Origin of the sequence: Salinibacterium sp. dk2585, assembly GCF_008001035.1 — a bacterium.
GTDB lineage: Bacteria > Actinomycetota > Actinomycetes > Actinomycetales > Microbacteriaceae > Homoserinimonas.
The window spans coordinates 734,042-961,911 of sequence record NZ_CP042856.1 but is presented as its reverse complement, the minus strand read 5'-3'; the positions used below and the strand labels follow the sequence as shown (position 1 = coordinate 961,911).

Genomic DNA, 227,870 nt, shown 5'->3' with positions numbered 1-227,870 from the left:
TCTGCCTTTCTCGACGGACGGGCTGGACCGGTGCCCGTACTGACGAAGTTAGGCACGAAACTGCGAAACGGGTAGCCCTCTCGCGGAAGAAAAGCGGATCAGTACCAGCCGACCGCCTGCGACTTGCCCCATGCACCGCACGGCGTTCCATACGCACGCTTGATGTAGTCGAGACCCCAGCTGATCTGCGTCGCCGGGTTGGTCTGCCAGTCGGCACCGTGCGTCGCCATCTTCGAGCCGGGAAGCGACTGCGGGATGCCCGTGGCGCCGCTCGAGGGGTTCAACGCATCCCAGCGCCAGCCCGACTCCTTCTGCCAGAGGTTCACGAGGCAGCTCGCCTGGTCGGCACCCCAGCCATAGCGCTGCGCCATGACCTCGCGCGCGTGCGCCTGGGCGCCTGCGGGGGTCGCAAGCGCCGCAGCGGCCTGAGCCGCGCGCTCGGCGGCGAGCCGGTCGGCCTCGGCGGCGAGCCGGTCGGCCTCGGCGACGGCAGCCTGCACCGCGGGGATCGCGGCTTCGACCGAAGCGACGAGACTCACGACCTCGACAGGCTCGAGCACCTCGTGCTGGGCGAGGGAGGCGACGGACGCAGCAAGCGCCGAAGCATCCGCCTTTCCGTTGGCGGCGGCGATCACGGGAGTGGCCGACGCGATCGCCCCTTGTGCCTCCTCGGCGAGGCGCTGCTCGACGACGGCGGCGATCTTCTCGTCGCGGAGCGAGGCCTTGAGGTCCTCGTCGGCTATCTCACCAGCCGCAATGCGCTCGTCGAATTCGGCAGCGGAGGCCTGGATGGTCGCTCCCGTGCCGAGCATGGCACCGAGCGCGAGGACGGCGCCCGTGATGATCAGGCCGGGACGGGTGCGGGCAGGAATGCGGTCATAGATCTGCGCAGTATTGAGAGGCATAGTTCTTTCGGGTGGGAACGCGGAGCGTTCGAGATCGGGTGGCCGTAAAAGGGCGTATACGGACGACCTACCTTCGGAGACCAGGCTGGGGGTTCGCCGTGATTGCTCTTCGGGTTCCCAGAGCGGCCCGACCAGCGAACATCGCCGCACGCCCACCGACGAGCCGAACGACGAACCCGGAGGCACCTCACACTCAGGAAACTGGTCGAACTCTCCCGCGCAACGGCCAGCAGAGTGTGCTTAAAGGCCAATCTCGCTCAGCACTCCCCCCGGTTCGAGCCGAAGCTCGCGCCCCACAGAGGCACGGCGGAGGAAGTCCCGGTCGTGGCTGATCACCAGGAGCGCACCCCGATAGGCGGCGAGCGCGTCAATCAGTTGGCCCACGCTGTGCAGGTCGAGATTGTTGCTCGGCTCATCGAGCACGATCAGCTGGGGCGGCGGGTCGGCGAGCAGGATGCGCGCGATCGCCGCCCTGAAGCGCTCGCCACCAGACAGCGTGGCGACCGGACGTTCGACCGTATCGCCACGGAGCAGCAGGCGAGCCAGGCGGTTGCGCAGCTCGGCCGCTGACACGCTGGGAGCCGCCGCAGCGACCGCCTCCAGCACCGAGGCGTCCTCCTCGAGATCATCAAGCCCTTGCCCCAGGAGCGCGACGCGCTCAGTGTGCGCGAGCGCGGCCCCCGCACCGCCAGTGAGCAGTGCACGCGCGAGCGTCGACTTGCCCACGCCGTTCGCTCCCGTGAGTGCGATGCGTTCCGGGCCCTGCACGATGAACTCCCGGCCATCGCTGCTGCGGAGGGTCGCGAGTCGACGGCCATTCGCGACGCCGGGGTCTGGCAGGTCGATGCGGATGCGGTCGTCGTCGCGCACGAGTCGCTCCGCCGCCTCGACCTCACCCCGCGCCTCGGCAAGCTTCGCCGTGTGGAGGCTGCGCCGGGCGCCCTGTGACTTCTCAGCGGAGTTTCGTCGCTCATTGATGACGGCCCCAACGAACTTACGGTCGCGCTTGTCCTTGCGCCCCTGTCGCTCGCTGTGGGCGATGCGCTCCTCGACACGGATGCGCTGCAGCTTCTCTCGGCGCAGCTCCTGTTCAGCGCTCGCGAGGGCACGCTGGGCGGCGAGCTGTTCGGCCTCGACGTGGGCGCGGTAGGCGGACCACGGGCCGCCGAACGTCGTGATCTTGCCCGCCCAAAGCTCGGCGGTCGCATCCATGAGCTCAAGCAGGCCAACATCGTGGCTCACAACGATGAGCGAGCCTCGCCAGCCGGTGACGGCGTCATGGACGACCTCGCGGGCTGCCTCGTCGAGGTTGTTCGTGGGCTCGTCGAGCAGGGTGATGGCGGCACGCCGAAGGGTCACGCCGGCAAGCGATGCCGCGACCGCTTCCCCGCCCGAGAGCGTGTCTGCACGGCGATCCAGCGAACGGATGCCAAGGCCGCGGGCCGAGAGCTCCGCGAGCGCGCGCTCCTCGATGTCCCAGTCGTCGCCGATCGCCTCGAAGACCTCGGCGCTCGCGTCGCCGCCCTCGAGGGCACGCAGCGCTGCCAGCGGACGATCAACGCCGAGGAGTTGCGCGACCGTCGTGCCCGCGGCATCCGTGATCCGCTGCGGGAGGTAGGCGACATCGCCGACGGTGCTGATGCTGCCGCCGGTCGGCGCGAGTTCACCGGCGACGAGGCGCAGCAGCGTGGACTTGCCGGCGCCATTGAGGCCGGTCAGGCCCGTGCGGCCACTGCCGAACGCGCCATTCAGGGCCTCGAGGATACGTGTGCCATCGGGCCACGCGAAGCTCAGGTCGTGCAGCGCGACGGAAGGGGTTGGTGAAGGCATGCGGGTCTCCTGTGTCAGTGGGGTCGCTGACACGGGCGCGCAGGCGCGAGGAGGTCAGCGGGGGTGGGGGGAGACCCGGTTCCTCATCGCGTGATCCTTCTCTTCATGCCCCTCTCACTTGCGGGTTCGTCCGCAGAGGCTCCGACAGTGTCGCACAGCGGACGCCGAAAACGCCAGCATCCACGGCCGAGGTGGCACCAACTCGGGGGCGACAGGGAAACAAAAAACCCGCGGGATCCGCGGGTTTCGTATGGCTGGGGTACCTGGACTCGAACCAAGAACAACGGTACCAGAAACCGTCGTGTTGCCAATTACACCATACCCCAATGGTTCCGACCGGAGCCGGCACCGAGAGATCACTTTACCCTACTCGGGGCCGTCGCACGAACCGAGTGAGACTCAGCGGCGGTGCGCCGTCGGGATTCCGATCAGGTCGCGATTGATCGTGGCGGCAACGCGTCCGCCGGCCCCGGCGGCCACAATCAGCTGCTGCGGCCCCGGGGACGTGATGTCGCCGGCCGCATAGACACCCGCGTGACTCGTGCGCCCGTCCCTGTCGACCGTGAGCAGCCCCCACCCGTCCGACTCGAGGCGCAGGGACGCCGCGAACTCCAGCTGCGCGTGCCACTTTGGCCGCACGAAGCCCCCCGAGACGGGCACGACCTCGCCGTCCTGGAGCCGCACGCCCGTGACACCTTCGCGGCCGCCCTCGACATCCGCGATGGGGCGACGATCAATGCGCACGCCGCGCTCGGCGAGCGCCGCCTCCTGGCCGGGGGTGATGGCCTCGGCCCCGTTCGTGAAGACCGTGAGGTGGTCGCTCCATTGCGCGATGAGCATGGCCCGCCACGCGACATCCGAGGTCTCGCCGATGAGCGCGATGGGCCGGTCGCTGTATTCGTAGCCGTCGCACGCGACACAGCTGAAGAGGCCCATGCCGTAGAAGGAACGGATGCTGGGCAGCGCCGGCAACTCCTCGCGCAGGCCGGTGGCAATCAGCACGGTCGCGGTGCGCACCTGGCGATCCGGCGCGCCATTGATGCCCTTCGCCGTGACCTCGAAGAGGCCGGTCGAGCCCGTCGTGTGGGTCTCGGTGCTGAACACGTGCTCCCCCGGCTCGGCGAGGGCGGTCACGGATGTCACACGCGCGAGCTGGTGCTCCGCCTCCGGATACGACAGATACTCCTCGCGCCCCAGTCGACGTAGCTCGTGCGGGGGCGTGTTGTCGCGGGTGAGGAAACCGTGCGAGATGAGAGTCGCCGAATGGCGCGGACGATTGCCGTCGAGCACGAGCACGCGCCGACGCGCCCGAATGAGGTTGAGTGCTGCACTGAGCCCCGCTGGACCCGCTCCGATGACGACGACATCGTAATCGTCGGGCTGGCGCTCCAGCACGGCGCTCACAGCCTTGCGGCGAGCCTCTGCAGGCGCGCCAGCGTGCTCTGCTTGCCCAGCAGCTCCATGGATTCGAAGAGCGGTGGACTGATGCGGCGGCCCGAGATTGCGGTGCGCAGGGCGCCGAAGGCGTTGCGGGGCTTGAGGCCCATGCCGTCGATCAGCGCTGCGCGCAGGGCGGCCTCGATCGGCTCGTGCGCCCAGGCCTCGAGAGCCGTGAGTGCCTCGATGGATGCCGCAAGTACCGCGGCACCCTCATCGCCGGGCATCGCGTTTGCGTCGTACTCGATCGCGTCGTCAGCCGTGAAGAGGAACGCGAGCAGGCCGCGCGCCTCGCCCAGCAGCTGCATCCGCTCCTGCACGAGCGGGGCCGCCTTCGCGAGCATCACGCGGTCCTCGCCGCTGTCGACGAGATCGGTCAGGTAGGGCAGCAGGCGCTCCGCGAAATCGTGCGGCTCGAGCATCCGGATGTGGTCGCCGTTGATCGACTCGGCCTTCTTCTGGTCGAAGCGGGCCGGGTTCGGGTTCACCTGGGTCACGTCGAACGCCGCGACCATCTCGTCGATCGTGAAGACGTCACGGTCGTGCGAGAGCGACCAGCCGAGAAGGGCGAGGTAGTTGAGCAGGCCCTCGGGAATGAAGCCACGGTCGCGGTGGTGGAACAGGTTCGACTCGGGGTCGCGCTTCGAGAGCTTCTTGTTGCCCTCACCCATGACGAAGGGCAGGTGGCCGAACTGCGGGATCGCGTCCGTCACGCCGACCTCGATCAGCGCCGAGTAGAGGGCGATCTGGCGCGGCGTGCTGCTCAGCAGGTCCTCACCGCGCAGCACGTGCGTGATGCCCATGAGGGCGTCATCGACCGGGTTGACGAAGGTGTAGAGCGGGATTCCGTTGGGCCGAACCACGACGAAGTCGGTGAAGCTGCCCGCCGGGAAGAGGATGTCGCCGCGCACCAGGTCATGGAAGCCCAGGTCGTGGTCGGGCACGCGCAGGCGCAGGGCGGGCTGGCGACCCTCCGCACGGTAGGCCGCACGCTGCTCCTCCGTCAGGTCGCGCTCGAAGTTGTCGTAACCCTGCTTGGGGTCGCGGCCGTTCGCGATGTTGCGCGCCTCGATCTCCTCCCCCGTGGCGAAGGACTCGTAGAGGTGGCCCGACGCCTTCAGCTTCTCGATGATGCCCTGGTAGATCTCACTGCGCTGGGACTGGCGGTACGGCTCGTGCGGCCCTCCGACGTCGATGCCCTCGTCCCAGTCGAGCTTGAGCCACCTCAGGGCGTCCAGCAGCTGCAGGTAGCTCTCCTCGCTGTCGCGCGAGGCATCCGTGTCTTCGATGCGGAAGATCAGCTTGCCGCCGTGGTGCCGAGCGAAGGCCCAGTTGAAGAGGGCCGTGCGAATCAGCCCGACGTGGGGCGTGCCCGTCGGGGACGGGCAGAAGCGAACGCGCACATCGGCGCCGGATGCGGTGGAGAAGAGAGCAGACATTGCTGCAATTCTAGGCTCACTGGGGAGCGATGCAGGTGATGCGTTGTGCGCCTTCTACCCCCGCGCACCCCTCCGCGCCTGGCTGGCGTAGTCTCGACGGTGCGCTCGCACCAGAAGCCAGATTCCGAGAAACAGGTAGGCGACCGCGGGGAGCACGAAGCCGATGAGGATCGGGTCGACGGGTCCGAGGACGAGCGAGATGTTGTCTCCTATCACCGGCTCGGCGCGCCAGAGGGCGATGGACACCGCGATGCCGAGGACTACAAGCACGGGCACGAGGAGTGTCGCGAGGAGCTTTTCTCCGATCCGCCAGGCGTCGGAGAGCAACACAAGCACGACCCCTGCAATCCATCCCACGACGGGCACGACGAAACCCCCTATCGCGAGAGCGAGCCCGGCCACGATCGCGAGCGGTTTCGATGCTGTTTCCGGCGAGGCAGCCGCCGCATCTTCCACGAAGAATTCGCTCTGGGCCTCGGCCGCAATGAACGCGGGGTCTCCCAACTGCTCGATGCGTTCTGCGGCAGTCGCCGCATCCAGACCGGTGAGTTCCTCCTCGATGCCGGCGCGAATCTCCGCCGCGACACCGCCGGGCACTCCCCTGAGCTCGACGTCGAGTTGCGCGAGGTAGTTGCTCACCACCTGTGGGCGTGAGTTCTGGGTCATGCGTCGTCCTTTCCGACGAGGTGCTGCACTGCACGGGTGAAGGGGCCCCACTGCTGCCTGAACGATTCGAGTTGCGCCGTGCCAGCGTCGGTGAGGCGGTAGTACTTGCGAACCGGCCCAGATTCGGATGCCTCGTCAAACGTTGTGACGAGCCCCTGCGCTCGCAGGCGGCTGAGCACCGGGTACAGCGTGCCGATGCTCGCGATCATGCCGTGCGCGGTGAGCGTCTCTGCGAGTTGCCAGCCGTACATCGGCTCGCGCTCCAGGAGCCCCAGGATGCACGACTCGATGACTCCTTTTCGGAGTTGCGCACCGACATCCGCTGTCATGCATCACAAGGTACCTTGCGTAGCACGTTAGATCAAGCGTCTGGCCGGAGCGGAGGCACTAGCCTTCCAAGGATGCTCCTCCCAATCGGCCGCTCGGGCGCCAATCGACGCAGGCCACGCTCGAACTCCGAATCCGTCGTTCGTGCCCCAGGGATGCTGCTCCTCCTGGTGATGACCGTGTTCAGCTTCACGGGCTTCGCCGCGCTGCTCCCCGTCGCCCCGCTGTGGGCGACCCACGGTGGCGCGGACTCCGTGGGCGCCGGTCTCGTCAACGGCGTGCTCATGCTCTTCACCGTGCTCACGCAGCTGCTCGTTCCGCGAGCCCTCAGGCGATTCGGGTGGACGCCCGTGCTCGTCACCGGCGCGCTCTTCCTCGGCCTGCCCACCGCGGCCTTCCTCCTGAGCGACCAGCTACTGCCCATCCTCGCCGTCTCCGCACTGCGCGGTGTTGGCTTCGGTGTGGCGACCGTGACCGGCAGCGCCCTCGTCGCAGAGCTGGTGGAACCGGCCCGTCGCGGCGCGGCGATCGGCGCCTATGGTCTCGCGATCGCCGGACCGCAGGTGCTCTTCGTCTCCGCAGGCCCGTGGATCGTGGAGCAGTTCGGCTTCACAGCGATCTTCGCGCTCGGCCTCGCCCCCGCACTTAGCGCACTCCCCGCCATGCTGCTCGGGCGGCGCCTCGACCACGTGCCGCAAGCAGTGGAGCGCGCGCCGTACCGTCTCCTCCTGCAACCCATGGCGCTCCTGCTCGCCGTCACCCTCGCTGGCGGCGCACTCATCACCTTCATGGCACAGATGAGCGACAGTGCGGCCTTGAGCGCGATCGCGCTCCTCGTTCTCACCCTCGCCGCTGCGGTCTCCCGCTGGCGCGTCGGCGCGCTCTCCGACCGCTTCGGAGCCGCACGCTTCCTCAGCCCATTCGTACTGGTGACGATCGCCGGGCTGCTCGTGATCGCCTGGTCGGTGCGTGACGCAAACGCGACGCACACTGCCGCCCTGCTCATCGGTGCGGCGCTCGTCGGCATCAGCTACGGCGGGCTGCAGAACCTCACCCTCGTGCTCTCGTTCCAGGCCGTGAGCCGCCCCCACTACGGGTCCGCGAGTGCCGTCTGGAACATCGGCTTCGACCTCGGCACCGGGGTTGGAGCCGTGCTCATCGGCATGGTCGCCGCGGGCGCATCCTTCAGCGTCGCACTCGTCGCCGCGGCAGGCTTCTCGCTCCTGACCCTCCCGCTGACCGCGCTGCGGCTGCGGGCGGCACGCGACCGCTAGGCGCGGTTGCGCGCCGGGTTGCTGAGCGTGCCGATGCCCTCGATCGTGATGTCGACCGTCTGGCCGTCGACGAAGCCGCCGAGCCCTGCCGGGGTGCCCGTGAGGATGAGGTCGCCTGGCAGGAGGGTCCAGACATCCGAGATGTATTCGATGAGTTCCGGGATGCCGTGCAGCAGGTCGCGGGTGTTGCCCTTGCGACGCGGCTCACCGTCGACGAAGGTCTCGATCTGGAGGCTCGAGGGGTCGATCTCAGTCTCGATCACCGGGCCGATGGGGCAGAAGGTGTCGTAGCCCTTCGCGCGAGCCCACTGTCCGTCGGCGAACATCTGGTCGCGCGCGGAGATGTCGTTCGCGATCGTGTACCCGAAGATGTAGTCCTTGGCGTTCTCTGCCTTGACCTGCTTGGCGATGCGGCCGATCACGACCGCGAGCTCGCCCTCGTGCACGATGCGCCCCTCGACGGGCGGGATCTGGATCGTCTCACCCGGGCCGATGATGGCGGTGTTGGGCTTGAGGAAGATGAGCGGATTGCTTGGCGCGGAGATCGTGTCCATCTCGGCCTTGTGCTCCGCATAGTTGAGGCCGACGCAGACGACCTTCGAGCGCGGGATCACGGGTGCAAGCAGGCGCACGTCGGCGAGCGGAACCCGTTCCCCGGTCGTCTCGTAGCCTGCGAACATCGGGTCGCCCGCGAGCACGACGAGTTCTTCGTCATCGACGATTCCGTAGCGGGGGTCATTGTCTGCAGAGCTGAAACGCGCGATTTTCACCTATCGAGTCTACCCCTCTGCAAACGCTTGCAGTCCCGGAGCGCATCCGATGCATGCACTGGCGCATCCCCGCGGTCTTTGCCATGCTGTGACCACGACTTCACAAGCAATGGCGCGGAATGGAGCGAAGCATGGACGACCGGGTGTTCGAGATCATCGCGATTGCTCTGTATTTCGCGCTGATGTTGTTGATCGGATGGTTCGCCTTCCGCCGCACCAAGAATCTCAACGACTACATGCTGGCCGGGCGTGGACTCAAGCCCGGCGTCGCCGCCCTCAGCGCCGGAGCATCCGACATGTCGGGTTGGCTGCTCATGGGCCTTCCCGGCGCCATCTACGTCGCAGGCCTCGTCGAGGCATGGATCGCGATCGGACTCACGATCGGCGCCTGGCTCAACTGGAAGTTCGTGGCACCCAAGCTTCGCGCCTACACCGAGGTCGCGGGCAACTCCATCACGATCCCGAGCTTCATCGAGCGTCGAGTGCGCGACCGCACACGAATCCTGCGCGTCGTCGGCGGCCTGATCATCCTCGCGTTCTTCACCTTCTACGTCTCGTCAGGCATGGTCGCCGCTGGCGTCTTCTTCGAGTCATCCTTCGGAGCCCCCTACCTGCTCGGCATGTTCCTCGTCGGCGGCATCACCGTGCTCTACACGCTCTTCGGCGGATTCCTCGGCGCCTCCCTGACTGACGTCGCCCAGGGCCTCCTGATGTTCGCAGCCCTCATCTTCGTGCCCATCGTCGCAATCGTCACGATGGGCGGTCCCGGCGAGACCATCACGGCAATCGAAGCGGTCGACCCGGCGCGACTGAACCTCCTCACGGGCGGCACGGTCGTCGGCATCATCTCGGCTGCCGCGTGGGGTCTCGGTTATTTTGGGCAGCCGCACATCATCGTGCGGTTCATGGCCCTGCGCACGCCACAGGAGGCGAAGGCTGCCCGGCGGATCGGGATCAGCTGGATGGTGCTCACCTCACTCGGCGCCATCGCGACCGGGCTCATCGGCATCGGGTACTTCGCCCGCAGCGGCGAAGCGCTGGCCGACCCCGAGACGGTGTTCCTGCGACTCTCGCAGATTCTCTTCCACCCCTTCATTGCGGGCCTCGTGCTCGCGGCCGTGCTGGCCGCCATCATGAGCACGATCTCCTCGCAGCTCATCGTGACCTCGTCGGCCCTCGTCGAAGACCTCTACAAGATGGTGACGAAGAAGCACGCCTCAGACAGGCGCCTCGTGCTCCTCGGTCGCACGGGCGTGCTCGTCGTCGCAATCATCGCGATCCTCATCGCCCTCGACCGCACGTCGACGATCCTCGACCTCGTGGGCTTCGCCTGGGCCGGCTTCGGGGCATCCTTCGGCCCCGTCATCCTGCTGTCGCTCTTCTGGCGCAAGCTCACCAACTGGGGCGCCATCGCGGGTATGGCGGTCGGCGCCATCACGGTCTTCGTGTGGGGCAACCTGCCCATCGGCGATGTGCTGTACGAGATCATCCCCGGATTCGCACTCGCACTCATTACTGCAGTGGTCGTGAGCCTCGCGACCTACAAGCGCAACGATGACATCGAGCGGGAGTACGACGAGGCGATCGCCATGACGGGCCCGCTGCCCGCCGCCAGGGTGGATCGCCGCAACGACTGAGCCCTAGGCGTCGAGGCGCGTGAGCCAGCCGTGGCGGTCCTCGCTGCGGCCGTACTGGATGTCGGTGAGCTCCTTGCGCAGTGACATCGTGAGTTCGCCGGCGACGGCATCCGGCGAGCCGATCTCGAAGTCCTTGCCCTTGACGAGGCCGATCGGGGTGATGACAGCCGCGGTGCCGCAGGCGAACACCTCGACGATGTCGCCGGATGTCACACCCTCACGCCACTCGTCGATCGCGACGCGGCGCCGCTCCACCCGGTGCCCGCGATCCTCGGCAAGCTGCAGCACGCTGTCGCGCGTGATGCCCTCGAGGATGCTCTCCGAGTCGGGGGTGACGAGCGTTCCGTCCTTGTAGACGAGCACGACGTTCATGCCGCCGAGCTCCTCGACGTACTTGCCCTCTGAGGAATCAAGGAAGAGCACCTGGTCGCAGCCCCGTTCGTGGGCCTGCGCCTGGGCGAGGAGCGATGCGGCGTAGTTGCCGCCCGTCTTCGCTGCGCCCGTGCCGCCGTGCGCCGCGCGCGTGTACTCGGTCGAGAGCCAAATGCTCACGGGCGACACTCCCCCGGCGAAGTAGGAACCCGCCGGGCTCGCGATCACGTAGTAGGCCACCTTGTGGGCTGGTCGAACGCCGAGGAAGGCTTCCTTGGCGAACATGAAGGGGCGCAGGTAGAGGCACGTCTCGTCTGCCGCGGGAACCCAGTCCCCGTCGACCGCGATGAGCTGGCGGAGCGACTCGATGAAGTAGTCGGTGGGCAGTTCCGGCAGGGCGAGGCGACGTGCGGAACGCTGCATCCGCTCTGCGTTCGCCTCGGGGCGGAATGTCCAGATCGAGCCGTCCGCGTGCCGGTAGGCCTTCATGCCCTCGAAGATCTCCTGCCCGTAGTGCAGCACGGCAGCGGCAGGGTCAAGGCTGATGGGGCCATAGGGCTGCACGCGGGGACGGTGCCATCCGCCATGCTCCGACCAGCAGATGTCGACCATGTGGTCGGTGAAGTGCTTGCCGAAGCCCGGGTTCGCCAGGATCTGCTCTCGCTCCTCGACGCTGCAGGGCGCGTCATTGCGGGTGACAGCGAAGTCGAGTGTCGCGGGAGCGAGGAGGTTCTTCATGGGGAGTCCTTTGGTCGTGTCTAATTCTGCGCCTGGGCAGCCGCCGCGGCAATCGCGTCGCCCACCTCGCTCGTGCGGCGGCGGGCATCGCCGCGGGATGCGAGGTCGGCCTCGACCGCCGAGACGATCCGGGCAGAGGCATCCGCAAGCCCCACATGCTGGAGGAGGAGTGCCGCCGAGAGAATGGCGGCGGTCGGGTCAGCACGCTGCTGGCCTGCGATGTCCGGCGCCGAACCGTGAACGGGCTCGAACATGCTGGGGAAGGTGCCGTCCGGATTGATGTTGCCCGAGGCCGCCAGCCCGATTCCGCCGCTGATCACGGCGGCCAGGTCGGTGATGATGTCACCGAAGAGGTTGTCGGTGACGATCGTATCGAAGCGGCTCGGGCTCGCGACCATGTGAATGGTCGCCGCATCGATGTGCTGGTAGTCGACCGATACCTCGGGATACTCGGCCGAGATCGCGTCGACCGTGCGCTGCCAGAGGCCGCCCGCGTGCACGAGCACGTTGGTCTTGTGCACGAGTGTCAGCTTCTTCGCCGGGCGAGACTGCGCCGTCTCAAAGCCGAAGCGCACGAGCCGCTCCACGCCGAATGCCGTGTTGACGCTCACCTCGTTGGCGATCTCGTGCGGCGTGCCCTTGCGGATGCTGCCGCCATTGCCCACGTAGGGTCCCTCGGTGCCCTCACGGACGACGACGAAGTCGACCTCGCCGGGGTTCGCGAGCGGCGACGTGACCGAGGGGTAGAGCTTGGTCGGCCGCAGGTTGACGTAGTGGTCGAAGGCGAAACGGAGCTTGAGCAGCATGCCGCGCTCGATGACGCCACCAGCCAGTCGTGGGTCGCGCGGGTCTCCGCCGATGGCCCCGAGCAGGATCGCGTCATGCTGTGCGAGTGCGTCGAGGTCGTCCTGTTCCAGGATGCGACCGCTCTCGAGATAGTGCGTCGCGCCGAGGGGAAAGTCGGTCGTGTCGATGACAGCCGAGTCGCCCACCGCCGCTTTCAGCACCTTCAGAGCCTCAGCCGTAACTTCCGGGCCAATCCCGTCTCCTGCGATGACGGCGAGCTTGAGATCACGGGGCATTCGGCACTCCTGGTTCGGCACAGAACATTGTCAGGTTCCAGCGTACCGGCCGGGCCCCCCTAAGTTTTTCCCCCGCGACGCCTCGACCGGGACTACCGTCAAACGAGACATCGACTCAGGTCACCCGGCCGCCGCCCGATGTCACACACGTGAACGAAAGGACTCAGCTCATGGGTATCGGTTCAGGAATTGCACTCTTCGTCATCGGGGCCATCCTGGCCTTCGCCGTCAACGTCGACCTCGGCGGTTTCGTCAACCTTGACCTCATCGGTTACCTCCTCATGGGTGCCGGAGTTGTCGTGTTCCTCATCTCGCTCGTCATGATGATGCGCAAGCGCTCCTCTGTCTCCACCGTGCGCCAGGTAGACGGCGGCGGCGAGCGCGTCACGCAGCGCGAGACCCGCAGCGACCCGGTTGACCCCGTGGTCTGACTCGGAGAACACGACCCCAACAGTCGACAAGGGGCTGGCATCCATTCGGATGCCAGCCCCTTCGTTGTCTCAGGCGAAGCCGTGTCGCAGTGAGGCGAGCACGGCATCCGTCACGACCTCGACGTCCTCCCCTTGAGCGATGCGCTTGACGGCAGCATCCACCATGCCCTGCGCGAGTGCGCCCGCGAGATCGGGGCGGTGCACTTCGAGTTCGGCCATGATGTCGGGAAGCGGCGAGCTGAGGGCATCGTGGTGCCCCATGAAACGCTCCACCTGCTCATCACTGAAGCTCACGCCCTCGAGGCGGTCAGCGATCTCGTGCTTGCCCTCCTTCACCATGAGGAGCGTCGAGCGCACGTAGGCCTCGAGGCGCGGCCACCCGGGCGCGGCGGGCTCGATCGCCAACGTCAGCTCGGTCGACCACTCGAGGATGGCGCGGATCGCGACCTCCGCCAGCAGATCGCCTGACGACGGGAAGTACTCGTACACGCTGCTGCGTGCGAGGCCCACGGCCGAACCGACCGCTCGCGGTGTGACCGCCGCGGGCCCCTCGCTCAACAGGATTCGCGTGGCCTCCCTGATGAGGGCCTCGCGCTGCTGGTTGCGGTGCTCTGCAACCGAGGGCGCAGTGATTTTCGGCATTGGCCCATTATCCAAGCACTGCCGCAGGAAGCGCGCCCAGCACGCCGTCGTGCATGCGGAGCACGCGATCCGTGTGCGTCAGCACCTCGAGGTCGTGGGTCACCATGACGCAGGCCGTGCCGGTCGCGTGGGCGCGCTCGGCGAGCAGGGCGACGACCTCGTCAGCGCGTGCGTGGTCGAGCGCACTCGTGGGCTCGTCGACCAGCAGCACCTGCGGGTCACCCATGAGGGCGCGGGCAATCCCGACCCGCTGGCGTTCGCCGCCTGAGAGCTGTGCGGGTCTCCGGTCGGCGCGATGTGACATGCCCACGGAGGCGAGGAGCTCATCAGCCTTCGCACGGTGTTCGGCTCGGATGCCGCCCGCCATGTGAGGCACCATCAGCAGCTGGTCCCGCGCGGTCAGCGACGGCAGCAGATTGGTCGACTGGAAGACGAAGCCGATGAGGTCGCGCCGGATGCGGGAGAGCCGCTTGCGCGATGCGCCCGTGAGCTCCTGGTCGCCGACGACGACAGACCCGGAGGTGGGCGGCATGAGCGCCCCGGCGACGGCCAGGAGGCTCGACTTGCCCGAGCCAGACGGGCCCACGATGGCGAGGAGCTCGCCCTTCGCGACCTCGAGCGAGACGTGGTCGAGGGCCGTGACAGTCTCATCCCCCGCTGGCAGCGTGAGGGTGACGTCGGTGAGTGTGAGTGCAGCGGTCATCGTGCGCCTCCCAGCGCGGTGAGGGGGTCGACCCTCGTGATCTGGCGGATGGCGACGAGTGCCCCGGCAGCGCCGAGGACGATGATGAGGGCGAAGCCCGTGAGCACGGGGATCGTCTCGAGAACGAAGGGCATCCCCTCCGGCATGGCGGCGCCAAGCGCCCATCCGGCGGCGCCTCCCAAGGCGGTTGCGCCCAGGAGGACGACGAGCACCTGCGCGAGCGCGTCCCTCACGACATAGCCGCTGGATGCGCCCATGGCCTTGAGGAGGGCGATCTCGGGCTGGCGCTGCACCGTCCAGACGGTGAAGAATGCGCCGACCACGAGTGCCGAGATCACGTAGAGGAAGACCTGGATGAGGAGCATCGTTGAGGTCTCCGCCTCATAGCCGGGCGAGGCGTTGAACGACTCCTGCTTCGAGATGGCCGCCGTGCCGGCGACCTCCGTGTCCGCCAGCTCACCATCGTGCTGCAGGGCGATCGCCGTCGCGATTTCGTAGGCGCTGCTCGGCACCTCGCCCGGGATGCCGTATGCGACCTCCTGCCAGGTCGCCAGCGGCAGGTAGACGATGGCGACGTGCCCGTATGACGCGCTGCCGGTTGTCCCGACGACCGTCAGCTGGGTGCCGATGCGATCGATCGTGATCACATCGCCGATGGCGATGCCGTCGGCAGCGATGCCCTCGGAGATGACGACGCCATTCTCGGTTGCTCCCAAAGAATCGCCGTCGATGAGGTCCGGCTCGAGAAAGCTGCCCTCGGTGATTCCGAAGAGCGCGGCGCTGAACTGCACGCCTGCGTCGCTCTCCGCGTGCACAAGAGCGCTGCCGACCGGGGCGGCGTCCGTGACGCCATCGGCGTCCTTCCACGCCTCGACCGCGGCAACGTCGACCGTTGAGCGAGAGAACTGGTCGCTCGTGACCGACTCATCAAAGGCGAAGGAATCAGCGCGCATATCTCGCAGGCCCGAGACACCGTGGTCCACGAGCCCCGAGGACAATCCGGAGAGGATCACTGACAACGCGGCCATGAGGGCCACGACCGAGCCCATGAGGAGGAAGCGACCGCGAGCGAAACGCAGCTCGCGTAGTGCTAGGAACATTACAACCCAATCTTGCCGACACGGTGTCGGCTATATCAAGAATAACACCATGCCGACACTGTGTCGGACTAGACTCAGGCCATGGAACTTCTTGACCTCGCACGCAATGTCCTCGTCATCCTTCACTTCATCGGCCTCGCCTCACTTCTCGGCGGGTTCCTCACGCAGATGTCCGCCTTCAAGACCAAGTCGGTCGTCATCAACCCGGCGATCCTCCACGGCGCGCTGACCCAGCTCGTCACGGGACTCCTCCTGGTGACCGTCGCCGAGATGGGCGACGGCGACGTCAACCACATGAAGATCGGCATCAAGCTCGCCGTCGCCCTCGCGATCTACGTCATCGCCCTCGTCAACCGCAAGAAGAAGCCCGTCTCCAGCGCAGTCCTTGGAATCATCGGAGCGCTCACGCTCGTCAACGTGGTTGTCGCGGTGGTCGTTCCGGGCATGAGCTAGACCTCGCCTCATAGACACAAGAACGCCCCGCCGGACAGCACCGGCGGGGCGTTCTTGTTGTTGCTGGGACTATGCCTCGGTGATGTCGATCTCGCGCATGATGTCCGCATCGATCGCAACCCGAACCGCCTCGAGGAGCTCCTCCGGTGCAGGCGAGTCGATCGTCAGCACACTGAGGGCCTGGCCACCCGCCTCGCGGCGGCTGATCTGCATCCCTGCGATATTGATACCGGCATCGCCGAACTCCTTGCCGTAGACGGCCACGATGCCGGGGCGGTCGGTGTAGAGCATGACGATGTGGTGCTGCTCGATGGGGACCTCGACGTCGTGCCCATTCACCTCGACAAGCTTCTCGATCTGCTTGGTGCCCGTCAGGGTGCCCGACACCGAGACCTGGGTTCCGTCGGTCAATCCACCACGGATCGTCAGGAGGTTGCGGTATTCGTCACTCACGGCATCCGTGATCAGGCGCACCTCGATGCCGCGCTGCTCTGCCAGGAGGGGCGCGTTGACGTACGACACCGTCTCGCTCACGACGTTGGTGAAGATGCCCTTGAGCGCGGCGAGCTTGAGCACCTTGACGTCGAGCTCGGCGATCTCGCCACGCACCTCGACATCGACGCTCGACACGGGGCCGCTCGCGATGGCGCTGAAGATCTGGCCCAGCTTCTCCATGAGCGGGATGCCCGGCCTGACGACCTCGTCGATGACACCGCCGGCGACATTGACCGCGTCCGGAACGAGCTCGCCGCCCAGGGCGAGACGCACCGACTTCGCGACGGAGACGCCCGCCTTCTCCTGCGCTTCGTCCGTCGACGCGCCGAGGTGCGGGGTGAGCACGATGTTGTCGAGCGTCGCGAGCGGCGAGTCCTTCGGGGGCTCGTTCACGAAGACGTCGAGGCCAGCCGCCGCGATGCGCTTGGTCGACAGCGCCTCGTAGAGGGCGTCTTCGTCGATGATGCCGCCGCGGCTGCAGTTGACGATGCGCAGCTCGGGCTTCGCCTTGGCGAACTCCGCCGCACCGAAGAGGCCCGTCGTCTCCGGGGTCTTCGGGATGTGGATCGTGATGAAGTCGGACTGCTCGATCAACTCATCGAGGCTCACCACCTGCACGCCCAGCTGCTGCGCGCGCACCGGCGTGACGTAGGGGTCATAGGCGATGAGGTTGGCGCCGAAGCCCGCCAGTCGCTGGGCCACGAGGGTGCCGATGCGACCGAGGCCGACGATGCCGATCGTCTTCTCGAACAGCTCAATGCCGGTGTACTTGGAACGCTTCCACTCCCCCGCCTTCATCGACTGGTTCGCCTCAGGGATGAAGCGTGCGAGCGAGAGGATGTGACCCACCGCGAGTTCGGCCGCCGAGATGACGTTGGAGGTCGGCGCGTTGACGACCATGACGCCCGCCGTGGTCGCGGCCTTGATGTCGACGTTGTCAAGGCCCACGCCCGCACGGGCGATGACCTTGAGCTGCTTGCCCGCGGCGATCGCCTCGGCGTCCATCTTGGTGGCGGAACGGATCAGCACGGCGGATGCGTCGGTGAGGGCCGCAAGGAGCGCCGGACGGTCGGTGCCGTCGACATTGCGGATCTCGAAGTCGGGGCCGAGGGCCTCGACCGTGGCGGGAGAGAGTTCTTCTGCGATCAGCACGACCGGCTTTGACACGTAGCTGTTTCCATTCCTCGTGTGGGGTGGGGTGTGCCACGACGCTTTTCGGGGGCGGCGGCTCGGTCAGTTTAGTGCACGGATGAGCAGCCCCTTCGCCCCGTCCCCGGGGCCCGTGCCGAGCGAGAAGCCGTCAGAGGAGGCCGCGTGCGACCGCGATGAGCGTGAGGCTGTATGCCGCCACCACGGCGAGCGCGACGAGGTAAATGACCGCCTGCGCCCCCGCCCTGCGGTGCCGACCCAGCCACCAGGCGATGCCGAAGCCCAGCACGGGGGCCGCGACGTTGGCCAGCAGGACGGCCCACGGAGCACCGATGGGGGCGAGCTCCTGCGAAGCACGGAACTGGTTGCGCGCCTCGTTGAGCTCGAGCGCGCCGAACAGGTTCGTGAGCGCCTCGAAGAAGTCGAAGGCGAAGAACAGGCCAAAGCCGATCGCCACCGTGAGCGAGAGCCAGGTGGGGCCGGGCCGGGCGGCCTCGGGGGTCGTGGCTGCAGCATCCGTCGTCATGTCAGGCTCCCATCACGAAGGGCCACGGCACCAGCACGAGCACCCCGAGCCCCAGCCACGCCAGTCGATGGCTTGGCCGTGCGACGAGCACGAGCACGGCGGCCATCCAGAGCAACGGCGAGGCGATCGCGAGGAACTCGCCGAGCTGGAACATGATCTCGGCGAAGAGCCCCGGCTGCGTGAAATCGTCACGCTCCACCGCGATAAACCAGCCGACGCTGTAGATCAGGAAGATGCCGGCGATGACGCCGTATGCGACGAGGATCGCCGAGCTGGCCCGAACTGGCTCACCCGATGCCTGCCGCGGGGCCTTCGTCGACGGCCCTGCCACGTGGCTCGGGTCGTCATCCCCCCAGCTGAGGGCATCGTCGTCGGAATCCACGCGCATGCTCTGACTCTAGCGCTGACGGGCCGCCGAGGAACTCAGCGGACCCGCGCCCGAAGGAACTCCATCGCGCGCGAGAACGCCAGCTTCGCGGCATCCGGCCGGTAGTTGCCCGAAGGGTTCGAGTCATTCGCGAAGGCGTGCGGGGCGTCGTAGTAGAAGTACTCCACCTCGGCGCCCGACTGCTCGCGGATCTGCGCCTCCTGCTCGCGCGCCTTCTCCACCGGGTACGACGCGTCCTGCTCCGCATAGTGGCCCTGCACGGCCGCACGCACGCCGGCATAGGATTCCGGCACGCCCTGGCCGACACCGTAGAACGGCACGGCGGCGCTGACGCGCTCACCCTGCTGCGCCGCCAGCGCCAGCACGAAGCCGCCGCCCATGCAGAAACCGATGGCGCCCACGGTCGAACTCGTCACAGCCTCGTGCTGGAGGAGGTAGTCGACTGCGCCGGCGAGCATCTCGGCGCCCTTCGCCTCGGGGAGCTCCGACATGAGCTTCGCGGCCTCCTTGCCGTCGTGCGCAACGCGGCCGCCGTAGAGGTCAGGCGCGAGCGCCACGAAGCCTTCAGCGGCGAAACGATCCGTCACGTCCTTGATGTGGTCGACGAGGCCCCACCACTCCTGGATGACGATCAGGGCCGGGCCGGAGCCAGCCTCGGGAAGCGCGAGGTAACCGTGCGCCTCTCCCCCACCCGACGGGAACGTCACGTTCTGGAACGGTGCCTGCTGAACCACATTGTCTCCTCTCACACACTGACAATTTCGAGTCTATTCAATGGCGAAGGGCCGGCACCCTTGTGAGGTGCCGGCCCGTGCTCGCCGTATGTGCGCGGCGGGTCTCACTCAGACGTCAGCGCACAGCGCTGCCGTCGCCAGAAGGGCGCTTGCGCCCTTCTGAGACAGCACAGCGTCTCTGGACTGCGTCGGCGTCAGCGCGCAGCGCTGCCGTCGCCAGAAGGGCGCTTGCGCCCTTCTGAGACAGCACAGCGTCTCTGGACTGCGTCGGCGTCAGCGCGCAGCGCTGCCGTCGACGTAGTCCGCGTCCTGCTGCTTCCACGCGAAGAGCGCGCGGAGCTCCTTGCCCGTCGCCTCGATGGCGTGCTCCTGCTCCTTCGCCCGCAGCGACAGGAACTCCTCGCCGCCGTTGTCCTGGTCGTCGATGAAGCGCTTCGCGAATGCACCCGACTGGATGTCCGCGAGCACGGCCTTCATGTTCTCCTTGACCTCGGGTGTGATGACGCGGGGGCCGGAGACGTAGTCGCCGTACTCGGCCGTGTCGGAGATCGACCAGCGCTGCTTGGCGATGCCCCCCTCCCACATGAGGTCGACGATGAGCTTGAGCTCGTGGAGCACCTCGAAGTAGGCGATCTGCGGCTGGTACCCGGCCTCGGTGAGGGTCTCGAAGCCGTACTGCACAAGGTGCGACATACCGCCGCAGAGCACGGCCTGCTCGCCGAAGAGGTCGGTCTCGGTCTCCTCGGTGAAGGTCGTCTTGATGACGCCGGCGCGCGTGCCGCCGATGGCCTTCGCGTAGGAGAGCGCGAGGTCCCAGGCCTGGCCAGAGGCGTCGTTCTCGACCGCGATGATGTCGGGGATGCCACGACCCGCGACGAACTCGCGACGAACCGTGTGACCGGGAGCCTTCGGCGCGACGAGGATGACGTCGACGCCCTCGGGCGCCTCGATGTAGCCGAAGCGGATGTTGAATCCGTGCGCGAAGGCGAGCGTCTTGCCCGCCGCCAGCTTGCCCTTGATGTGGTCGTCGTAGATCGAACGCTGGTGCTGGTCGGGTGCGAGGATCATGACGACGTCGGCCCACTCGGTCGCGTCGGCAACGTTCTTGACGTCGAAGCCCGCCTCGGTCGCCTTGGGCGCCGACTTCGAGCCATCCTTGAGCGCGATGGCAACCTCGACGCCGGAATCGCGAAGGTTCTGCGCGTGCGCGTGGCCCTGCGAACCGTAGCCGACGATGGCAACCTTCTTGCCCTGGATGATCGACAGGTCGGCGTGCTTGTCGTAGAAGATCTCGGTCACTGTGTTTCTCCTTGTGTTCTTTGAGGTCTCGATACAGCCCTGGCGGGCTTACTCAACCCGCGGGGTTAGTTCTTAAAGATTCGTTCCGTGATGCTCTTGGACCCACGGCCGATGGCGAGGAGGCCCGACTGGGCGATCTCCTTCACCCCGTAGGGCTCGAGCACACGCAGGAGCGCCTGCGTCTTCGCGGTGTCGCCCGTGACCTCGATCACGACGGCATCCGTCGACACATCGACGATGCGGGCGCGGAAGAGCGTGGCTGCCTCGAGGATCTGGCTGCGCGTCGTGTTGTCGACCCGCACCTTGATGAGCATGTGCTCGCGCTGCACCGTCTGCGCCGGGTCGAGCTCGACGACCTTGATGACGTTGACGAGCTTGTTGAGCTGCTTCGTGACCTGCTCGAGGGGCAGTTCCTCGACGTCGACGACGACCGTGATGCGCGAGAGGCCGGCGATCTCGCTCTTGCCGACCGCGAGGCTCTCGATGTTGAAGCCGCGACGTGCAAAGAGTCCGGCGACCCGGGTCAGTAGACCCGGCTTGTCCTCGACGAGGAGCGAAAGAACGTGGCTCATCGACCTACTCCTCTTCCCAAGCGGGCGCGTGGTCACGCGCGTACTGCACCGACGAGTTGCCGAGGCCCTGTTGCACCATCGGCCACACCATGGCGTCGCGGCTCACGACGAAGTCGATCACGACGGGCCGATCGTTGGTCTCGTTGGCGAGCCGGATGGCGGCGTCGACCTCCTCCTTCTTCGTCACGCGGATCGCGAGGGCCCCGTAGGCCTCAGCGAGCTTGACGAAGTCGGGGATCATGGCGGTGTCGTGCCCCGTGTTGAGGTCGGTGAACGAATAGCGGCCGTTGTAGACGAGCGTCTGCCACTGCCGCACCATGCCGAGCGAGGAGTTGTTGATGACGGCGACCTTGATCGGGATCTCGTTGATCGTGCAGGTCGCGAGCTCCTGGTTGGTCATCTGGAAGCATCCGTCGCCGTCGATCGCCCACACGGTGCGCTCCGGGTTCGCAACCTTCGCGCCCATCGCGGCCGGCACGCTGTAGCCCATCGTGCCCGCGCCACCCGAGTTGAGCCAGGCGCCGGGGCGCTCGTACTGGATGAACTGGGCGGCCCACATTTGGTGCTGGCCGACGCCGGCAGCGTAGACGCCCTCTGGACCGGTGATCTTGCCGATGCGCTCGATCACGTACTGGGGCGAGAGGAGGCCGTCCTCCGGCTCGTCGTAGCCGAGCGGGAACTGCTTGCGCAGGTTGTCGAGACGCGCCCACCACTCGCTGTGGTCGGGCTTCTCACCCGCACTTGCGGTGGCGAAGGCGGAAGACAGATCGGCGATGACGTCCTTGGCATCGCCGACGATCGGGACATCTGCCGTGCGGATCTTGGAGATCTCGGCCGGGTCGATGTCGACGTGGATGACCTTGGCGTCGGGGGCGAACTCGCTCGCTTTGCCCGTGACCCGGTCGTCGAACCGAGCGCCGAGGGAGACGAGGAGGTCGGACTCCTGGATCGCGAGCACGGCGGGCACAGTTCCGTGCATGCCGGGCATCCCGAGGTGCTGCTCGTGCGAGTCGGGGAACGCGCCACGCGCCATGAGGGTCGTGACGACGGGCGCACCCACTGCCTCGGCCAGCGCGAGCAACTCGGCCGATGCGCCGGCGCGCACGACACCACCGCCGACATAGAGCACGGGTCGTTTGGCCTCGGCGAGCAATTGCGCCGCCGCCTGGATCTGCTTGCCGTGCGCCTTCACAACGGGGCGGTAACCCGGGAGGTCGACCGAGGCGGGCCACACGAACGGCGCCGAGCCCTGCTGCGCATCCTTCGTCACATCGACGAGCACGGGGCCGGGCCGCCCGGTCGATGCGATCTGGTACGCCGCAGCGAGGGTCTTGGGGATGTCCTCTGCCTTCGTGACGAGGAAGGAGTGCTTGGTGATGGGCATCGTGATACCCACGATGTCGATCTCCTGGAAGGCATCCGTGCCCATCGAGGTCGAGAACACCTGGCCCGTGATGGCAAGGAGCGGCACCGAGTCCATGTAGGCGTCGGCGATCGCAGTCACGAGGTTCGTGGCGCCGGGACCGGATGTCGCGATGGCGACCCCGACCTTGCCGCTCGACGAGGCATAGCCTTCGGCGGCGTGGCCAGCCCCCTGCTCGTGGCGCACGAGGATGTGCCGGATCTTCTCCGACGACATGAGCTCGTCGTAGAACGGCATGATCGCGCCGCCGGGCAAGCCGAAGACGTCTTTTACCCCGAGGTGTTCGAGGGAACGAAGGATCGCCCCTGAACCGGTCAACACCTCTGGAACGTTGAGGGCGCTGCTGGGAGTGGGCGGTGCATCCGCTGACATCACTGAGTTCCTTGCATCGTGTACACGAATGGTCGTGCGGGACTGCGAGTCCGCACGGTCTGGTGGGCGACTACCCCGTGATCGCACCCTCCGAGGCGGAGTGGACGAGCTTGGAGTATTTTGCGAGAACGCCACGGGTATAGCGCGGGGGAAGTGGAGCCCAGCCTTCACGGCGGGCTGCCAGCTCGGACTCGTCGACGAGTAGGTCGAGAGAGCGGGCTGCGATATCGACCCGAATCAGATCACCATCGCGCACGAAGGCGATCGGACCTGCGTCGACCGCTTCGGGTGCTATGTGGCCGATGCACAGGCCGGTTGTGCCGCCTGAGAATCGTCCGTCCGTCAAGAGTAGTACATCTTTTCCGAGCCCCGCGCCCTTGATGGCGGCGGTGATGGCGAGCATCTCGCGCATGCCAGGGCCGCCCTTGGGGCCCTCGTAGCGGATCACGACGATGTCGCCCGCCTTGATCGAACCCTCGGTGAGGGCATCCATTGCGGCGCGCTCGCGCTCAAACACGCGTGCTGGCCCCTCGAAGATCGCCGCGTCGAAGCCGGCCGTCTTCACGACGGCACCCTCGGGCGCGAGCGAGCCCTTGAGGACGGCAAGACCGCCCGTTGCATGGATCGGGTTGTCGAGCGTGCGAAGCACTTCGCCGTCGAGCGGGTCGATGTCCATCTCGGCCAGGTTCTCGGCGAGTGTCTTGCCCGTCACGGTGAGCGCGTCACCATGCATGAGGCCCGCATCGAGCAGCGCCTTCATGAGCACGGGCAGGCCGCCGTGGCGGTCGACGTCGTTCATGACGTACTTGCCGAAGGGCTTGAGGTCGCCGATGTGGGGCACCTTGTCGCCGATGCGGTTGAAGTCATCGAGCGTGAGGTCGACGCCGGCCTCGTTCGCGATCGCGAGGAGGTGCAGGATGATGTTGGTCGAGCCGCCGAGCGCCATGCCGACCGCGATGGCGTTCTCGAACGCCTTCTTCGTCAGGATGTCGCCCGTCGTGATGCCGAGGCGCAGCATGTTGACGACCGCCTCCCCGCTGCGGTGCGCGTAGTAGTCGCGGCGACGGTCAGCGGATGCGGGAGACGCCGAACCCGGAAGGCTCATGCCAAGCGCCTCCGCCACGCTCGCCATCGTGTTGGCGGTGTACATGCCGCCGCAGGCACCCTCGCCCGGGGCGAAAGCACACTCGATGCGCTTGGCGTCGGCCTCCGACATCTTGCCCGCCTTGACGGCGCCGACCGCCTCAAAGGAGTCGATGATCGTGATGTCCTTCTCGGTGCCGTCGCTGAGCTTGACCCAGCCGGGCGCGATCGAGCCGGCGTAGAGGAAGACGGATGCGAGGTTCAGGCGGGCGGCCGCCATGAGCATGCCGGGGATCGACTTGTCACAACCGGCCAGCACGACCGAGCCATCGAGACGCTCCGCCATCATGACCGTCTCGACCGAGTCGGCGATGACCTCACGGGAGACGAGCGAGAAGTGCATGCCCTCGTGGCCCATCGAGATGCCGTCGGACACGGAGACAGTGCCAAACTGCAGCGGGTATCCGCCGCCCGAGTGCACGCCCTCCTTGGCGGCCTGCGCGAGCCGCCCGAGGCTCAGGTTGCAGGGAGTGATCTCGTTCCAGGAGCTCGCGATGCCGATCTGGGGCTTCTCCCAGTCGGCGTCACCCATGCCGACCGCACGGAGCATGCCGCGCGACGTCGTCGCCTCGATCCCATCGGTGACAACACGGCTACGGGGTTTCATGTCGAACTCTGGCATGTGCCAAGTTTAGTGGCAGCGCAGCGCGGGCCCCGCGACATCCGCTCGTCAGCTGCCGCTCTCGCGCTCGTGCCGCGCCCGCTCCTCCTGCGCCTCGTCGATGGCCTCGTCGAGTTCGTCGACATAGAGGTGGTCGTCGTCGATGTTGCCCGCCCGGTAGCCCGCGCGGCCGATCATGTGGGCCGAAATGGGGGCGGTCAGCATCTGGAAGAGCAACACCGGCAGGAGGGTGAGCAGCACCGCCCAACTGCGCTCCGCCAGCGCGATCGCACCGAGCACGAGCATGAGCCCCACGACCTGGGGCTTCGTCGCGGCGTGCATGCGGGCGAGCACGTCGGGAAAGCGCAGGAGGCCGATGCCCGCGGCGAGCGAGAAGAGGCCACTGCCCACGAGGAAGACCGCGGCCAGCTGGTCGAGGAAGGAATCGAGGGTCACTGCTTCCTCCCCCGCGCGATGGGACTGCGGTCGGGGGGCCTGCGCTCCGCCGACTGCTTCGAGACGTAGCGAGCGACCGTCATGCTCGCGAAGACCGCAACGACGGCCAGCACGACCATGATCGGCACCGTGCGGGTGTGGCCGTTGTAGACCATCTCGACGCCGAGCACGCAGATGATGGTCGTGACCAGCATGTCGGATGCGATCATGCGGTCGAGGATCGCCGGCCCACGCACGATGCGATAGAGGGCTGCGAGTGACGCAGCTCCGAACAGGATGCCGATGCAGAGAAACACCACGTCAATCATGATTCCTGCCCCGCATTCTCACTCCGCCGTAGGTCGTCGCGCGAACCGATGACCCGCACGATACGCCGCTCAGCCGCGAGGACCGTTGCGCGCGTCCTCTCGAGCGAGGCATCGTCGTGCACGTCAAGTGCGTGGATGTACAGCACTGAGCGATACCGGTCGGCCTCGACCACGAGTGATCCTGGCACGAGCGAGATATAGAGCGACACGAGCAGCATCACGAGGTCGGACCGGCTGTTGAGGTGCACCGCAATCACAGAACTGGCGGGACGGCGGCGGGGGTTGACGGCGATCCAGGCGACGTGGAAGGAACCGCGGATGACGTCCCACAGGAAGACCACAACGAAGACGACCGCCCACAGCAGGTTGAAACGTCCCGAGAGTTCGACGGGCGGCAGGTAGAAGACCCGCATGACGATGAGGGCGACAAGGATGCCCGTGACCAGGTTGAGCCAGGACAGCGAGCCCCACAGGAGCATCCAGAGCACGACGAGCCAGACGAGGAGCGGCAGCTGGTTGAAGAAGTTTCGTCGCAGACGGCGTGATGTGTACTCGGGCATCAGCGGGCCTCACCCCTGACATCGACCTCTGATTCATCTTCGACGTCGGGGAAGACGAGGTTCGTGTAGGTGAGCGGGTTGCCGAGGTTCTCCCCCGCACGCGCCGAGATCGCGTAGAGCGGCCCGGCGAAGACTGTCAGGGCGACCGAGAGCGCCACCATCGCGGCGGTCGATCCGGTCATGAGCCGCGGCGAGTTCTTCGACTCCTGCTGGGGTGCAGAGCCTCCCGGCGCCTCCGTCAGTTCGTCCAGGAGTGACGATTCATAGGTCTCGACCTCGGACTGGGGGCGCCAGAACGCCATGTTCCACACTCGCGCGAGTGCGTAGAGGGTCAGCAGCGAGGTCAGCACGCCGGCCGCGATGAGCACCCAGATGAGCGGGTTCGGCTCCTGAGCACCCGCGGTGAAGAGGGCGAGCTTGCCGATGAAGCCCGAGAAGGGCGGAATGCCGCCCAGGTTGAGTGCAGGGATGAAGAACAGCACCGCGATGATGGGCGCGCTCTTGAGGAGGCCGCCCAGCCGGTTGATCGATGTCGAGCCACCGTGGCGCTCGATGAGTCCCGTCGCGAGGAACAGCGTCGTTTGCACGATGATGTGGTGCACGATGTAGAAGATCGTGGCGCCGAGGCCCGCGACCGTGCCCATTGCGATGCCGAAGATCATGTAGCCGATGTGACTCACGAGCGTGAACGACAGGAGTCGCTTGATGTCGGCCTGTGCCACAGCACCGAGGATGCCGACGACCATCGTGAGCAGGGCGACGACCATGAGCGCGGTATTGATGTCACTCTCGGCGAAGAGCACCGTCTCGGTGCGGATGATCGCGTAGACACCGACTTTCGTGAGGAGGCCGGCGAAGACGGCCGTGACGGGCGCGGGGGCCGTCGGGTAGGAGTCCGGCAGCCAGAACGAGAGCGGGAAGACGGCCGCCTTGATGCCGAAGGCGATGAGCAGCATGACATGCAGGATGAGCTGGATGTCGGGCGAGAGCTCGGCCATCCGCAGCGAAATGTGCGCGATGTTGACGGTGCCGAGTGCCCCGTAGATGACCGCGATCGCCGCGAGGAAGAGGATCGACGAGACGAGGCTCACGACGATGTAGGTGACACCGGCGCGGATGCGGGCCCCCGTGCCACCCAGCGTGAGGAGCACGTAGCTCGCGACGAGGAGGATCTCGAAGCCGACGTAGAGATTGAAGAGGTCGCCCGCGATGAAGGCGTTGAAGACGCCCGCCGCGAGCACCATGTAGGTCGGGTGGTAGATCGATACCGGCGTCTCATCGTCACCATCGGCCATGCCCTGGCCGACCGAGAAGATGAGGACCGCGAGCAAGACGGCGGCCGAGACGATCAGCATGAGGGCCGACAGCCGGTCGACCACGAGCGAGATGCCGAAGGGGGCATCCCAGCCGCCGACGGCCATCACGAGCGCTCCCTGAGCGTCGACCTCGATCAGGAGGAAGACACTCACGACCAGAACGGCGACGAGCGCGGCGATCGTCACCATGACCTGCAGGCGGCGTCGGCGGCCCGCGATGAGCGCGCCAGCGGCACCCAGAAGGGGCAGGATCACGACGAGGGGCACGAGCGCGGTCACGGCTGCTCCTCCCCTGTCTCGGCGAGATCATGCGCGGCGGTCAGCTCGTCCAGGTGGTCGACCTCCTGGTCAATGTGGTCGGGGTCTGCGAGTTCGGCTTCGACCTCGGCGTCGCGCTGGGCGATCGCGAGGTCTTCAGCGTCATCGATGACCTCATCCGCCTTCGACAGGCGCCACGAGCGGTAGATGAGCGCCATGAGGAAGGCCGAGACGCCGAAGGTGATGACGATCGCCGTGAGCACGAACGCCTGCGGCAGCGGATCGGCGATGTCGTCGGTCGTCGTGCCGTCGTTGAGGATCGGCGCGAGCCCGTTGGGCCCGGCCATCGTGAGGAGCAGCAGGCTCGTGGCGTTCGCGACAAGCAGGAAGCCGAGCAGCACGCGGGTCAGGCTGCGCTCGAGCATGAGGTACACGCCCGTGGCATAGAGCACCGTCATGACCGCGATGAGAGTGAGGGATGCTGTCATGGGCCTCTCCTCTCTTCGAGTCGCTCATTGGGGGTGCGGGGGTCCTCTTCCTCCTGCTGCCGGTCGACCTCGCCACCGAGGCTCCTCAGCACGTCAAGCACGAGCCCGATCACGATGAGGTAGACGCCGACATCGAAGATCGTCGAGGTGATGAACTCGACGTGCCCGAAGACGGGGAGTGTCGCCTCGAAGAAGGCGGAGGTCAGGGCATCCGCTCCGAAGAGCAGGGGGGCCGCGGCCGTGCCCGCCGCAAGAAGCATGCCCGTGCCGAGCAGTCGGCCGGCATCAATCGTGACGGCCGCGCCAAGCTCGTAGCGGCCGCCAGCGAGGTAGCGGGCGACGAGCGCCATGCCAGCGACGAGGCCGGCCGCGAAGCCGCCACCGGGAGCGTTGTGGCCGCTGAAGAGCACGAAGAGCGAGACCACCATGATCGAGTGGAAGACGAGGCGCACGGCGATCTCGAGCAGGATCGAGCGGTTCTCGGGGGCGAGCGTGCGCCCGGCAAGCAGCCAGGCGAGCCGCTTTTCGTCTGGCTCCGGCTCGCGAGCGGTGCGCATCCGCCCGACCGGCCGGGCCGGTTCGGTGATGGGACGCTGGCGAAGGAGGAAGCCGCGACGACCCCGCGCGAGTTTCGGCCGCGCGAGATCATCCGTGCGGCGATCGAGGAAGATCAGGCTCGCGACACCGGTCGCGGCCACAATGACGACCGAGAGCTCACCCATGGTGTCCCAGGCGCGCACGTCGACCAGCGCGACATTGACCACGTTGGCACCGTGTCCGATGGCCTTCGCGAGCTGGGCGAACTCGTGGAAGATCGGCTCGGTGGAGCGGGCGGCAAGGGCTGTGACGGCGACGCCGGCCATCGTGAGGCCGACCGCGATCGCGAGGATTGCGCGCAGCAGGCGGTGCTGCGGGCGGCCGTGAGCGACGCCGATCCGGCCGGGGAGTCGGCGCAGCACGAGCACGAATGCGACGAGCGTCACGGTCTCGACGAGGAGCTGGGTGAACGCGAGGTCAGGTGCGCCCTGCAGTGCGAAAAGGGTCGCGAGGCCGTACCCCGTGACACCGACCAGCACGACAGCGGTGAAGCGCTTGTCCGCGCGTACTGCGGCAAGTGCGGCGATGATCATGATGATGCCGATCGCCGCCTGCGCCGGGTAGTCCCAGAGCTTCCACGCGGTCGGCCACGTCGAATTGAGCGCGAGCGCGGTGCCCGCGGCCAGCACGAAGACGAGCAGGATGACGCCGAGGTAGAACGGCAGCGAACCACGCTGCGTCACTGAGGTCACGCGAGCCGCGGTGCGGTCGACGAAACGCAGCACCTTCCAGTAGCCGTCAGCCGCGTTGATGAGTGCAGGGACGGCCGCCTGCACCCGTGCGACCCTTGTGCGCTGCCAGAACAGGAGGATGCCGAGGAGCAGCGACACGGCCGAGATACCGAGTGCCGGCTCGAGTCCGTGCCAGAGCGCGATGTGGTAATCCTCGTCCCCTGCCGGGAACACGATCGAGTAGCCCGCGAGCCACGGGTCGAGGGCAGAGGCAGCGAGGCCCAGGACGATGCCGGCGAGCGACAGGATGAGCGGGGAGGCCAGAGCATCCGCTCGCTCCGGATGCACGGGGATGTCTTCGACGTCGCGCTTGCGCCCGAAGGCTCCCCAGAGGAACCGTGCCCCATAGGCGACCGTGAGCACGGAGCCGAGCGCGACACCGACAAGCCCCACGAGCCCGATGGCCGAGCCGTCGAGCAGCGCGGTGAAGACGGCCTCCTTGGCCACGAAGCCGAACGTCGGAGGCAGGCCTGCCATGGATGCCGTTGCCACGATCGCGACGCCGGCGAGCACGGGTCGCTCCCGGCCGAGCCCGCTGAGCTTGCGCAGGTCGCGCGTGCCAGTGGAGTGGTCGATGAGGCCGACGACGAGGAAGAGCGACGATTTGAAGAGGGCGTGGGCGAGCAGCAGCGCGAGTGCCGCGAGGGCCGCCGTGCGGGACCCGAAGCCCGCGATGACCGTGAGGAATCCGAGCTGGCTCACGGTGCCGTAGGCGAGCAGCAGCTTGATGTCGGTCTGGCGGAGGGCGCGCCATCCGCCGACCAGCATGGTTGCGACACCGAGGATCACGAGCACCTCCCGCCATCCCGGAATAGTCGAGAAGGCGGGCGCGAGCGCCGCGATGAGGTAGATGCCGGCCTTCACCATCGCGGCTGCGTGCAGGTAGGCGCTGACCGGCGTCGGGGCGGCCATGGCGGCGGGCAGCCAGAAGTGGAAGGGCACGAGGGCGGACTTGGAGACGGCTCCCACGAGCAGCAGATAGACGGCCGTGATGACAGCGGCACCCTCTGGTGGTGGCGCTGCCACGATCGCCGTGAGGCTCGTCGTGCCCGTCTCGGCCGCAAGGATGACGAGACCGACCAGCATCGTGAGCCCGCCGGCCGTCGTCACGAGGAGTGCCTGGAGCGCGGCTCCTCGGCTCGCCTTGCGATCGGTGTAGTGGCCGATGAGGAGGTAGGAGAAGACGGTCGTCGCCTCCCAGAACATGAAGAGCAGGAAGATGTCGTCGGCAACGACGAGGCCGTACATGCTGCCGCTGAAGGCGATGAAGAACCCGGCGAAGCGACCGAGGCCGGGCTCATCCGCCGGGAAGTAGCGCTCGCAGTACACGAGCACGAGCGCGCCGACCCCCAGCACGACGAGCGTGAGCACCCATGAGAGAGTGTCGAGTCGCAGCGAGAGGCCGAGGTCGATCTCAGGGATCCACGGCAGGAACTCCGTGACGATCTCACCGTCGAGGATGCGCTGGGCGACCGCCACAGAGACTCCGAGAGCGCCGAGGGGAACAAGCGCCAGGACGTAGAAGACCCGCGGGCCGAGCACCTTCGTGAGCGCGGGGGCGAGAATCGCCGCAAGCGCGAAGAAGCCCAGCGAAATCAGCACGTGACCTCCGTCTCGGTGGGCGGGTGGCGCGCGTACACGGGAGTCGTGAGATGCGGCGGAACCATCACATTCTAACGGCCGCCAACGCTGAGAATTCCGATTCAGGCATATTTTCGGGAGCGAATCTGCGCGAGGCGCCCCAGCACGCGGGCGACATCCTGCGGCGCCGGCACCCTATGACGGGCGGAGGTCTCGCCGTCTCCGCACTTGAGGGAGAGGTCTGACTCGCCGAGGGCTCGGAAGCCGTCTTCGTCGGTGACGTCGTCGCCGACGAAGACGACCGCGGTGGCGTGGCTGAACTCGCGCAGCATGCGCACGGCGTCGCCCTTCGTCGTCGAGCGCACCGAGAACTCGAGCACCTTGTTGCCATGCCGTTCCGTGACGGCGGGCAGCTCAGCGACGATGAGCTCGTGCGCCTGCGCCCGGGCGGACGCCGCGACATCCGCCGACGCAGCCCGGCTGTGCAGCGCGAACCCGGCCGGTTTCACCTCGACCCAGGTGCCCGGATGCTGCTCCGCGACGCCCTCGAGCAGTCGCCGCAACGTGGCGACCGCCGCGCGCTCCTCCTCCGTCAGCTCGACGCCGGGCGCCGCATCGAGACGGGTCTCGACCCCGTGCGAGCCGCTGAGCAGCGCCGCCGCGGGCGGGGACGCGACCTCGATCAGGCTCTCGAGCGCGCGACCCGAGATGTAGGCGACGCGCGTGTCGGGCAGTTCGACGAGTTGCGCGATGGCCCTTGCGGCTTCGGGAAGCGCCCTGGCATCCTCCGGCCGGTCGACAAGCGGGGCCAGCGTGCCGTCGAAGTCGAGGGCGACCAGCAACCGTGCGGTCGCGGCGACCTCGTGCAGCGCGGCATCCAATTCCGGCGCGATGTCCTGGGTCACGAAGAGGCCTTGCGTCCATTCGCCGTGAGCACCTCAAGAAATGCCGACGACCACTTCGCCACGTCGTTGTCGAACACGCGCCTGCGCATCGCACGCATGCGCGTGCGGCGTTCAGAGCGGGGCATCTGCACCGCGCGCATGATCGAATCCTTGAGGCCGTCGATATCGTGCGGATTGATGAGGAGCGCGCGCTTGAGCTCATCCGAGGCGCCCGCGAACTCGCTCAGCACGAGCACCCCGTCTTCGTCGAATCGGGTTGCCGCATACTCCTTCGCGACGAGGTTCATGCCATCGCGCAGTGCCGTCACGAGCATGACGTCGGCCGCAAGGTAGAGGGCGATCATCTCCTCACGGGGATAGCTCGTGTGGTGGTAGCTGATGGGCGCATGGCCAATGGTTCCGTGGTCGCCATTGATTCGGCCCACCATGAGTTCGATCTCGTCGCGGAGCTGGCGGTAGGCCTCGACCCGCTCGCGGCTCGGGCTCGCGACCTGCACGAGCGTCACATCTTCGACCGGCACCTTGCCCTCCGCCACAAGCTCGCCGAATGCCTTCAGGCGGTGGCCGATGCCCTTCGTGTAGTCGAGGCGGTCGACGCCGAGGATCACCTTCTGCGGGTTGCCGAGCTCCTCACGGATCTCGCGCGCCCGCGCCTGGATGTCGGGCCTGCGCGCCAGGTCCTCGAAGTCACTCGCGTCGATCGAGATGGGGAACTGCCGCGCGATGACCGTGCGGAACGGCTTGCCGCCCGCGATCGGACCGTGCGCGCGCACCCCCTGCGACTCGTCGATGAGCGGCACGTCGATCGTCGTGCCGCGGGTGGGAAAGCCCTTCAGCCGGCGCACCGCGCGAGAGAAGTTGTTGGCGTCGGCGAGCCGCTGAAAGCCGATGACGTCGGCCCCGAGGAGGCCTTCGACGATCTGCGTGCGCCACGGGAGCTGCGAGTAGATGCCGTAGGGCGGGAACGGGATGTGGTTGAAGAATCCGATGGTCAGGTCGGGCCTCGCCTCGCGAAGCATCTTCGGCACGAGCTGCAGCTGGTAATCCTGCACCCACACCACCGCGTCCTGGGCGCTCGCCGCGGCAGCGGCATCCGCGAATCGCTGGTTCACCCGCACGTACGCGTCCCACCACTCCCGGTGGTACTGCGGATGCGAGATCACGTCGTGGTAGAGCGGCCACAGCGTGTCGTTCGAGAAGCCCTCGTAGTAGTCCCTCACCTCATCGGCGGAGAGCGGCACCGGCACGATGTGGATGCCGTCACTCTCGAAGGGCTCGATATCGAGGTCCGGCAGGCCGGCCCACCCGACCCATGCCCCGTCGTTGCGGCGCATGACGGGCTCGAGCGCCGTCACGAGGCCGCCGGGCGAATGGTTCCAATAGGCGGATCCGTCGGGCTCGACGACCCGGTCGACGGGGAGACGGTTCGAAACGACGACGAAGGAATGCTGTTCGTTCTCGGCGGCATCTGGGGCAGTCATGAAGGCGTGCTCCGTGTCAGTAACTGGGCCCCCGAAATGGGACCGGGAAGGTGGAAGGGGATCCTGGAGGCCAGAGTACCCCCAAGCGCCACGCGCAGGACTGGGCGTCTTCCCCACGCCGGGGTAGCGTGGGCATCGACGAGAACGGGAGTCTCAATGCGCAAATTCATCTTCAGCGGCAGCGTGCTCTCCGCCGTCTTCGGCGGAATGGGTGCAGTGCGCGCGACCCTCAACGGACCGCGCGACTGGCGTCTCATCCTCATGTGGGTCAGCTGGGCATGCGCCGTCGGGATCGCCATCGGCACGGTGGTCAAGAACACGGAGACGCACGAGCTCGAGCGGTGAGCCGGGCGATCGACCTCGACCCCGTCGGCTACGGCGCGATGTCGCTCGGGGGTTCCTACGGAGCGATTGACGAGGCATCCGCCCAGCGCCTGCTCGCCTCGGTCGTGGAGTCCGGTGTGCGCCACCTCGACACGGCCAACATCTATGGCGACGGCGCGAGCGAGGAGAGTATCGGGCGATTCCTGCGCGGACGCCGCCGGGATGAGGTGTTCCTCGCATCGAAGACCGGACTCTCGATGGGGGCTGGCGTCGGCACACGCAGCATCAGCGGTCGCCCCGAAACGATCCGCGCGAACATCGACGATTCGCTACGCCGACTCGGCGTCGAGCACCTCGACCTCTACTACCAGCACCGCATTGACCCGGAGGTGCCGGTCGAGGAGACCGTCGGCGCCTTCGCCGAGCTCGTGAAGGCCGGCAAGATTCGCCACGTCGGCCTCTCCGAGGCGACGGGGGACGAGTTGCGACGCGCCCACGCGGTGCACCCCATTGCCGCCGTGCAATCCGAATGGAGCATCCTCAGCCGAGACGTTGAGGTGCACGTCGTGCCGACCGCCGCCGAACTCGGCATCGCGGTCGTGCCCTACTCCCCCGTCTCACGCGGGCTCCTCACCGATGGCTTCGACGCGGATGCCGCGGCGCACGACATGCGCCAGGCGTTCCCGCGCTTCCGCCCCGGGAACCTGCCGCGCAACCAGGCCGTCGCTGAAGAAGTGCGGGTGGTGGCACGGCGGGTCGGCGCGGCGACAGAACAGGTCGCGATCGCGTGGTTGCTTGCGAAGGCACGGGGATTCGGGGCATCCGTCTCGGTCATCCCGGGCACGCGAAGCATCGAGCACCTCCGCAGCAACCTGGGCGCGACCGAAGTCGAACTGGCGGGCGATGACATGGCGGCGCTAGAGACCATCGCCGAGCGGGTCGCCGGGGCACGCACGGCAACACCCTCCTGGGTGTCTGGCGGGCGCGAGGGGCTTCTCTGACGCCAGCGCGGGAATGTCACACAGCGCAACAGCGTTAACCACATTCAGGTGCCCGCGACAGACTGGGGTGCAGACACCTCGACTGGAGATAGCTTCATGACGCACCACGCGACCGGAACCCACGCGACGCCAGCGCAGCACGCTGTCGCACGCATCAGCGACGCACGGCACGAGAACCCTGCCGCCGATGGCCTCACCGCTGAAGAGTTCAAGGCCGTCTTCCGCAACCACCCGGCCGGCGTTGCCGTCATCACGGCGGATGCCGGCGACGGGCCAGTCGGACTGACCGCGACATCCGTCTTCTCCGTCAGCGTCGAACCGCCCCTGCTCGTCTTCTCGGTGTCGTCGCTCTCGTCGGCAACGCCCACGATCCTCAAGGCCGAAACGCTCGTCGTGCACCTCCTCGGCGCCGAGCAACTCGACCTCGCGACGCTCTGCTCCACGAGCGGAATCGATCGCTTCGCCGACACCAGCCGCTGGAGTCGGCTCATCACGGGCGAGCCCTACTTCGTTGGCACCGACAGCTGGCTTCGCGGCCGCGTCGTCGAGCGCATGGAGGCCGGCAACTCGACCGTCATCGCGGTGCATGCGCTCCAGTCCTACGTGGCCGAAGAGCCGTCAGCGCCGCTCGTCTACCACAACCGCACGTGGCACGCGCTCGGGGAGCAGACAACGATCTAACGCCCCGGCCGAACGAAGAAGCCCCGCACTCTGAGAGTGCGGGGCTTTCTTGGTACACCCCCCGGGACTTGAACCCGGAACCCACTGATTAAGAGTCAGTTGCTCTGCCAATTGAGCTAGAGGTGCTCGGTGTCGAAGCTGACTTCGGCGCCGAGGAACAAGATTAGCATGAGTACAGGGCGCATCTGAAACCGGCCCTCAACCCCGTCGATTTTCCTAGGAGAACCATGCCTGAGACCCTGCTTGCCGTCGGTGACACCGCGCCCGCGTTCACCCTCCCCGACCAGGACGGCACCCAGGTATCGCTCTCCGACTTTGCCGGCCGGAAGGTCATCCTGTACTTCTATCCCGCGGCAAGCACCCCCGGCTGCACCACCCAGGCCTGCGACTTCCGCGACAGCCTCGAGCCCCTGGCATCCGCCGGGTATGTCGTGCTCGGCGTCTCGAAGGACCAGCCGGAGAAGCTGCGCAAGTTCAAGGATGCCGAGGGACTCACGTTCCCTCTGCTGAGTGATCCCGAGCTCGAGGCGCACAAGGCCTATGGCGCCTGGGGCGAAAAGCAGAACTACGGCAAGACCATCCAGGGCACGATCCGCTCGACCTTCGTAATCGGCGAGGGCGGCGAGGTCGAGCATGCCCTGCGCAACGTCAAGGCGACGGGGCACGTGCAGCGCGTGCGCAAGCTCCTCGGCGTCTAGGAGCGCAGGGCGACGGATGCCGCGGGGCTCAGTTCCTGCGCGCCGTCGCCTCGATCACCGATTTGGTGAACGTCAGCACGATCGCGACAAGCGAGGGCACAAGGAGTGCCCAGCCGAGGTCGGGCCGCGCCGTCTCGCCCTGGAAGAGGCCGACGGCGACGGCGATCTGCATCAACTGCCAGACCACGATGCCGGCGCGGGACCACGAGGCGCCGCGGAGCAGGTTCACGGTCAGGGCTGCAAGCCAGGCGGTCGCGACGAGCGCGAGCACGAGGAGCGCGATCGCTGAGGGGTACGAGACCGGCACCTCAACGATGAGTTCAATGATGAGGAACACCGACGCGGCCGCGAGGAGCAGGAACTCGAGGGCCAGGATGACGGCCAGGAGCAGCAGGGCCGGGCTGCGCCGCGGAGCGTTCATCTGGCGTTCATCGCCTAGCACATCCATATTTCGCTCCGTGTTCACAGTGTTTCCTTAGGGAAAAAATCGTTGATCTTCGACACCCGATATGAGAGTCTATTGGAGGCAAATTCAGCCCTCACAAAGCCGTGAGCAGTTGCCGAGAAACCCCACGAACTCTTTCACCGAGGTTTTTCTGTATCCCTGCGCGACCTTGTGAATGGGTCGCGCTCACCTAAGGAGCACTACTCAATGGATTGGCGCGATAACGCCGCATGTCTCACGGCTGACCCGGAACTCTTCTTCCCTGTCGGCAACACCGGTCCCGCGGTAGACCAGATCGAGAAGGCCAAGGCGGTGTGCGCTCGCTGCAGCGTCACCGAGATGTGCCTTCAGTACGCCCTCGAGACCAACCAGGATTCTGGTGTCTGGGGAGGCCTCAGCGAAGACGAGCGCCGCGCGCTCAAGCGCCGCGCCGCTCGCGCCCGTCGCGCCTCCTAGTTCAACACGTCGAAGCACCGGCCCCCCACAAGGGTGCCGGTGCTTTCTCGTTGCTGCGAGCGAGCGTGCGAGGGCTCAGTCCCGATTGATCCAGCCGAGCGGGATCTCGATCGTCACCTCGGTGCCGCTGCCCATGAGGGTGTGCCAGTCGATCGTGCCGCTCAGCTCGCCCTGGATGAGGGTTCGCACGATCTGCGTGCCCAGGCCGGCGCCCACTCTTCCTTCGGGCAGCCCGCTGCCGTTGTCGCGCACCTGCACCCGCAGCGCCTCCGCCGTGCGCTCCACTTCGATCTCGACCTGGCCGTCGCGGTCGGCGAGGCCGTGCTCGACGGCATTCGTCACCAGCTCTGTGAGCGCGAGGGCGAGCGGCGTCGCGTAGGCGCTGGGCAGTTCGCCGAAGCTTCCCGTGAACTTCGCGGTGGCCTTGGTGCCGTGATTCGAGGCGACCTCGGCGATGAGTCGCAGCACGCGGTCGAAGACGACGTCGAAGTTGACGCTCTGCGTGAGCCCCTCACTGAGAGTGTCGTGCACGACGGCGATCGCCTCGACGCGGCGCATCGCCTGGCTGAGGGATTCCCGCGCCTCCTCGCTGTGCGATCGCCGCGCCTGGATGCGCAGGAGGGATGCGACGGTCTGGAGGTTGTTCTTGACGCGGTGGTGGATCTCGCGGATCGTGGCATCCTTCGTGATCAGCTCGCGCTCCTGGTGCCGCAGCTCGGTCACGTCGCGGCAGAGCACGATGGCCCCGACCCGTTCCCCCCGCTCGCGGATGGGGATGGCGCGCAGGGTCACCGTCACGCCACGGGCCTCGATGTCGGTGCGCCACGGGGCGCGCCCCGTCACGACGAGCGGTAGCGACTCGTCCACGATGAGCTTGCCCGCGAGCAGCTGGGTCGTGACCTCGGCCAGCGACTCCCCCTCGAGTTCGCCCGAGAAACCCATGCGGTTGAAGGCCGACAGGCCGTTGGGGCTTGCAAAGGTCACGATGCCATCAACGTCGAGGCGAACGAGACCATCGGATGCTCGTGGTGCACCACGCCGCGGACCCGCCGGTGCCGCGAGGTCGGGAAAGTCGCCGCTCGCGATCATGCGGAAGAGCTCGTTGGCGCACTCGTTGAACGTCAGTTCCTGACGGCTCGGGGTGCGCGCCTCGCTAAGGTTGGTGTGCTTGGTGATGACGGCGATCGGATGCTCGGTCGTCTCAGGTGCGTTGGCCGCAAGTCGGCGGAACACGGGCACGGCGCGCACGCGGGTCGGGGTCTCCTCGAACCAGTCCGGGGCGGAGGAATCGACGATCTGCCCGCTCTCGAAGGCATCCGTCACCTGCTTCTTCCACTCGGGCTTGATGGGCTGGCCTACGAAGTCGCGGTAGAAGAGGGTCGCCGAACTCGAGGGGCGCGCATGAGAGACGGCGATGAAACTGCCGTCGGCCGAGGGCACCCACAGCACGATGTCGGCGAAGGCGAGATCTGCGAGCAGCTGCCAGTCGCCGATCAGGAGATGGAGCCACTCGATGTCCGCTTCGCTGAAGCGTCCCTGGGCACTGACGAGATCGGAGAGCGTCGACACCCCTCTAGGGTAGTCGGCGCGCGAGCCTGTGCCCGGCGAGGCGGCAACACCACCGCACCCGCTGCGCCAAGATGACAGCATGGACCCGACATCGCGCAGGCCTGACCGCGCACTCATCGTCATCGCCGCGATCGTTGTCGTGCTCGTCGCCGTCGCGCTCATCGCGGTGCTCACGCGCGACCAGCGCGCCGAACTCGACCCAGCGTCGCCAGAAGGTGTCGTGCAGCAGTACACGGGCGCGATGATCGATGCGGACCTTGCGTCCGCCCGCGAGCTCGTCGCGGACTCGGCACTCGAGCGGTGCGACTACTACAGCGACTATCAGCGCGAACGCGAGACGCGCGTGACGCTCGAGGGCAGCACCGTGAGTGGCTCATCCGCGGTCGTGCGGGTCGGGATCTCGACAGGCTACGACGGCGGCGTGTTCGGAGGCAGCTACGAGAACCACGACGAGTTCACACTCGACCGAGTCGATGGCGAATGGCTTGTCACGGGCGCGCCGTGGCAGTTCGACCCGTGCGTCCTGAGGGGCCTCAAGTGAGCCTGGCCGCGCAGGAGCGCGCACCCGGCGGAATCCACACGCTGCGGCGTGTCATCATGTACGCCCTCCTGGCGATCCTCGTGAGCGTCGCGGCATCCGGCGTGACGGGCCTGCTCCATCTCGCGCTGGAGACGGGCACCGTGCTCGACGACGCTGGTTCGCGCCTCGCGCAGTCCGTCGCATCCGTCATCGTCGCCGTGCCCCTCGGTGCCGTCGTCTACTGGCTCACGCGGCGATGGTTGAGCACGTTCGACGATCGGCGTTCGGTACTGTGGCCCGTCTACCTCGCCGTCTTCGGCACGATCGCGCTGTCGATCGGACTCTTCGCACTCGTCTCAGCCGCGAGCGAGGGAATCGCGGGACGCTGGTCGCCCTCCTCGCTCACGCTCGGCGTCGTCTGGACATCGATCTGGGCATGGCACGCCTGGATGTGGCAAAGCCCTTCGCACGCGCCGGGCCGGCTGCACGACGTCGCCCCCGCCCTCGGCGTGCTCGTCGGCATCGGTGTCGCGATCGCGGGCGGCATCGGCGTACTGTCGGTGCTCTTCTCCACGGCGCTCGTTTCCCCGGAATCAGCCCTTGTCGGAGCAGACCGCTGGTGGATCCCGCTCCTGCAACAACTCACCTGGGCACTCGCCGGTGGCTTGGTCTGGTGGTGGCACTGGCATTGGCGCGGTGTCGACCGTTCAGGCGCGCCGTTCGCGCGCTTCGTGCTCGTCGTCATCGCCGGCCTGATCGCCGTCGGCGTCACCCTCGGCGCGCTCGCGAGTGCAACCTACAGCGGGACCGCGCTCGTCCTGCACCTCGACAGTGTGAGTATCCTGCTCGACCAACTCGCCGCGTCGCTCGCTGCGGCCAGCATCGGCGCTCTCGTGTGGGCTGCGCACCGCACGCCCGTACGCCGCCAGCCCGAGGGCGTCGGCTGGTCGGTGCGCCTGGTCGCATCCGGGGTCGCGCTCATCGCCGCGGCATCCGGTCTCGGCGTCGTCGTCAACGCCCTCCTCGCGAGCACGGTCGACACCGTCGCGGGCGACAGCCGTTCGCTCCTCTTCGGCGGGCTCTCGACGCTCGCCGTCGGGGCGGTCGCCTGGATCACACTCTGGCGGCCGCAGGACGCCATTCCAGCCGAACCGGGAGACGGCTGGAACAGCTTCGGTGGCCGCCGCGCCTACCTCGTCGTCATCTTCGGCGCGAGCGCCGTCACCGCCGTCGTCACGCTCCTCGTGATCGCCTACGGAGTGCTCGAGTCCATTCTCGGGGTGCCGTGGTCAGGCGGCGTCGTGGAGTCGATCCGCGCACCCCTCGGCCTCCTCACGGCGACGGCGCTCGTCGCGATCTACCACTACCTCGTGTGGCGGCGAACGCCTGCCGCGCCGTCGACCGCCCGGCGCCACCCCGTCACACGGGTGACCCTCGTCGCCTCGGGCGTGACGGATGCCCTCGTCGCGACGCTTCGGGAGCAACAGGGAGCCGACGTGTCCGTATGGCCGACGCGCGATGCCCGAGCAGCACCGGATGCTTCGGTGATCCTGCGCGCGCTGCAGGACGAGACCGCGTCACATGTCCTGGTCATCGCGCGTGCCGACGGAATCGAGACGATCGCCCTGGCAGAGTGAGCTGGCCGGCTAGATCGTTGCTGGCTGCGCTTTCGCCCGCCTGAGGCGCCCGCGCCGTGCCCTCTTGGCCGCATCCGGCGGAAGGATGCGCTCGTTCACGAGGGTCGTGATCGCTGTGCGTGCCGGGGACTTGACCGCGACGTCGTAGAGCGTGGCCCCCTCCAAGACGGCGGCATCGAAGGCCGCTTGGTCGTGCGGGATCATGACGGGGGCAACAATTCCGCCGAAGCGCTCGAGGGACTGCGTCACCTGCCGGGCGGGTGACGCTCCCACGACTGCGGCCCGTAGGCGGTTCATGACGACGACCACGCGCTCCGTGACGATCGTCTCCAAGAGGTCGACGTGTGCGCGCAGGAAGCGCGAGAGCCCGACGGGATCCGCCGAGCCGACGGCCACCACCTGGTCCGCCGCCCGAAGCGCCTCGATCGTCGCAGCATTTCGGCGCGGCGCGAACATGTCGCTGCTGATCTCCTCGTCGTTCTCAAGGTTGAAGCCCGTGTCGACGACCGTGTAGTCGACCCATTCGCGGCAGAGCTCGAAGGCGCCCGCGACGCGGCTCGCCGAGAGTTCGGGCCACCGGCTCGGCCTGCCGATGCCCGTCAGCACCCAGAAACTGCCGTGCGATGAGACGTAACGCTGGGCGATGCGCTCGAGCTCGAGCTGGGTGAGCGAGCCCGTGCCTGCGAGACGGCATGCGGCGGCGAAACCCGGCGCCTCGTCGAGCAGTCCCAGTGTGGGCGCGACGGAACCGCTGTAGGTGTCGACATCTGCCAGCGCGACCGTGTGGCCGGCTGAGGCGAGCTCGGCCGCGATGTTGATCGCGAGGCTCGTGCGCCCCGGCGCCCCGGCGGGCCCCCACACGGCGATGACCCTGCCGCGGTCACCAGCAGAAGCGACAGGCGAGGATGCCTTGAGCGGGTTCGCGAGAAGCACCGCTTCGATCACTGGCCAGGTGGCTCCGCCCTCGACGACCTCGTGCAGGCCGACCGTGATGGCATTCCTGCGGCCGGCATCCGTGTCGTTGATCGCGACGACGCGCACGCCGGCGCGATCGGCCTCGGTCAGCAGGCGTGCGGTGAGGTAACGCTCCGCCGACGACACGACGACGAATTCCGCCGAGGAAGGGTCGAGCAGTGAGGCGAGTTCCCCTGCGCTCGCGCATCGCGCGACGATGTCGTGCCCGTGGTCTCGTGCGTCGTCCACGAGCACGCTCTCGATGTCGTGCGGGAGCGCGAAAGCGAGCCGGGCCATGTCATCGCTCCAAGGGGATGGCGGCCGGCACGAGCGAGAGGAAGTCCCCCGCGGCCTTCGCCTGCAGGAGGCGCGCGACGCGGTCGCGCGGCACGACGAGTTCGACGCTCGACACGGCGGCACCGGCAACCATGCTCTCCTCGCTCGAGATCGCGACGACGGTGGCCTCCGAGGCGACGATGCCGGGCGTCTCGCTCTCGTCGCCCGTCGCCCAGATATCCACCGTCGTGCCCGCACCAACGGACCGCGGCAGGTCGCCGCTCACCGAGACGACGAGGGATGCCCAGTCCGTGCTCCTCGCTTGCCCCACCGCGCTCGCGGGCACCAGTTCGCCAGCGCTGATCGTGCGCGTGACGACGATCTCGCCATCAGGCATGCGCGCCGGAGTGAGGTAATGCTCCGTCGCGACTCCCAGACGCACCTCGGTCTCGACGAGATCATCGACCGTGAGCACGTCTCCGATCGCGAGCGCAGACCCTGCCGCATACGCGGTGTCCGTGCGGTCGGCCGCGCCGACCAGCATGACGACGCCGGCGACGGATGTGACGACGAGCGCGATTCCGACGGCCAGGCGCGGGTCGAACCATCGCGGCCGCGACGGCCGTCTGGCCTGCTCGCCGGCACTCACTGGACTCATACGTCTCCTTCGGTCTGCGCGTCGTGCGAACCCATGGTGCTGCGGGACGGCCGCGCACGAGTGAAGTTATCCACAACGACCCATTGCGCAGGGACGCGGGCGCATAATCGATCTATGAATGGCTCCGGAGCGCACGAGGCCGCGCCGCTTGGTCGGTTCCTCACAATCGCCGACGTCGCCGAGATCCTCAACCTCTCGGCGAGCCAGGCGTACGGCCTGGTGCGTTCCGGCGAGCTTCCAGCCATCAAGGTCGGGGCTGGAGGGCACTGGCGCGTCGAACGCACCGTGCTGGAGTCGTACATCGACGCGAAGTACGAGGAGAACCGCAGGCACGGGCTCTGGAACCAGTCCGAGTTCGCCGATATCCCGGAACTCTCGATCGGCCTGCGCTGACGCGACGCTAGCCCGTGCGCACCATCTCGACGACCGAGAGCGGGACGACCCGGTAGCACGAGACCGACGACTCGCGCCGCGGAACGCCCGCTTCGTGCACCGCGAGGTCGAGATGGTCGCGCCCGACCCTGTCCACCGTGCCGTGCACGGCCCCTCCCGAAGTGAGGAAGATCGTGACGGCCGAACGGCGTCGGCAGAGATCTCGCAGCACATAGCCAAGGCCGAGTCGCGCCGAGAGGCCCTCCCCCTCGGCCCCGGCTGCGCGCGGGGAAGGGACGATGCTCTTTGACACCTGAGCCCTCGTGAGCGCGACACCCTGTAGCGCGGTGAACGGCACGATCGCGTGGTGACGAGCGGCGCCGACGGTGGCGAGCTCTCCCGAGACCCAGTCCCGGCCGAGGGTTGCCGGCGTGAGGTCGGCCGTCTGCCCCGAGACGAGCAGGAGACGCACGGCGCCGCCCTCATGCATGAGCGCCGAAAGCCTCTCTCGAAGCGAGAGCCGCGCGAGCCGCAGACGCTCCTCCTCGACGAGGAGGTCGGCTTCATCCGCCCTGAGACCGCCCTCCAGCTGGCTCTCCAGGTCATCGAAGAGGTTGTCCCAGCGCATGCAGTGACGCTAGGGCCAGGCGGAACCGTCAAGCCGGAGTTTTCCACAGCCCCGAATCGGGGGCGTGGACTATTTCTCAGCTGTCTGCTTGAGTCTCTCCGTACCCCCGAACGGGGGTAGACCGCATCCGACATACCCCCACCAGTCGCCGCCGGGCGACGAAGCCCGACGGAGCCTTTCATGACGCAAGCCATGCACGCAGCCGCGACGACCGAACCCGCCGCGGGGGCGACGCCGAGACTCCGCCCCACGACCGAGCGGCTGCCCAGCAAGGTCATCAGGGTTCCCTTCGAACCGGAGAGCTTCTTCGGCCACCAGCCGACGGCATCCGCTGCCCTCCCCGACCCACGGCCCCTGCTCGAGAACCTCACCCGCTGCGTCGTCGAGATCCTCGCCGGCGCGAGGGACCTGCAGCAGATCGCACGCTGGGTGACGGATGACGTCTACCGCAACCTCCTGAAGCGCGTCGTGCTCTCCGACCGCGCACGCAGGGCACGCGGACAGCAGGCCACGCGGCCGACCTTCACGATCGGCACTGTCGTGACCGATGAACCGCGAGACGGCGTCGTCGAGGCAACCGTCATCGTGCACGGACGCGCACGCAGCAGGGCGGTGGCAATCCGCCTCGAGGGGCTCGACTCGCGCTGGCGCGCCACCGCGATCAACGTGCTCTGAAGCGCGTCAGTCGGCGATGTCGTAGCGGTAGGAGTAACCGATGATGCCGCCGTCGGGAGTGAACGAGAGCTGGTAGTCAACGTGGGCCTCGACCGCTGAAGCCGCGTCCTGCGCCCGGTAGCTCGCATCCGCTTCCAGCACGACGAGGAGCGAGCGCGGGCCCGCCTTGCCACCCTGCGCCGTGACCCGCGTGACGGTCACGCGAATCTCGGATGCTCGGGGCGCACCATCCCGCGCGAGCGGAGGCAGACGATCGTGGAGCACGACCCCGTCCGTCGGAATGAAGTCAACGAAGCGGTAGGGCGTCGCGGCATACCAATCGTCCACCGTGCCGTTTTGCTGCGTGTCAAGGATCGATGAGTCGAGCACTTCCTCGACAAGGAAGGTCACGGCCGTCTTCTGCGCTGCGTGCGCCTCCTCGCGCGTGAAGGCCCAGGTCTCGAGCGCATCCAGTCGGACGCGCTCCTCATCGAGCTGCATCGCCGGCGAGTCGGGCGAGGGAGACACGGCGCAGTAGGAACCGAGTGCGTCGGTGATGGTTTCGCGGGCGATGACGTCGTTGCTCCCCAACGGCTCCCCGATGGGGCACGCCACCGCCGGGGTCGGTGACGGCGACGGCCGTGCTGAGCGCGACTGCTCGGCAGGCGCCGCGCTGCACGACGCACACAGCAAAATCAACGCAAATGCGGCCCCGCCCGAGGCTGATGCTCGGGACGTGGCCGCACGGCGGGGCTGCGTGGCGCCCTCTACTTCTTCTTGCCCTGGGCGCGCCGCTGGGCACGGTTGACGGGAGGCGTGCTCGACCCCTGCGTCTGCCCGAAGGCACCGCGCTGGGCGGGCTGCGCCGGGGTGCCGGCCGCCGCCGCTGCACGCGGCGCTGTCGCGACCGCCTGCTGGGCGCGCTGGCGAGCCGTCGACGCTGCGTCAACCTGTCCGCGCTCGTTGCGCACCTCAACCTCGCCCGAGCTGTCGGCGCTGGGAGCCGAGTACTTGAGTCCCTGCACGGGTGGCGTGCCTGCGCTGAGGCCCTTGGCCGCGACGACGGGCGCGGAGGCAGTCGCGCCTGCCTGCGTGACCTCAACCTCGAGGTTGAAGAGGAAGCCGACGGCCTCCTCGCGGATCTGGTCCATCATCGTCTGGAAGAGCGCGAAGCCCTCGCGCTGGTACTCGACGAGCGGATCGCGCTGGGCCATCGCCCGCAGGCCGATGCCGTCCTTGAGGTAGTCCATCTCGTAGAGGTGGTCGCGCCAGCGGCGATCGATGACGGAGAGCACGACGCGACGCTCGAGCTCCCGCATGGCGGGCGAACCGAGCGACTCCTCGCGCTTCTGGTAGGCGAGCTTCGCATCCGAGAGGATCTCGTCGAGTAGGAGGTCGTGGGTGACCTTGCCGCGCGTGCCCGCCTCCTCGATGACCTCGTCGGGCGTGATCGAGATGGGGAACAGCGGCCGCAGCTCGGCCCAGAGCGCGTCGAGGTCCCAGTCGTCGGCGTGGCCTTCTGCCGTGTGCACGTTGACGATGTCGGTGATGACGTCTTCCAGGAACCGCTGGGCGCGCTCCTGCAGGTCGTCGCCCTCCAGGATGCGTCGGCGGTCGTTGTAGATCGCCTCGCGCTGACGGTTGAGCACGTCGTCGTACTTGAGCACGTTCTTGCGGATCTCGGCGTTGCGCCCCTCGACCTGCGCCTGCGCGCTGCGGATCGCCTTGCTGACGAGCTTTGACTCGATCGCGATGTCGTCGGGCACATTGCCGCGGCCCATGAGTGACTCGGCGGCCTGTGAGTTGAACAGGCGCATGAGGTCGTCGGTCAGCGAAAGGTAGAAGCGGCTCTCACCGGGGTCGCCCTGACGGCCGGAACGACCGCGAAGCTGGTTGTCGATGCGGCGCGACTCGTGGCGCTCCGTGCCGAGCACGTAAAGACCGCCGACCTCGATGACCTTGTCGGCCTCAGACTTGACCTCGGCGCTGACACGCTCGTAGACCTCGTCCCACGCCGCCTCGTACTCCTCAGGCGTGTCGACCGGGCTGAGCCCGCGCTTGTTCATCTCCGCGACAGCGAGGAACTCGGCGTTGCCACCGAGCATGATGTCGGTGCCTCGACCGGCCATGTTGGTCGCGACGGTGACCGAACCGAGTCGACCCGCCTGCGCGACGATCGCGGCTTCACGCGCGTGGTTCTTCGCGTTGAGCACCTCGTGCTTGACCCCGCGCTTCGCGAGCAGCTTGGAGAGGTATTCGCTCTTCTCGACGCTCGTCGTGCCGACGAGCACAGGCTGGCCCTTCTTGTGCCGGTCGACGATGTCTTCAGCGACCTGCTCGAACTTGACTTGCTCGTTCTTGTAGACGAGGTCGGGCTGGTCGATGCGCAGCATCGGCTTGTTGGTCGGGATTGCGACGACGCCGAGCTTGTAGGTGCTCATGAACTCGGCGGCCTCGGTCTCGGCCGTTCCCGTCATGCCCGAGAGCTTGTTGTAGAGGCGAAAGTAGTTCTGCAGCGTGATCGTGGCCAGGGTCTGGTTCTCAGCCTTCACCGCGACGCCCTCCTTGGCCTCGATCGCCTGGTGGATGCCCTCGTTGTAGCGGCGCCCCATCAGGATGCGGCCCGTGTGCTCGTCGACGATGAGCACCTCGCCGTTCATGACGACGTAGTCCTTGTCTTTCTTGAAGAGCGCGGCGGCCTTGATCGAGTTATTGAGGAAGGAGATGAGGGGCGTATTGGCCGACTCGTAGAGGTTGTCGATGCCGAGGTAGTCTTCGACCTTCTCGATGCCGGGCTCGAGCACGCCGACAGTGCGCTTCTTCTCGTCGACCTCGTAGTCGACACCGGGCACGAGTCGCTTCGCGAGGCCGGCGAACTCCGTGAACCAGCGGTTGGCCTCACCCGAGGAGGGCCCGGAGATGATGAGCGGCGTGCGGGCCTCGTCGATGAGGATCGAGTCGACCTCGTCGACGATCGCGAAGTGGTGGCCGCGCTGCACCATGTCGGATGCCTGCCACGCCATGTTGTCGCGCAGGTAATCGAAGCCGAACTCGTTGTTGGTGCCGTAGGTGATGTCGGCCTCGTACTGCTCACGCCGCACGGCGGGAGTCTGGCCGGACACGATGCATCCTGTGGTCATGCCGAGCGCGCGGAAGATGCGTCCCATGAGCTCCGACTGGTAGCTCGCCAGGTAGTCGTTGACCGTGATGACGTGAACGCCACGCGAGGGGATCGCATTGAGGTAGGCGGCGAGGGTCGCGACCAGGGTCTTGCCCTCACCGGTCTTCATCTCGGCGATGTTGCCGAGGTGGAGCGCCGCACCACCCATGAGCTGCACATCGAAGTGCCGCATGCCGAGGGTGCGCACCGCGGCCTCGCGCACGGCGGCGAAGGCTTCCGGCAGCAGGTCGTCGAGGGACTCGCCGTTGCCGTAGCGGGTGCGCAGCTCGGTCGTCTCATTGCGCAGCTCGTCGTCGGTGAGCTCCTTGAAGTCCGACTCAAGGTCGTTGACCGCGGCGGCATAGCGCTGCAGCCTGCGCATCGTGCGTCCCTCGCCGACGCGCAGGACGCGCTCTAGAACATTAGCCACGGATCTGCTCCTCAAGATTGTGTCGGGTTGTGCCGGCAGGCCCGGGCCGGCTCCCTCGCCAGCTGATGGCGCGCACGCACAGCACCCTTAACCGTAGCAATCCTAGCCGTCACGATTCTGAGGACGACACGGGCGGGCATCCGTGCACCGGATGCCCGCTCGTTCGTTCACTCAGGCGCGTGCGCGTCGCTTGCCCCGCACCTCCGTCGCCTCTGCCTCGTCTTCAAGGGAGATGACTCCGTAGTCCCAGCCCTTGCGCCGGTAGACGACGCTCGGCCGGTCGGTCTCCGCGTCCACGAAGAGGTAGAAGTCGTGACCGACCAACTCCATGTGGTCGACCGCCTCGTCGACCTTCATGGTGGCCGACGGGAACACCTTGCGGCGGATGACGACGGGACTCCAGTCGTCATCGCCCGCCTCCGGCTCGGCCACCACGGGAACGGATCCCGTCGTGACCTTCTCGATCACCTCGGGACTCGCGGGTGTGATGTCGATGACATTGAATCCCGCCGCGGACGCCTCCTGCAAGGAGGTGGGGCGGTGCTGGCCACGGTGCACCTTGCGGCGGTCCTTCGCGCGGCGAATCTGCTCGAGGATCTTGCCGAGCGCGACATCGAAGGCAACGTACTTGTCTGAGCCTGAAGCCTCGGCCCGCACGAGTGGCCCCGGCCCGACGATCATGAGCTCGACCCTGTCCTCGCCAGGCTGCCCGTTCCTGTCGCTGTGGCGGCTGACCTTGATCTCGAAGTCCATCGCCTTGGGCAGCAGAGTGGAAACCTTCTCCGCCTTCTCCGTCGCGTATTCACGGAAGCGATCCGTGATCCCCACATTGCGTCCGTTGATGGAAATTTCCATGGCGTCCTCCCGGTTCTGTGGCGACGCACCGACCGCGAACCAGGCGATCAAGTGCGCCTCTTTCACACACCGTAGCCCCGGGGCGCTGTGGAAGTCACGAGAACATCACGACGGAGGTCGAGACTCGGCGTGTCGCAGGGGCGTCGCCGCGAGTGCGGCAGCGCCGATGACCTCACCACCGGCCTCCCACACGGCACGCGCCGCCTCGAGGAGGGTGGCGCCCGAGGTCACGACATCGTCGATGAGCAACACCTCCATCCCGTGCAACGCATGCCGCGCCCGCAGTGTGCCGCGCGCGTTGCGCAGCCGATCCTCGATGCCCAGGAGCTTTTGCGTTCCCGAAGGGGCAACGCGGCGCAGCAGGGGCGGCACGCGACGTCCCGTGATGCGTCTCGCGAGCATCCGCACGGGGTCGTAGCCGCGTGCCCGCGCTGAGGCCGCTCCCTGCGGTACAGGGCAGAGCACAATGCCGCTCGCATTCGGAACGCGACCGCGATGATCGTCGAGTGCCGCCTCGACGGCACGAGCGAACGACACGGCGAGCGCCCCCGCAACGTCGGTGCGGCCCTGCTCCTTGAAGGCGAGGAGCGCGCTGCGCACCGTGCCCTCATAGGCCACGGCGGAGACGGTGTCGAGCTCGGGCAGTGACGACGGATGCTCGCCGCTGGCGGCCTTGAGCCGCCTGCGGATGAGGGGGCCGTCAAGTGCGGTGCAACACTCTGCGCACAGCGCCCTGTCCGGCCCGCCGCAACCCGCACACGTGACGGGCAGGAGCACGGCGAGTGCGTCGAGCGCGGCCATCCGCGCGAGGTCGAGGAGCGTTCGGTCTGGCACTGCACCAGCCTGCCGCGACAGCGACGCGTGCGGGACCCCGGACCGGGCCCGGTGGACGGCAGTCACCGTCAGGCGCTGTGAGGGGAGGCTAGCGCTGCACCGCGAGGACGTCTGCCGTGATCTGCGTCGTCTGCCAGCCGCTCGGCCGCCGAGCGGAGAGGGAGCCGTCCGCGCCGAGCACGCGCAGGCCGGCCTCGCCGTTGCCGCCGACGATCTGCACGGCATCATCGGGTCCGCCGAGCGATTCGCTGCTCCCGCCCACCTGATGCGCGACGACCGACACGTCGGGACCTGTCGCGGTCAGGGTGGCGACCGTCGTGCCGTCGACCCAGGCGATGCCGCGGGCATCCGTGCCGGGGACCGTCGTGTCGATGACGGGCACGCCGAGCGTGGTCGGCACATTCGAACCCCCAGTGCCCCGCACGATCGCCGAGACGAGGAGGCGCGGACCGGCAGGGGTCGCGAGGAGGATCGCGATGCGGGCACCGTCGCGGGAGACCTCCATGTCGGCGACGCGGGCATCCGCCGGCAGGTTGCTCGTGATCTCGTGCACGGTGCCGTCGAAGGCGAGCGCTCGAAGCGCCGCGGGCGCGTCGGCGGGCACGCTCCAGACGTAGCCGTAGCCGTCGAGGTCCGGCGCGACCAATCCGGGCCGGGAGTCGAGGAGCACGGGCTCCGAGTTTCGGCGAACGACAGCGACGCCATTCTGGTTCAGCACTGCGGCCGTGCCGCCTCCTCGTGCGAGCGTCACGGCGCGGGGCGACAGCGCTTCGACCTGCTCGCTGAGCCCATCGATCGGCGAGATCTGCCCGTTGGCCGAGTACCCGAATTTCCCGTCGTCCAGCACGAGCGGCCGATTGTCGACCTGGTAGCGGGGTTGCGGCATCCCGGGCGAGGGGTCCGGAATCTCGAAGGGGCTGCCATCGACCGAGATACTGACGGCGGTAACGAGGTCGAGGCTCGACTCGATCTGCAGTCGCATGAGCTGGCGCTGCCCGACGGGCGCCGCCAGCGCTTCGCTCGTGAGATCGACGGATGCCACGGAGCCCTCAACCGCGACGCGCTTCGGTGAGGTCAGCTGGGTGCCGGCGGGGAACGCCGTCGTCGCGGCCCCTTCGAGCCACGCGGGCGGGCCAGCGAGGAGGGCCGACATGACGCGCGTGGCCGCCGTTGGCCCGGCCGGGAACCAGCGCAGGTCGGGAACGAGCGCGGTGCCGCCCGGGTCGACGAAATAGAGCACGTGTTCGCTGAAGACATTGTCGAACTGGCTCTCCGAGAGCAGGATGCCGTTGGGGGCCGCGCTGATGCGCCACTCCCCCTCCTCGCGCACGAACTCGTAGTGGAGGGTCGAGGGGGCTGCGCTAAACCGCCGATAGGAGCCGGCCGCGTCGACGGATGCGGTTGCCGAGCCGACCACGACATCCATCGTGTCCTCAGATGCCGCGACATAGTTGATGCTGCCGGAGTGCACGAGCACGCTCTCGCGCGGCTCCCACTCGTTGACGAAGCCGGACGAGAGGAACTGCCGCGCGACGTCGTAGTTGCCCGAGCCCTTGAAGGCACTGATGAAGCCGCGCAGGATCTGCTCCATGCTGTCGCCTTCTGCCGGGCCTTCGACGATGTACTCGGCGCCGCCGGGATCCTGTTGGCTCACCTCGGAGCCCGTGACGACATCGCCGCTTGAGGGGATGCCGCTGCAGGCGGCGAGCGGGATGGCCATGGCGAGGAGGGCGAGGACCGCCGCGAGCCGACGCGTGGAACCGCGCTCACGCATCCGTCTCACCGCCCTCGGGAAGGTCGACATCCGCCGGGAGCTCGACCGGCGACTCGCCGAGCGGCTCACCGTGGTGGCGAGGGAGGGTGAGCCGGAAGCAGGTTCCCTGGCCTGGTCGTGACCATGCGTCGAGCTGCCCCCCGTGGAGCGCCGCGTCCTCCTGGGCGATCGCGAGGCCGAGGCCCGTGCCCCCGATCGTGCGCTTGCGCGAGGGGTCTGCCCGCCAGAACCGGTCGAAGACGCGCGCAAGCTGCGCCTCGGTCATTCCGACGCCGTGGTCGCGCACCGTCAGGCCGATCGCCGTCTCGTTGCTGTCGACCGTAATCACGATGGGCTGCCCCTCGCCGTGTTCGACCGCGTTGCCGAGGAGGTTGCGCAGGATGCGACGGATGCGACGAGGGTCGAGTTCCGCCTCGACGTGCCCGCCCGGCGCGACCACCGTGATGTCGGAGCCGTGCTCCTGCGCGATGGGGACCATGGTCTCGGCGACGTCCTCCGCGAGGCGCACGAGGTTGGTGGGTTCGAGTTCGAGTTCGACCGCGCCCGCGTCATAGCGGCTGATCTCGAGGAGGTCGGCGAGGAGGAGTTCGAAGCGCTCGACCTGCGTGTGGAGCAGTTCCGCCGTGCGCGCGGTCGTGGGGCTGAAGTCAGCCCGCTGGTCATAGAGCACGTCGCCCGCGAGGCGGATGGTCGTGAGGGGCGTGCGCAACTCGTGGGAGACGTCGGAGACGAAGCGCTGCTGCATCCGGGACACCTCGGCGAGCCGCGTGATCTTCTGCTGGAGGCTGTCCGCCATGCCGTTGAACGACCGCGCGAGGGTCGCGATGACGTCTTCGCCCCGCTCGGGAATGCGCTCCTCCAGTCGGCCGGCCGCGAGGCGTTCACTTGCCGCAGCGGCGAGTCGCACGGGAGCGACCACGAGACGCACGACGATCCACGTGACTCCCCCGATCAGCAGCACGAGCGACGCGAGGCCGATCACGAGGGTCTGCTGCACCGAGTCGAGCGTGCGCTGCGTCTCGCCGAGGTCGAAGATCAGGTAGAACTCGTAGCTTCCCGCCGAGGGCACGGTCACGAGGGAGCCGGCGATGAGCCCCGGCGTTCCCTCTGGCAGCTCGACCGACTGGAGGTAGACCCTGCCCGTGTCCTGCCGCACGACGTTGCGGAGGTCGCGGCTCAGGATGCTCGACTCGAAGCCACGGCTGACGGTCGACGGCATCGTGAACTGGGTGCTCTGCCCCGGCGCCCGCAGCATCGCGAAGCCCGTGCTGCCGGGGCTCGTCGTGGACGAGAGGATGCGATTGCGCACGTCGCGACTGAGTTCGTCGAAGTCCACGCGCCCCGCCTCGTCGGCCGCGAGCGCGCTCGTGAAGTAGTCCTGCGCGAGCAGGGTGGCCCGTGCGTGTTCCGCCTCGACCTGGTCCTTGCGGGAGTTGAAGAGGTTGCCAGCGATCACGGTGGACATATAGGTGCCGATGACCATGACGGCGAGCCCCGAGAGCACGACCGTGATCGCGACGGTGCGGAACTGCAGGGATGACCGCCACGTGCTCAGGACGGCGCCCCGCAGCATCCGCCACTGCATTGCCGGCAGCGACGCGGGGGTCTCAGCGGCCGGCACCGGCCCGGTATCCGACCCCTCGCACTGTCGTCACGATCGACGGGTTGTCTGGATCGAGCTCCACCTTGGCGCGAAGGCGCTGCACGTGCACGTTCACGAGGCGCGTGTCGGCCTTGTAGTGGTAGCCCCAGACCTGCTCGAGCAGCATCTCGCGCGTAAAGACCTGCTGCGGCTTGAGTGCGAGGGCGAGGAGCAGTTCGAACTCGAGGGGGGTCAGATTGATGGCGGTGTCGCCTCGGCGCACCTCGTGCCCGGCGACATCGATCGTGAGATCGCCGATGCGCAGCACGTCGCTCGATGATTTCGGTGACGGTCGCAGGCGCGTACGGATGCGCGCCACGAGCTCCTTCGGGTTGAACGGCTTGACGACGTAGTCGTCGGCACCGCTCTCGAGCCCCCGCACGACATCCGTCGTGTCCGACTTGGCGGTCAGCATGATGATGGGCGTGCCCGACTCGGCCCGGATCTCGGCGCACACCTCGATGCCGTCCTTGCCTGGAAGCATGAGGTCGAGGAGCACGAGATCGGGGCGGGACGAGCGGAAGGCCTCGAGGGCGCCGGCGCCGTCGGCGCAGAAGGTCGGCGTGAAGCCCTCCGACTGCAGGACGATGCCGATCATCTCTGCGAGCGCGGTGTCATCGTCAACCACCAGGATGCGAGCGTTCATCGTCCCGTCTCAGTGTCGGCACCCCATGGTTCACGGGATGGTGAGGCTTTCGCACAAGAGTAGTCGAGTATGCCAGCATGATTGCCGAAGGCTGCGGCACACATTCGAGGGGGTCATGATGAGCGCAGACAGCGGCGACGCCAGCGGCGACGCGACGACCTCCTGGCAGCCACCCGTCGGGCCGCTTGGCCACGCCGGGCCGCAGTATCGGCAGCCCTCCACGCCAACCGCGTCGAGCACGGCCTGGATGAAGCCCTCCCAGCCGGGTCTCGTGCCCCTCCGACCCATGACCCTGGGCACGCTGCTCAGTGCATCCTTTCGGGCGGTGCGACGCAACCCGCGCCCGCTCCTCGGCCTCGCGCTCAGCACCCAGTTCCTTGTCATGGTGCTCTCCGCCGGCGTGCTGGTCGCATCCCTCTTCCTCTCCGCCATGCGCCTCGAGACGGTCAGCGCCGAGAACGCAGCTGAGGTCTCGGCCGGCAGCGTCCTTGCCCTCGTCCTCTCGACTTTCGTTCCTGGCCTCGTGGGCGTCGCGGTCGTGGCCTTCCTCCAGGGTGTCGTCGTGCTCGACGTGTCGCGGGCGGTACTCGGTGAGAAGCTCACCCTCCGGCAACTCTGGCGGCGCGGTCGCGGGAGGTTCTGGGCACTCATCGGCTGGATGCTGCTGATCTTCGGCGCGGTCGGCGTCGTGCTCGCTGTCATCGCAGCGATCGCCGTGCTCTTCGCCGTCACGATGGGGGCCGTCGGCGTCGCCCTCGCGGTGGCCGTCGCCGTGCTCTGCGGGCTCGGCCTGCTCGTGGTCGCCGTCTGGCTCGGCACCAAACTGTCGCTCGTCCCCAGCGCCCTCATGGTCGAGCGGCTGCGCCTGGGGGCTGCGATCGCCCGCTCCTGGCGGCTCACCGACCGCTACTTCTGGCGCACCTTCGGCGTACAGGCACTCGTCGCCGTCATCCTCAGCGTCGCGATGCAGATCGTCATGACGCCGATCTCCTTCCTGCTGCCGATGCTCATCTTCATCATCGACCCGAATGGCACCAACGACGACCTCGTGTTGAGCGTGTTCCTCGGCAGCTATGTCGTCATCATGGCCATCACGACCGTGCTCACGGCCTTCGCGACGGTCGTGCAGTCGGCGACGAACGGACTCATCTACATTGACCTCCGGATGCGCAAGGAGGGGCTCGAACTCGATCTCTCGCGCTTCGTCGAGGAGCGCGAGGCAGGGGCGGCCAGCCTCGACGACCCATACCTGCCGCAGCGGGTGGCGCCGCAGGGCGCGGCGTGGAGTGCGACACCGACAGGGTCTCCCTGGCAATGATCGTGCCCGTCGACCCGGACGCTCCGGAGGCCAGGGAGTGGGTGATCCGCGAGCTCTCGAAGCGTGAATACGCCGAGGCGCAACCGAATTGGTTCGATCGCCTCGCATCCGCGCTCTGGGAGTGGCTGAGCTCCCTCCGCTTCGAGCCGGGCGCGGGCGGGCAAGGCCTCGGCGTGCTGCTCGTCGTGCTGCTGCTCGTCGCCCTCCTCGTGGCCGCCTTCTTCATCTTCGGGCGGCCCGCGCTCTCGCGGCACAGCAGGGTCACGGGCGAGCTCTTCGGCGACGATGACCAGCGTGACGCGGCCGCGATGCGTCGCGCCGCGGAGCGCAGCGCGAGCGCGGGCTTCTGGAATGACGCGGTGACCGACATGTTCCGCGCGATCGCCCGAGGCCTCGCGGAGCGAACCGTCGTGACGACCCTGCCAGGCACGACCGCGCAGGACTTCGCGGACCGGGCGAGCCGCGTGTTCCCTGAGCACCTCACGGCGCTCACCGCCTCGGCCGACGACTTTGACGCTGTCAGGTACCTGGAGCGGGACGCCACGCGCTCGGAGTACGAGCGCGTCGCAGCCCTGGAATCGTCCCTACGAGCCGCCCGCCCCAGCCTAGATGCGGTCGGGGCGGATGCTGAGGGGCGCCGCTCGTGAGCGCCGCGCCCTCGACGGTTGCCACACAGACAGTGAGGGCGACCGCCCGCCGCTGGGTCTACTGGATCGTCTTCGCTGTGGCCGCGCTCACGCTCGCGATGATCGCGTTCATCGGCGCGGGCGCCGGCCGTCCCCTCGGTGTGCCTCTCGACCCGGAGGGCCCGGGACCAGCCGGGGCGAAGGCCCTCGTCGAGGTACTGCGCGACCGCGGCGTCGCCGTCACCCTGACGGAATCGATGGCCGACACCCGCGAGGCCGTGAAGGCGGATGCCACAACCCTCGTGCTGCACGACCGCTCCGGGATTCTCGCAGCGGATGCCGCGGCATCCGCTGCTCGGATGGCAGAGCACCTCGTTGTCATCGACCCCACCTACGACGTGCTGTCTGCCCTTGCCCCCGAGGTCGCCCACGCGGGCGCCGTGGAGGGCGTGCTCGACGCGGACTGCTCGCTCGCCCCGGTGCAGCGTGCCGAGCGCGTCGTGGGCGACGGACAGGGCTATCGACACATCGGCGACTCCCAGGACGTGACGACGTGCCTCGACAGCGGTGACTCAATCGCATCTCTCATCCAACTGCGGGAGGCCGGGCGCACCGTGAGTGTCGTCGGCACGACGGCGGCCTTTTCGAACGAGCGCATCGCCGAGCACGGGAATGCGGCCCTGGCGCTGGGACTGCTCGGCGAGCATCCGCACCTCGTCTGGTATGTGCCCGGGCTCGGCGACACCTCCGGGGATGCGCCAGACATCGCGGAACTCACGCCGGCGTGGGTCACTCCCGTCACCGTGCTACTGATCCTCGTCGTCGTGGCCGCCGGGGTTGCCCAGGGAAGGCGCCTCGGGCCGCTCGTGGTCGAACGACTCCCCGTCACCGTGCGAGCGACCGAGACGATGGAGGGTCGCGCCCGGCTCTACCAGCGATCATCCGCCCGCCTGCGCGCGCTCGACGCGCTCCGCGTCGGCACGGTGCAGCGACTCGCGGGCATGGTGAAACTGCCCGCCACGGCACCCGTCGAGCAGGTCGCCGACCTCGTTGCGGCGCTCGTGGGGCAGGCTCCCGAGAGAGTGAGAGCGCTGCTCGTTGGCACGATCCCCCACAGCGACAGGGAAATGATCGAACTCTCCGACGGCCTGCTCGAACTCGAGCGCGCCGTGGCGGAGGCCACGAGACCCTGACCCGACCACGACCATCCGAAGAGGAGCATCGCCAGATGATCAACGAGACCAGTGCAGCCCAGGCTGCGCCCGCAGCATCCGCCAGCCCGCGTGATGACTTCGCGCGTGTGCGCGCCGAGGTCGGCAAGGCGGTCGTCGGGCAGGACGGCGCCGTCACGGGACTCATCATCGCACTGCTCGCGGGCGGACACGTGCTGCTTGAGGGCGTGCCGGGCGTTGCCAAGACCCTGCTCGTGCGCACCCTCAGCCGCACCCTCGCGCTCGATACCAAGCGCATCCAGTTCACGCCAGACCTCATGCCGGGCGACGTGACGGGCTCGCTCGTCTACGACGCGAAGTCGGGCGACTTCGACTTCAGGGAGGGGCCCGTCTTCACGAACCTGCTGCTCGCAGACGAGATCAACCGCACACCTCCCAAGACGCAGTCGGCCCTCCTCGAGGCGATGGAGGAACGGCAGGTCAGCGTCGACGGCCGGACGCTCCCCCTCCCCTCGCCCTTCCTCGTCGCCGCGACCATGAACCCCGTCGAGTACGAGGGCACCTACACACTGCCGGAGGCGCAACTCGACCGCTTCCTGCTCAAGCTCGTGCTCGACGTGCCCGAGCGGGGCCATGAGATCGAGGTGCTCACGCGCAGTGCCGCCGGCTTCAGCCCTCGCGACCTCTCGTCCGCGGGTGTCACGGCGGTGCTGACGCCGGAGCGCCTCCTCGCCGCGCAGCGGGAGGTGGCGACCGTCGGCGCCACGAGCGACGTGATCTCCTACGTTGTCGACCTCGCGCGAGGCACGCGCGAGAGCCCCTCAGTCAAGCTCGGCGTGAGCCCGCGAGGCACGACGGCACTCCTCGGAGCCGCGAAGGCGTGGGCCTGGCTGAGCGGTTTCGACGCCATCACGCCTGACCATGTGCAGGCCATGGTGCTTCCCGTCTGGCGGCACCGCCTCCAGCTGCGTCCCGAGGCTGAGCTCGAGGGCGTGACGGCAGACTCGATCCTCCGCGCCGTGCTGCAACAGGTGCGGGTGCCCATCTGATGCGCTCGGCCTCGCAGGCGGAGACGACGGGCTGATGGCGATCTCCTGGCGTCTTGCCGCCCTCCTCGCACTCGGGGTGCTCCCCGTCATCGCGGTGCCGATCGTCACCGGCGGTGCCCTGAGCCCGACGGCGACGATGCTCGCGTGGATCACCCTCGTCCTCGTGCTCGCCGCGCTCGACCTCGCGGTCGCCGGTTCGCCCCGCGCCGTGCGAATCGAACGTGAACTGCCCGAGCGCGTGCGGCTTGGAGAGCCCGCGACCGCGACACTGCTGCTGACGAACCGCGGGAGCCGCAGCATCCGTGCACTCGTGCGTGACGGCTGGGAGCCCTCGGCGGGCGCACAGCCGAGTCGCCACCGACTCGTTGTGCCCGCGGGCGAACGTCGAGCCGTCAGGATGACACTCACACCCTTCAGGCGCGGTGAGCGACGCAGCCACCACGTGACCGTGCGCTCCTTCGGGCCCCTCGGAATCGCCGCACGGCAGGCGACCCTTGCCGAGCCGGCCGCCATTCGCGTGCTGCCGCCATTCGCCTCGCGGCGGCACCTGCCCTCGCGCCTCGCCCGCCTGCGCGAACTGGACGGGCGCACGAGCATCATGATCCGCGGCCAGGGCTCCGAGTTCGACTCGCTGCGCGACTACGTGCGCGGCGACGACGTGCGCTCGATCGACTGGCGTGCCACGGCCCGCAGGCGGGACCCCGCGACCGGCACGGGACAGCGCGTCGTCGTGCGCACGTGGAGACCGGAACGTGACCGTCGCATCGTCATCGTGATCGACAGTGGCCGCACATCCGCCGCCCGCATCGACAACGAACTCCGCATCGACACGGCCTTCGAGTCCTCGCTGCTGCTCGCGGCCCTCGCCTCGCGCGCGGGCGACCGCATCGACACCGTCATCTACGACCGCAGGGTGCGCGCCCGAGTGCAGGGAACGACGGGCAGCGAGCTCCTCGCGCGCATGGTGACCGCGATGGCGCCCGTCGATCCCGAGCTCCTCGAGATGGACTGGACCGCCGTGCCCGCGCTCGTCACCTCTGTGACGAACCGACAGGCGCTCGTCGTGCTCATGACGTCGATCGACTCCCCCGGCAACTCGCGCGCCCTCATCGGCGTGCTCCCCCAGCTCACCCGGCGCCACCGTGTGCTCGTCTGCTCCGTGACCGACCCGACCGTGATGGAGGCCTCACGGGAGCGCAAGGATCGCGATGGCGTCTTCAGGGGGGCCGCCGCGGAACGGGCAATGCTCGACACGGCTCGGGTGTCGGCGGCGATCCGCAGGCTCGGCGGCGATGTCGTCACGGGCACACCGCAGGAACTGCCCCCCGCCGTCGCCGACCGCTATCTCGCGCTTAAGGCGGCTGGCCAGCTGTAACCCGAAGAAGCACTGCAGAACACCGCGCATGCCCCCCATAATGGGCACGTGAGCTTGCATCGGTTCGTCGACGCGCTGCGATCGGTGCGCTCTCGGATCCTGACCTCGATCCTGCTGGTGACGGCCCTCGGCATGACGGTCGCGGGCAGCACCGCCTACCTGCTGCAGCGGGAGCGGGTCGTCTCGAGCATCGATGACCGGCTCACGCAGACGGTCGAGGGGCTCCAGTTCATCGCGGATGGTGGCGAGGCAGGACAAGACAGCCCGACCACCGTGATCGACTTCCTGATGCAGGCCATGCAGCGTGTGCTCCCCGCCCACAACGAGAGCACGGTCGGCATCATCGACGGCAGGGCGGCGCTCGTGCCCTCATCGAACCTGTCGTTCAGGCTCGACAGGGACGAGGCCTTCATCGACCGCGTCGTCGCTGAGTCACACCCCGAGCGCGTCGTGCTCGGGACCGTGCGCTCGGAGTTCGGCACGCTGCGCTACGCGATCATCCCCATTACCATCGAGGGCGACGCGGCCTCTGGGCTCTACGTCAGCGCCTACAACCTCGACGCGGAACTCCTCCCCATCACGCAGGCGTTCCGCACCTACGCGGTCGTCGCGGCGGTCATGCTCCTCCTCGTCGGCCTCGTCGGCTGGGTGGTCGCCGGCCGGCTGCTGCGCCCCATCCGCTCGCTGCGGGAGACCGCCAACAGCATCACCGACACAGACCTCTCACGGCGCATCACGGTGGTCGGCCGCGATGACGTGAGCGACCTCGCCCGCACCGTCAACGGCATGCTGGAGCGGCTCGAGGCCGGCTTCCTCAGCCAGCGCCGTCTGCTCGACGATGTCGGCCACGAGCTGAAGACGCCGCTCACGATCATGCGGGGTCACCTCGAACTGCTCGACCCAGAGCATCCGGAAGACATCGCGGCGACACGGGCGATCGCGATCGACGAACTCGACCGCCTCACGACGCTCGTGGGCGACATCGCGTTGCTCGCGAAGAGCCGCGTGCCAGGCTTCGTCAACGCCGACCAGGTGGCGGTCGCCGACCTGACCTCCACGGTCTTCGCGAAGGCACGGATGCTGTCGGCCGCGCACGAATGGGCCCTCACCGCTCGGGCCGATGCGAGGGCGCAACTCGACAGCCGCCGCGTGACACAGGCGTGGCTACAGCTCGCCGAGAACGCCGCCAAGTACTCACCCGCGGGCACCGCCATCGAGATCGGAAGCGCGACATCCGCCGATGACGAGGGCCGAGCGACCGTCGACCTCTGGGTGCGCGACTACGGCCCCGGAATCGACCCCGAACAGCTCGACCGGGTGTTCGAGCGCTTCACTCGCGCCGACGAGGGGCGCGGTGTCGAAGGGTCGGGACTCGGCCTCTCGATCGTCGCGGCCATCTCCGAGGCCCACGGAGGAACGGCCTTCGCCGTCAGCGGCGGCGTTGGCACCCGCGTCGTCATCCGACTGCCGCGTGACTCGCGGCACCCCAGGGGAAGGAAGAACTGAATGGCACGCATCCTCGTGGCTGAAGATGAGGACCGCATCTCGTCGTTCGTCGAGAAGGGGCTGCGCGCGGCCGGGTTCGGCGTCTCGATCGAACGCGACGGGCCCGGGGCACTCACCGCCGCGCGCACGGGACAGTTCGACCTCATGGTGCTCGACCTCGGCCTGCCCGGCTACGACGGGTTCGACGTGCTGCAGCAGCTCCGCGCCGAGGGCAACGCGATGGCCGTCATCATCCTCACGGCACGGGACTCGGCGCAGGATGCCGTCGCTGGCTTCGAGGGCGGCGCCAACGACTACGTCTCCAAGCCGTTCCGCTTCGACGAGCTGCTCGCTCGCGTGCGCGTGCGGCTGCAGGACACCCAGACGGACACGCCCCGCAACGACAACCTGAGCTTCGTCGACCTCGAGCTCGACCTCAAGACGCGGCGAGTGCGCTCCGGCGGCGTCGAGGTCGACCTGTCTGCCCGGGAGTTCGCGCTGCTCGAGGAGTTCATGCTCCATCCCGAGCAAGTGCTGAGCCGGGAGCAGCTGCTCAGCCGGGTGTGGGGCTTCGACTTCGACCCCGGCTCAAACGTTGTGGATGTCTACGTGCGCTACCTGCGGCAGAAGATCGGTCGCCACCGCCTTGAGACCGTGCGCGGCATGGGCTATCGACTCACGAGCCGCCAAGCCGGATAGGCCGCGCTCGGCCGGGGCGCCCGAGAATCGGAGCCGGTGATCCCGAAACCACCGGCCCCGGACGCAGCAGCCACCCCGTAGGATGCCGCGCCATGGCGGCGGCTACGAGCGGCCTCCGCCACGATCGTGCCCGCCATGCCCGTGCCGGTCTCGACCGTCGTGGCCGTGCGAGCCGCCCCGACGCTCGTCCCCACGGCCCTCGTGACCGCGGCGGTCTCCGTCGGCGTGGCCACCATCGCGACCGCCCCAGGGCGCTTGCCCGTGTTCAGGGTTGCCGCGCGACGCGGGCGGCGCAGCTGGAGGGGGCTCAGGCGCGGGTGCCTGCCGGGCGGCGCCGCGATCTCCCGGCGGCGGAAGGAATTGCTGGGGCGGCTCGAAGCGCACACCCCGGTCCTGCTGCGGCCAAGGGCCATGGTCGCGGGAGACCGGCTGCCGCAAAGCCTCGTCGCGAGGATGGGGCACCTCTTGCTGACGGATCGAACTCGGCCTCTCGCGAGCCGCGCGATCATTCGCCCCAGCGGAGATCCGGGCATCCGTCGGGGTCGGTGCCGCAGGAGGAACCCGCACCGGCCCGTTGTCTGAACCGGGTAGGGCCGGCACAGCGCCGCGCGGCGCCGGGCGCGGCTGCGTCGACGAGCCCTCCTGCTCCTCCGAAGCTGTGGCGGACTGCGGGAAGCGCTTGGTCTTGTCGACGCGAGCGATCTCCTCCGAGGCCCCGCGTACGCCGTCGATCCCCACGACCTCTGCGGGCCTCGTGGGCGTGTTTCCGGAGACCGCTGCGACGCCACCGACGATGAGGCAGGTGCTCAGCATCGCGCCGCCGACGATGGTCAGGGTCTTGTCGTGGGTCTGCACAGGGGTTCCTCTCGCGCCGTTGCGTCGGGTCGGGTGTGCGTGACGTCCAATGCTCGCGGGCGCGAATGAGAAGAAGACCCTCGCCAGATGAGAGGACTCTCATCTTTGGCGGGCCGGCTCAGCCTGAGACGAGTTGGCGCGCTCCCGCCTCGAACTCGTCGAGGTCGCCCGTCTGCCCGGCACGGTGGGCACGCCCGCCCACGATCCACTGGTAGCCGAGCACGACGGCCAGCACGAGTGTGCCGATGCCGATCTTGATGGGCCACGGCCAGTCCAGACGGGTGATGTAGCCCTCGACGATCCCAGAGAGCAGCAGCGCGATGGTGACGCCGACCGCCGCCGTCATGAGAGCTCTCCCCTCCTGCGCGAGGGCCGCCCCGCGCGTGCGGACACCTGGCGCGACCCACGACCAGAAGATCTTCAGTCCCGCGGCCGCCGCAAGGAAGATCGCGTACAACTCGAGCTGCCCGTGCGGTGCGATGTAGAGGAAGAAGGTGTCGAGCTCGCCCTGCTCCGCCATGACGGCCGCCGCAAAGCCGAGGCTCTGCGCATTCGCGATGATGAGGTAGGGCACATAGACGCCGAGGATGCCGAAGGCGATGCACTGCACCGCGATCCACGCGTTGTTGGTCCAGACGAGGCCAGCAAACGACGACGACGCATGCTCGGAGTAGTAGTCGACGAAGTCCTCCTCCGCATACCGCCTGCGGAACTCCTCCGTGCCGAAGGCCGGCAGGACGCCGGGCGTCTCGAGCGCCCACCACGCGAACAGCACGCCAATGAGCACGGTCGCACTCGTCACCGCGAGCGAGAGCCAGCGGATGCGATACAGGGCCGCCGGCAACTGCGCGCCGAAGAAGACGGGCAGCTGGCGGAGCACATTGTTGCTCGCCCCCGTGAAGCGCAGGCGCGCCCGCGACAGCGCCACCGAGAGGCGGTCCGCCTGCACTGACGAGCCCGCGGCAGTGCGCATGGCCGAAAGATGGGTCGCGCCCGACTGGTAGCCCTCGATGAGCGCATCCGCCTCGGGGCCCGAGAATCGACGCTTCGCACCGAGGCGGGTGAGCTCGTCCCACTCGTCGCGGTGCGCTGCGGCATAGGCGTCGATATCCATCTGCTTAGATACTGGCATGTCGAGGGAGCCCGCTGCAGCATCCGCCACCACGGTCGTGGAACCCCACCTCGACGAGGAACTCATCACGGGCGAAGCCGTCGCGCTCGACCTCCGCCCCGCCGACTTCATCCTGCGTGCTGCCGGCGCCATCATCGACTGGATCGCCTACCTCCTCGTCTTCCTCGGCGTCACCCTCGTCGTGTCGATGCCCCTGGTCGGGGCATTCCTCGACGAGGCCACGCGCACCGCGATCTCGATCGTGTTGCTCGTCGTGTGCGTCGTCGGGATCCCGATGACGGTCGAGACACTCACGCAGGGGCGCTCCCTCGGCAAGCTCGCGGTCGGCGCGCGCATCGTGCGCGATGACGGCGGATCGATCGGCTTTCGCCACGCCCTCACTCGCTCGCTTGTCGGCGTCGTGGAACTGTTCCTGACCTTCGGCGGCATCGCCACGATCGTCGCGGTCCTGCACCCGCGTTCCAAGCGGCTCGGCGACCTCCTCGCGGGCACCTACAGCCAACACGAACGCGTGTCGAAGGAGACGCCTCCCGTCTACGGCGTGCCGCTCGAACTCGTCGACTGGGCACGCACGGCAGACGTCGCGCGGATGCCGGGCGGTCTCTCCCGACGCATCGCCCAGTTCCTGCGCCAGGCGGCCGGACACTCCGAGCAGTCGCGCCGACGCATCGCCGCTGACCTCGCGCGCGAGGCGAGCCGCTTCGTCTCACCGCTGCCTGAGTGCGACGCCGAGATCTTCCTCGCGGGGGTCGCGGCCGTGCGTCGCGACCGTGAGTATCGCGCGCTGCAGGCCGAGCGCGAGCGCATGGCCGCGCTCGACCCCGTGCTGAAGGGCCTCCCGCACGGCTTCCCCGAGCGCTGAGACCACGTGACTCAGTAGCGGTAGTGGTCCACCTTGTAGGGGCCGTCGACGCTCACGCCGATGTACGCGGCCTGCTCGGGCGTCAGCGGCGTGAGCTTCACACCAAGCGCGTCGAGGTGCAGCCGCGCGACCTTCTCGTCGAGGTGCTTGGGCAGCACATACACCTGCTTCTCGTAACGCTCCGCGTGCGCGAAGAGTTCGATCTGCGCGAGCACCTGGTTGGTGAAGGAGTTGCTCATGACGAACGACGGGTGGCCGGTGGCATTGCCGAGGTTCATGAGGCGTCCCTCGCTGAGGATCAGGATGCTGCGCCCGCTCGGCATGCGCCACTCGTGCACCTGCGGCTTGATCTCGACGTGTTCGGCACCCGCCAGCCGCTCAAGGCCCGCCATGTCGATCTCGTTGTCGAAGTGGCCGACGTTGGCGACGATCGCGAGGTGCTTGAGACCCTGCAGGTGCTCGACCGTCACGACATCCTTGTTGCCCGTGCCCGTCACGACGATGTCGACCTGGTCGATGACCGAGTCGAGCGTCGTGACCTGGTAGCCGTCCATCGCGGCCTGGAGCGCGCAGATGGGGTCAACCTCGCTCACGATGACGCGGGCGCCCTGGCCGCGAAGCGCCTCAGCGGCACCCTTGCCGACGTCGCCATAGCCGCAGACGAAGGCGACCTTGCCACCGATCAGCACATCCGTCGCCCGGTTGAGGCCGTCGGGCAGCGAGTGGCGGATGCCGTACTTGTTGTCGAACTTGGACTTCGTGACGGAGTCGTTCACGTTGATGGCGGCGAACTGCAGCTCGCCGTCGCGCGCGAGCTCGTAGAGGCGGTGCACGCCCGTCGTCGTCTCCTCTGTCACGCCCTGGATCTCGGCCGCGATGCGAGTCCAACGGTCGCTGCTCGACGTGAGGGAGCGACGCAGCGTGTCGAGGATGACGGTCCATTCGTGAGGGTCGCCCGCCGTGGCATCCGGAACCGCGCCGGCGAGCTCGAACTCGCGGCCCTTGTGCACGAGGAGGGTTGCGTCGCCGCCATCGTCAAGGATCATGTTGGGGCCGATCCAGTCGGCACCCGCGGCGGTTGCCTCCGCCGACCAGTCGAAGATGCGCTCCGTGCAGGCCCAGTATTCCTCGAGCGTCTCGCCCTTCCAAGCGAAGACGGGCACACCGTTCGGTGACTCTGGAGTGCCGTCGCCGACGACAATGGCCGCGGCCGCCTCATCCTGCGTCGAGAAAATGTTGCAGCTCGCCCAGCGCACCTGCGCACCGAGGGCCACGAGCGTCTCGATCAACACCGCGGTCTGCACCGTCATGTGCAGGCTGCCCGCAATGCGCGCGCCCGCGAGCGGCTTGCTCTCACCGAACTCCTCGCGAAGGGCCATGAGCCCGGGCATCTCGTTCTCGGCGAGGCGGAGCTGGTGGCGGCCTGCTTCGGCGAGGCAGAGGTCGGCAACCTTGAAATCAAAGGGGGTGGAGGGCATCCGTCAATTCTCGCAGACAGCACGCCGGCTCGCGCCGAAACCTCGTTCGCAGGCTCACTCGGCGCTGGGGTCGCGCGATTGCTGGCGCAATCGCCTAAAGCTCCGCCGCGCGGATGAGGGCGAGCACCTGGTCGCGGATTCGCTCCATCTCGGGCTCCGTCTCGGCTTCGACGTTGAGACGCAGGAGCGGCTCCGTGTTGGAGGGACGCACGTTGAACCACCAAAAGCCGTCATCGGATGTCCCGCTGACGGTGAGCCCGTCGAGTTCGTCGAACTCGCCCACGTTCGTGAAGGCGTCGACGATACGCGTGTATGCGCCGGGCACGTCGGTGACGGTCGAGTTGATCTCGCCGCTCTGGAAGTAGGGGTTGAAGCGGCGGGCGAACTGCGAGAGTGGGGCATCCTGAGCACCGAACTCCGCGAGGAGGTGCATCGCCGCGAGCATGCCGTTGTCGGCGCCCCAGAAGTCCCTGAAGTAGTAGTGCGCCGAGTGCTCGCCGCCGAAGACCGCGCCAGTTGCCGCCATCTCATCCTTGATGAGCGAGTGCCCGACGCGGGTGCGCACGGCGGTGGCGCCGGCCTCCTCGATCGTCTCCTTCACGAACCGCGACGTGATGAGGTTGTGGATGACTGTGACGTGCTCATCGGGGTTCGCAGCCCGCACACGGTCGATCTCGCGGAGCGCGACGACTGCGGCCACCGCCGAGGGGGTGACGGGCGCGCCCTTCTCGTCGACGACGAAGCAGCGGTCGGCATCGCCATCGAAGGCGAGGCCGAGGTCGGCCTGCTGGGCAACGACGGCCGCCTGGAGGTCAACGAGGTTGGCGGGCTCGAGCGGGTTCGCCTCGTGGTTCGGGAACGTGCCGTCGAGCTCGAAGTAGAGCGGGATGACTTCGATCGGCAGTGCGGGAAGCCCGGCGGCAGTGCCCAGCACGGCCGGGACTGTGAGACCGCCCATGCCGTTCCCGGCGTCGACGACGACACGCAGGGGCCGGGTCGACGAGAGGTCGACGAGCGAACGGAGGTAGGCGGCATAGTCGGCGAGCACATCCTGCTCACGCTGCGATCCTGGCTGCGACACCGGGGTGATGCCTGACTCGAGGTAGGCCGTCGCCCGGTCACGGATGCCGCGCAGGCCGGTGTCGAAGCTGATGCCCTGCGCACCGGCCCGGCTGAACTTGATGCCGTTGTAGGTCGCCGGGTTGTGGCTCGCCGTGAACATCGCGGCGGGCGCATCGAGGGTGCCGGAGGCGAAGTAGGTCTGGTCGGTCGAGCACAGTCCGATCAGCACGACGTTGCCGCCGCGGGCGCGGGCACCCGCCGAGAAGGCTGCCGCGAAGCGGGGTGAGGAGTCGCGCATGTCGTGGCCGACGATGACGTCGCCACCCGCGGCATCCACCTCGTCGACGAATGCGGCGCCAAGCGCCTCGACAACCTCATCCGTCAACTGGCTGCCCACCAGGCCACGAACATCGTAGGCCTTGATGAACGGGGAGAGGTCAACGGGCTGTGCGGCGCTCATGCTCCCAAAGCTACATGACGGATGACCTGCCACCCCTGTGGCGCAGAGAGCCGCTCGGAGTGCTTCTCGCAGAGGTCGTAGGTGTGCGGTTCCGACTTCTGGCTGAGCGGGCCAAGCACCGCCATCGAGTCGCGATAGTCGTAGGTGAGCGTCGAGATCGCCGCGCTCGTGCACGCGACCTTGCTGCAGGGCCGTCCATTCATTTGGCACCAGCCTAGACTGGCGTCATGGCCAGGACCCGCAGCACACGCGCATCGAAGCGCGGAGGGTGGCGCGATCGCCACGGCCGCGGCATGCGGTCATCCGTTGCTGGCCCATACCTGCCGCCGCTGCACACGCGCATCGATGTCTTCGACATGACCGTGGCATCTGCGGCCGGCTACCTTCGTGAGCTCTGGCCCGAGGAGCTCGCGCACACGCGCTTCGAGGTGGCCTCCGTGCCGGGCGAGGCGAGCGACGCGGTGGCCCGGTGGTCGGTCTTCCCCTCGCAGCAGCGCATCGTGCTCTACCGGCTTCCGATCGAGCGGATGGCGCGGCTGCACCGCGACGACGAAGCCCACCGCCGCATGGCGATCGAGAGCTGCGTGTTCCGTGCCGTCGCGGAGCTGCTGGGCAAGGATCCGTGGGACCTCGCCCCCGACCGCTTCCGTCACTTCTGAAGTCCGAAGGCGGGCGGATGCCTCGTGGCTCAGGGGTAGACGACGATGGGTGTCGACCCGGGAGCCCTCGGGCTCACCGTCTGCGCCGTGATCGTGCCGGAACCGCTGTAGTCGATGCCGACCTGCAGCTCCTCGAATCCTTCGAGCGTGTAGGTCGCCTGCTGGGCGACCGGCACTGACGTTGCTGACCGCGCAGCGATCGTGATGGTGCGCTCGTTGTCACCCCGCGTCAGCAGCACCTCCGCCTCCTCGTCGCTCGGGTTGTAGAGGCTCATGACGGGGTTGAGGCCGCGAGCGACCGCAACCAAGGCCCGTTCCTCGAGGCCCTCGACACTGGACAGCCAAGAGAAGTCGTTCGCACCGTCCTCGTCCACCGTCGCAACGCGCACGCCCGCCACAAGCGGCACGTCGGAGGTGATGACTGCGATGAAGCGGCCCGCCTCGAACTCGCTCATGGGAAGCTCGGTGACTCGTCCGGGGTCAAGGGTCACGGTCACGTCGACCGGATCCTCCTTGCTCGCAGCGCCGTCCTTGCCGACCGGAACCATCGTCACGACGGCGTGCGCCTGTTCGTCGCCCGGCACGAACATCCGCAGGGCGGCATTGAGATCGAGGTAGTCCTCGCCCGCGATGGCTTCCTCGAGTTCCTCATGGTCGGGGAACACGATGCCCGGGATTGCGAGTTCGGTGGACGGCGCCGCCGAGGCGGTGATGAAGTCGAGTCCGCCCGGCTCAAGGGTGCGCACGGTGGACTGCTGCAGGCTGGCCGACACCAGCGCGCCCTCACTCTGCACTCGCACGACAGGAGAGGACAGCCCGGGCGTGAGGCCCGCGAGCGAATAGACGCGGTGCTCCCCCGGCGCAATCGCGATACCGGCGGTGCCGGGAGCCGTCACGATACCGGCGTCCGAGTGGACCGTGATCTCGACGGTCGCCGCCACCTCGCCGGGGTTGACGATCGTGAGCAGGGTCGTGCGGCCCGTCGTCGTCGCGCCGCCGACGAGCCAGATGTCATCGCTCGGCTCGATGCATTCGGCGGCCGCCGCACCCACGAAGTCGCCGCGCTCGACGGACTGGGACTGGCTCGCGGCGAGGAGCTCCTGCTCGCCTTCGCCCGTCTCGAGCGAAACGATGCTTGACCCGGCACCCTGGCCGAGCGCATCCCGCGAGAAGAGTTCCTCGGCGTCGCCTCCCGTGGTGCCACTCGTGACGACGGGCTCGCCGAGCGCCGACGCCGTAGTCGCCTGGGCGCCCGTGTCGTCACCGAGACGCAGCAGGGGGCCGGCGCAGACCCGCTCCTGATGGGCCGCGACAGGGGTGACGACGATCGAACGTGGCTCCGCCGTGAGGGCGGGGAGGGGCAGCGCGACGGTCGCGGTGAGCACGACGGCGGCCGCAGCGATGCCGATGACGCCCGTCGCGATGCGTGCCGAGGCGATCGCGGCACCCTTGACCGTGCGAGGCGCGCGCGGAGTGGGCGCCGTCGGAGTCGGCTCGTCGAGGTCCTCGTGCACGGGCATCCGCCAGTCGCCCCGTGGGCTTGCGCTGAGGTCGATGTCGCCGCTGTCGTCAGCGCCCGTGCCCGGTGTCGTCTCGTCGTGTCGCTCAGTCATCGAGATCCTCATCGAAGGTCGTGGCCGGGCCCTCGTCGAGCGTCTGCATCCTGGGCTTCGCCTGTCGCCTCGTCGGTACCGCGAGCAGCAGCACGACGAGCGCGACGCCGCCCTGCACGCCGAGCACGAGGCGTCCCTCGAAGCTGTCGAGGTTGCCGACGCGTGCCTCCGGCTCGGCGGAGGGCCGTTCGGTGACTCGCCAGAGCAGGCCCACATCGGTCTGGCCGACCGCCGTGACATCCGCTCGTCCGTCGAGGGAATCACTCGTGCGCTGCGCGACCGCCGTGGCCGCGTGCTCGCTCGACTCACCCTCGGCGAGCACGACGAAGCCGATGAAGAGGCGCTCGAAGTCGGCCTGGGGCTCGTAGTCGCCGCGGGAGGCAAGGTTGCCCGCGAGCTCGGCGAGGGTCTCCTCGTCGCTCGTAAGCTCCTGCGCCGTGGATGCGAGTGTCGACTGCGAGTCGAGTGTCGCGCCCGTGCCGCGCTGGAGTTTCGCCAGCAGGGCTCCCTCGGCCGTTGGCGTCAGCACGAGCGTGCCAATCTGGGGGGACGTTCGCGCCTCGGCGTCGACAACCGCGGGCACGAGGCGGCCGTCGCTCGCGTGGATGTGGGCGGTGCCGAGATGCACCGCGAGCAGCTGCGGCATCGCCACGGCAAGCACGGCGACGGATGCCACGACCCCGGCGACCCCCGCGAGGCGCCCCCTGCGGTCGGCCGCCGCCAGCCCCTCGAGTGCCACCACCACGGCACCGAGCAGGCCCAGCCAGAAGAGGGACAGCCCGCTGCCCGGCCAGATCGGCACGGCGGTGTCGCCGAGACCGGTGACCATGACGCGAGACCCCGCGACGGCCGTGACGAGGCCGAGGAGCGCGACCGCGAGGGCGGGTACCGAACGGCGTGTTCCGGGCAGCATGAGCGAGAGCAGCGCGAGCACCGCGATGGGTGCCAGGAGGACGGCGACAAGGATGTGGGCCGCCGGGCCGGAAAGCGAGAGCCTGGACATCGCGTCGACCCAGCCGCCGAGTCCCTCACTCGGGCTGAGGAGGGCCAGGTGCCAGCCGGAGGTCGCGCCGGCGATCGTCGGAGCACCGGGGTCGGCGAGCAGGGCCAGCGGCGTGCCGCGCAGGAACTGCTCGATCGCGAGCGGCGCAAAGAGCACGACCGCGAGCACCGGCACGCCGATGAGCCGCGGGATGCTGCGGGGGTTGACCACCATCCAGGCGATCCAGCCGACCACGAGACTCGGGGCCAGCACGGGGGTACACGCGGCGATGACGGCAAAGAGCAGCGTCGCGCCAGCTGAGGCCGAGATCGAGCGCGCTCCCTTGAGCAGTGCAAGCACGAACCAGGGCAGCAGGATGTGGGAGATCACGGCGCCGAGGTGGCCACTCATGAGCGACGCGACGAATGGCGGCGCGACCGCCCACAGCACGGAGGCGATGAGGGGAATCCACGGCGAGCGTGTGAGACGTCGCGCGGCGAACCAGGCCGTCGCGGAGGCGAGGGGAAGCGCCAGCACATGGAGCGCAAGGATGCTGAGGGACGGGTTCCAGAAGGTGAGGGACCCGATCACCGCGAGCACGGCAGCGAAGGGGTCAGCCGGACCGAAGAAGCCCGTGCCGATCTCGCGCCAGCCCACTCCCACGTTCGACCAGAGCTCGCCGATGGTCGGGCTGAGCGGCAGGAGTCCGCCACCCATGACGGCCTGGGCACCGAGGAGCGGCATGAACATGATGACGCCCGCGATGGTCGCGAACACGGCCACCCAGAGGCCTCCCCCGCCGAGATAGCCGATGCGGGGATCGTCGACGGTGACGCCCGACGACGAGAAGGCCTCGCGCGCCTGCCCGCGGCGTTCGCGCACCTCGGCCACGGTCACGCGGAGCGGGGCGATCGCCGACCATCCGAGTCGCTTGCCGCGTGCGAGGTTGCGACGAGCACCCGCGACCCTCCCGTCGAACGCCGCCGCGAACGCGGCCGCAAACTCCCCGGGGATGCGCCCCGGCCGCTTGGCGAGCAGGTGCCAGAAGCTGCGCAGCAGCGCGAGGGGAAGCAGGCTCAGCCAGTGGAGCGGTACCGCAGGAGCCGGGGCGTACACGAGCCGGCGGTGCAGTTGCGCGACCCGAGCCAGTCGAGCTCGCCGCGCGGGCGAGAGCTCCTCGTTCTCGAGAACCTCGGGCACGCCGATCGAGGAGACCTTGGCGGCCGGCACGACAATGACCCGGTGTCCGGCCAATCGGGCGCGCACGCAGAGGTCGAGCCCGGAATCGATGCCCGGGAGTCCCGGGTCGAAGCCGCCTAGCTGTTCGAAGACGCTGCGACGCACGAGCATGCCGGTCGCGGCGACACCCAGCACGTCCTCCGATACATCATGCTGTGCCTGGTCGAGCTCGCCCTGCACGAGGGAGACGGATGCGCCGAGGGAGGTCATCGACTGGCCAAAGTCGGTGATGACATCCGGTCGTGACCAGTCCATGATCTTGGGGCCGGCGACCGCAACGGAAGGGGCGATCTCGACTGCGGCGAGGAGACGCTCGAGCGCCTCTGGCCGCGGCGCGCTGTCGTGTGCGAGGAGCCAGAGCCACTCTGCCTCGGGATCCTCGGACTGTTCTGCGCCGACCGCGTGCCCCACCGCCGCGCCGAAGGTCATGGGCACCTTCGGCGGTAACGCCGTGAGCCTGGTGGGCCCGAAGGCGGCGAGGATGGCTTCGCTCGAGTCCTGTGACCCCGCGTTGACCGCGACGACCACGTCCGGGGCGCGAGTCTGGGCCTTGAGGGCGGAGAGGGTTCGCTCGAGAGTGTCGCTCCCATTACGGGCGACTAGCACGGCGGTGACTCTCTGGCGCATCTGTTCGAGACTACGTGTTGACCGGGAACCCGGCGTCAAGACACGCAGGAGTGGCTGGGCGAGTCAGGTCGTCAGACCGCACGCTTGCGAAGCTTGCGCCGTTCGCGTTCGGAGAGACCGCCCCAGATGCCGAAGCGCTCATCGTTGGCGAGCGCGTACTCGAGGCACTGCACGCGAACCTCGCACGCCGTGCAGATCTTCTTGGCGTCGCGGGTCGAGCCGCCCTTCTCCGGGAAGAAGGCCTCGGGGTCGGTCTGGGCGCAGAGCGAGTCGGCCTGCCAGGCGAGCGCGTTGTCATCATCATCCGCCGAGGGACGACGCACTCCGGGAACCCCGAGTGAGACCGGGTCTACGAACCAGTCGTCGGGGACTCCCCTCCGCTGTAGGTCCGGCGCCATATCACACTCTCCCCTCGGCCCTGCGTGCGACGTGCGCGAAAAACGCACTGCAGTAATTACACCCGTGTAGTTCGCGTGAGTCAAGTCGCAAATCGTAAAGCCTCAAGTGCGCCTCGAGAGTTTACGGCGCGCCACGGGATTGTCACGATCCGTCGCCGGATGCGCCGTGTCCATCCATTCCGAGCGCCCGCACGGGAGCCACGCTGGCCCGGCCGGTCACCGCTGCGAGGCGACCACGATCTCCCCGTGCGGCGCGGCCTGTACCCGTGCGGACTCACCACGGGAGATGTAGACCGCTTCTCCCTGCGAGAGCGGCAGCTCCGTGACATCCGTTCGCAATTCGGCATTCCCACGGATGCACAGCGCTATCGAGCCACCGGTGGCGACGAACGTCCCTCCCCCACGCACCCGCACGAGCTCGAAGTCGACCCCCTCGGGACGAAACGCGTCCACCCCTGCGTCGATCTGCTCGGGGACGATGCGCGGCGGCGACCCCGGCGTGAAGTCCAGCACACTCAGCAGCTCGGCGACGTCCACGTGCTTGGGCGTGAGCCCCCCGCGCAGCACGTTGTCCGACGCTGTCATCAGCTCGACGCCCATGCCATGCAGGTAGGCGTGGATGTTGCCGGCTGGCAAGAAGAGCGCCTCGCCTCGCCGCAACTCGACCCTGTTCAACAGCAGGGCGATCACGACACCGGGGTCTGCCGGATACTCGGCCGCGAGCATCCGTACCGTGTCGGCCGCAGCACCATCCCGGGCCTTCGCGAGTCTCTGCGCCGTGGCAACGAGTTCCTGGACTCCCTCGCCCCTCGTGATCAGCCACTCGAAGACGTCACGAAGTGGGCCGCCCTCGACGCGAGCGGCCAGGTCCTCGAGCGCCGGGTCACCATCCGCGAGCTCGCGGATCGCCGCCGCCGACTCCGCCGGTTCGCGGAAACCGCACAGCGCCTCGAAGCGCTCGCTGACTGCGAGGATGACCTCGGGCTTCGGCGAACGGTCCCGGTAGTTGCGGTGCGGGGCGTCGACAGGGATGCCCGCCGCCTCCTCGCGCTCGAACCCCCGCTGTGCCTGCTCCGCCGTCGGATGCGCCTGCAAGGAGAGCGGGCTGGCCGCCGCGAGGAGCTTCAGCAGATACGGGAGATGCCCGTCGCCACCCTCGGCAGCGACTGCCTCGGCCAGCGTCCTAGGAGCGCGCGCCCCTTCCGCCGCCACGATGCGTGCAGGGCTCCCCGAATGCGTGCCGAACCACAGCTCAGCCTCCGGCTCCCCCGAGGGCTCTACACCGCGCAGCTCGGCAATCGCCGCGCGCGACCCCCACGCATAGGGCCGGGGGTCATTCGTGATGCGGAACAACGGCACACTCCAAAAGACGTACGCGGCAGGAGGCTACAGGCCGCAGGCGTAGGCAAACGAGATACCAAAGTATCGTGCCCGTGCGACAGCCACGGGGCGCTTCCCCACGCCGCGTAGGATCATGATCATGCCCCGCACCGTCCCCTCGCCCCAGCGCGGCGTCGAGGCATACGCCGCGCTCGTGCTCTTCACCCTTCTCGCCGGCGACGCCTGGCGCAACTCGGTCAGCTGGCTCGGCTGGGGCATCCTCATCGCCGCGCTCGGCGTCATCGGCGGCGTCATGCTCGTGCGCCGTTGGAAGGACATTCGTCCGGACAGCTTCCCCTACCCCCTCCTCGCGTTCCTCGTGCTCGCGACCGCCTCGATCGCTTGGTCGGCGTACCCGCAGTGGACAGCCCTCGGCGCGCTCGCCCAGTGGGTCACGACGGCGGGCGCGGGACTGCTCGCGCTGACGCTCGACTGGCGAGCCTTCCTTCGAGTGCTGCGCAGGGCGATCTCCGCCATCCTTGCCCTCTCGCTCCTCTTCGAGCTCATCGTCGCGATCTTCGTGCGGCAGCCCGTCTTCCCCTTCTTCACCGACTGGAAGGTCGGCGAGGTGCCGATCATGTACGCGTGGTCGCGTGCCGAACTCTTCACGGGCGGGCCGATCCAGGGGATAGTCGGCAACTCCAGCACGCTCGGCTTCATCGCCCTACTCGGGCTGATCGTCTTCGGCATCGGCTGGTTCGTCGACCGCGACATCACCACCTACGCGGATCCCCGTGCTGCCGACGCCACCACGCCCAAGCGTCGCAGCCTCGACACGGCAGTGTGGTTCATCGTCGCCGCCGTGACCGTCGTGCTGACGGCATCCGCCACCATCACGGTCGCGATCGTGGCATGCCTACTCGTGCTCGCGCTCGTGCGCCTCATGCAGCGCATCCCCTCGGGACTGCCGCGCCTCGCGGCGGGCACCGCCGCGTTCCTCGTCGCCGGAGCGATCGTGACCGTGGCGATCCTCTCCCGCGACAGCCTGCTCGGCCTGCTCGGCAAGAGCGCCGACCTCACCGGCCGCCTCGACAACTGGCGCATCGTCACCGACCTCGCCTCGGAGCGCCCCGTCGCAGGTTGGGGCTGGGTCAGCTACTGGGTACCGTGGGTTGAGCCCTTCGACGGGCTCGTCGTCCGCAATGACACGGAACAGCTCCACGCCCACAACGCCTGGCTCGATGTCTGGCTGCAGCTCGGCATCATCGGGCTCATCGTCTTCGGCGCGCTGGTGCTGTCGGTCGCGACGCGCACCTGGTTCATCGCGCTCGACGGCGCATCCGCGACCCACCGCGGCGACCGCACGCTCTCGCTCCTGCCGATCCTGCTGCTCACGGCCCTGCTCGTGCAGAGCCTCGTCGAGAGCCGTCTCCTGCTCGAGTACGGGTGGTTCCTGCTCGCGTACCTTGCCTTCGCAACGCGGCGCGTGCACGTCAGCGCGGACGGGCCGGTGCGCTGGATGCCCGTGCGGCGATAGCGTTCACAACTCAGGAACGACCTTCCTGAATCGTGGAAGGCCTCAGCGGCTGAGCTGCCGCTGCTCCTCAATGTCGGAGTCGACCATCATCTGCACGAGCTGGCGGAAGTCGACCTTGGGCTTCCAGCCCAGGGTCTCGCGGGCCTTGGCCGGGTCGCCGACCAGCAGGTCCACCTCTGCGGGACGCATGAAGCGCGGGTCCTGCGTCACGTGGCGTTCCCAATCGGTGACGCCGACGTGCCCGAATGCCACATCCAGCAGCTCTCGGATGGTCTGGGTCTCCCCCGTGGCGATCACATAGTCATCGGCCTGCTCCTGCTGCAGCATGAGCCACATCGCCTCGACGTAGTCACCAGCGAAGCCCCAATCGCGGCTCGCGTCCAGGTTGCCGAGCGAGACCGTCTCCTGCAGCCCCAGCGAGATGCGGGCGACGGCCTTCGTGATCTTGCGGGTCACGAACTCCGGGCCGCGTCGCGGCGACTCATGGTTGAAAAGAATGCCCGAGGAGGCATGCATGCCGTAGGACTCGCGATAGTTGATCGTCATGTAGTGCGCGAAGACTTTCGCGACCCCGTACGGCGAGCGCGGCCAGAGCAGAGTCGACTCGCGCTGCGGGACCTCCTGCACCTTGCCGAACATCTCCGAGCTCGACGCCTGGTAGAAGCGGACATCGTCGAGCTTGGAGCCGGCCCAGAGGCGCGTGGCTTCAAGCATGTTGAAGGCACCCTTGCCCGTGACATCCGATGTCATAGAGGCGTTCTCCCACGAATAGGCGACGAAGGAGATCGCGCCGAGGTTGTAGACCTCGTGGGGCCGCGCCGTCTCGAGGGCGCGCAGAAGGCTCGGGAGATCGGTCAGGTCACCGAAGATGAGCTTGACGTCGGGAAGGATGCGACGCACCGTGTCGAGCTTGGGGTTGTTCTGCCCCCGCACGAGGCCGTAGACCTCATACCCCTTCGAGATGAGCAACTCACCCAGGTAGAGGCCGTCCTGGCCCGTGATTCCTGTGATGAGTGCGCGCTTCATCGGTGTTTCCTCCACGGGATAAAAGGGTGAGGGGCTGAAATGGGTCGCCTAACTCTACACGCGAGCCCGACCGCCATGCCGTAGCCTGAAGGCCCCATGGCAACCCCAGGCACGCGACTGATCCCCGATGCGGGGTGGGCCTTCTTCGCATCGGCGGCGTTCACGAAGGCTGCGACGCTCGCCGCCCTCGGCATCGTCTTCCTCGCGCACCCGATCACGGCGATGATCGGCTGGTGGGGATACGGAGCCATGCTCGCCACCCTCGCCCTGCTGTGCGGCGTCTCACTCTACGGGAGGCGCGGGGAGATCGAGTGGCAGGGGATGCTGCCGATCTCACTGCTCGTGTTCGTCGGGTGGAGCGCAGCCTCGGTCGTGTGGAGCCAGTACAACTGGGCGTCCCTTGGCGGAGTCGCCTACCAGGTGGCTGTCGCGTTCCTCGGCGTCTACATCGCGCTAAGTCGTGACCTCCTCCAGCTCGTGCGAGCCGTAGGCGACGTCTTGAGAGTGGTACTCATCCTCTCGCTTGCTATGGAGGTCTTCGCGGGACTCCTCATCGACATGCCGATCCCGTTCCTGGGCATCTCGGGCAACCTGCCCCTCGGGGGTCCGCTTGAGGGACTCATGGGGACCCGCAACCAGTTCGGAGTCGTGGCCGCGATCGCCGTCATGACCTTCTTCGTCGAGGTGGCAACCCGGTCGGTGAGCCGTTGGGTCTCGGCGACCTCCCTCGCGGGAGCGCTTCTCGTCGTCGTGCTGACACAGTCACCCGTCACCATTGGAGTGCTCGCCGTCCTGGCGGTCGCGACCGCCGTGCTCTTCGGCATCCGTCGTGCGAGCGAGCAGTTGCGGCAGGCGCTCAACATCGCACTCGTCGTCGTCGTGGGCGCGACACTCGTGATTGTGTGGGTCGCCCGCCAGCGCATCCTCGACCTGCTCAACGCGGGAAGCGAGTTCGAGTTGCGGTACACGCTTTGGATGCAGGTGCTGGGGCTGAGTCGCCTCCACCCGATCGAGGGTTTCGGGTGGGTCGGAATCTGGCCTCGCGATGTGCCACCGTATTCGTGGTTCCTCATGGCCGGGCGCGGACACGCGTCGGCACTCAACGGATTCGTCGACGTCGCGCTCCAGCTCGGGCTCGTCGGCCTCGCTGCCTTCGTTGCCCTCCTGGGCCTCGCACTCGTCAGGTCGTGGCTCCTCGCGACCCGTCGCCGCACCATCATCTATGTCTGGCCCGCGCTGGTTCTCCTCGTTCTGGCCGTGACCTCGCTGGCGGAGAGTTCCCTGCTGGTCGGCTTCGGCTGGCTCACTCTGGTCATCTGCTGCGTCATGGCATCACGAAACCTCAGTTGGCGCACTCGACTCCCGAGGGACGCCGGCACGGTCACCTGAGCGAGGATTCAGCCTGCGGTGTGTGCTTGCCAGGCGGAGGCCACGATGTCGTCGAGTCCGTGACGCGCCTGCCAACCGAGCACCTCCCGGATCCGAGCGGGGTCCGCGACGAGCATGGGCGGGTCGCCAGCGCGACGAGGCAGCACCTCGGGCTCGAGGGTTGTGCCAGAAGCACGGGCGATGGCGTCGACCACCTCACGCACGCTGCTGCCCTCGCCCGTTCCGACATTGAACACGGATGCCGCGGGCGCCTCACCCTTGCCCCGACGGGCTTCGAGGTGGTCCAGGGCGGCGAGATGCGCTTCGGCGAGGTCGAGCACATGGATGTAGTCGCGAATGCAGGTGCCGTCAGGCGTCGGGTAGTCGTCGCCGAAGATCTTGGGCCGGTCGCCCGCATCCAGGCGCTCGAAGACCATGGGCACGAGGTTCTGCACTGCCGTGTCACCGAGGTCCGGCCATCCGGCGCCCGCGACGTTGAAGTACCGCAGGGACGTGACGGAGATGCCGAGTGCCGTGACCGAACCGGCAAGGAGTTGCTCGCCCACGAGCTTGGTCTCGCCGTAGGGGTTGATGGGCCTCGTCGGGTCGTCTTCGGCCACCGCCCCGGTGTCGGGTTCGCCATACACGGCGGCCGACGAGGAGAAGACGACGCGGTCGACGGGAGTTCCCTCGATGGCCATCAGCACGTTTGCGAGGGAGCCGACGTTCTGCGAGTAGTACCAGGCCGGGCGCTGCACGGACTCGCCGACCTGCTTGCGGGCGGCGAAGTGGATGAGGGAGTCGACCGCGTGCTGGGCGATGAAGTCGCGCAGGACCCTCGGCGTCGCATCCGTCGCAAGGTCGATCTCGAGCGTGGGGATGCCCTCGGTGCGCGCGTGGACGCCGTTGCTGAGGTCGTCGGCGATCACCACCGCCGTGCCTCGCTCGCGCAGGAGGCGCACGACGTGCGATCCGATGTAGCCGGCTCCGCCGGTGACCAGTACGGTCATCCCGCACACACCCAGATCGTGTCGTTCATGGCTTCATTCCATCACGCGCGGGCTGCAGGATGTCCCGGAATACGTCGAGGGTCCCCTGACTCGACAATCGCCGATAGGAACCCGCCCTGTGCTCGTCCAGTACGGTGCCGAGCCGGGCGAGGCGTCGCTTCGGCAGTGTCGCCCGCACGCGGTCGAAGCGCGCACGGTCACGCGCTGCCGCGAGCATCCGGTCGGGCACGGGAAGTTGAGCGAGCCGGTCGGCGAGGGCCTCTGCACGCGTCGCGAGTCGTTCGTAGCGATCGCCACGCTCCTCCAACATGCGTGAGATGCGGTAGCGAAGCGTGGGCTTGGTAGCCCCGATCTGGTTGGCGCCGTGCTGGCGGTAATCGATGAGAGGCTCCTCGATGAGCTCGACCTCACCGGTGGAGGCGGCGATCGCCGCGAGCCACTCGTCATGCACCCATGACGAGGGAAACGGCATGGCGTGCTGCAGCAGCGACGCGCGAAACGCGACTGTCGCCCCCGTCACCAGATTGCGGCGGAGATACGCCGAAAACGCCTCTCCCCTGTGGATCGCCTGTCGTTCGGCAGCCGACACCCGGAGCGCTTCGAGCAGTCCCACATCGAGGGGTCGGCCGTCGGCGTCGACAAGGCGGGCATCCGAATGCTGCAGCAGGAGACCGGGCCGGGCCTCGAATGAGGTTGCGGCCCTCTCGAGCCGATCCGGATGCCAAACGTCATCCTGATCGCTGAGCACGATGAGGTCGCCCTCGCAGGCGCTGACGGCGCGCTCGAAGTTCTTCGTCACGCCGAGGCGCCCGCCGGGGTCGAGGACGCGGAGCCTCACCCCGCTTCCCGCGGCCTCGTGGGTGGCGCGGATGATGTCGAGCGTCGCATCGGTCGACCCGTCGTCGGCAACGAGCAACTCGTCGGGGCGCCGCGACTGGGCAAGGATGCTCTCCACCTGCTCAGCGACGAAACGCTCGCCGTTGTAGGTCGCAAGAGCCACGGAGATGGTCGTCACGCCGTCGAGCCTAGCGGCGCCAGCACGCTCGCTAGCATGGGCGCATGCCTCTCGTGTTCGTGAACCTCCTGCAGTCGACCGGCACGAAGGGCGGTATCGAGATCTATGCTCGTGAGCTCTACCGCAGGCTCGGCGAGCGGCCGGGCGAGTTCAGTTTCGTGGGCTACGCGAGCACCGAACTCATGGAACGCGATTACTCGTGGTTCCCTGGTGAGGTCATCGACTCGGGCATCAGCGGCGAGAACCGCCTCACCTGGGCCTTCGGCGAACTGTTCAGCGTCGCGCGGGCCGCTCAGCGAGCGGGCGCCGACCTCATCCACGGCCCCGCGATGTTCGGGCCGCTCCGTCCGCCCGCGCCGCTCGTCATCTCTGTGCACGACCTGCTGTACTTCTCGCATCCCGAACTCATGCAGACGAAGCTCTTCACCGAGCCCGTGAAGTGGATGGAGAAGCGGGGTGCCGCCGCAGCCTCGCGGCTCATCACGATCAGCGAGTACTCTGCGAGCGCCATCCGTCGCTATCTGCGCTTCGATGACGACCGGATCGATGTCATCCCTCTCGCGGGGCGCGCACCAGACCCCTCCGTGAGCGTCGGCCTCAGCCGGGCATCGAACCTCTTTCTCGCCATCGGCCAGCGCAGCCCCTACAAAGACTTCGCAACCGTGGTGCGGGCGTGGGCGGAGATTCCGGAGGACGAGCGACCTCGCCTCGTCATCACGGGGAGCCACGGAGACGACCCACTCATCCCGCTCGTGCGCGAACTCGGCCTGGAACGCTGGGTCGAACTCAAGTCGTGGGTGCCGACCGAGGAGCTCTCTGAACTCTTCGCCACAGCGACGGCGCTCATAGACTCGACGCTCGCCACGGGGTTCTCGCTCCCCACCCTCGAGGCCATGGGAATCGGCCTGCCAGTGATTCTCGCCGACACCGAGGTGTTTCGGGAGGTGGGAGCGGATGCCGCCGATTACTTCACCGCGGGAGACCCCGCCGACCTGGCGCGGGCGGTGCGGAGCCTGGCCTCTCAGCCCGAGCGCCAGCAGGAACTGACGCGACTCGGCCTGGCGCGGTCGGCGCAGTTCTCGTGGGAGAAGGTCGCGGAGCAGACCCTTGAGTCGTTCAGAAAGGCGCTTCGACAGGGCTGAGCCGCAGCATCCGACTCCTGGAGGAGCCGGCGCTCAGGAGAGTGCGGAGAGGGTCTCGAAGACGAGATCGATTCCCGGCTCGACCGGATAGTGGTGGTTGCCCACGAAGAGGCCGTCGACGTGCACCTTGTCTGCCGCGGGCAGCTCGTCGGGCACGACGGCGTCGAGGTAGCGCATGACGGGATTTCGTGCGAAGTTGCCTGCGACGATCGGACGAGCCTCCACCCCCGCCGCCTCGAGCGCGCGGGCAACCTCGGCCCTGCGTCCCGCGAGGGAACCCTCCAGCACGAGGGAGAAGCCGAACCAGCTGCTCTCGCCTGTCTCCCGCTGCAGGCGCACGGTGTCGAGACCGGCGAACTTCGACGTGAAGTATGCGGCGTTGTGGCGACGACCCTCGACGAGCGACGGCACCTTCTTGATCTGCTCGATGCCGAGCGCACCTGACATCTCGAGGGGGCGCACGTTATAGCCCGGCAGCACGAAACGGAAGAGGTCGTCGAAGCGATCCCCCGTCTTGTCGTGCACGAAGTTCTTCTCTGGCAGTTCCCGGGTCCACCCATGGGCGCGGAGCGAGGTGAGTTCCTGGTAGAGCTGTTCGTCGTCCGTGAGGATGACGCCGCCCTCCATGGTCGAGATGTGGTGCGAGAAGAAGGCACTGAAGGTGCCCATGATCCCTGCGGTACCCGCCCAGGTACCCGCGTGCCTGGCGCCAAGCGACTCACAATTGTCCTCGAGGAGCACAAGGCCGTGCTTCTCGGCCATCGCCGCCAGTCGGGTGAAATCATTGGGGTTGCCGAGCAAGTTGACGGCGAAGATCGCCTTCGTCTTCGGCCCGATCGCAGCCTCGGCGAGGTCGAGGTCCAGGTTGAGAGTATCGATGTCGATATCGACGAAACGAGGGATGAGACCGTACTGGTGGAGCGGGTAGTACGTCGTCGCCCATGAAACTGCTGGGACGAGCACCTCGTCTCCTGGGTTGAGGTCGATCCGAGGGTCGAGCACGGCCGCTGCCACTGCGAGCAGGTTTGCGCTACTGCCGGAGTTGACCATGACGCCGAAACCCGCGCCGAAGTGTGCAGCAAACTCTGCCTCGAACTGCTTTACCAGTGGGCCCATCGTGAAGCGGCCGCTGTCAACGACGCGCTGGATGGCGGCGTATTCCGCCTCGTCCCAGCTGGACGTGGCGAGAGGGAAACCCTGGGATGCTTCGGTCATAGCGTGGATCCTTGCTCGGAGGTGTGCGACGCGAGGTAGGCCGCGGTCGTCGCGGCATAGCCTTCGTCGAGAGTGGTCGTCGGGTTCCAGCCGAGCGCTCGCGCCCTGCTCGAATCGAGGAGCCGCTGCATGACGCCAGACGGCTTCGACGTGTCATAGTCGAACGTTCCCGCGAACCCGACAGCCCGTGCGGCTGCCTCATAGTATTCACGAATCGAGTGGTCGACGCCGACGCCGAGATTGAGCATGGGGGGCCAGGCTTCGAGGGCGCCCACCTGGCTGACGAGCCACGCCGCCAGGTCGGGCGCGTAGGTGAACTCCCGCCGCGCCGTGCCGTCGCCCCACACCGGCAGCGAATCATCACCCGCACGCACCGCGTCATCGGCCTTCGCGATCGTGGAGGCGACCAGATGCGCACGCCCAGGGCGGAAGTCGTCGCCGGGGCCATAGAGGTTGCTTGGAACCGCAGCGCGATACGCCCAGCCATACTGTCGACTCGCGTATTCGCAGAGCTTTGTGCCCGCGATCTTCGCGAGCGCATAGCCCTCGTTCGCCCCCTCGAGTGGCCCCCCGAGGAGATCACTTTCAATGATGGGCTGGCGCACATCCGCGGGGTAGATCGCCCCGCTCGAGATGTAGAGGAATTCGGGCACCTCAGCGGCGATCGCCGCCGAGATGATGCTGCTGTCGAGCTGGATGTTCTCTTGGAGGAACGTTGCCGGTCGCTCGAGCTTGTCGGCGATGCCTGCCACCCTTGCAGCGGCGTGGATGATGGCGTCGGGCCGGAGCTGCCCGATCACCTCGGCGGTCGCGGAGGCATCGCGAAGGTCGACTACATCCCGTGTGAGCGCGACCAGCTCGTCATCAGGCCGCAGGCTCGGCCATTGCTGCACGATACTCGAGCCGAGCATGCCTGCCGCGCCCGTGACGACGACGCGCATCAGTGGACCCGCTCGATCGGGCGGAGGTCTGGGGCGCCAACACACATGCCATCGAGCTTAGTCGAGCAGCGTCGCCCGACCTGATGGCTGGGTAGGCTGGGTGACCGTGAACGCAGCCCAGCAGAGCCCAGCAGCCGGTGAGGCACTCGACATCATGATGCCCTTCTGGGGCAGCGTCGACCACTTCATGATCGCCGTCGAAAGCGTGCTGCGACAGGAGGACCCCAACTGGCGATTGACGATCGTTGACGACGTCTACCCGGATTTGTCGGCAGGCGAGTGGGCGAAGTCGATCGATGACCCCCGAGTCACCTACATCCGCAACGAGGAGAACCTGCGCCCCAGCCGCAATTACAACAAGAGCGTGGGACTGGCCAAGAGCGAGTTCGTGACCATCATGGGCTGCGACGACGTCATGCTTCCGGGATACGTGGGTCGTGTCCGGCAACTCATCGCCGAGTTCCCGGATGCCGACATCATCCAACCGGGGGTCACCGTCATCGATGAGAACGGCAAACCGGTCGAGCCGCTCGCCGACCGGGTCAAAGCGCTCTACCGTTTCCGCGGCACCGGAGCGCGGCAGTACCGGGGCGAGGAGCTGGCAGCGAGTCTGCTGCGTGGCTTCTGGCCATATTTTCCGAGCGTCACCTGGCGGGTCTCTCGCGTGGCATCCGGGTTCCGCACGGACCTCGACGTGACTCAGGACCTCGCCATGATGTTCCAGATCGCCACTGAGGGCGGCTCGCTCGTGCTCGACGATGAGGTTGTCTTCGCCTACCGCAGGCATTCAGCGAGCGTCTCGGCCGTGACCGGCCCGGATGGCTCCAAGTTTCGGCAGGAGCGCACGCTGTTCCGCGAGGCGGAGGAAACGGCCAAGGCTCTCGGGTGGCCGCGGGCCGCACGGGCGGCACGCAATCATCTGACCTCTCGCCTGCATGCGCTCACCGAGTTGCCGGGGGCTCTCGCCAAGCAGAACAAGACGGGTATCCGCACGCTCACCCGCCACGTGCTGGGACTCCCCTACTGACGACGAACGGCGTAGCGCCAAGTCGGCGACCGCCGCGTCGATAGAATCATGGGCGTGTCCCCAGATCACCCGCGCACGCTCATCGTGATGCCCGCATTCAATGAGGAGGAGTCCGTCGGCGACGTCGTGCGCGAGGTGCACGCGAAACTGCCCGGAGCCACCGTCCTGGTCGTTGACGACGGTTCGCGGGATGCGACGAGCACCGTCGCCCGCGAAGCCGGGGCGCTCGTGGCCACGCTCCCCTACAACCTCGGCGTTGGGGGCGCCATGCGCGTCGGATTCCGTTACGCCCTCGAACACGGCTTCGACGCCGTCGTGCAGGTGGACTCGGATGGCCAGCACGACCCAGACGGGGTACCCGCGCTCCTGCGTGAACTCGAGCACGCTGACCTCGTTCTAGGCGCCCGGTTCGCGGGCGAAGGCGACTACCGGGTACGTGGCCCGCGCCAATGGGCCATGAAGGTGCTCGCCCTCGTGCTCAGCCGCACCTCGCGCACCAAGCTCACCGACACCACCTCGGGATTCCGCGCGTCAGGGCCCCGAGCCATCCGTCTCTTCGCGCAGCACTACCCCGCCGAATACCTCGGAGACACGATCGAGGCGCTCGTCATCGCATCCCGGTCCGGCCTCGTCGTGCGACAGGTGCCTGTTGCCATGCGGGTTCGTGCTGGTGGCGTGCCCTCCCACAACCCCTTCAAGGCGGCGGCCTACCTCAGCAGGGCGGCCCTCGCGCTCGTCGTCGCCTTCATCCGCCCCCGCTCCACCTACCGTGTCGGGAGCGCACTGTGACAGTCACCAGCTACATCTTCGGCATCGCCTCGGCACTCCTCATCCTTGTGGTCGTCATCGAGATGCTGCGAAGGCACCTCCTTCGGGAACGCCACGCCATCTGGTGGTTCATCGCGGGCGTCATGGCGCTCATCGCCGGCATCTTCCCCTCGACGCTCGAGTGGGCCGCCGATGTCATCGGCATCGAGGTGCCCATCAACCTGGTGTTCTTCGTGAGCATCACGATCCTCTTCTTTGTGTGCCTGCAGGCATCCGCCGAACTCACCAAGCTGGAGGCCCGCACCCGCACCCTCGCCGAACGCGTCGCTCTCATCGAGATGGAACTGGCATCGAAGTCGGGCAACAGTGAAGGACGCTGAGTCGCGGCCTCGCCTCTGGCGGCCGTTCGCTGCAGCATGGGTGGTCATCGGCCTTCTCATGTCGCTGTGGGCCATCGCGACCCCGATCGGCGCGGCACCCGATGAGCCAGCGCACCTCATCAAGGCCGCTTCGGTCGTGAGAGGCGAGTTCATCGGCGATCGGGGAAGCTTCGGCCATATCGTCGATGTGCCCCGCTACGTCTCTCATACACACGCCCAGACCTGCTACGCCTTCGATGGTCGCGAAGAAGCAGACTGCGCCCCCGAGGTGCCTGCTCCGACGGACGAGATCGTCAAGGGCTCGACGACGGCTGGACTTTATAACCCGCTCTACTACCTGCTGAGCGGATGGCCCTCACTGCTCTTCGGCGATAGCACGGGCATCTATGGGATGCGGCTGGCGAGCGCGGTGGTCGTCTCCGGCTTCCTGGCTCTCGCGTTCGGGCTTGTCTGGTCGTGGCGACGCCGCATTTTTCCGCTGATCGGACTCGCGGTCGCGACGACCCCGATGGTGCTCTTCCTCGGTGGCACGGTCAATCCGAATGCTCTGGAGATCACCGCAACCCTCGCCGCCTTTACGGGGATGCTGACCATCATCCGCGAGAGACACCTGCCGATCGGGCCCAGCGCGGCGATCGTGCTCGCGGGCGCCGCCGTCGCGGGGAACATGCGGGGGTTGTCAATCCTGTGGCTCGTCGTGGCGCTACTGGTACCCCTCGTCCTGTTGCGACTCGACGAGCTGATGACGCTCCTCCGCAGGCGAGCTGTGCTACTGGTCATCGCAGGTGTCGCCATCGCATTCATCGCCGCTGCGGCGTGGTTGCTCGGCACCAACTCGCTCGGTGCCGCCGTCGACGATCCGCTCACGGAGATGATCGCTCCCGGGGTCGGCGCGCCCTGGTACTACGGCGCCTGGTGGACATTCCAGGCGACCATCGACTACCTGCAGGGCGCCGTCGGGATCTTCGGCTGGCTCGACACCCCTTCTCCGCTCTTCGTCTTCGGGGTGTGGGCCACGCTCATGGGCGGGCTGCTCCTGCTTTCAGCAGCATTGCTCAAGGGACGCGCGCTCATCTTTGCGGTGCTGCTCGTGGGAGCCACTGTCGCGCTGCCTCCCCTCATGCAGGCCGTCTACATCACGGGAGGCGGAATCATCTGGCAGGGCCGTTACATCCTGCCGGTCCTCGTCTGCGCCGCCCTCGGCGTTGCCACCGTCCTTTCGGACGTGCTGCCTGCGGCCGGTTCACCGCTGCGGCGACTCTTCGTCACCGTCACGGTCGTGTGGGCTGCCGCGCAGTTGCACGCCTTCGCGACCGCGTTGCGGCGCTACAGCGTGGGACTCGACGCCAGCTGGGCGGACATGTTCACGGCCGCCGACTGGGTGCCTCCGGGTGGGCTCTGGCCGTCACTGCTTGGCTTCGCTGTCGTGCTGGCTGGCGGCGTCGCGTGGGTGATCGCGGCATCCCGACCCCGCGCGCTCACCGACTGACGACAACCGCCCCAACCTCGGGACAGGCGCCTGCGAGTTCCGCGCCGAGCCCGGCGTCCGCGGAATGCACGATCGTGCCGCCATCCATGAGGTCGATGATCCTGCAAAGGTCTGCAACCTGGTTGATGTCATACAGGCCGTAGGCGGCGTTGCGAAGCTCGTTGTCGCCCTCAAGGGAATCTGCCCACATCTGCATCAGCCAGAAGTTGATGGTGCCCTCGTGTGCTGAACCGGAACGCCAGAGCACGTGGGACTGCCCGGGGTCAGCGAGCCTCGTGATCTCATCGACCACTTCGTCCCCGTGTCCAAGGAATTCGCCACGCAACAGCTTCACAACCGGTCCGGCCTGCGGCTCACGCGTCGTGGGCTTTGGCACCCAGTCAACGAACGCAAACAGCAGAGTCGCTGCAGCGAGGAGGGCGACTATGCGAAACGGCCTTCGCCCGATTCGATGCACGATCGCCGCCGCGACGACGCCGAGCGAGAGAAGCAACATGACGACAGTGATCAGCCACATGTACTTGAGGGGGTAATACGTCCACGGCGTCGGTTCGTTCCGGGAAATGAACAGCAGCAGGGCCAAGCCGAGAAGGCCGCCCCCGGAAACGGCGACGACGCCGAAGACCACCGGATGCCGCGGGCTCCTGAAGGCCGCGATCGCCAGCACGATCGTGCAGATAATGACGGCGCCGAGAATCCATCGGGGCACCGAGTGGGCACCGCCGGGCGCGGAGAGGAAGCCGGAGAGGGCCAGGAAGCTGGGAAGCACGACCAACAGGCCGTAGAGCATGAGTTGCGCAAAGGATCCGAGCAGAAAAACCGCAGACCAGCCCCGCACCGAGGGCAGGGTGCGGCGGTGCCTGAGGAACACGACGAGCGCGAGTGCGGCGGGAAGCAGCACGAAGGGGCTCCACACCGTGAGAAGGAGCGTCGCGGTCAGGCACAGGAGCGCGAGGGAGTGGGCTGGACTTCGCTCCTCGACAAGGTATCCCGCAAACGCTGCTAGGACGACGAGCAGTGCGATGTGGGCGTTGAAGAAGCCGAACTCGAGCGGGTACCCCGTCACGATCCAACTGAGTGGTACGAAGGAAACAACCGCTCCAACCGCCGCCACGGTCAGGTCGCCTCCACCCGCCCTGGAGGTGATCGCGGCGGCAAGCACACCGGCCAGCAGGCAGACTCCGGCGATGACCATGGCCCACACACCCGTGAACGCGGTGAGGTCGTGGCGGAGGAGCTCCCCCGGTTCGATGGCCGAGCGACCGGGCGCCAGCGCGAGGGCGAGGAGCGCCGCTGGCAGAGGAACGGGGTTCTCCTCCGGCCCGGCCGCGATCCCGTTGTCCGAGAGCACCCTCCGGGCAAACAGCACGTTGTTGGCGGAATCGCCGTGCACGACGAGAGCCAATCGTGAGGCCCCCGGCAGCTGGGCGCTCACCAGCGACAGGGCGATCCAGAAGGCGCCGCCCAGCGCGGCGGGCGCCCAGGTGACGACGGTGGTGCGGCGTGGACGGGCGACCGCGACATCCCGACCCAGATGCATGGCCGCCCCCGCAAGCCCGACCAGCGTCCACACGGCGGTCACGGCAGTGTGCATCGGCACGGGAGTCAGGGGCGAGAGCATCAGGACCGCAACAACGAGCCAGAGGGTAGCGACGACCGCCCCCATGATGGCCGCGAAGGAGCCCATTCGAGCGGATGCCGCGACCGTCCACGGCACTGCCGCGGCGGCAAGGAGAGGCCAGAGCGGAAGGCCGAAAAGCGTGGCGGCTGCGGCGGCCAAGACGAGCAACGCGAAGAGCGCCGGAATCACCGACGGCCAAACACTGCGGCCTGAGCGCAGTCGCTGCATGCGGATCACGGCAGGACCTCACTGGAGGTGCGGCGCGGCATCCATCCCGCTGTCCCGAGCAGCCATGCCGCGTGCGTCGCGAGCCCCACGAGCGGCGCCACGAGTGTCGCCGTGCACACACGGAAAACGATGTCGTCGATCGGCAGTGCCATGATCACGACCGTCGCGAGCGCAGCGAGAAGCCATCCGGTTGAGTAGGCGAGGTGGCCGCCCCGGCCGAGCACCGCCGAGCCGCTCACGCTCAGGGCCGCGACGAGGATGGACGAGGCGACCATGACTGCCATGACATCGCCCCCGAGCGTCACGGGTGCGCCGGAGACGAGGCCGAAGACCGCGGGACCGAGCCACCAGCCAGCCGCGGCCAGTATCGCGCCGCCCAGGAGCAGGGCCGCCATCAACCGGAGCAGGAACGCGACCCAGCCCTGCACCCGCTCACGGAACTGCACGATCAGGTAACCCTGCAGCGCCATGACGGAAACGACAAGCGGTGCCCGGGTCAGCGTCAGGGTGAAGACGAGTTCGCCAACGAGCGCCGCGTCGGCACCCCGGGAGGTGACGCCAAGCAGGAGCGGGAAGGCGCTCACGAGCACGGCCGTCGACACGGCGGCGAGCATGGTGCGCGCGACGTTCCAGGAGAGGCGCCCGAACCCGACGTCGATGTCGGTGCGGCCGACGACACCGCGGCGGATGACGGGCCACAGCAGCATGACGGCGAGCGGGAACGGCAGGGCCACGGCCCAGGCGAGGGCGACGATATCGTGCGTCAGCATGAGCATCCCACCCACGAGCAACAGGCGAAGGACCCCGTCGATGCCGATCATGAGGGCGAGCGAACGCCACTGGCTCACCCCGTAGAGGGTGCCACTCAGGGTCGCGACCAGCACGTAGGCGGCCGCCCCGACGGCGAGGGGCCACACGAGGCTCCATCCCTCATCGGGGAAGACCGCGTCGACCCACAGCGGGGCACTCGCCACCGTCACCACGAGTACGACGCCGGAGACGAGCACGCCGAAGTCACGCGAGCGACTCGCGCGCGCGCGGCTGCCGACGACGATCGGATGCGTCGCCCTTGTGATCTCCTGCTGGATGCCCGAGAGCGCACCGACGACGAGGTAGATGGTCGCCCAGAAGATCGCGAAGACGGCGTAGGGAGCGGGGCCGACGATGCGGTAGACGAGCCAGGTGACGAGGTAGCCCGCGATGCCGGCTATGACGGTGGCCGCAACGATCTGTGTCGCGCCCCCCGCGCCTGTCGACCTGCCGGCGGCGACCGGCCGGCTCTCTCCCCCGCTCATCGTGTGGTCAGACTCGGGCGGCGATCCACTGCTGGAGGCTGGCGATGCCCCGCTCCACCGACCATTCGGGCTTCCAGTCGAGCTCGCTCGTGGTGCGCTCGATAGTGCATTCGGCGTGGCGCACGTCGCCGTCGCGGTACTGGGCGGTCACATGCGGGGCGGGGGCGCCGTGGAAGTCGGCGATGTGCTGGGCGAGCTGCAGGATCGTGGTGCCGACGCCGGAGCCGACATCGAACGGGGTCGCCCCGGTCTCAAGGTCACCGATTACGGTCTCGAGCGATGCGGCAACGTCGTCGATGTAGACGAAGTCACGGGTGATCAGGCCGTCTTCGTAAACGGGGATGGACTCGCCGCGCATCGCCATCTGAGAGAAGAGCGACACGATGCCCGTGTAGGGGTTGATGAGCGACTGCCCGGGGCCGTACACGTTCTGGAAGCGCAAGATGCTGAGGGCCACGTCATGCGATGAGGTCCACGCCGAGAGGATGTTCTCCTGCGCGAGCTTGGTCGCGCCGTAGACGCTCGTGGGCGCGGGACGCGTGCGCGAACCCTCACTGGGCAGGGGCTTTGCTCCCTCGAAGTCCCACTCCTGGCGCTCGAACTGCGCGTGTGAACGCTGTCCGGGGGCAAAGACTGAGCCGTCCTCGCGCTTCCACTCCCCCTCGCCGTACACGGCACGGCTGCTGCTGAGCACGAACTGGCGCGGGGTCTGACCGGCGCGACCAAGGGCATCCAGCATCTGGGTCGTGCCTACGACGTTCACCTCGGCGTGCCGGGTGGCCTCGTGCAGCGACTGGGCGGTTCCCGTCTCGGCGGCCAGGTGCACCACAATGTCGGGCTTCACGTCGGCGAGCAGCGAGTCCCAGTCCGCGGAGACAGCGACGTCCCCGAGCACGAGTTCGGCGGCCTCGTGGAGCTCAGCCGGTCGCTCGGCGCTCGGGTGCACCTGCGGGTGGAGGTTGTCGAGCACGACCCAGCGGTCCGCGCGTGCGGCAAGACGCTGCGAGAGGGCGCAGCCGATGAAGCCGGCGCCTCCTGTGACGAGTACTGTGCCGATATCAGTGGCGGCCAAGAGGTTTCTCCTTGAGTTGGGGTGTTGTGGATTCGAGTGCGCTGGGGTCAACGTCTTCGCAGGCGCTTCGCCACCTTGCCGACGACGGCGGAGGGGCCGGCCGTGCGCAAGTAGAAGGCGGCGCGGCCGATGTCGTGCATGAGCCCGGAGCGGCGGCGCTGCTTGCGGCCCTGCGCTGCCGCGGCAAGCTGGGCGGCGGTCAGACCGCGGTGATCGGCGGCGTGCTTCGCGTCCGCGACGAAGTCGACGAGTGGTGCGAGGGCGGCCTCCCAGAAGTACCGCTCGCGCACCCGGCGGATGTTGGCCTTCGCTTCTGCGATGAACTCCTCGTCGAAGAGCACCCGCTCGAGCGCGGCCGAAAGCCCCGCGACATCCTCGGCCTTGACGACGACGCCAAGGTTCTCGGCGGCGATCAGTTCTGCGAAGTGGTCACCCTCGGTGACGACCATGGGCAGCTCAGCCCAGAGGTAGTCGAGGATGCGGGTGCGGAAGGAGAAGGTCGTCTCGATGTGCGAGAAGTGGGTGCTGACGCCGGCATCCGCCTCGGTGAGGTAGTTCTGCCGGTCGGCGTAGTCGACCCACGACGGGTTGAAGAAGACCGAGGAGTCAAGGGCACCGAGTTCCGCCGCGAGCTCACGGGACTCCTTCACGATCCGCATCTCGGGCACGCCGGGGTGCGGATGTTTCGTGCCCTGGAAGAACAGGCGCACCCCTTCGCGACGTTCCGAGAGGTCCGCAACAGCGCGAATGAGGGTCTTCGGGTCGAACCAGTTGTAGAGGCCGCCGCTCCAGAGCAGCACCTTGTCGTCGCGGCCGATGCCGGGCATGACGCCCTTGAGCACGTCACGTTCGTGCACGGGCGGCGTCGCGGAGAGCCCAAAGGGCGCGATGCTGATGAGTCCGTCGAGGTCAGGGTCGCCGTCGTACGTGAGCGGGTTGATGCGCCCCAGGGCGGCCAGTTGGCCGAGCCAGAACATTCTCTGCCGGTCGGATGCGCAGAGGAAGAAATCTCCGCGCTGCAACTGCTCGTTGAGCACCTCCGTCGCATCCGCCACCTGCTGCGTCCACTGGGCTGCAGGCAGTTCGCGCCCCTGCTCGAGCTGCTCAAGGTGCATGGGGTCGTAGATGTCGACAACGAGAATCTTGGAGCTCGTGCGGATGGAGTCGAACACTGCCATCGCGTGCCCCTGGAAGACGATGACATCCGCCCACGTCTCAAGCGGCGCGAACTTGCCGTCATCTCCCGGGCGCACGTGCTCGATGCGGAAGGGGGCGTCCATCTCCTCCGCGCCGGAAAGCGTGACGAGGCAGACGTCATTGTCGTGCGAAAGCAGCTCTGCCATGTTCCAAGCGCGGATGGCCGGGCCGGCGAGCTTCTTGCCGATCGGGTCGCCGGTCACGATCACGACGCGCGTGCGCTCGGTGGGCTCAAGCACGTCGAAGGCGCTGACGATGTCGGTGTAGCCGTCGAGATATTTCTCCTCTTGGTACACCGGCGCATCGACGTGGCCGAAGAGGCGCCAGAGCATGCTGTCGCTCACGGTGCGCGTGGTCTGGATCTCGTCGCGGCTCTTGCGCAGCGACGACAGGTTCTCGACGAGCTGGTCGATCGCGAACATCGCCGCGACCGCCTGCTTTGAGACGGTGTCAGTGTCGCTGTCGTCTCCCCCGGGCTTGCGCAGGTCGTATGCCGTGGAGTCGAGCCCCGCGCGCGTGATGCCCCGCCGGATGGCGAGCATCGTGGCGGCGGGTAGCGCCTCGCGCAGGCCATCCTCTTCAAGGTTCTTGTAAAGGGTGAAGAGGGCATTGCGCTCGAGGAGGTAGGTCTCCTTATAGGGGCCGAACTCCGCCATCGACGCGTGGTGCTTGTGATAGGCGAGGGAGGCGGGCTCGTATGCGTAACGCCAGCCACGCAGGTTGAGCCGCCAGCCAAGGTCGACGTCTTCGAAGAACATGAAGTAGCGCTCGTCGAAGCCCCCGAGGGCGTCATAGACCTCGCGCCGCACGAACATCGCGGAGCCGGTGCCGAAGAGCACGTCCTGCGGCACATCCGGGGTCTTGGGGATCGGCTCTGCCGTGAACGGCTTGTAACCCATGCCGTACCAGGTCATGGCCGAGCCAATGAAGTCGACCTTCTCGCCCTCCCAGTCGAGCACGCGGCTTGCGACCGCGCCGATCTGCTCGGAAGTCTCGAACTTCTCGACGGCGGCCCGCACCCACTTCTCGTCCGGGCGTGCGTCATTGTTGAGGAGCGCAATGTACTCGCCGCTGGAGGCAGCCACTCCCCTGTTGCATCCGCCGGCGAAGCCATCGTTGGTCTTCGAGACGACCAGGTTCACGTGGGGTGCGGCGGCCCGGATGCGCTCAGCGCTGTCGTCGCCGGAACCGTTCTCCACGACGACGATCTCAAGCCGCTCCTGTGGCCAGTCGAGCTTGCCCAGGTGTCCGATGGCCTCGATCGTGTCGTCGGCGCCTCGGAAGTTAACGAGGACGACGGAGACGACACCCGGTCGGAGCTTGGGCATGGGTGCCTTTCGGGTCGGAAGACGGACTTCGGGAGTCTACCAATCGACGGCTACGCGAGCCGGTTGCCGAGAGGGTGCGCGAAGGTACTCCAGAGCAACTACTGTAAATGCGGTGACCCTGAGCGAGATCATCCGGACCATTGCCCGCGGAAGCCACATCCTCGTCGCTACGCTGCTCGTCGCACTCGTGGCTGCAGGCGCGTACGCCCTCGCGGCGCCTACTACATACCAAGCTTCGGCGCTCATCCATGTTGAGCCGCGCCTCCCGGACGACGCGACCAAGCCCGCGCTGCAACAAGCGGCGGCATACGCCAATTACCAGACGATCACTTTCAAGCGCCTCGCCACCACGGACGCTATCCTGGATCCCGTTATTGATGATCTGGGCTTGGCTGTGACGAGTCGGGAACTCGCGCGAGCAGTCACAGCGCTTTCCGCGCTGGACACAGCGATCATCGAATTGATCGTCGAATGGCCAGACCGCACCGAGGCAGCTCAGATCGCGAACGGCATCGCCGATGAGATGGCACGAGTGCTCAGCGTGGAGCGCCGCGATACTGACGTCCTCATCGATGTTCAGGTGGTACAGAGAGCCGCGGAACCCACCGCGATGCACACACCGAACATCCCCCTTGTGATTGGCTTCGGCATCCTGGCCGCGTTCTTCCTTGGACTCGCCATCATTTTTGTGAGGGAGTGGGTCTCCCCTCGCGTCTATGGCCCTGCCGAACTGGAGCGCTTTGCCTCCGCACCGCTCCTGGGCATCGTGACGAAAAAGAACGAGGCCGAGGACGTCAGAAGAATCGCGCTCGTATTTCAGGAAGCGACAGCTATCAGAGCCGACATCGTGCTTTCGGTCGGCGATGGAAAGGGGCGCCGCATCGCAATGGAACTCGCCGAGCACGTCGGGATCCCGGCCACCGTCGCCGATCCAGCTCGGAGGGACATCGACGAGCAAGTTCTCGCCGCGAATCATGCGATCGTCGTTGCGACGCAAAGTAGAACCACTACGGCGGAACTCGCCACTGCTGCCGACACTCTCGCCCTTGCTGGCACCGAGGTCGTCGGCTGGGTTCTTGCAGACGTTTCAACGAACGGCGTCGATGCGTTCGCACGCCGCCGGTAGGAACGTCTCGACACGATGACGAGGCAAGAACGACTTCGATCTAGGCTGCTGCGATGCGGCCCGTTGGCCGTGGGACTATCTGCTGTCGCGATCGCGTACATCATGTTTCGGCCGGTGTCTCACAACGCCATCCTTTACAGCGTGTTCTTCGGTCTCGGATCGCTCGCGTTGCTCGCGATTTGGGTCCGCCGGCCGGCCGTCTCGCGCGAGTTGTTGGCGATTGCAGTCGTCCTTGGACTCTTAGGCGTTTACGGCACGTTGATCGGGCCCGGGAACCCCGGCTTGGTATTCACCGTGCTGGTGTACTTCGCCGCTCCGGTCCTCTACCTACTATGCGCAGTTGCCACAACTCAGCGGATGCTCTTCTGGTTCTTCCGCGCCGCCTCAGTGTCCACGATCGCGATTGGCGTATTGATCCTTCTGTTTGTCGGGGGCGAAGCCGAGCGCATTCCACAGTTGGTTCCGGAGTGGCTAGAAGAAGCCACCGGCCTCGGCGCAACGTTCGGGGGCGGCTCAAGCCAGGCTCGATTCTATGGACTCTCGTCGCTCGCGGCGTTGGGGCCCATGTGGGCCGCGTCACTCCTAGTCCGACAAGACGATTTACTACCCCGTTGGGGAGTACGGGCGGTCTGCGCACTGCTCGCTGCTGGGGCAGCGTTCGTTTCCAGCCGCGAAGCGATCGTGCTCGTGATCGTCGCCGCCCCGCTCCTCGGCCTCATTGTCAACGCAGTCCTGCGTCCGCGACCGGTTTCCACCCCAGTCCGACTCTCGCCCAAACTGATTGTTGCCTTCCTGGCCACATGCAGTGTGGCGAGCGTCCTTGCGATCACCTTGGCGCCGCGAATTGCAGCCTTTGGACCGGTGGTCCGGGCACTGGATTCCGTACGCGCTTTCCTCACGGGGCCGACCGGAAGTGGCAGTGTCGATCAATCCATCCGCTCCGAACAAGCCTGGAAGCTCATCCAGGCGTGGCAACAGAACCCGGTGTTCGGCGCTGGTTTCGGCGCGCGCGTGCCGGACTATTCGCGAACGTCGGAACGCCCATGGGTGCTCGAACTGCAGTACCACCTCTTCCTCTTCAACGTCGGGCTTGTCGGTGTGTTGTTCGTCGGGGTGCTTGCGTGTCTGGCGGCGATCCTACTCAAGAGAGCCGCCGCCAGCGCCCCTGCCCTCTTGCCCTCGCTCACGGTGACCTCCGTTGCGGGGCTCTCAATGCTCATTGCTAACGCCACGAATCCCTATCTGCAGGCACCTGGGCACGTTTGGGCTCTGTTTCTACCGCTCGCATTGGCGAATCTCATGACGCTCACTGGACGCGACACCACCGCTGTGGCAGGTCTCCCGCCTCGCAACGTGGAATGATCGTTTGCGATGAGTTCACCAACCCTTGAGGCCACACTTCGCGCACGTGCCCGCGCGGTGCGTCGTAATATCGGCGGGCAGTACGTCTTCGATGCTGCATCCTGGTCAGCATCCCTGGCTTTCGCCGCCGTCTTCAGATATGAATTCGCACTCAGGAACGTGTTCGTCCCGTCTATCGTGATCCTCTGTGTGGTCGCGATGGCTCTTCAGTTTGCTCTCGGGCGTTGGGGTTTCAATCTTTACCGCGGCAGATACCGCATCGGCTCGTTCCATGAGGTCCGGGCACTCGCCGTGACTGTAGCCACGACAGCGCTCATCATCGCTATTCCCGTCCTCGTCGCGGGGACACTCTTCAAGATCCCCAGAAGCACTGTTCTCGTGGCATTGCCGATGGCTCTCGTCCTCATGGGCGGTGCACGGTACATGCGCCGGCTCCTTTGGGAGCGCAAGTTGAAGCCTACCGATGCTGCCGAGAACACCCTCGTGTACGGAGCGGGTGACCTCGCGAACTTTGTCATCCCACAAATGCTCACGACGCGGACGTCACGCTATCTCCCGGTCGGGCTAATCGACGACAGCCCGGCGAAGAGCAACTTCTCGATCAGCGGCGTACCGGTGCTTGGCCCCGGTTCCCAACTCCAGAAAATCGCGCGAGACTGCGAGGCCACGACGCTCATCGTGTGCATCGGACGCGCGGACTCGACACTGATCCGCAAGATCAAAGACCAAGCTGATGAAGCTGGCTTGCGAATGCTCGTCTTTCCGCTTCTCAGCGATATCCTCGACGGCAAGTCCGGGCTGAAGGATCTGAAGGAAGTCTCGATCGAGGACCTGATCGGCCGAAACCCGGTCGACACGGATGTCGAGTCCATTGCGGACTACCTGACGGGCAAGCGCGTCTTGGTCACGGGCGCAGGCGGGTCCATCGGCTCCGTCCTGTCGCAACAAATCGCGAAGTTCTCGCCCGCCGAATTGATGATGCTCGACCGAGACGAATCCGGCCTTCAATCGTCTCAACTCTCGGTCGATGGGCACGGCTTGCTGGACACCAAGAACGTGATCCTGGCGGATATTCGCGATCGCGATACACTTTTGCGCATTTTCGCGGATCGTCGCCCCGAGGTCGTTTTTCACGCTGCGGCTCTCAAGCACCTCCCCATGCTCGAGCAGTACCCAGAAGAGGCATGGCAGACGAATGTGCTGGGGACGCTCAACGTGCTGGACGCAGCACGAAGCGTCGGAGTGGTCACCTTCGTCAATATCTCGACCGATAAAGCAGCGAACCCCACGAGCGTGCTGGGCCACTCGAAGCGGGTCGCCGAGAAGCTGACGTCGTGGGCGGCAGAAGAGACCGGTAGGCGGTATCTCTCTGTGCGCTTCGGCAACGTGATTGGAAGTCGCGGCTCGATGCTGCCGACCTTCAGTTCCCTGATCGCCGCCGGTGGCCCTCTCACAGTGACACACCCCGACGTGACACGCTTCTTCATGACGATCCCGGAGGCGTGCCAACTCGTGGTGCAGGCGGGCGGCATCGGAGAACCGGGTGAGGTGCTGATTCTCGATATGGGCGAGCCGGTGCGTATTCTCGATGTCGCTCGACGAATGATCGAGATGTCGGGTAAGGACGTGGAGATCGTCTTCACGGGTCTCCGCCCGGGCGAGAAGCTTCATGAGGAGCTCCTCGGCGAGAATGAATCGGACGCCCGTCCGCGTCACCCGAAGATCTCGCACGCTCGGGTCGAGGCGCTAGCACCGGATCACCTCGACAGGGCAGAGTGGTTGCGACGATGCGGAGTGAAGCTGCCATGAGCGAGAGGATCTACATGTCTTCGCCGGATGTCGGCAAGGCAGAGGAAGACGCGATCGTTGGCGCCATCCATTCGGGTTGGATAGCGCCGCTCGGGCCCGACGTTGACGCGTTCGAACGTGAGATCGCGGATCGAACGGGACGTCGTCACGCAGTCGCTCTGAGCTCAGGCACAGCGGCGTTGCATCTGGCATTGCTGGGCATGGAAGTCCAGCCCGGCGACGTCGTGCTTACATCGTCGATGACTTTCGCAGCGACAGCGAACGCGATCCGCTATGTAGGCGCCGAACCAGTGTTTATCGATTCGGATATCCGAAGTGGCAACATGGACGTCGACCTTCTAGAGGAGGCGCTGAGCGACTTCGCACGACGTGGCGAGAGGGTCGTCGCGATCCTTCCCGTTGACCTCCTGGGCAAGGTGGCCGATTACTCGCGCATCATGCTGTTAGCCGATGAGTACGGCGTTCCGGTTCTGTCCGACGCGGCGGAGTCCCTCGGGGCTTCTCACAACGGGTCGCCCGCTGGGTCTTTCGGCGTCGCCGCTGCGGTGTCGTTCAACGGCAACAAGATCATGACCACGTCCGGCGGCGGAATGCTCCTGACCGATGACGAGCCGCTGGCGTTGCGCGCGCGTTACCTCGCCACGCAAGCAAGGCAGCCTGTTCTCCACTATGAGCACACGGAGATCGGTTACAACTATCGATTGAGCAATCTCCTTGCTGCTCTTGGCCGGGCGCAACTCGCGCGACTCGACGAGATGATCGCACGCCGCAGGCAACTCCGCGAGAGGTACCGCGCGTTCTTCGCTGGCATCGAAGGTGTGTCGATATTCGGAGGCGAAACCGATGCAGAAGACAATTTCTGGCTGACGTCGATCCTGGTGGACTCCGAATCTACGGGGTGGTTGCCTTCCGAGTTAAGTGCCTGGCTCGGTGCCGACGATATCGAAAGCCGCCCTCTTTGGAAGCCCATGCACATGCAGCCGGTTTTTTCAGCGTGCAGGTCCTATGTCACCGGAGCGTCAGCGGAACTGTTTGGGTCCGGCCTCACGCTTCCCAGCGGCTCGGCATTGACCGAGTCGCAGATTCAGCGGGTGTTTGCCCGCATCTCTACGTTCCTGGAGAAGTGAACGTGGCCAGGAAACCGTACGACGTGATCAAAAGGTGCGGCGACATCCTGATCGCGGGCGTCGCTCTCGTATTGGCGTCGCCGATCATGGCTGTCACCGCGGCTCTCGTCGCACGGGACTTGGGCAGGCCCGTGATCTTCAAACAGCCTCGACCCGGTCTGCACGGGCAGGTGTTCACCCTCTACAAGTTTCGCAGCATGCGCGACGCCTCCCCCGGGCAAGGCGTGGAATCGGATGCCGAGCGACTCAGTCCATTCGGACGCCGCCTGCGGTCGACGAGTCTTGACGAGCTGCCCTCTCTGATCAACGTGTTCAAGGGGGATATGAGCATCGTCGGCCCGCGTCCCTTGCTCGTCTCCTATCTAGAGAGGTACTCCCCTCATCACGCGCGGCGACACGAGGTCCGGCCTGGTGTCACGGGACTCGCGCAGGTCTCCGGACGAAACGCCATCACTTGGACCGAGCGTCTTGATCTTGACGTCGAGTACGTTGATCGACGTTCTCTAGCACTGGACCTCTCCATTATCGCGCGAACGGTCGCGACGGTGCTTCGACGGGAGGGGATCACATCCGACGGCAACGCCACGATGGAAGAGTTCCGAGGCGACCGGGGGGACCAAACCTGATGACCCAACCACTCATCGTTGTTGGAGCCGGGGGCTTCGGGCGCGAGACTCTGGATGTCATCGATGCGATCAATCGGCGGGAGCAGCTGTTCGACCTTCTCGGCGTGCTGGACTCCGGGCCCAGTGAGTTCAACCGTGATCGCCTCCAGGAGCGCGGCGTGGCATACCTGGGACGTGACGTGTCGACGATTGCAGAACGTGGGGCACGGTTTGTCGTCTCGATAGGCGCTCCGAACGTTCGCGCGACTGTCACCGACGAGATCCTCGCGCTTGGTGTCGAGCTGGCGACCCTCGTCCATCCGAACGCAGTCATCGGAAGCGTGTCCACGATAGGCGCGGGCAGCGTCATCTGCTCAGGAGTGCAGGTGTCGACCAACGTCGCTCTCGGCCGTAGTGTTCACCTCAATCCCAACGCAACGATCGGCCACGATGTGACACTCGGCGCCTACGTCTCGGTCAATCCGGGCGCCATCATCTCTGGCAACGTCACTGTTGGCTCTCGATCGCTTATCGGTGCCGGCGCTGTCGTGTTGCAGGGCCTGCAGGTCGGAGCCGATAGCACGGTGGGCGCAGCAGCGTGCGTCGTGCGGAACGTTGCTGAGCGAAGGATCGTTAGGGGCGTCCCAGCTCGCTGAACGAGAATGGAAGAGATGAGAGTACTAATCACCGGCGGCGCCGGCTTCATTGGATCGAATCTGGCTCGGCACATCAATGCGACACGACCAGCGTGGTCCGTGCGCGTCATGGATGACTTGAGCACCGGGTTTCGGAGCAATCTGGACGGCATTGACGCCGATTTCATCGAGGCCAGCATTCTTGACCTTGAAGCCCTGGATCGGGCGGCAGAGGGTGTGGACTCGATCGTCCACCTCGGTGCCATCCCGAGCGTGCCCCGATCCGTCGCCGCCCCGCGACCCACGCATGAAGCGAACTCGACCGGCACGCTCAATGTATTGGAAGCTGCTCGCGCTCACGGCGTTCAACAAGTGATCGTCGCCTCCTCGAGTTCTGTATACGGGAGCAACCCCGCGCTGCCAAAGTCGGAGTTCGAATGGACGCGTCCCATGAGTCCCTACGCGGTGAGCAAGCAAGCGACTGAAGGCTATCCGCTGGCATACAACTTCTCCTATGGCATGAAGAATCTTGCATTTCGCTTCTTCAATGTCTACGGGCCAGGACAGGCCGCGGGACACGCCTACGCCGCTGTTGTTCCGCAGTTCCTCGATGCAGCTCGCAACGGGAGGTCCCTGACCATCCATGGGGATGGTCTGCAGTCGCGAGATTTCACATTCGTGGGCACTGTGTGTGCTGTCATCACCTCCGCCGTCGAACGGATCGTATATTCCAACGACCCGGTGAACCTTGCGTTCGGCACTAACACGACGCTTCTTGAACTCGTGTCTCGGATGGAAGCAATTCTTGGACGATCGCTGGACGTGCAGCACTCTGATGCGAGGGTCGGAGATGTCCGCGCGTCACAGTCGGACGGGCGCCGCGTGCGCGAACTGTTCCCTGAGGTCACACCAGTCAGTTTGGACGAGGGACTTGACGCGACCATCCGATGGTTCGGTCTATCTCCTGAGACAGCATCGCCGTGAGTCGTCGACCACGCCGCGTGCTGATAGGCGTCACGTCCGATATGTCGCTCGTCTTGATGCGAGGCCTCCCCGAGTTCTTGGCCAGCGAGGGCTGGGACGTTCATATCGTCACAAGTCCAGGACCCCAACTCGCCTCATTGGGGCCGAAGATCAAGACACATGAGGTAAGCATGCGGCGCGACCCTGCTCCTCTGGCCGATCTACGGGCACTCGTTGCTTGGATCCGCGTGATGCGCCGCGTTCGACCAGACGTAACACTCATCGGGACGCCGAAAGCCGGTCTTCTTGGTGGCTTCAGTGCGTTCATCTGTCGAGTACCTCGGAGGATCTACCATCTGCGAGGCCTCCGTCTTGAGACGAGTCGCGGTTTTACGCGTCGCGTCCTCCTCATACTCGAAAAGGCCTCGGCGTGGTTTGCTACCGATGTTCTCTCGGTCAGCTCTAGCCTGCGTCGGCGCTACACTGAGCTCCGCTTGGCTTCAGAGGAGAAGGTCGTGGTGTTGGGCCGCGGGAGTTCCAACGGCGTCGACGTCTCGCATTTCAGCCCGGACGCGGTATCTGAAACTCGGGAAGCGGAACTCCGAAGCAGCTTAGGACTGCAGAACGGGGGCCCGGTAATCGGTTTCGTGGGGCGCCTGAATCAGGACAAGGGGTTGTCAGTTCTTGCCGCGGCTAGCGAGATGTTGCAGAAGCGCGGACTCCAGCACCAGCTTCTCTTTGTCGGCGGGATAGATGAATCGGCAGGCGCGGAGACGGCGAGCCTCAACGCCGCGATTCAGACGGGGCATGTCGCAGACCCTCGTGACTACTACGCGGTGATGGACGTGCTGTGTCTTCCGACTCTTCGGGAAGGGTTCCCAAACGTAGTCCTGGAAGCAGCCGCGATGGGCCTTCCAGTCGTGACGACGGATGCCACTGGTGCAGTGGATTCCGTTAGGGACGGTGCAACAGGGTGGTTATGCAAAGCGGGAGACCCCGAAACGCTTGCAGACGCGCTCGCGAAGGCACTTGCCGACGAGCGTGTCCGCGAGGCTTACGGGGAGAATGGGCGCCGCGACGTGGTGAGTCATTTCGCCCGTACTGTGGTGTGGCAACGACTTCTGGACTTCCTTGACAGCGCTGAACACCACAGGCGCGCAGCCTCGTCAAGCAGCCGCCGCGACTAGGAGCGTCTGGTGTACACGGTGACCGCCTACGGGCGCATGGCAGGGAGTGCGCGTGTGCGCGTGTTCGACTGGCTCGACTGGCTCGGGCTCGAGCCGCGTTCCATGGAGACGTACGTTTCTGGATCTGACAATCGACTGTCCAGTCTCGTGAGGAAGCTACCGGGCGTGGCAACAGCTGAATTACGCTTACGCGCGCTCCCGCGGAGGGTAGCCGATGACACCGTATTACTGTCACGGCAGGCGAGCCCTTTCAGCCGAGGGGGCATAGAGGATCGTATTCTGAGAGCGGCTCGTCACGGTGTCTACGACTTCGATGACGCGCTGATGCTGGCTCCGCATTCTGCAGCGACTGCCTTGTGGCCGAAGCCGCTGATCTGGCGAAAGGCTGTGTCTGCGGCAGACACCGTGGTCGCAGGTAATGAGTTCCTCGCGGATTCGGCGGCAGCCTTCAACCCCAACGTTTCGGTGATTCCGAGTTGTGTCGACCCGGCGAGCTACCCACGCAAAACGAACTATGACCTCTCTTCCACTCCTCGCGCCCTCTGGCTCGGCTCTCCAAGCACGGAGCGCTATCTTGACCTGATCTCCAGCGCGCTTCTGCGAATCAACAGCCTGACCGGTCTGCGGCTAACCATGATCAGTGCCGGAGCAGCAAGTCTGGGTTCCCTTGATCGCATCGTTGACCGGGTTGATTGGGATCCGCACTTCGCTCGGCATCTCGCCGGAGCGGATTTCGGCATCATGCCTCTCGACGACACCGACTGGGAACGTGGCAAGTGTGCATACAAACTCCTTCAGTACGGGGCCGCCGGGCTTCCGCTCGTCGGCAGCCCTGTAGGGGCAAATCGGCCGGTGCTCGCAGGCGCCGATGGTCTCGCTCCCGAGACTGAGGACGAGTGGTTCGACGCCATGTCGGCCCTACTGCGGGAATCGAGCGAACGCCGTGAACAGCGCGGCATGACTGCATGGGCCCACATCAGTGAGAACTACAGCTTCTCGGCGTGGCAGGACAAGTGGTTGGACACAGTCAAGCCGTAGGACGCCACAGGCCGAGTGCTCAGTGCGTCGACCGCCACCGCGGACGAGATACCAATACCGCCCACGTGACCGCAGAAACCACGGTCACTAGGGCGTAGCCCCAGATGGCACCACCCAGTCCACCGACTGCAAAGCCGATGAGCGGTCCGGCTATCGCAAATACGGTCTGTACCAGGCGTCCGAGGAGAAGCCCGGTGCCATTCAGCCCGGCGCGAGCCACGATGTAGTGGAACGTGCCAAGGAAGTTCGCCGCTACAAATATGGCGGTTGGAAGTGCAAAATTGCCCAGTTCATTGAGGGTGCCAAGATCGAGCTGGGCTACTGAGATCACCACGAGTGCACCGTATGCGCACAGCGCCAGGAGGACGGCTGCTGCCACAACGAGCGCGTGACGTTTGAGCGTCTGTGGTTCCTGCGCAAGCATCGCGATCTTCGGCCTCAGCGGTGTGAGGACGAGGCGTACGGGAGCAGCCACGTTCGACACCGCGCGGTAGGTACCGAATTGTGCGACGCCCAGCAGAGGTGCAAGAAGATATGGAGTCCCGATCGCACCAGCGTCCATCAAGACTGAGTCGCGAAGAAGCGGCCGAATGTGCGTGCGCTTGTCAGAGAACCAGGAACGTAAGAGGGACACGGAGGGTAGCGGTGGAAGTCTCGAGGTCAACGCCGAGGCCACAGCACCAAGGGCCCACGCCGTGGACATACCCAATAGCGACCAGTCGCCAAGCACAGCGAACCAAACCCAGACTGCCACGGTTACGACGAGGCCGGACAGGTCCGACACGAGCACCGGCGCTTTGCACCTCACCGCGTAGTACCGAACGCTCACACGATAGACGGATGCCGCGACCGCGAGGGCGCCGATCACCGCAACATCACTGAGAGCGGGCACCAATGCAGAAACGATAACTGTAAGCCCTCCGAGCGACAGCGCGAGGAAGAGCGTCGCATTACCGTAGTCTCGCCAAGGGCTTCGCACTCCCGATTGCGTATCGTGACGTAGCCAAGCCTCACTGATGAGTGAAAGTGAGAGCGAACTACCCAACGCAAACACGAGATACTGCAGCGAAAAGGCTCCGTAGTCCGCCGGGTCCAGCGTTACGAGTGCGAGGATCTGGACAGCCAGGACATACCCGGCATTTGCGACGAGTCCGAAAACAGTCCTCACAGGGCGGCCTCGCGGACATCCAACGTCTTACAACCGCTCGACGTTTCTGCCACTGATCTTGTTCTTGGTGTCCAGGACCGGAGTATCGATGTTTTCGAGCACGGAGAGATCGAAATCGTCGTGGTCGGTGACAAGGATCGCAGCATCCACAGAACGGATGAGGTCCTCGTTGAGGGCCATCCTCTCGACGCCCTTAGGCCACCGAGCAGCCTCCACTCGCTCGTCGACTCCGATGACCACAGCGCCGTATTCCTGGAGCAGCTCGATGATCTTCAGAGAGGGTGACTCTCGAATGTCGCCAGTGTTCTTCTTGTACGAGAGCCCGACTAAGGCGACCTTAGAGCCGCTGATGGCGCGCTGCGAACGATTGAGGATCAGCATGAGCCGTTGCACGACGTAGTCGGGCATGTGGTCATTGACATCGTTCGCAAGCTCCACGAATCGGAAGTTCTGCCCGAGCTTCCGCCTCACTTGCCAAGAGAGATAGCTCGGATCTACGGGGAGGCAGTGCCCCCCGACGCCAGGTCCTGGGGTGAACTTCATGTACCCGAAAGGCTTCGTGCTGGCAGCTTCAATCGATTCCCAAACGTTCACGCCCAGCTTCTGCGCGAAGATCGCCAGCTCGTTAACGAGCGCGATGTTGACGTGCCGGAAGGTATTCTCCAGCAACTTGGTCAGCTCCGCCTCTTTGGGAGAACTGACCGGCACTGTTGTGTCCACGAGACGGTCGTAGAAACCCTCGACCTTCTCGAGCGATTGGACATCGATTCCGGAAACGACCTTCGGTGTCTCGACGAACCCCCAGACCTTGTTGCCTGGATCGATGCGCTCGGGGCTGTAGCCGACGTAGAAGTCACTCCCGGCCTTGAGGCCGGAACCCGCTTCCAGAATGGGGACAAGAAGCTCTTCGGTCGTGCCCGGGTATGTCGTCGACTCGAGAATCACCGTCGCCTGCTTCTTGAGATATACCGCCAGCGACTTCGCCGATTCTTCGATGAACGTCAGATCGGGCAGCCCTTCCCTCAATGGCGTTGGCACCGTGATCACCGCGAAGTCAAAAGACTCCGCGACTGCGTAGTCGACCGAGGGACGGTACCGACCGGATTCCAAGGCTGCCTTCAGTTCGTCATGAGTGATGTCGTCAACGAACGACTCCCCAGATAGCAGGCGATCGACACGACTCGCGTCGAGATCAACCCCGACGACGTCAAACCCCTGCGTGACCGCGCGCATCGCTACGGGAAGTCCGACGTATCCCTGGCCTACAACGACGAGCTTCTGTGCCTCTGACATGCATCCAACCGTTCCCGCTCCAACGGAGCTATCGCTTTGTCGCGGTGACCCAGTCTATTCGTTGTGTCACGCGCCGCCGTCAGTTGACGCCAAATCGGCCATCCCTACGGTCTCGGTACCGCTCCAGGCTCCGCTGATTCAGACCGACCGCTCAATAAGACACGAGACCGAGCGATGCGTGAGTCAACTGGCAGGTACTTCGCGCAGGATGCAAGCACCAACATGAAGACGAACCACCCCTGCGCATTGGTTTCGCTGATGTCACTGAAACCGCGGGCAATCACAGCCACAGCGGTTATGGGCAGCCAGAGAAACACCGCCTGTTGGTTACCCCACCAGATGCGTATACCGGCGCAAACAGCGAAAACATAAAGCACCAGGACAAGCACCGCCCCCAGAACCCCGAGTGTCACGAGCCAGTTGAGCAGCTCGTTGTGTGCATGAAAAACGACGTGCCCCGCTGCTAGTTCTTGTGACACACGCTCGCTGTGCGGAGATCCTGCTGGCCAGGAACGCGACCAGCCGAAGCCGACAATCGGCCTCTGTGCGATCGCATCGAGCACACCCGTCCAGATTCCGGTACGGCCGTTTATCGTGTCACTCTTGCCAAGTAAGAGAAGGACACGGGAAAAGTTCGCCATTGCGAGAGCAGCACCGAGGGCGAGGACTCCGAAAAAGAGGATCCCCGCAGCCCGCCTGCGACGGAGCAGCCCAAGCCCGATCCACGACAGGACGACGACAGCAGCCACTATCCAGCTTGACTTCGAAAGCGTGAAGCCGATCGCGATGAGGAACGCGGTCGCAGCCGCGAACTTTGCTATCGCGCCAAGCCATCCCGAAACTCGGACCGTGAGAGCTGCAGGGAGCGCGAGGGTCATGACGAACGCGAGCGTATTGCGATTGCCATAGATTCCCTGGAAGCCACTCGTCTCGTAGAAGAGCGCGTCGGCAGGACTCACAAGAAGTAGGGCAGTCGAGGCGCCGAGCACCAGTGCCCCAGCGACCACGATTGCGAGCACGACCGTCTGCAGCCGTGCTGATCGAACGATGACCCAGGCGCCCAGCGCCAGAATCGCGTAAGTAGTGACGTCTCTTACCGTTTCCCACGACGCGTAGCTCCAGAGAGCCGAGGCCGCCATGAGTAGCAACAGCCCGCCGAGCGGCAAGAGAAGTGGAACCCTTGGCCTGCGAGGCGAATACCGCCAGGCGACCAAGGACAGCACGAGCACGGCCAGCGCAGACTCGAGGATCGAGTAACGCCCCCAAAGGTGACGTGGCTCCATCAGTCCGACGAACCCCACGATGACAGCGAGTCCGAACAAGAACTCGTCAAGCTGAGCCTTCACGAAGGCCAGTTGGGTTCCTGACCGGGAGACGCGAGGAACAGCGGAATCAGTCACCGACTGAGTCTACTGAAGGGTGACTGGGTCACCGCAGGCGAACGAGGCGGGCGATGAAACGAAGTGGGGCCACTAAGATCCGGCCCGCCCGCCACGTTTCCGACTGGTGGACCGCAGCTTGCATTGCAGTGACTTCTCTACGATGACGCTCAACGACGTTAGGCAGATTGAGCCATTCGCGAGTGAGATTCGGGAGGCGACGAAGCGGCAGACTGCCCGTCTTGACAGCCTGTTCCAAGCGCTCGATGAGATCCGATACGGGATATGCGTTCTCGAGCCGCTCTTCCACGGCGCGCGCAGCCGCGGCTCCTCTGCGGCGCAGTTCGGTCCTGTCCTCGTGCGCTTCTCGCAGGACCCGCACCAAATCTGAGATATCGTCCGGCTCGAAGAGCCACCCGGTCTCTCCCTCGGTGACGAGTTCCGGATTCGCGCCCGACCGCGCGGCGATCACGGGCACGCCCAGTGCCTGATACTCAAGCGTGACCCGGCCGAAGGCTTCGCACGTCGATGCCATGACTGCGACATCTGCCTCAGCCATGTGCGCGAAGGGGTTGTCGGTCTCGCCAGTGATGGTCACGCAGTGAGAAAGACCCAAGACGTCGATTAGCTCGTGGATCTCCTCCAGTTCGGCTGACCCTGCTGGCCCGACAAGATCCGCGGCGATTTGCACGCCTTCGCCCCTCAACGCTGCAATTGCGCGAAGCAGACGCCACTGTCCCTTGGACTGCCCGAGTCGACCAACGAGAACGGTTCGGAGCACTTCCGGAGACTCCGCTTTCTCAGCGCGCCGGTTTCCCGCCAGCGCCCGAGCGCGAGGAAGGTCATTCGCGGGGTACGCGATAGTCACCTTCGAAGCATCCACCCATTGCGCAATGTGGTCGCGTACCGCCTCTGAATTCGCGACGACCACTTCGGAAAGGATCCCTATGTCCTCGAAGGTCCGCTTCCGACCAATGCGGAACTTCAGCCCATGGTCCAAATCGCCGAACTCATGCACCAACCACGCGTGCGCCACCCGTTCCATCTTTGCCGCGATCGCCCCCCAGGGCGCCACGATCGTGTTCGTCACTACGAGGTCCGGCTCATACTCTCGAATCAGGCTGGCGATAGCGGATACCGCCTCCGAGTCCATTCGAGCGGTCATGATCACGTCGATTGGCCGTTCACGAATCATCGGAAGTACCCAAGCGTCGAAGGGGAGGGCTCGATGCGACACTCCTCGCCTGTCGAACTCTGCCTGCATCATGCCCTCGGGGCTCCTCGAAACGACGAAGAAGTCGACCTCAGGTCGAAGTTCACGCCAGCGATCGATGAGGTTCAGGAGTGTCAGTTCGCCACCGCCGAACCCATCATTCGCAGAGCTGTGAGAAATGAACATGACTCTCATGCTTGGCCACTTCCCTTCCTGAGGAGTCGAAGGAGTGTGCGCGGCCCCGCCATCGCCATGCGCCCGACCTTCCATGTCAAAGACGTCCGTGGGTCGACCATGCCTCCGGTCGCCGTCAGAAGGTTGACCGCGGTCGTGGGCAGCGACATCCAATACGCCATGATTCGCGGAAGCCCCGGTAACGGCGCCGACCCTGCAGCGGTGACGTCTGCAAATCGGGCCAACAGTGGTGGGAGAGTGTGGCGAGATGCGATGTCATCCCGAAGCGTTCTCCAAGCAGCCTCGCCGTGCCGGGCGGCCAAGCCGGGCTCATCGGCGTAGCGACGAATTGCTCTCGCCAAGGAATCGGAGTCTTTCGGGTCGAATAGCGCTCCGGTCACTCCATCGTCGACCAGCTCCACCGTCGCCCCCGTCGCGGTTCCAATGACCGGCTTGCCTGCGGCCATGAACTCCACTGTTACGCGCCCGAAGCCCTCGCTGTCTGAAACGACCAAGCCGAGGTCCGCAGCCATGACGACCGGACGGGGATCTTCCAGCTCTCCTGTCAGCCGGACGCGATCACCTACGCCGCTCGCCTCGACCAGCGTCTCCAGTTCGCGTCGGTCCTCGTCCGCTGCCGAGCCCACCAATACCAGCTCAACATGAACATCGAGCAGTTTGAGGCCAGCCACGGCACGAACAGCTCGCGCCTGCCCTTTCGACTTGGCGATCCTTCCTACACATACCAAGCGGAGGGGGCGTTCGGCGGCGGACTCAGGAAAAGGCCACTGGGGATTCGGCGGGTTGCCTTCTGCGATGTCGATGCGGGGGTAGAGCACCGCAAGTTTCTCCGCTTCGACCCATTCCGAGAGAAAATCCCGCAGCGAGCGGGAATTGGTTACGACTAGGTCAGATAGTGTCCCGATGTCCTCGAATACGTCCTCCGCAGGTATCTGGAATTCGTGGCCATCCCCATACTCCCGCGGGAACCAAACGTGAGGCACCCCGCTGAGTTTCGCCGCGAGGGCAGCCCAGGGCGCCACGATCGTGTTAGTGATAACCAGGTCGGGCTCGAATCCTGAGATGAACTGCTCAAGTGCTCGTACCGCGGCGAAGTCATCCCGGGCCGAACGGTAAATGTGCTCGTCGGTAGTAGCTTTCCGATGGCGAACGACCGAGTGGAATCGCAGGTTCATCCATGGGATACCACGGCGGTCTAATTCCGGTTGCAGGTGCCCGGACGGAGTGCGCGAAACGACGAAGACCTCAAGTTCAGGATCCACCGCGCGCCACGCATCAAGGAACTCTAGAAGCGATCTCTCGGCGCCACCGAGGTTGTCGACTGCGGAGCTGTGCGAAAAGACGAGAACCCTCACCCACACAGACTAGGGCGTCGCGCGACCTCCAGTTCGATACGTAGGACACCATCTAGTCCGCATAGGGCCTCGGAATCCCCCCGAGTAGACTCGGAAGTCGGCCGACTTGGAAGGACTGTCACGCTTGAGCAATGAGCCATCCGGCGCAGGGACGTCGCGCGTCACCATCGTCATTCCGGTGTATGGAGACTGGGACTCGTTGCGCGACTGCGTGCGCTCACTCATCGAATACGCGCCAGCTGAAACATACGATGTCTTACTCGTCAACGACTGCGGTCCTGAAGCCGATGCGATCGAAGCTGGCATTCGAGGTCTCATCTACGGGAAGCCTCAGTTCCGTTACGAACGAAATCCACACAACCTGGGCTTCGGCTTGACCTGCAATCGTGCAGTGTTTGAGTTGGACACCTCACCGAATGACATCATCCTGCTGAACTCGGACACCGTTGTGACAGCCGGTGCATTTGACGAGATGCGGGCGGTCCTCCACTCCTCGCCCAGGAATGGCACCGTGTGTCCACGCAGCAACGACGCAACCATCGCTACCATCCCCTTTCATCAACGCGACAGTCGTGGGGAGCGAGATGCCGCGCGCACCGACGAGGTGTTCGCGGCCGTTCATGCGCTACTTCCCCGCTTCTACATCTCTCCGGTCTCGGTGGGGTTCTGCTTGCTGATTCGCCGCACCCTCATCAACGAGTTTGGCCTGTTTGACGAGGTCTTCGGTCGGGGATACAACGAAGAAAACGACTTCTGCCTTCGCATAAATGAAGCGGGCTACTCGTCGTTGATCGCGAACCACGCCCTGGTCCGACACGTGGGCAGCACGAGTTTTGGCAGCGCACAACGAACTGAACTTGAGGCGAAAAACTCACGGATCCTGCACGAGCGTTACCCGTTCTACCCGCGGGCTGTAGCAAACTTCATTCGGCACGGCTATTCCGCCGTCGATAGATTTGCGGATCTCCTCGTCGAAGACGGAAACCCGCGGAAGCCGAAGGTGCTCATCGACCTCGCTGGCAGCAAATCAATCTCCGGTAATCCGGGGGAAGCAGAAATCGTTCTTTCGGCGCTCCGTCTTGTAAGCAGCAAGGCAGACCTTACGGTCGTGCCTCCTTTGGGCGCCAAGATGACGACCGCACCTTGTGGCGATCCACTGAGGCTGATCGATCGCGAGGCTATCGATGAAGTGTTCGATATTGCGATCACAACAAGCCCGGTGACCTCTCTCGAGCAGTTACTCCTTCTGAATCGCTTTGCCTTGCGCTGGGTTACCACATCGCCGGTTCATAAGGACCTGAGGTCCACCAGGGGCCAAGCGCAAGCTCCACATACCAGTTTGACCTACCGGCTGACACTCGAGTTTGGAGACCTTCTCCTGCTGCAAGATGACTCCGCACTCGACGACATGGAGATTCTTTTCGGTCTGGATTTGCCCCAGAAAGCACTGCAGCGCGAAGCGCTGTTCCGGCATGGAGCAGTTTCTGAGTGGGAAAGGCTCCTCACCGAGGCAAGCGCCGCCCCTGTGGACGTCGAGAGGCTGGCGCGACGGGACCACTTGGTTCGTCCACTCTCACTTGCTGCGGATGCGCTGACAGAGAATCTTCGGGAGACGGCCCATTCACTTGACGAAATCCAGCGCAGCAAGACTTACGCCCTCGCCCGCAAAGTAACTTCACTATCCGCACCGTTTCGTCGCCGCCCACGTTGAGCGCCTGCCGCGGCTAAGGCACGGGCGCGGCGTTCGGCACAGCGACCGGCACCCGGAAGGGATCCATCTCGTAGGTCCAGACGTCGGCAGAGTGGGTCCTCAGTTTCTGCGCCTCGTTGGCGCTCGCCGTGTAGAAGTGGCGCTGGTAAACGGGACTCCAGAAACGAGCCACTGGCCGCGTACCCGCGGTGGTCGTGCTGGCGGGGTAGACGTAAAAGGCAATCGTTTCGTACTTCCAGATGTGATCCGGATAGTTGGCGATCACCCTGTCCCTCTCGGCCGCACTAGTGGTGTAGAAGTGCCCGTTGTATGTCGCGCTCCAGAAACGGAACGCTGGCACAGTGCCCGGGACCTGAGTTCCGAACGCGCCGAACATCGGCCCTTCATACGTCCATGTCGACGCTTGCTGTGTGATCAGCTTGTTCCGCTCCGCAACGCTGCGCGTGTAAAAATGCCCGTTGTATGCGTCGCTCCAGAAGCGGTACACGGCAGCTGAATCGCTTGCGGCCGGCTCCTTCGGAGGCACCAAGACTGTTCGACAGGCAAGCAGAGCATTGCCGCCTGACAACGAATCAAGGCCGTATACACAGACGTTCCGACTGCCTGCCGGCACCGCAAAGGTGTGATCGAAGCCATGGTTCTGGCCCTGGAAGGGGTACGCGGCTGCAACATCACTGCGAGGACTATCTGCATTCGCACTCGTCGTGAACTTTCCGTCCACATAAACGTGGATCGAGATCGGCTGGGTCTTGCCCCCTGTAAACGTCCAGCCACGCACACGGATGCTCTCAGCGCCGGCAGCTGCCACCGAATCCAGGGACCCTGCCGGGGCCGCCGGACTAATAGGGCTGCCAAACCAGTCGGTGTAGTCGCGAAAGAAGTTGCGGTTGCCGTAGGACGAGCAGGCGTCTCCTGTGCCCCCGAGATTCGCCAGGGCCGCCGCGTTCGGCTGGTACGGCGTGTAGTTGTACAGGGCCGCGGTGGCAGCGTTCCGGATCAGGGTGCGAGTCGAGCCGCACGCTGCATTGGGGTGGAAGAGCAGGTCGACTGTCGCGCCCGCACGGTGCTTGAAGTAGTTCGGCGCGGCGCGGTAGGTCTTGAACTGCTTGGCGGCCGACCAGACCTGGTTGAAGAATCCGTAGTAATTCACGTCGCACGCTGCCGTGTCGGGGCACCCCATCCCCATGGCGACGGTGAAGTCGGCGGGAATGGGGCTCGTCTTGGTCACGAGACCACGTTCCTTTTGGAGGGTGACGAGGATGACCTTTGCGCTGATTCCGCAGGCACGCTGCACCTTGAAGATGATCCTGGCAGCTGACTCACTCGCGGCACCCGCATAGGCGGTGCACTGCACTGCACCTGCAGTATCGGAATAGTGCTGAGGCTTGTTCGAGGTCGCCTGTGCGTACTGCTTCAGGCAGTTGTTGGGCCCGCAGGCACCCGGAGCCATCGTGTTCAGGAAGCTCTGGATCTGCGCCTCCGTCATGGCAGCGCCGTTGAAGAAGTTGTCGTCGCTGATGATGTGACCGGGGTCGAAGAGGCGCGCGTCCGCCGCCTCCGCCGCCTCGGGCGCCACGACGGCAGGCACCGCAATCATGCCCGTGGCGACAACCATGACCGCCAGAGTTCCCGCCACGACCCGCGAACAAATTCCGCGAACAAACACACGCATCAGAACCGACCCCAACTGTGCCGCCCGATCGACACCGTTCAACAGGCTAACGGACTGAATTGTCTACGGCCGCATTCGGCGCGACACGCCCGGCAGGGCGCGGATAGTCAGCGATTCCCGTGACATCCTCGCGCGACCAAGTGACGCCCGTTCGCGCGATTCGAGCCGGCGTCCCGACGAGCACCGAACCCTCGGGATAGGAGCCCGCGCGCACCATAGAGCGCATTCCCACGACGGAGTCTTCCGCGATGTGTGCACCGCCCAGAACGACGGATTCCTGACCAAGCCACACATGCCGAGCCAGTCGTATCCTTCCCCCACGGGGGTTCAGGCGGGCACCCGTTTCGGCGTCGAGGAGCGAGTGCATGTCATCGGTCGCAATGTAAACCCTCGAGGCCCACAGCTGGTCGGTATCGGCGAAAATCGCGCCGCCGTTGCGCGCGTCAAGGTGCCCCGCAAACGTACAGGTAACGAGTCGCCGCAACACGACCGAAGAACCGCCGCCACAGTGCACCTGGGCGCTTGGCAGCCAACACTCGGGCCCAATGAAGACAGATGCGTCGTCTCCGTGGATGCCGAGGACCGCGAGCCCGTCGATGGGACTCCCGAGCACGATGGCGACCCCCGACAGACCGCCGAGTTCCGCGCTGGCAGTGACGAACTCGGGGTTGAGCCCCACTCCAGCGGCGAGGTAGATACGATTGCCCCGATCTCGCCAGCCCTCCGGATACCGGATGCTCGCCTCGCGCAGGTCAAGGGCGTCGAGCTCATCGCTCGTCAGCCCGAGGGCGACGAATCGAGCGCGGATCTCCGGACTCAGCGGCTCTCCGCACTGCTGGACCCCTTCAGCGACCCAGAGACGCCGAGCGGCGGCCCTCGCCGCGCGTCGCAGCGTCCGAAGCACTCGCGGCACAGCAGTGGGCCTACGCGTCGTTTTCGCCGAGCAGACCCAGCAGGTACGTGCCGTAGCCACTCTTCACGAGCGACTCCCCCAGCGCCCGCAACTGCGCATCGTCGATCCAGCCGGCGCGCCAGGCGATTTCCTCGATGCATCCGATCTTGAAGCCCTGGCGGTCTTCAATCACGCGCACATACTCGGAGGCCTGCATCATCGACTCGAAGGTGCCCGTGTCGAGCCACGCTGTACCCCGGTCGAGCATTTGCACCTGCAGTTTGCCCGCCTCGAGGTAGCGCTCGTTGACGGTCGAGATCTCGAGTTCGCCGCGTGCGCTCGGCTCGATCGTCTTCGCGATCTCGACCACGTCGTTGTCGTAGAAGTAGAGGCCCGGCACGGCATAGTTGCTCTTCGGCTTCGCCGGCTTCTCCTCGATTGAGACGGCCTTCATGTTGTCGTCAAACTCGACGACGCCATACGCCGTCGGGTTCGACACGTGGTAGGCGAAGATCAGGCCGCCCTCAACCTCGCCGTGAGTGCGCAGCGACGAGCCGAGCCCAGCTCCATGGAAGATGTTGTCACCGAGCACGAGGGCCACGCTCTCGTCGCCGATGAACTCCTCGCCGATGATGAAGGCCTGCGCGAGACCATCCGGCGAGGGCTGGACGGCATACTCGAGACGGATGCCCAGGTCACTGCCATCGCCGAGGAGCGCCTTGAACTGCGCGTTGTACTCGGGCGTCGTGATGATGAGGATCTCGTTGATGCCCGCCATCATGAGCGTCGACAGCGGGTAATAGATCATCGGCTTGTCGAAGATCGGCATGAGCTGCTTCGAGATGCCCTTGGTAATCGGCCAGAGCCGGGTGCCGGAGCCGCCGGCGAGAATGATTCCGCGCATCAGGCGTCCTTCTGGTTGAGGAGGTCGTAGTAGCGACGGATGTCGTCGTACTGGGGCAGCAGCCCCTGTTCGGCCGCCTGGGCGAGGGTTGGGGCATCCGTGTCCTTGGGCGACAGGAGGAGCTCCCCCGCCTCAGGCGGGAACACCAGGCCGACCTGCTCGTCGAGCGGGTTGATGCCGTGCTCCTTGCTCGGGTTGAACACGTCGCTCACGAGATAGCTCACGGTCGCGTTATCCGTCAACGCAACGAAACAGTGACCGAGGCCCTCCGCGATGTAGATGGCGCGGCGGTCCTTGTCGTCGAGCAACACCGAATCCCACTGCCCGAACGTCGGCGACCCCACACGGATGTCGATCACGTAGTCGAGCACGGCCCCGTGGGTGGCTGTCACGTACTTCGCCTGGCCGCGCGGCACATCTGCGAAATGGATGCCGCGAACGACCCCGCGCTTGGAGACCGAGGTGTTGGCCTGCCGAAGGTCGATGGGATGACCGATGGCCTCCTCAAGTCGATCGAAGCGATACCACTCGAGGAACACACCCCTGTCATCGCCGAACTGCTTGGGGGTGATCTCGTAGGAGTCGGGCACGGAGAGTTCTCGGATCTGCACCCGACGATCCTACCCAGAGGCGGCTTGGAGAGATTTCGACAGGCTTAATCCGCGAGCAGCGAGCTCAATTCGCTCAGTTGTTGAGCGACGCCTCGTAGGCCGCGATCGTCGGAGCGGCTTCGCCTACCGCCTTCAGCGTGCCCTTATTGAGCCATGCGGCATGGTCACACATGGAGCGCACTGAGTCCATGGAGTGGCTCACGAGGATCACCGTCTTGCCCGCGCGCTTGAACTCCGCGAACTTGTCGAAGCACTTCTTCTGGAACTCCGCATCACCGACCGCGAGCACCTCGTCGACGACGAGGATGTCGGGGTCGACGTTGATCGCGACGGAGAACCCAAGGCGAACGTACATTCCCGAGGAATAGTTCTTGACGGGCTGGTCGATGAACTGCTCGACGCCGGAGAAGGCTACGATCTCGTCGAACTTGCGGTCGATCTCCTTGCGCGACATCCCGAGGATCGAACCGTTGAGGTAGATGTTCTCGCGACCGGAGAGCTCATGGTGGAAGCCCGAACCGACCTCCAGCATGGCCGCGAGCTTGCCGTAGTGCGTGATCGTGCCCTCGTTGGGGTAATAGATCTTGGCGAGGCACTTGAGCAGCGTCGATTTGCCCGAACCGTTGCTGCCGATCAATCCGAAGGTCGAGCCCTCCGGCACGTCGAAGCTGACGTCCTTGAGGGCCCAGAAGTCCTCGTGCACTGAGGTGCGGCCACGCATGATGGCGGCCTTCAGCGTCTGGTTGCGCTCGTGGTACATCCGGAAGCTCTTGCTGACATGGTCGACAGCGACTGCGACATCACTCATAGCGCCTCCGCGAGATTCTTCTCATTGCGCCGGAACACCCACAGGCCAACGACGAACGCTCCCACAGCCCATGCCAGGCAGATGAGCCACGTCATCGGGTCTGGCCATCGGTTGTCATAGAGCAGGTTCCGGAACAGCTCCAGGAAGTACACCATGGGGTTCAGGTGATACAGGTCGAGGATCGTGATGGACGTTCCCCAGATTCCCCCGACCCCCTTCGAAGCGTCCTCTACCAGCGAGACCGGGTAGATGACGGGGCTCAGATACATCCAGAGCTGCAGCACGATCGAGAGGAACCACTGGGTGTCTCGGAAATAGACGTTGGCGATCGCCAGCATGAGCGCGAGCCCGGCGGCGAAGACCGCGAGCAGCACCATCGCGACGATGACGAGCGGGATCCATGGCAGCACGAAGGCGCCGAGGATGCTCAGCACGACGACGAGCACGGCGATCTCGAACATCCAGTTGTAGGCGGCGGATGCGACCTGCGAGAGCGGGAGCACGACTCGGCTGAACGCCACTTTCTGAATGAGGCCAGCATTCGAGACGAGTGAAGTGATGCCGTTGTTGAGCACGTTGGCGAAGAAGATCCACGGCAGGAGGCCGCAGAGCAACCAGATGGCAAAGACATCGAGGCCGCTGGGGTCTCCCGGCTCCAGCTTGACGCGGAAGATGAAGGAGAACACGAACGTGTAGATCAGCATCAACGCGAGGGGGTTCGCGAGCGACCACAGCTGACCGAACACGGTGCGCTTGTATTTGCCCTTCACCTCGCGCATCGTGAGGTTGATGAGTAGCTCGCGAGAGGCGAGGATCTCCTTCAGATAGTTCATGCATCCCCACTTGAGGGCCCGGGTCGGCCATCGAACAATCTAGCCTAAGCCAACCGTGGGGCCGTCTAGGATGGGTCGGTCATGTCCACCTCGCCCTCCCCCCGACCCCGAGTCGCCGTCGTCACGGTGAGCTACGGCTCGGGCGATGTGCTCCCAGCCTTCCTTGACTCGATTCCGGCGGCGGTCACCGGTGACATCGAGGTCGTCGTGGCAGACAATAAGGCCAACGGACCAGAGGATGTCGGGGCGCTGGTTGCGCAACACGGCGCCCGTCATGTCGCCCTCCCCACGAATGTCGGGTACGGCGCCGCGATCAACGCTGCGGTGAAGGACCTCGATGCATCCGTCGAATGGGTGCTCGTGAGCAACCCTGACCTCGTGATGAGTGCCGACGCAATCGACACCCTCGTGGCGACGGGCGATGAGGATGCCCGCATCGGTGCTGTCGGCCCTGCAACACTGACCGCCGAGGGCGACATTTACCCCTCGGCCCGGGCTGTGCCGTCACTCCGCACGGGCGTGGGACACGCCCTCTTCGCGAACCTCTGGGTCGGCAACCCGTGGACACGGCGCTACCGCGACGACACCGTCAACACGAGCGTGCGTTCGGACGCCGGCTGGCTCTCCGGCTCCTGCCTGCTCGTGCGCCGCTCCGCCTGGGAAGAGGTCGGCGGCTTCGACCCCGAGTTCTTCATGTACTTCGAGGACGTCGACCTCGGCTACCGTCTGGGCCGGCACGGCTACCGCAACGTCTACGAGCCCGCCGCGGTGGTCACGCACACGGGCGCCCACTCGACGACGTCAGACTCGGGCGCCATGATCCAGGCGCACCATGAGAGCGCCCGGCGTTTTCTCGACAAGAAGTACTCGGGCCCGCACCTCCTGCCCGTGCGGCTCGCGCTACGTGTGGGGCTCAACGTGCGTTCCGCCCTCATCAAGCGTCGGCTCTCCCGCGAAAGGTAATCGCTAAGGCGCGGTAACCCGTCCGAGCTCTGCCCCCACGAACGACGAAAGGGTGCGCGCGAACGTGCGGCTGATGTGGTTGTCGTCCGCATAGACGACGACGTCCCCGATCACCGCATGGCAAAGGACCTCGTCACAGAAAAGCTCCGAGAGGTCCACGACGGGAACCTCCGCCTGCGACGCTGCGCGAAGCGCTTCATCGTTGGGCAGCGCCTGGACTCGCTTTGTGGCGCACTCGGCGGCATCTGATGTCGTGGAAAGACAAAGGGGGATGTTAATCCTCTGGGGGTCTGGAACGTCTCGGATCAGCACGATCTGCTTGCCCGACTCCCGGACTTCGGTCCACGTGGCCGCAATCTCCTGCGCCGAGAGACGCTGCTGCTCCGGCACGAGGCCGTCGTGATAGCGGCTCGAGAAGTTCGAATACACGACCGTGTCGATGTCGTCGCGGGAGACGAGCGCCTGCTGAACTTCGGCGCTCCAGTCGGCGCACGCCTGTTGCTCCCAATCGGCTCGCCCTGGAAGGCCTATGGGCTCTTCTGAGAGGGCGGGGCATCCGACCCTCAGGTAGGTGACGAGGCGCCAGCCAAGATCGTCAGCAGCGTCTTGCAGAGCTGGAGCCAGGGCCGCAGCGTGTGAATCGCCGACAAGAGCGATCGTGCGTGCAGGTGCCTGCAACTCGCCGTACTGACACGAGACGAGCTCAGCGTCAGAGTCAGCCACGCACCACTCTGGGTCGAGATCTGTTGCGGCGAAGCGGGTATCCGGGTCCCTGGATTGGGCAGTCGGGTCACCGCAGTCCGCGCCCGGGGCCATCGCCTTGGCACCGAAGCACTCGGCTCCCGAGCTCAGCTGTTCCTCAACCCACGTCGCTGTCGCGGCATATCGCGCCTGATCCGCCGCGACAACCGCGAAGGACGAAGCCACGATTACGGCCGGGCCGACGAGAGCAATGATGAACGCGTGCCACGTTCGTATCCCGCGAGCCCTGCGCACAGGGTCTTCGACCAGCCACTTGGTGGCCGCTGCGAGCGCAACGCTTGCCAGACCGATGCCGACCTTCGCGGGCGCCGACAGGACGGTGTCGAATGCGAACGGCACAAAGAAGATCAGCGGCCAGTGCCACAGGTAGATCGAGTACGACCAATCGCCGATCTTCTGCATGGGAAGGACCGAAAGAAGGTTGTGCGACGAAAGGCGCCCCGACACTCCCCCAGCGATCAAGACGAGCACTGTCCCGAGTACCGGCGCGAGGGCGACCCAGCCGGGGAACGGCGAGCTGTCGGTGAGTGCGAATGCTGACCAGACGATGACGATCAATCCCGCCCAGGCCGCGGTGATAGCCAGGGCAGAGCCGAGCTTCGTGCGCTGACGGCTCTCGAGCCTGGGCCACAGCACCATCGCCGCGGCGGCCAGGCCACCCGCGGCAAACTCCCATGTGCGAGTGAGGGTGCTGAAATATGCGGCGGGCTGCGAGTAGGCGGTGAGGATCACGGAGTACAGAAGGCTCGCAACAAACACAAGCGCGAGCATCCCGAACACGGAGGCGACCCGGTGACGAGTCGCGATCTCTACTCGTCGCCGGCGAGCGCTTGCTCGCAGCACCAGCAGCACGCCCACAATCAACATTGGCCAGACGAAGTAGAACTGCTCCTCGACGGAGAGTGACCAGAAGTGTTGTACGGGCGACTCCACGCCTGCCCCACGCAGGTAGTCGACCGAGGTGAAAAGCAGCACCCAGTTGACGACATACAGCGCAGCCGCCGAGGTCTCCCTCAATACGCCCGCGACGAGGGAATCTGGAGCCCACACGACGGTGGCCATCAAAGCAACGGCGAGCACCAGAAGCGCAGCTGGCAGGAGGCGACGGATGCGCCGCGCCCAGAATGTGGCGAGCGCCACAGTGCCCGACCGCTGCACTTCGTCAAGGAGATGCGACGTGATCAGGAACCCGGAGATGACGAAGAAGACATCGACGCCCACATAGCCACCGCTCAGCCGGTTTGGCCAGAGGTGATAGATCACGACGAGGGCCACCGCGACTGCTCGCAGCCCCTGAATGTCGGTGCGGAACCCGCGCTTCGCCGGTATCGACTGCGAGGAGGCAATGTGATGCGAAGCCGGGCGGATCACATCTGCTTGCCCTGGCTGCACGACGACGATCCTAATGGCCGCCGCGGTCGTCCGCCTCTCATGAATCGCCGGATGACGCGCGGCTAGAATCTGGGGGACCCGCCAAGGAGGCACACCCCCAATGAAGATGCTCGTCACCGGCGGAGCCGGGTTCATCGGTTCCAACTTCGTGCACCACGTGCTCAGCGAGACCGACCACAGTGTCACGGTGCTCGACAAGCTGACCTATGCCGGCAACCTGGCCTCGCTCGAGGGCCTGCCGAAGGACCGTTTCGAGTTCGTGCAGGGTGACATCTGCGACGCGGAACTCGTCGATGCGCTGTTCGCCCGCCACGATGCCGTCGTCCACTACGCCGCCGAGAGCCACAACGACAACTCGCTCGATGACCCGCGGCCCTTCCTCGACACCAACATCATCGGCACCTACACGCTGCTGGAGGCGGCGCGCAAGCACGGCATCCGCTTCCACCACATCTCGACCGATGAGGTCTATGGCGACCTCGAGCTCGACGACCCGGAGCGCTTCACGGAGCACACGCCCTACAACCCGTCGAGCCCCTACTCCTCGACCAAGGCAGGCAGCGACCTGCTGGTGCGGGCGTGGGTCCGTTCCTTCGGGGTCAAGGCGACCATCTCGAACTGTTCCAACAACTACGGGCCCTACCAGCACGTCGAGAAGTTCATCCCCCGCCAGATCACGAACGTGCTGCGCGGCGAGCGCCCCAAGCTCTACGGCACGGGCGAGAATGTGCGCGACTGGATCCACGCGGATGACCACTCCTCCGCCGTGCTCGTGATCCTCGAGAAGGGTGAGATCGGTGAGACCTACCTGATCGGCGCCGACGGGGAGAAGAACAACAAGGACGTCGTCGAGCTCATCCTCACGCAGCTCGGTCAGCCCTCGGACGCATACGACCACGTGAATGACCGCCCCGGCCACGACCTGCGCTACGCGATCGACTCGACGCGCCTGCGCACCGAACTCGGCTGGACGCCCCGCTACGACGACTTCGAGGCCGGCCTCGCCGCCACGATCGAGTGGTACCGCGACAACGAGAACTGGTGGGCGCCCCAGAAAGACGCCACAGAGGCCCGGTACAAAGCGCAGGGGCAGTGATGTCGCCCCCAATTTGGGGGACGTGCTACGCGCGGCTACACTTGCCGCATGACCGAAGTGCCCGTGCGCGAACTGCGGAACCACACCGCCGATGTCATCGAACGCGCCCGCAGAGGTGAAGAAGTCACGATCACCGTGAACGGCGTTCCGGCCGCCAAGCTGATTGCCGTCACACCGCCGCTCAAGCAGTACCTGACGGTGGAAGATCTGATGGCAATGCGGCCGAAGCGTCCCATCAACGAACCGCATCCTCACGATGTATGGGACGATACGACCGACGAGCTTGGCCCGATCGAATGACCGAGCGGGCGGGGCTCCTCGACACCAGCGTGCTCATTGCGGTCGAACAGCATCGGTCGCTTGATCACGCGCGGTTGCCACTTCAACAGCATGTCTCCGTGATCTCGCGCGGCGAACTCTACGCCGGAGTGCATGCCTCGCAGACGCCGGAAGTGCGAGCAGCGCGCCTCGCAACGCTGGAGTCCATCGCCGGACTGAGTCTCCTCGCCATCGGCCGCGACGAAGCCACTGAATGGGGTCGCCTTCGGTATGCGCTCGCCGCAGCAAAACGGCGTGTGAACGTGAACGACCTGTGGATCGCCGCAATCGCCGTGGCCAACGGTCTGCCAGTCATCACCCAGGATGACGACTTCGACATCATTCACGAACACGGCGGCCCTGCCGTCATCAAAGTCTAGGAAGCAAATGAAGACACTCATCGCCGGCGCGAACGGGATGCTCGGCCGCGACCTGCAGACGGTGCTGGCCGGCACGGATGTCACGGCCCTGGGCCGCGCTGAGCTCGACGTGACCGACCTCGACGCCGTGCTCGCGGCATCCGAGGGCCACGACGTCATCATCAACGCCTCTGCCTACACGAAGGTGGACGACGCGGAGACGCACGAGGATGACGCCTATGCGGTCAACGCAACGGGCACGGGCAACCTCGCGACGGCGGCGGCACGGCACGGCGTGCGCTTCGTGACGGTCTCGACGGACTACGTCTTCGCCGGAGACGCGACCCAGCCCTACCCCGAGGACGCTCCGATCGACCCCAAGAACGCCTACGGGCGCACGAAGGCCGAGGGCGAGCGACTCGCACTGGCGGCGCACCCCGACGGCACCTACATCGTGCGCACCGCGTGGCTCTATGGCGAGCACGGGCCGAACTTCGTCAAGACGATGCTGCGCCTCGCCGCAGACCGCGACACGTTGAGCGTGGTCGACGACCAGGTCGGGCAACCCACGTGGACACTCGACCTCGCGCGCCAGATCGCTGCCCTGATCGACTCGGATGCGCCCGCTGGCGCCTACCACGGCACCAACGGCGGGCAGACGAGCTGGTTCGGCTTCACCCGCGAGATCTTCCGCCTCAGCGGCCTCGACCCCGAGCGCGTGCAGCCCACCGACAGCGCCTCATTCGTGCGCCCTGCTGCGCGGCCCGCGTACTCGGTGCTTGGCCACGGGCGCTGGGCCGACGCCGGCCTCTCCCCCATGCGCCGGTGGGAAGAAGCCCTCGCCGAAGCTCTTGCCACCGGAGTTGCGAGCACCCCATGACGACAACCCTGCGCGTGCTCCTTGACCCCGTCACGGCGCCCGTGCCGGGTGGTATCGGTCGCTATACGGAGGAACTGGCCCGCGCACTGATCGCGGTCGCGCCGGAGGGCTGTGCCGTCGCGGGCGTCATCCCCCGGTCGCCGGTCGAGGAACGGGAACGGCTCACGACCCTGCTCCCCGGCCTGGAGGAGCTGATCGAGCTACCCCTCCCTCGGCGCGAACTCCACCTCGCGTGGCGGGCAGGCGTGACCGCGCTTCCCGGCCGCACGGGGGACGGTGAGATCCGGAGCGCCAAGGGCATGCTCCACAGCGCGAATGCGGTCGCTCCGCTCGGGAGGCATGACCGCATCAACGAGCCCGGCAACCAGACGGTCGTAACGGTGCACGACGTCACTGCGTGGACACACCCGGACGCCCTCCCCAAGGGCAGGGCCGCGTTGCTTCGGGCCATGGTCAAGCGGGCTCACCGCTACGCCGACGCCGTCATCACGCCGACCCACACGGTGGCGGCGCAGCTCAACGAGATCCACAATTTCGGCGATCGCATCCGCGTCATCGGGGGTGCCGTAAGCAGCAAGCTCACGACACCGGTCGATGCGGATGCCCGTGCCGAGGCCCTCGACCTGCCGGAGCGCTACATCCTCACCGCAGGGACCCTCGAGCCTCGCAAGCGCCTCGGTGCGCTCATCGCATCGCTCGCGCACCGGGACTCCGTCGATCTCCCCCTCCTCATTGCGGGGCCGGAAGGCTGGGGCGGTGTCGACGTGGCGGCAGTCGCCGCCGACCACGGTCTCGCGCCCGACCGCGTGCGCACGCTTGGCTTTCTGCCCGACGCCGACCTCGCGGTCGTCATCGCACGTGCCAGCGCCTTCGTGCACCCGAGCGTCTCCGGAGGCTTCCCGCTCCCCGTCATCGAGGCGTTCAGCTTCGGGGTGCCCGTCGTGCACTCCGACGATCCCTCGGTCGTCGAAGTCGCGGCCGACGCCGGTGTCGCGGTCGAGGCATCCAACGACACCGAGTACCCGGCACGGCTCGCCCGCGCGATCAACGAGGTCGTGAGCGACGAGAAACGAGCATCGCAACTGGCGTTGCTCGGGCAGGACCGCTCACGCGCCTACGCGTGGGATTCCGCGGCGCGCGAAGTGTGGAACCTACACGCCGAGCTCTGAAGCGGCAGCCTACTCCGCGGGCTGCACCAGCGAGTCCTGCACGATCGCGTGGATCGACGCGTAGTCGGGGTAGACCGTGTCGACGCCCGAGTCGGGAACGAGTTCGAGCGTAGCGATCGCGTGCTCGCGCGACTTGCCCGCCAGGTCGACGAAGACACCGATCATGACATCAGGGATGTCTGTCTTCACGACTTGGGTGCCGGCGTCAGCGACCGCCTGGAACTTGCTGACGACGTTCGTCGGCTCCATCTGCGTGATGATGGCCTGCTGCACCTGGCGCTGGCGTTCCATGCGCTCGAGGTCATTCCCGTCGAAGCGGGAGCGCGCGTACCAGAGCGCCTGCTCGCCGTTCATGCGTTGCGGCCCTGCCTCGAAGTAGCCGAAGGGGGTGGGGCTCGTGACCGGCCCGTATGCGAGGCGCTCTGGCACCTCGATCTCGACACCGCCGAGCGCGTCGATGAGATGCTGGAAGCCGTGCATGTCAATCAGCACGTAGTAGTGCAGGTGCAGACCGGTCACGCCCTCGACGGCGTCGCGCATCGCCTCAAGGCCGGCGCTGCTGCCCTTCGACTCGGCGTCCGGATACAGCTCCGAGTTCTCTTCACCCACCGTGTAGAGGTAGCTGATGAGGCATTCGTCGCCGCAGTCGTAGCCGTTCGGGTAGGCCTCGAACATGGGTGAGCCCTCGGAAAAGGTGGCGCGCTCGAAGTTGCGCGGCACGCCGATGATCGTGGTCGCGCCCGTCTCGGCGTCGACGCTGACGACGGAGATGCTGTCGGGTCGCAGGCCCTCCCTGTCGGCTCCTGCGTCTCCGCCCAGGAGGAGGATGTTGTAGCGGCCATCGACCGGCTCGGCGTACTCACCGCTTTGGAACACCGACACGATCGCGTCGCGCGCCACACCCGCGAGGTGTGCGCCGTATGCGGCCCCACCCGCCGTCAGGACGAGGGCGACGACCGCGACACCGGCCAGGAACGGCCGCGCCCCCGGGGACGCCTTCACGAGCCTGACCAGCCGCAGGGCGTCGAGCGTCAGGACCACCCACAGCACGGCGTACGCGCCGAGCAGCACCTGCCCCACCGTGAGCGCGATCGGGTTCGTTGCAAGGGTCAGCAGCACCGTGCTGTCGATGAGGTACACGACCAGCACGAGGAGCGCGACCGCCCACAGCACGAAGGTCGCCGAGACGCCGAAGCGGCCCAGGCGGCGGTTGCCTGCCAGCATCTGGGCTGAGCCGGGAATAAGCACGTTGAGCGCGACGAGCCACCACGCCCTCGCGGTCATCACCTCGCGCGAGCTGGTGTCGGGGTTGCGCACGGTCGGCCTGGCCGAGTGCATGCTCTGTGCTGCGGATGCCACGGGCTAGAGGCGTGCCTTCAGTGCGGTGTTCTTCTCCTCGACCATGTGCTCGAGGTCACGGGAATACTGCGCGAGCTGCCCGGCGATCGTGGCATCCGTCGATCCCAGGATGCGCAGTGCGAGCAGGCCCGCGTTCTTCGCTCCGCCGATGGAGACGGTCGCGACGGGGATGCCGGCGGGCATCTGCACGATCGAGAGCAGGGAGTCCATGCCGTCGAGTCGCGCGAGGGGCACGGGCACGCCGATGACCGGCAGCGTCGTGACGGAGGCGACCATGCCGGGCAGGTGTGCCGCCCCGCCGGCGCCGGCGATGATCGCACGGATGCCTCGGCCGGCCGCCTCACGGCCGAAGGCGATCATCTTGTCGGGCGTGCGGTGCGCCGAGACGACCTCGACCTCATGGGGCACGCCGAACTCGTTGAGCACCGCCGCCGCGTCGCCCATGACGGGCCAGTCGGAGTCGGAGCCCATGATGATCGACACGAGCGGTGAAGGCATGGGCACGATAGTAGCGGCTAGAAGCTCAGCATTTCGGCAGCCGCGCGCGCCTGGTAGACGACGTCATCGAGGTCGTCGCCACCCATCGAGACGTGGCCGACCTTGCGGCCGGGGCGCGACTCCTTGCCGTAGGAGTGGAACTTGACGAGCGGATGCTCCGCCATCGCCCGCGGGTAGCGCGAGTCGAGGGACTCCCCGATGGGCCCGCCGAGCACATTCACCATGACCGACCAGGGGTCGCGACATCCGGTGCCGCCGAGCGGGAGGTCGAGCACGGCCCGGAGGTGTTGTTCGAACTGGCTCGTCGTCGAGCCCTCGATGCTCCAGTGGCCGCTGTTGTGGGGACGCATCGCGAGCTCGTTAATGAGGAGGCGCTCGTCGGTCGTCTCGAAGAGCTCGACGGCGAGCACGCCGGTGACGTCGAGTCCCTCTGCCACCGTGACGGCAATCTGTTCCGCGACATCCGAAAGCTTGCCGGCCGAGTGGGGTGCCGGAGCGATGACCTCGGCGCACACGCCGTTCTGCTGCACGCTCTCGACGACGGGCCACGCCGTGATGCCGCCGGAGGGACGACGGGCCACCGACTGTGCGAGCTCGCGACGGAACTCGACGAGTTCTTCCACGAGCAGGGCGCCGACCGCGGCGTCCTCGAACCAGGGGATGGCCTCGTGTCCGCGGCGCACGACCTTGACCCCCTTGCCGTCGTAGCCACCGCGCGGCGTCTTGACAACGGCCGCTCCCCCGTGGGCATCGATGAACTCGTCGAGCTGGGCCGCAGTGGAGACCGCGGCCCAATCGGGCATGGGCAGGCCGAGCTGGCCGAGCCGCTCGCGCATGAGGAGCTTGTCCTGCGCATACAGCAGCGCGTGTGGGCCGGGCCGCACAGGCACGCCCGACTCGACGAGCCGCCCCAGCACCGTCTGGGGAACGTGCTCGTGGTCGAAGGTGACGGCGTCGAGCCCCTCCGACCAGCGCAGCACCTGATCGGCGTCGCGGTAGTCGCCTACGGCGGTCGCGGCGATCCCGGCGGGGCTGCCCTCCGCCTCAGCGAAGACCCGCAGCTCGATGCCCAGGTGGGTCGCTGCGGGGATCATCATGCGGGCAAGCTGCCCGCCCCCGATTACACCGACGGTCAAGGTCATGGGATCTCCTGGGGTCGACGAGCAGCGTTCGCACAGCCCGCTCCTACACAGTGGACGGGCGGATGTCGGCGGTTAGACTGCGAACCGCCACACACCATCTTCGCCTATCCACGGGGTCCCCACTTTGCGCAGCGCACCGAGCACCACGGCACGGCTCGGCCGAAGGCTGCGGAGCCGCCTCTTCGCGCAACTCGCCCGCTTCGGCGTGGTCGGCACGGTGGGCCTCGTGATCGACGTGACGCTCTTCAACGTGCTGCGCCTCACGGTGCTCTCACCCGAGGCGCTGCACGAGGGGCCCGTCGCGGCGAAGGTCGTCTCCACCTCCGTCGCGATCTTCGCGAACTGGCTCGGCAACCGCTACTGGACCTTCCACCGCGAGCAGCGCGCCCACCCCGTCGGTGAGGGCCTGCGCTTCGCCGCCGTCAGCATATTGGCCATGGGCATCCCGCTCACCTGCCTCTGGGTCTCACACTACGTGCTCGGCTTCACGAGCCTCCTGGCCGACAACGTGTCGACCAACGTCGTCGGGCTCGCGCTCGGCATGGTGTTCCGATTCTGGCTCTACCGCACATGGGTCTTCGCCGAGCCGGCCGCCTCAGGGGCGGCCGAGCGCCCGGTAGTGCCATCCGGCCTCGCGCCACTGCACCGGGTCCAGGCAGTTGCGCCCGTCGACGATCGCTGGCACGCGAACGACTGACGCGAGCGCTGCGGGGTCGAGCTCCCGGTACTCGCGCCACTCGGTGAGGAGGAGCACGGCATCCGCTCCCTCGGCGGCCTGTGAGGCGGTCAGCGCGACCGCGAGGTCGGGCTTGCGGCGCAGCGCAGTAGTGAGGGCCTGGGGATCGGTCGCGACGACGTCGGCACCGAGTTCGGTCAGGCGCAGCGCGACATCGAGAGCTGGCGAGTCGCGCACATCATCCGAGTCGGGCTTGAACGCGAGCCCCAGCACGGCGATGCGCTTGCCCCGCACGTCGCCGCCAACGACCTCTTTCGCGAGGTCGACCATCCGCTCGCGGCGGCGCAGGTTGATGGCGTCGACCTCCTGCAGGAAGGAGAGCGCCTGGTCGACACCAAGCTCCTCAGCGCGCGCCATGAACGCACGGATGTCTTTGGGGAGGCAGCCACCGCCGAAGCCGAGCCCAGCGTTGAGAAAGCGGCGGCCGATGCGGGCATCGTGGCCGATCGCGTCGGCGAGCGCCGTGACATCCGCCCCCGTGGCCTCAGCGACCTCGGCCATGGCGTTGATGAAGGAGATCTTGGTCGCGAGGAAGGCGTTGGCTGAGACCTTTACCAGCTCAGCGGTCGCGAAGTCGGTGACGACCTTGGGCGAGCCATTCGCGAGGGCGGCCCCGTAGACCTCGTCGAGCAGGCCCTCGGCCGTGTCGTCGCCGGGGGCGAGCCCATAGACGAGACGGTCGGGCGCGATCGTGTCTTTCACGGCGAATCCCTCGCGCAAGAACTCCGGATTCCAGGCGAGGGAGGCGCCGGGTGCGGCCTCGCGGATGCGCTCATACAGCCCGGCAGCCGTGCCGACGGGAACCGTGGACTTGCCGACGACGAGGTCGCCGGGCTTCAGGTGGGGCAGGAGCGACTCGACGGCGGCGTGCACGTAGGTGAGGTCGGCGGCGTTGCTGCCCTCGAGCTGGGGCGTGCCAACCGCGATGAAGTGCACGCGCGCGGATGCGACGGCGGAGACATCCGTGCTGAAGGACAAGCGCCCCGACGCGCTCGCGGTAGTCAGGAGCTCTGGCAGCCCGGGCTCATAGAAGGGCGGCCGACCCTCCGCGAGTAGCTCGATCTTGTGCTCGTCGACGTCGATGCCGACGACCTCATGGCCGATCTCCGCCATGCAGGCCGCGTGGACGGCTCCCAGGTACCCACAACCGATGACCGAGATCTTCACGCCGTCTCCCTTTCCAGGCCGAGCGCCGGGGGCGGCGGTGTCGCACCCCGGCGCGTCACTGCATCCGAATGAGGGCAACCTACCTCACCCGGGTTACCGGCGGCGGTCAGTTCCAGGCCGTCGTCTCATCATTCGCGTGCGACGCCTCCTGCTGTCGGCGTGCCGCGATGGGGTTCATGTTCTTCTCCATGAGGTCGTGCAGCGCGCCCTGCACGAGCTGCGCGCCCGGCACATCACGCAGCACGACGGGATGCTCGAGTCCCGAGTTGATGAGCACGTCGCCGCTGCCGAACATCGACTGCAGTGCCCTCTGCCGCACTGTGATGTCATAGCCCCTGCTGTGCAGGAGCTCCTGCCGCGTGCGCGTCGAGAGCCCGCGACGGATGACGATGCGCCGTGTCGTGATGACGGTGCGGCTCGCAAGCCAGCGCAGGAGGGGAATGAGCCAGATCAGCGCGAGGGCGAGGCTGCCGAGCCCGACGAGGAGCGCGTTCTGCCACGGTTCGGGGAACACCTCGGCGAAGTAGGCGAGCGCCCCGGCTCCTGCGATGAGGATGAGGCTCGGCCAGAAGAGTACGCGGGCGTGTGGCCGCAGGCGCGCGAGCACTCGCTCGCTTGCGGGCGCCGGATCCGCGAACTCGGTGGACATCCCTTATTCATACCTCACGTGGGTCACGTCACCGGCGGCGACGATCTGCCGCGTTCCGGGTTGATCGTCGCGCTCGATCACGAGCCGCCCTGCCTCGTCGATCTCTAACGCGAGTGCCATGACCGTCTCATCTCCCGGCAGGGTCACCCGCACTCGGCGGCCGAGGGTCGCGCACTCCTTGGACACGAGCGAGCGGATGCCACTGCGCTCCGCATCCCCGCCATGCTCCTGCAGCACGGAGTACAGCTCGCGCAACTCACGCAGGTACACGGAGAACGCACGGTCGAGGAGATCGTCGGCCTCGGCACCCTCGAGCGTGAGGGAGGTTGCCATCTCGGTCGGCAGGGTGTCTTCTGGCATCGTCAGGTTTAGTCCCGCCCCCAGCACGACGGCCGGTCCGTCATGGCTCGGCGCGACCTCCGCGAGGAGTCCCGAGACCTTCCGCCCGCGCACGAGCACGTCGTTGGGCCACTTCACGGCGACTGACCGGTCATCGTCGGTGGGCAGCACCGACCGCACCGCGCGCGCCATCGCGAGTCCCGCGACGAGGGGAAGCCAGCCCCAGGCATCCGTGCCGAAGCTCGGGCGCAGCAGCACCGAGACCGCGAGCGTCTGTCCCGGCGGGGCAACCCAGGTGCGTCCGAGGCGGCCGCGACCGGCGGTCTGCGAGTCCGTCGCGACGACCGTGAAATGCTCGGCGCCAGCGGATGCCCGTGCCACCAGTTCAGTGTTGGTCGACCCGCACTCGGGCAGGAACTCGAGAGCGTCGGCCTCGGCGCGACTCAGTGGCAGCAGCATCCGTTTAGCGTATCGGGGCAGTGAACCTCCAAGGCTTTTGTCGCAAACCTCCCAAGCCCGGGGAGGGGTGGCCGGTAAAGTGATGCGGGTGACTGCCGACAACGACGCCCCCACTCCTGTTCCCGCCGCAGCCGAGCAGTCGAGCGTGACGCCCATGACGACGGCCGAAAAGCTCGCCGACCTCAAGGTTCGCTACCACGAGGCCGTGACCGCGAGCGGCGAGGCGGCGATCAAGAAGCAGCACGCGAAGGGCAAGAAGACCGCCCGTGAGCGTATCGAGCAGCTGCTCGACCCGGGCTCCTTCGTCGAGCTGGACGAGTTCGTGCGCCACCGCACGCACGCCTTCGGCATGGACAAGTCACGCCCCTACGGTGACGCCGTCGTGACCGGCACCGGCACGATCCATGGTCGCCACGTCGCCGTGTATGCGCAGGACTTCACGATCTTCGGTGGCTCGCTCGGCGAGGTCGCGGGCGAGAAGATCATCAAGGTCATGGACCTCGCCCTCCGCCTCGGCATTCCCATCATCGGGATGCTCGACTCGGGTGGCGCGCGCATCCAGGAGGGTGTCGTCGCCCTCGGCAAGTACGGCGAGATCTTCCGTCGCAACACGATGGCCTCCGGCGTCATCCCGCAGATCTCGATCGTCATGGGCCCCGCCGCCGGCGGCGCGGTCTACTCCCCCGCCCTCACCGACTTCGTCATCATGGTCGACAAGACGAGCCAGATGTTCGTCACGGGCCCCGACGTCATCAAGACCGTCACGGGCGAAGACGTCGGCATGGAAGAGCTCGGCGGCGCGCTGACCCACAACACGGTCTCCGGCGTTTCGCACTACCTCGCGAGCGATGAGGACGACGCGCTCGACTACGCGCGCGCCCTCCTCTCCTTCCTCCCCGACAACAACCTCGCCGAACTGCCGCTCTACGCGAGCGAGGTCGAGCTCGAGATCACCGACGACGACCGCAAGCTCAACGCCGTCATCCCCGACAGCCCCAACCAGCCCTACGACGTCGGCACGATCATCGAGCACATCGTCGATGGCGGCGACTTCCTCGAGGTGCAGCCGCTCTTCGCGCCCAACATCGTCGTCGGTTTCGGTCGCGTCGAGGGTCGCTCGGTGGGCATCATCGCCAACCAGCCCAACGCAATGGCGGGCACTCTCAACATTGAGGCGGGAGAGAAAGCTGCACGCTTCGTGCGCTTCTGCGACGCCTTCAACGTCCCGATCCTCACGCTCGTCGACGTGCCCGGCTACCTGCCCGGCACCGACCAGGAGTGGACGGGCGTCATCCGCCGCGGAGCCAAGCTCCTCTACGCCTACGCAGAAGCGACCGTGCCGCTCGTGACGGTCATCACGCGCAAGGCCTACGGCGGTGCCTACATCGTGATGGGCTCGAAGCAGCTCGGCGCGGACCTCAACTACGCATGGCCGACCGCCGAGATTGCCGTCATGGGCGGGCAGGGCGCGGTCAACATCCTTTACCGCAGCGAGCTCAAGGAGGCGGAGGCCAACGGCGAGGATGTCGCGGCCGTGCGCACCCGCCTCGCCAACGAGTACACCTACAACGTCGCAAGCCCCTTCCTTGCTGCTGAGCGCGGCGAGCTCGACGGGGTCATCGAACCCGCGGCAACCCGCGTCATCGTGACGAAGGCGCTCCGCACCCTCGCGACCAAGCGTGCGAGCATGCCGCCCAAGAAGCACGGGAACATTCCGCTGTGACCGATCGCTCGGCCAACTCGGAATCCTCCCTCGAGGAGTCGACCCCGGCTGCCGAAATCTCGGTGCTTGCGGGCAGTCCCAGCCCCTCTGAGGCCGCTGCGGTCGTCGCCGTCGTGACGTCGGCGATCGATGAACTTCGCGAGCAGGGCCAGGTGCTGCCCGCGCCTCGACAGGATGCCTGGGCTCGAAGCGCCCGCGGCCTGCGGAAGCCCTTCGCGCCGGGCAGCTGGCGTTCCTTCACGGGGTGAGGAACCAGCCGGCGGGCCATCGTCCCGAGGCCCGAGCGTGGGAGCGCTCACATGCTGTTTGTCCCCCGGCACGTACCCCGAAAAGGGGCCGCGACCCCGACAGCATGGCGGTATTTCGGGGCATTCCGGCGAGATTGTCCCCCGATCGTCCCCCGAAATGACGACTTTGCTGTATGGTTTCGAGCAAGCAACATAGACAGTGCTAGGTGTCACTCCAAGAGTCACACCACGATTCGATAGCCGACTAGGGTAAGCGGGCTAACGAATTGGGGGCGGGTCAGGGCGATATTCGGGTTATCGCCCTGACCCGGGGTCTTGAAGGGCCGGAACTGAGGTTCCGGCCCTTCGCCCGTTAACCGACGTGCGCGGCGGCTTCGGCACCGCTGCGGGGAATCTCGAGCCACAGTGCCACCTCGGAATCGTCGGCGTCCGCATCGGCGTGGCCGAGCAGGTTCACCCCGCTCGCCGTAAGCCCCACGACGGTCACGGCGACGTCCGAGTCATCCGCCACGGTGCGGACGATGATGGTGTCGGCCGAAGAGGAGCGCAAGGCCGCGGCGATCTCACGATGGATCCGTTCGCTCTCCTCCGGCGGCAGGTCATCGAGGCCGCCCTCGTCGAGCAGCGTGACCGTTGCGCCGCGCCGCCTGGCGGCCATGACCTGCTCGCGAACGGCATCGTCAAGCAGGGTGCGGCCCCTGATCTCGTCGCGGATCGCCGCCTCGAGGTAGATGCACTCGCGCTGCTGCCCGGAGGTGAGGGCGGCCCCCGTCGCAACGATGTGGCGAAGCATGGGGAGCGCCATCCGCGCGGTCTGCCCCAGGCGCGTGCGTCGCTCCGAGAGGTGCGCCTCCTGGGCGGTGCGCCATTCGGCCGCCTCGCGCTCCGCGACCGAGTACGCCTTCGCATCCCGCTCCGCCTTGGCGAGCGAACGCTGCAGCATGTGTGAGACCCCGACCCAGAGCACGCTGCCGATCACGCCGAGGGACCCGAGCGAGCCGACGCCGTCCCACAGCACCGACTGCACGACCAGGGTGCCAACGCCGATCCAGGCGAGCAGCTGGAAACCGCGGGCCGAGGTGATGACCATCAGCACGCCGACCGCCGCCACATGCCACGTGGAGTAGTCGGAGCCGATCTCGTGATCCTCCGGGAGCTGGGTCGCCACGAGCACGGGCAGCAGGATGGCTACGAGCACGTTCGCCGACCCGACCCATGGTGTGAAGCGGCGGTCGACCACCGCGAGGCTCACGATTGTGGCGATCGCATAGAGCACCATCGCGAGCACGACCTGGCCCGGGCGGTTGCCGACCGGGAGCGAGGATGCCGCGAGCACGAGCTGGTATGCCGAGAAGACCGCCCCCAGGGCGATGATCGCGAACTTGGGCACCGCAATGTTCATGCGCTCAGCCCCTCCCCCGGATCAGCGGGCCAATCGATGAACACGAGCGTGCCCTCGCCGGGGGCGGACTCGATGCGGGCCTCACCGCCGGCCCCGTGCATCCGGTCGATAATCGAGACGCGCACGCCCAGTCGCTCGGACGGGATCTCGTCGACGACGAACCCGACGCCCGTATCGCCCACCTCGATACGCACACCCGCGGGGCCATGACGTCGCATCGTCACCCACCGCGAGACGCCCTCAGCGCCTGCGTGCTGGATGCTGTTGACCATCGCCTGCCTCGTGGCCGAATACAGGGACTCGGCGGCGAGCACGGGCAGCACGGTGTCGCCGAGGTCATCGATCTCGATACGGAACGGCTGCCCCATCCGCGCCTGGGTCTCGGTGATGCGCCGGGCCACGACCTGTGCGTAGACGCCACCCCGCTCCTCGGGTGCCGCCAGCTCGGCCGCCTTGAGATGCACGATCGCGGTCTTCGCGAGGCTCGTCGCCTGCTGCCGATGTTCGTCGGTCTCGGCCCTGCCGGCCGAGAGGAACGCGCTCAGGACGGTGTCGTGCACGATCGCATCCACCTGCACGCGCTCGACCTCCCGCGCGTGTTCGCCCACGGCATCCAGGTAGCTCGAGAGCGCGGTCGACTGGGCAGCGTCGACCGAGGCGGCCGCCGAGCGCAGCATCGTGATGATCGCCAGCACGGCGCCGCCCAGCAGCACCGAATAGATCACGTCGAGCGCCGTGATGGTGGGGTCGGCGCTGCCGCCGAAGACCGAGAGCCGCAGGATGCCGTAGAGCACCGGCGTGACGAGCAGGTAGATGGCGGCAGCCCACACCGTGAACGCGACCGCCGCGGCGGCCGTGGCGACCGTGACCATGAACCAGACCCAGGGCCGCTCGACGGCGCTCCAGCCACCCTCCGCCACGCCGGGGATCCAGAAGACGAGCGAGAGCAGGAACACGACCGCGATCGCCGCGTTGGCGAGCCGCGTGCCCCTGCGCAGGACCGACGCGACACCGCTCGCGAGGAGCGCGCCGTAGAACGCCACGACCATAACGGTCCACCAGACGGGGTCAATCAGTGGGCGCTGGCCGAGTGCCGCCAGCAGTGTCTGGGCGCCGAACAGGATCCCGAAGAGGGCGACGGCGCGCGCGATGACGACCTCGAGGCTCGCCACGCTGATGGGGCGTCTCGGATGCTTCTGCCCCGGTTGGGGTGGGAGCGCGACCTGGCGCTCAGGCGCCATTGAGCGTGTCGACATCCATGCTGGGCAGGATGCCGTCTTCGACAGCCCGACGCAGCAGGTCCACCTTGGTGGGGGCGGGACGCCCTACCTCGACGTACTTCATGCGGATGCGATCGAGGTACTCGCGCGCGGTCGAGTAGCCGATGCCAAGCTTCTCGGCCGCAAGCTTGAGCGGCAGGCCCGAGGCGTAAAGGTGCAGGATCTCGCGCTCGCGGCGCCCGAGCTGGGCCTTGGCGAAGTCACTGTCCGCGTCGATCGCGGTCGCCCACTCGAGGTTGTTGAGCACCTCGCCCCTCGCAACGGTCTCGACGGCCGTCATGACGATCTGGGTAGCGGAGGACTTGGGGATGACGCCGGCCGCCCCTGCAGCGAGCGCCTCACGCACGAGCGCGACGCGGTCGGCAATGCTGTGCACGAGCACGGCGGAGCCGGTGGCCTGCACGCGCTTGACGTTCTCTGTGACGGTCGAGCCATCGCCGAGCGACAGGTCGAGCACGACCACATCGTTTTCGCGGCCAGCGAGCTCCCGCTCGAACTCCGAGACGGATGCCGCGGCGACAAGGAACTCGTAGCCGGCCTCGATGCACGCGGAGCGCAGGCCGAGCCTCACCGACTCGTGGTCGTCCACGACCGACACCCGTACGGGCGACGCTGGGGTTGCATTCATCGGGCTGGATCTTTCGCTTGCGTCTGAACCTTCGGGCGGCAAACGTCGCCCTCTCCAAGCCTAGACCGCGGAGCACCGCGGAGGACGGAGAATAAGCGACATTCCTTCGGTATGTCACTCACGAATGAAGTGTGCGACCGCCTCGACATGGTGCGTGTGCGGGAAGAGGTCAAAGGCACGAAGGCGTGAGAGCCGGTACCCACGCTCGCGAAGGAACCCGGCGTCGCGCGCGAGTGCCACGGGATCACACGCAACGTAGACGAGCTGTGCCGGCCCGAGCTCGACAAGCGAGTCGATGACCTGTCGGCCGGCTCCCGCCCGAGGCGGGTCGAGCACGACCGTCGCGCCATCCAGGCGCTGCCTCGACGACGTGAGGTCGCGAAGGTACCGGTCGACCCGATTCGTCACGGCGCGCGCACCGACCCACTCGACGAGGTTCTCGGCCGCGTGGTCAGTCGCGAGTGAGTCGCCCTCGACGGTCGTAATGCGAGTCGTCGGGCCGAAGCGGTCCGCGACGGCGGCCGCGAGCAGGCCGACGCCCCCATACAGGTCTTGATTCGCGGCGCGCGGGTCGAAGAGTTCCGCGTCGATCGCATCCTGCACCGCCCGGGTCAGCGTCTCGGCGGCGGAACGGTGCACCTGCCAGAACCCGCGAACATCGACACGGAACTCCCGCTCCCCCACGACCTCAGTGATGCGCTGGGGCTTGGGGCGTGCCTTCGACGTCGAATCGCCCGCGAGAACGAAGGCGTTGCCGGCCGACGGCGCCACAATGTCGACGTGGGTGGAGCCCGCGAAGCGCTCGTCGAGCGGCGTGATGCGGGCCACCTCTGGCGTCGCGAGGGGCACGGATGACACGGGCACGACATCGTGCGAACGCGCCGCATAGGGGCCCAGCGTGCCGTCGGGGGCAACGTGCAGGCGGAGTCGCGTGCGCCAGCCCGTGCCATCGGCCTCGCCCGGGATCGCCTCGACCGCAACATCCGTCTCGATGCCGCCCATGCGCTGCAAGGAGTCGACGAGCACCTGACGCTTCAATTCGCGCTGGTGCTCGAGGTCGATGTGACCGAACTCCGCACCACCGGCGCGCACCTCGGGGGCACGGCCAACGGATGCCTCGGCCCAGACGTGCTCGCGGCGATGCTCTGAGGGCTCGAGCACGCCGACAGTCTCGGCGCGCCAGAACTTTGCCTTCGAGTCATCCGTTATCCGCGCCACGACCCGCTCGCCGGGAATCGCGTCTGCGACGAAGACGACCCGCCCCTCCATGCGGGCGACGGAGACGCCCCCGTGGGCGATGTTGGTAACGTCGAGTTCGACCTCGGTACCTCGGGACGCGGTGCCATGCGATTCAGCCATCCCTCGAGCATAGGAGCCCCCAGATGCCAGAGCGCCGAGCAGACGACCCCCCGGTGCGGCTCTACCTCGCCTCGACCTCGCCCGCGCGCCTCGCGACGCTCCGGGCGGCCGGCGTGGAGCCCGCGGGACTCATCAGCCCCGGCGTCGACGAGGACGCGCTCGTCGAGTCCCTGACGTCGTCGCGAGGACCATTGAGCGCGGCCGAGATGGTCGCAGAACTCGCGCGCGCCAAGGCAGAGGCCGTCGTCGGACGCCTCGTCGAAGGCGAGCCGATCGACGGCTTCATCCTGGGCGGAGACAGCGCCTTCGAGATCGACGACGTCGTGCACGGCAAGCCGCACCGGGACGAGGTCGCACGCGAGCGATGGAAGGCCATGCGCGGCCGCAGCGGCGTGCTGCACTCCGGCCACTGGCTCATCGATCACCGCGGCGGCGTGCCGGCGCTCGGCGTCGGCCGGGTCGAGGATGCCGTCGTCGAGTTCGCCGACGACGTGAGCGACGCCGAGATCGACGCCTACATCGCGACACGCGAGCCGCTCTCGGTTGCGGGCGCATTCACGATCGACAGTCGCGGCCAGGCCTACATCCGCACGATCGACGGGCATCCGAGCACCGTCATCGGCCTCTCCGTGCCCGCACTCCGAAGCCTCCTGCGCGAAGGCTTCGGCGTCGAGTGGCACCGACTCTGGAACCGCTGACCGCACCACTTGTGCACATGGTTGCGAAAGCATCCGTGATTTTTGTCGTGTGTATCTAAAAATGAGGCCCGGAGGGCGAATAGGCTAAGCAACTATGCCCCGCATTTCGAAGGTCCTCATCGCCAATCGAGGCGAGATCGCCGTACGCATCATCAGGGCAGCGAAAGACGCGGGGCTGGCCTCCGTCGCCGTCTACGCCGATCAGGATCGCGACGCCCGCCACGTGCGCCTCGCCGACGAGGCCTACTCCCTCGACGGCAGCACGAGCGCCGAGACCTACCTCGTCATCGCCAAGATCCTGTCGGTCGCACGCCGCTCCGGGGCCGACGCAGTGCACCCCGGCTACGGCTTCCTCGCCGAGAACGCCGACTTCGCCCGCGCCGTGATCGACGCCGGCCTCACCTGGATCGGCCCCTCCCCCGAGGCCATCGAGAAGCTCGGCGACAAGGTCTCCGCGCGGCACATCGCCGAGAAGGTCGGCGCCCCCCTCGCCCCGGGAACCCTCAACCCCGTCTCGGGCGGCGACGAGGTGCTCGACTTCGTCGACCAGCACGGCCTCCCCGTCGCGATCAAGGCAGCCTTCGGTGGCGGCGGTCGCGGGCTCAAGGTCGCCCGCACGCGCGAAGAGGTACCGGAACTCTTCGACTCCGCCACGCGCGAGGCCATCGCCGCCTTCGGTCGCGGCGAGTGCTTCGTCGAGAAGTACCTCGACAAGCCTCGCCACGTCGAGACCCAGTGCCTTGCGGATGCCCACGGCAACGTCGTCGTCATCAGCACGCGCGACTGCTCCCTCCAGCGTCGCCACCAGAAGCTCGTCGAGGAAGCGCCAGCGCCGTTCCTCAGCGAGGAACAGAACCGCCTGCTCTACGACGCATCCAAGGCCATCCTTCGCGAGGTCGCCTACGTCGGCGCCGGCACGTGCGAGTTCCTCATCGGGCAGGACGGCACCATCTCGTTCCTCGAGGTCAACACGCGCCTGCAGGTCGAGCATCCGGTGTCTGAAGAGGTCACCGGCATCGACCTCGTGCGCGAGCAGTTCCGCATCGCGGAGGGCGGCGTGCTCGACTACGGCGACCCTGTGCCGCACGGACACTCGATCGAGTTCCGCATCAACGGCGAAGACCCCGGACGCGGCTTCATGCCCGCCCCCGGGCCCATCCACGTCTTCCGAGTTCCCGGCGGGCCTGGTGTGCGCGTCGACAGCGGCGTCACGACGGGCGACGTCATCAGCGGCGCCTTCGACTCGATGATCGCCAAGCTCATCGTCACGGGAGCAACCCGGCAAGACGCCATCGAACGCGCCCGCCGCGCCCTCGACGAGTTCGAGATCGCCGGCCTGCCGACCGTGCTGCCCTTCCACCGGGCCATCGTGGGCGACCCGGCGTTCACATCATCCCCGTTCAGCGTCTACACGCGCTGGATCGAAACCGAGTTCGACAACACCCTCGAACCGTGGAGCGGTGAACTCGAGACCGCCGGCCCCAGCCCCGAACGCCGTGCCGTCACGGTCGAGGTCGACGGCAAGCGCGTCGAGGTCAGTCTGCCCGGACGCGTCATCCCCACGGCTGGTGCGCCCGTGCTGCCGCCCGCCCCGCGTCGTCGCAGCGTCGGCGGTTCCGTCGCCACCGCGACAGGCGACTCCGTCAAGGCGCCCATGCAGGCGACCGTCGTGAAGTTCGCGGTCAACGAGGGCGATGCCGTCGTCAAGGGCGACCTCGTGCTCGTGCTTGAGGCCATGAAGATGGAGCAGCCCCTCACGGCGCACAAGGACGGCGTCGTCAAGGGCATCAACGCGAAGGTCGGCACGACGGTCTCGTCGGGCCATCTCCTCCTCAACATCGTCTAGCCCTCGCAACTCAGGAGTCGGCTTTCACAACTCAGGAGTCGGGCCGCCCAATTCAGGACTTGACCTCTGAGTAGGGTGCGCCAAGCGCTGATGGCAGCTCGCGCTGATCAGACAGCAGGGTGGTACTGAACGACGGATGCCTCACCCAGCGTCAACGCAGAGAAAATGGTGCTCACGCAGCCGTCCCAGTCCCCGACGACCGCTTCATAGCGCAGACGCACGACGACATAGCCCCGCGCGACCAGCTCCCTGTTGCGGCGAGCGTCCTCCACCCTCGCTTCCGGGGCGTCATGGAAGCTGCTATCGATCTCAATCACGACCTTCGAGCCCACGATCCGGAGATCGACATGGCCAACGCCGGCCACCTCGAACTGCTGCTCGACCTCGACCCCGAGCAGCTCGAGTCTCTGCCGCGCTAGCGATTCGGTACCAGACTGCGACCCCACACGCGCCCTCGCGACCAAGGCCTGGGAGACAGGCGAGGCATCCGAAAACATCACGGCGAGCTGCGAAGGTGTGAGCCCGCCGACTTCGATCGCCGTGTCGAGACAGGCCAGCGCCGTCTCGGGATCACACCACGCGACCATTTGCTTGAGGCTCGTTGCAAGGGTGACTCTCCAGCACTCGACATCGGCCTCACGCACTCCGCCGCCCTGCAACCAATGCAGCCGAACAGTGCGGCGGATGAGGTCACCCGTGAGCGGCTCGCCGCGTCCGACGGCGCTCGGCGGTACGGCCGTCCGCAGCCGCGAAGCGTTGTGTGCGACACTCACATGAAGCCGCGTGTCGAGACCGCCCCAGAGACCGTATGACCGAGCCGCAGATGGTCCAGCAAGCATCCCGCCGATCCGTGCCGCAACGATCGCGTCGAGCGTTGCCTCAGCGCTGGCATACCTCGCCCTGCGGATGCGACGGAGTTGCCCTAACCGCACAGCGCGCGTGATGTCCGTGCCCGAGCATCCGCCTGCCAGGATCTGCTCGCGCGTCGCGACGCCGCCGAACTTGTTGACGATGACCACCGGATCGAACATGGCGCCATGCTGCGCGTGATCGGACCAGCGCGGCGGCCCGCGTCGTAAGACTGAGGAGAGCTGCGTCTCCGCTGGGGTTGTGAGGGGGCCGCTCCTCTCGGCGAACTGGCCGAACTCCTGAGTTGGGAAGGGACAACTCCTGAGTTGGGAAAGGGAACTCCTGAGTTGGGAAAGACAACTCCTGAGTTGGGAAAGGGAACTCCTGAGTTGGGAACGCGGAGGCTAGTTGACGATGTGGAGGGCTCGCGCCGCGTCGGTGATGCTGCCCGAGAGGGAGGGGTACACGGCGAAGGCCTGCGCGACCTCGTCGACCGTGAGGCGCTGCTCGATCGCGATCGACACCGGCAGGATCAACTCGGATGCCCGGGGCGCGACCACGACGCCGCCGACGATCGTGCCGGTGCTGGTGCGGGCGAAGAGCTTCACGAAGCCGTGCTTGATGCCCATCATCTTGGCGCGCGGGTTCTGCGCGAGTGGGAGCTTGTGCACGCTCGCCTTCACGAGCCCACTCTCAATGTCACTCTGCGTGTAGCCCACGGTCGCGATCTCGGGCTGCGTGAAGACGTTGGAGGTCACGTTGCGCAGCTCGGTCGGGTTCACGGCGTCACCCATCGCGTGATAGACGGCGGTGCGACCCTGCATGGAGGCGACGGATGCGAGGGGCAGGAACCCGCTGCAGTCACCAGCCGCGTAGATGTTCGGCACGGAGGTGCGGGCGACGCGGTTGACCCGGATGTGGCCTGAGTCGCTCAGCTGCACGCCGGCATCCTCGAGGCCGATGCCCGCCGTGTTGGGGATCGATCCGACGGCCATGAGGCAGTGGCTGCCCTCGACGGTGCGGCCGTCCGTCAAGGTCGCGATCACGGTGTCGCCCTTGCGCACGACGCTCTCGGCGCGGCTCTTGTTCATGACGTTCATGCCGTTGCGGGTGAAGACGTCTTCGATGACGCGCGCGGCATCCGCATCCTCCCCCGGGAGCACCATGTCGCGGCTGGAGATGAGGGTGACCTCGGCACCGAGGGCACGGTAGGCGGAGGCGAACTCGGCACCCGTGACGCCAGAGCCGACGACGATGAGGTGCTCGGGGATGGCGTCGATCGAGTACAGCTGCGTCCAGGTGAGGATGCGTTCCCCGTCTGGCTTGGCGCTGTCGAGCACGCGCGGGTGCGAGCCGGTCGAGACGACGATCGTGTCGGCTTCGATTTCGTCGAAGTCCTTGCGCGACTTGCCCGACCCGGCCGAGACGACGACCCGGCTCGGCCCGTCCAGTCGCCCATCGCCCTGCACGATCGTGACGCCGGCGCGCGTGAGCTGCGAACGCATGTCCTCGGACTGCTGGCGGGCGAGGCGCAGGAGCCGCTGGTTGACGGCGCGAAGATTGACCGCGATCTCGGGACGCACCGGGCGCCCCGATTCGCCGCGCACGAAGAACTGCACGCCGAGGTCGCTCGCCTCGCCGATGGCGTTGGCCGCCTCGGCCGTCGCGATGAGGGTCTTGCTGGGCACGACATCCGTCAGCACGGCGCTACCGCCGACACCAACCCGTTCGACGAGCGTGACCTCCGCGCCGAGCTGGGCTCCCGCGAGCGCCGCCTCGAAGCCCCCCGGGCCTCCCCCAATGATCGCGATCCTGTGCTTGCGCTCGAATTTGTCGGCCATGACAAACATTCTCTCGCACCTTCCGAACATTCCATGTGAAAGCGACAGGAACTCGGGAGCGCGCGTCCACCCGGGCGCCCTGCGCCGCAATAGAGTGGTCTGATGACACGTGAGCCGATCACTCAGAGCCACCCCCTCGACGATCCGGCAGCGGACCCCTTCGAGGTTGCCGCCGCCGCAGCAGCAGACATCGCGCGGCTGACGGGCATCGAACGCCACGACATCGCCCTCACGCTCGGCAGCGGCTGGGCGAAGGCCGCCGACCTCATCGGCGAGACGACCGCAACGATTCCGGCGACGGATGTCACGGGCTTCAGCCGCCCGGCGCTCGAGGGCCACGTGGGGTCGCTGCGCTCCGTGCTCCTGCCGAGCGGCAAGCGCGCCCTCGTGATCGGCGCCCGCACGCACTACTACGAGGGCCACGGGGTGCGCCGCGTCGTACACAGCGTGCGGACTGCCGCGGCGACGGGCGCGACGACCATGATCCTCACGAATGGCGCGGGCGGCATCAAGGAGCATTGGGCCCCCGGCACGCCGGTGCTCATCAGCGACCACATCAACCTCACGGCGGACTCGCCGCTCGAGGGCGCGACCTTCATCGACCTGACCGATCTCTACTCGGCACGCCTGCGGGAAGTCGCGAAGGGCATCGACGCGAGCCTCGACGAGGGCGTCTACTGCCAGTTCCGCGGCCCCCACTACGAGACCCCCGCCGAGGTGCAGATGGCGAAGGTGATCGGCGGCCACATCGTCGGCATGTCGACCGCCCTCGAGGCGATCGCCGCCCGCCAGGCAGGGATGGAGGTGCTCGGCATGTCGCTCATCACGAACCTCGCGGCGGGCATCCAGACGACCCCCCTCAGCCATGAGGAGGTCATCGAGGCCGGCCGTGACGCCGAGCCCGTCATCAGCCGGCTCCTCGCGCAGATCGTGAGCGCGCTGTGAGTGCCCAGCACGACGAGGTGCCCGGTACCTTCGACGAGGCCGGGGAGGAACCGCGTCCGGAGAAGGATGTCATCGCTGCGGCATCCGCGTGGCGCAACCAGGACCCGGATGACGAGACGCGGGCCGAGCTCGACGGGCTCATCAAGGCTGCTCGTGCCGGCGACGCCGGGGCGATCGCGGGCCTGCACGACCGCTTCGACGCCCGGCTCGTGTTCGGCACCGCCGGCCTCCGCGGGGAGCTCGCCGCGGGACCGAACCGCATGAACCGCGTGCTCGTCTCGCAGGCGGCCGCAGGCCTCGCCGCCTATTTGCTCGGCCACAACGACGAGCCCTCGGTCGTGATCGGCTACGACGGTCGCAAAAACTCCGACGTCTTCGCACGCGACACGGCCGAGATCATGACAGGTGCGGGCGTGCGGGCCATCCTGCTACCCCGGATGCTGCCGACCCCCGTCCTGGCATTCGCCGTGCGGCATTTCGACGCGAGTGCGGGTGTCATGGTCACCGCATCGCACAACCCGCCGCGCGACAACGGCTACAAGGTCTACCTGGGCGGCGAGTCGCAGGGCTCGCAGATCGTCTCGCCTGCCGACGCCCAGATCGAGGCCCACATCAGCCGCATCGCGAGCGAACGCACGATCGACAGCCTGCCGCGCTCGACCGCCTACATCATGGCGGACGACGAGGTCGTCGACGAGTATGTGCGTCGCACGGTCGAACTCGCCCCCCGGAAGGCAGCGCCCCTCCGCTACGTGTACACGGCGATGCACGGCGTCGGCCTCGAGGTCGCCCGCCGCGTCTTCCTTTCCGCGGGCTTCCCCGAGCCAGTGCTCGTCGAGGAGCAGGCGCAGCCCGACGGCAACTTCCCCACGGTCGCATTCCCCAACCCCGAGGAACCCGGCGCGATGGACCTCGCCTACGCGAAGGCGAGCGAGGTCGGCGCCGACCTCATCATCGCGAACGACCCCGACGCCGACCGACTTGCCGTCGCGGTTCCCGCGGGTGACGGATGGCGCAGGCTCAGCGGCAACGAGGTGGGCGCGCTGCTCGGCTGGCGAGCGGCGGAACGGCTCGCGGCAGCGGGCGAGAAGGGTGCGCTCGCGGCATCCATCGTCAGCAGCCCGGCCCTGCGCCACATCGCGCAGCACTATGGGCTCGACTACGCCGACACCCTGACGGGCTTCAAGTGGGTCTCGCGCGTCGACGGCCTCGCCTACGGCTATGAGGAGGCCCTCGGCTACCTTGTCGACCCAGGCAAGGTACGCGACAAGGACGGCATCTCAGCCGCCCTCGACTTTCTCGGCCTCGTGTCGGACCTCGTCGATGCGGGCACCAGCATCGAGGAGCACCAGGCGGCGCTCGACCGCGAGTTCGGCACCTTCGCCTCCTCGCAGGTGTCGCTCCGCGTCACCGACACCAGCGTCATTGCAGGCATCATGGCGCGACTTCGCAATGAACCGCCGCGGGAGCTCGGCACGCACGCCGTCGACTCGATCGATGACTACGCAGAGGGCATCGGCGCGTTCCCGCCGAGCGACATCCTGCGCATCAACCTCGCGGGGGGCTCACGCGTGATCGTGCGACCGAGCGGCACCGAGCCCAAGCTCAAGGCCTACATCGATGCGGCCGTGCTCGATGGTGACCTCGAAGGGCGTCGCGAGGCTGCCGAAGCGGTCGTGAAGGAGCTCGAGCAGGCCGTGCGCGAGCTCATCGCCTAGGGCTCCCCCCCGCCTAGGGCTGGCGTCTCAGCCGCCCATGATGTCGAGCACCTGCTCGGCCGTGCGTGCGCTGCGGAGGGCTGCGATGGCGCCCGGGTCGTTGAAGATGTTTGCGATCGCGGCGATCGACGGTAGGTGCGTGTCTGGGCGCAGCGCCGCGAGCCCCAGCACGACCGAGACGGGGTCGTTGTGTGGATGCCCGAACGCGACCGGCTCGGTCAGCGTCACGACCGAAAGCCCGTCCGCGAGCACCTCGGGCCCTGGGCGGGCATGCGCGAGCGCGAGCCCGGGAGCGATGACGACGTAGGGGCCGTGTTCCTCGATCATCCGCACCATCTCGTCGGAGTAGTGGGGAGTCGCGAATCCCGCCGTCGCGAGCGCGTCGCCCGCGAGGCGCACTGCGTCACGCCAGTCCTTCGCGTCGGCGCGGATGACAACCCCCGACGGATCGATCGCGGGGAGCGGCATCAAGCCTCCTCGAAGCCGGCGCTGATGGAATCCAACAGGTCGAGTCTCTCCTCGAACGGCAGGAAGGCGGCGGCGGCGGCATTGCGCTGGAAGACCTCGAAGTCGGCGCGGTCATAGCCGAATGCGTCGGAGAGGAGCGAGAGCTCGGCCGTGAGCGAGGTGCGACTCATGAGCCGGTTGTCGGTGTTGACCGTGACCCGGAAGCCCAGCTGGTAGAGCAGGTCGAAGGGGTGGTCGACGATCTCATCGCCCCACGCCGCGATCGCACCCGTCTGCAGGTTGCTCGATGGGCTGAGCTCGAGCGCGATCTCACGGTCCTTGACCCACTGCGACAGGCGGCCAAGGGTCACGTAGGTGGCCTCATCATCGCTGCTGTCGATCGTGATGTCTTCCGCGATGCGCACGCCGTGGCCGAGCCGCAGCGCGCGCCCGTCGACGAGGGCGCTGCGGATGCTGTCGAGCCCGTCCGCCTCGCCCGCGTGGATGGTCGTGGGGAAGTTCTGCTCCGCGAGATAGTCGAAGGCCGCCCGCGCCCGGCTCGGCGGGAATCCCGCCTCGGCGCCCGCGAAGTCGAAGCCCACGACGCCGTTGTCCCGGTGCCGCACGGCGAGCTCCGCGATCTCGAGGCCGCGCTCAGCGTGGCGCATCGCGGTCACGAGCTGCCCCACCCGGATCGAGTGACCCGCGCGCGCGGCATCCGTCACCCCTGCATCGAGGCCCTCCTGCACGGCCTCGACGACCTCATCGAGGCCGAGGCCGCGGGTCAGGTGCTGCTCCGGCGCCCAACGGATCTCGCCGTAGATGACCCCGTCGGCGACGAGGTCGTGCACGAACTCGCGGGCGACCCGCTCGAGCCCTTGCCGCGTCTGCATGACGGCCGTCGTCACGTCGAAGGTCTTGAGGTAGTCGACGAGCGACCCGGAGTCGGCGCTCTCGGCGAACCAATCGGCGAGCGCCGTGGCATCCCTCGCAGGCAGGTCGAGCGAGATCTCGTCGGCCAGTTCGATGATCGTCTGCGGACGCAGGCCCCCATCGAGGTGGTCGTGCAGCGAGACCTTGGGCAGAGCGGCGATCTCGGCGACCCCTCCGGGCAGCAGCGGGGCATCAGGCGACGTTGTCATCCCTCAAATCTACCGCCCCTGATCGAGAGGGCCGACGGATGTTCGCTGCAGCGAGGCAGGAATCGTCCGTCTGCCTTCTCGAACTATGAAATGCGGTCGGCGATGAGCGGCTGCACCTCGAAGGGCGTGCCCGGCACCGCGACCTCGTAGGCGCCCTCCAGCGACTCGAGAGCCCGCTCGAAGCGCTCGGGCTCGTCCGCACTCAGCGTGAAGAGGGGCTGCCCCTTCGTGACCGTGTCGCCCGGCTTCGCGTGCAGGTCGATTCCCGCCGCGTGTTGCACGGGGTCCTGCTTGCGGGCGCGACCGGCTCCGAGACGCCATGCGGCGACCCCGAACGGCAGCGCCTCCTGCTTCACGAGGATGCCGTCACGCTCGGCCGTGACGACGTGCTGCTCGCGCGCAATCGGTAGCGCGGCATCCGGGTCTCCGCCCTGGGCACGGATCATGGCGCGCCAGGTGTCCATCGCGCGGCCGTCCTTGAGAGCCGCCTCGACATCCGCGTCGGGCTGGCCCGCCAGCGCGAGCATCTCGCGGGCGAGCGCGACCGTGAGCTCGACGACATCCGCCGGGCCGCCACCCGCGAGCACCTCGACCGACTCGCGCACCTCGTTCGCGTTGCCGATCGTGAGCCCAAGGGGCACATTCATGTTCGTGAGGAGTGCGACCGTCGCGACGCCCGCGTCCTTGCCCAGGGCGACCATCGTCTCGGCGAGCTCGCGGCTGCGGGCCGGGTCCTTGAGGAAGGCGCCCGAACCGAACTTCACGTCGAGCACGAGGGCCGCCGTGCCCTCCGCGATCTTTTTCGACATGATCGACGAGGCGATGAGCGGGATCGCCTCGACCGTCCCCGTGATGTCGCGGAGCGCATAGAGCTTCTTGTCGGCGGGGGCGAGGCCGGCACCGGCGGCGCAGATGACAGAGCCGACGCCTTCGAGCTGGGCGAAGAACTCCTCGTTGCTGAGATCGGCCCGCCACCCCGGGATCGACTCGAGCTTGTCGAGCGTGCCGCCCGTGTGGCCGAGGCCGCGGCCCGAGAGTTGCGGAACCGCAACGCCGAAGGATGCCACGAGCGGCGCGAGCGGCAGCGTGATCTTGTCGCCGACCCCACCCGTGGAGTGCTTGTCGGTCGTGGGCTTCGAGAGCGAGTCGAAGTTCATCCGCTCGCCGCTCGCGATCATCGCGAGGGTCAGGTCGCGGATCTCCTCGCGCTCCATGCCGTTGAGGAAGATCGCCATGGTCATGGCGGCCATTTGCTCGTCGCCCACGTAGCCGCGCGTGTAGGCGTCCACGAGCCAGTTGATCTGCTCGGTGCTCAGTGCACCCTTGTCGCGCTTGGTATGGATGAGGTCGACCGCGTCGAATTTCTCGATGGCCATGGTGGTGCTCCTTCTGTTCAGACCGCGGGTTGAGTAGCGACGAAGGAGCGTATCGAAACCGGCTGGACGTCCTTGGGTTTCGATACGGCCCTAGCGGTCCTACTCAACCGCGCGGGTTACTCGCCGCGCGATTCGCTGTAGTCGTCGAGTTGGCGGGGGCCGAAGGCGTCGGGCAGCACCTCGTCGATGGTGCGGATGCCCGAGACCGTCTCGAGCAGCATTCCCTCGGCGGAGTGTTCGAAGAGCAGCTGGCGGCAGCGTCCACACGGCATGAGCGTCTCGCCGTTGCCGTCGACGCAGACGAATGCCGTGAGGCGCCCTCCTCCGCCCATGATGAGGTCGCTCACGAGCGAGCACTCAGCACAGAGGGTGACGCCGTAGGAGGCGTTCTCGATGTTGCATCCGCTCACGACGCGACCGTCGTCGACGAGGGCTGCGACCCCCACCGGGAACTTCGAATAGGGCACGTATGCCTTTTCCATGGCCGCAAGGGCGACCGTGCGGAGCCCGCTCCAGTCGATTGTCATTTCAGGTACGGCTTTCCGGATGCTGCGGGTGCCTTCGACTGTCCGACGAAGCCGGCGACCGCAAGAATCGTGACGAGGTACGGGATCATCGACAGGAACTCGGTCGGGATGTCGGCGCCCACCTGCGTGACGAGCGTCTTGATGTTGATCGCGAAGCCGAAGAGGAGTGCCGCGAGGGCAGCCCACAGCGGGTTCCATCGCCCGAAGATGAGCGCCGCGAGGGCGATGTAGCCCTGGCCACTCGTCATCTCCTTGCCGAAGGCGCCGACGGCACCGAGAGTGAAGAAGGCGCCGCCCATTCCGGCCACAGCGCCACCGAGGAGCACGTTCCAGAAGCGCGTCGCGTTGACCTTGATGCCGACCGTGTCGGCCGCCTTCGGGTGCTCGCCGACGGCGCGCACGCGTAGGCCCCACCGGGTGTGGAAGAGGCCGATGTAGACGACCGCGACCGTGATGAACATCAGGTAGGTGATCGCCGTGTTGTTGAACAGCAGCGGCCCGATCACCGGAATCTCGGAGAGGAAGGGGATCGGCTCGCGCGTGAACTTGACCGGCGAGTTCAGCACGCTCGGGTTCTTGTTGAGCACCGAGGAGTACAGGAAGCTCGTGAGGCCGATGACGAGCATGTTGAGCACGACACCGACGACGACCTGCTCCACGAGGTACTTGATCGAGAACACCGCAAGGATGATCGAGACGAGCGCTCCCGCGACGAGCGCGGCCAGCAAGCCCATGAAGGGGTTCTGCGTCAGCGACGCGACGAGCGCCGAGGTGAACGCGCCCGCGAGGAGCTGGCCCTCGATCGCGATGTTGACCACTCCAACGCGTTCGCTAATGACACCGGCCATGGCGCCGAAGACGAGCGGGGTCGCGAGCGCAAGAGTCCCCGTGAGGAGCCACACGACGGGCACGGTCGCCCCCGTGCCGATCCACACCAGCAGGCCGAAGACGAAAAAGACACCAAAGACCAGCAGCATCCACATGGGTGCTGCTGGACGCCGCTGCCACGTGAACCAGGCGGACACCGCGGCGAGGGCGATCAGCACGACGCCGACGACGATCCCGGCACCCTGGCTCGGCACCTCGATGGGCGTGATCGTGAAGAAGTCGGTGCTGCTCGCGAAGGTCAGCCGGCTAGTGCCCTCACGGCCCAGCAGGCCGAAGACCACGAAGGAGAGGACGGCAAATACGCCGAAGGCGATGGGCGCCTTCCAGTTGCGCGGTGTCTCGATGACGGATGCGCGGGCATCCGTCTCTGTGATGGTCGCGGTGCTCATCACTCCTCCTCCGTGCTTGCGCTCTGGGTGTGGGCGGCGGGCACCTGCGGCACTGGCCGCCTCAGGCGGTCGCGCAGGCCGCGCCGGGTCGGCTGCGGCAGCCGGAAGATGGCTCGGACGAGCGGCGGGGCGGCGATGAAGAGCACGATGAGGCCTTGGATTACCGCCACGATGTCGATCGGGATGCCCTCCGCGATCTGCATGGGGAAGCTCCCGGCCTTCAAGGCACCGAAGAGCAGGCCCGCGAAGATGATACCGACGGCGCTGTTGGCGCCGAGGAGCGCGACCGTGATGGCGTCGAAGCCGATGCCGGCGTCAACCGTCGGCGTCCACCCGGCCGGCACCTTGCCGAGCACCTGCATGGCGCCCGCGAGGCCGATGAAGGCACCGGATGCCGCGAGGGTCACGACGTAGGTGCGCCCGATGTTGATGCCGGCGGTGCGGGCCGCGTGCGCATTGAGACCCACGGCGCGGATGCGGAAACCCGTCGTCGAGCGCTCCATGAGCCACCAGTAGACGAGCGCCGCGATGAGGGCGAGCACGAAGCCGATGTCAAGGTCGGTGCCGGGGATGAGTGTCGGGAAGACCGCCGTGCTGTCGATGGCCTTCGCCTTCGCGTTGCCGCCCGCGTTCTCCGCCTGGAAGACCGGCGTCTTCAGGAGCCAGGTGACGAGGTAGAGCGCCACGAAGTTGAGCATGATCGTGACGATGACCTCGTGCGCGCCCGTGCGAGCCTTCAGCACTCCGACGACGGATGCCCACAGTGCGCCACCGACGATGCCGCCGAGCACGGCGACCGCGAGGTGCAGGCCGACGGGCATGTCGAGGTTGGAGCCCACGAAACCGACGAAGAGCGCGGCGATGAGCATCTGCCCGCGGCCACCGATGTTGAAGAGTCCCGCCTTGAAGCCGACCGCGAGGCCGAGGCCCGCCGCGATGAGGGGGCTCGCCCACGACAGGGTGGACAGGAGCGGCTTGAAGCCGCCGCGCGGGCTGAAGACCGCGCCCTCCCACATGGCGCGGAAGGCGCCGGCGATCGTGTCCCACGCCGCCGACAGCAGGTCACTCGGGCGAGAGAAGAAGTAGCCGGCGGCCGCCTGCACGTCTTCGTTCACGATGACGACGAGGAGGCTGCCGATGAAGAGCGCCAGCACGACCGCGAGCACGGAGCGGACGAGGCCGCCGCCGAGGATGTCGCGCCACGCGCCCTCCCAGCGGTTGTCGGCGCTCGGCGCCTTCTCCTCTGGGGTGACGGGAGGTTCGATGTTGGGTGTCAGGATGCTCATGCTGGAATTCCCGCCATCATCTGGCCGATGACCTCTCTCGGTGTGGTGGGCTCGACGATGCCGACGCTCCTGCCGCGGTACATGACCATGATGCGGTCGGCGAGTTCCACGACCTCATCGAGCTCGGTGGACACGATGAGCACGGGGATGCCCGAGTCCCTGGCCCGCACGATCTGTTCGTGCACGAACTCGATGGAGCCGACGTCGAGTCCCCGCGTCGGCTGCGAGGCGATGAAGATTCGAAGGTCGCGCTCCAGCTCACGCGCGAGCACGACCTTCTGCTGATTGCCGCCGGAGAGCCGGCCTGCGTAGGTGTCAATCGTTGGGGTGCGCACATCGTATTCGCGGACGACCCGCTCCGCGAAGGCGCGGATCTCCCCGAGCGCGAGCGAGAGGCCACGGGCGAAGGGTGGGCGATCAAAGCGATCGAGCACGGCGTTCTCGGCGATGGTGAACTCGGCCACGAGACCGTCTTCCGTGCGGTCCTCCGGCACGAAGCCCACCCCCGCGTCGAGCACCTGCTTGACATTGCGGCCGAGCAGTTCCTTGCCGTCGAGGCGGATGCTGCCTGCCGTCTTCTTCTGCAGGCCGAGGATGGCTTCCGTCAATTCAGTCTGGCCATTGCCCTGCACGCCCGCGATGACGACGATCTCGCCCTGTCGTATATCGAAGCTCAGATCATCGACCACGCGGTTGCCGTTCGGGTCGAAGACCGTGAGGTTCGTCACTTCAAACGTGGAGTCGCCGAGTGTCGGCGGCGCCTTGTCGACGCTGAGGTCGACGGAGCGGCCGACCATCTTGGAGGCGAGTTCCGTCGTGCTCTCGCTCGGGAGCGCGGTGCCAACGACCTTGCCGAGGCGGATGACGGTGATGCGGTCGGCAACGGCCCGCACCTCGCGGAGTTTGTGGGTGATGAAGACGATGGAGGTGCCGCTCTCCTTGAGCTGGCGCATGATCTCCATGAGCTCGTCGGTCTCCTGCGGCGTGAGCACGGCGGTCGGCTCGTCGAGCACGAGCACCTTGGCCTCGCGGGAGAGCGCCTTGATGATCTCGACGCGCTGCTGCGAACCGACGGGAAGGTCGCCAACGACAGCGTCAGGGTCGATGTTGAATCCGAAGCGCTCTGAGATCTCGCGCACCTTGGCGCGAGCGCCGTCGAGGTCGAGGAAGACCCCGCCCTTCGTCTGCTCGTGACCGAGCATGACGTTCTCGGCAACCGTGAAGACGGGGATGAGCATGAAGTGCTGGTGCACCATTCCGATGCCCGCCGCCATGGCGTCACCGGGTCCCGAGAAGTTCTGCACGGCACCGTCGAGGAGGATCTCGCCCTCATCGGCTTGGTAGAGACCGTAGAGAACATTCATGAGCGTGGACTTGCCCGCCCCGTTCTCTCCGAGGAGGCAGTGGATCTCCCCCGCCTCGACGACGAGATCGATGTGATCGTTGGCGACGAGTGCGCCGAAGCGCTTGGTGACCCCTCGCAGCTCAAGCTTCATGTGTTCTCCCGGTCATGGGCCGAGGAGGCCGCAGGGCGGCCTCCTCGGCGATGTGGTGCGACGCTCGGGTGTCTCGCTACTTGGGCGAGAACTCCGAGAAGCCCGAGAGCTCCCCGTCGATGATCTGCTGCTTGAGCGCGTCAAGCTCGTCCATCATGCCCTCGGGCAGTTCGCCCTCGAAGTCGTAGAAGGACGAGAGGCCAACGCCGTCGTTCTCGAGCGTGCCGGTGTAAATGTCAGCCTCAAACTCGCCATCGAAGGCCTGCTGGATCGAGTCGAAGACCGTGACGTCAAGCCCCTTCATGATCGAGACCAAGATGAGGTCCTTGTACTTCTCGTCAGCGACCGCGAGGTCGGAGTCGACACCGAGGATGACGGCGTCAGCACCCGCGTCGAGGATCGCCTCAGCGCCACCCTGGTAAAGGGGGCCACCGACGGGAAGGATCACGTCGGCGTTCTGGCTGAGGAAGCCCTCGGTGATCTGCTGTGCGCGCACCTGGTCGGTGAAGTCGCCGACGTAGTCGAACGGCAGGACGGTGACGGAGTCACCCTTTGCCTCGTTCCACTGCTCGACGCCCGCCTTGAAGCCGTCCATGAAGATCGTGACGGAGGGGATCTCGGCGCCGCCGTAGGTCGCGACGACCTTCGAGGTGCTGTAGCCGGCCGCGGCGTAGCCCGCGAGGAACGCGGCCTGGGCCGTGTCGTAGTTGAGCTGCTTGATGTTGTCGCCTGACAGGTAGTCGACGTCAACGATCGCGAAGTTCACCTCGGGGTTCGCATCGGCAACCGCCTGGGTCGCGTCGGCGAGCTTGAAGCCGACCGGAACGATGATGCTGCAGCCCGCGTCAACCATGCCCTCGAGGTTTGGCTCGTAGTCCGCCTCGCTGCTCGACTCCGACTCGCGGATCTCGATGCCCAGCTCGTCCTCCGCCTGGAGGAGGCCGTTGTAGGAGAGCTCGTTGAACGACTTGTCGTCGAAGCCGCCCTCGTCGGAGACCATGCAGGCGAGGAAGTCGCTGCCGGCGTCACCGTTGGCGTTGTCGTCGCCCTCGGGTGCAGTGGCGCAGGCGCTCAGGGTGAGCGCGGCAGCGCCGAGGATGCCGAGGGTACCCAGCACCCGCTTGCGGGAGATTGTGTTCACGTGTCCTCCAAAGACATGTATGCAGTGATTGCTTGAACGCTCTGCGATGCAGATGAATCGATCGTAGGTGCCTGACAGCCGTCGCCCGACCACGGGACGCCGGTTGGTATCAGACCGATATTCTCGCATCCGCGCGCGACAGTGAAGCGCTCATACGAGCACTCCACTGCTCCCCTCGCGCAGTGGCGAGCACGGGTGACGCTCAATTCAGCGGGGCGACGACCCACTCTCGACCACGATGTCGCCCGCGATGATCGCGTCGCGGAGGGCCTCGACCTCGTCAGCGAGCTCTGCCGGCACCTTCGACTCCCAGTCGTGGAACGGCGCGAGGGCCACCCCGTTGTTCTCAAGCGTGCCGATGTAGCTGCCGCCCTCGAACTCTCCCTCGAGGTCCTGCGAGACGATCTCGTAGACGGCGTCGCTCATCTGCTTGAGCACGGTCGTGACGATGAGCGGGCGGAACTGCTCCGCAAGCGTCTCGTAGCCGTCGGCGTCGACCCAGATGATGCCGACTCCGCCCGCCTCGAGGGCGGCCGTCGCAGCGCCCTCACCCGCCTGCGCCGCGACCGGCATGACGATGTCGGCGCCCTGCTCGATCAGGCCGTCGGCGAGGGTGCGTGCCAGCACGGCGTTGACGAAGTCATCCGTAAAGGAGCCGGTTTGCGAGGGCTTGTCCCAGCCGACGACCCGCACGTTGGTACCCTTCTCGGCGTTGTAGTGCTGCACCCCATCCCAGTAGCCGTCCATGAATACCGTCACGGGCGGCTGGTTACCGCCACCAAAGGTGCCGACGACGCCGGTCTGGCTGAGCCCAGCAGCGAGGTAGCCTGCGAGGAACGCCGCCTGCGCGGTGTCGTACACGATCGAGCGGATGTTGTCGCCCTCGACGGTCTCGTCGACGATCGAGAAGTTGATGTCGGGGTAGGTCTCGGCCCCCACCGAGGTCGCCTCGCCCAGCTCCCAGCCGACCGTGAGGATGTAGTCGCATCCCGCATCCGCCATCGCGTTGATGTTGGTCTCGTAGTCACCCTCCGACTGCGAGACTGCAGTGCGCAGTTCGATGCCGAGTTCCGACTCGGCGCGCTGCAGCGCCTCGTAGCTTGCCTGGTTGAAGGAGCGGTCCTCCAGGTTGCCGCTGTTGGCCACCATGCAGGCGGTGTAGTCGGATGCCGCGGCATCCGTCGACTCATCGGGAGCTGCGGCACACCCGGCCAGCGCGAGGAGGACGACGGCGCTGGCGGCCGGGATACGAAGGAACGAAGTTGACGAGGTCATACGCTCGAATCTAGAGGACGTCGCCGCGCCCCGAGAGCTTGAGCGCGTCGACGACCGACTTCACGCGCTGCGCATTCTGTGTCGTGGTGACGAGGAGCGCATCGGGAGTGTCGACCACAACGATGTCCTGCACCCCGATGAGGGAGATGAGCCGCTTCGAGTGGCTGACGACGACGCCCGTCGAAGCGTCCGAAAGCACGCGCGGGTCTTCACCGAGGATCGCGAGGTTGTTGGAGCGACCACCAGAGTGGAGCTTGCCGATGGCCGCGAAGTCACCGACGTCATCCCAGTCGAAGTCGCCAGGCACGACCGCGAGGCGCCCCGCCTTGGCCGCAGGCTCGGCGACCGTGTAGTCGATCGCGATCTTGCGCAGTCTCGGCCACACCGTGTCGACGGTCGCGCCGCGGCGAGGGGTATCCCAGGCCTCCGCGAGCTCCTGCAGCCCCGCGAGGAGTTCGGGCTCGGCCTCCCCCAGCTGCTCGAGGAGCACGTCGGCGCGGGAGATGAACATGCCGCCGTTCCAGAGGTAGCCGCCGTGCTGCAGGTAGCCCCTCGCGACGTCGAGGTTCGGCTTCTCGACGAAACTGTTGACCGCGTAGGCGTTGGGAGCGCCCTGGATGTCAAGCTTGGTGCCGCAGAGGATGTAACCGAAGCCGATCGCCGGCTCGGTGGGCGTGATCCCGATCGTGGCGATATAGCCGGCGTCGGCCGCCGCGACCGCCTCCACGACACTGCGCTTGAAACTGCGGGTGTCGGAGATGACGTGGTCGGCCGCGAAGGAACCGATGATCACGCCGGGCTCGCGATGCTCGAGGATCGCGGCGGCGAGTCCGATTGCGGCCGTCGAGTCCTTCGGCTCACTCTCGAGCACGACGTTGTGGTCGGCGAGGGTCGGCAGCTGCGCCTCGACCGCCGCACGGTGCGCGCGCCCCGTCACGACCATGATGCGCTGCTCGCCCGAGACAGGAACGAGGCGATCCCAGGTGCCGCGAAGGAGCGTCTTGCCCGTTCCGGTCAGGTCATGGAGGAACTTGGGGGCGTCGGCGCGGGAGAGCGGCCACAGCCGCGAGCCGATGCCGCCGGCCGGAATCACGCTGTAGAAGCGCTCGAGCGCGGGAGAGTCGGTCATGCGCACCACCATAGCCGTGGCATCCGTCTTGGCCGCCGAGTGGGGCCGATCGTGACGGTATCTCGACATCGAGACGGTTAGGTATGCCTAAGCAATTAGCACTCTCCGACAGGGAATAGACTGGAGGCCGTTGCGATGCATCGCGCTCGCATGCCGCCCATCCCCCACGGAACGCACGCGCTCCCGGCGAGACGGGCGGGCACAGACAAAGTTGCACCTATCTCGAGGAGGGTTGCTCGTGCCAGAGAAGTCGGCGGGAGGCCTGGCCGAAGCCCAGCCATTGGATCAGATCAAGCACAATCCACGACCCGGCGGCACCCTGTACCGCGGTCGTGAGGGAATGTGGTCGTGGGTGCTGCACCGGATCACCGGCGTCGGCATCTTCTTCTTCCTCCTGGTGCACATCCTCGACACGGCCCTCGTGCGGCTCAGCCCCGAGGCCTACAACGCGGTCATGAGTGCCTACAAGACGCCCATCATGGGACTTGGCGAGGTCGGCCTCGTCGGTGCCATCGGCTTCCACGCGCTCAACGGCCTGCGCATCATCCTCGTCGACTTCTGGTCGGTGGGGACCCGCCACCAGCGCCTCCTCTTCTGGCTCGTGCTGGGGCTCTGGGTCGTGCTCATGCTCGGCTTCGTGCCGCGCCACCTCATGAACGTCTTCGGAGCGTGATGATGACTGTCTCGATCGAATCTCCTCGCACCCTGCCCCAGCGCCGCGGCGTCAACTGGGAGAAGTGGGGCTGGATCTACATGCGCGCCAGCGGCGTGATCCTCGTCGTGCTGATCTTCGGCCACCTCTTCGTCAACCTCATGGTCGGTGACGGCGTACACGCAATCGACTTCGCCTTCGTCGCAGGCAAGTGGGCTGACCCGTTCTGGATCGTGTGGGACACCCTGCTGCTGTTCCTCGCGCTCATCCACGGCGCCAACGGCATGCGCACGATCATCAACGACTACGCGCAGAAGCCCAGCACGCGTCGCGTGCTCAGCTGGGCCCTCGCCGGCGCGACCCTCATCCTGCTCATCCTCGGGGCGCTCGTCATCTTCACCTTCGACCCCTGCCCCGCCGGCTCCCCTGCCGACCTTCTGCCCAAGTTCTGTGGAGACATCAATTGAGTGAACGCAACATCGGAGGCTCGCTCTGGGCCGACGCCAAGCCGGCCGTAGGAGAGACGCGCGTCGTTGACGGCGTGCACTACCACCAGTACGACGTGATCATCGTCGGCGCGGGTGGTGCCGGCATGCGCGCCGCCATCGAGGCTGGCCCCAATGTGAGCACCGCGGTGATCTCCAAGCTCTACCCGACGCGATCCCACACGGGCGCGGCGCAGGGCGGCATGGCCGCTGCGCTCGCGAACGTCGAGGAGGACAACTGGGAGTGGCACACCTTCGACACCGTCAAGGGTGGCGACTACCTGGTCGACCAGGATGCGGCGGAGATCCTCGCGAAGGAAGCCATCGACGCGGTCATCGACCTCGAGAACATGGGCCTTCCCTTCAACCGCACCCCAGAGGGCAAGATCGACCAGCGCCGCTTCGGTGGCCACACGCGTGACCACGGCAAGGCGCCCGTGCGCCGTGCCTGCTACGCGGCCGACCGCACCGGCCACATGATCCTGCAGACGCTCTACCAGAACTGCGTCAAGCACGGCATCAACTTCTTCAACGAGTACTACGTGCTCGACCTCGTCATGAGCGGCGAGGGCGCTGATCGCAAGCCGGCCGGTGTCGTGGCCTACGATCTCGCGACGGGTGAATTGCACGTCTTCCACGGCAAGGCAGTCGTCTTCGCGACGGGCGGCTTCGGCAAGGTCTACAAGACCACGTCCAACGCCCACACCCTCACGGGTGACGGCGTCGGCATCATCTGGCGCAAGGGCCTCCCCCTCGAGGACATGGAGTTCTTCCAGTTCCACCCGACCGGCCTCGCCGGTCTCGGCATCCTGCTCACGGAGGGTGCCCGCGGTGAGGGCGCCATCCTGCGCAACGCCTCGGGTGAGCGCTTCATGGAGCGCTACGCGCCAACCATCAAGGACCTCGCGCCGCGCGACATCGTCGCCCGCTGCATGGTGCAGGAGGTCGCGGAGGGCCGCGGCGCCGGCCCCAACAAGGACTACGTCTACCTCGACTGCACCCACCTCGGTGCCGAGGTGCTCGAGACGAAGCTCCCCGACATCACCGAGTTCGCGCGCACCTACCTGGGCGTCGACCCCGTCTACGAGCCCGTGCCCGTCATGCCGACCGCGCACTACGCGATGGGTGGCATCCCCACCAACAACAACGCTGAGGTGCTCGCCGACAACACAACCGTCGTGCCCGGGCTCTACGCCGCCGGCGAGTGCGCCTGCGTCTCGGTGCACGGCTCCAACCGCCTCGGCACCAACTCGCTCCTCGACATCAACGTCTTCGGCAAGCGCGCCGGCGTCAACGCCGCCGAGTACGCCAAGACGGCCGAGTTCCCGCCGCTGCCGGAGGACCCCACCGCCGAGATCCGTGGCCTCATCGAGATGCTGCAGTCCTCGACCGGTACGGAGAACATCGCGGCAATCCGCCGGGAGCTCCAGGAGGAGATGGACCGCAACGCCCAGGTCTTCCGCACCGACGAGTCGCTCGCGAAGGTCACCGAGACCATCCACGGCCTGCGCCTGCGCTACCGCAACATCGCGGTGCAGGACAAAGGCAAGCGCTTCAACACCGACCTGCTCGAGGCGATCGAGCTCGGCTTCCTGCTCGACCTTGCCGAGGTCGTCGTCTTCTCGGCCCGCAACCGCAAGGAGAGCCGTGGCGGCCACATGCGCGACGACTACCCCGACCGCGACGACGAGAACTACATGAAGCACACGATGGCCTACCTCTCGGGCGACCCACTGTCGGCCGACGCGGCAGACCACATCCGGCTTGACTGGAAGCCGGTCGTCATCACGAACTACCAGCCCATGGAGAGGAAGTACTGATGTCCACGGCAACACTCGAGGGCTCAACCGCAGCAGCTGAGGCGGTGCAGTCCTTCACGGTCACGGTCATCATCCGCCGCTTCGACCCCGAGGTCGACTCGGAGCCGCGCTGGCAGGACTTCGACGTCGAGCTCTTCGCGACCGACCGCGTGCTCGACGCGCTCCACAAGATCAAGTGGGAGCAGGATGGCTCGCTCACGTTCCGTCGCTCCTGCGCCCACGGCATCTGCGGCTCCGACGCCATGCGCATCAACGGCCGCAACCGCCTCGCCTGCAAGACGCTGATCAAGGACCTCGACATCTCGAAGCCGATCTACGTCGAGGCGATCAAGGGTCTCCCCCTCGAGAAGGACCTGATTGTCGACATGGAGCCGTTCTTCGACTCCTACAAGGACATCCAGCCCTTCCTCGTGTCGAGCACCGCGCCCAAGGAGGGCAAGGAGCGTCACCAGTCCGTCGCCGAGCGCGAGCGCTTCGACGACACGACCAAGTGCATCCTCTGCGCCGCCTGCACCTCGTCGTGCCCCGTGTTCTGGACCGACGGACAGTACTTCGGCCCCGCGGCGATCGTCAACGCGCACCGCTTCATCTTCGACTCGCGCGACGAGGCCTCTGAGACGCGTCTCGACATCCTCAACGACAAGGAGGGCGTGTGGCGCTGCCGCACGACCTTCAACTGCTCCGAGGCATGCCCCCGTGGCATCCAGGTCACCAAGGCGATCGCCGAGGTCAAGCAGGCCATCATGCGAGGCAAGCCCTAAGGCAGCTCGCAAGCGACGGCGCCGGTTCCCCCTGGGGGCCGGCGCTTTCGCCTTCTACTGCACAACACAGACGAGAGCAGCGGATGCCCACACCAACACCGGAAGCACAGCAGGCGACCAGGCGCCGCTGGTTGGCCCTTGTAGTGCTCATGCTGCCGGTGCTTCTCGTGTCGATCGACAACACCGTGCTGAGTTTCGCGCTCCCTGCGATCTCTGAGGCCCTGCGACCCAGCGGCACCGGCCTGCTCTGGATAATCGACGCGTATCCGCTCGTCTTGGCGGGTCTCCTGGTTCCCATGGGAAGCCTTGGGGACCGGCTGGGCCGACGACGGATGCTCCTGACCGGGGCGACGGGCTTCGCAACACTCTCGGTCGTTGCGGCCTTCGCCCCCACCGCCGAGGCACTCATCGTCTCGCGGGCGGCGCTCGGCTTCTTCGGCGCCATGCTGATGCCGTCCACGTTGTCGCTCCTGCGCAACATCTTCCTCGACCGGAACGAGCGGCGACTCGCAATCGCGATCTGGGCGGCCGGCTTCGCCGCGGGCGGTGCGCTCGGCCCCATCGTGGGCGGGGCGCTGCTCGAGCACTTCTGGTGGGGGTCGATCTTTCTCCTCGCGGTTCCGGTGCTCGTGCCACTGCTCGTCTTCGCCCCGCTGCTCATCCCCGAATCGCGGGACCCGAATCCGGGCAGGGTCGACGTGCTCAGCATCCTGCTCGCCATGCTCACGATGGCCCCCGTGGTCTATGCCGTGAAGTCACTCTCCACCGATGGGCTGTCGCCCGGCGGCGTCGTGGCCCTCGTGACGGGCCTTGGGGCAGGCGTGCTGTTCGTGCGCCGCCAACGCCGCGAACCCGAGCCGATGATCGACCTGACCCTGTTCTCCCGGCCCGCCTTCAGCGGCGCTGTGCTCATCAACCTGCTCGTGATCGTCGCCTATATCGGCTTCATATTCTTCGGCTCGCAGCACCTCCAGCTGGTGTTGGGGCTCAGCCCCATGGTCGCAGGCATGGCGTTGCTGCCGGGCCTGATCGCCATGGTCGTGGCCGGCCTCGCCGTCGTCCCCCTCTCGCGCAAGCTGAGACCACGGGGCATCGTCGCCGTCTCCCTCGTGGTCGCCGCGAGCAGCTTCGTGCTGGTGGCCGTGACGGGAGGCGATGCGTCGACCCTTGTGCTGGTGCTTGCCTTCTCCCTCTTGGGGCTCGGCGCTGGCGCGGCCGAGACGGTGTCCAACGACCTCATCATTGCCACGGCCCCACCCGAGAAGGCGGGCGCTGCCGCCGCCATCTCGGAGACGGCCTACGAGTTGGGTGCCGTGCTTGGCACCGCGATGCTCGGCACCATCCTGACGGTGTCGTACCGAAACAATGTTGTCGTCCCCGAGGCCGTGGGTGCCGAGGCCGCGTCCGCAGCCGGCGAGACGCTGGGCGGGGCGGTGGCCGTCGCACGCGACCTGAGCCCCGGGCTTGCGGCCGAACTGCTGGAGTCGGCACGGAGTGCCTTCGACAGCGGTGTCGCGCTCACCTCCGCGATCGGCGCAGCGCTCGTCGTCGCCGCAGTCGTGGTGGCACTCGTGAGCTTGCGCCGCGTCGAGATCGACAACGGCGCCGCCGACGAACTCCCGGCCGAACCGAGAGGCGCTACCGAGGCCGAGTAACGGCGATCAGCCCGAGGGCGTCGGCACGACCGCGACGAGCGGTTCGAAGAGCGGATGCGACGGCCCAATGCCGCACACCTCCTGCACGAATTCCTCCGGCGTGAGGGCCTGCAGTTTTTCGCGCATCTGCACCGATTGCTCGTCGTCGGGAACGTCGAAGCCAAGGGCTGTGCCGACGGCGTCGATGAGTGCCTCGGGCACGGTGCCGCGCTCTGCGAGCTCGGCGGCGGGGCCGATGAAGCGCTCGTTGCGACTCAGCTTGCGCAGCGGCTGGCGGCCGACCCTGTCGACGGTGTCGGGCAGGTGCGGGTTCGCGAAGCGGGTGAGGATCTTGTCGATGTAGGCCTGCTGGGCCGACTCGTCGAGGCCATGCTTGGCGACGAGCAACTGCTTCGTCTCAGCGAGCACGGCGCGCACGGCGGATTCGACCTCGGGGTGACCAAGGGCATCCGAGATCGCCCTCGCCCCCGCCGCGAAGCCGTAGTAGGCGATCGTCGCGTGTCCCGTGTTCACCGTGAAGAGTTTGCGCTCGATATAGGGAGCGAGGTCGTCGACCCAGGTCGCGCCAGGGATGCTGGGCTCCTCGCCTCCAAAGGGCGAGCGGTCGATCGCCCATTCGAAGTACGCCTCGACGGTCACGTCGAGCCCGCCTTCACCAGGCTGGCCCGGCACGATGCGGTCGACGGCCGTGTTGGCGAAGACCGCACGTGAGAGGGCGGTCGCGGCATCCGCTTCGCGCCCCTTCTCGGCGAGTGCCTGCGCCACGTGCTCCCGCAGGGTGTCGGTCGCGTTGATGGCGTTCTCGCATGCCATCACGGCGAGCGGCACCTCGAGGGAACGCTGGAGGAGCGCCTCGGCGATGAGCGGGGCCACGAACTTGAGCACATTCGGCCCAACGGCGGTCGTCACCACCTCGGCGGTCGCGATCTCGGCGACCACCGCATCCGGATCCACCGCGCTGTTGAGGGCGCGGAAGAACTCGACACGATGATCGCGGGCACCCTCCCCCACCTCGTGCACGGTGTAACTCTCCGCGGCCGCGAGGGAATCGATCAGTTCCGCGGCCACGTCGACGAAGACCACCTCGTAGCCGGCCTCGTGGAGCAGGAGGCCCACGAAGCCCCTGCCGATGTTGCCGGCTCCGAAGTGGACAGCCTTCATCAGTTGTTGACCTCCGAGAGGATGTCGAGGATCTCCTCGGCGCTGCCCGCCTTGAGCAGCGCATCCACCTCATCCTCGTCAGAGAACACGATCGCGATTTTGGAGAGGATCTCGAGGTGCTCGTTCTCGACGCCGGCGATGCCGACAACGAAGTGCACGGGGTTGCCGTCCCAGTCGATTGGCTGCGAGTAGCGCACGAACGAGAGCGCCGAGGAGAGGATCGCCTCCTTGCTCTCGTTCGTGCCGTGAGGGATGGCAAGGAAGTTCCCCATGTACGTCGAGACCGACTCCTCGCGCTCGAGCATCGCCGGCAAGTACGCCGCCGTCACCGCTCCGGCATCCATGAGAATGCTGTGGGCCTCCCGCATCGCCTCGAGCTTGGTCGTTGCCTCACCCTCGGTGCGGATCTGTGCGAGCTGCAGTACCTGTGACGCCATGGGGAACTCCCTCTTCCAGTTGTTGTCAGCTGCCGGACTGCCGCTTGAGCAGGTCGACGACCTCGTCGTACTTCGGGCTGTTCATGAAGTTGTCTACCGACACATGCTGGGCGTTCGGTGTCTTCTGCGACGCTCGGTCGGTGAGGTCCTGGTGCGTGATGACCAGGTCTTCCGTGCCATCCAGGTTGGCGATCGACTTGTTGACGACCGTCACGCCCTCAATTCCAGCCTTCTTGACCTTGTTCCGCAAGACGCTGGCACCCATCGCGCTCGACCCCATGCCGGCATCGCAGGCGAAGACGACGTTCTGGATGGGACGGGTCGCGGTGGTGGTCGTGGCACCGCCCGCGGCCGCGGCCCCGGCCGCCTCCGTGCGTGCCTCAGCAGTCTCGGCACCCGAGAGTCCGCCAAGCACGCTCGACGACTTGCCCTTGTTCGCCTCGGTCTGCGCGACCGCCGCGCCCAGGTCACCGCCGCCAGCCTCGAGGTCCTTCTTGCGGCTCGCCCGCAGGATGAGGGCGGCTACCAGGAACGAGACGGCTGCCGAGAACACGACGGACAGGATGACGCCGAGGAAGCTGTCATTGGCCGTCTGCAACAACACCGCGAAGATGCTGCCGGGCGATGCTGGGGCCCGCAAGCCGCTGTTGAACAGCACGTTGGTAGCGACACCGGTCATGCCACCCGCGATGACGGCAAGCACGAGGATCGGCTTCATGAGCACGTAGGGGAAGTAGATCTCGTGGATGCCACCGAAGAACTGGATGATGATGGCACCGGGGGCACTCGCCTTGGCGACGCCGACGCCGAAGAAAGCGAAGGCGAGCAGCAGGCCGAGGCCGGGGCCAGGGTTGGCCTCGACGAGGAACAGCACCGACTTGCCGGTGTCGATCGCCTGCTGGGTACCAATCGGCGTGAACACACCGTGGTTGATGGCGTTGTTGAGGAAGAGGATCTTGCCGGGCTCAACGAAGATGCTCAGCAGGGGAAGCAGTCCGAGGTTGACGAGCCAGTCGACCGCAGCCTCCAGCGCGTTGCTGAGCGCGGTGACCACGGGGGCGAAGCCGACGAGGCCCGCGACCGCGAGGATCGCCGCAAGGATGCCCGCGGAGAAGTTGTCGACCAACATCTCGAAGCCGGGCTTGATCTTGCCCGCCCACAGCTTGTCGACCTGCTTCATGAGCCACGCGGTCAGCGGGCCCATGATCATGGCGCCGAGGAACATTGGAATGTCCGTGCCAGCGATCACACCGACCGTGGCGATCGCACCCACGACACCACCGCGGGTGTCGTAGACGAGACGACCACCCGTGTAGCCGATGAGGATCGGCAGCAGGTAGGTGATCATGGGGCTCACGAGGCCGGTCCAGACAGAACCGTCTGGGGTCTCGCCGCCACCGAACATCGGGGCGTAGTCCCATCGCCAAGCGGCGACCGGGCTGTTCTCACCGAACCAGCCGTCCGGAATGAACATGGCGGTGATGAGACCCCACGCGATGAACGCGCCGATGTTGGGCATGATCATGCCGCTGAGGAAGGTGCCGAAGCGCTGCACTCCGACGCGTGCACCCCCTCGCTTGGCAGCGGCGGGTGCCGTTGCAGACTCCGTTGTCATTTTGTGTCCTTTTCTCTCAAGTGGTGCAGTTCGTATCGGGTGTGGTCGTTCAGCGCTCGGCGATGGCCGCGCGGACGGCGTCGCGAGCAGCGGACGCCGTGGGGGCGGCGAGTGCGGCCTCGGCGAGCGCCGTGGCATCCGTCGCCGTGTGCTGCAGGAGTTCGGCCCGCACGTCGGCGAACGCGGCGGGCGTCATCGACAGGGAGTTGACCCCGAGCCCCACGAGCACGACGGCGAGGAGTGGGTCGGCGGCCGCCTCACCGCACACGCCGACGGGCTTGCCGTGGGTGCGACCGGCGTCGCCGAGCATCCGCACGAGGCGCAGGACGGCCGGATGCCACGGGTCCTGGTAGGCGGCGACGGAACCGAGCATCCGGTCAGCCGCCAGCGTGTACTGGGTGAGGTCGTTGGTGCCGATGCTGACGAAGTCGCTCGCGGCGGCGACCTGCTCAGCCATGAGCGCGAGCGAGGGGATCTCGGCCATGACCCCCGCGACGCGGATGCCGAGCTCGCGGGCGAGGGCGACGAAGTATTCAGTCTCGGCCACGTCGGCGACCATCGGCGCCATCACCCAGAGGTCGGCCTCGGTCGCCTCCTGGGCGCGGGCGAGGGCCGTGAGCTGGTCGCGCAGGATCTGCTCGTTCGCCCGCAGGGAGCGCAGCCCGCGCAGGCCGAGCGCCGGGTTCTCCTCCTCGGCGTCGTTGAGGAAGCTCAGCGGCTTGTCGGCGCCGGCGTCGAGGCAGCGCACGACCACCTTCTTACCGGGGAAGGCCGCGAGCACGGCCGTGTAGTCGGCCTCCTGCTGCTCGACGCTCGGCGCCTCGGTTGCGTCGAGGAAGAGGAACTCCGTGCGGAAGAGGCCGACACCCTCGGCCCCGAGCTCGACGGCGGCCGCGGCATCCTGCGGGCTGCCGAGGTTTGCGAGGAGGGGCACACGGGTGCCGTCGGCGAGCGCACCATCAGTGATGGGCGCGCTCACGATCGCACGGATCTCGGCCGTGCGCGTCTCGGCGTCGGCGAGTTGCTCGGGCGAGGGCTCGACCGTCACGGTGCCCGCGCCGGAATCGACGAGCACCATCGTGCCGTCCGTGAGGGAATCCGCGCCCTCAACGCCGACGATCGCGGTGATCGACTTCGAGCGCGCGAGGATCGCCGTGTGGGAGGTCGGGCCGCCGTCACGGGTCACGAGGGCGAGCACCTTCTCGAGGTCGAGCAGCGCAGTGTCGGCCGGTGCCAGGTCGCGGGCGACGAGCACGAAGGGGCTGTCGGAGGTCGGCACGCCGGGGGCGGGCACACCGCGGAGGCGGGCGATGATGCGCTGGGCGACATCCGCGAGGTCGGCGGCGCGCTCCCCCATGTAGCCGCCCATGCCGGTCAGGAGCTCCTGGAAGGCAGCGAATGCCTCGAAGACGGCACGCTCGCCGGTGCTGCCGCCGTCGATGCGCGCGTTCACGTCGTCGACGAGCCCGGGGTCCTGCGCCATCATCGCCTGCGCGTCGAGCACCGCCTGTGCATCTCCACCCGCGCGCTGGCCGCGTTCGGCCAATTCGGATGCCACGGCCGCGAGCGCCTCGCTCACGGTGGCTTTCTCGGTGTCGGCGTCGCCGGTGCGGGGGGTCGCGTCGGGTTCGGGCAGGGGGTCAGGCATCCGCAGTACCGGGCCGGCAGCTATGCCGCGCCCGACGCCGACTCCTCGAAGCTCTCGCATCCCGCACTCCCTCGTCTTTGGGTCTCGCCGACGGCATGCAGCGGCGATGTGAACCGAGAGTACCCCCAACTCGATTGACAAACAAACAAATTCGGAGATAAAAATACGCAAGCAGACTTTTGTTTGTGATGTTTCTCTCGTGCGCCTCCGCGCCGAGCCGCACCTGTGAACGACGAGGTCACGATGTACGCACCCGAACGGCACCAGGCAATTCTCGAGCAGGCGCGCGCAAACGGCCGCGTCGAGGTGCGGGAACTCGCGGAGCTGCTGCGCGTCACCCCCGAGACGATCCGGCGCGACCTGACAAGCCTCGAGCGGCGCGGACTCGTGCGCCGCGCCCACGGCGGCGCGATCCCCGTCGAGCGCAGCCTCGTCGGCCCCGCCGTCTCGGAACGCAACGAGATCCGGGTAGCCGAAAAGCTTGCGATCGCAACGGCCGCGATAGACGAACTGCCGGATGGCGGGTCGATCCTGATCGACGCGGGCACGACGACGATCAAGCTCGCCGAACTCATCCCCACCGACCGCCGACTGACCGTCGTGACCCACTCGCTCCCCGTCGCGATCGCCCTTGCCGACCGCGACAACATCGAACTCCACGTGCTCGGGGGCCTCGTGCGGCCCACCTCCCGCGCCACCGTCGGCACCTGGACACACCAGATGGTGAGCATGGTGAGCGTCGACGTCGCGTTCATCAGCATCAACGGCATCACACCCGAGCGCGGCCTCACGACCCACAACATCGCCGAGGCCGCCGTGAAGTCGGCCATCATCAAGGCCAGCCGCCGCAGTATCGTGCTCGCGGATCACAGCAAGTTCGGCCGCGAGGAGTTCAGCAGGGTCGCCCCGCTCGCCGCCATCGACACGATCATCACCGACGCGGGCGTCAACGAGGAGCTCGTACACGAGGTAGAGGCCTCCGGCCCTGACGTGATCCTCGCGGGCCCCTCAGCGACACCGGCAGTAGCATGACGACACCAACACGGGAGGACAACGCCATGGCAGAAGCACAGCGCACGGTCGCATTCGGGTCAGCAGTCGGCCTGCACGCACGCCCCGCCGCGACAATCGCAAAGGCGGCCGGCGAGAGCGGGCACAGCGTCACGATCGAGGCACCGAACGGCAAGAAGGCCAACGCGGCCAGCGTGCTGCTCCTGCTCGCGATGGGGGTCTCGAAGGGCGATGAGCTGACCCTGACGGTGAGTGGGGACGACGCGGATGCCACGGCCGACCGGTTCGCGGAACTCATCGGCTCCGAGCTCGACCCGCAGTAGCATCCGAACACCGCGCTGGCGCGCCCCTCCCGCGGAGGGGCGTCCCGGCCTAGCCTGAGAGCGATGGAGCGGATCAAGCAACTCATCGCCTGGGTGACGGCGTCTCGACCAGTGCGCGTGTTTCAGCACTACCTACTCAACCGCGGGCCGATCCTCGCGTCCGGCCTCTCCTACCAGGCCCTCTTCGCGGTGTTCGCCGCAATCTGGGTCGCGTTCTCGGTCGCGGGCCTCGTCATCACGGGCAACGAGGAGCTCACGCAGGCGATCTTCGCGCTGATCGACTCCTACGCGCCCGGACTCATCGACTCGGGCGACGGCGAAGGTGCAATCGACCCAGATGACCTCACGGAAGCGGGCATCTTCGGGTGGACGGGAGTCGTCGCCGCGGGCGGTCTGCTCTTCACGACGCTCGGATGGCTCGCATCCGCTCGCGACGCCGTTCGGGTCATGTTCGAGCTGCCCCCTGAGCACCTCAACATCGTGCTGCTGAGACTCAAGGATGCGGGGCTCGGCCTCCTTTTCGCGGTCGCCGTCATCGTCTCCGCGGGCCTTCTCGTCTTCAGCACGCATGCGGTCGAGTGGACCTTCGAACTCGTCGGAATCGACCCCGACTCGTGGCTCGCGTCGGCAATCGCCTCGGGCGTGGGTCTCCTGCTGATGTTCGTGGTCGACACCGTGACGCTCGCTGCCCTGTATCGCTTCCTGGCGGGGCTGCGCATCCCCGTGCGCCAACTCGCGCCGGGGGCCCTCCTCGGCGCGGCCGGGATCGGCGTGCTCAAGGTGCTCGGTTCGGCGCTGCTCGGCGGGGCGACGCGAAACCCGCTGCTCGCATCCTTCGCCGTCATCATCGGTCTGCTGATCTGGTTCAACTTCCTTTGCCAGGTGATCCTCATGGCGGGCACGTGGATCGCCGTCGGCATGCGCGACCGCGGCCTCGTCGCCGACGAACGCATCGAGGAGGAGCGCCGCCAGGAGCGGGAGCGTGCGGCGGCCCATGAGGCCGCCGTGCGTGAGGAAGCGCGCCGACGACTCGCGCGCATCCGTCGCACGCGACGGTGGGGCTGGCTCTTCAGGCGATGAACCACCGCGGACGACGTCCCTGTCGGATGCCGCCGCTAGGGTCGAAGCATGTCGAAGCCGCTCCGCATTGCCTCCGTCAACGTCAACGGCATCCGTGCCGCCTACCGCAAGGGCATGGGTGACTGGCTCGCCACCCGCGAGATCGACATCCTCGCACTGCAGGAGGTGCGCGCCGACACGGAGCACATCACCGAGTTGCTCGGCGACGAGTGGGATGTGCTGCACGACCCGGCGACCGCGAAGGGCCGCGCGGGCGTCGCGCTCGCGAGCCGCACGCGTGCTGACGGCCGGCGCGGGGCCAAGATCCACCGCGTGGAGCTGGGCGCCGCCGACTTCGACTCGGCGGGGCGCTGGCTCGAGGCCGACTACGAGGTCGGCGACGAGATCATCACGGTCGTGAGCACCTACGTGCACTCGGGTGAAGACGGCACGCCCAAGCAGGTCGAGAAGTACAAGTTCCTCGACGCGATGACCGAGCGCCTGCCCCAGCTCGAGGCGCACTCCAAGTACGCGGTCGTGCTCGGCGACCTCAACGTCGGCCACACGAAGCTCGACATCAAGAACTGGAAGGGCAACGTCAAGAAGGCCGGGTTCCTCCCCAAGGAGCGCGCCTACTTCGACCGCTTCCTCGGCCCTCGCGGCGAAGAGGTCGAATGCCAGGACGGCACGACCGGTACCGGCCTCGGCTGGGTCGATGTGGGCCGGCGACACGCAGGCGAGGTCGACGGCCCCTACACATGGTGGTCGAACCGCGGACAGGCCTTCCCGAACGATGTGGGCTGGCGCATCGACTACCACCTCGTGACGCCCGCCCTTGCCGAGACGGTTGCCGACTACAAGGTCGACCGCTACCCCTCCTACGAGGAGCGCTGGTCAGACCACGCCCCGGTCGTGGTCGACTACAAGCTGTAGCGGGCTCGCTCACTCGCATTCCGGCGAAATCCGAGTTGTGCACCTTCCTAGAGGTCTCGAAGCTTCACTAGTCGGATCTCAACTTGTCCACACGCGGGTGCTGCGAGGAGTTGTGCACGGCGGCCGCGAGGAGCTGGGAGAGAAGCTGCTGACTGCGTGAGGATGCCGCTGTGCAGCCTCGAATTCCTCTCCCCGAAGACCTTGTGGCCGCTCCGTTTCACACGCGCTCGGGCGCAGCCGCGGGACTCGGACGCGGTCGCATGCTCGGCGCCGACCTGGAGTCACCACACCGGGGCGCCCGAGCGGTCCGAGGAACAGGCACCACGATTCTCGGAAGGGCGGCCACCTACGGGGCCGTCATGTCTCCCCGCGCGTTCTTCTCTCACGGCACCGCAGCGGCCCTCTGGGGGATGCCGCTTCCTTCGTTCCTCGAGACCGATTCGCGCCCCCTCGATGTGGGTGTGCCGAGCGGAATCGCCGTGCCCGCAGGCCGGGGCATCCACTCGCATCGCATCACAATTGACCCGACCGACATCGTTGAGCTCGAAGGACTACGGGTCACGTCGCGCGCGCGAACATGGTGCGACCTGGCGTCCCTGCTGAACGATGAGGATCTGGTCGCCGTTGGCGACTACCTCATCTGGCACAAACATCGCGGCGCGAATCGGATGGCGCGCTCGACCCTGGAGCGTGCATTCGACCGGTGGCATGGGCGCCGCGGGAGGCCTGCGATCTCCCGATGCCTGCCTCTCGTCAGCGACCGTGCAGATTCACGACCGGAGTCGATCATGCGCATGCGGGTGCTGGCAGCGGGACTGCCCCAGCCAGCGGTGAACCTGCCGCTCTACACGGCGACTGGCCGCTTTCTCGCCCAGCCTGACCTCTCATGGCCGCAGTTTCGTGTGACCCTCGACTATGAGGGGCGCCACCACTACACGGATGAGGCCCAGTGGGAGAAGGATGTCGCCCGCGTTCCGCGACTCGAGAACCACGGTTGGGCACACCTGCGAGCCAGCCGCTCGCACCTGCGCAACAGCTCGACCCTGTTGTCAGACCTGCGCCGCCGACTCGTCCATGGCGGGTGGCGGGGGAGAGATCCGAGTAGTGCACCTTCGCAGGCAGCGGGAAGATGCACTACTCGGATCTCAGCGGCGGGGCGGGCGCGAGGGGGCGTGGGAGGGAGAGGGGCGTGAGTGGGTGAGGGGCGTGGGAGGGTGCGGGGCCGCGATGCGGGAGAATGGTGGGATGACCGCTAAGCCCCGCCTGTTCTCCGGTATGCAGCCATCCGCCGACTCGCTCCAGATCGGCAACTACATCGGGGCGCTGCTGCAGTGGCGGGAGATGCAGGAGACCCACGACGCGATCTTCTGCGTCGTCGATCTGCACGCGATCACGGTCCCCCAGGAGCCGAAGCAACTCCGCGAGGCGACGCGCCGCACGGCTGCCCAGTACATCGCGGCCGGCATCGACCCCGCCAAGTCGACGCTGTTCGTGCAGTCACACGTGTCGGCGCATCCGGAACTCGCGTGGGCACTCAACACGATCACCGGCTACGGCGAGGCCAGCCGCATGACCCAGTTCAAGGACAAGTCCGCCCGGCACGGCGCGGATGCCACCACCGTCGGCCTCTTCGCCTACCCCGTGCTCATGGCGGCAGACATCCTGCTCTACGACGCCGAGGTCGTGCCCGTCGGCGAGGACCAGCGCCAGCACATCGAGCTGACCCGCAACCTTGCTGAGCGTTTCAACTCGCGCTTTGGCGAGACCTTCGTGGTGCCGGAGGCACAGATCCAGAAGGCGTCGGCCAAGATCTACGACCTGCAGGACCCCAGCTCCAAGATGAGCAAGTCGGCCTCGACCGAGAAGGGCGTCGTCTGGCTGCTCGACGAGCCGAACGCGACGGCCAAGAAGATCAAGTCGGCGACGACCGACAGCGAGGGCTCGGTGCGCTACGACGTGGCCGAGAAGCCGGGCATCTCGAACCTGCTCACGATCTACTCGGCGCTCTCTGGCACCGCGATTCCGGCACTCGAGGACCAGTACGCCGGCCGCGGCTACGGCGACTTCAAGAAAGATCTCGCCGAGGTCGTCACCGAGACCTTCGCCCCCATCCGCGCACGGGTGCTCGAGCTCCTCGACGACCCCGCCGAACTTGACCGCATCCTCGCAGGCAACGCCGACAGGGCGGCAGCGATCGCGGATGCCACACTCGCGCGCGTCTACGACCGCATGGGCCTCCTCCCCCGCCGCTGACGAGCTCCTCATGCAACCCTTTGAACTTCGCACCGAGCGGCTCGTGCTCTCGGCCCCCACACCCGACGATGCCGAGGCGATCCGCGAGCACTGCCAGGACCCCGTGTTGTCGAAGTACATCCCTGCGATCACGCAGCCGTACACGCTCGAGAAAGCGGAGGAGTTCATCGCCTTCACGCAGCAGGGCTGGGCTTCGGGCGAAGAGCTCACCTGGGGCATTCGCGCCGATGGGCAATTCGTGGGAGTGATCTCGCTGCGACGCGTGACCGCGGACGACATCGGCTTCTGGCTGGGCGCCAAGCACCGCGGCCACGGCTACATGCCGGAGGCCGTGCACGCGGTGCTCGATTGGGCGTTCGACGCCGCGAACCCGCTGCGGGTGGAGTCTGTGGGCTGGGAGTGCCTGACCGGAAACCTGGCTTCGGCGAGCGTCGCGCGCAAGTGCGGCTTCAGGTTTGAGGGCGAGGGCGCGGGTCGGCGGCCGGACGCGAGCGGCGAGCATCCGCTCTCCTGGCGGGGACGCATCGACGCTGGCGACTCGCGCAGCGTCAAGGCGGGCTGGCCCTCTTCCTCGTGACTCACGGCCATGTCTCACTGTAGGGTGGCATTGTTGAGGGAATTTCGCGACCGGGGTGTGGTTGCCCGGATGCGCGGTCCCTGGCGAAGAGCCAGCGGCGCCAGAGACGTCTGAAGTGCTCGACGAGGGATGTCCGGCGGGTGACGGGAACGTCGCCGTCGCCGATCTAAAGGAGTTGCACCCGCGATGACCGCGTTCACAGACACGATCGCATCAGCCGGAATCTTCCAGCGCTGTGCCCTCTTCGTCGTGGCCCTCCTTGGCGCGCTTGGCTTGGCCGGTTGCGCAACGCTCTCCCCGGGCGGATCAGCCGCAACGCAGGAGAAGCGGGAAGTCGAGATCGCGGCGCTGATCGAGGAGAGCAGCGAGAACATCGTCTCGGCGCGGGCCAGCCACGTCCGCTCAGGACTGGGAGTCAACCTCTACGTGAACTTCGACATGGCCACGGACGCTGTGACCGCTGCCGAACTCGAGGCGGTACTGCGGGTCGTGGCACCTCGGGTCCCCGAAGCCATCGGAGTGGTCAGGTTCTCTGCCGACAATGCCCAGGGCGATGCGATCCCATTGACGGACGCGGCAGAGGAGCTCGGGCTGCCAGAACTGAGCATCAAGAGTGAGGGCGTTGTGACGTTCGGCCCGAAGTCACTCGCAGAGCGCTACGAGGAGTGAGCTGCGGGTCAGCGTTCCGTGTGACGGCATCCGGAATAGTCCGCAGATGCGCGCGTTGTAGACTCCAGAGAAGTACGTGCTCCGGGGTCGGTGAGAATCCGAACCGGCGGTGATAGTCCGCGACCCGCGGCGTTGCGAAAGCAGCAAGGCGGTTGAGCCGGTGAAATTCCGGCACCGACGGTAATGGGATGGCAGCAAGCTGCGCTCCCTCAGTCCGGATGAGAGGAAGCACACGTGGTTCGCGCTACCGCGACACCATGGCTCGTACGCGGGCACCCCGGAGACGTGTGACGACACGAGGACCGGGATGAGCGAAACAGGGCACGAGACCGAAGCGCGGGATGCGCACGCGCTTGAGCAGGCCATGCGACACGCGATCTCGCTGGCCGAGCGCGGCCCGGGGTGGGGCATCAATCCGCAGGTCGGATGCGTGTTGCTCGATGCAGCAGGCAACCGGGTGTCGGAAGGATGGCACCGGGGCGCGGGTACTCCGCACGCGGAGGTCGATGCCCTCTCCAGGCTGGGCGCCGATGTCCCGTCCGGCCTCACCGCCGTCGTCACCCTTGAGCCCTGCAACCACACGGGCATGACCGGACCCTGCGTCGCGGCCCTCATCTCCGCCGGCGTGTCGCGCGTCGTCTACGCGGTCGCGGACCCCGGCGCCGAGTCCGGCGGCGGTGCGACGACGCTGCGCGACGCGGGCGTCGAGGTGGTGGGGGGCGTGCTTGCCGACGAGGTGCAGGAGCTGATGCATCCGTGGCTCACGGCGGTGCGCCGACAGCGCCCCTGGGTCACGCTCAAGTGGGCCTCAACCCTCGATGGGCGCGTGGCGGCCTCCGACGGAACGAGCCAGTGGATCACGGGCGCCGCCGCCCGACAGCGGGTGCACGAGCAGCGGGCCGCAAGCGACGCCATCGCCGTCGGCACCGGCACCGTGCTCGCCGATGACCCCTCCCTCACCGCCCGCGGCGAAGCGGGCGAGTTCATGGAGCACCAGCCGATCCCCGTCGTGATCGGTGAAACCCTCGTGCCGCGCTCCTCGCGCGTGCTCCACCACCCGCAGGCTGCGATCGTCACGGCGAGCCGCGACCTCGATGCGGTGCTGGCCGATCTCTATGGCCGCGGCATCCGTCGCCTCTATGTCGAGGGCGGTCCGACGCTCGCGAGCGCATTCATCGCGCAAGGGCTCGTCGACGAGTATTCGATCTACCTCGGCGCGCAGCTGCTGGGCGCCGGCCGAACCGCCGTGGGTGACATCGGCGTCAGCACGATCGGCGAGGCGCGGCGGCTCGAGATCCGTGGGGTTGAGGTGCTTGGCGGGGACGTGCTGCTGACGGCTCGGCCGGCGGGCGGCGCAGTCCGCTCACGCCACGAGGCGAGCGTCGGCGGCGAGCTCGACGAGCAATACGAACGAGGAGATGACTGATGTTCACGGGAATCATCGAGGAACAGGGCGAGGTCATGGCCTGGGAGCCATCAACGGATGCTGCGCGCATCACGGTGCGCGCACCGAAGTGCGTCTCGGATGCCGGCCACGGTGACTCGATCGCGGTCAGCGGCGTGTGCCTCACGGTCGTCGACCAGGGCGAGGACTGGTTCACCGCCGACGTCATGGCCCAGACGATCGCCATGAGCACCCTCACGAACCCGCGCCCCGGCGAACGCGTCAACCTCGAGCGGGCGGCACCGGTGCACGGACGCCTCGGTGGCCACATCGTGCAGGGCCACATCGATGGCACGAGCGAGTTGCTCGACGTGACCCCCGGCGACGCCTGGCGAGTACTGCGCTTCTCCCTCTCCCCCGAACTCGCGCCCCTCGTGGTCGACAAGGGCTCGATCGCGGTCGACGGTGTCTCGCTGACGGTCTCCGCGGTGGGCGACGACTGGTTCGAGGTGTCCCTGATTCCCGAGACGCTGAGCGCCACGACGCTCGGGATGCGCGCGGTGGGCGACCGCGTGAACATCGAGACCGACATCCTCGCCCGTCATGTGCAGCGGATGCTGCGACTGCAGTCCCCCGCGAGTGCGGGCACCACCGAGAGGAGCGAGCCATGAGCCTCGCCGAAATCCCCGCCGCGATCGCGGAGCTCCGCGCTGGCAAGCCCATCATCGTCGTCGACGACGAGGGCCGCGAGAATGAGGGCGACGTCATTATCTCGGCCCAGCTCGCGAGCCGCGAGTGGATCGGGTGGATGGTGCGCCACACCTCCGGCTACATCTGCGCCCCCATGACGCGTCAGATCGCCGACCGGCTCGACCTTCCCGCCATGGTTGTGGACAACGAGGACCCGCGCGGCACCGCCTACACGATCTCGGTCGATGCGGCCGAGGGGATCACGACCGGCATCAGCGCCTCCGATCGCACGACGACGTTGCGGGCGCTTGCTGACCCTGCCTCGACGCCCGCGAGCGTCATCCGGCCGGGGCACATCCTGCCGCTGCGCGCCGTGGATGGTGGCGTGCGCGAGCGCGCGGGCCACACCGAGGCGACGGTCGACCTGATGCGCCTCGCGGGCCTCGAGCCGGTCGGCGCGATCGCCGAGATCGTCGAGGACTCGGGCGAGATGATGCGCCTGCCCGGCCTCATCGCGCTGGGTCAGGAACACGGCCTCGTCGTCATCACGATCGAGGAGCTCAGCAACTACCTGGATGCCCTCGATGACAACACGGCGGCACCGCTCGGCGCGGCGATCCCGCAGACCTCGCGGGTCGTGTTCGCGGTCGAGACGCGACTGCCGACCGTGCTCGGGGAGTTCACGGTGCGTGCCTACCGCGACCGCATGAGCGGTGCCGATCACGTCGCGATCATCTCCGGCGAGCCGAAGGACGGATGCCTCATCCGTGTGCACTCGGAGTGCCTGACCGGTGAGGTCTTCGGCTCGCTGAAGTGCGAGTGCGGCCCGCAGCTGGAATCGGCGCTCGCCCAGATCCGTGAGGACGGCGGGGTCGTCATCTACATGCGCGGCCACGAGGGCCGCGGCATCGGGCTCATCAACAAGCTGAAGGCCTACCAGCTGCAGGATGCGGGCCTCGACACGCTTGACGCCAACCTTGCCCTCGGCCTGCCTGCTGACGGACGCGACTACGGCGCCGCGGTCGCGATCCTCGAGGACCTGGGCCTCGGCTCGGTGCGCGTCATCACGAACAACCCCGACAAGGTCAAGCAGCTGACCGACCGCGGCATCGTCGTGACGGAGCAGGTGCCCATCGTCGTCGGCCTCGACCCACTCAACGAGGGCTACCTCCAGACGAAGCGCGACCGCATGGGGCACCTCCTGCCCGAACACATCGATGTGAACGGGGCCGACCCCGTCGAGATGGCTCGCCAGAGCCAGAAGGAGCAGGCACTGTGAGTGGAGAGGGTTCCCCCGAGGTCGAGGTCGACGGACGGGGCCTTGCGGTCACGATCGTCGCCGGCCAGTGGCACGAGGTCATCACCGATGGGCTCCTCGCCGGCGCGCGGCGGGTGCTTGAGGCATCCGGTGCCTCCATCACGGAGGTGCGGGTGCCGGGCAGTTTCGAGTTGCCGGTCGTCGCGAAGGCGGCGCTCGAGAACGGTGCGGATGCGGTGGTCGCCCTCGGCGTCATCATCCGCGGTGGCACGCCCCACTTCGAGTACGTCTCCGCCGCGGCAAGCGACGGCCTGACCCGCGTGGCCCTCGACACGGGCAAGCCGGTGGGATTCGGGTTGCTCACCCTCGACGACGAGCAGCAGGGCCTCGACCGGGCCGGGCTGCCCGGGTCGAAGGAGGACAAGGGCGCGGAGGCGGCATCCGCGGCGCTTGCGACGGCAGTGGTGCTGCGGGACATCCGGGCGTAGCGTGCGAGGGGCCAGCGCGCCTCGCGGGCATAGGATAAATCGTCCGCACACGTAGGAAGTTGCCCATGTCTGTCAACGCCACCGCTGAAGTGCCCACCCCGGCGAACCCGCGCTCTCGCGTCGTGCTCGCGAGCCTCGTCGGCACGACGATCGAGTTCTACGACTTCTACGTCTACGCCACCGCTGCGGTACTCGTGTTCCCGCATCTCTTCTTCCCCGCCGGGGACGAGACGACCGCGCTGCTCTCCTCCTTCGCCGTCTTCGGCGCCGCCATGGTCGCGAGGCCGCTCGGCGCGGTCTTCTTCGGCCACCTCGGCGACAAGGTGGGGCGCAAGACCACGCTCGTCGCCGCCCTCCTCACGATGGGCATCGCGACCTTCCTCATCGGCGTACTGCCGACCTACCTCGTCATCGGATGGTTTGCGCCCCTCCTGCTCGTGATCCTCCGTCTCGCCCAGGGCTTCGCGCTCGGCGGCGAATGGAGCGGTGCTGCGCTCGTCGCGACCGAGAACGCCCCGAAGGGCAAGCGCGCCTGGTACGGCACCTTCCCGCAACTGGGTGCACCCATCGGCTTCATCATCGCCAACGGCCTCTTCCTCATCATCGCGGCGCTCCTCCCCTCCGACGACCCCAGCCGCCCCTCCGACGCCTTCCTCGACTGGGGATGGCGCATCCCGTTCCTCTTCTCGGCCGTCATGGTCATCGTTGGCCTGTGGGTGCGACTCAAGCTCGTCGAGAGCACGGCGTTCTCCAAGACCGTCACAGGTGGACGCGTCGTCAAGCTGCCGCTCGGCCTCGTCGTCCGTCGCAACTGGCGCGAGCTGATCCTCGGCACCTTCTTCATGCTCGCGACCTACGTGCTCTTCTACCTCATGACCACGTTCTCGCTCAGCTACGGCCGCGCACCGGTCGACCCGCAGGACTCGGGCGTGCAGCCGGGACTCGGCTACGACTACACGACCTTCGTGCTCATGATGATTGTCGGCGTCGTCTTCTTCGGCATCTTCACGCTCGTCTCCGGCCCCCTCGCCGACCGTTTCGGCCGTCGCCGCACGCTCATCGTCGTGACGCTCGCCATCATCGCCTTCGGGCTCCTGTGGGTGCCGCTCCTCAGCGCGGGCTTCGCGGGCGTCATGGCATGGCTCATCATCGGCTTCACCCTCATGGGCTTCACCTTCGGGCCCATGGGCGCGCTGCTGCCGGAGTTGTTCCCCACCAACGTGCGCTACACCGGCTCCGGAATCTCCTACAACGTGAGCTCGATCCTCGGCGCCGCCGTCGCCCCCTTCATCGCCGTGTGGCTGTGGGCCATGGCTGACGGCAGCCCCGTGCTTGTGGGCGTCTACCTGGCTGTCATGGCCGCCATCACGCTCGTGTCGCTCATCATCGGCAAGGAGACCAAGGACGTCGACATCGAGCGCTGAGACGCTGGGTAGGATGGATGCCATGAGCAAACGCAACGGCGCGCGCGGCGCGGTCACCTTCTGGTCCTGGGCCCTCGTCACCGTCTCCGCGGTGCTCTTCGCAGGGTGGGCCTACACCGTCTTCGTCGGCCCCATCCCGTTCCTCAACCCGTAACTCCCTGGGCCGCTGCGCGCGGACGCTCCGGCGGGATCGCCGCCAGCAGGGTGCGCGTGTAGTCGTTCTGCGGGTCGGCGTAGAGCCGCTCGTTGCTCGACAGCTCGACGATCTCGCCCTGGCGCATGACCGCGATTCCGTGGCACATCTGCTGCACGATCGCGAGGTCGTGGGCAATGAAGAGGTAGGTCAGCCCGAGATCCTGTTGTAGGGTCGCGAGGAGCTCAAGCACCTGCGACTGGATCGACACGTCGAGGGATGCCGTCGACTCGTCGAGGATCATGAGCTTCGGTTCGACCGCGAGCGCCCGCGCGATGCTCACCCGCTGGCGCTGTCCGCCCGAGAGCTCGTGCGGGAACCGGTCGGCGAAGTCGCGCGGCAGCCGCACGAGTTCGAGCAGCTCCTCCACCCGCCCACGACGGCCTTGCGCCCCCGCGGCGAGCTTGTGCACGCGGAGGGGTTCCGCGATCGCTTCGGCCACCGACATCCGTGGGTTTAGTGACGAGAAAGGGTCTTGGAAGACCATGCTGATCTCGCGCCGAAGCTGCGTGAGCTCGGCACCGCGGCGCCCGAAGATATCGCGTCCCTCCAGTGTGACGGTGCCGCCAAGCGGCTCCGTGAGGCCCGTCAGCACGCCCGCAACGGTGGACTTGCCGGAGCCCGACTCCCCCACGAGGCCCAGCGTGTGTCCGCGACGGATGTCGAGGCTCGCGCCACGCACGGCGTGCACGGTCGACTTGCCCGTCGCCGTCGTGATCGGGAAGCTGACATCGAGGTCGCGGATCGACAGCAGCACGTCGGCGTTCGGATCGGCGGGCGCAGGCGTGGCTCGACCCAGCACCGGCCGAGCGTCGAGGAGGGTGCGCGTGTAGTCGTGCTGGGGCGCGTTGAAGACCTCGACAATGGGCCGCTGCTCAACCGCCTCCCCGCGGTAGAGCACCGTGACGTCGTCGGCGACCTGGCCGATCACGCCGAGGTCATGGCTGATCCACACGACCGCCATCCCTCGCTCCTCCTGCAGCCCACGCACGAGTTCGATGATCTGCGCCTGCGTCGTGACGTCGAGCGCCGTCGTGGGCTCGTCGGCGATGAGCAGATCGGGGTCGCAGGCGAGGGCGACCGCGATCATGACCCGCTGTCGCTGCCCACCCGAGAGCTGGTGGGGGTAGGCGGCGAGCCGGTCTGAGGGGTTTGGGATGCCGACGGAGTCGAGGAGCTCCAGGGCACGGGACCTCGCCTGACGACGACTGAGGCCGAGGTGGACTTCTGGGCCTTCCGTGAGCTGGCGTTCCAGCGTGAGCAGTGGATTGAGGGACGTGCTCGGGTCCTGGAAGATGAAGCCGATGCGGTCGCCGTGGACTCGTCGGAGCTGCGTCGGCGTTGCGGTGACGAGGTCGAGGCCCGCAGCATCCGTCGACCCCAGCCGGCTCGCGCCCGTCACGAGGGCTCCCGGCGCATCGATGAGCCCGGTCGCGGCGAGCACCGTCATGGACTTGCCGGAACCCGACTCCCCCACGATGCCGAGCGTCTGGCCGCGTTCGACATCGAACGAGACCCCGTCGACGATCGTCGAACGGCCGATCGTGACACCCAGGTCACGCACCGAGAGCACCGCGGTCATCGGCGCCTCCTTGCCTCGAGGATGGTTCGCTGGCGCGGGTCGAGCACGTCGCGAAGGCCGTCGCCGACCAGGTTGAACGCCAGCACGGTGATGAAGATCGCGGCGCCGGGGAAGATGCTCATCCACCACGCCATGCCGAGGAAGCCCTGCGCATCGAAGAGCATGCGGCCCCAGGATGGCTGTGGCGGCTGCACCCCGAGGCCGAGGAACGACAGGGCGGCCTCCGAGAGGATCGCGAAGGCAAGCGAGAGTGAGGTCTGCACGATGAGCGGGCCGGTGATGTTGGGCAGGATGTGGCGGCGCAGGATGAAGAATGACCCCGTGCCCATCGTGCGGGAGGCCTGCACGAAGGGTTCGACCGCGACACTCAGGGTGCTGCCGCGCGTCACGCGGGCGAAGATCGGCGTGTAGACGATGCCGATCGCGAGCATGGTCGTGAGCAGCCCCGGCCCGAGGATCGCGACGATCGCCATCGCAAGCAGCAGCACGGGGAAGGCGAACATGACATCGACGCCGCGCATCAGCACGGTGTCGAGCCAGCCGCGCGTGTAGCCCGAGACGATTCCAACGACGACACCGATGACGAGGGCGAAGGCGACACTCGCCACCGCGACGAGGAGCGAGACCCTCGTCGCGACGAGCACACGCGAGAAGACATCGCGGCCGAGGTCATCCGTGCCGAACCAGTGCTCGGTGCTCGGCGGCTGGAGGGCGTTCACGACGTTGGTGGCGTTGACCCCGTAGGGCGCGACGAGGGGGCCGATGAGGGCCACCACGCTGACGAGCAGGAGCACGACGCATCCGGCGAGCGTCACCTTGTTTTGCAGCAGCAGGCCGACGAGACTCCCCCGCGAGGGCGGCGTCGCGGCGGCGGGCGCCTGCTTCTCTGACATGGTCATGACAGTCGGATCCTCGGGTCGACAACGGCGTAGAGCACGTCCACCAGCAGGTTGATGAGCAGGAACATGACCGCGATCAGCAGCACCGCCCCCTGGATGATCGGGTAGTCACGCGACGCGACCGCGTCGAAGACGAGCCTGCCGAGTCCCGGCCAGGCGAAGACCACCTCGACGACGATCACCCCGCCCAGCATGGTGGCCATCTGGATGCCCGTGATGGTCAGCACCGGCACGAGCGCATTGCGCACGATGTGCCTGAAGGTCACGACCTTGGGGGCGAGCCCCTTCGAGCGGGCGGTGCGGATGTAGCCCATGCTCGCGACGTCCAGCACGGCCGCGCGGATGTACCTGGTCATGATCGAGCCCGCCACGATGCCCATCGTGATCGCCGGCAGGGTGACCCGACGCAACCACTCGAGCGGGTCATCCGTGAAGGCCACATAGCCGGAGGACGGCAACCAGCCCAGCACCGAAGAAAAGAGGGTGATGAGCAGCATGCCCATCCAGAAGTCGGGAACCGAGACGCCGAACTGGCTTGCGATGCGCACGATGCCGTCACTGATGCGGCCCTCCCGGAGGGCCGAGTAGATGCCTGCTGGCAGTGCGACGGCAAGGCCGATCACGAGGCCCGCGAGCGCGAGGGAGATCGTGGCGGGCAGGCGCTCCAGCAGCACCGCCGTGACCGGCTCGCCGTTGCGAAAACTCACGCCCAGATCGCCCGTGACCGCCCCTCCGAGGTATCCGACGAACTGCTCCCACAGTGGGCGGTCGAGACCGGATGCCGCGCGCAGGGCCTCATAGGAAGCCTCCGTGTACCTCGTGCCAAGGGCGATCCGTACGGGGTCGCCCGGCACCAGTTGCACGATCGAGAACACCACGACCATGACCCCGACCAGCACGACCGCCGTGTAGGCGAGTCGCCGGGCCAGGAACCTGACCGTGGTGTTCTCGAGCACTGCCCTCATGTCTGTGCGAGCGTCAGTCGCTGAACGACACGTTCTTGAAGCGGATGGCCCGGTCGCCGCGCGCCTCGTAGTCCTCAAGCTCCGGCGTCCACGCCTGGATCACCGAGGGGTTGTAGAGGTAGATGTAGCTGGCGTCGTCGGCGATGAGCGCTGCGGCCTCGTCGTAGAGCGCCTTGCGAGCATCCGTGTCGGTCTCGGTGCGCGCCTCGTCGAGGAGCGCGTCGACCTCGGGGTTGGAGTACTGCTGCGCGTTGCTGCCACCCGCACTGTGGTGCTGCGCGTAGTAGAAGTCGTCGGGGTCGATGTTGCCAAGCCAGCTCATCATGAGCATGTCGAAGCGTCCCGCGTTCTGCGCATCGAGCCAGCTCGCGAAGTCAGGGCTCGAGATGTTCACCGTGATGCCGATCTCGGCGAGGTTGTCGGCGATGACCTGGGCGGCCGCGACCGACTCCGGGTAGTCGGAGGAGACGAGCAGCTCCATCTCGGCGGAGGGCACGCCCGCGTCGGCCATGAGGCTCTTCGCCTGGTCGATGTCGGTGCTGTAGGCGTCGTACTCGCTGTACCAGGAGCTCGCCTTCGGGATCGCGAGCTGGTTGACCTCGGCCGTGCCGTAGCTCGTGACCTGCGCGATCGCGTCGCGGTCGATCGCGTAGGCGACGGCCTGGCGCACGCGCACGTCATTCCACGGCTCCTTGGCCTGGTTCATGGCGAGGTACCAGTAGTCGTTGCTGGGGTTCTGGCCGAGCACGATCGTGTCGTCCCCCTCAAGGCCCGCGACCTGCTGGGCGGGAATCGAGTCGGTCCAGTCGACGTCACCGCTCTTGAGGGCGGCGAGTGCCGTCGACCCCTCCGAGATGAAGCGGAAGGTCACACCCGCGATCTCGGGCGCGCCACCCCAGTAGTCCTCGTTGGCGACGAGCTCGATGCTGTCGCCCGAGGTGTAGTTCTCGAGCGAGAAGGGGCCCGTGCCGACGGGGGCGGTCGAGATGTCGCCGCTCGCCGCGTTGTCCTCGTTCACGATCGCGAGGCCCTTGAATCCGCCGAGGCTCGAGAGCAGGTTGGGGGTCGGCTGGGCGACCGTGATCTCGACGGTCGTGTCATCCGTCGCGGTGATGTCGGTGATGGCCGAGAGCCGCCACGCGTTGGAGAGCTCCTCGTCGATGATGCGGTTGTAGGAGTAGACCACGTCGTCGGCGGTGAATTCGGAGCCGTCGTGGAAGGTCACGCCCTCCCGGAGACTGAAGGTCCAGGTGAGCTGGTCGTCGCTGAGTTCCCAGTCCTCGGCGAGCGCTGGCTGCATCTCGAGGTTCTCGTCGGGCTCGACGAGGGTGTCGTAGATGTTCTCAAGCACCTGGAACGAGAAGTATGAGGTGGTCTTGTGCGGGTCGAGCTGGTCGGGTTCGCCCGCGATCGCGGCGGTGAGCACGCGGCCATCTGCGCCGTCGAGGTCGACCCCCTCCCCCGTGGAGCAGGCGGCCAGGGCTGCGACGCCCGTCATGGCGATGCCCGCCAGCAGCATTCGTGACTTCATGGGGGTGTCCTCCGAGCTCTCGGGTGAGCGGTCAGCTGCGACCGTTCGGCCATTTCGATCAATCTACTGATGTTTGCATCATTATGGAGTAGCTTGGTCGGGCGGACAAGGCCCGCGAGCCAAAGAAACACGATCGCAACATCCCGCCGCGGAAGGACCCATGACCTACAGCCTGCTCCTCGCCCACCCCGCGAGCCGCACGCTCGCCGTCGCGACCGCGAGCTTCTCCCTCGCCGTCGGCAAGGCGGTGCCCGCGGTGCTCCCCGGCATCGGTGCCGTCGTGAGTCAGGCCTACACGAACACCCGCCTCCGCGGCCCACTCCTGCGGATGCTCGAATCCGGGCAGCACCCCGCAGCCGCCCTCGCCAAACTCGCCATCCTCGACACGGACCCTGCCCGTCGCCAGGTCGGCCTCCTGGCCGCCGACGGGTCCCACGCCGCTCACACCGGCACCGACTGCAGCGACTGGGCCGGCCACCGCTCCGCACCAGGGATCCTCGTGATCGGCAACCTCCTCACCGGCCCCGACGTCGTCGACGGGATGCTCGCCTCCCTCACCACCTCACCCCTCGTCACCTCGGCCCTGGTCAGCGGGGCGGATGCTGCGGCTCACGACATCGCCCGGCGCGCCGTCAGCGCACTCCGCACCGGCCTGGCCGCTGGGGGCGACCGCCGCGGGCAGCAGAGCTCGGCACTGCAGGTCGCCGCGGGAGGGCGCGACAGCGACTGGCCGCCAGCCCTCACGGTCGACCTGCGGGTCGACGACCACGGGCATCCGCTCGACGAGCTCGACCGGATGCTCGACCTGAAGTTCGGCGCCTGACCCCTCAGGGCGCCCTCAGGCCACAACGGGCCGTCAGGCTTCGAAGGGGCTCACGGCCCCCAACACGACCGTCGTGCCATCGGAGGCGTTCGCCCACCAGTGGGGCACCGAGCATCCGTAGGTCATGGCGTCACCCTCCTCGAGCACGACCTCACGCTCACCATGCACGACCCGCAACGAACCCGACTCGACCAGCACGCATTCCGTGCCCAGGTGGCGGAACGGCTGCCCCTCATTGGAGAACCCCGGCGGTAGGGTGCTGCGGATGAGCTGCATGGTCGTGTGCTGCCGCGGTGTCACCAGCTCGCGCACCACACGCTGACTCTCGGGACCGTCTGCGGTCGGCAGCATGAAACGGTCCCCCAGGCGCACGACCGCGCCATCTCCGTTTGGATCCCCGGCCAGCAGCTTCGACATGGGAACACCGAGGGCGCTCGACAGCCGGTGCAACGACGCAAACGACGGATTGCCGAGGCCGCGCTCCAGCTGGCTGATCAGCCCGAAGCTGACCCCAGAACGTGAGCTCAGAGCCTGCACGCTCAAGCCCTGCCGCTTGCGTTCCGTCTTGAGGAGCGCGCCGAGCGCCGCAATCTCGAGGTCAATACTCGACGACGTGTCGTCCATGCGTGCCACCCTAGCGCGGGGCCCGCACGGGCCTGGCGAACTCGACCGTGAGCAGCACCCCGGCGAGCACCATCACTCCGCCGACGATCTCGGCCACGTTCGCGCTCGCTCCAAGCAGGAGCGAACCGGCCACCGTGAACACCGTGATGAGGTTGAGCGACGCTCCCGCTTGCTGTGCGGGGAGGCGCTCAAGCGCGAGGTTCCAGAAGACGTAGGCGATGAGCGACGGGCCGAGTCCGATGTAGATGAGCGCTGCCCATCCGGCGCCCTGGGCGGGGACCGTGAGTCCATCCCACCAGGCGAACGGCGCCAGCACCATCAGTGCGATCGCTGCTTGCACCGTGACCGAAGCGATTGGCGGCAGCGGCGCACCCAGGCGCCCCCCGATCGTGTATCCCGTCCACACCACGATCGCGCCGAGCATGAACACGCTGCCCAGCTGCAGCGGTTCCCTCAGGATCGCGAGAGGATCGCCGCCGCTCAGCACCAGCACGACACCCAGGAAGGCGATCACGATTCCGACGACCGCTCGCACTGACATCCGCGAGCCCAGGATGACAACCGCGGCGACCGCGATCAGGGCCGGATTGAAGGCGTTGATGAGGGCTGAGTTCAGGGCCGAGCCGTGCTCGAGCGACAGGTACAGCAGCAGGTTGTAGGCGCCGACCCCCATGAGGCCGACCGCCAGATGCCGCGGCCAGTGCCGGAGCACCTCTCCCCAGTGAGGGCGCTCGAACAGCTGCGCCACCAGCACGAGCGGCACGAGGGCGATCGCCCAACGAGCCCAGACAAGGTCGAAGGCGCCCATCTCGGCGCTCGCGAAGCCACCGACCAGAAAGTTGCCGGCCCAGGCGAGCGTCGCAATGACCAGGCACGCAATGCCGGCCAGAGTGCGCCGAGGCGTCGCGGGAGTCTCGGCAGATGGCATCCGCGACAGCCTACCGAGTCCGCGGTGGGGCCGGCACCAGGGGCACCCTTCTTGGTTCGGTACTGTACTCGGGCGTCAGGCAGGAGGCAGTGGCGCATCCCCGAAGCGGCGGCGCTCGCGGCGACCAACGAGCACGCCTTCAACAACGAGCAGCAGCACGGCCAGCCCGATACCCGCATACGTCACGTACTCCGACGGCTCGATCGCTTCACCAAGCAGAAGCAGGGCGACGAACACAAGCACGATCGGTTCCACGTAGCTGAGCAGCCCGAAAAGGCTGAACGACAGGAACCGGCTCGCGACGATGTAGAGGGTCAGCGCGACGGCGCTGATCGCCCCGAACGCGATGAGCATCAGCCACGGTCGCTCGCCGCCTGAGGCGCCGGGGCCCACGGCGAACCACAGGCACGGGATGAGCAGCACCACGAGCTCGATCCACATGGCACCGGGAGTATCCACCCCGAAGGCGCGACGGATCGTGAAATAGATCGGATAGCCCAGTGCGACAGCAAAGGTCGCCCACGACAGGCCGCCGGAGGTGAAGAACGCCGCCCCCACACCGATGACCGCGGCGATGACGGCCGCCGTGCGCACCCCGCTCAGCCGCTCACCGTGCAGCAGCACCCCCACGATGACCATCGTCAGCGGCATCAGCAGGTACCCGAGCGCCACGTCCAGGCCGTGCCCCGACATGGGAGCCCAGGCGAACAGCCACAACTGGAGTCCGAGGAGGGCGGCGTTCAACACCAGCACGAGCACCTGCCAGGGCTTCGCTCGGAGGCGAGCCCACGCATCCGTCACCGATGCCCACGACCGGATCGCCAGCAACAGCACGGCCATGAACGGGACCGTCACTACGATGCGCCACGACACCACCTCGGCATCCGTCATTCCCTCGAGCGCCGCCGGAATGAAATACACGGCACCGAACAACACCGACGCGACCACCGAGGCGATGATGCCGCGGCCCTGCGTCTCGGCCTTGTGGGAGGGATGGGTCACCCCCCAATTGTCTCAGTCTCACGGCAAGGCGCTCGTAGACTTGGTTGCGGCGCCGCAGTCGACCGCGCCACCGATCCCCGGAGCTGAACAGCATGAGCATGAGCGCGCCCGCACGAGGCAAGAAGCGAACTCCCGAAGGGCCCCGGGCGAAGTTCAGCCAGCTGCTCCCCTACCTCGCCGAGCACAAGCCCGTGCTGGCCGTCGTGGTCGTGCTGAGCATCCTGGGCGCCATCGCCTCGCTCGTGCAGCCCCTCCTCATCGGGGAGGTCATCACCGCCGTGCAGTCCGGCGAGACGCTCGGCGGGCTCGTGTGGGTGCTCGTCGCGCTCGTCGTCATCGCCGCGATCATCAGCGGCGTGCAGCACTGGCTGCTCCAGCGCACCGGCACCGGCATCGTGCTGTCGGCCCGCCGCCGCCTCATCTCGCGAATGCTGCGCCTGCCGATTCGCGAATACGACACCCGCCGCACGGGTGACCTCGTCTCCCGAGTTGGCTCAGACACCACGCTCCTCTACGCCGTCATGACGCAGGGACTCGTCGACGCGATCGGCGGCGTGCTCATCTTCCTCGGCGCCCTCATCGCGATGCTCATCCTCGACCCCGTGCTGCTGGGCCTCACCGTCCTTGTGATCGGTGTCTCGATCGCCGTCGTCGGCAGCCTCTCGGGCCGCATCCGTCGCGCCAGCCAGCAGCAGCAGGAGAAGGTGGGCGACCTCGCCGCGGCCGTCGAGCGGGCCCTGAGCGCCATCCGCACGATCCGCGCAGCGGGTGCCACCGAACGCGAGAACGAGACCATCGACGGCAACGCCCGCGCCGCCTGGAGCAAGGGCATCAAGGTCGCCAATGTCTCGGCCTTCGTCGTGCCGGTCGCCGGCATCGCCCTGCAGGTGTCACTCATCACGGTGCTCGGCATTGGCGGCTTCCGCGTCGCGGCTGGCGAGACGAGCATCGCCGAGCTCGTGATGTTCGTGTTCTTCCTCTTCATGCTCATCAGCCCGCTCGGCCTCGCCTTCGGTGCCGTGACGTCCGTCAGCCAGGCGCTCGGCGCCCTCGGCCGCATCCAGGAGATCATCGACCTGCCGAGCGAACGGGACGAGGATGCTGCCGCCACGCCGCTCCCGCCAGTCGCCACCGATGACGCCATCACCTTCGACCGCGTGCACTTCTCCTACCCCGAGTCGGCCCACAAGACCGAAGCGGAGAAGCTCCTCGTCGCCGAACTCGGCGAAGACGCCGTCGACCACGACCGCACCGTGCTGCACGACGTGTCGTTCACGGTTCCCCGCGGGCAGCGCATCGCTCTCGTCGGCCCGTCGGGCGCGGGCAAGTCCACGATCCTCGCGCTCATCGAGCGCTTCTATGACCCCACCGCTGGCGCCGTGCGCATGGAGGGCCGCGACATCCGCTCGCTCAACCGCGACGAGCTCCGCGCCCGCATCGGCTACGTGGAGCAGGACGCCCCCGTGCTCGCCGGCACCATCCGCGACAACCTCACGCTCGGCGCCCCGGACGCGACGGATGCCGCATGCATCGAGGTGCTCGGATCCGTCAACCTCACGGGGGTTCTCGAGCGCAATCCCGCCGGCCTCGACGCGCAGGTCGGCGAAGACGGCGTCATGCTCTCGGGCGGCGAGCGCCAGCGGCTCGCGATCGCACGGGCACTCCTCGCGGCACCACCCATCCTGCTGCTCGACGAGTCGACCTCCTCGCTCGACGGCCTCAACGAGCAGCTCCTGCGCGAGGCCATCGACGCCGTCGCGGAGCACCGCACCCTCATCGTGATCGCCCACCGCCTTTCGACTGTCGTCGACAGCGACCGCATCATCGTGCTCGAGAAGGGCCGCGTCGTCGGCGAGGGCACGCACTCGGAGCTTGTGGCGAGCACGCCGCTCTACCGCGACCTCGCGAAGCACCAGCTGCTCGTGTAGGAGGTGCGGCCGGTATCGGCGCCTCGACAGGGGTTTCGATACGGCCGTGGACGGCCAACTCAACCCGCGCACACGCGGGGCGTGCATGTGAGTGGCCAGAGTTTCTGCCAAGCGAGCTCGGGATGCCGGAACTCTGGCCACTCACGAGCGCGGCACGCTCCCGGGCGCTACTGCGGGAGGAGGCTCAGCATCCCGTGCAAGACCACAGGCGCCGCGCTCGCTGTTCGGCGGGATGCTCGCCGCAGTGCACGCGCGTTCTGCCGAAACGTGAGCGCCGCAGTCGGATGGCGCGGGCGCGCCCCCGAATCCTGAGTTGTGAATGTCAGAGTGTGCGCATGGTGAAGGCGTTCGCGAGGTGGCGCGAGATCGGCGGAGCGCCGAGCGAGCGAATCGCGAGCGAGCGAGCGGCATGCCCCGACGGCGACAGCGCGCGACCCATCGCGGTGTTGAACGCCGCCTGCGCGATCGCGCGGCGCGTGGCCCGCATCCGCTGCGTCTCGAATGCCGCGAGCGCGTTGGGTGTGCACGAGCCACCCGTCAGCACCCGAGCGAGCGCCCGCGCCTCGAGCCAGCCCAGGTTGAGCCCCTGCCCGCCGATGGGGCTGATCTCGTGCGCCGCGTCGCCGATCAGCACGACACTGTCTGGCGTTCCGCCGGGTGGATGCCCGAGCATTCGCGTCGCCAGCGCCTGCTTGGCCGTGAAGGCGCTTACCGGGGCGGGCGAGTCGAGCACGTGGCCGGTGCGGGCCCGCACGACTGACGCAAGCGCAGCGAAGTCGGCCTCCGGCATGGGCTGCGGCACCCGCGCCACCCAGCGCCGGCGCCCGGCGGGCAGCGGGAACGACTCCACGACCCCCTCCCGCTCGAACGCCAGCAGCGCCCGGTCGCCGAGCGCATCCCCGTCGACATCTGCCATGAGGTAGTGCGCGGTGCCGCGACGTCGCACGACGGGGATCCCGAGCAGTTCGCGCACGGTGCTGCGCAACCCGTCGGCCGCCACCACGAGGCGAGCGGATGCCGCGGGCCCACCTTCCACGTCGAGCCGGTGTCCGCCCGGCACCGGGTGCAGGCCCAGCACCCTTCGCCCGAGCGCGAGGCGACCGGGGGCCAGCGCTTCCAGGCGGGCGCGGAGCATCCGTTCGACGTGCTGCTGGGCGAGGGCGTAGACGCCGTCGAGGGACATTCCGCCGAGCACGCGGCCGTCGGCCATAGCCGCCCCATGGGCGATGGGGCGGCCGTGTGCAGGAACGTGCACGCCCGCCTCGGCGAGCGCCTCGACGGAGGGCGGGTGGATGCCGATCGCCCGCGCTCTCGGCGAGATCGTGTCCCTCGACTCGAAGACGGCCACGTCGCGCCCGGCCTGCGCCAGTAGCACGGCGAGCAGCATGCCGACCGGGCCGCCGCCGACGATCGCGACGTCGTGCATCACGGGCGTGCGGGCGGTGTCGCAACTCGGCTTGCCCCCGGGCGCACGACCCGCAGGAGCAGGTACCGCGAGGGAAAGCGGCGGATGACCCGCCACCCCGCGCCCACCGCCCGGCGCAGTTCGCGGGCGGTGTAGGAGCGTCGGATCGAGGTGAGCCCATCGGGCCGGATGAAGGAGCCGCGCAGCACCGGCCACGCGAGTGCCGTGCCGGCCGCGAAGGCGAGGTACCCGCCGCGACTGCGCTCGATGTCGGCGTGGATCGTCATGACCCGCGCCCGAGCGTGCGTCGTCTCCAGGAACCCGTCGAGGTCGTCGAGGTGGTGCAGCACGTGGTTCGAGATCACGAAGTCATAGCGTTCTTCGAGGTGCTCGACCCGGGCCGCAATGAAGCGCACCCCGTGGGACGGCACGGATGTCGCGTAGTCGTGAGCACGGGCATCCGGATCCACGCCCGTCACCTCGAGCCGTAACCCGTCGTGCCTCGCCCAGCGCGCGAGGGCGCGGGAGAGGTCGCCGCCGCCGCACCCGACATCGAGGAGCGTGCGGGGCTCGGTGGAGCTCAGCAAGGGGCGGATGACATCGCGATAGGTCGCCCGCCAGCCCGAGACGACCGCGTTGACGTAGGGGAAGCGACGGTAGGTGTGGTCGAGCATCCGCCGATCGCAGTCCGGGTCGTCCATGAACTCGGCGAGATGGGTCGCGCGCCGGCGCAGGTCGGGGATCACGTCGCCGTGAAGAGGCCGGACTCGACCGTCAGGCCCGGCCCGAACGCCATGGCACACACCCGATCCCCGGGCTGCGCCGAGCCGAGGATGTGCTTGAGCACGAAGAGCACGGTCGCGCTGCTCATGTTGCCGTAGTCACGCAGGGTCTCCCTCGACGGCACGAGCTGCGCCTCGCTCAGCCCGAGCGTGCTCTCGACGCGGTCCAGGATGCTGCGGCCACCCGGATGCACGGCCCAGTGCTCGATCTCCGACACGGATGCCCGGGCGAAGAGTGGCTGCAGCGCCCCCTCGATGTACTCCCCGATGATCTTCGGCACGTAACTCGAGAGCACCATTTCGAAGCCCTCGTCGCCGATCGTCCACGCCATGTCGGCCTCGCCGACCGGGGTGACGACGCTCTCGAAGGCGTCGAGCGAGCATCCGCCCGGCACGGTCTCCGCCGCGACGACCGCGGCGGCCGCGCCGTCGGAGAAGAGGGATGCCGCGACGATCTGGTCGGGGTCGTCGGAGGTGCGCACGTGCAGCGTGCAGAGCTCGACGCTCACGACCAGCACGACCGCCTCGGGGTCGGCGTCGACGAGCTGCTTTGCGAGCTTCAACGCCGGCATGGAGGCGTAGCAGCCCATGAACCCGAGGTGGAAGCGCTGCACGCCGGGACGCAGCTTCAGCTCGCGGGCGATCAGGTACTCGGGGCCGGGGGCGAAGAAGCCCGTGCACGAGACCGTGATGACGTGGGTGATGCGGTCGCGGTCGATGCCCTCGGTCGCCTTGCGTGCGACCTCGACGTAGAGGCGACCGGCCTCCTCGGCATAGAGGTCGTTGCGCGCCTTGGTGCTGGGCACGAGCAGCCGCCCCGACTTCGAATCGAAGAAGAGCGGGTCCTCACTTTCGCTCTCCCATGACATCTCGGCGATCGCGCTGTGTCGCGTCTCGATCGCGGCGTTGTCGAAGGTCGCCGGCACGAGCCGCTGGGCGAGTCTGCCCAGGCCGGGTTGGGCGGCGAAGACGTCGCGCACGGTGTCTTGGTGGAGGACTGTGTCGGGCACGAGAGTCTCAAGGGCGATGATGGCGGGCATGTTCCTGTGTTTACCACCGCCTCCTTCGGATGGGATGGACACGAGCATCCCGAATCTGTATGTTATGTATACATATACCGAGCATGCAAAGGGGAATCGATGTCGGTGCGGATGAGCGTCCTCGCGATGTTGGCCCAGCAGCCCAGCTACGGCTACCTGTTGCGGGCCGAGTTCGACCGGCGCACGGGCGCGCCCAAGCCCCTCAACGTCGGCCAGGTCTACAAGGTGCTAGAGATGCTCGAACGCGACGGTTTCGTCACGCGCAGCGAGCAGACGGATGCCGACGGGCACGTCTTCTACGAGGCATCCGCCGCCGGCCGCGTCGAGGTGGAACGCTGGCTCAGCACCCCCGAGCAGGCGGATGCCCCGGCCCGCAGCGATCTCGCGGTGAAGGTTGCAATCGCCTCGACACTCCCCGGGGTCGATATCGAACGGATGCTCGCCCTCCAGCGCCAGGCCGCCATCGAGCGACTGCAGCAGCTCACCCGCGCCACCGCCCCCGACGGCGCCGGGCTGGGCCCCCAGCTCGCCGGCGACGCCATCATCTTCGAGGCCGAGACGGAGGTGCGGTGGCTCGACCATGTGGCGGAACGCATCCGGGCCGCCCGAGCGGCGGGGACTCCCCTCGACGTGCCCTTCGACACGGAACCGCCGAAGCGCGGACGGCCACGCATGGCCAGCAAGGAGACATCATGACCGAGTTGCTCACCCTCAGCGCCGTGGCCCGCACCTACGACGGTCCCGAGAAGGTGCAGGCCCTGGCCGACGTCGACCTCACGGTGCACACGGGCGAACTCGTCACTGTGATGGGGCCCTCGGGGTCGGGCAAGTCGACGCTGCTCGCCCTCGCCGGTGGCCTCGAACACCCGACCGCAGGCACCGTGTCACTCTCCGGGCGCACGTTGGCCGACCTCAATCCTGGGCAGCTGGCGGAAGTGCGTCGGCGCGAGGTCGCCTTCGTGTTCCAGCAGTACAACCTTGTGCCGCTGCTCACGGCGATCGAGAACGTCACCCTGCCGCTCGAGCTCGACGGTTGGTCAGCCGAGCGCTGCGCCGAGGCCGGCCGCGACGCCCTCGCGGCGGTCGGCATGGCGGATGCCGCCGAGCTCTACCCCGAGCGCCTTTCCGGCGGCCAGCAACAGCGGGTTGCGATCGCCCGGGCCATCGCGGGCGAGCCGCGGCTGATCCTCGCCGATGAACCCACCGCCGCCCTCGACAGCGTCGCGGGCGAGTCGATCATGCGACTCATCCGATCGCGCGTCGACGCCGGTGCCGCCGCGATCGTCGTCACGCACGACGCGCGGCTCGCCGCCCTCGCAGACCGGGTGCTGTCCCTGAGCGATGGGCGACTGCAGCCCGAGGCATCCGGAGTGTCCCGATGATGCGGATGCCCCTGCCCGAGCGCTTGGCGCTGCGACGGGCCCGGCGGGAGTGGCGCGGCACCATCCTCGCCGCCGTGTTCTTGGCCGTGCCATTCACGGCGCTCATCGTCGTGAACACCGTCGCGGCTGCAGAGTCAGGAAGCGGGCCGGCAAGTGGCCTCACGGTGGGCACCGGGCTCGTACTGCTGCCCCTCGTCATCGCGATCGTGGTGATGATCGCCGCGAACGCCCTGGTCACCACGCGGCGCGACGAACGGATGCTCGCACTCCTCAGGAGCGCGGGCGCCTCCCGCGGCTCCCTCTTCCGCTTCGTCTCCGCCAGCGGCGTGCTGAGCGGGCTGGCGGCGGCCGTCGTTTCCGTGATTGTCGGAATCCCCGTCGCCTGGTTGTGGCTCGGCCAGGTCACCGTCGTCTCGCCGGGGCCCGTCGCCGGAATCGCCGTGTTCTGCCTCGTGCTGGGCTGGGCGACATCCGTTGCTGCCGGCGTCGTCGCCAGCGCAGTCGACGCCAACCGCGTGCTGCGGGGCCTCCCCCGCAAGACGAGCGGCCAGTGGCGCACCGACCGCATTGGCGCAGTCATCGTGCTCATCGGCATCGCGGCGCTCGCGCTGGGCTTCGCAGCGGTCTTCGCCGTCAGGGAGTCGACACTCGGGGGCACACAGCCCTCCTTCTGGGCCGCCCTTGTGGGCGGCTTCGTCGGGTCGGCGCTGGCCGGTTTCGCGCCGATGCTGCTGATCATCGGGCTCGCCCTCATGATGCCGCGACTGTTCCGCATGGTCGGCACCGCAACGCAGCGCTTCGGCCTCGCCGCGCGACTCGCGTCGCGGGACGCCGAGCGGAGCTGGAGCCGATCGGTCTCGGCGGGCGCAGCCGTGCTCGTCACGACCTTCGCCATCGCGAGCTACATCTCACTCGTCTCGCTCAGCAGCGCCGAGGCGGAGGCAAGCCACCGCTGGGAGCTGCAGGAAGGCCAGTTCGCCGTCTCGCTCATCGATCTCGAGTACGCGAACGACGTGTTCGACCCGCGCCCGGTCGGCAACCCGGACGACATCGTCGCGGCGGTGACGGATGCCGTGGACACGGACGATGTGCGAATTCTCCAGGGGGTGCAGGGGCCGTACTACGGCGCGCCGGTGGAGGACTCCGAGGGGTACAGCGGGAGGCAGGCGATGCGCTTTCCCGAGGGCGGGCTCCCCCACCCGCGCCTCGCCGAGCCGAACGTGTGCGACGCCCGGGAGCTCGACGCGTGGCGGTGCGAACCGGCCCACCACTACGACTCCCTCGCCTTTCCGCTCCGACCGGGCACGCCCACCATCTGGGTCGGGGATGCCGCGGACCTGGTCCACATCCTCGGCGGAACCGTCGACACGGCGACCCTCGATGCGCTGGCCTCGGGTGAGGCCCTCGTGTTCGACACCCGCTACCTGGCAGCCGATGGCACGGTGTCGATCGACTGGCACGGCGAGGACTTCGTTCCCGAGAACGAGCCGGGCGAGTTCCTGCCGCGGGGCGAGCCGCTCCGCTCCGTAACCCTCGACGGGCACCTGGTGCCGCTCACGCACCCCATCGACTACGGCGTCTTCCTCCACGAGGAGACTGCCGCCGAACTGGGCCTCGAGGCACAGCCCTCCCGCATCCTCGGCACCCTGACCGCCCCGCCCGAGCAGTACAACAACTACGACACCTATGCCGCGCTGGGCGCCGCCGCCGGCACGACGGCGGACGTCATCGTCGAGAGCGGGCCGTCCGAGACCGAACCCGGCTGGGTGGAGGGCGCGCTCATCATCGGCGGTGGAATCTCCCTCGCCGTCGCCCTCATCGCATCAGGCCTTGCACGGCACGAAGGGCGCCACAGCGACCGCACGCTCGCCACCCTCGGGGCCTCGCCAGGCATCCGTCGCCGCATCTCAGGGTGGTACGTGCTCACGGTCGTCGGCACGGCGAGCGTGCTTGGCACCGCCGCGGGCATGCTGTGGGCGAGCGCCACCGTCGTGAGCTTCGGGAGCGGGCTGCTCGGGATCCCGTGGGTCGAGCTCGGCGTGCTGGCCGTGGGGGTGCCGGTGGTTGCTGCAATCGTCGCGCGCCTGGTTCCGGTAGCCAAGCGAGACGCCGAAGCTGCCGCCTGACAGCGACGCGGGGCACGGCTAGCGTTGACCCCATGACGCAACGACGCTTCGGTTCCTGGTTCGATGATCTCCCCGTTGGGGCCGTAACCCATCATGCGATCAGGCGCACACTGACCGAGTCCGACAACGTGCAGTTCTCGACGATGACGATGAACCCGCAGCCACTGCACCTCGACGCCGAGTTCGCCGCCAAGACGGAGTTCGGTCGACCCCTCGTCAACTCGCTCCTGACCCTCAGCACGGTCGTGGGCCTCAGCGTGCCGGAGCTCACGCTCGGCACCACGGTGGCGAACCTCGGCTTCGGCAGCATCGAGTTTCCGGCCCCCGTCTTCGCGGGAGACACGATCCGAGCGGTCACCGAGGTCACGAAGGCGCGCGAGTCGAGGTCGCGCCCGGATGCGGGCATCGTCGAGTTCCGCCACGACGGCTTCAATCAGCGTGGCGAACTCGTATGCAGGGCGTTCCGCTCAGCGCTCATGCTGCGGAGGCCAGCGGATGAGGAGCTCAGAGCCGTTCGATGATCGTGGCGTTCGCCATCCCGCCACCCTCGCACATCGTCTGGAGTCCGTAGCGCCCGCCCGTCGCCTCGAGGTGGTGCAGCATCGTCGTGAGGAGCCGGGTTCCCGACGACCCGAGCGCGTGCCCGAGTGCGATCGCCCCGCCGCGCGGATTGAGCTTGGCCGGGTCGGCGCCGAACTCGGCAGCCCAGGCGAGCGGCACGGAGGCGAAGGCCTCATTGACCTCGTAGGCATCGAGGTCATCGAAGGAGAGCCCCGAGCGCTTCAGGATGCGATGCGTCGCCGGGATCGGCCCGGTGAGCATGTAGAGCGGGTCATCCCCGACCACCGAGAAACTGTGGAACCGGGCTCGCGCTCGCAGCCCGAGCGACTTCGCCACCGTCTCGCTCATGACGAGCACGGCCGAAGCGCCGTCGGTCAGCGGTGACGAATTGCCCGGCGTGATCGACCACTCCAGGTCGGGAAAACGCTCGACCATGTGGTCGTTGCGGAAGGCCGGCTGGAGCCCTGCGAGCGCCTCGACGGTGGTGCCGGCTCGGACCGTCTCGTCGCGATCGAAGACGGCCGTGGTGCCATCCTCTGCGGGGATCGTCACGGGCAAGATCTCCCGCTGGAAGTGTCCGCTGTCTGCCGCCTCGGCGGCGCGGCGATGCGATTCGGCCGCGTACTCGTCAAGCGTCTTCCGAGAGAAACCCCACTTCGAGGCGATCAGCTCAGCCGAGACGCCCTGGTTGACGAGCCCCTCGGGGTAGCGGGCGCGCATCCGCTCACCATTGGGGCTGCCGCCGGCCGCGGCGGCGCCGAGCGGCACACGACTCATCGACTCGACGCCGCCCGCGATCGCGATGTCGTAGGCACCGCTCATGACGCCCTGCGCCGCAAAGGCCGCCGCCTGCTGGCTGGAACCGCACTGGCGATCGATCGTCGCAGCCGGCACCGAGGTGTCGAAACCAGCGGCGAGCACTGCCCCGCGCGCGATGTTGCTGCTCTGGTCACCGATCTGGCTGACGCATCCGATGAGCACGTCGTCGATCTGGGCGGAGTCGAGACCATTGCGTTCCAGGAGCGATGCGAGCACCGTCGCGAGCAGGTCGGTGGGGTGCACGCCTGAGAGTGCGCCACCCATCTTTCCCCTGCCTGAGGCGGTGCGCACCGCATCGACGATCACGGCACTCTCCATCACGACCTCCCTACCTCCGCGGTCAGCGGCCCTTCCAGATCGGTTCGCGCTTCTCGGCGAAGGCCCGCGCGCCCTCTGCGGCATCCTCCGAGCCGAACACCCGCTCAAACTCCTCCGTGATGACTTCCCACGCCTCGGGCTCCCACGTGCCGGAGTGGGCCGTGAGGGCGACGATGCGCTTGCTTGCCTGCACCGCGACGGGAGCATTCTGGGCGATGTGCTCGGCGAGCTCCAGGGCGGTGTCGAGCACCTCATCGGCGGCGACGACCTCATTGACGAGGCCCCAGTGCTGGGCGTCGTTGGTCATGATCGGCTCACCCGTGAGCACCATGCGCATGGCCACCTTCTCGGGCATCTGCTGCACGAGACGGGGCACTCCGCCGCCCGCCGCGAAGAGGCCGCGCTTGACCTCGGGAAGCCCCAGCGCAACACCCTCGGCCGCGACGATGAGGTCGCATGCGAGCGCCAGTTCGAGCCCTCCCCCGAATGCGTAGCCGTTGACCGCGGCGATGAGCGGCTTGGAGCAGTAGTGCCGCACCCACTCGCCGAAACCGCGCTCGGGCTTCTCGAGCACTGCCTCGCCCGCCGCGAGCGCCTTCAGGTCCTGGCCCGCGCAGAAGGCAACGCCCGTGCCGGTCAGCACACCGACCCGCAGGTCGGCGTCGCTGTTGAGCTGCTCGAGGGCAGCTCCGAGCGCCCGCGCGGTCGCCGTGTTGATGGAGTTGCGCGCTTCCGGGCGGTTGATGCGAATGATGAGCACATGGCCGCGCTGCTCGAGAACGACCTCGTTGCTGTCTGACATGTCACTCTCCTGTCGTAGGAACCCGGATGATGAGTGCGTCGCCCTGTCCGCCTCCACCGCAGAGCGCAGCGGCCCCGATGCCGCCGCCACGGCGTCGGAGCTCGAGGGCCAGTTGGAGCACGATCCGCGCCCCCGACATCCCGATGGGGTGGCCGAGCGCAATCGCGCCACCGTTGACGTTGACCTTCTCCGGGTCGATCCCGAGTTCGTTCGTCGACGCGATGCCAACGGCGGCGAAGGCCTCGTTGATCTCGATCAGGTCGAGTTCGGAGGGGTCGATGCCCTCGCGACGGCAGGCGTCACGGATGGCGGCGGCTGGCTGGTGCTGCAGGGTCGAGTCGGGCCCGGCCACCATGCCGGGCGCGCCGATCTCGGCGATCCACTCGAGGCCGCGCTTCTCGGCCTCCTCCTTGCTCATGATGACGAGCGCACACGCCCCATCGGAGATGGGTGAGGAGTTGCCCGCCGTGACGGTGCCGTCGGGACGGAAGGCTGGCCGAAGCCCCGCGAGTGACTCGACCGAGGTGTCGGGCCGCACGGTCTCGTCCCGATCCACGACGACGGGGTCTCCCTTGCGCTGGGGCACCTCCACTGGCACGATCTCGTCGGCGAAGCCACCGGAGGCGTGCGCCGCGGCGGCGCGCTGGTGCGAGCGGGCGGCGAAGGCGTCCTGCTCCTGGCGCGAGAGGCCGTCGCCGTCATTGCGCTGCTCCGTGAGCAGGCCCATCGACTGCTGCGTGAAGGCATCGAACAGGCCGTCGATCTCCATGTGGTCGGCCATCGTCAGGGCGCCATACTTGTGGCCTGTACGGGCATGCTGCAGGTGGGGCGCGTTGCTCATCGACTCCTGCCCGCCCGCGACGACGGTCGAATACAGTCCCGTGCGGATGTACTGGTCGGCCACGATGATCGCCTGGATTCCCGAGAGGCACACCTTGTTGACGGTGAGGGCATTCACGCTCATGGGGATGCCACCCTTGATCGCTGCCTGCCGGGCTGGCATCTGGCCCGCGCCAGCGGTGAGCACCTGGCCCATGACGACGGCCTCGACGTCGTCTCCCGAAATGCCCGCACGCTCGAGGGCACCCCTGATGGCGACGCCTCCCAGCTCCGCCCCGGAGAATCCAGAGAGCGATCCGAGGAGCTTGCCCACCGGGGTCCTCGCTCCTGCCACGATCACGCTTGTCACTGTGTACCTGCCTTCGCTGTCGACAACCTCGTCGACGTCACTGTCATGTCGGACTACTGGGGTGGCATCCGCAGCGCGCCGTCCATGCGCACCACTTCGCCGTTGAGGTAGTCGTGTTCAACGAGCATAAGCGCGAGCTGTGCGTATTCACTGGGCCGTGCGAGGCGCTGCGGGAACGGGATGCCCGCGGCAAGTGACGCGTTCACCTCCGGCCCGAGCGACGCCATCATGGGCGTGTCGACAATGCCGGGCGCGATCGTGTTGACCCGGATGCCGTAGCGGGCGAGGTCGCGCGCTGCAGGCAGGGTCATGCCGACGACGGCACCCTTCGACGCAGCGTAGGCGATCTGGCCGATCTGTCCCTCGTAGGCGGCGACGGAGGCCGTGTTGATGATGACTCCCCGCTGGCCGTCCTCGTCGGCGGACTGCTCCGCCATGACCTGGGCAGCGAGCCGAAGCACATTGAAGGTGCCGAGCGTGTTGACCTCGAGCGCGCGCCGGAAGAGCTCCAGCTCGTGCAGTCCGCGCGAGGACAGCGTGCGCCGCGCGGGGGCGATGCCGGCGCAGTTGATCACGATGCGCAAGGGACGCTCCGCATCGAGCGCCGACAGCGCGGCCGAGACATCCTCCTCCGAGGTGACGTCGGCGGGGACGAGCCGCACTCCTTCGTGCGTCGGCGCCTTCTCGACCTGCGACAGCAGGTCAAGGCCGATGACGTGCGCCCCGGCCGAGACGAGTGCCGCAGCCGTGGCCGCGCCGAGTCCCGATGCGGCGCCCGTGACAACCGCGGTGGTTCCCTCGATCTTCATGTGTCTCCTTTCGTCCGGCTCGCTACAGTGCGAGCGCATACATCGCGACGGCCGAGGCGGCCGCCACGTTGAGGCTGTCGATGCCGTGCCGCATGGGGATTTGCACGACGGTGTCGGCGGCGGCGAGCGCCTCGGGCGTGAGCCCCTCCCCCTCCGTGCCGACGACGAGGGCGACGCGCTCGGGCGCCGCGGCCGCGAAGTCGCGCAGCGCCACGGCGTCGTCGGTCAGCGCGAGCGCTGCGATGTGGAAGCCGGATGCCATGAGCTCCCGCCGCGCGGAATCCCAGGGCCCGAGGCGCGTCCACGGCACCTGCAGCACGGTGCCCATGCTGACCCGGATGGCCCGGCGGTAGAGGGGGTCGGAGCAGCGCTCGGTGACGAGCACGGCGTCCGCGCCGATGCCGGCGACCGAGCGGAAGATGGCGCCGACGTTGGTGGGGTCGACGACGTTCTCGATGATGACGACGCGGCGGGCATCCGCCAGCAGTTCCGACACGGAGGGCAGCCGGGGCCGCTCCATCGACGCGATGAGGCCGCGGTGCAGCGCGTACCCGGTGAGCTCCGCGAGGAGCGTGTCGGGTCCCGAAAACACGTCAACCTCGGGTCCGACCAGTGCCACAGCGTCGTCGACGGATGCGCCGAGGGCGAGCACGGCACGCGGCCGATGGCCCGCACGCAGCGCCCGCTCGAGCACGATCGCCGACTCGGCGATGTAGAGTCCCAGCTCGCCGCTCGGGTCGCCGTTGCGTCCAGCCTTCTTGAGCGCGACATCCGTGCGGTGCGCGAAGTCGGCGAGGCGCGGGTCTGCGAGCGACTCGACGGGGATGACGGGCATGGCTTCCATTCTGGCGCGTGGCCGCTCCTCACGCCGAACGAGGATCGCCCGCCGGAACCACGGGTTCCGGCGGGCGATTCGACCAGGGGGTTCGCTTAGGCGACGCGCATCTCGGTGGGCGTCTCGGGCACGGCAAGCTTGGCGCCGGTCGCCGCGACGACCTCATCGACAGTGATGCCGGGGGCGACCTCGCGCAGCACGAGACCCTCGGGCGTCACGTCGATGACCGCCATGTCGGTGATGATGCGCTCGACGCAGCCCTTGCCCGTGAGCGGGAGGGAGCAGCGCTCGACGACCTTGGGGCTGCCGTCCTTCGCGACGTGCTCCATGAGCACGATCACGCGGTCGGCGCCGTTGACGAGGTCCATCGCGCCGCCCATGCCCTTGACCATCTTGCCCGGTACAGCCCAGTTGGCGATGTCGCCGTTCTCCGCCACCTGCATGGAGCCGAGCACGGCCGCATTGATGTGGCCACCGCGGATCATCGCGAAGCTCTGCGCCGAGTCGAAGAAGGAGGCACCGGGGAGGGTCGTGACCGTCTCCTTGCCCGCGTTGATGAGCTTGGGGTCCTCTTCACCGCGCCACGGGTAGGGGCCCGTGCCGAGGATGCCGTTCTCGGAGTGCAGCACGATCGTCTTGTCGGCCGGGAGGTGATTGGGAATGAGCGTCGGCATGCCGATGCCGAGGTTGACGTACATACCGTCCTCGAGCTCGAGCGAGGCGCGGAACGCCATCTGGTCGCGGCTCAGCTTCTTGAGTTCGGAAGCCATGATCAGTTCTCCTCCTGGCGGTCGCGCACGGTGACCTTCTCGATGGGCAGGTCGTTCGCCTGTTCCGGCGTGAGCTGCACGATGTGGTCGACGAAGATGCCAGAGAGGTGCACCTCGTCGGGGTCGATCTCGCCCGGCTCGACCAGCTCGTCTACCTCTGCGATCGTCACGCGGCCCGCCATCGCGGCGAGCGGGTTGAAGTTGCGCGTCGACTTCTCGAAGACGAGGTTGCCGTGACGGTCGCCCTTGGCGGCGCGCACGAGCGCGAAGTCGGTGCGGATGCCCTTCTCGAGCACGTACTCACGCTCCGTGCCGAGCGAGTCGAAGGTGCGCACCTCCTTGGCGGGCGACTCCGTGATGACGTTGCCCTCTGCGTCGTAACGCCAGGGCATGCCACCCTCGGACACCATGGTGCCGACGCCCGTCGCCGTGAAGAAGGCGGGGATGCCCGCGCCACCGGCGCGGAGCCGCTCGGCGAGCGTGCCCTGCGGGGTCAGCTCGACCTCGATCTCGCCGCTCAGGTACTGGCGGCCGAATTCCTTGTTCTCACCGATGTAGGAGGCGATGACGCGGCGGATGCGCTTGTTGCTCAGGAGCTCGCCGAGCCCCCAGCCGTCGACTCCACAGTTGTTCGAGACGACCTCGAGGCCGCCCGTGCCCTGGTCGCGCAGGGCGGTGATGAGGGCCATGGGAACGCCGACGAGGCCGAACCCGCCCACCGCGAGGGACGAGCCCTCGGTGATGCGGGAGACGGCCTCCGCGGCGGAGGCGCAGGTCTTGTCCATCGGTTGTGGTCCTTTCTGGCGCCGAGACGGCGTCAACCTTCTGGTGGTTCCGTGCGAAGCCGTGGTGCTTCGCGAGTGTTCAGGACGTGCGGATGATCGCCCCGGCGCGTTCCAGCTCGGCGAGCGCTGCCTCGCTGGACTCCCGCCCGACGCCCGCAATGAGGTCGGTGAAGACGGTCACGCTGAGCCCCGCCTTGAGCGCGTCGGATGCCGAGGCGAGCACGCAGTGGTCGGTGGCGATGCCGACGACATCGACCTCGGTCACGCCGCGGGCCGCGAGCGCCTCGGCAACCGTCTCACCGGCATCCGTCGTTCCCTCGAAGATCGAGTAGGCGGGCACGCCCTGCCCCTTGCGCACGTGCACCGTCACGGCGCTCGTGTCGAGTTCGCGGTGGTAGTCGGCTCCGGCGGTGTCGGCGACGCAGTGCACGGGCCAGGTCGTGACGAAGTCGGGTGCCGCCTCGAGCGCGAAGTGACCGCCGTTGTCGCCCTCCGCGTCATGCCAGTCGCGGGATGCGAACACCTCCGAATAGTGCTCCCCGTGCGCCGCGAGGTAGCGGGTGATGCCCTGCGCGACGGCGGTTCCCCCATCGACGCCGAGGGCTCCGCCCTCAGTGAAGTCGTTCTGCACGTCGATGATGAACAGAGCGCGGGACATACCGCTATCCTATTGCGTTCGCCGGGTCGGCCTAGGGCGCGTGCACGTTGGCGAGGTTGTCGCCGCACGCGTGGATCTCGGCGACGAGGCTCTCGAGCGCGAGGCCTGTGGCGCTCGTGACCTCGCCCGTCGACTGCAGCGCGAGCGCGAGCACCGTGCCATCGGCTGCCGTCAGGATGCCCCCGAGCGTGGTCGCCGCGTCGCCCGCGCTGCCGACGCCGCCGAATGCGGAATGCACCGCCGAGAGCTCGCCGCTGAAGCGGTGCGCCATGGGGCCGGATACGCCCGCGACGGGGAGCGCCGCATGGACGGGTTCGAGGCCGGGGTAGCCCGAGGCGATGACGGCGAGGAGCCGCGCTGTCTGCGCGGGGTGCGCTGCGCTCTCGCCGCTGAGGCCGGAACCGTCCTTGGCGACGAAGCCGTCACTCGCGATCTCGTGGTCGAGGAGCGCCGATTCGTAGAGCTGCTGCAGCGAGGCGGCCGAGCCATCCCCGCCGATTGCCTTCGAGGAGAGCCGCGCGAGCATGTCGGCGAGGGTGTTGTCGTTCAGCAGCAGCATGTGCTGCACGAGCACCGAGACAGGCTGCGAATACACCTCGGCGAGGAGCGGCCGATCGGTGATGGCCCCACCGTGGATGACCTCGGGTGCCGCGGACAGCCCGAGGGCGCCGATGAAGGCCGCGGTCGCGGTGCCGACGGGGTCGCCCGTGCGCGGGCTCGCGACGACGGCCGGGTCGGTTCGATCGCCGTCGACCATCAGCGGCAGGATGTTCGCCTGCTCGCCGGACCCAGCGGCGGGCCAGGTGGCATCCCATTTGTCGCCGTGCGCCCACAGGCCCGCGTCGACGACGACCTGGGTTACCTCCCAGTCCGGTTTCGGGTCGCGGTCCAGCAGTTCCCGGAGCGTGCGCCGTTCCTCCTCGCCCTCCGCTGCCGGCTCCCTCTCCTCCGCGTCGTCGCGGCGGTCGAACCAGCCCTCGCGCCGTGGTTCGCCCGGGTAGAGCCGGTCGAGGGAGGCCCGCGTCTGGCTGGCCAGCTCGCTCATGCGAGGGGCACCCGGGTACACTCCCTCGGCGCCTTCGGGCAGCGCACTGAGGGTGGGGTCTCCCCCGCCCACGATCACGATGCTGCCCTTGATGCTGCCCTCGTAGACGCGCGTGACGAGTCGAGTGTCGGGGCCGAGGGTCTTGAGCGCGACGGCCGCCGTGTGCAGCTTGTGGAGGGCGGCGGATGCCGCAGGCTCGTCACCGCCGCGGCTGAGGAGCTGCTCCCCCGTCGTGACGTTGATGACCGATGCCGCAAGCGCTGCGAACGCCGGATCGCTCGTGTCGACGGCGCAGGTGCGCGCCTTGACGGGCGCGGCGGTGAGTTCAGGGACGACCCGGGCCCCTGGCGCCTCCGACTGGACGACGACCGACGCGGCGGTGGAGCGCGCCGCGCTGGCACCTGCCGCGACGGCTCCGGTGCCCATGGCCGCGACGATGACGCCGGCGGCGACCGCGAGCACGGCGCGCGGCCGCGCCGCGAACCATGACGAGGCGCTCGCGAGCAGAGCCCGGGAGGGCGCGCGGCCTCGGGTTGCCGTGCGGCGGGGACCCGGGGGTGTCTCCTGCTCGATCACCCGCTCATAGTAGTGGGCGACCCCTGTTCGGGAGAATGCTGACTATGCGTCAATATCCATGGGATAGCGCAGGCCGATCCGCTCGCGGATGGTGTCGAGCGTCTGCATGATCTGCACGGACTCGTCCGGGCTGAGCAGTTCGGACTCCGTGCGACCCTCAGCCACGAGCCGTTCGAGCTCCCATGCCTGCCACTGCATTCCGCGACTGCCGGGAGCCGAGTGGTCCCCCTGGCCCGCCTCATGGCGCTCGACCACCGCACCCGCGCTGTCATAGCGAGTGAAGCCCGTTGGCGTGTACCAGACGGGGTCGATCTCGATGCGCCCGAGCGCGCCGATCACGGATGCTCTGTTGGGGCCGAGGGTGTCGAGGGCCGTGTGGAGCACCGCGCGCCGGTCGCCCTCGAACTCCAGCACGACGGCCGTCTGGCGGTCGACGCCCGTCGGCGTGAAGGTCGCGCTCGCGTGCACGGCCGTCGGCGTGCCGAAGAGGTCGTGCGCGAACGAGACGGGGTAGATGCCGAGGTCGAGGAGCGCCCCACCGCCGAGGGCCGGGTCCTGCAGCCGGTGCGCCGGGTCGGAGGGCAGCAGCTGGTCGTGGTCGGCGATGAGGGTCATGACCTCCCCCAACTCTCCGGCCGCGATGCTCTCGCGGATGCGCGCCATGTGGGGCAGGAAGCGCGTCCACATGGCCTCGAGCACGACGAGACCCCGCTCCCGTGCGAGGTCGACGACGGCACGGGCATCCGCCGCCGTCACCGTGAAGGGCTTCTCGACGAGCACGTGCTTGCCCGCCTCGAGCGCCAGCAGCGCGGCCGAGACGTGGAAGGGGTGCGGCGTCGCAATGTAGACGACGTCGACCTCGGGGTCTGCGACCAGCTCGGCGTAGGAACCGTGCGCCGCGGGGATGCCGAACTCGTCAGCGAATGTTTGAGCGGCATCGAGCCGCCTGGAGCCGACGGCCGTGACCGTGAAGCCATTGGCGAGCAGGTCGCGGGTCTGGGCGCGGGCAATTCCGCCCGGTCCGAGGATTCCCCAGCGCAGTGACATCCGATCGCTCCCTCGTGCTCCGCCATGGAGCTCGACGCAAGGCTACCGGCTCAGCATCCGCCCCAGCGGGCCGCGGCACGCATGAAGTTGGGCGCCTCATTGAAGGTCGTGCCGACGCCGCCGTGGGTCGCCGCGAAGTAGACGCACACGCCTGCGATGGCCCCCTCATAGCCTGGCTTGTAGAGCGAGGCGCGGTGGGCGCCTGAGCTCCACCACTTGTCGGCGACGGATGCCCCGGTGTCGCCGCTGCCGCCGGCAAGGTTGCCGTCGCAGCCGACGCTCGGCACGCCGTCGCTGCGCACTGACCCCATGTGCCCCCACGCGCTGAGCGGGTCGTCGCTCGGGTCCTCGGCCATCCAGATGAGGCGGTCCTCCATGCAGGAGTCGTAGCGGAAGTTCTCGGAGGGCACGGGCTGTAGGCAGTTGGCAACACGGATGGCGTTGTACTGCGCGGCGAAGGCGGCGAGGTCGGCTGCCGTCGTGCCCGTGATGGCACCGCCGCCGGCGACGCGCGCGGGCGCCGTCGCCGCAGTGCCCCCGCCCGCCGTCGGGCAGGCGAGTCCGACGGCCTCGACCGCGGTGCGGCGTTCGGCCGTCTCGACGGCCGCGACGGCGGGGATGGGTCGCTGCGCGAGGTGCTCCGTGTCGCTCGCGAGCTCTGCGGCGGGGCGCGCGGCGGTGACCGTGCGGGCATCCGTCTCCGGCGGCTCGGCGACGATCAGGGGGTCTGAGGCGAAGGTGGGGACGTGCGCCTGGTCGGCTTGCGCGCGCGTCGCGGAGAAGAGGGACGGACCGCCACCGCCGACGAAGGGAAGGGCGACCGTCATGATGACGCTGAAGGCGGCGACAAGGAGCGCTGAACGTTTCATGCGCTGCTCCCCTCGCCTGTTTCTTCGTTGTACCCCGATAGCCCGTGCGGCCTTGGCTCGACTCTAGGTCGATCGGGGTACGCCGTTCAAGCAAAACGGGGTACAGATATACCGGATGTGCCCCATACTGGGGCGCGAACGGGGTACAGGCGAGCTAACGGAGCGGTCGCCGCGTGCGAAAGAGCCTCCGATTTGTCCCCCGAATCGAGGATGGGGATGGTTTCCGGCGCGTCCACCGGGCGCGAGACCTGTCCGCAGCGGACACGGCGGCGTCTAGCGGCGTGAGAGCCAAGCCACGACGACATCCCCGATGAGGTCACGGTAGTGATCGCGGCGGTCCTCCGCCATGAGGTCGCGCTCGAAGAGGTAGCCGAAGGTGTGCTGGTTCGCGACCTGGAAGAAGCAGTACGAGCTGATCATGAGGTGCACGTCAATCGAGTCGACGTCGGAGCGCAGGCTCCCGTCATGCCGTCCGCGCTCCAACACGTCCTCGAGCAGGCCGAGCGCGGGCTGGTTCAGGTCGCGCAGCGAGTCGAGGTGGCGGATGAAGCGCCCGTGATTGATGTTTTCGATCGACACCAGGCGGATGAACTCGGTGTGATTGCGATGGTGGTCGTAGGTGAGTTCGGCGAGGCGTCGCACCGCCTCGACCGGCTCGAGGTCGCCGACCTGGAGCGACTGCTCTGCCTCGCGGATGCCGCGGTAGGCGTTCTCGAGCACGGCGAGGTACAGCTTCTCCTTGCTGCCGAAGTAGTAGTAGATCATCCGCTTGGTCGTCTGGGTGCGCTCCGCGATCTCATCGACCCGGGTGCCGTCGTAGCCGGACTGCGCGAACGCCTCGGTGGCGACCCTCAGGAGTTCGGAGCGCGTGCGCTCTCGATCTCGGCGGCGCACAGGAGCTTCGGTCACGTTCTCACCATAGTTCTCAGGGACTTCCCAGACCGACAGGCAGGGGGTCGCGTCTAGTCGTCGCCGCAGAGCACGCGGCGCGGATTGTGGGTCATGAGCTGCACGATCGTCGCATCGTCGATGCCCTCCGACCGGAGTCGGGGAAGGACCGTGCGAGACAGGTGCTCCATGTGCCAGTTGGGGGTGGTGGCGGCACGCCAGGAGGGAGGGGTCACCCGGCTGAAGAACGCGGCGTCGTGCGACACGACGAGTTGCCGCGCGTAACCCTCCTCGATGAGGGCGAAGAGATTACGAATGCGCGTCTCATCCGACCCCATGTGCTCCATGCCGAAACGGTCAAAGCCGAGGAAGGAGCCGCGCGCGGCCAGCTCGCGCAAGTAGCCGAGGTCCTCGGAATCGCCGCTGTGGCCGATCACGACGCGGTCGAGTGACACACCGAGCCGCTCGAGCAGGTCCTGCTGCTCGAGCCCACCCCTCGACGGGGCGTGCGAGTGGGTCGTGATGGGCACGCCGGTGTGCTCGTGTGCGATGGCCGCCGCGCGGAAGACGCGCGCGACGTCCTGCGTAATGCCCTCGGCATCCGACGCCACCTTGAGCATTCCGGCACGGATGCCCGTGCCCGCGATGCCGCGCTCGATGTCGCCGACGAACAGCTCCACGAGGGGGTCCGGGCCGCCGACGAGGGAGCCGGGGCCGTGCGTGCGGAAGAAGTGCGGCAACACGTCGCTCGTGTAGTAGCCGGTGGAGGCGACGAGTTGCACGGGCGAACGCTCGGCAACCCGCCGCACCCGCTCGACGTCTCGGCCGAGGCCGAGCACGGTGAGGTCGACGACGGTGCGCACGCCGAGCGCGTGGAGGCGCTCGAGCCCTGCGACAGCCCGCTCGATGGCCCGCTCCTCATCCCACTCGGGATGAGGCAGGTTCATATCGAGTTCGGGGTGCATCACGAACACGTGCTCGTGGATGAGTGTCATGCCGAGCTGCTCCGGCATCACCTCACCCGTGAACGTCGGAACCGTGCGCACCGTCATCGTCACTGCTGCTGTTACTTGGAGGAAGTGGAGCGGATCGCCTCGAAGACCTCGAGCGACTCACCCGAGAGGTTTTCCTCGAGGTATGCGACGGCCGTCTCCTGGAACGCGTCGATGTCAACGTCGTCGACGACCTCCCAGTCGCCGCCCGTGCGCCACTCCTCGATCGTCGCTTCCTCGTCCTCGGCGACGCAGGCGGTGACCTCGTCGACCGCGACCGCAACCGCGTCGGTCAGGGCATCCTGCTGCTCCTCGCTCAGCTCGTTCCACTTCTGGCCCATGATGACCAGGTTCGTGTTGAGCTGGTGGGTGCTGAGGCTCAGGTAGTCCTGCACCTCGGCGAGGTTCTGCGACTTGATGTTGGTGATGGGGTTCTCCTGGCCCTCCACCGTGCCCTGCTGCAGGGCGAGGTAGAGCTCCTCGTACGCCACCTCGGTCGCGGTGGCGCCGAGCGCCTTCGCGTTCATGAGGAACTGCGGCGAACCGGGGAAGCGGATGCGCATGCCCTCGAGGTCCTCGGGCGTGCGGATCGGCGAGTTGGCCGTGAAGTGACGCGCACCGGCCGACCAGGCACCGAGGGTGTACACCCCAGCGGTGTCGGCGAAGCCCTGGATCACCGTGTCGGAGGCGTCGCTGTCCATGAACTCCGCGAGGTGGGCCGCGTCGTCGAACGCGTAGGCCGCATCGAGCACCGAGATGGGCTCGTACACCGCGCCGAGCGCCGAGGCGCCCTGGATGTCGATGTCGTGGTCGCCCGAGGCCACCGCGGCGATGCGGTCAGCGTCGCCGCCGAGCTGGCTCGAACCGTAGAGCTCTATCGTGAGGCCAACGTCGGCCTTCTCGACCTCCTCCTTGATGACGGCCGCGCCACAGCGGTCCTGCGGCTGGTCAGGGTTGTAGCTGTGAGCAAGCGTGAGCTCCATGGTGCCTCCCTCGGCACCACCCTCTCCGCCCGAGTCGCCCGCGCAGCCCACCAGCAGCATTGCCGGGGCGGCCATCAGGGCGATCCACTTCATTCGGTGTGAACGACGTGCGATCATCAGTTTCTTCCTCTCATTGGTGTGCCACAGGGGCAGGGGTTCCCGCCGCTTCAGCGGCGACGAGATTCGTGAGATCGGCGAGCATCGCCCCCCGATCTGCTGGTACTCCGGTGAAGATCTCGAAGGCGTCGGCCGCTTGGTGCATGGCCATTCCGAGGCCGGGCATGGTGCGGCATCCGCGGCGCTTCGCCTCGCGCAGGAGCTGCGTCTCGACAGGGCGGTAAACGATGTCGGCAACGAACATTTCATCAGACAGCAGCGAGGTGTCAAAAGCGGTGCCAGGATGCGCGGCCATTCCCCAGGGGGTCGCGTTGGCGACGCCTGCCGCGCCGCTCAACCAGGAGGGAAGGTCGTCGAGCGCTGCCGAACGCACCTCGCCTCGGGCCGTCGCACACACGCTCGAGGCGAGCGACTCGGCACGCTGCACGTCGACATCCACGATGACGAGCTCCGCCACCTCGCGGGCAGCCAGGGCAGATGCCACGGCAGCGCCAGCCCCGCCCGCACCGACCAGCACGACCCGGCCGTGCTGCACGACCCCGAAGGCATCGTCGAAGGCTGCACCGAATCCGGTCACGTCGGTGTTGTGGCCGATCATCCGCTCGCCATCGAAGACGACCGTGTTGACCGCGCCGACGAGCTGCGCGCTTGGCGCCAGCTCATGCAGGTGCTGGATGATGGCCTGCTTGATGGGGTGGGTGATGTTGAGGCCCGTGAAGCCCATGCGCCGCGCGGCCCACAGCAGTTGCGCGACGTGCTCGGTGCTGCGCTCCTCGGGCGCAAGGTCGACCGTTCGGTACACGTAGTGCATGCCGTGGCGGGCGCCCTCGAGCTCATGCATTGGCGGGGTCAGCGACTGGGTGATGCCCTCGCCGATGAGTCCGATCAGCACGGCACGGCGGCGAGCGACCGCACCGGCTGCATCGATCGCGATGGTCATAGTCCGAGCGTCCTCGGCAGCCACATGACGGCATCCGGGAACAGGATGACGAGCACGACGATCACGAACGACGGGATGATGAAGGGCAGGCAGCCCTTGAACACCTCTCCGACCCGAGTCTTCGAGACCGCCGCGGTCACGAACAGCACGGTGCCGACCGGCGGGGTCAGCAGGCCGATCATGAGGGAGATGATGAGCATGACGCCCAGCACGATCGGGTCGACGCCGTACTGCAACGCGATCGGCATGAGGATCGGCACGACGAGCACCAGGATCGCGGTCGCGTCGATGACCGTGCCGAGGATGAGCGCGAGGAGCGCGGCGAGCGCCAGGAAGACCGTGGGGTTGTCGGTCAGCGAGAAGAAGAACTCCGTCAGCATCTGCGGCAGCCGCTCGCGGGCGAGGATGTAGCCGAGCAGCGACGCGCTGGCGACGATGACCATGATCGCGGCGGTGGTGAGCACCGACTCCTTGACCGCGGCAATGAAGCCCTTGAGGCTCAGCGAGCGCTGCACGATGCCGACGAACAGGATGTAGACGACACCGACCGCCGCCGCCTCCGTCGGGGTGAAGAAGCCGCCCAGGATGCCACCGAGGATGATGAACGGCGTGATCATCGGCAGGATGACGCCCTTCGTCGAGTCGAGCACCTCCTGCTTGTTCCACACGCCCTTCTGGATGTTCGGGTTGCGTCGCACCAGGAGAAAGACGACGATGCAGAGCCCCACCGCCATGAGGAGGGCCGGGATCACGGATGCCGCGAAGAGCGCACCCGTCGAGATCGCCGCGAGTCCCGCAAAGATGACGGCGGGAATGCTGGGGGGCATGACGGGGGCGATGAGCGAGGACGCCGCGTTCACGCCGGTGGCGAAGCGGCGGGTGTAGCCGGCCCGGAGCATCGCGGGGATCTGCACCTTGCCGAGCGCCGCGGCATCCGCAACGGCGGAACCGCTCATCCAGGAGAAACCGACGCTCGTGCCGACCGCGACGTAGCCGAGGTTTCCGCGCACCTTCGCCAGCACCGCGAGCGCGAAGCGGAAGAGCCGGTCGGCGATGCCCGCGTGATTGGCGAGCGAGCCCAGGAAGATGAAGAGGGGCACGGCGAGGAGCGGGAAGCTGCCCATCGCGTTGGTGACCGTGCGTAGGGCCATGCCTGCCGACTGGCCCTCGAGCGTCATGTAGAGGAGCGACGGCCCGAGGAACGCGAAGGCGACGGGCACCCGGATGATGAGCAGCACCGCGATCAGGATGCCGAGGATTGCGAGACTCATGCGGCCACCTCACTTTCGAGCTCGTCGTAGTCCGAGAGCTTGGGGCCATGGATCGCCACGTCGAGCGCGGCGATCGTCGAACGAATGGTCAGGCTGATGACGCCGACGAGCACGGGCACGTAGACGAGCGACATCGGCAGTCGCAGAACGGGCGACTTGATGATGGCCTGCGTGCTGACGAGGCCCCAGGCCTCGACCGTGAGCCCGAGACCGACGATCGCGACGATCACGAGGGCGAGCGCCTGCACCACCCGCACGACCATGGGGTTCTTGACGCTGTCGACGATCTCGAGCGCGATGTGGCCACGTGTCGTGATCAGCACGCCGATGACCGAGAAGCTCAGCCAGATCATGCTGAACTTCGCGAGCTCCCCCGTCCAGGCGAAGCCGTCGAAGGGCGTGTAGCGCTGCGCCGCCTGCATGAAGACGAGCACAAGGATGGCGAGGATCGCGATCGAGCCGATCACGATCTCTATCGCGGTGAGGACGGCAACCAGGCGCCCGAGGGGGCCCTGTCGCCGTTGACGTGGTTGTGAGGTGCTCACGAGACTTCCTTGATCTCAGGGACCGCAGGATTGCGGGGCGCAGCGGGGTGCGCGGCAACTAACGTACTGGTTAGTGCATTAGCTCGGCAAGCACGCTGCCGAAATAATGTACAAGTCGGTACATTTGTCAGCATGCGCACCTCAATCGCCACCGTCTGCCTGTCCGGGAGCCTCACCGAGAAGCTCCACGCCTGCGCCGCGGCGGGCTTCGATGGCGTCGAGATCATGGACGCCGACCTCATCACCGCCTACGAGTCGCCAGAGGAGATCAAGGCACTCTGCGACCGGCTCGGGCTCACGATCGACCTCTTCCAGCCCTTCCGCGACTTCGAGGGCGTCGACGAGGAGACCTTCGCCGACAACCTGCGCCGCGCCGAGGCCAAGTTCGACGTCATGGAGCGCATCGGCGCCGACACGATCCTGCTCTGCAGCAACGTGGGCACCGCCACGATCGACGATGACGAACTCGCGGCACGCCAGCTGGGCGAGCTGGCCGATCGCGCTGCGGCACGGGGCATCCGAATCGCCTACGAGGCCCTCGCCTGGGGCCGCTTCGTCGACGACTACCGCCGTGCGTGGCGCATCGTGCAGCTGGCCGACCGCCCCAATCTCGGCACCTGCCTCGACAGCTTCCACATCCTCTCGCGCGGGCACGACCCAGCCGAGATCGAACAGATCGACGGCGACAAGATCTTCTTCCTGCAGCTCGCCGACGCCCCCGCCCTCGAGATGGACGTGCTCTCGTGGAGCCGCCACCACCGCCTGTTCCCCGGCGAGGGCGACTTCGCCCTCACCGCGTTCCTCGGCCACGTCATCCGGGCCGGTTACAAGGGCCCGCTCTCACTCGAGGTGTTCAACGACACATTCCGCCAGACGGATGTCACGCGCACCGCCGCGCACGCCCGCCGCTCCCTCACGTGGCTCGCCGACCGCACCGCCGCCGAGCACGGCTGGAGCGATGGCCGCCTCGGCACAGCCCAGGCCGCAAGGAGCGTGGACTTCGTTGAGATCGCCGGCGCCGACCTCGCCGACCTCGACCAGATGCTCTCCCAGCTCGGCTTCGCCTTCCGTGGTCGCCACCGCAGCAAGCCCGTGCGGCTCTGGAGCGCGGGAGAGGCCCGCATCATCCTCAACGAGCAGGCGAGGCACGAGCATCCGCAGCTCGCGGGCTTCGGGCTGGTGGTCGACGACGCCCCTGCGGCCGTCGAGCGCGCGCTGGCCCTCGGCGCGCCGAGCGTCTTCCGCCGTACCTATGCAGGCGAAGAGGAGTTGCGCGCGGTCGCGGCCCCAGATGGCACCGAGGTCTACTGGCATGATCGTCCCGCCGACAGCTCCTGGGCGAGCGAGTTCGACGGCGGCAGCCCCGATGTCGGCACGACAAGCGGAACGATCGATCACGTCAACCTCGCCTACCGCTGGCACGAGTTCGACGAGGCCGTGCTCTTCACCGCGAGCGTTCTCTCGCTCAGCGCCGAGTCATCCGCCGAGGTGCCCGGACCCTTCGGCCTCGTCCGCAGCCTCGTCATGCGCACCGACGACGGGGTCGTTCGCGTGCCCATGAACCTCGCCCCGCCGACCGCTCCCCTGCCGAGCCGCCACATCGCCGTACGCTGCGACGACGTCATCGCAGTCGCGCGCCGCGCGCGGGCAGCCGGACTCGACTTCCTACCCATCCCCCGCAACTACTACGACGACCTCGCGGCGCGCTTCGACCTCGCGCCCGAGTTCCTCGCCGAGCTGCAGGAGCTCGACCTCTTCTACGACCGGGATGCGCAGGGCGAGTTCATCCACTTCTACACGCCGACCGTGGGCGGGGTCTTCCTCGAGATCGTCGAGCGTCGCGGCGGCTACGACGGCTACGGCGGGGCGAACGCTCCCATCCGCCTCGCCGCCCAGCGCGCGGCCCGCGGCTGAGCGCTAGTCAGCCTGCTCGTCCTCCTCGGGTTCGAAGGTCGACTTCTCACCCGTGTAGCCGGCGGCGACGCCATCCGGATCGTTCGGGATCGTGTTGTCCTCGCCCTCACCGTTCGGCTTCGGCGTGCCCTCTTCGTCGTTCGTGATGCGGCCGTTTGTATCAGACATGTGGTTCTCCCTCGGTATCGATTCGGGTGGGGTCTAGAGCTCGACGGGTGGCATGGGCTCTGAGTCAGCGACCTCCGGATGCCGCGCCAGGTTCACGATGGCGGCCACGAGGCCACCCCACACCGTCACGATGGCGATGACCAGCATGACGATTGCGCTCGGTGTCATGACACGCCTCCTCTCTCCGGCGCGATCGCGCGCACGGTATCGGTCTCGGAGTCGGGGCCGTAGTGCTCGTCGGTGAGGAAGTCGTCGTATTCGGGGTCATCCTTGGCGCGCGAGCGGCCGCTCCATGGCAGGAGCGACAGCAGGAGGGCCAACACGACGAGCCCGATCACCATGCCCCAGCCGAAGATCGCGAGGAACCACGTCGGGTACCCGCCATACGGCTCCGCGACCTTGGCCACGAGTTCGGTCACGAGGAGGTAGCCGAGCACGAGCGGCACGAGGCCGGCCACGAGCACCTTCCACACGACGCCGACCCGGAAGCTCGACCGTCCATTCAGGTGGGCCTGCAGCGTCGGCAGCTTGTGCAGGATCCAGGCCACGACGATCACGGCCACGAGCGCGACGGCCATGATGCCGAAGGAGTTGACGAAGGCATCCGCCGTGTCCAGCACGGTGAGGGCGGTCGTCGTCGAGAAGAGCGCCATGGAGATGACCGCCAGCGGGATCGACACCGTGAGCGTCGTGCGCACGCGGCCCCAGCCGAGTTTGTCCTGCAGCGCCGCGACGATCACCTCAAGGATCGAGATCATCGAGGTCACCCCCGCAAAGACGAGCGCCCCGAAGAACAGCACGCCGATGATCGAGCCGCCGACCGCCTGCGACACGATCGTCGGGAAGGCCACGAAGGCGAGGCCGATTCCAGACGTCGCGACCCCAGCGACATCCGTCGCCTGCGCCTGCGCCATGAAGCCGAGGGCGGCGAAGACACCGATGCCCGCAAGGATCTCGAAGCCCGAGTTCGCGAAGGCGACCACGAGCCCGGAACCCGTGAGGTCGGTCTTGCGCTTGAGGTACGAGGAGTAGGTCACCATGATGCCGAAGGCGACCGACAGCGAGAAGAAGATGTGCCCGTAGGCGGATGCCCACACCGCCGGGTCGGCGAGCGCCTCCCAGTTGGGGGCGAAGAAGGCGTTCAGCCCCTCGAGGGCGCCGGGCAAGAAGAGCGACTGCACGACCAGGATGACGAACATGAGGGTCAGCAGGGGCATGAGCACGAGGTTCGCCATGCCGATGCCGCGCTTGACGCCGAGCGCCATGATGACGATGACGGCGAGCCAGACGACCAGGAGCGGCACTCCGACGCCAGGCACGAAGTCGGTCGAGACGCCCGCCTCTGCGACATCCGCCGACTGCAGGAAGTCCGTGAAGAAGAAGCCCTCCTCGTTGCCCTCACCCCATGTGAGGCGCGCCGAGAACCACGTATACATCGCGGCCCACGCGACGATGACGGCGTAGTACACGGCGATCACGACGCAGATGAGCACCTGCCACCACCCGAGTGGCTCGGCGGCACGATGCATCCGCCGGAAGGCGAGCGGCGCGGAACCGCGGAAGCGGTGCCCGATCGAGTAGTCGAGGAATAGCAGCGGGATGCCGGCCGTCAGCAGTGCGCACAGGTACGGGATGAGGAAGGCCCCGCCGCCGCCCTCATACGCCACATAGGGGAAGCGCCAAATGTTGCCGAGCCCAACGGCCGAGCCGATGGCCGAGAGGATGAACACGTTACGCGAGCCGAACGCCTCACGTTTGCGGATCTGCGTCGATGCGGTCACCATGCCCGTGACGATACCCCAGGGCGCTGCCGCCGGTAACTGGCCGCGTGCGGTCGTCAGCCGCCGAACTCGGCAGGCTCACGCGGGCATCCTCGCAAAAGCCACCTGGGGCGAGGAAGCTGTCCACACCCGAGTACGACGAAGCGCCGTGGCCGAGCCATCATGCTCGACCACGGCGCGTGATGTCCACTGCTCGCCCGGAGATCCGGGCTCAACGGTCAGACCGTGACCAGTCGCCCCCGAGGAGCCGGCTGAGCGGCCGGGGACTCGACGGGGAGGTTCGCGTCGCGCACCTCCTTGTACTGGGGCAGGTCGGTGTAGAGCTCGTCGCGGAGCGGGTTCCGGCGCCGCTTGACGATCGTGTACGCCTGGTAGGCCGCGACGGCGATGTTGGCCGCGAGCGACAGGGCCGACACGACGAACAGGGCGGTCGGGTTGTGCGAGGACTCCACGGCGAACGGCGACGTCGAGACGAACGTCGGAACCGCCATCGTGAACATCATCCAGAGCGCCAGCGTGTGCGCACGATGCTGCAGCCACGCGCCCTTCTTGATGAAGAAGGCGGGGATGGTGCAGGAGATGAGCAGCGCGGCACCGGCGTAGAACGAGTGGTCACCGACGCAGTTGTACACGTAGGCGAAGTTCCACAGGTCGTACGCGATGATCCAGAACCACATCATGTCGGGCCAAATCATGTCCTTCGTCTTGTCGCGGGAGATGATGATGCCAGCCCAGCCGCAGATGGTGAGAAGGTTCAGGATGCCGGCGATGGCGTTCATGTAGTTCCACGGTCCACCGACCATGAAGACACCGTCGTGCATGCCCTGCAGGTTCGCGACCTCGAAGTCGCGGATGACGGCCTCGCCGATGTTGATCGCGAGGATGAGCGCTGGGAACATGAGTGCCCACTTGTTCGCCGCCAACCGGGGGATGTAGCGGATGAGCATGAAGCCCAAGCATCCTGCGAGAGCGGAGTAGACCTTCACCCAGTGGAACCACGTGCCGGTGGATGATCCTTCACCGGCGGTGATCGGCCACACGAAGATCGTGAGCAGCAGTGGCAGCGCCACGAAGAAGGCGATGCCGGCCCACTTCCAGCGTCGCGTCACCTCGTTGAGCGCGATGAGGCCAACCAGGACGATGCCGAACATCGCCCAGGAGTACCAGGGAATTGATTCGTACAAGAACATGGTTTTTCGGACCTCCTCCTAGCGGCCCGCCGGACGCGTGCCGTCCTGGCATCTACGGTAGAAAATCCGGTCTGGCCAGTCATTAGACATCTGGGCCTAGGTGTCCAGGAGCGTCCGGCGGTACCGTCAGGCATGGCCGATGAGAGGTCCGTCGCGCAGCGGCGCGCCGGTGCGCGCGACGCGCTGGCTGCCGCGCTCAAGGTCCGGCTGCGGACGGAGCCGTTCGACAAGGTCACCGTCACCGAGCTGACGCGCGACTGCGGGCTGACCCGACAGGCCTTCTACTACCACTTCCCCGACGTCCGCCACCTCGCGGTGTGGGTGTTCGAGACCGAGATCGCCGGCCAGGTCCGCGCGTTCGCCTCCGAGCTGGGGTGGGCGGACGGCCTGGTCCGCCTGATGCTCTATATGCGCAAGAACCGCGCGGCGGTGCTCGCGGTGTTCGACGGGCTGGGACAGTCCGGGGTCGAGCGCTTCCTGTTCCGCCAGATGCGGCCGGTCACGGAGTCCGTCATGGACCAGGACGGCGGCGGGCCGGTACAGGCGCAGGATCGCATCCTGGTCGTCGACTTCTACACCTCGGCGGTGCTCGCCGTAGTGCTGCGCTGGGTCGCGGACGGGATGGTCGAACACCCCTACCGCGTCGTCGGCGCCCTCGAGATCATGCTGCACGGCGCGATCCGGGAGTCCGTCCGCCGGCTCGACGCCCGCGCCACACCGCACCGCCCCACGTGAGGGCGTTGCGGCTCGTCGCCGTCGCCGAGAGCGCAAGCGCGTCGGGCACGAAGAGGGTCAGCATCGGCGGATGCCAGGTGTCCGCGACCGTGACCAGGATGACAGACCGTCCGGGCTGGTCGCGGAAACGAGCGCCGCGTCGCCGCCGACGTCGGTGACGAACTCCACACGTTCTCGGGATAGGTCGCGATCACCCGATCACGCTCGCTCGCACTGGTTGTGTAGAAGTGGCCGGCATAGAGGCTGCTCCAGAAGCGCCCTAGCGCTCGACGGTCATCCTCGCAGTTCCCTTATCGACTAGACGCGGGCCACTACAGGCGCTTGAGGCTAAGTGTCGCCGTGATGTCCGTCGCTGGCGCGGTGCCCTCCGGCTGGATCGCGATGTGCGAGTTGGCATAGAGCTGAACCACCCCGGAGTACTCGACCGTTCCACCGTCGACGAAGACCTTCAGGGTGGGCCCGGACGGCATATCCACATTGAGCGTGGGGAGATACACGCGGCTTTGGGCCAGCGGCTGCGAATCGATATGGACGACGAAGGAGCGATTGTCGCTCGCGGCCAGGGAGGCTGTCGAAACCTGGCCCGAGACCGGGCGCACTGAATAGCTGATCTCGTAGTAGCCGGTCTGCGTGACGATGACTCCGTCGCTAGTGGACATGAAGTACGTGGCGTTGTAGCTGAAACCAGGGAATGTCAATGGACCACCACCCCCCTCGACGCTCTGGACACCCGTGACTCCAGCTGCCCATGGCACTGAATTCACACCGCTGGACCCCGCAGGGCCGGCGGGACCAGCAGGGCCGGTTGCGCCGGTAAGGCCCGTTGCGCCGGTGGCACCGACGGGACCCGTTGCACCGGGTGCGCCGGGCGCACCGACGGGGCCCGCTGCACCGGGTGCGCCCTTGGCTCCCGCTTCACCTACGGGGCCCGCGGCTCCGTCTGCGCCTTTCTCGCCAGCATCGCCCTTGGCACCGGTCGAGCCGTCTCTGCCATCCACGCCATCGCGACCGTCTTGCCCGCTGGCCCCGGTCGCTCCCCGCTCGCCAGTATCCCCCCGGCTACCAGCCACACCCGGGGACCCCGCGACACCGGGGGCGCTGGTCGCGCCGGTCACGATCGCCGCACCCGCCGCTCCACTGCCCAGGCCGAGCGCCAACGTAAGCGAGAGCAGGAGCACAGTGGCCTTGCGGGTTCCGAGCATGAAGCGGCTCCTTCTTCGAGGCGCGGAATGCGCGATGAACGGAGCCAGTATATGGGTACGTCCACGATTATGGTCCTCTATGACCGCGTCGCTATGGCGAGTGGCCGCAGGAGACGTCGATTGCGGCCGACCGCGATGGAGTGCTGGCTCAGCATTCCCTACGCCCACCCAATGAACGACAAAGGGACCGGGGCCAATGGCCTCCGATCCCTTTGTTTACTTGAGCCGCCTGTCAGAATCGAACTGACGACCTTCTCATTACGAGTGAGATGCTCTACCGACTGAGCTAAGGCGGCGGGCGACGAGCGAGCTCGTGCGCACAGCAAGAAAGCTTACCCGATGCGGAGGGGTGCTCCATACCGTTTGCGCCATCAGCGTGGTGCGAAAAGTTCCCTCGCGGTCGCGAAGGACGAGCGGATGCACTCCTCCATAGGTTCCGCGCCGTCGAGGTCGACCCAGCGCATCCAGGCGCTCCGGAGCACACCGAAGGCCGCGAAGGTGACGACGGCCGCCTGATTGCGCACCCCGTCCGTGACCGCGCCGGTCGCGGCAGCGTCGGCCAGGAGCCGCTCCTCGACGATCTCGAGGAGCTGGCTCTCGAGGGTGCGGGTCGTGAGGAGCCTGCGGGCCGCGAGCTCCGGATGACTCGCGACAAGCCGCCGACGTAGCAGGAAGACCTCACTGTCGACCAACTCGTCGCCCGACATGTCGGCCAGCATCTGCGTCAGGTCGCTGATCAGGTCGGAGCCGGGCCCTGCGGTCACGAAGCGCTCGCGCGCGATCCCTACTGGCAGCGGCGGCACCGTGCCGAGGAAGGCGTCTTCCTTCGTCGGGAAATAATTGAAGAAGGTGCGGGGCGACACCCCGGCGCGACGGCTGATCTCCTCGACCGTGACGCCCAGACCCGACTCGAGTGCGAGCTCGATCGCGGCACGCTGGATCGCCGATGCCGTGGCCCGGCGCTTGCGCTCCCTGAGCCCCGGCTCGCCGTCGACCGCAGCCTGCAAAACACTCATGTCCGCATTCTTGCAGCAATGCAAAAATGCAGCAAACCCGCTCTCCGCGCACGAGAGATCAGCAGAGCGGGTCGGTCTCTGGGACGATCCCTTCGATAAAGAAGCCGTCGACCGCGTCGTTCACGCACGCGTTGGACTTGTTGTAGGCAGTGTGCCCCTCACCCTCGTAGGTGACGAGGTGACCGTTCTCGAGCTGCTCGGCAAGCGCGACCGACCACTTGTAGGGCGTCGCCGGGTCATTCGTGGTTCCGACCACGAGGATCGGCGCCGAACCCGCGGCCGCAATCGGCTGCCGGTCGCGCGTCGGCGGGAAGGGCCACTCGTCACACGACGTGCCGCCATAGGACATGAGCGGGCCGAAGACCGGGGCGATCCGGGCCAACTCGGCCGCCTCCGCCGACAGCGTCTCGCGGGTGCTGGTCGACGAGTAGTCGAGGCAGTTGATCGCGATGAACGCCTCGGTCGAGTTGTCCGCGTAGGTGCCGTCAGGATTGCGGCCGTTGTAGGCGTCGGCGAGCGAGAACGCCAGCTCGGCGCTGCCTGACTTCACGTCGGCGATGAGCTGGGAGAGGTACCCCCAGGTGTCCTGGCTGTAGAGCGGCAGGATGACGGCGGTGAACATGGCGCTGCTGCCGAGCATCCGCCCATCCTCCGCCCGGAGAGGGCTCGCGTCGAGGCGGTCGAAGATGCCCGCCAGTTCGGCCATGCCCTCGTCGACGGAAGTGCCCGAGAAGGGACACTCCTCACCCGTGAGGCAATCGGCAAGGAAGGCGCGCATGGCGCTCTCGAAGCCCTGCGCCTGTGCGGCCGTGACATCGAAGTCACTCGTCGCGGGGTCAAGGGCACCGTCGAGCACCAGGCGGCCGGTCTTCTCGGGGTGCAGCTCGGCGTAGGTCGCGCCGAGCAAGGTGCCGTAGGAGTAGCCGAGATAGTTGAGGCGTTCGTCGCCGAGCGCCGCCCGCAGCACGTCCATGTCGCGCGCCGCGCTCACGGTGTCGACAAGACCGAGCAGCTCACCCGTGTGCTCGAGGCACTCCTCGCCAAAGCGCGCGTTGCTCTCCTCGACCGCGTCGAGCCACTCAACCGTGCCGGCCTCATACGGGACGATCTCGTAGATGAACTCCGTAAGCACGTCCGGGTCGTCGTAGCAACTGACGGCATCCGACGCGCCCACACCCCGCGGATCGAAGCCCACGATGTCGTAGTGGCGACGAAGCCTCTCGGATGCCGCGTAGTCGACACCATCGCGAACCTGGTCGACCCCGGAGGCACCCGGGCCCCCGGGATTCACCAGCAGCGAGCCCATCGACTCACCCTCAGCGGGGGAACGGATAAGCGCGATCTCGATCGACGCTCCCTGCGGCTCGCTCCAGTCGAGCGGAACCTCGGCCGTCGCGCAGTGGAACTCGCCGTCGCACCACTCCCACTCGATGACCTGGTGGTAGTACTGCTCGAGTTCGGCGGCGACGCTCTCACCCGTCGGCTCAGAAGCGTCGGGGGCTGGCCGCGAGAAACCCGGCATGCACGCCGTCAACAGCAGCGACGTCGCAGCGAGGAGGGCGACGGTGGCAACGCGGATGCACTTCACGCATGGTCCTTTCGGGTGGCGGCAATCAGCATGGCCTCGAGGGCGAGCGCGGGCGCGACGTTGCCCTCGATGCGGCGGCGGGCGGTTGCGATCGCGTCGAGCACCGCGAGGGTCTGGTGCGGCCGGCTTGCCTCCGCCGCGGTCCGAAGTTCGGTCTCGAGGCTCAGGTTGACGAGCTCGACCGAGGCACCGAGCTGCACGAGCAGCACGTCGCGGAACAGGGACTGCAGGTCGACCATGACGCGGTCGATCCCATCGCGAAGCGAGCGCGTCGCCCGGCGCTTCTGGTCTTCCTCGAGGTTCTTCAGCTGCGAGCGAAGGGCGGGCGGGATCGTGCCGCCCGGCTCGATCCCGAGCGACCGCAGGGCACTCTCGCGCTCCTGGGCGTCCCGCTCGAGCGTGATGGCCTTGGCGTCGTCACCCGCCAACTCGAGCATGGTCGCGGCCGCCATGACGGCATCCGAAACCGAGCGGATGCCGAGGGCCGTGCGCAGCGTCTGTTCCCGCCTGCGCCGCGCATCGTCGTTGGTGGCGAGCCGGTGCGCCATGCCGATGTGGCTCTGCGCCTCGCGAGCCGCCCGCAGCGCGATCTCGGGGCTGACGCCGTCGCGTCGCTCGATGAGCTGGGCCACGTCGGCAACCGCGGGAACCCGCAACCGAACCGAGCGCACGCGCGAGCGGATCGTTGGGATCAGGTCGGCTTCGCTGGGAGCGCAGAGTATCCACACGGTGCGGGGTGGCGGCTCCTCAAGGGCCTTCAGCAGCAGGTTGGAGGTGCGCTCCGTCATGCGGTCGGCATCCTCGATCACCATGACGCGGTAGCGCGCCACCGAGGGCGAGAACTGCGAGCTCGCGACGAGGGTGCGCACCTCGTCGATCGTGATGATGACCCGCTCGGTCGAGAGCACCGCGAGGTCGGGATGTGACCGCGCCTCGACCTGCCGCTGCGTCGCCTCGTCACCGTCGGGATCGGTGCTCAGCAGCGCCGTGGCGAAGGCGAAGGCGAGGTTCGAGCGGCCGCTGCCGGGAGGGCCCGTGATGAGCCACGAGTGCGTCATGGAGTTGCCCGTATCGTCACGGTCGGCAGCGGATGCCGCGGCCGCCCGGAAGACCTCGATGGCCTCCGACTGCCCGGTCAGTTCGTCCCACACGCTCACGCGCTCAAGCCTAGGGTCGCCCACCGTCAAAGGAGGGTGCCGAGGCGCTCGCGAATGGCCGCCGCGAGCTCGTCGACGGGACGCGTCGCATCCAGCACGAGGAAGCGCTCGGGCTCAGCCGCGGCGAGCGCGAGGTACCCTGCCCGCACGCGGGCGTGGAAGTCGGCCTTCTCCGCCTCGAGCCGGTCAAAGCGGGTGCGCGAGACATCCAGTCGCTCACGTCCCACCGTCTCATCGAGGTCGAGCAGGATTGTCAGGTGGGGCAGGAAGCCCTCCGTGGCCCAGAGGGACACGTCGCGCACCTCTCCCCCGTCGAGCACGCGCCCGGCACCCTGATAGGCAACCGAGCTATCGAGGTAGCGATCCTGGATCACGACCGCACCGGACTCGACGGCCGGCCGCACCTTGGTCGCGATGTTGTGGGCCCGATCGGCCGCGTAGATGAGCGCCTCCGCGCGTGGGGCGATGTGCCCGCGGCGGTGCAGCACGATCTCCCGCAACTCGAGCCCGAGGTCGGTGCCTCCTGGCTCGCGGCTGCGCACGACCTCCCGTCCCTGCTCCTCCAGCCACGCGGCAAGCAGCTCCGACTGTGTCGTCTTGCCCGAACCGTCGCCGCCCTCGAAGGTGATGAAGAGGCCGGACGCCACTACTCTGCCTTCTTCTTGGGGGCAGGCTTCTTCGCCGCAGGCTTCTTCGCCGTCGTAGCTTTCTTTGCAGGTGCCTTCTTCGCTGGCGCCTTCTTGGCGGGCTTCTTCGCCGGCCCCTTGGCCCGCTTGTCGGCCAACAGCTGCACCGCGCGCTCGAAGTCGATCTCCTCGACCGTCTCACCCCGGGGGATGGTGGCGTTGGTCACGCCGTCGGTGACGTAGGGGCCGAAGCGGCCGTCCTTGACCTTGATCGGCTTGCCGCTCTCGGGGTCTGCGTCGAACTCCTTGAGGGCGCTCGATGCCTTGCGCGCGCCGTACTTGGGCTGCGCAAACAGCTCGACCGCGCCGGCAAGGTCGATCTCGAAGATCTGGTCCTCGCTCGGCAGCGTGCGGGTGTCGGTGCCCTTCTTGAGGTAGGGGCCGTAGCGACCGTTCTGGGCCGTGATCTCCTCGCCCGACTCGGGGTCGGCACCCACGACGCGGGGCAGGTCGAGCAGGCGAAGCGCCGTGTCGAGGTCGATCGTCGCGAGGTCCATCGACTTGAAGAGGGATGCCGTGCGCGGCTTGGGTGCCGCCGCCTTCTTCTTGGCGGGCGCCTTCTTGGCGGGGGCATCCGCCACCTCGCCTGTCGCGGAGTCGACGACGAGCTCTTCCTCGGGCTCTGGGTCGAGTTCCGTCACGTAGGGGCCGAAGCGGCCATCCTTCGCGACGATGTTCTTGCCGTTCTCCGGGTTGACGCCGATGATGCGGTCGCCAACCACAGGAGCGTCGATGAGTTCCTGCGCCTTCGCAGCCGTCAGCTCGTCGGGAGCGAGGTCCTGCGGGAGATTGACGCGCCGCGGGGTCTCCGGGTCGTCGCCGGGAACCTCGAGGTAGGGGCCGTACTTGCCGATTCGCAGCGTGATGCCGTCGGCGATCTCGATCGAGTTGATCTCCCGCGCGTCAATCTCGCCCAGGTTGTCGATCACGGTGCGCAGGCCGCGGTGGCCCTCGCTGCCGAAGTAGAAGCCCTTGAGCCACTCAACGCGATCTTCGTCGCCGCCGGCGATGCGGTCGAGGTCGTTTTCCATCGCTGCCGTGAAGTCGTACTCGACGAGGTCGCCGAAGTACTGCTCCAGCAGGCGAACGACCGAGAAGGCGATCCAGCTCGGCACGAGCGCCGTGCCGCGCGGGGTCACATACCCGCGGTCGACGATGGTCGAGATGATGGCCGCGTAGGTCGAGGGTCGCCCGATGCCGAGTTCCTCGAGCGTCTTGACGAGGCTCGCCTCCGTGTAGCGCGGCGGCGGGCTCGTCTCGTGGCCCTTCGGCTCGGTCTCGACGACCGTCAGTGCCTGCCCCTCCTCGAGCGGCGGGAGCTTCGCCTCCTTGGCCTCGGCCGTGTCGTTGCGGTCCTCGTCGCGACTCTCCTCATAGGCCTGCAGGAAGCCGCGGAAGGTGATGACCGTACCCGATGCGCTGAACTCCGCGACGGTCCCGTCCGCGACGGTCGCGGCGATGGCGACGGATGCCGTCACACCCTTCGCGTCCGCCATCTGCGAAGCGACCGTGCGCTTCCAGATGAGGTCGTAGAGCTTCCACTCGTTCCCGCGCAGCGTGCCCTCGAGCTCCGAGGGAGTGCGGAAGGTGTCACCAGAGGGACGGATCGCCTCGTGCGCCTCCTGCGCGTTCTTGCTCTTGCTTGCATAGGCGCGCGGCTTCTCGGGCACAGTGTCGGCACCGTAGAGCGCCTTCGCCTGCGCACGGGCGGCCGCGACCGCCTGCTGCGACAGGTTGAGCGAGTCGGTGCGCATGTAGGTGATGTAGCCGTTCTCATAGAGCGACTGCGCCACGCTCATGGTCTGGCGGGCCGAGAAGCGCAGCTTGCGCGCCGCCTCCTGTTGGAGCGTCGACGTGCTGAACGGTGCGGCGGGCCGCCGCGTGTAGGGCTTCGACTCGACGGACTTGACCACGACGGATGCTTCGGAGCTCCGCAGCGCATCCGCGAGCGTCTTGGCGGACGCCTCGTCGAGGGTGCGCACGCCCGACTTCAGGTTGCCCTTGTCGTCGAAGTCGCGTCCCGTCGCGATGCGTTCGCCATTGATGCGCACGAGGCGCGAATCGAAGTTCTGCCCATCACCCTGCGGCGCGAGGAGCGCCGTGAGATCCCAGTAGCTGGCGGCGACGAACGCGAGGCGCTCGCGCTCGCGGTCAACCACGAGGCGCGTGGCGGCGGACTGCACGCGACCGGCGGAGAGGCCGGGGCCGACCTTGCGCCACAGCACGGGCGAGATCTCGTAGCCGTAGAGACGGTCGAGGATGCGACGGGTCTCCTGCGCGTCGACGAGGGCCGTGTCGAGGTCGCGAGGGTTCTCCTGCGCCCGCTGGATCGCCTCCTTCGTGATCTCGTGGAACACCATGCGCTTGACGGGCACCTTGGGCTTCAGCACCTCGAGCAGGTGCCACGCGATGGCCTCTCCCTCGCGGTCCTCATCAGTGGCGAGGTAGAGCTCGTCGGCGTCCTTGAGGGCGCGCTTGAGGTCGGCGACGGTCTTCTTCTTCTGGTCGGAGACGACGTAGTAGGGAAGGAAGTCGTTCTCGACGTCGATCGAAAACTTGCCGAGGAAGCCCTTCTTCTTGTCGGCCGGCAGGTTGCGCGGCTCGATGAGGTCACGGATGTGCCCGACTGAGGCCTGCACCTCATAACCGTCGCCGAGGTACTGGGCGATCGTCTTCGCCTTCGCCGGTGACTCGACGATGACAAGCTTCTTGGTTCCGGACACCGGACTCCTTGTGGGGTTTCGCATTGACCGGGCAGCCTCTCGCTGCGCACCAGTCCCCGGCCGCGTTCGTGGGCCGACAACCGACACCATACACAGAGATTCCCTGTGCTCACGGTCAGGGGGTCGTTCCGGGAGGCCCGGCGGTCGCCATGGCGGTCGCCGCGAACGGTCCGGATGCTCGGCTCACGGCAACTGTCACGACGAGTCCATCCACCCGGCATCCGGTCAGGCTCGCGCCATTCGCCTCGGCCGTGCGGGCAGCGTTGGCGCAGGGGGCACCTGGCACGATGCCGACGGCCGTATCGGCGGCGGCGAGCGCCGCGGCATCCGCTGCAGTCGCCGCCTTCGCGCTGTCGATGTGGGCGGCCATGAGGGGCGCGACGAGGAGCGCGGTCGCCATGAGCGTGGCCACGAGGGCGACGACCAGGACGGAGCCGGCGCCGTTCTCCGCAGCCAGGACTCTCACGCGCCACCCGCCAGGGAGCACGCGGTGCCACTGACCGACATCGGGAGCGCCGGGAATCCGTGTCGCGTCACCGTGACGCACACGAGCTCGCCGCGACTGATGCTGGTGATCGCGGAGCCGGGGGCCGCAGCGGCGACCCGTGCGGCGGCGGCGGGCTCGGCTTCGCCGCGCGCGAGTGACCGCGCCGCGGCGGCCGCGGCATCTTGCACCGCCATCGCCGCCATGCCGAGGTTCATTCCTGCCAGGCAGAGCGCCAGCACGAGGGCGACGGCGGGCAACGCCACGACGAGTTCCGCCGTGACGCTGCCCCTCTCGCCTGAACGTGTCATCCGCCGGACGTGAGCGCGCTCTGCACGAGGTCCGTCAGGATCGTGCGCACCGCTTCGCTGCGCATGATGACGACGAGCAGCCCCGCGAAACCGACGGCCGCCATGATGACGATCGCGTACTCCGCCGTCGCTGCACCTCGCTCCCGTCGAAGGGCGGTGCCGATGCGGGCGAGCCGCACACGGGCCCGGCGCAGCGGGCCCGGTCGGAAGGAAGTGATCGTGTCGTGCATGGGTGTCCTTTCTATATGGGATTCCAGAGTTCGGTGTCTGCCGCGACGTCGTTGCCCTCCCGACGGGAACGGT

General features: G+C 67.3%; 215 protein-coding genes, 3 tRNA genes and 1 riboswitch. Of the genes, 79 read left to right on the top strand and 139 right to left on the bottom strand.

Features of this window, described 5'->3' with window-relative positions:
- Positions 1-98: 98 nt before the first annotated feature.
- From FVA74_RS04535 to FVA74_RS04505, 7 genes are all read right to left on the bottom strand, one after another.
- Entirely contained in the window at positions 99-905 is an 807-nt protein-coding gene (locus FVA74_RS04535; protein WP_147720728.1) for a hypothetical protein, read from the bottom strand.
- Between the two features lie 240 nt (positions 906-1,145).
- Complete coding sequence (locus tag FVA74_RS04530; RefSeq protein ID WP_147720726.1) at positions 1,146-2,735, bottom strand: ATP-binding cassette domain-containing protein; 1,590 nt, start codon at positions 2,733-2,735, stop codon at positions 1,146-1,148.
- 251 nt (positions 2,736-2,986) lie between these two features.
- Positions 2,987-3,061, bottom strand: a tRNA-Gln gene (locus tag FVA74_RS04525).
- Positions 3,062-3,134: 73 nt separating this feature from the next.
- Positions 3,135-4,139, bottom strand: a complete 1,005-nt coding sequence (locus FVA74_RS04520; RefSeq protein WP_147720724.1) for an NAD(P)/FAD-dependent oxidoreductase — start codon at positions 4,137-4,139, stop codon at positions 3,135-3,137.
- Positions 4,136-5,611 (bottom strand): glutamate--tRNA ligase, encoded by a 1,476-nt coding sequence (gene gltX / locus FVA74_RS04515; protein ID WP_147720722.1) that lies wholly within the window; start codon positions 5,609-5,611, stop codon positions 4,136-4,138. Before gltX ends, FVA74_RS04520 begins: the two co-directional genes overlap by 4 nt.
- Before the next feature lie 54 nt (positions 5,612-5,665).
- Positions 5,666-6,277: a hypothetical protein gene (locus FVA74_RS04510; protein WP_147720720.1), complete on the bottom strand. Its 612-nt coding sequence runs from the start codon at positions 6,275-6,277 to the stop codon at positions 5,666-5,668.
- On the bottom strand, positions 6,274-6,606 hold the full coding sequence (locus FVA74_RS04505; RefSeq protein ID WP_147720718.1) for a PadR family transcriptional regulator: 333 nt from the start codon (positions 6,604-6,606) through the stop codon (positions 6,274-6,276). The genes FVA74_RS04510 and FVA74_RS04505 overlap by 4 nt, the downstream gene beginning before the upstream one ends.
- 72 nt (positions 6,607-6,678) lie before the next feature.
- Here FVA74_RS04505 and FVA74_RS04500 point away from each other — a divergent pair, with 72 nt between their 5' ends.
- Positions 6,679-7,878, top strand: a complete 1,200-nt coding sequence (locus FVA74_RS04500) for an MFS transporter (protein ID WP_240792303.1) — start codon at positions 6,679-6,681, stop codon at positions 7,876-7,878.
- Here FVA74_RS04500 and FVA74_RS04495 read toward each other — a convergent pair.
- On the bottom strand, positions 7,875-8,648 hold the full coding sequence (locus tag FVA74_RS04495) for a fumarylacetoacetate hydrolase family protein (protein WP_147720716.1): 774 nt from the start codon (positions 8,646-8,648) through the stop codon (positions 7,875-7,877). The two genes, FVA74_RS04500 and FVA74_RS04495, sit on opposite strands and share 4 nt — an antisense overlap.
- A 131-nt stretch (positions 8,649-8,779) precedes the next feature.
- Here FVA74_RS04495 and putP point away from each other — a divergent pair, with 131 nt between their 5' ends.
- On the top strand, positions 8,780-10,285 hold the full coding sequence (putP, locus tag FVA74_RS04490; protein ID WP_147720714.1) for a sodium/proline symporter PutP: 1,506 nt from the start codon (positions 8,780-8,782) through the stop codon (positions 10,283-10,285).
- A 3-nt stretch (positions 10,286-10,288) separates the two neighbouring features.
- On the opposite strand, the gene FVA74_RS04485 is transcribed toward putP, so the two are convergent.
- Together FVA74_RS04485 and FVA74_RS04480 are read right to left on the bottom strand one after the other, a co-directional pair.
- Positions 10,289-11,395, bottom strand: a complete 1,107-nt coding sequence (locus FVA74_RS04485) for a branched-chain amino acid aminotransferase (RefSeq protein WP_147720712.1) — start codon at positions 11,393-11,395, stop codon at positions 10,289-10,291.
- A 20-nt stretch (positions 11,396-11,415) separates the two neighbouring features.
- Positions 11,416-12,477 (bottom strand): 3-isopropylmalate dehydrogenase, encoded by a 1,062-nt coding sequence (locus tag FVA74_RS04480; protein ID WP_147720710.1) that lies wholly within the window; start codon positions 12,475-12,477, stop codon positions 11,416-11,418.
- A gap of 170 nt (positions 12,478-12,647) precedes the next feature.
- Here FVA74_RS04480 and FVA74_RS04475 point away from each other — a divergent pair, with 170 nt between their 5' ends.
- A complete protein-coding gene (locus FVA74_RS04475; RefSeq protein WP_147720708.1) occupies positions 12,648-12,908 on the top strand; it encodes a DUF6458 family protein in 261 nt (86 codons plus the stop codon).
- Positions 12,909-12,977: 69 nt separating this feature from the next.
- On the opposite strand, the gene FVA74_RS04470 is transcribed toward FVA74_RS04475, so the two are convergent.
- From FVA74_RS04470 to FVA74_RS04460, 3 genes are read right to left on the bottom strand one after another with little or no spacing between them, the layout of a single operon-like run.
- Positions 12,978-13,550 (bottom strand): TetR/AcrR family transcriptional regulator, encoded by a 573-nt coding sequence (locus FVA74_RS04470; RefSeq protein WP_147720707.1) that lies wholly within the window; start codon positions 13,548-13,550, stop codon positions 12,978-12,980.
- A gap of 7 nt (positions 13,551-13,557) precedes the next feature.
- Positions 13,558-14,253, bottom strand: a complete 696-nt coding sequence (locus FVA74_RS04465; protein ID WP_147720705.1) for an ABC transporter ATP-binding protein — start codon at positions 14,251-14,253, stop codon at positions 13,558-13,560.
- Entirely contained in the window at positions 14,250-15,353 is a 1,104-nt protein-coding gene (locus tag FVA74_RS04460; protein ID WP_147720703.1) for an ABC transporter permease, read from the bottom strand. The genes FVA74_RS04465 and FVA74_RS04460 overlap by 4 nt, the downstream gene beginning before the upstream one ends.
- A gap of 81 nt (positions 15,354-15,434) precedes the next feature.
- Here FVA74_RS04460 and FVA74_RS04455 point away from each other — a divergent pair, with 81 nt between their 5' ends.
- Positions 15,435-15,806 (top strand): hypothetical protein, encoded by a 372-nt coding sequence (locus FVA74_RS04455; protein ID WP_147720701.1) that lies wholly within the window; start codon positions 15,435-15,437, stop codon positions 15,804-15,806.
- 69 nt (positions 15,807-15,875) lie between these two features.
- Here FVA74_RS04455 and serA read toward each other — a convergent pair whose 3' ends face one another.
- The 16 genes from serA to FVA74_RS04375 form a co-directional block, all read right to left on the bottom strand.
- The gene (gene serA, locus FVA74_RS04450; RefSeq protein WP_147720699.1) at positions 15,876-17,468 is read right to left on the bottom strand and encodes a phosphoglycerate dehydrogenase; all 1,593 of its coding nucleotides are present in this window, start codon (positions 17,466-17,468) and stop codon (positions 15,876-15,878) included.
- A gap of 133 nt (positions 17,469-17,601) precedes the next feature.
- On the bottom strand, positions 17,602-17,976 hold the full coding sequence (locus tag FVA74_RS04445) for a hypothetical protein (protein WP_147720698.1): 375 nt from the start codon (positions 17,974-17,976) through the stop codon (positions 17,602-17,604).
- A gap of 1 nt (position 17,977) precedes the next feature.
- A complete protein-coding gene (locus tag FVA74_RS04440; protein WP_147720696.1) occupies positions 17,978-18,364 on the bottom strand; it encodes a hypothetical protein in 387 nt (128 codons plus the stop codon).
- A gap of 35 nt (positions 18,365-18,399) precedes the next feature.
- Entirely contained in the window at positions 18,400-19,098 is a 699-nt protein-coding gene (locus tag FVA74_RS04435; RefSeq protein WP_147720694.1) for a dienelactone hydrolase family protein, read from the bottom strand.
- Positions 19,099-19,371: 273 nt separating this feature from the next.
- Entirely contained in the window at positions 19,372-20,397 is a 1,026-nt protein-coding gene (gene ilvC / locus FVA74_RS04430) for a ketol-acid reductoisomerase (protein WP_147720692.1), read from the bottom strand.
- 65 nt (positions 20,398-20,462) lie between these two features.
- Positions 20,463-20,969: an acetolactate synthase small subunit gene (gene ilvN / locus FVA74_RS04425; protein WP_147720690.1), complete on the bottom strand. Its 507-nt coding sequence runs from the start codon at positions 20,967-20,969 to the stop codon at positions 20,463-20,465.
- Between the two features lie 4 nt (positions 20,970-20,973).
- The gene (locus FVA74_RS04420) at positions 20,974-22,764 is read right to left on the bottom strand and encodes an acetolactate synthase large subunit (protein WP_147720688.1); all 1,791 of its coding nucleotides are present in this window, start codon (positions 22,762-22,764) and stop codon (positions 20,974-20,976) included.
- Between the two features lie 70 nt (positions 22,765-22,834).
- Entirely contained in the window at positions 22,835-24,529 is a 1,695-nt protein-coding gene (gene ilvD / locus FVA74_RS04415) for a dihydroxy-acid dehydratase (protein ID WP_147720687.1), read from the bottom strand.
- Between the two features lie 48 nt (positions 24,530-24,577).
- Complete coding sequence (gene mnhG / locus FVA74_RS04410; RefSeq protein ID WP_147720685.1) at positions 24,578-24,964, bottom strand: monovalent cation/H(+) antiporter subunit G; 387 nt, start codon at positions 24,962-24,964, stop codon at positions 24,578-24,580.
- Positions 24,961-25,272 carry a monovalent cation/H+ antiporter complex subunit F gene (locus FVA74_RS04405; RefSeq protein WP_147720683.1) on the bottom strand — a complete coding sequence of 104 codons (312 nt, stop codon included), beginning with the start codon at positions 25,270-25,272 and terminating at the stop codon, positions 24,961-24,963. The genes mnhG and FVA74_RS04405 overlap by 4 nt, the downstream gene beginning before the upstream one ends.
- Positions 25,269-25,832 (bottom strand): Na+/H+ antiporter subunit E, encoded by a 564-nt coding sequence (locus FVA74_RS04400; protein WP_147720681.1) that lies wholly within the window; start codon positions 25,830-25,832, stop codon positions 25,269-25,271. The genes FVA74_RS04405 and FVA74_RS04400 overlap by 4 nt, the downstream gene beginning before the upstream one ends.
- A complete protein-coding gene (locus tag FVA74_RS04395) occupies positions 25,832-27,427 on the bottom strand; it encodes a Na+/H+ antiporter subunit D (RefSeq protein ID WP_147720679.1) in 1,596 nt (531 codons plus the stop codon). The genes FVA74_RS04400 and FVA74_RS04395 overlap by 1 nt, the downstream gene beginning before the upstream one ends.
- Positions 27,424-27,894, bottom strand: coding sequence for a Na(+)/H(+) antiporter subunit C (locus tag FVA74_RS04390; RefSeq protein ID WP_147720677.1), 471 nt, complete (start codon positions 27,892-27,894; stop codon positions 27,424-27,426). Before FVA74_RS04390 ends, FVA74_RS04395 begins: the two co-directional genes overlap by 4 nt.
- Positions 27,891-30,824: a Na+/H+ antiporter subunit A gene (locus FVA74_RS04385; protein WP_147720675.1), complete on the bottom strand. Its 2,934-nt coding sequence runs from the start codon at positions 30,822-30,824 to the stop codon at positions 27,891-27,893. The genes FVA74_RS04390 and FVA74_RS04385 overlap by 4 nt, the downstream gene beginning before the upstream one ends.
- A 101-nt stretch (positions 30,825-30,925) precedes the next feature.
- On the bottom strand, positions 30,926-31,708 hold the full coding sequence (gene otsB, locus FVA74_RS04380) for a trehalose-phosphatase (protein ID WP_147720673.1): 783 nt from the start codon (positions 31,706-31,708) through the stop codon (positions 30,926-30,928).
- Positions 31,705-33,189, bottom strand: a complete 1,485-nt coding sequence (locus FVA74_RS04375; protein ID WP_147720671.1) for a trehalose-6-phosphate synthase — start codon at positions 33,187-33,189, stop codon at positions 31,705-31,707. Before FVA74_RS04375 ends, otsB begins: the two co-directional genes overlap by 4 nt.
- Before the next feature lie 156 nt (positions 33,190-33,345).
- On the opposite strand from FVA74_RS04375, the gene FVA74_RS04370 reads away from it, so the two are divergent.
- The 3 genes from FVA74_RS04370 (at position 33,346) to FVA74_RS04360 (ending at position 35,195) form a co-directional block, all read left to right on the top strand.
- A complete protein-coding gene (locus FVA74_RS04370) occupies positions 33,346-33,534 on the top strand; it encodes a hypothetical protein (RefSeq protein WP_147720669.1) in 189 nt (62 codons plus the stop codon).
- Positions 33,531-34,514, top strand: a complete 984-nt coding sequence (locus tag FVA74_RS04365) for an aldo/keto reductase (RefSeq protein ID WP_240792302.1) — start codon at positions 33,531-33,533, stop codon at positions 34,512-34,514. Before FVA74_RS04370 ends, FVA74_RS04365 begins: the two co-directional genes overlap by 4 nt.
- Before the next feature lie 96 nt (positions 34,515-34,610).
- On the top strand, positions 34,611-35,195 hold the full coding sequence (locus tag FVA74_RS04360) for a flavin reductase family protein (protein WP_147723057.1): 585 nt from the start codon (positions 34,611-34,613) through the stop codon (positions 35,193-35,195).
- Between the two features lie 50 nt (positions 35,196-35,245).
- On the opposite strand, the gene FVA74_RS04355 is transcribed toward FVA74_RS04360, so the two are convergent.
- A tRNA-Lys gene (locus FVA74_RS04355) sits at positions 35,246-35,321 on the bottom strand.
- Positions 35,322-35,422: 101 nt separating this feature from the next.
- Here FVA74_RS04355 and bcp point away from each other — a divergent pair.
- Positions 35,423-35,893 (top strand): thioredoxin-dependent thiol peroxidase, encoded by a 471-nt coding sequence (gene bcp / locus FVA74_RS04350; protein ID WP_147720665.1) that lies wholly within the window; start codon positions 35,423-35,425, stop codon positions 35,891-35,893.
- A gap of 28 nt (positions 35,894-35,921) precedes the next feature.
- Here the strand turns inward: bcp and FVA74_RS04345 are convergent, their stop codons facing one another.
- A complete protein-coding gene (locus FVA74_RS04345) occupies positions 35,922-36,341 on the bottom strand; it encodes a hypothetical protein (RefSeq protein WP_147720663.1) in 420 nt (139 codons plus the stop codon).
- Positions 36,342-36,545: 204 nt separating this feature from the next.
- Between FVA74_RS04345 and FVA74_RS04340 the strand changes: the two genes are divergently transcribed.
- On the top strand, positions 36,546-36,794 hold the full coding sequence (locus FVA74_RS04340; RefSeq protein ID WP_147720661.1) for a WhiB family transcriptional regulator: 249 nt from the start codon (positions 36,546-36,548) through the stop codon (positions 36,792-36,794).
- A 75-nt stretch (positions 36,795-36,869) separates the two neighbouring features.
- Here FVA74_RS04340 and FVA74_RS04335 read toward each other — a convergent pair whose 3' ends face one another.
- Positions 36,870-38,363: a sensor histidine kinase gene (locus tag FVA74_RS04335; protein WP_147720659.1), complete on the bottom strand. Its 1,494-nt coding sequence runs from the start codon at positions 38,361-38,363 to the stop codon at positions 36,870-36,872.
- A 79-nt stretch (positions 38,364-38,442) separates the two neighbouring features.
- Here FVA74_RS04335 and FVA74_RS04330 point away from each other — a divergent pair, with 79 nt between their 5' ends.
- Together FVA74_RS04330 and FVA74_RS04325 are read left to right on the top strand one after the other, a co-directional pair.
- Positions 38,443-38,904, top strand: a complete 462-nt coding sequence (locus FVA74_RS04330; RefSeq protein ID WP_147720658.1) for a hypothetical protein — start codon at positions 38,443-38,445, stop codon at positions 38,902-38,904.
- Complete coding sequence (locus tag FVA74_RS04325) at positions 38,901-40,520, top strand: DUF5671 domain-containing protein (RefSeq protein ID WP_147720656.1); 1,620 nt, start codon at positions 38,901-38,903, stop codon at positions 40,518-40,520. Before FVA74_RS04330 ends, FVA74_RS04325 begins: the two co-directional genes overlap by 4 nt.
- Positions 40,521-40,529: 9 nt before the next feature.
- Here the strand turns inward: FVA74_RS04325 and FVA74_RS04320 are convergent, their stop codons facing one another.
- Positions 40,530-41,771 (bottom strand): regulator, encoded by a 1,242-nt coding sequence (locus FVA74_RS04320; RefSeq protein ID WP_187266462.1) that lies wholly within the window; start codon positions 41,769-41,771, stop codon positions 40,530-40,532.
- A 1-nt stretch (position 41,772) separates the two neighbouring features.
- Positions 41,773-42,408 (bottom strand): hypothetical protein, encoded by a 636-nt coding sequence (locus tag FVA74_RS04315; protein WP_147720654.1) that lies wholly within the window; start codon positions 42,406-42,408, stop codon positions 41,773-41,775.
- A 114-nt stretch (positions 42,409-42,522) separates the two neighbouring features.
- Here FVA74_RS04315 and FVA74_RS04310 point away from each other — a divergent pair, with 114 nt between their 5' ends.
- The gene (locus FVA74_RS04310) at positions 42,523-42,801 is read left to right on the top strand and encodes a helix-turn-helix domain-containing protein (protein WP_147720652.1); all 279 of its coding nucleotides are present in this window, start codon (positions 42,523-42,525) and stop codon (positions 42,799-42,801) included.
- 7 nt (positions 42,802-42,808) lie between these two features.
- Here FVA74_RS04310 and FVA74_RS04305 read toward each other — a convergent pair whose 3' ends face one another.
- Complete coding sequence (locus FVA74_RS04305) at positions 42,809-43,408, bottom strand: hypothetical protein (RefSeq protein ID WP_147720650.1); 600 nt, start codon at positions 43,406-43,408, stop codon at positions 42,809-42,811.
- A gap of 180 nt (positions 43,409-43,588) precedes the next feature.
- Here FVA74_RS04305 and FVA74_RS04300 point away from each other — a divergent pair, with 180 nt between their 5' ends.
- Entirely contained in the window at positions 43,589-44,083 is a 495-nt protein-coding gene (locus FVA74_RS04300) for an Rv3235 family protein (protein ID WP_240792300.1), read from the top strand.
- A gap of 6 nt (positions 44,084-44,089) precedes the next feature.
- Here the strand turns inward: FVA74_RS04300 and FVA74_RS04295 are convergent, their stop codons facing one another.
- The 7 genes from FVA74_RS04295 to mtrA all read right to left on the bottom strand — a co-directional run bounded on the left by FVA74_RS04295 (position 44,090) and on the right by mtrA (position 53,403).
- A complete protein-coding gene (locus tag FVA74_RS04295) occupies positions 44,090-44,653 on the bottom strand; it encodes a hypothetical protein (protein ID WP_147720649.1) in 564 nt (187 codons plus the stop codon).
- 176 nt (positions 44,654-44,829) lie between these two features.
- Positions 44,830-47,652 carry a preprotein translocase subunit SecA gene (secA, locus tag FVA74_RS04290; RefSeq protein WP_147720647.1) on the bottom strand — a complete coding sequence of 941 codons (2,823 nt, stop codon included), beginning with the start codon at positions 47,650-47,652 and terminating at the stop codon, positions 44,830-44,832.
- A gap of 171 nt (positions 47,653-47,823) precedes the next feature.
- Positions 47,824-48,507: a ribosome hibernation-promoting factor, HPF/YfiA family gene (gene hpf, locus FVA74_RS04285; protein ID WP_147720645.1), complete on the bottom strand. Its 684-nt coding sequence runs from the start codon at positions 48,505-48,507 to the stop codon at positions 47,824-47,826.
- A gap of 105 nt (positions 48,508-48,612) precedes the next feature.
- Complete coding sequence (locus tag FVA74_RS04280; protein WP_168220049.1) at positions 48,613-49,341, bottom strand: ComF family protein; 729 nt, start codon at positions 49,339-49,341, stop codon at positions 48,613-48,615.
- Between the two features lie 88 nt (positions 49,342-49,429).
- Positions 49,430-51,115 (bottom strand): LpqB family beta-propeller domain-containing protein, encoded by a 1,686-nt coding sequence (locus tag FVA74_RS04275; protein WP_168220048.1) that lies wholly within the window; start codon positions 51,113-51,115, stop codon positions 49,430-49,432.
- Positions 51,108-52,736, bottom strand: coding sequence for an MtrAB system histidine kinase MtrB (gene mtrB / locus FVA74_RS04270; protein WP_240792299.1), 1,629 nt, complete (start codon positions 52,734-52,736; stop codon positions 51,108-51,110). The genes FVA74_RS04275 and mtrB overlap by 8 nt, the downstream gene beginning before the upstream one ends.
- Positions 52,723-53,403 (bottom strand): MtrAB system response regulator MtrA, encoded by a 681-nt coding sequence (gene mtrA, locus FVA74_RS04265; protein WP_147720639.1) that lies wholly within the window; start codon positions 53,401-53,403, stop codon positions 52,723-52,725. The genes mtrB and mtrA overlap by 14 nt, the downstream gene beginning before the upstream one ends.
- Positions 53,404-53,521: 118 nt before the next feature.
- Here mtrA and FVA74_RS04260 point away from each other — a divergent pair, with 118 nt between their 5' ends.
- Genes FVA74_RS04260 through FVA74_RS04230 form a run of 7 tightly spaced genes read left to right on the top strand, consistent with a single transcriptional unit; the run spans position 53,522 to position 61,127 of the window.
- The gene (locus FVA74_RS04260) at positions 53,522-54,721 is read left to right on the top strand and encodes a hypothetical protein (RefSeq protein ID WP_147720637.1); all 1,200 of its coding nucleotides are present in this window, start codon (positions 53,522-53,524) and stop codon (positions 54,719-54,721) included.
- Positions 54,685-55,368 (top strand): DUF4129 domain-containing protein, encoded by a 684-nt coding sequence (locus tag FVA74_RS04255; RefSeq protein ID WP_147720636.1) that lies wholly within the window; start codon positions 54,685-54,687, stop codon positions 55,366-55,368. The genes FVA74_RS04260 and FVA74_RS04255 overlap by 37 nt, the downstream gene beginning before the upstream one ends.
- Positions 55,365-56,540, top strand: a complete 1,176-nt coding sequence (locus FVA74_RS04250; protein WP_147720634.1) for a DUF4350 domain-containing protein — start codon at positions 55,365-55,367, stop codon at positions 56,538-56,540. Before FVA74_RS04255 ends, FVA74_RS04250 begins: the two co-directional genes overlap by 4 nt.
- A gap of 35 nt (positions 56,541-56,575) precedes the next feature.
- A complete protein-coding gene (locus FVA74_RS04245) occupies positions 56,576-57,568 on the top strand; it encodes a MoxR family ATPase (RefSeq protein WP_147720631.1) in 993 nt (330 codons plus the stop codon).
- A 34-nt stretch (positions 57,569-57,602) separates the two neighbouring features.
- Entirely contained in the window at positions 57,603-58,943 is a 1,341-nt protein-coding gene (locus FVA74_RS04240) for a DUF58 domain-containing protein (RefSeq protein ID WP_147720629.1), read from the top strand.
- Between the two features lie 48 nt (positions 58,944-58,991).
- Complete coding sequence (locus FVA74_RS04235) at positions 58,992-60,449, top strand: cell wall metabolism sensor histidine kinase WalK (RefSeq protein WP_147720627.1); 1,458 nt, start codon at positions 58,992-58,994, stop codon at positions 60,447-60,449.
- Positions 60,450-61,127, top strand: coding sequence for a response regulator transcription factor (locus tag FVA74_RS04230; RefSeq protein WP_147720625.1), 678 nt, complete (start codon positions 60,450-60,452; stop codon positions 61,125-61,127).
- Between the two features lie 102 nt (positions 61,128-61,229).
- Here FVA74_RS04230 and FVA74_RS04225 read toward each other — a convergent pair whose 3' ends face one another.
- Both FVA74_RS04225 and FVA74_RS04220 read right to left on the bottom strand, forming a co-directional pair.
- Positions 61,230-61,982 carry a hypothetical protein gene (locus tag FVA74_RS04225; protein WP_147720623.1) on the bottom strand — a complete coding sequence of 251 codons (753 nt, stop codon included), beginning with the start codon at positions 61,980-61,982 and terminating at the stop codon, positions 61,230-61,232.
- A 118-nt stretch (positions 61,983-62,100) separates the two neighbouring features.
- Positions 62,101-63,096 carry a stage II sporulation protein M gene (locus FVA74_RS04220; RefSeq protein WP_147720621.1) on the bottom strand — a complete coding sequence of 332 codons (996 nt, stop codon included), beginning with the start codon at positions 63,094-63,096 and terminating at the stop codon, positions 62,101-62,103.
- 16 nt (positions 63,097-63,112) lie between these two features.
- Between FVA74_RS04220 and FVA74_RS04215 the strand changes: the two genes are divergently transcribed.
- Positions 63,113-63,976 (top strand): RDD family protein, encoded by an 864-nt coding sequence (locus FVA74_RS04215; protein WP_147720619.1) that lies wholly within the window; start codon positions 63,113-63,115, stop codon positions 63,974-63,976.
- An 11-nt stretch (positions 63,977-63,987) separates the two neighbouring features.
- Here the strand turns inward: FVA74_RS04215 and ahcY are convergent, their stop codons facing one another.
- From ahcY to FVA74_RS04200, 3 genes are all read right to left on the bottom strand, one after another.
- Positions 63,988-65,454 carry an adenosylhomocysteinase gene (ahcY, locus tag FVA74_RS04210; protein ID WP_147720617.1) on the bottom strand — a complete coding sequence of 489 codons (1,467 nt, stop codon included), beginning with the start codon at positions 65,452-65,454 and terminating at the stop codon, positions 63,988-63,990.
- A gap of 94 nt (positions 65,455-65,548) precedes the next feature.
- The gene (locus FVA74_RS04205) at positions 65,549-66,976 is read right to left on the bottom strand and encodes a phosphomannomutase/phosphoglucomutase (protein WP_147720615.1); all 1,428 of its coding nucleotides are present in this window, start codon (positions 66,974-66,976) and stop codon (positions 65,549-65,551) included.
- A complete protein-coding gene (locus FVA74_RS04200; protein ID WP_147720613.1) occupies positions 66,973-67,179 on the bottom strand; it encodes a DUF3499 family protein in 207 nt (68 codons plus the stop codon). The genes FVA74_RS04205 and FVA74_RS04200 overlap by 4 nt, the downstream gene beginning before the upstream one ends.
- A 24-nt stretch (positions 67,180-67,203) precedes the next feature.
- On the opposite strand from FVA74_RS04200, the gene FVA74_RS04195 reads away from it, so the two are divergent.
- Positions 67,204-67,635, top strand: a complete 432-nt coding sequence (locus FVA74_RS04195; RefSeq protein WP_147720611.1) for a metallopeptidase family protein — start codon at positions 67,204-67,206, stop codon at positions 67,633-67,635.
- A gap of 29 nt (positions 67,636-67,664) precedes the next feature.
- Here FVA74_RS04195 and FVA74_RS04190 read toward each other — a convergent pair whose 3' ends face one another.
- The 4 genes from FVA74_RS04190 to manA form a co-directional block, all read right to left on the bottom strand.
- On the bottom strand, positions 67,665-69,248 hold the full coding sequence (locus tag FVA74_RS04190; RefSeq protein WP_147720609.1) for a DUF5719 family protein: 1,584 nt from the start codon (positions 69,246-69,248) through the stop codon (positions 67,665-67,667).
- Positions 69,241-72,096, bottom strand: coding sequence for a glycosyltransferase (locus tag FVA74_RS04185; RefSeq protein WP_147720607.1), 2,856 nt, complete (start codon positions 72,094-72,096; stop codon positions 69,241-69,243). Before FVA74_RS04185 ends, FVA74_RS04190 begins: the two co-directional genes overlap by 8 nt.
- Positions 72,097-72,167: 71 nt before the next feature.
- Positions 72,168-72,494: a WhiB family transcriptional regulator gene (locus FVA74_RS04180; RefSeq protein WP_147720605.1), complete on the bottom strand. Its 327-nt coding sequence runs from the start codon at positions 72,492-72,494 to the stop codon at positions 72,168-72,170.
- A gap of 216 nt (positions 72,495-72,710) precedes the next feature.
- On the bottom strand, positions 72,711-73,847 hold the full coding sequence (gene manA / locus FVA74_RS04175; protein WP_168220047.1) for a mannose-6-phosphate isomerase, class I: 1,137 nt from the start codon (positions 73,845-73,847) through the stop codon (positions 72,711-72,713).
- 127 nt (positions 73,848-73,974) lie between these two features.
- Between manA and FVA74_RS04170 the strand changes: the two genes are divergently transcribed.
- The gene (locus FVA74_RS04170) at positions 73,975-75,351 is read left to right on the top strand and encodes an O-antigen ligase (protein WP_168220046.1); all 1,377 of its coding nucleotides are present in this window, start codon (positions 73,975-73,977) and stop codon (positions 75,349-75,351) included.
- Between the two features lie 42 nt (positions 75,352-75,393).
- Here the strand turns inward: FVA74_RS04170 and gmd are convergent, their stop codons facing one another.
- Positions 75,394-76,377 carry a GDP-mannose 4,6-dehydratase gene (gmd, locus tag FVA74_RS04165; protein WP_147720599.1) on the bottom strand — a complete coding sequence of 328 codons (984 nt, stop codon included), beginning with the start codon at positions 76,375-76,377 and terminating at the stop codon, positions 75,394-75,396.
- Between the two features lie 96 nt (positions 76,378-76,473).
- On the opposite strand from gmd, the gene FVA74_RS04160 reads away from it, so the two are divergent.
- Positions 76,474-77,766: an O-antigen ligase gene (locus tag FVA74_RS04160; protein ID WP_147720597.1), complete on the top strand. Its 1,293-nt coding sequence runs from the start codon at positions 76,474-76,476 to the stop codon at positions 77,764-77,766.
- Between the two features lie 8 nt (positions 77,767-77,774).
- On the opposite strand, the gene galE is transcribed toward FVA74_RS04160, so the two are convergent.
- Positions 77,775-78,755: a UDP-glucose 4-epimerase GalE gene (gene galE / locus FVA74_RS04155; RefSeq protein WP_147720595.1), complete on the bottom strand. Its 981-nt coding sequence runs from the start codon at positions 78,753-78,755 to the stop codon at positions 77,775-77,777.
- Positions 78,756-78,780: 25 nt separating this feature from the next.
- Positions 78,781-79,770 carry a glycosyltransferase family 2 protein gene (locus FVA74_RS04150; protein ID WP_147720593.1) on the bottom strand — a complete coding sequence of 330 codons (990 nt, stop codon included), beginning with the start codon at positions 79,768-79,770 and terminating at the stop codon, positions 78,781-78,783.
- Positions 79,771-79,814: 44 nt separating this feature from the next.
- Between FVA74_RS04150 and FVA74_RS04145 the strand changes: the two genes are divergently transcribed.
- Positions 79,815-80,912, top strand: a complete 1,098-nt coding sequence (locus tag FVA74_RS04145) for a glycosyltransferase family 1 protein (RefSeq protein WP_147720591.1) — start codon at positions 79,815-79,817, stop codon at positions 80,910-80,912.
- 33 nt (positions 80,913-80,945) lie between these two features.
- Here FVA74_RS04145 and FVA74_RS04140 read toward each other — a convergent pair whose 3' ends face one another.
- Positions 80,946-82,127, bottom strand: a complete 1,182-nt coding sequence (locus FVA74_RS04140) for a DegT/DnrJ/EryC1/StrS aminotransferase family protein (RefSeq protein ID WP_147720590.1) — start codon at positions 82,125-82,127, stop codon at positions 80,946-80,948.
- Positions 82,124-83,068, bottom strand: a complete 945-nt coding sequence (locus tag FVA74_RS04135; RefSeq protein ID WP_147720588.1) for an NAD-dependent epimerase/dehydratase family protein — start codon at positions 83,066-83,068, stop codon at positions 82,124-82,126. The genes FVA74_RS04140 and FVA74_RS04135 overlap by 4 nt, the downstream gene beginning before the upstream one ends.
- Before the next feature lie 106 nt (positions 83,069-83,174).
- Between FVA74_RS04135 and FVA74_RS04130 the strand changes: the two genes are divergently transcribed.
- Genes FVA74_RS04130 through FVA74_RS04115 form a run of 4 tightly spaced genes read left to right on the top strand, consistent with a single transcriptional unit; the run spans position 83,175 to position 86,732 of the window.
- Complete coding sequence (locus FVA74_RS04130; RefSeq protein ID WP_240792298.1) at positions 83,175-84,095, top strand: glycosyltransferase; 921 nt, start codon at positions 83,175-83,177, stop codon at positions 84,093-84,095.
- Positions 84,096-84,149: 54 nt separating this feature from the next.
- Positions 84,150-84,884, top strand: a complete 735-nt coding sequence (locus FVA74_RS04125) for a glycosyltransferase family 2 protein (RefSeq protein WP_370454490.1) — start codon at positions 84,150-84,152, stop codon at positions 84,882-84,884.
- Positions 84,881-85,243: a DUF2304 domain-containing protein gene (locus tag FVA74_RS04120; RefSeq protein ID WP_147720584.1), complete on the top strand. Its 363-nt coding sequence runs from the start codon at positions 84,881-84,883 to the stop codon at positions 85,241-85,243. The genes FVA74_RS04125 and FVA74_RS04120 overlap by 4 nt, the downstream gene beginning before the upstream one ends.
- Positions 85,244-85,283: 40 nt before the next feature.
- Positions 85,284-86,732 carry a DUF2142 domain-containing protein gene (locus FVA74_RS04115; RefSeq protein ID WP_147720582.1) on the top strand — a complete coding sequence of 483 codons (1,449 nt, stop codon included), beginning with the start codon at positions 85,284-85,286 and terminating at the stop codon, positions 86,730-86,732.
- Here FVA74_RS04115 and FVA74_RS04110 read toward each other — a convergent pair.
- Genes FVA74_RS04110 through FVA74_RS04095 form a run of 4 tightly spaced genes read right to left on the bottom strand, consistent with a single transcriptional unit; the run spans position 86,722 to position 93,473 of the window.
- Entirely contained in the window at positions 86,722-88,590 is a 1,869-nt protein-coding gene (locus tag FVA74_RS04110; protein ID WP_147720580.1) for a hypothetical protein, read from the bottom strand. The two genes, FVA74_RS04115 and FVA74_RS04110, sit on opposite strands and share 11 nt — an antisense overlap.
- Positions 88,587-89,876: a hypothetical protein gene (locus FVA74_RS04105; protein WP_147720578.1), complete on the bottom strand. Its 1,290-nt coding sequence runs from the start codon at positions 89,874-89,876 to the stop codon at positions 88,587-88,589. Before FVA74_RS04105 ends, FVA74_RS04110 begins: the two co-directional genes overlap by 4 nt.
- 7 nt (positions 89,877-89,883) lie before the next feature.
- Complete coding sequence (locus FVA74_RS04100; RefSeq protein ID WP_187266461.1) at positions 89,884-90,948, bottom strand: NAD(P)-dependent oxidoreductase; 1,065 nt, start codon at positions 90,946-90,948, stop codon at positions 89,884-89,886.
- 47 nt (positions 90,949-90,995) lie between these two features.
- The gene (locus FVA74_RS04095) at positions 90,996-93,473 is read right to left on the bottom strand and encodes a glycosyltransferase (RefSeq protein ID WP_147720576.1); all 2,478 of its coding nucleotides are present in this window, start codon (positions 93,471-93,473) and stop codon (positions 90,996-90,998) included.
- A gap of 112 nt (positions 93,474-93,585) precedes the next feature.
- Here FVA74_RS04095 and FVA74_RS04090 point away from each other — a divergent pair, with 112 nt between their 5' ends.
- From FVA74_RS04090 to FVA74_RS04050, 9 genes are all read left to right on the top strand, one after another.
- Complete coding sequence (locus tag FVA74_RS04090) at positions 93,586-94,599, top strand: YveK family protein (RefSeq protein ID WP_168220045.1); 1,014 nt, start codon at positions 93,586-93,588, stop codon at positions 94,597-94,599.
- Between the two features lie 141 nt (positions 94,600-94,740).
- Positions 94,741-95,961, top strand: coding sequence for a hypothetical protein (locus tag FVA74_RS04085; RefSeq protein ID WP_147720573.1), 1,221 nt, complete (start codon positions 94,741-94,743; stop codon positions 95,959-95,961).
- A gap of 9 nt (positions 95,962-95,970) precedes the next feature.
- Positions 95,971-97,770 carry a nucleoside-diphosphate sugar epimerase/dehydratase gene (locus tag FVA74_RS04080; RefSeq protein WP_147720571.1) on the top strand — a complete coding sequence of 600 codons (1,800 nt, stop codon included), beginning with the start codon at positions 95,971-95,973 and terminating at the stop codon, positions 97,768-97,770.
- Entirely contained in the window at positions 97,767-98,897 is a 1,131-nt protein-coding gene (locus tag FVA74_RS04075; protein WP_147720569.1) for a DegT/DnrJ/EryC1/StrS aminotransferase family protein, read from the top strand. Before FVA74_RS04080 ends, FVA74_RS04075 begins: the two co-directional genes overlap by 4 nt.
- Before the next feature lie 2 nt (positions 98,898-98,899).
- On the top strand, positions 98,900-99,523 hold the full coding sequence (locus tag FVA74_RS04070; RefSeq protein WP_147720568.1) for a sugar transferase: 624 nt from the start codon (positions 98,900-98,902) through the stop codon (positions 99,521-99,523).
- Positions 99,523-100,158 (top strand): acetyltransferase, encoded by a 636-nt coding sequence (locus FVA74_RS04065; protein WP_147720566.1) that lies wholly within the window; start codon positions 99,523-99,525, stop codon positions 100,156-100,158. Before FVA74_RS04070 ends, FVA74_RS04065 begins: the two co-directional genes overlap by 1 nt.
- A gap of 15 nt (positions 100,159-100,173) precedes the next feature.
- Positions 100,174-101,121, top strand: coding sequence for an NAD-dependent epimerase/dehydratase family protein (locus FVA74_RS04060; protein WP_147720564.1), 948 nt, complete (start codon positions 100,174-100,176; stop codon positions 101,119-101,121).
- Positions 101,122-101,162: 41 nt separating this feature from the next.
- Positions 101,163-102,287, top strand: a complete 1,125-nt coding sequence (locus tag FVA74_RS04055; protein WP_147720562.1) for a glycosyltransferase family 4 protein — start codon at positions 101,163-101,165, stop codon at positions 102,285-102,287.
- 9 nt (positions 102,288-102,296) lie between these two features.
- Positions 102,297-103,325 carry a glycosyltransferase gene (locus FVA74_RS04050; RefSeq protein WP_147720560.1) on the top strand — a complete coding sequence of 343 codons (1,029 nt, stop codon included), beginning with the start codon at positions 102,297-102,299 and terminating at the stop codon, positions 103,323-103,325.
- 19 nt (positions 103,326-103,344) lie between these two features.
- On the opposite strand, the gene FVA74_RS04045 is transcribed toward FVA74_RS04050, so the two are convergent.
- The 5 genes from FVA74_RS04045 to FVA74_RS04025 form a co-directional block, all read right to left on the bottom strand.
- Positions 103,345-104,493 carry a hypothetical protein gene (locus FVA74_RS04045; RefSeq protein ID WP_147720558.1) on the bottom strand — a complete coding sequence of 383 codons (1,149 nt, stop codon included), beginning with the start codon at positions 104,491-104,493 and terminating at the stop codon, positions 103,345-103,347.
- Positions 104,494-104,520: 27 nt separating this feature from the next.
- Positions 104,521-105,786 carry a nucleotide sugar dehydrogenase gene (locus FVA74_RS04040; RefSeq protein ID WP_147720556.1) on the bottom strand — a complete coding sequence of 422 codons (1,266 nt, stop codon included), beginning with the start codon at positions 105,784-105,786 and terminating at the stop codon, positions 104,521-104,523.
- 104 nt (positions 105,787-105,890) lie between these two features.
- A complete protein-coding gene (locus FVA74_RS04035; protein WP_147720553.1) occupies positions 105,891-107,186 on the bottom strand; it encodes an O-antigen ligase in 1,296 nt (431 codons plus the stop codon).
- 28 nt (positions 107,187-107,214) lie between these two features.
- Positions 107,215-108,564 (bottom strand): glycosyltransferase, encoded by a 1,350-nt coding sequence (locus tag FVA74_RS04030; protein WP_168220044.1) that lies wholly within the window; start codon positions 108,562-108,564, stop codon positions 107,215-107,217.
- Positions 108,565-108,569: 5 nt separating this feature from the next.
- Positions 108,570-109,928, bottom strand: a complete 1,359-nt coding sequence (locus FVA74_RS04025) for a glycosyltransferase family 4 protein (protein ID WP_168220043.1) — start codon at positions 109,926-109,928, stop codon at positions 108,570-108,572.
- A gap of 124 nt (positions 109,929-110,052) precedes the next feature.
- On the opposite strand from FVA74_RS04025, the gene FVA74_RS04020 reads away from it, so the two are divergent.
- A complete protein-coding gene (locus FVA74_RS04020) occupies positions 110,053-111,639 on the top strand; it encodes a glycosyltransferase family 2 protein (RefSeq protein ID WP_168220042.1) in 1,587 nt (528 codons plus the stop codon).
- A gap of 13 nt (positions 111,640-111,652) precedes the next feature.
- Here the strand turns inward: FVA74_RS04020 and FVA74_RS04015 are convergent, their stop codons facing one another.
- The 6 genes from FVA74_RS04015 to FVA74_RS03990 all read right to left on the bottom strand — a co-directional run bounded on the left by FVA74_RS04015 (position 111,653) and on the right by FVA74_RS03990 (position 117,359).
- A complete protein-coding gene (locus tag FVA74_RS04015) occupies positions 111,653-113,254 on the bottom strand; it encodes a hypothetical protein (RefSeq protein WP_147720546.1) in 1,602 nt (533 codons plus the stop codon).
- 103 nt (positions 113,255-113,357) lie between these two features.
- Positions 113,358-114,224 (bottom strand): hypothetical protein, encoded by an 867-nt coding sequence (locus tag FVA74_RS04010; protein WP_147720544.1) that lies wholly within the window; start codon positions 114,222-114,224, stop codon positions 113,358-113,360.
- 10 nt (positions 114,225-114,234) lie between these two features.
- Positions 114,235-115,107, bottom strand: coding sequence for a glucose-1-phosphate thymidylyltransferase RfbA (gene rfbA, locus FVA74_RS04005; RefSeq protein ID WP_147720543.1), 873 nt, complete (start codon positions 115,105-115,107; stop codon positions 114,235-114,237).
- Complete coding sequence (locus FVA74_RS04000) at positions 115,107-115,718, bottom strand: dTDP-4-dehydrorhamnose 3,5-epimerase family protein (RefSeq protein ID WP_147720541.1); 612 nt, start codon at positions 115,716-115,718, stop codon at positions 115,107-115,109. The genes rfbA and FVA74_RS04000 overlap by 1 nt, the downstream gene beginning before the upstream one ends.
- A gap of 73 nt (positions 115,719-115,791) precedes the next feature.
- Entirely contained in the window at positions 115,792-116,526 is a 735-nt protein-coding gene (locus FVA74_RS03995) for an ABC transporter ATP-binding protein (RefSeq protein WP_147720539.1), read from the bottom strand.
- Positions 116,523-117,359, bottom strand: coding sequence for an ABC transporter permease (locus tag FVA74_RS03990; protein ID WP_147720537.1), 837 nt, complete (start codon positions 117,357-117,359; stop codon positions 116,523-116,525). The genes FVA74_RS03995 and FVA74_RS03990 overlap by 4 nt, the downstream gene beginning before the upstream one ends.
- Before the next feature lie 81 nt (positions 117,360-117,440).
- Between FVA74_RS03990 and FVA74_RS03985 the strand changes: the two genes are divergently transcribed.
- Entirely contained in the window at positions 117,441-118,322 is an 882-nt protein-coding gene (locus FVA74_RS03985) for a glycosyltransferase family 2 protein (RefSeq protein WP_147720535.1), read from the top strand.
- Between the two features lie 3 nt (positions 118,323-118,325).
- On the opposite strand, the gene FVA74_RS03980 is transcribed toward FVA74_RS03985, so the two are convergent.
- A complete protein-coding gene (locus FVA74_RS03980) occupies positions 118,326-120,611 on the bottom strand; it encodes an acyltransferase family protein (RefSeq protein WP_147720534.1) in 2,286 nt (761 codons plus the stop codon).
- Between FVA74_RS03980 and rfbB the strand changes: the two genes are divergently transcribed.
- The 5 genes from rfbB to FVA74_RS03955 are packed head-to-tail and all read left to right on the top strand — an operon-like array spanning position 120,577 to position 124,298.
- Positions 120,577-121,572, top strand: coding sequence for a dTDP-glucose 4,6-dehydratase (gene rfbB / locus FVA74_RS03975; protein ID WP_147720533.1), 996 nt, complete (start codon positions 120,577-120,579; stop codon positions 121,570-121,572). The genes FVA74_RS03980 and rfbB overlap by 35 nt on opposite strands.
- 48 nt (positions 121,573-121,620) lie before the next feature.
- Positions 121,621-121,872 carry a type II toxin-antitoxin system Phd/YefM family antitoxin gene (locus FVA74_RS03970; RefSeq protein WP_147720531.1) on the top strand — a complete coding sequence of 84 codons (252 nt, stop codon included), beginning with the start codon at positions 121,621-121,623 and terminating at the stop codon, positions 121,870-121,872.
- Complete coding sequence (locus tag FVA74_RS03965) at positions 121,869-122,270, top strand: PIN domain-containing protein (RefSeq protein ID WP_147720529.1); 402 nt, start codon at positions 121,869-121,871, stop codon at positions 122,268-122,270. The genes FVA74_RS03970 and FVA74_RS03965 overlap by 4 nt, the downstream gene beginning before the upstream one ends.
- A 7-nt stretch (positions 122,271-122,277) precedes the next feature.
- Positions 122,278-123,129: a dTDP-4-dehydrorhamnose reductase gene (gene rfbD / locus FVA74_RS03960; RefSeq protein ID WP_147720527.1), complete on the top strand. Its 852-nt coding sequence runs from the start codon at positions 122,278-122,280 to the stop codon at positions 123,127-123,129.
- Positions 123,126-124,298, top strand: coding sequence for a glycosyltransferase family 1 protein (locus FVA74_RS03955; RefSeq protein WP_147720525.1), 1,173 nt, complete (start codon positions 123,126-123,128; stop codon positions 124,296-124,298). The genes rfbD and FVA74_RS03955 overlap by 4 nt, the downstream gene beginning before the upstream one ends.
- A gap of 9 nt (positions 124,299-124,307) precedes the next feature.
- On the opposite strand, the gene FVA74_RS03950 is transcribed toward FVA74_RS03955, so the two are convergent.
- From FVA74_RS03950 to FVA74_RS03940, 3 genes are read right to left on the bottom strand one after another with little or no spacing between them, the layout of a single operon-like run.
- Positions 124,308-125,657, bottom strand: a complete 1,350-nt coding sequence (locus tag FVA74_RS03950) for an LCP family protein (RefSeq protein WP_370454489.1) — start codon at positions 125,655-125,657, stop codon at positions 124,308-124,310.
- A gap of 3 nt (positions 125,658-125,660) precedes the next feature.
- Positions 125,661-126,155 carry a 5-(carboxyamino)imidazole ribonucleotide mutase gene (gene purE / locus FVA74_RS03945; protein ID WP_147720524.1) on the bottom strand — a complete coding sequence of 165 codons (495 nt, stop codon included), beginning with the start codon at positions 126,153-126,155 and terminating at the stop codon, positions 125,661-125,663.
- Between the two features lie 17 nt (positions 126,156-126,172).
- Positions 126,173-127,297 carry a 5-(carboxyamino)imidazole ribonucleotide synthase gene (locus tag FVA74_RS03940; RefSeq protein ID WP_147720522.1) on the bottom strand — a complete coding sequence of 375 codons (1,125 nt, stop codon included), beginning with the start codon at positions 127,295-127,297 and terminating at the stop codon, positions 126,173-126,175.
- Positions 127,298-127,421: 124 nt separating this feature from the next.
- Between FVA74_RS03940 and FVA74_RS03935 the strand changes: the two genes are divergently transcribed.
- Positions 127,422-127,994 carry a GtrA family protein gene (locus FVA74_RS03935; protein WP_240792297.1) on the top strand — a complete coding sequence of 191 codons (573 nt, stop codon included), beginning with the start codon at positions 127,422-127,424 and terminating at the stop codon, positions 127,992-127,994.
- Here FVA74_RS03935 and FVA74_RS03930 read toward each other — a convergent pair.
- From FVA74_RS03930 to FVA74_RS03920, 3 genes are all read right to left on the bottom strand, one after another.
- On the bottom strand, positions 127,893-129,200 hold the full coding sequence (locus tag FVA74_RS03930) for a UDP-glucose/GDP-mannose dehydrogenase family protein (protein ID WP_147720520.1): 1,308 nt from the start codon (positions 129,198-129,200) through the stop codon (positions 127,893-127,895). The genes FVA74_RS03935 and FVA74_RS03930 overlap by 102 nt on opposite strands.
- A 106-nt stretch (positions 129,201-129,306) precedes the next feature.
- On the bottom strand, positions 129,307-129,849 hold the full coding sequence (locus tag FVA74_RS03925) for a PH domain-containing protein (protein WP_147720518.1): 543 nt from the start codon (positions 129,847-129,849) through the stop codon (positions 129,307-129,309).
- A gap of 3 nt (positions 129,850-129,852) precedes the next feature.
- The gene (locus FVA74_RS03920) at positions 129,853-130,647 is read right to left on the bottom strand and encodes a biotin--[acetyl-CoA-carboxylase] ligase (RefSeq protein ID WP_147720516.1); all 795 of its coding nucleotides are present in this window, start codon (positions 130,645-130,647) and stop codon (positions 129,853-129,855) included.
- A 154-nt stretch (positions 130,648-130,801) separates the two neighbouring features.
- Here FVA74_RS03920 and FVA74_RS03915 point away from each other — a divergent pair, with 154 nt between their 5' ends.
- Entirely contained in the window at positions 130,802-132,370 is a 1,569-nt protein-coding gene (locus tag FVA74_RS03915) for an acyl-CoA carboxylase subunit beta (protein ID WP_147723050.1), read from the top strand.
- Positions 132,367-132,618 (top strand): acyl-CoA carboxylase epsilon subunit, encoded by a 252-nt coding sequence (locus FVA74_RS03910; RefSeq protein WP_147720514.1) that lies wholly within the window; start codon positions 132,367-132,369, stop codon positions 132,616-132,618. The genes FVA74_RS03915 and FVA74_RS03910 overlap by 4 nt, the downstream gene beginning before the upstream one ends.
- 352 nt (positions 132,619-132,970) lie before the next feature.
- On the opposite strand, the gene FVA74_RS03905 is transcribed toward FVA74_RS03910, so the two are convergent.
- From FVA74_RS03905 to FVA74_RS03890, 4 genes are all read right to left on the bottom strand, one after another.
- Positions 132,971-134,020: a hypothetical protein gene (locus FVA74_RS03905; protein ID WP_147720512.1), complete on the bottom strand. Its 1,050-nt coding sequence runs from the start codon at positions 134,018-134,020 to the stop codon at positions 132,971-132,973.
- The gene (locus FVA74_RS03900) at positions 134,017-135,276 is read right to left on the bottom strand and encodes a sensor histidine kinase (RefSeq protein ID WP_147720511.1); all 1,260 of its coding nucleotides are present in this window, start codon (positions 135,274-135,276) and stop codon (positions 134,017-134,019) included. The genes FVA74_RS03905 and FVA74_RS03900 overlap by 4 nt, the downstream gene beginning before the upstream one ends.
- Positions 135,251-135,928, bottom strand: coding sequence for a response regulator transcription factor (locus FVA74_RS03895; RefSeq protein WP_147720509.1), 678 nt, complete (start codon positions 135,926-135,928; stop codon positions 135,251-135,253). Before FVA74_RS03895 ends, FVA74_RS03900 begins: the two co-directional genes overlap by 26 nt.
- A gap of 114 nt (positions 135,929-136,042) precedes the next feature.
- Positions 136,043-137,287 (bottom strand): class I SAM-dependent RNA methyltransferase, encoded by a 1,245-nt coding sequence (locus FVA74_RS03890; RefSeq protein WP_147720507.1) that lies wholly within the window; start codon positions 137,285-137,287, stop codon positions 136,043-136,045.
- A 23-nt stretch (positions 137,288-137,310) separates the two neighbouring features.
- On the opposite strand from FVA74_RS03890, the gene FVA74_RS03885 reads away from it, so the two are divergent.
- Positions 137,311-137,985 (top strand): nucleoside triphosphate pyrophosphatase, encoded by a 675-nt coding sequence (locus FVA74_RS03885; protein ID WP_147720505.1) that lies wholly within the window; start codon positions 137,311-137,313, stop codon positions 137,983-137,985.
- Between the two features lie 94 nt (positions 137,986-138,079).
- Positions 138,080-139,831, top strand: a complete 1,752-nt coding sequence (locus FVA74_RS03880; RefSeq protein WP_147720503.1) for a biotin carboxylase N-terminal domain-containing protein — start codon at positions 138,080-138,082, stop codon at positions 139,829-139,831.
- 107 nt (positions 139,832-139,938) lie between these two features.
- Here the strand turns inward: FVA74_RS03880 and FVA74_RS03875 are convergent, their stop codons facing one another.
- Both FVA74_RS03875 and FVA74_RS03870 read right to left on the bottom strand, forming a co-directional pair.
- Complete coding sequence (locus tag FVA74_RS03875) at positions 139,939-140,862, bottom strand: type IV toxin-antitoxin system AbiEi family antitoxin domain-containing protein (RefSeq protein ID WP_147720501.1); 924 nt, start codon at positions 140,860-140,862, stop codon at positions 139,939-139,941.
- A gap of 222 nt (positions 140,863-141,084) precedes the next feature.
- The gene (locus FVA74_RS03870; RefSeq protein ID WP_147720499.1) at positions 141,085-142,521 is read right to left on the bottom strand and encodes an NAD(P)H-quinone dehydrogenase; all 1,437 of its coding nucleotides are present in this window, start codon (positions 142,519-142,521) and stop codon (positions 141,085-141,087) included.
- 102 nt (positions 142,522-142,623) lie between these two features.
- Here FVA74_RS03870 and FVA74_RS03865 point away from each other — a divergent pair, with 102 nt between their 5' ends.
- Positions 142,624-143,466, top strand: a complete 843-nt coding sequence (locus FVA74_RS03865) for a purine-nucleoside phosphorylase (RefSeq protein WP_147720498.1) — start codon at positions 142,624-142,626, stop codon at positions 143,464-143,466.
- Between the two features lie 17 nt (positions 143,467-143,483).
- Entirely contained in the window at positions 143,484-145,184 is a 1,701-nt protein-coding gene (locus FVA74_RS03860; RefSeq protein ID WP_147723049.1) for a phospho-sugar mutase, read from the top strand.
- Between the two features lie 27 nt (positions 145,185-145,211).
- Here FVA74_RS03860 and FVA74_RS03855 read toward each other — a convergent pair whose 3' ends face one another.
- The 10 genes from FVA74_RS03855 to FVA74_RS03810 form a co-directional block, all read right to left on the bottom strand.
- On the bottom strand, positions 145,212-145,652 hold the full coding sequence (locus tag FVA74_RS03855) for a PTS sugar transporter subunit IIA (protein WP_147720496.1): 441 nt from the start codon (positions 145,650-145,652) through the stop codon (positions 145,212-145,214).
- Positions 145,652-146,773: an adenosine deaminase gene (locus tag FVA74_RS03850; RefSeq protein ID WP_147720494.1), complete on the bottom strand. Its 1,122-nt coding sequence runs from the start codon at positions 146,771-146,773 to the stop codon at positions 145,652-145,654. Before FVA74_RS03850 ends, FVA74_RS03855 begins: the two co-directional genes overlap by 1 nt.
- An 83-nt stretch (positions 146,774-146,856) precedes the next feature.
- Entirely contained in the window at positions 146,857-148,149 is a 1,293-nt protein-coding gene (locus FVA74_RS03845) for a thymidine phosphorylase (RefSeq protein WP_147720492.1), read from the bottom strand.
- Positions 148,150-148,265: 116 nt separating this feature from the next.
- Complete coding sequence (locus tag FVA74_RS03840; RefSeq protein ID WP_147720490.1) at positions 148,266-148,676, bottom strand: cytidine deaminase; 411 nt, start codon at positions 148,674-148,676, stop codon at positions 148,266-148,268.
- On the bottom strand, positions 148,673-149,953 hold the full coding sequence (locus FVA74_RS03835) for an ABC transporter permease (RefSeq protein WP_147720489.1): 1,281 nt from the start codon (positions 149,951-149,953) through the stop codon (positions 148,673-148,675). The genes FVA74_RS03840 and FVA74_RS03835 overlap by 4 nt, the downstream gene beginning before the upstream one ends.
- A complete protein-coding gene (locus tag FVA74_RS03830) occupies positions 149,953-151,239 on the bottom strand; it encodes an ABC transporter permease (protein ID WP_147720487.1) in 1,287 nt (428 codons plus the stop codon). Before FVA74_RS03830 ends, FVA74_RS03835 begins: the two co-directional genes overlap by 1 nt.
- Entirely contained in the window at positions 151,236-152,735 is a 1,500-nt protein-coding gene (locus FVA74_RS03825) for an ABC transporter ATP-binding protein (RefSeq protein ID WP_147720485.1), read from the bottom strand. The genes FVA74_RS03830 and FVA74_RS03825 overlap by 4 nt, the downstream gene beginning before the upstream one ends.
- Positions 152,736-152,811: 76 nt before the next feature.
- The gene (locus FVA74_RS03820) at positions 152,812-153,876 is read right to left on the bottom strand and encodes a BMP family protein (protein WP_240792296.1); all 1,065 of its coding nucleotides are present in this window, start codon (positions 153,874-153,876) and stop codon (positions 152,812-152,814) included.
- 207 nt (positions 153,877-154,083) lie between these two features.
- On the bottom strand, positions 154,084-155,151 hold the full coding sequence (locus FVA74_RS03815) for a BMP family protein (RefSeq protein WP_147720482.1): 1,068 nt from the start codon (positions 155,149-155,151) through the stop codon (positions 154,084-154,086).
- Between the two features lie 10 nt (positions 155,152-155,161).
- Complete coding sequence (locus FVA74_RS03810; protein ID WP_147720480.1) at positions 155,162-156,280, bottom strand: mannose-1-phosphate guanylyltransferase; 1,119 nt, start codon at positions 156,278-156,280, stop codon at positions 155,162-155,164.
- A gap of 262 nt (positions 156,281-156,542) precedes the next feature.
- On the opposite strand from FVA74_RS03810, the gene sdhC reads away from it, so the two are divergent.
- The 5 genes from sdhC to FVA74_RS03785 all read left to right on the top strand — a co-directional run bounded on the left by sdhC (position 156,543) and on the right by FVA74_RS03785 (position 161,653).
- Complete coding sequence (sdhC, locus tag FVA74_RS03805) at positions 156,543-156,953, top strand: succinate dehydrogenase, cytochrome b556 subunit (protein WP_370454496.1); 411 nt, start codon at positions 156,543-156,545, stop codon at positions 156,951-156,953.
- Positions 156,953-157,399 carry a succinate dehydrogenase hydrophobic membrane anchor subunit gene (locus FVA74_RS03800; protein ID WP_370454488.1) on the top strand — a complete coding sequence of 149 codons (447 nt, stop codon included), beginning with the start codon at positions 156,953-156,955 and terminating at the stop codon, positions 157,397-157,399. Before sdhC ends, FVA74_RS03800 begins: the two co-directional genes overlap by 1 nt.
- Positions 157,400-157,410: 11 nt before the next feature.
- Complete coding sequence (gene sdhA / locus FVA74_RS03795) at positions 157,411-159,237, top strand: succinate dehydrogenase flavoprotein subunit (protein WP_147723048.1); 1,827 nt, start codon at positions 157,411-157,413, stop codon at positions 159,235-159,237.
- On the top strand, positions 159,237-159,998 hold the full coding sequence (locus FVA74_RS03790; RefSeq protein ID WP_147720474.1) for a succinate dehydrogenase iron-sulfur subunit: 762 nt from the start codon (positions 159,237-159,239) through the stop codon (positions 159,996-159,998). The genes sdhA and FVA74_RS03790 overlap by 1 nt, the downstream gene beginning before the upstream one ends.
- An 83-nt stretch (positions 159,999-160,081) precedes the next feature.
- Positions 160,082-161,653, top strand: a complete 1,572-nt coding sequence (locus FVA74_RS03785) for an MFS transporter (RefSeq protein ID WP_147720472.1) — start codon at positions 160,082-160,084, stop codon at positions 161,651-161,653.
- Positions 161,654-161,659: 6 nt separating this feature from the next.
- On the opposite strand, the gene FVA74_RS03780 is transcribed toward FVA74_RS03785, so the two are convergent.
- From FVA74_RS03780 to ptsP, 4 genes are read right to left on the bottom strand one after another with little or no spacing between them, the layout of a single operon-like run.
- Complete coding sequence (locus FVA74_RS03780) at positions 161,660-162,814, bottom strand: mannitol-1-phosphate 5-dehydrogenase (protein WP_147720470.1); 1,155 nt, start codon at positions 162,812-162,814, stop codon at positions 161,660-161,662.
- Complete coding sequence (locus FVA74_RS03775) at positions 162,814-163,251, bottom strand: PTS sugar transporter subunit IIA (RefSeq protein WP_147720468.1); 438 nt, start codon at positions 163,249-163,251, stop codon at positions 162,814-162,816. The genes FVA74_RS03780 and FVA74_RS03775 overlap by 1 nt, the downstream gene beginning before the upstream one ends.
- 25 nt (positions 163,252-163,276) lie before the next feature.
- Entirely contained in the window at positions 163,277-164,866 is a 1,590-nt protein-coding gene (locus FVA74_RS03770) for a PTS mannitol transporter subunit IICB (RefSeq protein ID WP_147720467.1), read from the bottom strand.
- Positions 164,867-164,915: 49 nt separating this feature from the next.
- Positions 164,916-166,574 carry a phosphoenolpyruvate--protein phosphotransferase gene (gene ptsP, locus FVA74_RS03765; protein WP_147720465.1) on the bottom strand — a complete coding sequence of 553 codons (1,659 nt, stop codon included), beginning with the start codon at positions 166,572-166,574 and terminating at the stop codon, positions 164,916-164,918.
- A 183-nt stretch (positions 166,575-166,757) separates the two neighbouring features.
- On the opposite strand from ptsP, the gene FVA74_RS03760 reads away from it, so the two are divergent.
- The 14 genes from FVA74_RS03760 to FVA74_RS13805 all read left to right on the top strand — a co-directional run bounded on the left by FVA74_RS03760 (position 166,758) and on the right by FVA74_RS13805 (position 178,737).
- The gene (locus tag FVA74_RS03760; RefSeq protein ID WP_147720463.1) at positions 166,758-167,546 is read left to right on the top strand and encodes a DeoR/GlpR family DNA-binding transcription regulator; all 789 of its coding nucleotides are present in this window, start codon (positions 166,758-166,760) and stop codon (positions 167,544-167,546) included.
- Between the two features lie 26 nt (positions 167,547-167,572).
- Entirely contained in the window at positions 167,573-167,848 is a 276-nt protein-coding gene (locus FVA74_RS03755) for an HPr family phosphocarrier protein (RefSeq protein ID WP_147720461.1), read from the top strand.
- A 63-nt stretch (positions 167,849-167,911) separates the two neighbouring features.
- Positions 167,912-168,928, top strand: coding sequence for a YihY/virulence factor BrkB family protein (locus tag FVA74_RS03750; protein WP_147720459.1), 1,017 nt, complete (start codon positions 167,912-167,914; stop codon positions 168,926-168,928).
- Between the two features lie 48 nt (positions 168,929-168,976).
- A complete protein-coding gene (locus FVA74_RS03745; protein ID WP_147720458.1) occupies positions 168,977-169,840 on the top strand; it encodes an exodeoxyribonuclease III in 864 nt (287 codons plus the stop codon).
- Between the two features lie 359 nt (positions 169,841-170,199).
- On the top strand, positions 170,200-171,033 hold the full coding sequence (locus FVA74_RS03740) for a hypothetical protein (protein ID WP_147720457.1): 834 nt from the start codon (positions 170,200-170,202) through the stop codon (positions 171,031-171,033).
- A 52-nt stretch (positions 171,034-171,085) separates the two neighbouring features.
- Positions 171,086-172,093 carry a tryptophan--tRNA ligase gene (gene trpS, locus FVA74_RS03735; RefSeq protein WP_147720455.1) on the top strand — a complete coding sequence of 336 codons (1,008 nt, stop codon included), beginning with the start codon at positions 171,086-171,088 and terminating at the stop codon, positions 172,091-172,093.
- Between the two features lie 10 nt (positions 172,094-172,103).
- The gene (locus FVA74_RS03730) at positions 172,104-172,670 is read left to right on the top strand and encodes a GNAT family N-acetyltransferase (RefSeq protein WP_168220040.1); all 567 of its coding nucleotides are present in this window, start codon (positions 172,104-172,106) and stop codon (positions 172,668-172,670) included.
- A gap of 186 nt (positions 172,671-172,856) precedes the next feature.
- On the top strand, positions 172,857-173,339 hold the full coding sequence (locus FVA74_RS03725) for a hypothetical protein (RefSeq protein WP_147720452.1): 483 nt from the start codon (positions 172,857-172,859) through the stop codon (positions 173,337-173,339).
- 74 nt (positions 173,340-173,413) lie between these two features.
- A riboswitch (FMN riboswitch) is annotated at positions 173,414-173,573 on the top strand.
- Positions 173,574-173,646: 73 nt separating this feature from the next.
- Positions 173,647-174,765: a bifunctional diaminohydroxyphosphoribosylaminopyrimidine deaminase/5-amino-6-(5-phosphoribosylamino)uracil reductase RibD gene (gene ribD, locus FVA74_RS03720; protein WP_240792295.1), complete on the top strand. Its 1,119-nt coding sequence runs from the start codon at positions 173,647-173,649 to the stop codon at positions 174,763-174,765.
- Positions 174,765-175,394 (top strand): riboflavin synthase, encoded by a 630-nt coding sequence (locus FVA74_RS03715; protein WP_147720450.1) that lies wholly within the window; start codon positions 174,765-174,767, stop codon positions 175,392-175,394. The genes ribD and FVA74_RS03715 overlap by 1 nt, the downstream gene beginning before the upstream one ends.
- On the top strand, positions 175,391-176,692 hold the full coding sequence (gene ribB / locus FVA74_RS03710; protein WP_147720448.1) for a 3,4-dihydroxy-2-butanone-4-phosphate synthase: 1,302 nt from the start codon (positions 175,391-175,393) through the stop codon (positions 176,690-176,692). Before FVA74_RS03715 ends, ribB begins: the two co-directional genes overlap by 4 nt.
- Positions 176,689-177,159, top strand: coding sequence for a 6,7-dimethyl-8-ribityllumazine synthase (gene ribH, locus FVA74_RS03705; RefSeq protein ID WP_147720446.1), 471 nt, complete (start codon positions 176,689-176,691; stop codon positions 177,157-177,159). Before ribB ends, ribH begins: the two co-directional genes overlap by 4 nt.
- Before the next feature lie 65 nt (positions 177,160-177,224).
- Entirely contained in the window at positions 177,225-178,583 is a 1,359-nt protein-coding gene (locus tag FVA74_RS03700; RefSeq protein WP_147720444.1) for an MFS transporter, read from the top strand.
- 22 nt (positions 178,584-178,605) lie between these two features.
- Entirely contained in the window at positions 178,606-178,737 is a 132-nt protein-coding gene (locus FVA74_RS13805) for a hypothetical protein (RefSeq protein WP_255471424.1), read from the top strand.
- Here the strand turns inward: FVA74_RS13805 and FVA74_RS03695 are convergent.
- From FVA74_RS03695 to FVA74_RS03680, 4 genes are read right to left on the bottom strand one after another with little or no spacing between them, the layout of a single operon-like run.
- Positions 178,727-180,358 (bottom strand): ABC transporter ATP-binding protein, encoded by a 1,632-nt coding sequence (locus tag FVA74_RS03695; protein WP_147720442.1) that lies wholly within the window; start codon positions 180,356-180,358, stop codon positions 178,727-178,729. The genes FVA74_RS13805 and FVA74_RS03695 overlap by 11 nt on opposite strands.
- On the bottom strand, positions 180,355-181,257 hold the full coding sequence (locus FVA74_RS03690) for an ABC transporter permease (RefSeq protein ID WP_147720440.1): 903 nt from the start codon (positions 181,255-181,257) through the stop codon (positions 180,355-180,357). The genes FVA74_RS03695 and FVA74_RS03690 overlap by 4 nt, the downstream gene beginning before the upstream one ends.
- Positions 181,254-182,222 (bottom strand): ABC transporter permease, encoded by a 969-nt coding sequence (locus FVA74_RS03685; RefSeq protein ID WP_147720439.1) that lies wholly within the window; start codon positions 182,220-182,222, stop codon positions 181,254-181,256. The genes FVA74_RS03690 and FVA74_RS03685 overlap by 4 nt, the downstream gene beginning before the upstream one ends.
- A 13-nt stretch (positions 182,223-182,235) precedes the next feature.
- The gene (locus FVA74_RS03680) at positions 182,236-183,753 is read right to left on the bottom strand and encodes an ABC transporter substrate-binding protein (protein ID WP_147720437.1); all 1,518 of its coding nucleotides are present in this window, start codon (positions 183,751-183,753) and stop codon (positions 182,236-182,238) included.
- Positions 183,754-183,913: 160 nt separating this feature from the next.
- On the opposite strand from FVA74_RS03680, the gene FVA74_RS03675 reads away from it, so the two are divergent.
- Positions 183,914-184,576 carry a DUF1028 domain-containing protein gene (locus FVA74_RS03675; protein WP_147720435.1) on the top strand — a complete coding sequence of 221 codons (663 nt, stop codon included), beginning with the start codon at positions 183,914-183,916 and terminating at the stop codon, positions 184,574-184,576.
- A 33-nt stretch (positions 184,577-184,609) separates the two neighbouring features.
- On the opposite strand, the gene FVA74_RS03670 is transcribed toward FVA74_RS03675, so the two are convergent.
- From FVA74_RS03670 to rarD, 3 genes are all read right to left on the bottom strand, one after another.
- Positions 184,610-185,200 (bottom strand): helix-turn-helix domain-containing protein, encoded by a 591-nt coding sequence (locus FVA74_RS03670; protein WP_147720433.1) that lies wholly within the window; start codon positions 185,198-185,200, stop codon positions 184,610-184,612.
- 10 nt (positions 185,201-185,210) lie between these two features.
- Positions 185,211-186,128, bottom strand: a complete 918-nt coding sequence (locus FVA74_RS03665; protein WP_147720431.1) for a DMT family transporter — start codon at positions 186,126-186,128, stop codon at positions 185,211-185,213.
- A gap of 75 nt (positions 186,129-186,203) precedes the next feature.
- Positions 186,204-187,130 carry an EamA family transporter RarD gene (gene rarD, locus FVA74_RS03660; protein WP_147720430.1) on the bottom strand — a complete coding sequence of 309 codons (927 nt, stop codon included), beginning with the start codon at positions 187,128-187,130 and terminating at the stop codon, positions 186,204-186,206.
- A 98-nt stretch (positions 187,131-187,228) separates the two neighbouring features.
- Here rarD and FVA74_RS03655 point away from each other — a divergent pair, with 98 nt between their 5' ends.
- Positions 187,229-189,058: an ABC transporter ATP-binding protein gene (locus FVA74_RS03655; protein ID WP_187266460.1), complete on the top strand. Its 1,830-nt coding sequence runs from the start codon at positions 187,229-187,231 to the stop codon at positions 189,056-189,058.
- Positions 189,059-189,380: 322 nt separating this feature from the next.
- On the opposite strand, the gene FVA74_RS03650 is transcribed toward FVA74_RS03655, so the two are convergent.
- The 3 genes from FVA74_RS03650 to FVA74_RS03640 are packed head-to-tail and all read right to left on the bottom strand — an operon-like array spanning position 189,381 to position 192,285.
- A complete protein-coding gene (locus tag FVA74_RS03650; protein WP_147905584.1) occupies positions 189,381-190,484 on the bottom strand; it encodes an NAD(P)/FAD-dependent oxidoreductase in 1,104 nt (367 codons plus the stop codon).
- Positions 190,484-191,209 (bottom strand): methyltransferase domain-containing protein, encoded by a 726-nt coding sequence (locus FVA74_RS03645; protein WP_240792294.1) that lies wholly within the window; start codon positions 191,207-191,209, stop codon positions 190,484-190,486. Before FVA74_RS03645 ends, FVA74_RS03650 begins: the two co-directional genes overlap by 1 nt.
- Complete coding sequence (locus FVA74_RS03640; protein WP_147720426.1) at positions 191,206-192,285, bottom strand: type III polyketide synthase; 1,080 nt, start codon at positions 192,283-192,285, stop codon at positions 191,206-191,208. Before FVA74_RS03640 ends, FVA74_RS03645 begins: the two co-directional genes overlap by 4 nt.
- 99 nt (positions 192,286-192,384) lie before the next feature.
- On the opposite strand from FVA74_RS03640, the gene FVA74_RS03635 reads away from it, so the two are divergent.
- The 4 genes from FVA74_RS03635 to FVA74_RS03620 are packed head-to-tail and all read left to right on the top strand — an operon-like array spanning position 192,385 to position 196,314.
- Positions 192,385-192,981: a PadR family transcriptional regulator gene (locus FVA74_RS03635; RefSeq protein ID WP_147720424.1), complete on the top strand. Its 597-nt coding sequence runs from the start codon at positions 192,385-192,387 to the stop codon at positions 192,979-192,981.
- On the top strand, positions 192,978-193,667 hold the full coding sequence (locus FVA74_RS03630; protein ID WP_147720422.1) for an ABC transporter ATP-binding protein: 690 nt from the start codon (positions 192,978-192,980) through the stop codon (positions 193,665-193,667). The genes FVA74_RS03635 and FVA74_RS03630 overlap by 4 nt, the downstream gene beginning before the upstream one ends.
- Before the next feature lie 5 nt (positions 193,668-193,672).
- Entirely contained in the window at positions 193,673-195,793 is a 2,121-nt protein-coding gene (locus tag FVA74_RS03625; protein ID WP_147720420.1) for a hypothetical protein, read from the top strand.
- A 32-nt stretch (positions 195,794-195,825) separates the two neighbouring features.
- On the top strand, positions 195,826-196,314 hold the full coding sequence (locus tag FVA74_RS03620) for a MaoC family dehydratase (RefSeq protein WP_147720418.1): 489 nt from the start codon (positions 195,826-195,828) through the stop codon (positions 196,312-196,314).
- On the opposite strand, the gene FVA74_RS03615 is transcribed toward FVA74_RS03620, so the two are convergent.
- From FVA74_RS03615 to FVA74_RS03535, 17 genes are all read right to left on the bottom strand, one after another.
- The gene (locus FVA74_RS03615) at positions 196,298-197,491 is read right to left on the bottom strand and encodes a thiolase family protein (protein ID WP_147720408.1); all 1,194 of its coding nucleotides are present in this window, start codon (positions 197,489-197,491) and stop codon (positions 196,298-196,300) included. The two genes, FVA74_RS03620 and FVA74_RS03615, sit on opposite strands and share 17 nt — an antisense overlap.
- Positions 197,492-197,513: 22 nt before the next feature.
- Positions 197,514-198,293, bottom strand: coding sequence for a crotonase/enoyl-CoA hydratase family protein (locus FVA74_RS03610; RefSeq protein ID WP_147720406.1), 780 nt, complete (start codon positions 198,291-198,293; stop codon positions 197,514-197,516).
- Position 198,294: 1 nt separating this feature from the next.
- Complete coding sequence (locus FVA74_RS03605; RefSeq protein WP_206022665.1) at positions 198,295-199,473, bottom strand: acetyl-CoA C-acetyltransferase; 1,179 nt, start codon at positions 199,471-199,473, stop codon at positions 198,295-198,297.
- Between the two features lie 62 nt (positions 199,474-199,535).
- Positions 199,536-200,291, bottom strand: a complete 756-nt coding sequence (locus FVA74_RS03600; RefSeq protein ID WP_147720404.1) for an SDR family NAD(P)-dependent oxidoreductase — start codon at positions 200,289-200,291, stop codon at positions 199,536-199,538.
- Between the two features lie 22 nt (positions 200,292-200,313).
- Positions 200,314-201,126 (bottom strand): RNA methyltransferase, encoded by an 813-nt coding sequence (locus FVA74_RS03595; RefSeq protein WP_147720401.1) that lies wholly within the window; start codon positions 201,124-201,126, stop codon positions 200,314-200,316.
- Positions 201,127-201,221: 95 nt separating this feature from the next.
- Positions 201,222-201,896 carry a CoA transferase subunit B gene (locus FVA74_RS03590; RefSeq protein WP_147720400.1) on the bottom strand — a complete coding sequence of 225 codons (675 nt, stop codon included), beginning with the start codon at positions 201,894-201,896 and terminating at the stop codon, positions 201,222-201,224.
- 2 nt (positions 201,897-201,898) lie between these two features.
- A complete protein-coding gene (locus FVA74_RS03585) occupies positions 201,899-202,681 on the bottom strand; it encodes a CoA transferase subunit A (protein ID WP_147720398.1) in 783 nt (260 codons plus the stop codon).
- A 79-nt stretch (positions 202,682-202,760) separates the two neighbouring features.
- Positions 202,761-203,339 (bottom strand): isochorismatase family protein, encoded by a 579-nt coding sequence (locus FVA74_RS03580; RefSeq protein ID WP_147720397.1) that lies wholly within the window; start codon positions 203,337-203,339, stop codon positions 202,761-202,763.
- A gap of 31 nt (positions 203,340-203,370) precedes the next feature.
- Positions 203,371-204,960, bottom strand: coding sequence for a D-alanyl-D-alanine carboxypeptidase (locus FVA74_RS03575; RefSeq protein ID WP_147720396.1), 1,590 nt, complete (start codon positions 204,958-204,960; stop codon positions 203,371-203,373).
- A gap of 42 nt (positions 204,961-205,002) precedes the next feature.
- Positions 205,003-206,007, bottom strand: coding sequence for a Gfo/Idh/MocA family protein (locus FVA74_RS03570; protein ID WP_147720395.1), 1,005 nt, complete (start codon positions 206,005-206,007; stop codon positions 205,003-205,005).
- Positions 206,008-206,057: 50 nt separating this feature from the next.
- Entirely contained in the window at positions 206,058-206,876 is an 819-nt protein-coding gene (locus FVA74_RS03565) for a hypothetical protein (RefSeq protein WP_147720394.1), read from the bottom strand.
- 273 nt (positions 206,877-207,149) lie between these two features.
- The gene (locus tag FVA74_RS03560; RefSeq protein WP_147720393.1) at positions 207,150-207,785 is read right to left on the bottom strand and encodes a TetR/AcrR family transcriptional regulator; all 636 of its coding nucleotides are present in this window, start codon (positions 207,783-207,785) and stop codon (positions 207,150-207,152) included.
- 53 nt (positions 207,786-207,838) lie between these two features.
- Positions 207,839-208,816 (bottom strand): phosphotriesterase, encoded by a 978-nt coding sequence (locus tag FVA74_RS03555; RefSeq protein WP_206022663.1) that lies wholly within the window; start codon positions 208,814-208,816, stop codon positions 207,839-207,841.
- A 14-nt stretch (positions 208,817-208,830) separates the two neighbouring features.
- Complete coding sequence (locus tag FVA74_RS03550; RefSeq protein WP_147720392.1) at positions 208,831-209,856, bottom strand: DctP family TRAP transporter solute-binding subunit; 1,026 nt, start codon at positions 209,854-209,856, stop codon at positions 208,831-208,833.
- 13 nt (positions 209,857-209,869) lie between these two features.
- Positions 209,870-210,796, bottom strand: a complete 927-nt coding sequence (locus FVA74_RS03545) for a shikimate dehydrogenase (protein ID WP_147720391.1) — start codon at positions 210,794-210,796, stop codon at positions 209,870-209,872.
- On the bottom strand, positions 210,793-212,067 hold the full coding sequence (locus tag FVA74_RS03540) for a TRAP transporter large permease (RefSeq protein WP_147720390.1): 1,275 nt from the start codon (positions 212,065-212,067) through the stop codon (positions 210,793-210,795). Before FVA74_RS03540 ends, FVA74_RS03545 begins: the two co-directional genes overlap by 4 nt.
- Positions 212,064-212,612 carry a TRAP transporter small permease gene (locus FVA74_RS03535; protein ID WP_147720389.1) on the bottom strand — a complete coding sequence of 183 codons (549 nt, stop codon included), beginning with the start codon at positions 212,610-212,612 and terminating at the stop codon, positions 212,064-212,066. Before FVA74_RS03535 ends, FVA74_RS03540 begins: the two co-directional genes overlap by 4 nt.
- Before the next feature lie 132 nt (positions 212,613-212,744).
- Between FVA74_RS03535 and FVA74_RS03530 the strand changes: the two genes are divergently transcribed.
- Positions 212,745-214,526, top strand: a complete 1,782-nt coding sequence (locus FVA74_RS03530) for a sugar phosphate isomerase/epimerase and 4-hydroxyphenylpyruvate domain-containing protein (RefSeq protein WP_147720388.1) — start codon at positions 212,745-212,747, stop codon at positions 214,524-214,526.
- 3 nt (positions 214,527-214,529) lie between these two features.
- Here FVA74_RS03530 and FVA74_RS13550 read toward each other — a convergent pair whose 3' ends face one another.
- The 4 genes from FVA74_RS13550 to FVA74_RS03515 form a co-directional block, all read right to left on the bottom strand.
- Positions 214,530-214,694 carry a hypothetical protein gene (locus FVA74_RS13550; protein WP_168220039.1) on the bottom strand — a complete coding sequence of 55 codons (165 nt, stop codon included), beginning with the start codon at positions 214,692-214,694 and terminating at the stop codon, positions 214,530-214,532.
- 33 nt (positions 214,695-214,727) lie between these two features.
- Entirely contained in the window at positions 214,728-214,862 is a 135-nt protein-coding gene (locus tag FVA74_RS03525) for a methionine/alanine import family NSS transporter small subunit (RefSeq protein ID WP_147720387.1), read from the bottom strand.
- Positions 214,859-216,478 (bottom strand): sodium-dependent transporter, encoded by a 1,620-nt coding sequence (locus FVA74_RS03520; RefSeq protein ID WP_147720386.1) that lies wholly within the window; start codon positions 216,476-216,478, stop codon positions 214,859-214,861. The genes FVA74_RS03525 and FVA74_RS03520 overlap by 4 nt, the downstream gene beginning before the upstream one ends.
- A gap of 215 nt (positions 216,479-216,693) precedes the next feature.
- Positions 216,694-217,665: a DUF5692 family protein gene (locus FVA74_RS03515; protein ID WP_147720385.1), complete on the bottom strand. Its 972-nt coding sequence runs from the start codon at positions 217,663-217,665 to the stop codon at positions 216,694-216,696.
- A 132-nt stretch (positions 217,666-217,797) separates the two neighbouring features.
- Between FVA74_RS03515 and FVA74_RS03510 the strand changes: the two genes are divergently transcribed.
- Positions 217,798-218,400, top strand: a complete 603-nt coding sequence (locus tag FVA74_RS03510) for a TetR/AcrR family transcriptional regulator (RefSeq protein ID WP_147720384.1) — start codon at positions 217,798-217,800, stop codon at positions 218,398-218,400.
- Positions 218,401-218,711: 311 nt separating this feature from the next.
- On the opposite strand, the gene FVA74_RS03505 is transcribed toward FVA74_RS03510, so the two are convergent.
- The 10 genes from FVA74_RS03505 to FVA74_RS03460 form a co-directional block, all read right to left on the bottom strand.
- Positions 218,712-219,059 carry a hypothetical protein gene (locus FVA74_RS03505; protein ID WP_147720383.1) on the bottom strand — a complete coding sequence of 116 codons (348 nt, stop codon included), beginning with the start codon at positions 219,057-219,059 and terminating at the stop codon, positions 218,712-218,714.
- A 766-nt stretch (positions 219,060-219,825) separates the two neighbouring features.
- Positions 219,826-219,898: transfer RNA gene (locus tag FVA74_RS03500), tRNA-Thr, on the bottom strand.
- 75 nt (positions 219,899-219,973) lie between these two features.
- Positions 219,974-220,618: a TetR/AcrR family transcriptional regulator gene (locus FVA74_RS03495; RefSeq protein ID WP_147720382.1), complete on the bottom strand. Its 645-nt coding sequence runs from the start codon at positions 220,616-220,618 to the stop codon at positions 219,974-219,976.
- A 58-nt stretch (positions 220,619-220,676) separates the two neighbouring features.
- Positions 220,677-222,206: an alpha/beta hydrolase gene (locus FVA74_RS03490; protein WP_240792293.1), complete on the bottom strand. Its 1,530-nt coding sequence runs from the start codon at positions 222,204-222,206 to the stop codon at positions 220,677-220,679.
- A complete protein-coding gene (locus FVA74_RS03485) occupies positions 222,203-223,363 on the bottom strand; it encodes a DNA polymerase III subunit delta' (protein WP_147720381.1) in 1,161 nt (386 codons plus the stop codon). The genes FVA74_RS03490 and FVA74_RS03485 overlap by 4 nt, the downstream gene beginning before the upstream one ends.
- Positions 223,364-223,389: 26 nt before the next feature.
- On the bottom strand, positions 223,390-224,010 hold the full coding sequence (gene tmk / locus FVA74_RS03480; RefSeq protein ID WP_147720380.1) for a dTMP kinase: 621 nt from the start codon (positions 224,008-224,010) through the stop codon (positions 223,390-223,392).
- Entirely contained in the window at positions 224,010-226,772 is a 2,763-nt protein-coding gene (gene topA / locus FVA74_RS03475) for a type I DNA topoisomerase (RefSeq protein ID WP_147720379.1), read from the bottom strand. Before topA ends, tmk begins: the two co-directional genes overlap by 1 nt.
- A 115-nt stretch (positions 226,773-226,887) precedes the next feature.
- On the bottom strand, positions 226,888-227,238 hold the full coding sequence (locus tag FVA74_RS03470) for an Rv3654c family TadE-like protein (RefSeq protein ID WP_240792292.1): 351 nt from the start codon (positions 227,236-227,238) through the stop codon (positions 226,888-226,890).
- The gene (locus tag FVA74_RS03465) at positions 227,235-227,567 is read right to left on the bottom strand and encodes a TadE family type IV pilus minor pilin (RefSeq protein WP_147720378.1); all 333 of its coding nucleotides are present in this window, start codon (positions 227,565-227,567) and stop codon (positions 227,235-227,237) included. Before FVA74_RS03465 ends, FVA74_RS03470 begins: the two co-directional genes overlap by 4 nt.
- Positions 227,564-227,797 (bottom strand): DUF4244 domain-containing protein, encoded by a 234-nt coding sequence (locus FVA74_RS03460; RefSeq protein ID WP_147720377.1) that lies wholly within the window; start codon positions 227,795-227,797, stop codon positions 227,564-227,566. Before FVA74_RS03460 ends, FVA74_RS03465 begins: the two co-directional genes overlap by 4 nt.
- Positions 227,798-227,870: the final 73 nt, after the last annotated feature.

Excerpts from the sequence above, each read along its gene's own strand:
- FVA74_RS04535 (WP_147720728.1), bottom strand. The coding sequence starts at position 905 with ATGCCTCTCAATACTGCGCAGATCTATGACCGCATTCCTGCCCGCACC.
- FVA74_RS04530 (WP_147720726.1), bottom strand. The coding sequence starts at position 2,735 with ATGCCTTCACCAACCCCTTCCGTCGCGCTGCACGACCTGAGCTTCGCG.
- gltX (WP_147720722.1), bottom strand. The coding sequence starts at position 5,611 with ATGTCTGCTCTCTTCTCCACCGCATCCGGCGCCGATGTGCGCGTTCGC.
- FVA74_RS04510 (WP_147720720.1), bottom strand. The coding sequence starts at position 6,277 with ATGACCCAGAACTCACGCCCACAGGTGGTGAGCAACTACCTCGCGCAA.
- FVA74_RS04505 (WP_147720718.1), bottom strand. The coding sequence starts at position 6,606 with ATGACAGCGGATGTCGGTGCGCAACTCCGAAAAGGAGTCATCGAGTCG.
- FVA74_RS04500 (WP_240792303.1), top strand. The coding sequence starts at position 6,679 with ATGCTCCTCCCAATCGGCCGCTCGGGCGCCAATCGACGCAGGCCACGC.
- putP (WP_147720714.1), top strand. The coding sequence starts at position 8,780 with ATGGACGACCGGGTGTTCGAGATCATCGCGATTGCTCTGTATTTCGCG.
- FVA74_RS04485 (WP_147720712.1), bottom strand. The coding sequence starts at position 11,395 with ATGAAGAACCTCCTCGCTCCCGCGACACTCGACTTCGCTGTCACCCGC.
- FVA74_RS04480 (WP_147720710.1), bottom strand. The coding sequence starts at position 12,477 with ATGCCCCGTGATCTCAAGCTCGCCGTCATCGCAGGAGACGGGATTGGC.
- FVA74_RS04475 (WP_147720708.1), top strand. The coding sequence starts at position 12,648 with ATGGGTATCGGTTCAGGAATTGCACTCTTCGTCATCGGGGCCATCCTG.
- FVA74_RS04470 (WP_147720707.1), bottom strand. The coding sequence starts at position 13,550 with ATGCCGAAAATCACTGCGCCCTCGGTTGCAGAGCACCGCAACCAGCAG.
- FVA74_RS04465 (WP_147720705.1), bottom strand. The coding sequence starts at position 14,253 with ATGACCGCTGCACTCACACTCACCGACGTCACCCTCACGCTGCCAGCG.
- FVA74_RS04460 (WP_147720703.1), bottom strand. The coding sequence starts at position 15,353 with ATGTTCCTAGCACTACGCGAGCTGCGTTTCGCTCGCGGTCGCTTCCTC.
- FVA74_RS04455 (WP_147720701.1), top strand. The coding sequence starts at position 15,435 with ATGGAACTTCTTGACCTCGCACGCAATGTCCTCGTCATCCTTCACTTC.
- FVA74_RS04445 (WP_147720698.1), bottom strand. The coding sequence starts at position 17,976 with ATGACGACGGATGCTGCAGCCACGACCCCCGAGGCCGCCCGGCCCGGC.
- FVA74_RS04440 (WP_147720696.1), bottom strand. The coding sequence starts at position 18,364 with ATGCGCGTGGATTCCGACGACGATGCCCTCAGCTGGGGGGATGACGAC.
- ilvN (WP_147720690.1), bottom strand. The coding sequence starts at position 20,969 with ATGAGCCACGTTCTTTCGCTCCTCGTCGAGGACAAGCCGGGTCTACTG.
- FVA74_RS04420 (WP_147720688.1), bottom strand. The coding sequence starts at position 22,764 with ATGTCAGCGGATGCACCGCCCACTCCCAGCAGCGCCCTCAACGTTCCA.
- ilvD (WP_147720687.1), bottom strand. The coding sequence starts at position 24,529 with ATGCCAGAGTTCGACATGAAACCCCGTAGCCGTGTTGTCACCGATGGG.
- FVA74_RS04405 (WP_147720683.1), bottom strand. The coding sequence starts at position 25,272 with ATGATTGACGTGGTGTTTCTCTGCATCGGCATCCTGTTCGGAGCTGCG.
- FVA74_RS04400 (WP_147720681.1), bottom strand. The coding sequence starts at position 25,832 with ATGCCCGAGTACACATCACGCCGTCTGCGACGAAACTTCTTCAACCAG.
- FVA74_RS04390 (WP_147720677.1), bottom strand. The coding sequence starts at position 27,894 with ATGACAGCATCCCTCACTCTCATCGCGGTCATGACGGTGCTCTATGCC.
- FVA74_RS04375 (WP_147720671.1), bottom strand. The coding sequence starts at position 33,189 with ATGACTGCCCCAGATGCCGCCGAGAACGAACAGCATTCCTTCGTCGTC.
- FVA74_RS04370 (WP_147720669.1), top strand. The coding sequence starts at position 33,346 with ATGCGCAAATTCATCTTCAGCGGCAGCGTGCTCTCCGCCGTCTTCGGC.
- FVA74_RS04360 (WP_147723057.1), top strand. The coding sequence starts at position 34,611 with ATGACGCACCACGCGACCGGAACCCACGCGACGCCAGCGCAGCACGCT.
- bcp (WP_147720665.1), top strand. The coding sequence starts at position 35,423 with ATGCCTGAGACCCTGCTTGCCGTCGGTGACACCGCGCCCGCGTTCACC.
- FVA74_RS04345 (WP_147720663.1), bottom strand. The coding sequence starts at position 36,341 with ATGGATGTGCTAGGCGATGAACGCCAGATGAACGCTCCGCGGCGCAGC.
- FVA74_RS04340 (WP_147720661.1), top strand. The coding sequence starts at position 36,546 with ATGGATTGGCGCGATAACGCCGCATGTCTCACGGCTGACCCGGAACTC.
- FVA74_RS04330 (WP_147720658.1), top strand. The coding sequence starts at position 38,443 with ATGGACCCGACATCGCGCAGGCCTGACCGCGCACTCATCGTCATCGCC.
- FVA74_RS04320 (WP_187266462.1), bottom strand. The coding sequence starts at position 41,771 with ATGGCCCGGCTCGCTTTCGCGCTCCCGCACGACATCGAGAGCGTGCTC.
- FVA74_RS04315 (WP_147720654.1), bottom strand. The coding sequence starts at position 42,408 with ATGAGTCCAGTGAGTGCCGGCGAGCAGGCCAGACGGCCGTCGCGGCCG.
- FVA74_RS04310 (WP_147720652.1), top strand. The coding sequence starts at position 42,523 with ATGAATGGCTCCGGAGCGCACGAGGCCGCGCCGCTTGGTCGGTTCCTC.
- FVA74_RS04305 (WP_147720650.1), bottom strand. The coding sequence starts at position 43,408 with ATGCGCTGGGACAACCTCTTCGATGACCTGGAGAGCCAGCTGGAGGGC.
- FVA74_RS04300 (WP_240792300.1), top strand. The coding sequence starts at position 43,589 with ATGACGCAAGCCATGCACGCAGCCGCGACGACCGAACCCGCCGCGGGG.
- hpf (WP_147720645.1), bottom strand. The coding sequence starts at position 48,507 with ATGGAAATTTCCATCAACGGACGCAATGTGGGGATCACGGATCGCTTC.
- FVA74_RS04275 (WP_168220048.1), bottom strand. The coding sequence starts at position 51,115 with ATGCGTGAGCGCGGTTCCACGCGTCGGCTCGCGGCGGTCCTCGCCCTC.
- mtrA (WP_147720639.1), bottom strand. The coding sequence starts at position 53,403 with ATGAACGCTCGCATCCTGGTGGTTGACGATGACACCGCGCTCGCAGAG.
- FVA74_RS04260 (WP_147720637.1), top strand. The coding sequence starts at position 53,522 with ATGAGCGCAGACAGCGGCGACGCCAGCGGCGACGCGACGACCTCCTGG.
- FVA74_RS04245 (WP_147720631.1), top strand. The coding sequence starts at position 56,576 with ATGATCAACGAGACCAGTGCAGCCCAGGCTGCGCCCGCAGCATCCGCC.
- FVA74_RS04240 (WP_147720629.1), top strand. The coding sequence starts at position 57,603 with ATGGCGATCTCCTGGCGTCTTGCCGCCCTCCTCGCACTCGGGGTGCTC.
- FVA74_RS04230 (WP_147720625.1), top strand. The coding sequence starts at position 60,450 with ATGGCACGCATCCTCGTGGCTGAAGATGAGGACCGCATCTCGTCGTTC.
- FVA74_RS04220 (WP_147720621.1), bottom strand. The coding sequence starts at position 63,096 with ATGGATATCGACGCCTATGCCGCAGCGCACCGCGACGAGTGGGACGAG.
- FVA74_RS04215 (WP_147720619.1), top strand. The coding sequence starts at position 63,113 with ATGTCGAGGGAGCCCGCTGCAGCATCCGCCACCACGGTCGTGGAACCC.
- ahcY (WP_147720617.1), bottom strand. The coding sequence starts at position 65,454 with ATGCCCTCCACCCCCTTTGATTTCAAGGTTGCCGACCTCTGCCTCGCC.
- FVA74_RS04205 (WP_147720615.1), bottom strand. The coding sequence starts at position 66,976 with ATGAGCGCCGCACAGCCCGTTGACCTCTCCCCGTTCATCAAGGCCTAC.
- FVA74_RS04200 (WP_147720613.1), bottom strand. The coding sequence starts at position 67,179 with ATGAATGGACGGCCCTGCAGCAAGGTCGCGTGCACGAGCGCGGCGATC.
- FVA74_RS04195 (WP_147720611.1), top strand. The coding sequence starts at position 67,204 with ATGGCCAGGACCCGCAGCACACGCGCATCGAAGCGCGGAGGGTGGCGC.
- FVA74_RS04190 (WP_147720609.1), bottom strand. The coding sequence starts at position 69,248 with ATGACTGAGCGACACGACGAGACGACACCGGGCACGGGCGCTGACGAC.
- FVA74_RS04185 (WP_147720607.1), bottom strand. The coding sequence starts at position 72,096 with ATGCGCCAGAGAGTCACCGCCGTGCTAGTCGCCCGTAATGGGAGCGAC.
- FVA74_RS04180 (WP_147720605.1), bottom strand. The coding sequence starts at position 72,494 with ATGGCGCCGGACCTACAGCGGAGGGGAGTCCCCGACGACTGGTTCGTA.
- FVA74_RS04170 (WP_168220046.1), top strand. The coding sequence starts at position 73,975 with ATGCCCCGCACCGTCCCCTCGCCCCAGCGCGGCGTCGAGGCATACGCC.
- gmd (WP_147720599.1), bottom strand. The coding sequence starts at position 76,377 with ATGAAGCGCGCACTCATCACAGGAATCACGGGCCAGGACGGCCTCTAC.
- FVA74_RS04160 (WP_147720597.1), top strand. The coding sequence starts at position 76,474 with ATGGCAACCCCAGGCACGCGACTGATCCCCGATGCGGGGTGGGCCTTC.
- galE (WP_147720595.1), bottom strand. The coding sequence starts at position 78,755 with ATGACCGTACTGGTCACCGGCGGAGCCGGCTACATCGGATCGCACGTC.
- FVA74_RS04145 (WP_147720591.1), top strand. The coding sequence starts at position 79,815 with ATGCCTCTCGTGTTCGTGAACCTCCTGCAGTCGACCGGCACGAAGGGC.
- FVA74_RS04140 (WP_147720590.1), bottom strand. The coding sequence starts at position 82,127 with ATGACCGAAGCATCCCAGGGTTTCCCTCTCGCCACGTCCAGCTGGGAC.
- FVA74_RS04135 (WP_147720588.1), bottom strand. The coding sequence starts at position 83,068 with ATGCGCGTCGTCGTCACGGGCGCGGCAGGCATGCTCGGCTCGAGTATC.
- FVA74_RS04105 (WP_147720578.1), bottom strand. The coding sequence starts at position 89,876 with ATGAGCGGGGGAGAGAGCCGGCCGGTCGCCGCCGGCAGGTCGACAGGC.
- FVA74_RS04095 (WP_147720576.1), bottom strand. The coding sequence starts at position 93,473 with ATGCCCAAGCTCCGACCGGGTGTCGTCTCCGTCGTCCTCGTTAACTTC.
- FVA74_RS04080 (WP_147720571.1), top strand. The coding sequence starts at position 95,971 with ATGAGTTCACCAACCCTTGAGGCCACACTTCGCGCACGTGCCCGCGCG.
- FVA74_RS04075 (WP_147720569.1), top strand. The coding sequence starts at position 97,767 with ATGAGCGAGAGGATCTACATGTCTTCGCCGGATGTCGGCAAGGCAGAG.
- FVA74_RS04065 (WP_147720566.1), top strand. The coding sequence starts at position 99,523 with ATGACCCAACCACTCATCGTTGTTGGAGCCGGGGGCTTCGGGCGCGAG.
- FVA74_RS04060 (WP_147720564.1), top strand. The coding sequence starts at position 100,174 with ATGAGAGTACTAATCACCGGCGGCGCCGGCTTCATTGGATCGAATCTG.
- FVA74_RS04055 (WP_147720562.1), top strand. The coding sequence starts at position 101,163 with ATGTCGCTCGTCTTGATGCGAGGCCTCCCCGAGTTCTTGGCCAGCGAG.
- FVA74_RS04040 (WP_147720556.1), bottom strand. The coding sequence starts at position 105,786 with ATGTCAGAGGCACAGAAGCTCGTCGTTGTAGGCCAGGGATACGTCGGA.
- FVA74_RS04030 (WP_168220044.1), bottom strand. The coding sequence starts at position 108,564 with ATGTTCATTTCTCACAGCTCTGCGAATGATGGGTTCGGCGGTGGCGAA.
- FVA74_RS04015 (WP_147720546.1), bottom strand. The coding sequence starts at position 113,254 with ATGGTTGTCGCCACGGGCATGATTGCGGTGCCTGCCGTCGTGGCGCCC.
- rfbA (WP_147720543.1), bottom strand. The coding sequence starts at position 115,107 with ATGCGCGGAATCATTCTCGCCGGCGGCTCCGGCACCCGGCTCTGGCCG.
- FVA74_RS03995 (WP_147720539.1), bottom strand. The coding sequence starts at position 116,526 with ATGAGTGATGTCGCAGTCGCTGTCGACCATGTCAGCAAGAGCTTCCGG.
- FVA74_RS03990 (WP_147720537.1), bottom strand. The coding sequence starts at position 117,359 with ATGAACTATCTGAAGGAGATCCTCGCCTCTCGCGAGCTACTCATCAAC.
- FVA74_RS03985 (WP_147720535.1), top strand. The coding sequence starts at position 117,441 with ATGTCCACCTCGCCCTCCCCCCGACCCCGAGTCGCCGTCGTCACGGTG.
- rfbB (WP_147720533.1), top strand. The coding sequence starts at position 120,577 with ATGAAGATGCTCGTCACCGGCGGAGCCGGGTTCATCGGTTCCAACTTC.
- FVA74_RS03980 (WP_147720534.1), bottom strand. The coding sequence starts at position 120,611 with ATGAACCCGGCTCCGCCGGTGACGAGCATCTTCATTGGGGGTGTGCCT.
- FVA74_RS03970 (WP_147720531.1), top strand. The coding sequence starts at position 121,621 with ATGACCGAAGTGCCCGTGCGCGAACTGCGGAACCACACCGCCGATGTC.
- FVA74_RS03965 (WP_147720529.1), top strand. The coding sequence starts at position 121,869 with ATGACCGAGCGGGCGGGGCTCCTCGACACCAGCGTGCTCATTGCGGTC.
- rfbD (WP_147720527.1), top strand. The coding sequence starts at position 122,278 with ATGAAGACACTCATCGCCGGCGCGAACGGGATGCTCGGCCGCGACCTG.
- FVA74_RS03955 (WP_147720525.1), top strand. The coding sequence starts at position 123,126 with ATGACGACAACCCTGCGCGTGCTCCTTGACCCCGTCACGGCGCCCGTG.
- purE (WP_147720524.1), bottom strand. The coding sequence starts at position 126,155 with ATGCCTTCACCGCTCGTGTCGATCATCATGGGCTCCGACTCCGACTGG.
- FVA74_RS03940 (WP_147720522.1), bottom strand. The coding sequence starts at position 127,297 with ATGACCTTGACCGTCGGTGTAATCGGGGGCGGGCAGCTTGCCCGCATG.
- FVA74_RS03925 (WP_147720518.1), bottom strand. The coding sequence starts at position 129,849 with ATGTCCACCGAGTTCGCGGATCCGGCGCCCGCAAGCGAGCGAGTGCTC.
- FVA74_RS03920 (WP_147720516.1), bottom strand. The coding sequence starts at position 130,647 with ATGCTGCTGCCACTGAGTCGCGCCGAGGCCGACGCTCTCGAGTTCCTG.
- FVA74_RS03915 (WP_147723050.1), top strand. The coding sequence starts at position 130,802 with ATGACGACGGCCGAAAAGCTCGCCGACCTCAAGGTTCGCTACCACGAG.
- FVA74_RS03905 (WP_147720512.1), bottom strand. The coding sequence starts at position 134,020 with ATGAACATTGCGGTGCCCAAGTTCGCGATCATCGCCCTGGGGGCGGTC.
- FVA74_RS03900 (WP_147720511.1), bottom strand. The coding sequence starts at position 135,276 with ATGTCGACACGCTCAATGGCGCCTGAGCGCCAGGTCGCGCTCCCACCC.
- FVA74_RS03895 (WP_147720509.1), bottom strand. The coding sequence starts at position 135,928 with ATGAATGCAACCCCAGCGTCGCCCGTACGGGTGTCGGTCGTGGACGAC.
- FVA74_RS03890 (WP_147720507.1), bottom strand. The coding sequence starts at position 137,287 with ATGGCTGAATCGCATGGCACCGCGTCCCGAGGTACCGAGGTCGAACTC.
- FVA74_RS03885 (WP_147720505.1), top strand. The coding sequence starts at position 137,311 with ATGCCAGAGCGCCGAGCAGACGACCCCCCGGTGCGGCTCTACCTCGCC.
- FVA74_RS03880 (WP_147720503.1), top strand. The coding sequence starts at position 138,080 with ATGCCCCGCATTTCGAAGGTCCTCATCGCCAATCGAGGCGAGATCGCC.
- FVA74_RS03875 (WP_147720501.1), bottom strand. The coding sequence starts at position 140,862 with ATGTTCGATCCGGTGGTCATCGTCAACAAGTTCGGCGGCGTCGCGACG.
- FVA74_RS03870 (WP_147720499.1), bottom strand. The coding sequence starts at position 142,521 with ATGGCCGACAAATTCGAGCGCAAGCACAGGATCGCGATCATTGGGGGA.
- FVA74_RS03865 (WP_147720498.1), top strand. The coding sequence starts at position 142,624 with ATGACACGTGAGCCGATCACTCAGAGCCACCCCCTCGACGATCCGGCA.
- FVA74_RS03855 (WP_147720496.1), bottom strand. The coding sequence starts at position 145,652 with ATGCCGCTCCCCGCGATCGATCCGTCGGGGGTTGTCATCCGCGCCGAC.
- FVA74_RS03850 (WP_147720494.1), bottom strand. The coding sequence starts at position 146,773 with ATGACAACGTCGCCTGATGCCCCGCTGCTGCCCGGAGGGGTCGCCGAG.
- FVA74_RS03845 (WP_147720492.1), bottom strand. The coding sequence starts at position 148,149 with ATGGCCATCGAGAAATTCGACGCGGTCGACCTCATCCATACCAAGCGC.
- FVA74_RS03840 (WP_147720490.1), bottom strand. The coding sequence starts at position 148,676 with ATGACAATCGACTGGAGCGGGCTCCGCACGGTCGCCCTTGCGGCCATG.
- FVA74_RS03835 (WP_147720489.1), bottom strand. The coding sequence starts at position 149,953 with ATGAGCACCGCGACCATCACAGAGACGGATGCCCGCGCATCCGTCATC.
- FVA74_RS03830 (WP_147720487.1), bottom strand. The coding sequence starts at position 151,239 with ATGAGCATCCTGACACCCAACATCGAACCTCCCGTCACCCCAGAGGAG.
- FVA74_RS03825 (WP_147720485.1), bottom strand. The coding sequence starts at position 152,735 with ATGAAGCTTGAGCTGCGAGGGGTCACCAAGCGCTTCGGCGCACTCGTC.
- FVA74_RS03815 (WP_147720482.1), bottom strand. The coding sequence starts at position 155,151 with ATGACCTCGTCAACTTCGTTCCTTCGTATCCCGGCCGCCAGCGCCGTC.
- FVA74_RS03810 (WP_147720480.1), bottom strand. The coding sequence starts at position 156,280 with ATGACCGACTCTCCCGCGCTCGAGCGCTTCTACAGCGTGATTCCGGCC.
- FVA74_RS03800 (WP_370454488.1), top strand. The coding sequence starts at position 156,953 with ATGATGACTGTCTCGATCGAATCTCCTCGCACCCTGCCCCAGCGCCGC.
- FVA74_RS03790 (WP_147720474.1), top strand. The coding sequence starts at position 159,237 with ATGTCCACGGCAACACTCGAGGGCTCAACCGCAGCAGCTGAGGCGGTG.
- FVA74_RS03785 (WP_147720472.1), top strand. The coding sequence starts at position 160,082 with ATGCCCACACCAACACCGGAAGCACAGCAGGCGACCAGGCGCCGCTGG.
- FVA74_RS03780 (WP_147720470.1), bottom strand. The coding sequence starts at position 162,814 with ATGAAGGCTGTCCACTTCGGAGCCGGCAACATCGGCAGGGGCTTCGTG.
- FVA74_RS03775 (WP_147720468.1), bottom strand. The coding sequence starts at position 163,251 with ATGGCGTCACAGGTACTGCAGCTCGCACAGATCCGCACCGAGGGTGAG.
- FVA74_RS03770 (WP_147720467.1), bottom strand. The coding sequence starts at position 164,866 with ATGACAACGGAGTCTGCAACGGCACCCGCCGCTGCCAAGCGAGGGGGT.
- ptsP (WP_147720465.1), bottom strand. The coding sequence starts at position 166,574 with ATGCGAGAGCTTCGAGGAGTCGGCGTCGGGCGCGGCATAGCTGCCGGC.
- FVA74_RS03760 (WP_147720463.1), top strand. The coding sequence starts at position 166,758 with ATGTACGCACCCGAACGGCACCAGGCAATTCTCGAGCAGGCGCGCGCA.
- FVA74_RS03755 (WP_147720461.1), top strand. The coding sequence starts at position 167,573 with ATGGCAGAAGCACAGCGCACGGTCGCATTCGGGTCAGCAGTCGGCCTG.
- FVA74_RS03750 (WP_147720459.1), top strand. The coding sequence starts at position 167,912 with ATGGAGCGGATCAAGCAACTCATCGCCTGGGTGACGGCGTCTCGACCA.
- FVA74_RS03745 (WP_147720458.1), top strand. The coding sequence starts at position 168,977 with ATGTCGAAGCCGCTCCGCATTGCCTCCGTCAACGTCAACGGCATCCGT.
- FVA74_RS03740 (WP_147720457.1), top strand. The coding sequence starts at position 170,200 with ATGTCTCCCCGCGCGTTCTTCTCTCACGGCACCGCAGCGGCCCTCTGG.
- trpS (WP_147720455.1), top strand. The coding sequence starts at position 171,086 with ATGACCGCTAAGCCCCGCCTGTTCTCCGGTATGCAGCCATCCGCCGAC.
- FVA74_RS03730 (WP_168220040.1), top strand. The coding sequence starts at position 172,104 with ATGCAACCCTTTGAACTTCGCACCGAGCGGCTCGTGCTCTCGGCCCCC.
- FVA74_RS03725 (WP_147720452.1), top strand. The coding sequence starts at position 172,857 with ATGACCGCGTTCACAGACACGATCGCATCAGCCGGAATCTTCCAGCGC.
- ribD (WP_240792295.1), top strand. The coding sequence starts at position 173,647 with ATGAGCGAAACAGGGCACGAGACCGAAGCGCGGGATGCGCACGCGCTT.
- FVA74_RS03715 (WP_147720450.1), top strand. The coding sequence starts at position 174,765 with ATGTTCACGGGAATCATCGAGGAACAGGGCGAGGTCATGGCCTGGGAG.
- ribB (WP_147720448.1), top strand. The coding sequence starts at position 175,391 with ATGAGCCTCGCCGAAATCCCCGCCGCGATCGCGGAGCTCCGCGCTGGC.
- FVA74_RS03700 (WP_147720444.1), top strand. The coding sequence starts at position 177,225 with ATGTCTGTCAACGCCACCGCTGAAGTGCCCACCCCGGCGAACCCGCGC.
- FVA74_RS13805 (WP_255471424.1), top strand. The coding sequence starts at position 178,606 with ATGAGCAAACGCAACGGCGCGCGCGGCGCGGTCACCTTCTGGTCCTGG.
- FVA74_RS03695 (WP_147720442.1), bottom strand. The coding sequence starts at position 180,358 with ATGACCGCGGTGCTCTCGGTGCGTGACCTGGGTGTCACGATCGGCCGT.
- FVA74_RS03690 (WP_147720440.1), bottom strand. The coding sequence starts at position 181,257 with ATGACCATGTCAGAGAAGCAGGCGCCCGCCGCCGCGACGCCGCCCTCG.
- FVA74_RS03685 (WP_147720439.1), bottom strand. The coding sequence starts at position 182,222 with ATGAGGGCAGTGCTCGAGAACACCACGGTCAGGTTCCTGGCCCGGCGA.
- FVA74_RS03680 (WP_147720437.1), bottom strand. The coding sequence starts at position 183,753 with ATGAAGTCACGAATGCTGCTGGCGGGCATCGCCATGACGGGCGTCGCA.
- FVA74_RS03675 (WP_147720435.1), top strand. The coding sequence starts at position 183,914 with ATGACCTACAGCCTGCTCCTCGCCCACCCCGCGAGCCGCACGCTCGCC.
- FVA74_RS03670 (WP_147720433.1), bottom strand. The coding sequence starts at position 185,200 with ATGGACGACACGTCGTCGAGTATTGACCTCGAGATTGCGGCGCTCGGC.
- FVA74_RS03665 (WP_147720431.1), bottom strand. The coding sequence starts at position 186,128 with ATGCCATCTGCCGAGACTCCCGCGACGCCTCGGCGCACTCTGGCCGGC.
- FVA74_RS03655 (WP_187266460.1), top strand. The coding sequence starts at position 187,229 with ATGAGCGCGCCCGCACGAGGCAAGAAGCGAACTCCCGAAGGGCCCCGG.
- FVA74_RS03650 (WP_147905584.1), bottom strand. The coding sequence starts at position 190,484 with ATGCACGACGTCGCGATCGTCGGCGGCGGCCCGGTCGGCATGCTGCTC.
- FVA74_RS03640 (WP_147720426.1), bottom strand. The coding sequence starts at position 192,285 with ATGCCCGCCATCATCGCCCTTGAGACTCTCGTGCCCGACACAGTCCTC.
- FVA74_RS03635 (WP_147720424.1), top strand. The coding sequence starts at position 192,385 with ATGTCGGTGCGGATGAGCGTCCTCGCGATGTTGGCCCAGCAGCCCAGC.
- FVA74_RS03630 (WP_147720422.1), top strand. The coding sequence starts at position 192,978 with ATGACCGAGTTGCTCACCCTCAGCGCCGTGGCCCGCACCTACGACGGT.
- FVA74_RS03625 (WP_147720420.1), top strand. The coding sequence starts at position 193,673 with ATGCCCCTGCCCGAGCGCTTGGCGCTGCGACGGGCCCGGCGGGAGTGG.
- FVA74_RS03620 (WP_147720418.1), top strand. The coding sequence starts at position 195,826 with ATGACGCAACGACGCTTCGGTTCCTGGTTCGATGATCTCCCCGTTGGG.
- FVA74_RS03615 (WP_147720408.1), bottom strand. The coding sequence starts at position 197,491 with ATGGAGAGTGCCGTGATCGTCGATGCGGTGCGCACCGCCTCAGGCAGG.
- FVA74_RS03610 (WP_147720406.1), bottom strand. The coding sequence starts at position 198,293 with ATGTCAGACAGCAACGAGGTCGTTCTCGAGCAGCGCGGCCATGTGCTC.
- FVA74_RS03600 (WP_147720404.1), bottom strand. The coding sequence starts at position 200,291 with ATGAAGATCGAGGGAACCACCGCGGTTGTCACGGGCGCCGCATCGGGA.
- FVA74_RS03595 (WP_147720401.1), bottom strand. The coding sequence starts at position 201,126 with ATGCCCGTCATCCCCGTCGAGTCGCTCGCAGACCCGCGCCTCGCCGAC.
- FVA74_RS03590 (WP_147720400.1), bottom strand. The coding sequence starts at position 201,896 with ATGGCTTCCGAACTCAAGAAGCTGAGCCGCGACCAGATGGCGTTCCGC.
- FVA74_RS03585 (WP_147720398.1), bottom strand. The coding sequence starts at position 202,681 with ATGGACAAGACCTGCGCCTCCGCCGCGGAGGCCGTCTCCCGCATCACC.
- FVA74_RS03580 (WP_147720397.1), bottom strand. The coding sequence starts at position 203,339 with ATGTCCCGCGCTCTGTTCATCATCGACGTGCAGAACGACTTCACTGAG.
- FVA74_RS03570 (WP_147720395.1), bottom strand. The coding sequence starts at position 206,007 with ATGTCACTGCGCTGGGGAATCCTCGGACCGGGCGGAATTGCCCGCGCC.
- FVA74_RS03565 (WP_147720394.1), bottom strand. The coding sequence starts at position 206,876 with ATGAAACGTTCAGCGCTCCTTGTCGCCGCCTTCAGCGTCATCATGACG.
- FVA74_RS03555 (WP_206022663.1), bottom strand. The coding sequence starts at position 208,816 with ATGACGGTGCGCACGGTTCCGACGTTCACGGGTGAGGTGATGCCGGAG.
- FVA74_RS03550 (WP_147720392.1), bottom strand. The coding sequence starts at position 209,856 with ATGATCGCACGTCGTTCACACCGAATGAAGTGGATCGCCCTGATGGCC.
- FVA74_RS03545 (WP_147720391.1), bottom strand. The coding sequence starts at position 210,796 with ATGACCATCGCGATCGATGCAGCCGGTGCGGTCGCTCGCCGCCGTGCC.
- FVA74_RS03540 (WP_147720390.1), bottom strand. The coding sequence starts at position 212,067 with ATGAGTCTCGCAATCCTCGGCATCCTGATCGCGGTGCTGCTCATCATC.
- FVA74_RS03530 (WP_147720388.1), top strand. The coding sequence starts at position 212,745 with ATGCGCACCTCAATCGCCACCGTCTGCCTGTCCGGGAGCCTCACCGAG.
- FVA74_RS13550 (WP_168220039.1), bottom strand. The coding sequence starts at position 214,694 with ATGTCTGATACAAACGGCCGCATCACGAACGACGAAGAGGGCACGCCG.
- FVA74_RS03525 (WP_147720387.1), bottom strand. The coding sequence starts at position 214,862 with ATGACACCGAGCGCAATCGTCATGCTGGTCATCGCCATCGTGACGGTG.
- FVA74_RS03520 (WP_147720386.1), bottom strand. The coding sequence starts at position 216,478 with ATGGTGACCGCATCGACGCAGATCCGCAAACGTGAGGCGTTCGGCTCG.
- FVA74_RS03515 (WP_147720385.1), bottom strand. The coding sequence starts at position 217,665 with ATGTTCTTGTACGAATCAATTCCCTGGTACTCCTGGGCGATGTTCGGC.
- FVA74_RS03510 (WP_147720384.1), top strand. The coding sequence starts at position 217,798 with ATGGCCGATGAGAGGTCCGTCGCGCAGCGGCGCGCCGGTGCGCGCGAC.
- FVA74_RS03505 (WP_147720383.1), bottom strand. The coding sequence starts at position 219,059 with ATGTCCACTAGCGACGGAGTCATCGTCACGCAGACCGGCTACTACGAG.
- FVA74_RS03495 (WP_147720382.1), bottom strand. The coding sequence starts at position 220,618 with ATGAGTGTTTTGCAGGCTGCGGTCGACGGCGAGCCGGGGCTCAGGGAG.
- FVA74_RS03465 (WP_147720378.1), bottom strand. The coding sequence starts at position 227,567 with ATGACACGTTCAGGCGAGAGGGGCAGCGTCACGGCGGAACTCGTCGTG.
- FVA74_RS03460 (WP_147720377.1), bottom strand. The coding sequence starts at position 227,797 with ATGCACGACACGATCACTTCCTTCCGACCGGGCCCGCTGCGCCGGGCC.